Raw genomic sequence first — 230,686 nt, 5'->3', positions numbered from 1 at the left:
CTCATAAGTTCACCCCATTTATTTCAAAAGTATCCGGTATTTGACTGCATTTGTTTACATCAGTTTTGACACTTTTAATATGTATTATACCAATTACTCAGCTTTTTCTGCCAATATATTGAAAATTTCATTCAAAAAGCTGTAACACATTGCTATTTATTTGTGGTATACTATAGGATATGTAAAAATGTATTTTTATGTTTTTGCCTTCTTTCAATTATCTCTCCAAAGACTAATGTTTGTTGACGTATTAAGGAGGATTCTATCGGATGGAATCTAAAAAAAATAATAACTTTTCCGCTGGGAAAGTGCTAAAAAGTACATTTGCCAATATTGGCCGTGTGATTGCCGCTCTGGTTATGGTGGGCATTATCACCGGCTGTATTGTAGCCTCTGTATTGACGGTGTATATTTTAAGGTATATCAATTCGGATGAACAAATCCGTTTAGAGGATGCTACGTTCAATTACACCACTATATTTTATGCCACTGACCCGGCTACCGGCGAACCAAAAGAACTGCAAAAACTTTATGGCATTGAAAATCGTACGGAAGTGGATTATGACCAGATCCCCAAACATATGGAAGAGGCGTTGATCGCAATTGAGGATAAGCGTTTCTGGGAACATCAGGGCGTTGACTGGAAGCGTACCTTCGGGGCCTTTGTGAATATGTTTGTGCCTATTTATAAAAACAATGCGGGAGGTTCCACCATTACCCAGCAGCTGATTAAAAATATCACTGGGGACGATGAGCTTCGTATTGAGCGTAAGGTGCAGGAAATATTCCGAGCGCTGAACTTGGAAAAAAATTACTCCAAGGAACAAATTCTCGCCGCTTATTTGAACACCGTATATTTCGGGAATAGCTGTTATGGGGTACAGGCGGCGGCAAACGTATATTTTGGCAAGGACGTCAGCGAGCTTAGCGTAGCTGAATCCGCGGCGATTATCGGTATTACCCAATACCCCGGCGCCTATGATCCATTTGTCAACCCGGATAAAAATAGAGAGCGCCAGGAAGATGTCCTTTGGGCTATGTGGGACCAGGGAAAACTGACGGACGAAGAATATGAGCAGGCTCTTAATGAGCCCCTGGAGTTTAAAGGAGCAGCTCATTTCCAAGAAGTACAGCAGATCAACAGTTATTTTGTAGATATGGTTATTGAGGATGTTATTGCCGACCTGGTGGAAGAAAAAGGCTATACCTATCAGTTTGCCCAGCGGCAGCTGTACAGCGGCGGTTATCGAATTTACACTACTGTGGATGTGGAGATGCAGAATTACCTGGAAGAGTTCTACAGCAGTGCGGAAAACTTCCCGCCAGTAACCAATGAGGAATATCCCCAGTCCGCCTGTGTGATTACCGATCTTAACGGTAAAATTTTGGCAGTCGCCGGCGAAATCGGTGAAAAGACCAACAATCGTTCCTTTAACCGTGCTACTATGGCCTTGAGGCAGACCGGTTCCGCTATCAAACCTCTGGCCGCTTATCTTCAGGCGTTTGAAAATGACATTGTCACCTGGTCTACAAAAATTGAGGACTCCCCGATTACCATAACGGAGAACGGGCAGGAAATCTCTTGGCCGGTGAACTATTATAACAGCTATCTCGGCGATGTTACCGTAGACGAAGCGATCCAGCGTTCAGTAAACACCATTCCAGTAAAACTGGTCAAGATGGTAGGAGAGCGCACTGTATATGATTTCTTAAAACAGAAGGTCGGCTGCTACAATCTGGTGGATAAACAGGTGGTCAATGGTCAGATTATGACTGACGTTACCCTTTCCGGTATGGCCCTGGGTGGTTTAACTCATGGGATCACCCCATTGGAAATGGCAGGCGCTTATCAGATTTTTGGCAACGGAGGGTTGTATACTCCTCCTTATTCCTACACTAAGGTCCTGAATGCCAAAGGCGATATTATTTTGGAAAAAGATACCACTCCCCGCCGGGTAATTACTCAGGAGACAGCGACTATTCTTAATAAGCTGATGCAGCGTGTAACCACCGGACCTTATGGTACCGGACGTGCGGCAAAATTTAGTTCTATGCCAGTTGCTGGTAAAACCGGTACTTCCTCTGAGGATTATGACCAGTGGTTTATGGGGGTTACCCCATATTATGTAACCGCCGTATGGATGGGTTATGATACCCCGGCTACTATTCGTTATGTGGGGCTGACTTATCCCCCGCCGGTAGCTTATAAATCTATTATGGGACCGATTCACGAAGGTTTGGAAGTCAAGGATTTTCCTGTGTGGGGCCAGGTAGAAAAGGCAATGTACTGTACAGAATCCGGTGGGTTGGCGCTGGACACCTGCCCGACTACTGCGGAAGGCTGGTATAAAAGCTCCAATCTTCCCGCAGAGTGTTCTGAACATTCGGATGTGATCAGTTCTAAGGATTTGACGGATGACGAAGATGAGGACGGCAGCGGCCATGTAAGACGCGTAAAAGATGGAGATAAAACCGTAATCATTTTTGACGATTAAAAAAGAACTCTCTCCCGGCCAGTCGGGAGAGAGTTCTTTTACTAAAGTCGTTTTTTATAGCCGCGCCTAGCAAATCGCAGATTTGCACCCGCCGTTGGCGGAAACGCTTTGCGTTTTGGGGCGCTGGCTGCAAAAGAATAGCTAGGTTTCGCATTTCTGCGAAACCTTCCCCGGACACTTGTCCGGGGGCAAAATATCCTTTTGCTCCTATTTTTTATAGCCGCGCCTAGCAAATCGTAGATTTGCACCCGCCGTTGGCGGAAAACGCTTTGCGTTTTGGGGCGCTGGCTGCAAAAGGAATACCATGGTTTCGTAAAAGACGAAACCATACCCGGACGAAGTCCGGGAGCAAAACGATGTTTTGCTGTTATTTTTTTATAGCCGCGCCTAGCAAATCGTAGATTTGCACCCGCCGTTGGCGGAAAACGCTTTGCGTTTTGGGGCGCTGGCTGCAAAAGGAATACCATGGTTTCGTAAAAGACGAAACCATACCCGGACGAAGTCCGGGAGCAAAACGATGTTTTGCTGTTATTTTTTTATAGCCGCGCCTAGCAAATCGTAGATTTGCACCCGCCGTTGGCGGAAAACGCTTTGCGTTTTGGGGCGCTGGCTGCAAAAGGAATACCATGGTTTCGTAAAAGACGAAACCATACCCGGACGAAGTCCGGGAGCAAAACGATGTTTTGCTGTTATTTTTTTATAGCCGCGCCTAGCAAATCGCAGATTTGCACCCGCCGTTGGCGGAAAACGCTTTGCGTTTTGGGGCGCTGGCTGCAAAAGGGATCCCATGGTTTCGTAAAAGACGAAACCATACCCGGACGAAGTCCGGGAGCAAAATATCCTTTTGCTCCTATTTTTATAGCCGCGCCTGGCAAATCGCAGATTTGCACCCGCCGTTGGCGGAAAACGCTTTGCGTTTTGGGGCGCTGGCTGCAAAAGGGATCCCATGGTTTCGTAAAAGACGAAACCATACCCGGACGAAGTCCGGGAGCAAAATATCCTTTTGCCGGAATTATTTTATAATGCGTATTCCTGAATAATATTATAGATACGAAGGTCAAAATAGTCCGGTGCAGTATAGGCACCTGCACTGCTATTATAAAGTGCTGTTCCTAACTCCTCCCGCTCAATATCTACAATGGCAATTCCCTGATCCTGCAGTTCCAACATCAACTGGCTTTCATGCTGTGCCCTCGCATCGTCCACCTGTGCCAAAAAGCCGGCGATTCCTTCATAAATTGCCGCCTGCTGTACACTATCCAGCTTCTCAAAGGTTTGGGCGTTTACCACCAACCATAAAGGCTTAATCGTATGCTGAGAATTAATATAATGAATATCTTGCGGAGCCGCTAAAATTCCTGCTGTTTGATCGATGGAAACCTCTGCAGCATCCACGATGCCGCTGTTGAGCATTTCCACAATAGACAAAGCGGGATATGGCTCCACCTGGGCGCCCAGCGCCTGGAATGCCTTTATCTTCTCTTCGCTGTCCGCCCGTACAGCGAGCACCCGGTCTTTAAAATCTCCCACGTCTCGGATGTCCTTTTCCAGCGCCACTAAGCTGGTATTTCCATTATAAATGGCCGCCAACGGCTTGATATTTTTATTGGCGAGCCGCTCTTGCAAAATTTCTAGGATCTGCTGGCAATTAAGCGCCCGACTCATATGATTCCAGTCATCATAAATAAACGGAAGTCCAAACATAGAAAACAGGCTGTCTGCCTGGGCCATCTGGATATTGTATAATAGAGCAATATCCCACTCCCCCTGCTTGAGGGCATCGCTGCCAGGAGCCGCAGTGATTAGCTCCATACGAATTGTCCCTTCGCTTAACTTCTGCACCCTTTCCATAAACAATTCCGCCTGCTCCAAAAGCACATCGTCCACCCGACTACTGATTTGAAAAGAAAGCTGCACAGTTTGAACGGGCGTTTCTTCCACAGCAGGATCCTGCATGGGATGGCAGGAGCAAAGCAGACATACACACATACCCAAGCACGCCAACAGAAAAGTTATTCGCTTTTTCATATCCGCCCTCCTGCTCTTTTAGAAAATTCAGTCGTCATAAATAATAGATAAGTCGTCCTCTTTCTTTTTATATGGGCGAAGGTCGATTCCGCCGTCATCCTCTTCTTCGCTTTCACTGATATCAGACGATTGTTCTCCCTCTTCCGGAACATAAGGAACAAAAGTTTGGAATCTCATATTATCAATATGAGAAATATGATAAGGAGTACAGGCGGCAAAGCTGTTATTTGCAAAAATCAGCTCTCCAATTCCATTTTCCTTAATAAATTCCACCAAATTCAGCTGGAAATACCGCTGGTCTACAATATAAACCTCTTCATAATGGTTAATCAAAAAAGGAGCGAATGCATTTCCGAAGGACTCCTTTACCACCAGAATCTTTTTGCCGTTATGAATATCCGTTTTGACTTGTATCAGCGGGAAATCTCCATGGAGAAATACAGAATAGCTGTTTGGACTTTGGGCATATTCTCCCCATAAGGTATGGGGAATCCCATAGTAAGGGGCGTTATAATCGTAACGCCGAGCGGTATAGCCAGTGTTAAAAACATAGTAATCCACATAGTCTGGGTTTCCCAAAAGGGTAGAGTCTTTGGATTGGGCATACATAGTACCAATGAAATTATCCAGCCGGCGGGTTTCAAAATCACTGACAGGCAAAGCAGACAGGCCCGCTTGCTCACAAAACGCAGTATAGGCATAATATGCCCCTAAACCAGTCCAGTGATGATCCGTACGGAAATAGATATATTCCTCCGCGTGCTCCTGAAGTTTGCTATAAGCATCTACCCGTTTGATACTTGGAGCAAGACAAGAATAAATATAATCAATCATCGGTTTTTGCGGCTGCGTTAAGTCAGCATATTTATCCGGCACATAAAACTCAATCGCCGTCGGGATGATCATATCATAAATTTTCACATCCGGCAGCTGCTGTTTATATAAATTTAGTACATCCGCATACCATTTTCCGTTCTCTTTTGAACCGCCGAACAGGGACATCGCCCTGCCTTTATAAACAAAAATTCCATTGCTCACCGATCCAGCGATACCATCGTCCACATCCGTATTCTCCGCCGCGGAAGGCTGAGAGGAGGACGCAGCGTCTTGCTGCGCCGGTAAAGAAGTCCCTTCTGGAGCGGTGCTGCTGGCAGAAGAGGGCACAGACGGAGCGCCGCCGGTGATGGGATCGGTGCTCTCGTTGGGGGAGGGGGCTAGAATACGGGCGTCATCCATACGTACGCCGCTATTTTCTTCCATATATGCAGAAAGTGCCACAAAAAAATCACGGAATGGGAAAGTATCCGCATAAAAGGTTTCTATTCCCCGGGTATATTCTCCAGAAAACAAGGCTTCCTTGGAAAAGGCCGGCATCTTGGCCAGCTGCCGTTTCTCAATCGCACTTTCAGTAGGCTTTGTCATAAAAAGGGAAGCCAGTCCCAGACAGAGGATGACTCCCAATACGAGAAGCACGTTAAAGATGGACAGATTAAACAGCTTTCTCGGCGCTAATTTTAACCGGATAAGACCATAATACTGGTTGATTTCCTCTTCCGGATTCTCGGAGGAAGCCGCTCTTATGGGCTGAATATGATAACGATATTCATCTGCTTGATTTTCTTGCTCGCGCATACAGCCATCCCCCCTTTCACAAATTTACGAACTTGATTAAAATCGGAAGTATAAAAACGGATTGTAGCTTTGGCCCACCAGCATGGCGGTACACACTAACAGCAAAATTACATTCATAAAGCTTTGACAGAACAGTAATGCGGAAATATTGATAGAACTGAGCCGCTGAGAAATAAATCGCTTGAGTTTGGCCACTACCGGCATACAAAAAAGGATCGCCAGCAGAAACCAGAAAATATTATTCATAATAGTAATTTGTATATGGCTGTCCCAAAGCTTATCTATTCCAATACCAAACATAGCTTTCAAATATTGGCCCAGCCGGCCCATATCAACAAAATAGAAAATGACCCATCCAATCACTGTAATAAGCAGCAAATAAATATGCCGGCATATTCTGGGAAGCTTTTCCAAAGTCTTTCCCAAAAACAACTTTTCCAGACAGATAAACAGCCCGTAATATAATCCCCACAAAATGAAATTCCAGCTGGCTCCATGCCATAGTCCAGTACAGAACCACACCACCAGAAGATTAAAATACTGGTGTTTGCGATTTCCTCCCAATGGAATATATACATAATCCCTAAAAAAGCTGGATAGAGAAATATGCCATCTTCTCCAGAACTCCGTAGCCGAACAGGCAATATAAGGATAATTGAAGTTCTCCCTAAAATGAAAGCCAAACATCCGCCCTAGACCGATAGCCATATCTGAATATCCAGAAAAGTCGTAATAAATTTGTAAAGTAAACATCACCGCGCCAAACCACGCAGCGCTTACCGTTAGGCTGGAGATATCACCGTCCATATATTTCCCCGCAAAAGAACCTGCTACGTTAGCGATAACAACTTTTTTCGCAAGACCGATCATAAACCGGGTAATTCCTTCCGCCAGATCGGTCATGGAGGTTGTCCGATGATTAATCTCCCGAGCAATATCCGCATAACGAACCACCGGCCCCGCTACCAGTTGGGAGTATAAAGACAAATACATAAAATAGTACAGAGGGTTCTTCTGCGCCTTCGTATCCCCGCGATAAACGTCAATAATGTAACTGGTGGTCTGAAAGGTATAAAAAGAAATACCAATAGGCAGCATAAAAGAAGGTACCGGCATAGCCGTACCCAGCAGCGCATTGATATTTTCTACAAGAAAACCGCTGTATTTAAATGTACCCAATAAACCAAAGTTTACCAGCAGCGAACAAGCGACAAACGCTTTTGCCTGCCAGCGGCCTGCGAAATGTTCAATCATCCGCCCATTGCAGTAATCCAGTGTAGAGGACAGTATTAATAAAAAGATCCACACTGGTTCTCCCCAAGAATAAAACAAAACGGAAAATACAATCAATACGACATTTCGATAAGCGGTATTTTTAAATAAAAAATAAAAGATCAGGTTTAAAGGGAGAAAAAGATAAATGAACACCAAATTCGCAAATACCATCTGCTTCTCCTGTTCCCTTGCAAAATTGTTTCTAATATATTATACACATATTAGAAGAATTAATAAAGTAATTTTCACAGAATTCTTGTAATTTTAATCATTATAAGGTAATATCTAGTTATTGCGATTTTTTATTTTTAAATAAGGGAGTATCTGCTTCAAAAATGACTAAAAATCTGAAACATCGGGCAATTATTTTAATGCTTATCTGTTCCAGTTTGTGGAGTATCGCGGGTATTTTTATTAAACTTATTCCCTGGAATCCACTGGTAATCGCTGGATTTCGTAGCCTGGTTGCCTCTTTGGTAGTAGTAGTATATATGAAAGCAAGGAAGCAAAAAATGATCTTCAACCGCGATGCTTTTGTCAGCGGGATTTTTTTATGTGCTACGTTTCTTTGTTTTGTTACCGCCAACAAGCTGACTACTGCGGCCAACGCTATTATTTTGCAGTTTACCGCGCCAATTTTTATTCTGGTGCTTTCTGCTGTATTCTTTAAACAAAAATTTATCCATGCGGATATTATCGCTGTTATTGCTACTACCTGCGGAATTGCTTTGTTTTTTTTCGATCAGCTCTCCCCAGGAAAGCTCATGGGTAATATTATAGGGATCTTGTCCGGCCTGTTTATGGGGCTGATGTTTATTTTTACCGGGCGTACCACCGACGATAATGCCAGAATGAGCGGCATCTTTTTAGGACACCTTTTTACAGCGGTCGTGGGCGTTCCCACCGCCTTTTTCTTCCCTACGCCGGTAATCACTACGGCAGTGCTTAGTATCCTTGCCTTGGGAATTGTACAGTTAGGTATTCCGTATGTGCTGTATGGCATAGCAGTAAAAAACTGTCCGCCTTTGGTCTGTTCCCTTCTGGGAGCGCTGGAGCCGCTGCTCAATCCGGTTTGGGTGTTCCTGTTTACCGGAGAAGCGCCGGGAGCTTTCGCTTTTGTAGGCGGCGCGGTGGTTATTGTGTCCATTACCTGCTGGTGTGTATATTGCGACCGACTGGCGGCTAAATCACAAGTATAATTTGACTGTTAGGCACTGGAGTTGTATAATTCCGGTAGAAGTTTGGGAAAATATTAACAGTTACTATAAAAGGTAGGGTTTAAAATGTCAAATGAAGTTGGATATGTAGTTAATCCGGAAAAAAACGAAACTATTACAGTGGATGGGATAGATTACCGCCGGTTGTGTATTAAAACCCATGTGATTACCGACGCGGATAATATTATCGATGTTGTGGAAAAATATGCCGCCCCTTACGTACAGCAGGGAGATATTGTTTTCATCACTGAAAAAGCCGTCGCCTGTACTCAAAAACGTGCTATTCCTATGAAAGATATTCACCCCCGGCCTCTTGCCCGCTTTCTGTGCAAGTTTGTTTTAAAAACGCCGTATGGAATTGGGCTTGGTATCCCAGAAACAATGGAAATGGCGCTGCAAGAATGCGGAACTATCAAAATCTTGTTTGCGGCGGCAATTTCCGCTATTGGTAAGCTGTTCGGCAAACGGGGTTGGTTTTATAATATCGCCGGTTACAAAGCGCGAAGCATCGACGGTCCCTGTGAGTTTACCCTGCCTCCTTATAATCATTATGTGGTGCTCGGACCTGCGCAGCCAGACAAGGTAGCAGCGGAAATTTCTGATAAAATAGGCGTTGCAGTAGCGATTACCGACATTAACGATTTGGAAGGACAGATTTTGGGAACTTCCAGTCCCCAGATGGATCGAGATCTTCTGGTGAAGATTTTAAAAGACAACCCCCTGGGCCAGACCAACGAACAAACTCCTATGGGTATTATCCGCAAAGCGGCGGTCCAGGAAATGGTTTCCCAGGAAGAACCAGAAAGCCCAGTACAAGAAAATGAATAAAAAGTAGGAGAAAAGGATATTTTACCCCCGGACGGTGTCCAGGGAAGGTTTCGCAGAAGTGCGAAACCTTCCTGTTCTTTTGCAGCCGGCGCCCCAAAACGCAAAGCGTTTTCCGCCAACGGCGGGGGCAAATCTGCGATTTGCCAGGTGCAGCTATAAAAAATACCCGGAAGCCGCTGGCTTTCGGGTATTTCTTTGTTTACATGAGTTCTTCATTGTAATGGGCTCTAACTCCGCCGATAAATTTAGGACGGGTTCTGGCGCAAAGAATGTTTGCCTCGCCGATTTTGGCAATAGATAGACGCACTGGCACCGCTACCTTTTTCAAATGCATCCCAATCAAAGTGCCGCCAATATCAAGTCCGGCGTCAGCCTTCACTTCTTCAACCGCTACTGGATCGGAAAATTCCCGATAAGCGGCGGTAGCGAAGCTTCCCCCAGCTTTAGGCTGGGGTACGACATTTACCGGCTCCAGCCGGTAAATGTCGGCCGCCGCACGTTCCAGGATCACCGCCCGGTTCAGGTGCTCGCAACATTGAGCGGCCAAAAAAATCCCTTTCTCTTGCAGGAGAGGGTATAGCCCGGCAAATATGGCGTCTGCAATCTGCGGGCTGGAATCCGATCCAATTTTATGCCCTCCTACTTCGCTGGAAGAGCAGCCCACTATAAGGATATCTTTTTCCTTAAGTTTGGCAATTTCTATAAGCTCCCAAACCGCTTGACAGGTCTGTTTTTGTATTTCTTCAAACACTTGATATTTCTCCTTTCCTAATTGGGGCGCTCCCCTACTTTATTTAGAAGTCCTATTATCGTTTCTCTCAGCGCCTGATGAGATGGCGAGGACAAATCCGGATCTTTTTCCAGCACCTCGTTGGCCGCCTGCTGGGCATCTGCTACCAAGGTGACATCCGTAGTAAGGTCAGCGATCTTTAAATGAGGAAGCCCGTGCTGTTCGTGACCTAAAAAATTCCCTGGGCCGCGGGTTTTCAGGTCATATTCCGCAATTTCAAATCCATTATTGCTTTTACACATCATATCCACCCGCTGTAGGGTATCCGGGTTTTTACTGTCGGTCAACAGGATGCAATGGGATTGTACACAGCCCCTGCCTACCCTTCCCCGCAGCTGATGCAGCTGGCTCAGGCCAAAACGCTCGGCATTTTCCACCATCATAATCACCGCGTTGGGTACATCCACTCCCACTTCCACTACCGTTGTAGAAATCAGCAGCTGGATAAGCCCGCTGGAAAAATCCCCCATTACCTTTTCTTTATCTGCGGCCTTCATTTTTCCATGCAGGAGTCCTACCGTATAACCAGAAAAAAACTGAGTGCTGATATCCAGCATATATTCAGTAGCGGCCTGCAAACCGGTATCCTCTTCTCCCTGTTCCACCAAAGGACAGACAATAAACGCCTGTAGCCCTTGATCCAAATGATCCCGGATAAATCCAAATGCCCGTTTTCGTTTATCGCTTCCTATTCGGTAGGTTCGCACCGGCTGACGGTTGGGCGGCAGTTCATCGATAATGGAGATATCCAGTTCCCCATAAATCATCAAAGCCAGCGTCCTGGGTATAGGGGTGGCCGACATTACTAAGGTATGGGGCTGTTTTCCCTTCTCCTGGAGCGCTGTACGTTGGGCTACGCCGAAACGATGCTGTTCATCTGTAATCACCAGCTGCAAATTTTGAAAATCCACCCCTTCGGAAAGCAGCGCATGGGTTCCGATACAAAGATCTGTCTCCCCGCAAAGGAGTTTTTCTTTTGCTTTTCTCTTCTGTGCAGCGGTCATAGATCCCACTAAAAGATCGGTTTTCATTCCCAGTTTATCCGCCAGGGCACTTAACCCCTGGTAGTGCTGACGGGCCAGTATTTCAGTAGGCGCCATCAATGCCGACTGCGCGCCGTTCAAATAGGCGAAATAGGCGGCCGCCATAGCCACCATGGTTTTTCCAGAGCCTACATCCCCCTGCACCAAGCGGTTGGCCGGGACATTTTTTTGCATATCCGAAAGAATTTCGTCAATAGCTTTTTGCTGGGCGCCTGTAAGGATAAACGGAAGCGCTTCATAAAAAGCGGACATTTCCTGGGGTTTCATCGGATACCCCTGTTTGGTAAGATTGCGTTTTTTTAGGAGGCTTACCCCGACCGCTAAACAGAACAGTTCTTCAAACATAAATCGGCGCCGGGCGCGTTCCATCTCCTGCATGGATACAGGGTGATGGATATTCTTTAACGCCTGAGAAATTTCTTCCAATTGATACAAGGCCCTGATCTTGTCTGGGAGCAGCTCCGGGAGCTGTCCATCGACCTGTTGCAACGCCTGTCTTATAATATTAGAAAGTACTTTGTTGGATAGCCCCGCAGTCAACGGATAAACTGAAATAAACGGCTGGTCCCCGTCTGCCGGATAAACAGCTGGAGCGCTCATCTGCTTGCGCAAAAGATTTCCCTGTACCCTGCCGTAAAAAAGATATGGAGTATCATAGTCCAGTGCGTCCACAGTATATTTGGTGTTAAAAAAAATCAGTTCCAAAACTCCCGTATCGTCCGCTGCCAATACTTTATACATTTTTCTTCCGCCTTTTAAGCGGATTTCCTGAGATTTTTTTATTACAACACCGCGCACAGCGCATATTTCTTCATTTGGAGCAGAAGATATCTCACAGGGGGCTGAAAGGTCAATATATCCTCTGGGGTAATGCTGCAGCAAATCTTTAACGGTAGTAATTCCCAATTTTCCAAATAGTTTTGCCCGTTGCTCACCAACTCCCTTTAAATATTGCACACTGGAATCTAACTTGACTGTCACCCCTGTTCACCTCCTGAATACTTTATTATAATTCTACTTCAAAAAGTATTATTTGTCACTATTTATAGCAGTATATCAGAAATTTCTAAAGTTTTTTGCCGGAATATAGTTGACAATCTTATCCTGTTTTGATATAATGATCAAGCGCTGTTAAATGACCCATTAGCTCAGTTGGCAGAGCACTTGACTTTTAATCAAGGTGTCCGGAGTTCGAATCTCCGATGGGTCACCAGTTATTTATGTGCCTCTTGAATAATTTCGTTTATTCAAGAGGTTTCTACATACGAACTTCATGTGGGGGTGTAGCTCACCTGGGAGAGCGCTTGAATGGCATTCAAGAGGTAGTCGGTTCGATCCCGATCATCTCCACCACCACCCAGCCTGTCTGTGTGACAGGTTGGGTTTGTATTTGGGCCCGTGGCTCAGTTGGGAGAGCGCTGCGTTCGCATCGCAGAGGTCGAGAGTTCGAATCTCTTCGGGTCCACCACGTCGGAGCAAGCGATTTTTCGCTTGCTCCGATTTTTTTACTCAAGGCGTACTTATCTCCTCTACAAAAGCCGCTTTTGCTGCAGCGGACCGCTTACAAGAGCGGTCACGGCATCTTTGAGGAGCCGTCGCTTTTTTCTTTGCTTTTTGCTTATTTTTTCCGTCGGCTGTATTTTCTTTCCAAGCGAAATCTGACTTTCTTACAATACGCTCTTGTCCCAGCGCTAAACTTTTAACGGCAAGCGTTGAAACCGGAAAATGTTTGTGCTAGTATAAAATAGCTTCATGTAATGAATTTTTAGGATGTGAGGATCGTGTCTGATACTCAAACAACCGGCGCCGTTTCCGACAAAGCTTCCAAAGATATGACCCAAGGAAGTCCTGTTTTGTTAATTATTAAGTTTGCTATTCCCTTGATGATCGGGGATGTCTGCCAGCAGCTTTATAATATGGTGGATTCTATCGTGGTAGGCCGTTTTGTGGGGAAAAGCGCCTTGGCTGCTCTGGGGGTAGCTAACCCGATTATGTCCATTGTACTGTTTTTATTCGTCGGTATCTGTATGGGGACGGCTATCATTTTTTCCCAGCTTTATGGCGCGCAGGAGTATGACCAGCTCAAACGCTGTGTTTCTACTGCGTTGATCAGCGGTCTCATTTTTACTGCTGTGGTTTGCGCTATTTGCTTTTTCCTTTCCCGCTGGCTGCTGATAATTTCCAATACTCCAGCAGATATCCTCCCTCAGGCAGAGAGTTACTTAAAAATTATTTTTGTCGGAATGATCTTCACATTTCTGTATAACTTTTATTCCTTTGCCCTGAGAGCGATTGGCAATACAGTAATCCCGTTGATATTTTTACTTCTGGCCTCCGTTTTGAATGTGATTTTGGATTTGTTGTTTGTGGCAGGATTTCAAATGGGGGTACAAGGCGCGGCTATCGCTACCGTAATCGCTCAGGCATTGTCCTCCATTTTATGCGTTTTGTACAGTTATATAAAAGTTCCGTTGATGCGGGTTAAAATAAAGGAATTGATCTTTGATTTTATTTTATTTAAAGAGATTGCCAGCTATAGTTTTGCCTGCGCCTTACAACAGGTATACATCTATATTGGCCGGTGTCTGGTACAAGGTCTGGTCAACAGCTATGGCACTGACGCCATCGCTGCCTTTAACAGCGCTTCCCGTATCGACGCCCTATTGCAAACTCCAAATGCTGATTTTGTTAACGCTCTAGTGACCTATACGGCTCAAAATTATGGAGCGCATCGGGAACAGCGGGTACGCGCCGGATATCGTTCGGGGATATTGATTATCCCATTGACTTTGTTGATGGTGATGCCGTTGGGGACGCTGGGCGCTAAATGGTTAATGGGGTGGTTTGTGGATCCCGCAGAAACCGCAATTATCGCTATGGGCGCCAGATGCCTTACCTTAACGGCGCTGGCTTACCCCTTTACCTGCATTATTAATCATTGCCAAGGGATATTCCGTGGGGTAGGGCTTCTGCGAATGGCGGTCTTCTCTTCTCTGATTTCTATTACTCTCCGAGTTGTGCTGGCATATGGCTTTTCCCCCGTTATCGGAATTGACGCCGTGTTTTTCGCCGCGCCTGTCAGCTGGCTGTTTGCTATGTTATTTTGTCTGTTTTGGACAAGACGTTTTTTTAAACAGTATCATGTAAGTTAAAAACATCCCCTGGAAAAGCAAAGCTTTTCCAGGGGATGTTTTTATTTTGCCAGCTTATCAATCAGCTCTACAATCTCCGCGATTTTTTCTTTTTCATTTCCGCTTTGAAAAGCATCTTTGACACAGCCTTCCATATGGGCGCGAAGAACTTCTTTGTTGGCTTTGTGAAGAATTTTTTCAGTGGCCATCAGCTGGTTGGAAATATCCATGCAGTACCGGTCCTCTTCTACCATCTTCAATATTCCCTCAATCTGACCTCTGGCTGTTTTCAGTAGTCGGCTCACTGCCGCTTTGTCTGCTTTCATCCTTCTCCTCCTTTTTAGGAGATGGATACTACCTGGTATCCAGCGTCAGTAACTACAGAAATGAGCGCCTCATTTCCAATTTCTTTGGAAAGCTCGATCTCTGCTGTTTTTGTGTCCAGGTTTACTGTGGCCTTTACTCCGTCAATAGCATTTAACGCTTTTTCCACTCTGCTGGAACAATGGGAACAGGACATTCCGTCAATAATCATGGTTTTTTTCATTGCAATCTCTCCTTTAATTATAGTTGTTTGGCCTTCTATTTTCTGCGCCGAAAAACGGCGTGGTTTAAATAATCGCAGCCGCAGGGCATTGGATACTACACATACGGAACTTAGGCTCATCGCCGCCGCCGCAAACATCGGATTCAGCCTCCAATTCAGAACAACATAAAATACGCCTGCAGCCAGAGGAATACCGATGATATTATAAAAGAACGCCCAGAAAAGATTTTGCTTGATATTACGGATCACTGCCCGGCTTAAATCAATGGCCGTCACCGCATCCAAAAGATCACTTTTCATCAAAACCACATCTGCACTTTCAATGGCCACATCTGTGCCCGCTCCAATAGCGATGCCTACATCCGCCCGGGTAAGGGCCGGTGCGTCGTTGATCCCGTCGCCTACCATCGCCACCTTTTTTCCCTGGGACTGAAGAGCGCTCACTTCTCGTTCCTTGTCCTGGGGAAGAACCTCCGCTATTACTCTATCAATCCCCAACTGACGCTGGATTGCCTGGGCAGTGCGTTTGTTGTCGCCGGTAAGCATAACTACATCAATTCCCATTTCTTTAAATTGACGGATCGCTTCCCGGCTGGTGGGTTTAATTACGTCCGCTACTGCAATTATTCCGATAATGCCTGTTTCATCCGCAAAATAAAGGGGAGTTTTCCCTTCCTTTGAAAATTTTTCTGCGTGCTGTTCGTATTCATCGAAGGAAAGGCCATGTTCTTCCATCATTTTCCGATTTCCGCCAAAATACAAAGTGCCGTTAATTTTTCCTTCGATTCCTTGCCCGATCACCGCCTGAAATTGCTCGATAGGCTGCAGCTCAACCTTTTGCTTTACCGCATATTCCACTACCGCGTCTGCCAGAGGATGTTCCGAAGCTTTTTCTAATGAAGCGGCGATAGAGAGCAGTTCCTTCTGTGATACCCGTGAGGCGGCAAAAAGATCGGTGAGCTGGGGTCGGCCTTCGGTAATGGTGCCGGTTTTATCAAGAACCACCGTATCCACCGTATGGGCAATTTCCAGGCTCTCGGCGGATTTGATTAGGATTCCATTTTCCGCTCCTTTTCCAGTACCCACCATAATCGCTACCGGCGTGGCCAGTCCCAGCGCGCAGGGGCAAGAGATCACCAGTACAGCTATACCGATAGAAAGAGCAAACTCAAAGCTATGTCCCAGCGCCAGCCATACAACGGCGGAAAGTATCGCTATGCCAATTACTACGGGGACAAACACCCCGCTCACCTTATCCGCCAGCTTGGCAATAGGCGCTTTGGAGGAGCTGGCTTCCTCCACCAGCTGAATGATCTGCGCCAAAGTGGTATCGTCTCCCACCTTGATGGCCTTGAATTTAATGTAGCCGGACTTATTAATCGTAGCGGCAATCACTTTATCATCCACATGCTTTTCTACTGGGATGCTTTCTCCAGTTAGAGCGGATTCGTCAATAGAAGTATTCCCTTCCACAATCACTCCATCCACCGGGATGCTCTGTCCGGGTTTCACAATTAAGATATCTCCTACCACTACTTCTTCTACTGGGATTTCTATTTCCTGCCCCTCCCGCACGACCAGTGCGGTTTTAGGCGCCAAATCCATCAACTTCGTAATAGCTTCAGACGTTTTTCCCTTGGAACGGGTTTCTAAAAACTTTCCCAGAGTAATCAGCGCTAAAATCATAGCGGCAGATTCGAAATAAAGATCCATGGAGTATTGTTCCACTAACTCCATCTTCCCATGTCCCAGCCCATATCCAATCTGATAGATCGCGAAAATACCATAAATCATCGCCGCAGCAGAACCGATAGCAATCAGGCTGTCCATGTTAGGCGAGCCGCGCAGAAGGGTTTTAAACCCTACCTGATAGTATTTCCGGTTGACATAAAGAATCGGCAGCGCCAGCAGGAACTGAGTAAAGGCAAATATCAGCGCATTTTCGTTTCCATGCAAAAAATGAGGCAGCGGCGCTCCCATCATATGCCCCATCGAAATATAAAAAAGCGGAATTAAAAATGCAAAAGAAACCCCCAGACGCATTTTCATATTGGCCAATTGGTCTTTCATATCTACCCCTGTGGGTTTTTCTTTTTCCTTTGCCGAGTGCAGCTGATGAGCAGACGCTCCGTATCCCGCATCCTGTACCGCTTTAATAATTGTACTGACATCCGTCACCTTATCATCATAAGAGACATTCATACTATTAGATAGCAGGTTTACGCTGACCTCTTCCACCCCCTGCACCTTGCCCACACTTTTTTCCACATGGGCAGAACAGGCGGAGCAGGTCATTCCTGTTACATCAAATTTTTGGTTCATACTTTTACCTCCTTATCACCCCACCCCCCTGGGGTGTCTATCTCTTATTATATCCTCCTTTTTAGGATTGTCAAGTGGGGTTGCAAATATTCCCTTCTCTTGCTCTTCAACCGTATTCTCCCATTGATAAATCCTCTAATTTAATGTATACTGGTAACGTTATCCATAAATTATAAGCGGAGGCTTTTTCTATGCTCATTGACTTTCATACTCATGCGTTCCCGGACAAGCTAGCGGGAAAAACTCTTCCTATGCTTTCTAAAACTTCCGGCGGCGCCCCTTATTATACGGACGGTACCGAAAACGGCACCCGGACAAAATTGGACGCATGGGGAGTGGATCTGGCGGTAGTGCTTCATATCGCTACCCGGGACGGACAGCAGCAGACAATCAATAACTGGGCCAAAAGCATCCAGCACGGCAAGCTGCTTTGTTTCGGCACTATCTTCCCGGACGGCGCGGACGCTATTGATGAACTGTACCGAGTAAAAGAACTGGGTTTTTACGGGGTAAAACTCCATCCGGATTATCAGAAATTTTTTGTTAAAGAAGAAAAATACTTTCCAATTTATGAGACGCTGGCAAAGCTGGAGCTGCCGCTGACCTTTCATACCGGCTGGGATCCGGTATCCCCGGATGTGGTGCACGCTCCGCCCAAGGATGTGGCCCTGGTAGCAAAAGCTTTCCCTAACCTGACGATTATAGCCGCTCACATGGGGGGACTTAATCGTTATGATGAGTCAGAAAAATATCTGGCTGGTATTCCCAACGTGTATTTGGATACAGCCATGTCTTCGGTATATTGCAACCCGGAACAGTTTGAGCGGTTGATTCGCAAGCACGGCATAGACCGGGTGCTGTTCGCGACCGACTGTCCTTGGAGTACTCCAGAGGCAGAATTAGCGCTCTTAAACCGCACAGGACTTACAAAAGAGGAAAAAGAAAAAATCATGTATAAAAATGCCTGTCGTCTGCTCAAACTAAAAGTCTAAGGATTTTTCAAACTTGCCTTTTCAGGAGGAACAATGAACCAGTTGATAGATAGATTATTTGAGTTTCTTTCGGTCGCCGGAAAAGAGGTTGCCTTGTTTATTGTTTCAATGGTACCTTTAATTGAGCTGCGAGGTTCGATTCCTTTGGGCGCTGCCCTAGGAATGCCCTGGTATACGGTGCTGGTTATATCATTGATTGGAAATCTAATTCCGGTTCCGTTTATTATTTGGTTTGGACGCCCGCTATTTAAATGGCTTAAACAGACAAAGCTGCTTTCCGGGATAACACATAAGGTTGAAACCCGCCTGATGAAAAAGGCGGACAAGGTGACAAAATACGAACTGATCGGCCTTTGCTTGTTTGTGGCTGTTCCCCTGCCCGGCACAGGCGCTTGGTCTGGGGCCGCTATCGCCGCGTTGCTTGGGATGCGAATGCTCCCTTCCTTTATCTCCATCGCTCTCGGAGTGGTTATCGCCGGAGTGATTATGACTTTAGGCTCCTATGGAGTCCTGGGAGCCATCAGCCTGTTATAAGTAAATTGAGACGGGGTTTGACAGTTGGATAAGTACAAAAAACTCATTTCCAATACTTTTATTTTTGCTATCGGCACCTTTAGTTCAAAGGTGCTTGTTTTTCTGCTGATGCCCTTGTATACCCGTGTGCTTACTACCGGGGATATGGGGATTGTGGATTTGATCGTTCCTACTGCCAACTTAATTATCCCGATTGTTTCTGTGGGCATTTCCAATGGTATTATTCGGTTTGGGCTGGATCGCTCCGTTCGAAAATCCGATGTGTTCTCTACCGGAATTATTACGGTTGCCGGAGGATATTTGCTGTTTTTGCTTCTGCGTCCCCTGCTGCTGAAGATACCAATTATCAGTGAGTACTCACTTCTGATTTATCTTTATGTGCTTACTTCTTGTCTGCGCTCCTTATGTTCCCAGTTTGTCCGGGCAAAAGAATATGTAAAGTTATATGCCTTTGATGGGGTCCTTAGCACTATTATGGTTATCTTGTTTAATATCCTATTCTTAGTAGTGTTTAAATTAGGGATCACTGGCTATGTACTAGCAACGATTCTTTCCGACCTGTTTTCTTCTGTCTTTCTGTTTACCATTGCCAGTTTAGGAAAATATATTCGGTTTAGAGGGCTGGACTGGCAGGTTTTTGGCAGTATGCTTAAATTTTGCCTTCCCTTGCTTCCCACCACGATCTTTTGGTGGATCACAAATGCTTCTGACCGATACCTGGTAACCTTTATGATTAACGAACAGGCAAACGGTCTCTTGGGGATCGCTTATAAAATCCCTACCATGATTATACTGGTGTCAGGTATCTTCTCAGACGCCTGGCAGATGTCCGCTATTACAGAAAGTGAGCGTCCCGGACAGGAAAGCTTCTTTAGCAATGTGTTCAACGCATATCAGTCAATGATTTTTATCGCAGCGTCCGGGCTGATCCTTTTTTGCAAACTGATTACCAAAATCTTTGCTTCCCCCGCCTTTTATGAGTCTTGGCAGTATATGCCATTTTTGATTATGGCTACCACCTTTTCCTGTTTTGTTACCTTTTTGGGAAGTATCTATATGGTGGAAAAGAAAAGTATGCTCACTTTGATGACCACAGCCGCCGGGGCGGTGATCAACATTGTCCTTAACTTCATGCTAATCCCCCTTTGGGGCGTCAACGGCGCGACCTTTGCTTCCTTTATCAGCTACTTTGTCGTTTTCTGCCTAAGGGCTCTGAATACCCGCCGATTTATCAAACTCCATTGGAATGTGCCTAAGGTTGCTTTTAATCTGCTTATCCTGTTGACGCAAACTCTGGTGATCCTAAATTTAGAAACCGGATGGGTATGGATTGAGGCCCTTCTTTGTTTATTCATGATCGCAGTAAACTTTAAAATGCTTCTGTTGAATTTAAGACGGTTTTTATCCCGAAGATAAAAATAAGAAACCGCCTGCCGTGATCACGGCAGGCGGTTTCTCTAACTGTACTGCGGCCTATTTTGCCTTGAGTTTGTCGAGATTGATATATTTTACAATCAGCGCAATCACAACCACGCTAATGATTGCTTCAAATAACATATAAGCTCCGTTATATGTAAAGGAATACAGCCATACAGGCATTCCCTCCGGCGCGTAAGACGTCCAGATCAATATTCCTGACAGGAAATGGCAGATAAAGCGTAACGCCATTACAATAATAGTACCAATACAGGCGCCCAGCACCTTATTTTTAAATCTGCGGGCAAACACCCCGGCCAGTCCCAACACGCCGAAAGCAACCACATAATCCAGCAGGATTACCAAAACAAACGAAATAAAATCCTGTGTCGGTGGTGGATAGAACCCCAATAACATCTGTATTCCCGAATAAGCCAAAGAAGTCAATAAGGCCCAGCTGGTATTGTACATTAAAGCGATAATAATAATCGGCACCATGCTGGCGGCAGTAACCGAACCGCCGTTAGGCGCTTTAAAAATTGTTACCAGCGATAAAATCGTGGCCAGCGCTACCATTAGTGCGCTGTGTGTGAGTTTACGAGTAGTTACGTTCATTGTTTTTTCCGTCCCCTTTTTTTAATTAATTAAAATTAAAAAACACCACAAGATAACCCCTGCGGCGTAAAAGGACAAGCAAAACAACATCTTCCTACGCTGGCATTACCCAGATCAGGTTCAAGGGTTATAAGCATTTATGCCCACTCTCAGCCGACTCACAGCCAGCACCCCATATGGCGTTTTTATTTTTTTTAATTATATACCTTTTCTTCCTATTTGTAAAGAGAAAAACAAATGGGCAGACCCCTTAGGGGTCTGCCCAAACTTTTTGTTCTTTAAATCTTATTTAGAGAACTTTTTCAGCGCTACCGCACCAGCAGTCGCCAGAGAAGCTACCGCCATAGCTACCGCTGCGTTTACTGCATCGCTAGCACCAGTTTCCGGATTGTTTTTATCCGCATCAGAGGAGCTGTCGCTGGAGCTGTTTTCTACTACTACAGTACCATCTTTGATCTCTTTGTCAGTTACTACAAAGGTATCCAGTTTGTTGGTTCTGAAGGAAAGGGTGTTTTCTTCTGCATCGAAGGAAGCGTTCAATTTATACATTTTGCCGTTAGCATATCTGTACACATACATTTTATCGAACTCATCAACGATATCATCTACATTCAGTTCCAGTTTACCAGTCGCAGTGAAGGCAGGTTTACCAGAGAAGTTGAAGAATTTGAATTCCTGTTCCGGGAATTTGGCCAGAACTTCTTTTACACCAGCGTTGGTGAACAGGAAGTTTTTGGTGCTTTCATCTGTTACGTTAACAGTGAATTTCCAATCAGAGCCGGACAGAGTTACATTTTTGTAGTCGTTGATCTTCGCGATATCATCAAACTGATCGTCGGTGATGATCGGGTTGGAGTTATCAACTTCGATTACGTCGCCTTTGTCAAGACCATTGATATAGTCATTGTTAGCTTCTTCGTAACCATACTCAAATTTTACCTGCTGAGCAAATACAGATAGGTTGTTGCTCTTTCTTACAAACTTAATGTTGTATTTTACCTGTACTGCTTTGAGCGGAGTAGTTTCTTTAATTTCAACGTGCAGATAGTATTTACCTTTGTACTCGTCGATTTTAAAGGTTTTTACGCCGTTGGTGGAAAGTTTGGAGTAGGTGAATTTGAAATCTTCCAGCATATCTTCGGTCAGGTCTTTTGCTTCGGAGCCAAATACCATCTGTACCGGGAATTTGTACTCTTTACCAGGGGTCAGCAAATCTTCCAGGGTAGTGCCATCTTCAGTCGCGCCGAAAATGAAAGCGGAAGGATCAACTGCAGGAGCCTCTTCTTCAGAAGAGCTGTCAGAGGAGCCGTTTTCAGAAGAGCTGCCTTCGGAAGAGCTGCCTTCGGAAGAGCTGCCTTCGGAAGAGCTGTCCTCGGAAGAGCTGTCCTCGGAAGAGCTGTCTTCAGAAGAGCTGTCCTCAGAAGAGCTGTCCTCAGAAGAACTATCTTCCTGCGCTACGATAGAAGAATTTTCGTTATTATCAATGATGTCATCCGCAAGAGCGGTAACGCCTACGGAAAGAGAAGCGGATACTGCAAGTAAAAATGCAAGTACTTTTTTCATTGGTTTATTTCCTCCTGAAATTTTTCTCGGGATCGTTGCCCCGTGATTGTAGTATATATTACACTTTGTAACTTTTCAAGAGGTTTTTGTTACCAATTTGTAATAACGTCCGTCATTTTGCTTATATATTATAATAATGTATAACACATATTGCTTGATATGTCAATTTCTAATTTTTTATAATTAAAAAAGGTAACAATTTGTAATTTCTTTCCCATTCCCTGTCCTTTCCCTATTCCGATAGAAAAAAGAGCACCCCTTAGGGGTGCTCTTTTCGTATATAATAAAAAACTACCGGCTGTGGAGAGACAGCCGGTAGCCTATTATAACCTTACGGTTATTACTTTTTAATAATTAACGATCAATTAATTATTTAGAAGCTTTTTTGAAAGCAACTGCGCCAGCAGCAGCCAAGGAAACTACAGCAGCAACTACCGCTACGTTTACCATGTCGCTGGAACCAGTGTTCGGGATCGGTTTGCCGTCCGCATCAGTGGTGCCATCGTCTTTTGCATCAGCGTTAACTTCTTCCAGATCCAGTTCTACATCGGAGAAGATGTAGTTGCCCAGAGTTCTGGTTTTTACTCTGAAACCGTCAACATCGTTGCCATCTTCGTCAGTGTCAACGTAGGTCAGGTTTTTCACTTCGGATACAACGCCGTCCGCGTCTACGGTGTACCAGAAACCATTAGCGAAGTCAACATCGTCTTCTTCATCAAATGGGTTGTACAGGGTCAGGGTAGCTCTCGCGGTGGAGTCGATGGTGGAAGCGCCGGTGAAGGTCCAGAAGTACATTTCGGCGCCTACCGGATCGCCGTATTTGGTAGCGATAGCGGTGTTGTATTTGGTGGACAGTTTCGCATAGAAGCTGTCAGCATCGTCGTTAGCTTCGAAAGCCAATTTCGCGATGTCGTCGCCGGAAGCGTTGGTCCAGATAACTTCGTTCTTGTCATTGGATTCCGGAGTGAAGATGAATTTGTCGCCAGCTTCCATGGTGGTATCAGTACCAACTTCTTCATGGTTGGTGACATACAGTTTTACATCAAAGTTGATTTTGTCGTTTTTCAGGAACTGAGGATCGCCGCTACCATTGTCATCAGCAGAGTCTTTTTTCGCTTTGAAAGAGAAGGTAAACTCTACTTTCTTTTCATCGGTGGTGGTGGAATCGTTCAGAACGATTTCGATTGCATTGTAACGGGTGGTGCCCAATTTAATGCGCTCTTCACGGCTTACGGATTTTACAATCGCGCCGTTGGTGCTCTTGGAAGTAGAGAAGGTGAACAGATCGCCATCCATCAGATCATCAGCAGCTATAGTAGAAGTACCGCCGCCAGCATAAGCGTCAATAGCAGTCTTCACAGCAGCAACTAAATCATCAACATCAATATAATAGGTTTCGCCAAACTGAGCGTCAGCTACCAGAGTTTTGCCAGCAGCCAGCTGAATGGAAGTATTTCCATCGTCATCCATTGTATCAATGGGAGTAGTAGTGGTTACGTCGATATCAGCGGAAGCAGCAAAGGAAACAACGCCCATGGACAGAACCATAGCTGCAACCAGTACTAAAGAAAGTACTTTTTTCATAGTCTTAAATCCTCCTTAAGAATTTAATCAGTCTTAATCATTTTTTCAAAGGGATGCTCTCCAACATCTCCCTTTGTTGTTTCCTAGTATAACCTGCCGTGGAAGATTTGTCAATAGGTTTTGACATCTTTTTGTAACTAATTTGTAATTTTTTCTTTGGTTATTGTTACCAACTGGTAATATTTGGAAATTTTTATAAAAATAAAAACCACCCGGCCGCGGAGAGACGACCGGGTGGCTGTTAACCTTACGGTTATTGCCTTTTAATAATTAACGATCAATTAATTATTTAGAAGCTTTTTTGAAAGCAACTGCGCCAGCAGCAGCCAGGGAAACTACAGCAGCAACTACCGCTACGTTTACCATGTCGCTGGAACCAGTGTTCGGGATCGGTTTGCCGTCCGCATCAGTGGTGCCATCGTCTTCTGCATCAGCGTTAACTTCTTCCAGATCCAGTTCTACATCGGAGAAGATGTAGTTGCCCAGAGTTCTGGTTTTTACTCTGAAACCATCAACATCGTTGCCATCTTCGTCAGTGTCAACGTAGGTCAGGTTTTTCACTTCGGATACAACGCCGTCCGCGTCTACGGTGTACCAGTAACCATTAGCGAAGTCAACATCGTCTTCTTCATCAAATGGGTTGTACAGGGTCAGGGTAGCTCTCGCGGTGGAGTCGATGGTGGCAGAACCAGTGAAGGTCCAGAAATACATTTCAGCGCCTACCGGATCGCCGTATTTGGTAGCGATAGCGGTGTTGTATTTGGTGGACAGTTTCGCATAGAAGCTGTCAGCATCGTCGTTAGCTTCGAAAGCCAATTTCGCGATGTCGTCGCCGGAAGCGTTGGTCCAGATGATTTCGTTTTTGTCGTTGGAAACAGGATTGATAACAACTTTATCGCCTGCTTCGATGGTAGCGTCCGCATCTTCTTCACGGTTTGTGACATACAGTTTGATGTCAAAGGTAAATTTCGCGCTCTTCGGATAGTTGTCACCACCATTAAGAGCACCCGCTTCTTTGGCTTTAAATACCAGGGAGAACTCTACCTTTTTCTCATCGGTAGTAGTAGAATCGTTCAGTTTAATTTCGATTACGTCCGTACGGCCGGCTAAATCTGTACCCGCATCGAATTTTTTGCCTTCAAGACGCTGAACGGATTTAACGATCGCACCGTTGGTGCTCTTGGAAGTAGAGAGGGTAAAGTCATCGCTGTCAGCAAAAGTTACACCTTTAATATCTGCATCAGTATCTAAATCAGCCAACTCAATATAGATGGTATCGCCAAAGTACACGTCATTAACCATTACAGTGCCACCAGCATTTGCTGTAGCTGGGGTAATCGCATTGCCATCTTCGTCATACCACACTAAAGAAGCGGTTGGCTCAACCTCAATGTCTTTTCCCAGGTCAGCAGCGAAGGAAACAACGCCCAGGGACAGAACCATCGCCGCAGCCAGTACTAAAGAAAGTACTTTTTTCATAGTCTTAAATCCTCCTTAAGAATTTTCAATCAGTCTTAATTTCCGCGGGACGCTCTCTCCAGCCTCCCTTGGTTATCCATATATTACCTTATTTGGAATTATTTGTCAATAGGTTTTGACACCAATTTGTTACTTTTTTGTAATTTTTTCCCATTTGCCAGTAAATTATTTTTCCTTCTTTCTGTCAAGGGAACCTTATTGCCGCCAGTCAAATCTATTCCATTCTTGCAGAGAAAACCGTTTCCGCCACTATATGATTGTAATTCCCATAGATAAAGGCCTCCGGTTTATTGTAAATCGGAGACCTTTATTTAAGAGCAATCTTGGCCTTGCAAGCGGCTCGTTTGATTTTTTGCAAAGAGACCGTTATATATGGGGGCTTCAATCAGGCAATAAAATATATAAATTTTATGGTAAAAATTTATCAGTAAATATGATCTATGTTATTCCCTAATCGGGATTCCACTGTTATAATTGTTTTAGATGAATAAATGAAAGGATGAAAGCTATGTTGGAAATTATCTCAACCCAAAAAGCTCCTGCGGCGATTGGCCCTTATTCCCAGGCGATTAAATGCGGCTCCTTACTGTATACCTCAGGTCAAATTCCGATTGATCCCGAAACGGGAAAAATAACTGGAGAAACTATTGCGGAGCAGACAAAACAGGTAATGGAAAATCTTTCGGCGGTACTGCGGGCGGGAGGAACAAATTTTGAAAACGCGGTAAAAACGGCCTGCTTTCTTACCGATATGAGCGGCTTTTCTGCGTTCAACGAAGTTTATGCGCAATATTTCACCGGAAAACCCGCACGCTCGTGTATCGCGGTGAAAGAGCTTCCCAAAGGCGCTTTGGTCGAGGTGGAGGTTATTGCCGCTATACAAGAAAATTAAGCTCCGGCGGCTCAACCGTCCTGTTGTACAGCATGGATGCGCTGTTTTTAACAGTCCCATTGCCGGGGATCACTATTAAAAAAGCGCCGAACAAACAGGTCCTGTTGTTGGCGGATGGTTCGATTGCATTTTTCAGGTAAAAAATAAACGTAGGTTATGCAAGAAACAACAGCCCCCCGTAGAATAGCTTTCTACGGGGGGCTGTCTGGTGCCGCTGACCGGACTTGAACCGGTACGGTATTGCTACCGAGGGATTTTAAGTCCCTTGTGTCTGCCGATTCCACCACAGCGGCACAGCTTTGTTATTATAGCAAACAAACGAAAAATAGTCAATAGTTCACGCCAGTTCCAGCGCCAGTTTAATCATAGTATGAAGTTGGGTCTCGCGGTACTGAGCATCTGACGCTTCCCCGGTTAACGGACAGTCGGAAATTGTACAGACAGCCAAAGCGTTCTTCCCGGTAAACGCCGCCGTAGCATACAACGCTGCCGCTTCCATTTCTACCGCCAGCACGCCCATCTTCTGCCAGTCTTTCATGCTGTTGGCGGCGTCATAAAACTTATCGCTGGTAAATAGATTTCCTACTTTATAAGAAACATTCTTTTCTTTCGCCAGGGCCACTGCCTTTTCTAACAGCGCATAGGAGGCAATCGGGGCGTAGGTTCCGGGCAAACGATACTGCTGGAGAAAATTTGAATCTGTACAGGCTCCCTGTCCCAAAACCAGGTCGCCTATTTTTAAATCCGGATGAATGGCGCCGGCTGTGCCGATGCGAATAATATTTTCCACATCATATTGGGTAAACAGTTCATAAGAATAAATTCCAATGGAGGGACAGCCCATCCCGCTGGCCATAACAGAAACCGGCTTTCCTTGATAGGTTCCCGTATATCCGCCGATTCCCCGTACAGGATTTACCAATCTCGAGTTCTGGAAATAAGTTTCCGCAATCAATTTCGCGCGCAATGGGTCCCCCGGCATAAAAACCGTCTTGGCAAAATCGCCTTTTTGCGCCGCGTTATGAGGTGTAGCCATCTTAATTCCTCCTTCTATTCACTTAGATCCGCTTGATGAAGCTGAGATAATACGCCTAAAATATCCTTTGAAATAAATGTATCCGCAGAAAAGGCAAATAATATTTGATTATAATTTGCTGGATGAATTAATTCCTGTAACAGCTCGGGAGTGACGGTAGTCACATCCACCACCGTCACCTGGGCATAATGGATTAATAAAAAAGGAAGGTAGCTTTGTACCGAGCGATCCCCAAAGATCAGCAGCCGCTGATTATATTGGGTGGAGTTAATATCAATATCTATCACCGGAGACATTCCGCCTAAAATAACATCCATACAGTCTCCCAGCTCTTCCTTGTATTTGGGATAAAGGGTAAAGTACCTGCGGGCGCCGTTTTCATCATAATGAGTCATTTGATAGCTGCGCTGATATTTGGAGAAGATATAGGCCGATACCCGGTCCCCTCTCACTTCTGTGTAGGGGGCTTTTTCATATAAGTCCCCATAATAATCATAATCCAAATGCTCCACATCAAATTGTTCCAGTCCACGGGCTTTTTGCCCCAGCTTTTTCGCGGCTACGGAGTAGATATAGTAGCCTCCCAGTCCGGTCGGGCTGTTGTCTGTTCGGTAGTAAATATAGTCCTTCTGATTTCCAAACAAAGCAGGATATACGTCGATGGCGGTTATATGGCCGGAAACCCGCTGATAAACAGCATCAATTAGCTGCTGTTTTTGGTTATATAAGGGAGCTGTCGCAGGAATTTTATCCTGAAGCACCGCACAGGCGGTTGGAATTAACATTACATAAGTGGGCCGGGAAAAGTCCTCCACAAAGTCCACCATTGCCAAGGTATTCAAGTTGATCGTATCCTGGCTTTTAGGCTGTACGTCCAGCATGAGAGTATCTCCGCCAATATAGATGCCGTCCTGTTCTTTTTCTCCCGCCAGATATCTTGCAAAAATCTGCAGTTCCCGCAAATAGCTGCCGCCGGGAAAATATTCGGCGATGGTTTGTTCCGCTTTTTTTATGGGAGGCGTTTTATCGTCTTGTATCGGAAATACCGGCCCAACATCAGAACCGCGGAAATAAAACACCAACAGCGGCACTAAAAAAATCACCAGCAGAAACACGATCCCCGATATGCGTTTTGACATTTCCACCGCCTCCTTTCATAATCATAATAAAAATTTATTTCTATAACAAAAAGGCTGTCACCAAAATCAAAAGCGCTATGTTCATTACCGCTGTGGAAAGATGCCATACTCTGGGAAGATGACGTTTTATCACCCCGGACAGCCGGTTAAAAATCCCGGTGGAGTATACTGCGGCGACAATCAGCACCAGATAGTTGGAAGAAAGCTGATAAATAATATCGTTGTTATAAAGAGCCGAGTCCCCTATGGAAAACATAAGCCGAATATAATTCCAGCTTTCACTGAGGCTGCCGCCGGCAAAAAAAACAAAAGATACAATAACAATTGTAATTGTATACAGCCAGGAAAAAAGCCCTGGCAGAACATCCAGGTATTGTTTTAACCAATATCTTTCTAAAATTACAAAAAAACCTAAAAATGCTCCCCAAATAAGATAATTTAAATTGATCCCAAACCATAAGGCCATCAGCATGGAAGCGACTAAAATATTGAACATTCCGGAAATCATTCCGCCTTTGGCACCGCCTAAGTTTACATAGACATATCGGCGGATATACCGGTTAATTGTAATATTAAAGCGCGCCAAAAATTCATTGACACTCTTGGCCCGATAAGGATAATTAAAGTTATCCGGTACCTCCATTCCGAACATCAGGCCGATTCCTTTTGCCATATCACAAAAGCCGGATAAAATAAAATACGCCGAAAATGCGAGAGCCAATATCATACTCCAAACGGTTAAAGTGGTTGCTTCATAATAAGGCACCGAACGCAGCCGGGTATAAAGAGCAATTACATTGTCCCCGATTATGATTTTTTTCCCGAGACCCAATATAAAAAGCCCCGCTCCTTCCCCCATTTTTGTCATTGACATGCGCAGGCGTTTTATCTGGGGGATTTGCCGGTTATAGCTTACTAACGGGCCCGCATACAATTGGGGATAAAAACAGCAAAGAGCCAAAAGATGGGTAATATTATGATCGCAGAATACCACTCCCCGGTAACAATCCAACACATACCCTGTGGAGATCAGACTATAAACCGCCAATCCCCAGGGAAAAGGAATTTCCCGGTATTGGGAAAGCAGCGAGTAGATAACAATAAGCCCCAAGGACTTTATTACAGAGCAAAGCGCCGGGGCCCGCTGCAGGTTCTTCTGTTCCTTGGATTTTTCTATCAGCCGGGCCATCAAATAATCAAACGTTACAGAGCTTAGCAGCAGTAAAATGTTTTCCCTTTCCAGCATCCAGTAAAACAGCAAAGAGAACAGTACCAACATACCGCTTTTCAGTTTCTGGGGCGTAAAATAGAAGACAGCAATCGTAGCCGGAAGAAATAGATATATAAATGATAAACTGAATATTTCCATAACGCCCCTCCTTTATCAATTCTTTTCTGCAGACATCTGCTGGGCTACAGATAAAAATTCCTCATAGGTGTACAGTTGGTTAAGGACGCGAAGCAGCCCATTGGTATTCAGCCGTCCGGGAAGACCTAATTTTTTCTGTAGATTGAGCCGCAGAAGATGGCTGTTTTCTCCTCCCGCAAACCCTAGTTCCATCAAATCCCCCTTGGTTACAGGGCGGCCGGCCTTCTCTCTTTCCGGGGAGTTGACAACGGCGATCCCCGCTTTTTGAAAGGCTTCTAACAACACCTGGGAGGAGAGCCCCTCCACCCCCAGTTTTCCTTCGGCAGAAGGCTTTTCTTTGCGGTGCTCCTTACCAAAAACATCTGGAATATAAACATGGGTAATCTGCTGGGGAGGGATTGCTCCGGCGATATGGCTGCGGATTAAACAGCCCGCCCGGTCGGAATCTGTCAGCACAATAATTCCATCCTGCCGCGCCAGCCGGCGCAGCAAGGCCAGTTTTTCTTTATCCCGAAAAATATCAAACCCTTCGGTAGTGATAATCGTAGCGTCAATAAACGAGCTTAATTTAGATTTATCATATTTTCCTTCTACTACAATCGTTTGTTTTATCTTTATCATCAGCGGACCTTTCCTGTAATCAAAAAAAGCTGGGTAATTACCTGTTCCAAAATAACCCGGTCACTGGCGCCGGTGCTTTTCAGCCGGGCATCCGCCTGGATAAGGGTCTCCAACATCTGTCCAATCTGAATGGCGGAATACTCTGCACTGTCGGTCATAGCGTTTTTTAACACAAACTCCCGATTTTTTGCATATCCCAGATCAACTGCCGCCTGCGCGGGAGACACTCCCGCCTGGCGCGCGCAAAAACCCCGGTATAAATCTACAAAAGAGCCGGAAAGCACCGCTAAAATCCGCGGCACCGGCTCACGCATATATAATAGCTGATCCACCAACTCCATCGCTTTTTGAAAGTTACCCCGAAAAATCGCTTTGGAGAGATCAAACACCCGCGCCTGCATTACTACCGACACCACCGCGTCTATCTCTTCCTTGGTGATCGTTCCCGTCCCTTTATAAGCGCACACCTTGTCCAGTTCCTGGGAAAGCAGCTGCATATCGTCTGCACATCTTTCTACCAGATAAGACGCTTCATCAGAAGAAAGTTCGCATCCGTTTTTGGAAGCCCTGCTTCGCAGAAAGCGCAGAAGATCGGCGCTCCTTCTGGCTCCAAGCTCTATTACTCCCCCCGCTTTGTCGCAAGTCTTGACCAAAGCGCTGAGCTTTTCTTTTTTCAAGGGCGGCTGCCCTGTTTTAATCGTGACAATCACTGTGGTGGTGGCAGGCGGATCAGAGATCACCGAACAAAATTCCTTTAATGCACCGGAATCCAGCTTATCCGGATCGATATCGACAGTAACACATCTGGCCTGGGCCATAAAGGGAAGCTGCTCTACGGCATCGTAAAGATCCTGCATAGAAAAATCCGCCCCTTCAAACCGGTGGAGATTAAATTCATTAAACTCCCCGCTGAGGGCTTTTTTAATAAGCATTTTCTCGTACATGCTCACCAAGTAGGTCTGGGAGCCGTACAGGAGATATACCCGATGCAATTCGTCACTTTTTACATGTTTCGAAAAATCTGTTTCCAGCGTATATTTCATCCTGTTTCCTCATTTATCTATAGCTTTAAAGGCAATTACATTGCTGCCGTAATATCTGTCGTTTACGTTTACATTGTGCGCCCGTTTCCCTAAAATAATCTCATTTTTGGAGTTGAGCATAATATCCGCCGGCCGCGGGACATCTTTCCACAATTTTACAATCTGGTAGCCTCCTATCCGGATAGTCGCCGTCTTATTGTCTTCCTTGGGAATTTCAATGATCACGTTGTTCAATACTTTGGCTGTAAAGCCGTGAACCTGTTCTACGGCAATAGACCCGGCGATAGGAAAGTTTTCTTTTAATACGTTTGTGCCGCTGCTGAAATATTCCTCTTCCTTTTGCAAAATCAGAAGCTGGATTTGTTTTACTCCATTGGCTTCAAAAAAGGAAACCATATCTTCTGCTTCCTGCGGTGCGGAAGGTTCTCCCAGTACCACCGCCCGGCCGTTGTATGTAAGAGCTATACAACTGCTGTATTTAGGAGCGATCAGCCGAATCGGATTTGCAAAAGCCACGGAATAGGAAAGCATTCCCGCCAGGAGTACTGTAAGACTGAGCATAGCGGCAAATTTTTTAACTTTTGTACCGGCCTTATTGACAATAAGCAAAGTCCCGCCCAACACCACAGCCGTAAGCCAGATAATCAGATAACCCTCTGTGGCGCCCACTGCTGCAAAAGGCAGGTCGGCGAAAAATTTGGCCGTCAGGTTAATCGCCTTTACCGCGCCGCCGCTGATCAATCCTAAAATGCGGGTAAGCACTAAAAGGAAAGGGACAAAACTACATGCGCCGCACAGCAAGCCGCAAAATAGAGCCACTGGAATAATGGGCGATAAAATCAGATTTACCAAAGGAGCTATCAAGGAAATTTGCCCAAACAGATACGCCACCAGGGGCATGGTTAAAATACTGGCGCTTATGGTGACGCTTACGGTCTGAAGAAGCGCATACATCACTTTATGGGACAGGAAAATTTTCTGCGGCGGCTTGCTTACTAGGTGATTGCACAGCCAATCAAACATAGGGGAGGAAAATACCGCAATAGACATAGTCGCCAAGTAAGAAAGCAGCAACCCGATGTTATAAGCGGAATAGGGATTTCCCAGCAAAATTAAAATAACCGCCGCACCCAGAGAAGTCAGCGTATCCGTATCCCGTCCGAACAAGCCCGCGCATAACACCAATATCATCATAATGCCCGCTCTGGTGACAGAATAAGAAAAACCGGCCAGCCCCATAAACAGCGCCACAAACAAAATGCCAATGATGCTTCGTTTTCTTCTGGATATGCGCAGCGCCGCCAGTACCGCATTTACCACTCCTGTCAAAATCGACAGATGAAGTCCGGATACCGCCATCAGATGAGCGATCCCTGCCCGAGAATATTGCGTGCGAAGGGCAGTAGATATCCCTTCGGTTTCTCCTAAAATCATCGCCGCTAAAATTTCACCTTCCTCCCCGGAAAGAACCGAGGTCAGGTTGGAATACAGCCGGCTGCGGTAACGGAATAGTTGCACCTGAAGATTTTGTACCTTTTCGCCTGTTCGCTCTATTGGACCGGACAGGATTCCCTCATAAGAAATCCCACGGGAATACAAACTATTCCGGCGGCTTTTTTCACATTTAAGGTCTATTTTACATTTTACCACATCGCCAATCTCTACATCAAGTCCTGTAAAGCAGATCCCACGGATCCGCTTTTCTTCCAGCCCCGCGGGAACACCGCTCTCTCCACAGCGCACTACAAAAGAACTGTAGGTAGGATACCGATTTTTCTCCAGCACTACTCCTTCAATCGTTTGGATGGTCCCGTTATATTGAGATCCCGGAAGTATAAATCCCTGAAAATAAACGGTTATGCTTACACAGGCAAGGCAGATCGCCGTCAGCGCGCCCGCCAGCCAAGAAGGAACTTTTATTTTTAATATCGCGGCGCCCAGCAGAAGTCCCGCCGCTACAAACGCAAAAAAGCTAGCCGTTTGCTCGCCCAGCCGCAGCGCGGCAAGCACAGTAAACAGCCAGCATAACCCGCTGATATGTAATACTCTGTTCATGGCGCCGTCCCTTTTCTGTCAATCACTTACACTGTCAAACGCTCCTTATTTAGATGGATAAGGCTTGCGGGTATTGGTGCGTCCGGTGATATAATCAATACTGGTGTGATAATAATCGGCCAACTGGATCGCCGCCCACAAGGGCAGCTCCCGTATGCCCTTTTCATAGCGGCGGTAAACTTCCCGGTTCATATGGAGAACTTCCGCTATCGCCTGTTGGGTTTTGTCCTGGTCAATGCGCAGATCCTCTAATCTTTGAAAATGCATTGTCTTTCACCTCTTTCTAATGCTACTATTTTGTAGTATTGCAAAGAATACTATACAACCATATGGATGTATTTTCGCATGAATAGTCAGATATCGATGAATATCGACGTATACAATGAGTAAAAACTCAATTTAGAAAAGTTTGTGTAAAATTGCCCCTTTAAATGTCGTCGAATTATGATATAATCTTTAGCAGGTATATTTGAGTAACCCCGCCGCCCAAGCTTTCTGCGTGAACGGCGGGGTTTGTTTGGGACGGGCTATCCCCTTCCAAACGCCCGAAAAATTTCATAATGAGGAGAGAGAGCATGAAGAAAATTATCCAAATCGATGAGCGGCCGCCTATTGGCCAGATGATCCCTTTAAGCCTTCAGCATATGTTCGCGATGTTTGGCGCTTCCGTGCTGGTGCCTATCCTGTTTGGCATCAATTCTTCCATCGTTCTATTTATGAACGGCCTGGGGACCTTGATGTTCATTGTCATTACCAAAGGGCGAGCCCCTGCTTATCTTGGCTCCAGCTTTGCCTTTATCGCCCCGACTCTGTATCTGATCCAAAATCATCCCGACGGTTTCCGGGCGGCGCAGGGCGGCTTTGTTGCCGTTGGTATCGCCGGCTGTATCGTAGCTCTTATTATCTACAAATGCGGCACCAACTGGATTGATATTGTTCTTCCTCCTGCCGCGATGGGCCCGGTGGTTGCTCTGATTGGCTTAGAGCTTGCGGGCACCGCGGCATCCAATGCTGGATTGGTGGGCGTGGAATCCATTGATGTGCGGGCTCTGATCGTATTTTTGGTAACTTTGGGCATCGCAGTATTCGGACAAGTCCTGTTCCGTGGATTTCTCAGCGTAATTCCCATTCTGATCGCTATCCTCGCTGGCTATCTCTCCTGTTTTTTAACCGGCCTTGTCAGTTTTGCCGACGTGGCTAAAACCGTTTCAGAAGCGGACCTATTTATGATTCCTAACTTCCAGACCCCTGTATTTGACAGCGGCGCGATTATGGTAATGATGCCGGTAATCTTAGTCATTATGTCTGAGCATATCGGTCATCAGGTAGTAACCAGCCAAATTGTCGGACGGGATCTGATTAAAGATCCTGGTTTGCACCGTTCCATTTTTGCGGATAATTTCTCCACTGCGGTTTCCGGTTTTCTGGGTTCTGTCCCTACCACCACTTACGGTGAAAATATCGGCGTTATGGCGGTCACCGGCGTTTACAGCGTGTGGGTAATCGGCGGCGCGGCAGTCTGCTCTATCATTCTCTCCTTCGTAGGTCCCATTGCGGCGCTTATTAACACTATTCCAGGAGCGGTTATTGGAGGAATCTCCTTCCTGCTTTATGGTATGATCGGCACCTCCGGACTGCGTATCCTGGTGGATCAGAAGGTAGATTACGGAAAGTCCCGCAACCTGGCGATGACTTCCGTTATCTTTGTCACCGGCCTTTCCGGTATCGGTATCAGCGTGGGAAACATTCAGATCACCGGTATGGCCCTAGCGGCTCTGGTAGGAATGCTGATGGGATTGCTGTTCTATTTTCTGGACAAACTAAAACTGACCAACGACAGAGATTAATTTACTGTGAAAACTCCCCGGTAATAATACCGGGGAGTTTTTTATTGTCCTATTTTCTGCTCCATTTTACGCCTTGGGGCGTATCCTTCAGTTCGATTCCCATACCAGCCAGTTTATCGCGGATAGCGTCTGCGGTAGCGAAATCCTTATTTTTTCTCGCTTCCTGGCGTTGATCGATCAGCTCTTGGATTTCGCTGTCAAGGTCCTGGGCGCGGCGGTTATAAAGAAGTCCCAGTACATCGCACAGCTTATCGAATTTTTCCGCCGCATACTGGATAGTTCCTTCGCTTTTTGGGGTGGCGAGATAGGTGTTAATATCTCTGGTCATCTCAAACAGGGCGGCGATACCATCGGCGGTATTCAAATCATCATCCATCGCTTCCTCAAATTGAGTCACCCGGCTGTCGATAGTTTTCCTGAATGCCTCTTCCCCGTCCTCCTGCTGAGGCAGGGCGTTTTTTAAGGCAAAATCGATATTGTCCCGACAGTTGTGCAGACGCTCCAGCGCAGCTTTACACTGCTCAATTACCTCATAGCTGTAATTGATTGGGCTGCGGTAATGCGCCTGAAGCATCATAAATTTAATAGGTTCATAGCCGAATTTTTCTGCTACCTCCCGGGTAGTAAAAAAGTTCCCCAGGGATTTGCTCATCTTTCGATTATCCACGTTGATATAGCCGTTATGCATCCAATACCGCACATATTCCAGTCCTGTGCAGCACTCGCTTTGAGCGATCTCATTCTCATGATGAGGAAAAATCAAATCCTGTCCGCCGCAGTGAATATCAATGGTTTCCCCCAGATGCTTGCGGATCATAGCGCTGCACTCAATATGCCAGCCGGGGCGCCCTTGCCCCCAAGGGGAATCCCAGCTGGGTTCCCCCGGCTTTGCCGCTTTCCACAAAACGAAGTCCAGAGGATCCTCTTTTTGATCGCTTACATCAATGCGGATTCCCGATTCCAGTTCTTCCAAAGGCTGATGAGACAGTTTCCCATACTCATGAAATTTACGGGAACGGAAATACACATTTCCCTCTTTTTCATAAGCGTAGCCTTTTTCCTCTAAAATTTTCACCATATCGATAATCGTATCGATATTCTCCGTGGCCTTTGGATGGATATCCGCAGGGCGTATTCCCAACCCTTTTGTATCAATAAGGTATTCGTTGATAAAACGCTCCGCCACCTCTTTTACCGTTACGCCCTCTTCTTTTGCCTTGTTAATCAGCTTATCATCGATATCCGTAAAGTTTTGTACAAAGGTCACATTGTATCCCTTGTATTCCAAATAACGGCGCAGAGTATCGAACACGCAGATAGGCCGGGCATTTCCGATGTGAATAAAATTATATACGGTAGGGCCGCAGGCGTACATTTTCACTTTGCCTGGCTCCAACGGCACAAAATCTTCTTTTTGTCTGGTAAGAGTATTAAATATTTTCATAGCAGCGAAACTCCTTTTATTTTTCTTCTATTTCTATTTTGTCTAATTTTTCTTTTTCTAATTCCTTTAACCGTTTTTCCAGCCGGTCGATGGTAATCTGCATCCGGCAAAGTTCCTGAGCTACCGGGTCGGGGATATGCACATGATCCAATTGTTTGTTGTCCACTTTTTTCCCAGCTACCCGTACCACGCGCGCAGGCACGCCTACGGCAGTGGCATCCTTGGGGATCGGTTCCAGCACTACGGCGTTCGCCGCAACTTTGGCTCCGTCCTCAATTTTAAACGGCCCCAATACTTTGGCTCCGCTGCCTATGGTTACGTTTTTCCCCAGCGTAGGATGACGCTTACCTTTGTCCTTGCCGGTGCCCCCTAAGGTTGCCCCCTGATAAATGGTACATTCGTCTCCAATTTCCGCTGTCTCGCCGATGACCACGCCCATGCCGTGGTCAATAAACACTCCTTTGCCAATCTTTGCCCCAGGATGAATTTCCACCCCGGTCATAAACCGGGCAAACTGACTGAGCACCCGCGCGGGCAAATACGCTTTTTTCTCGTACAGCCAATGAGCTGGGCGGTGCAGCATAATAGCATGCAGCCCGGAATAGGACAGCAGCACCTCAAAAGTATTGCGGGCCGCCGGATCCCGGTCTTTGACTGCTTGTATATCGCTTCTGATTGTTTCAAACATTCAGGACTCCTCCTTATATCAACAAAAAACGCCTTCGTTTAGCACAAGCTAAACGAAGGCGGTGTCATCCGCGGTTCCACTTCGATTTCTCACTTAAATCCCCTTAACGCGGGTAAGACGCGCGGCCATACTAAGCGCTTACTGTTGCTGCCGCGTACTGGCGGGCGCATTTCATAAAGTCCTTTGCTAAAGGCGCTCTCAGCCAACGACGCCTTCTCTCTGAAACCAGGGTTCCTTACTACTTCTCCCGATAAACGCATCTATATTATTGGAATAACTTATTACTATGCAACTATACCACATTTGTTTACAATAGGCAAGATGTTCCTTTTAAATTATTTTGAATCCAATAGGAAGCTTCTGTTCTTCCACACGTAGTTTCCTCCGGAAAATACCGTTAACACTACAACAATCACCATCAAAACCACGAAAAGACCGTAACACAGTACGTTCTCCTGCCAACCCAAGCCCCAAATCAGAAGAGCATAACATACCCAGACAATCTGGAATACCGTTTTTAATTTTCCCCAGATATCCGCAGCGATCACCTTACCGCTTCCTGCGGCGATTAAACGCACGGAGGTCACCAAAAATTCCCTAGCTAAGATAATAATCACCACTAGCGCCGGCGTCCATCTCAGCTCAACAAAACAGATCAGGGCCGAGGTCACCAGAAGCTTATCCGCCAGCGGGTCCATAAACTTTCCAAAATCAGTGACCAGATTATCCCGACGGGCTAAGTATCCATCTAGAAAATCTGTAAAAGATGCTGCGGCAAATACCGCCAGCGCCCAAATATAATGTAATGGAATAGTGTCTATCAGCATAAACACAAGAAATACCGGGATCATTGCCATACGCAAAACCGTAAGCTTATTGGGGGTATTCATGCACTTTCCTCCTAAATACTAGCCTTTCCGGCAAGATCATATTCCTGCACTCCATTGATGGTTACTAGGACATACTCCCCCGTCTTTAAAGGGCGGGAGCTGGTAAAAAACACTTTCGTATCGATATCCGGAGCGTCCATATAGCTTCTGCCATAATAGGTTTCCCCATCAAAGCCCTCCACCGCTACCCACAGCTGTTTTCCCAGCATGCTGCGGTTAAACGCCTCCATAATGCCATATTGTTCTTCCATTACAATTTGTGCCCGGTGTTTTTTTAATTCCTCATCAATCTGTCCGTCCATCTCCGCGGCGGGGGTATCCTCCTCCGCGGAATAAGCAAAACACCCTAAACGCTCAAATTTGACTTTTTTGATAAAGCGGATCAGCTCCTCAAAATCCTCTTCGCTTTCCGTGGGAAACCCTGTAATCAAGGTAGTGCGCAAAATCACGCCCGGAACCTTCGCCCGAATGTTTTCCATCAGCGCCGTTAAACTTTGCATGTCGCCCTGACGGTTCATAAGACCCAGCAGCCGTCCGCTGACATGCTGAATGGGAATATCCATGTATTTTACAATCTTCTCATTATTGGCCATTACCTCCAGAAGCTGGTCGGTAATCCGGTCCGGATAACAGTAAAGCACTCGTATCCACCGGATTTTTTCTATCTTGCATAACTCTTCCAGCAGCGGCGCCAACATCAGCCGTCCGTACAAATCTTCCCCATAGCGGGTCGTGTCCTGGGCCACCACATTCAGTTCGGTAACTCCCTGCTCCGCCAGCTGTCTTGCCTCTTCCAGCACCTTTTCCATCGGCCGGCTGCGGAAGTTTCCCCGAATCAGAGGGATAGCGCAGTAGGAACAGCGGTTGTCACAGCCGTCCGCCACTTTAAGATAAGCAAAAAACGGCAGATTGCTGATCACCCGTTCTCCTTCCAGAGGAAGATCCTCCTTTTTTCCAAACTCCACAACCTTTTCCCCGTGGAGCGCTTTATGGATCGCTTCAGCAATATCGGCATTTCTGCCGATTCCCAGCACTACATCCGCTTCCGGGATTTCGCTTGCTACTTCCTGCCGATACCGCTCCGCCAGACACCCGGTAACCGCAACTACTTTCAATTTTCCTTTTTCTTTAAGCCTACAGAATTCCAGAATATTTTCAATGCTCTCCCGTTTGGCATCCTCAATAAACCCGCAGGTATTGATAATCACCACATCGCATTGACGTTCATCAGCACACAGCGTATAGCCGCCCTTTTTAAGGAGCGCTAGCATAATTTCTGCATCTACCTGATTTTTTGAGCAGCCAAGGGATACCATTCCAACTTTAATCGCCATAACTTCCCCCTAAAATTCCTCTTCCATCAGCTCGTCCCGCAAAAGGGAATTGATCCCCTGCCGTATCTGAGCGGGGGCGTATCCCATGCGGAGCAGCCCATTATACGCCCGGGCACGGCCTTTCTCGTCCTGCAAAGCCCCAGCGTACTTCTTTTTTAAAAGATACTGAATATTTTCCTCTTCGTCCGTTTGCAGCTGGCTGAGTGCATCCTCAATCAGCTCTGCCGACAGTCCTCGGAGCTTCATTTCCTGCCGAACACGAAGCTTGCCAAACCGTTTGCGGCTTGATAGATCCCGGGCAAAGCGCACAGCGTAATCTTCGTCGTTTACCAGTCCCAGTTCTTCCATCCGTTCCACCGCCAACTGGGAGGCGTCTTTCTCCAGGGTTCTTTCCAACCGCTCTTTGAGCTGCACAGAGGTATACTCTTTATAAGTAAGCAGGTGTAGCGCCTTGTCTTTTGCTTTTTTCACTTCCGACTGCAGGCGCAGCTCTTCCAGCTCCTGGACGTCAAGCTCCATACCGACACATAACCCCGACAGCGCAAAGATGTCGGGGTGCATACTAAATAGGAACTGGCCATCCCCATAGATGGCCATTCTGCCTTTCTTGGTTAAATTAATCCCAGTGATCGTCATGGATTACTCATCCGTTTCCACATCGATATTCACTTTTTTCCCGGCCGTTTTTTTCTCTTCCGGTACGGGAGCGTTTTCCACCGGGGCGCCCACCTTTACCGGTTTGCGGGCCGCCGATTTACTTTTTATCAACTGATCGGCGTTTTCCCTCACCCGAGCTTCCACCTCCGCGGCCACCTGCGGATTTTGCCGCAGATATTCCTTGGCGTTTTCCCGGCCCTGACCCAGACGAATCTCTCCATAATTGTACCAAGTTCCACTGCGGGTAATAATATCCAACTTGGTGGCAAGATCCAAAATCTCACCAATTTTAGAGATTCCCATGCCATACATAATATCAAACTCCGCTTCTTTAAACGGAGGAGATACTTTATTTTTTACTACCTTTACCCGGGTGCGGTTACCCACAACTTCCGAGCCGCTTTTAAGCGTTTCTACCCGGCGCACATCCAACCGTACCGAGGAATAGAATTTCAACGCGCGGCCGCCGGGAGTAGTTTCCGGATTGCCGTACATAACGCCGATCTTTTCCCGGAGCTGATTAATAAAGATTACCACGCAGTTGGACTTTCCAATAGCCCCGGTGAGCTTTCTTAGCGCCTGGGACATCAGCCGTGCCTGCAGGCCCACATGGGTATCGCCCATCTCGCCCTCAATTTCCGCCTTGGTGACCATGGCAGCTACCGAATCAATTACCACAACGTCCACCGCGCCGGAGCGCACCAACGCTTCTGCAATTTCCAACGCCTGTTCCCCCGTGTCCGGTTGGGAAACCAAAAGGCTGTCAATATCCACGCCCAACGCCTGAGCGTATTCCGGGTCCAAGGCATGTTCCACATCGATAAACACTGCGGCTCCCCCGGCTTTTTGGGCTTCCGCCGCCACATGCAGGGCAACGGTGGTTTTACCGGAACTTTCCGGGCCGTAAATCTCGATAATTCTTCCTTTGGGTACGCCGCCGATTCCTAACGCAATATCCAGCGACAGAGATCCGGTGGAGATAGCTTCCACATTCAAGGTGCTGTTCTGGCCTAGTTTCATCACAGCGCCCTTCCCGAATTGTTTCTCTATTTGAGTAAGCGCCGTTTCTAATGCTTTTTGTCTATCATCCATTCCGGTATACCTCCGCTCATTTTTCCTATAGGCACATTATACACTAGAAAGAGGGAAAAAGCAAGACAAAAAGAACATTTGTTCTTAAATTAAATTTCCCTGATTTCTTGTGGAATATCACATTGAAACTAGTTACAACTTTGGTTCTTTTTACGGTAGACTTTCCCAGGTTTGTACGTTTATAATGAAAATAGCATATTTTAAAAATGAAAGCCGAGGGAAAAGCTGTGAAGTTACAAAAAGATTTGACTACCGGCAGTGTGCGTGCACATCTGATCCGATTTACCATTCCTTTGATTATCTCCAATATTTTTCAGGTGCTGTATAACGCGGTGGACATGTTCTTTGTGGGAAAATATGCTGGAACAGAAAGTTTGTCGGCGGTTTCCGTGTGCGGGCCGATTATGGATGTGCTGATTATCAGTATTTCCGGCCTTTCCGTCGGGGTCTCTGTAGCGATTGCCAATTATGCCGGCAACCATCAGACCCAGGATGTAAAGGATTGCGCTAACTCCGCCATCGGTTTATATGCTGTGATTGCTGTTGTCTTTACGGTGATAGGGTTCATTTTGTCGCCGCAGATTTTAGCTTTGGTGCAAACCCCGCAAGAGGCTATGCCCCATGCCATTCAATATTTGCGCACGATCTTTTGTGGGATCGTATTTATGTTGGGATACAATCTGATCAACGCCCTTCAACGGGGATTTGGGGATTCTAATTCTTCCATGATATTTATTATCGTTTCCGCCGGAGTAAATATTGTATTAGACTTTATCTTTGTCTGCCTGCTGGATATGCACGCCTTCGGCGCGGCATTGGCTACAGTCATTGCCCAGGCTGTTTCGTTTGTCATGGGAGTTGTCTACTTCCGTATTCAAAAGCATGTGGTGACCTTCCGCTTGAAAGATATCCGCTTCCATGTAAACCAGCTTAGATTCATTCTTCGAATCGGGCTGCCTACCGCACTGAATGAAGTTCTGGTCAATTTAGCCTATCTCACCGTCAGCGGCGTGGCCAATTCCTTCGGACTGGCAGCAAGCGCCGCCTATGGGATCGGTATGAAAATCGACAATATTGCTATCTTCTCAGACAGCGCTATGAACATGACTATGTCCTCCTTCGCCTCTCAGAATATCGGTGCAGGGAAGCCCCAGCGGGCGCTGGACGGTCTGAAAGAAGCGTTGAAGCTTTCTGGGATCCTGGGGCTGATTACCGCGGTGATTGTTTTCTTCTTCGCGCCCGGTTTTGCGGCAATCTTTAACAGCGACCCCTTGGTCATCGGGCACACGGTAGATTATCTGCATATTTCCTTGTATTCTTATGTACTCTTCGCTCTGGTTGGTCCGCTGATCGGTTTTATCCGCGGTACCGGAAATCTAAAAACCAGCGTTATCGTAGGCTTTATCGCCCAATATGTTTTCCGCGTTCCCTGCGCTTTCCTATTCTGCCATTTCATCGGTTTTCCCGGAGTGGCGGTGGCCATTTTGGTTGGGCCGTTGTCCTCCACTATCATGTATGGCTGGATTGTGGCTACCGGACGGTGGAAACGGGGATTGAAAAATTTAAACGTTTCCGCGCAGGGGGCTTAATCCGGACGCCGGCAGATTTTTAGGCCGCGCAAAGAATACCGCTGCCAGCAGCGGGAGTCACGCTCTTTGTTTCCTTTCAAAATAAATTACGACAAAAGCTGCGGATAGGTTCTGATCGGACCGTCCCTGTAGCCAAAAATATAGTTGGAGGTCGTTTGTATGAAAAAAATCGCGGTAACCTATGAAAATGGGCAGGTGTTCCAACATTTCGGGCACTGTAAACAGTTTAAAATCTATGAGGTTCAGGAAAACAAAATCATTGCCTCGAACCTGCTGGACGCCGGCGGCAGCGGCCATGGCGCCCTGGCCGACTTTTTAAAAAGCCACGGGGTGGATGTTTTAATCTGCGGCGGCATCGGCTCAGGTGCGAAAACCGCTTTATCCCAGGCAGGAATCTCCTTTTATCCCGGGGCCGCGGGAGGTGCGGATGAGCAGGTTGCCGCTTTGTTAGCTGGAACTCTGCGGTTTGATCCGGATACCGTTTGTTCCCACCACCACGAAGGACACGGCCAGGAAGAAGGACACTGTCATGGCCATGGAACAGACGATAAATGCGGCTCTGGCTGCTGCTGATTACTTGCTGTTTTTCTATGGCACAGTAAAGGAGGGATTCTATGACGCTGGATCAATTTTTTCCTTTTTGGAAGGAGCTTACGCCTGCCCAGCAGGAAACTCTTACCCGCTTTGTCACCCGCCGAAGTGTAAAAAAAGGAACCATTCTGCACAATGGTTCCGAGGACTGTGTAGGACTGTTTATTGTGGAGGAAGGGCAGCTTCGGGCGTATATTGTGTCTGAAGAAGGAAAGGAAATTTCTTTGTACCGGCTGCTCCCATGGGATATGTGCTTGTTTTCCGCCTCCTGTATGATGAACAGCATTCAGTTTGACGTTACAGTGATAGCCGAGCAGGATTCTGAAATTTTGCATATTCCTACCGCCGTATACCAGGGGATGATGAAGGAATCCGCTTCTGTAGCCAATTTTACCAATGAAATTATGGCTTCCCGTTTTTCAGATGTTATGTGGCTTATGGATCAAATTCTCTATAAACGTATGGATTCCCGTTTGGCGGCTCTTCTGCTGGAAGAAAGCCAGTTGTCCCAAACCTCTCAATTAAAGCTCACCCATGAAGCCGCCGCCCGCTATCTGGGCAGCGCCCGGGAGGTTATTACCAGGATGCTGAAATATTTTCAGACGGAAGGAATTGTCTCCCTTTCCCGGGGAGGAATCGCCATCACAGACAGCGAAAAACTGGCCGCCCTCGCCAAAGACAGCATCCGCTAATCTTTGAATGTGATTTCATCACGGTAAATATGTGCGTTTTGTCGTATCCTAAGAACAAGATCATTATCGATCAAACGAAAGGAGCGACTATTATGTCTGTATTAACTGTCAATAAAAATAATTTCAATAAAGAAGTCTTGTTATCCAAACAACCTGTTTTGCTGGATTTCTGGGCGCCTTGGTGCGGTCCTTGCCGGATGTTCTCTCCCGTTATTGATGAGATCGCCAAAGAGAAGGAAGGTCAAGTCAAGGTAGGTAAGGTAAATATCGACGAGGAGCCGGAGTTGGCGCAGCAGTTCGGCGTTATGTCTATTCCCACCGTGGTTGTACTGAAGGATGGACAGGTGCTGACTACCTCCGTAGGCGTAAAACCCAAACATATGGTGGAGGAAATGTTAAAACTGTAATTATTCTCTTTTATCCTTAATACTCTCCGAAAAATCTCCCCTCTTTCCCTTATGGAAAGAGGGGAGTGCTTTTATCTAAAAATAGCGGCGGCACGCTGTGGTCTGACGCGTTTAATCCCCAAGGCGGTTGGTGCAGTATTCGCAATCGATCTCCCTGCAAAAATACGGACCATCCTTTGCTGTCCGCTTTCCATCGGACGCAACTTGGATGAAATGAAACGTATTATTCTCGCCCTGCAGAAATTGAAGGCAAATCAGCGCCCTCCAGCAGACTGGAGATGTTGTCTTTCCCGCCGCCGGCTTCCCGCGGAGCCATGAGGGAAAGAAATAACCCCTTTTCCATCTCCAAAATAAAAAAGGCCGGCGTTGCCGGCCTTTTTTCTATGTCCTTATTTGTTTACCGCATTGCGGAACGCCTGACGGGTAGCTTTGATCTCTGTCAGGGATTTTACCAGTACTTCTTCTGTTTTCAGCAGACAGTTGTCAGAAAATTCCTGCGCCGCCTGACGGATTTCACGAGATTTAATCTGAGACTGAGAAAGGATTTCCGAAGCTTTCGCCTGCGCCGCTTTAGCCACTTCTTCCTGAGAAACCAGGGATCTGGCCCGATCCTCCGCCTTGCGCACGATCTGCTCCGCTTCTTTTTTCGCGCTGTTAATAATATCCGTGCGATCGGATACAATCGCTTTTGCCTGTTTAATCTCTGTGGGCAGATTAAGGCGGATATCATCAATGAGGTCCCTGACTTTGTCCGCATCCACCACACAGCGTCCCCCAGAAAGAGGCAAGCTCCAGGCCCGATCCAACAGTTCGTCTATGACGTCGAGTATTTCATCAATATTCATTCTACAACAGCCTCCTTAACCTTTACGCTGGTCTGCAACATGCAGCCGTTTCACTATAGTCTTTAATACGCATTTGGGTACAAATCCGCTGATATCCCCGCCTAGACGGGCAATCTGACGCACCATACTGGAGCTGAGGTACATATTATCGCTGTTGGTGGTAAGAAATACCGTCTCCGCATAGGGCATCAATTTTTTATTTGTCAGGGCCATCTGAAACTCATACTCAAAATCCGACAATGCCCGCAGTCCTTTGACAATAGCCGACGCGGATTTTTCTCTAACATAGTCTACCAGCAAACCATCGTCCTTGTCAACCTCTACGTTGGGAAGTTTGGAGGTTACCTCTTCCAGCATCTTCACTCGTTCTTCTGGAGTAAACACACAATGTTTTTCCGGGTTGGAGCTGACCAGCACAATTACCTGGTCGAAAAGCAGGCTGGCACGGCGGATAATATCCTCATGTCCATTGGTCACCGGATCAAAACTGCCTGGGCAAACCGCGATGCGTTTCATTGTTCCCACTGTCATTCACCTTCTATCGTCTGTTTTCGATAAACTGTTATTTTGGCTTTTCCATATCGGTATTCCCGATAGATAGAAAATTCCCCCGCTTGTTGAGGAAGCTTCTCCATTTTATCTGTCTCGCAGATAATAGCTCCGCCGCTGTTCATTCTCGCCGCTACCAATGGGAGAATGTTTTCCAATATCTGTTTTTGATAAGGCGGATCTAAAAAGGCAATATCAAACGTGTCCTTGCAGGTGACAATATACGCCCCCGCCTCCATAGCCGCCACCCGGGACTGGGGGGCCAGCTTGGTAGCCGCAAGGTTTTTTCGGATCACTTCCTGCGCCTGGCGGTCGCTGTCCACAAATACGCAGAACTTCGCTCCCCGGGAAAGGGCCTCTATTCCCAGCTGCCCGCTGCCGGCGAACAGATCCAGGACCATTGCCTGCTCCAACTCAAACTGAATAATGCTGAAAATCGCTTCCTTGGCCATATCGGAAGTCGGCCGGGTATTCTGTCCGGCGGGGGCCTCTAACTTTGCCCCCCGGGCGCTGCCAGTAATTACTCTCATGGGCACTCTCCATCTATTTTACTGAATTTTTTAGAATCTCTTTCTGTCTCATTATGGGGCCTTAGGGCAAGAATGTCAATCTTGCGCATGAAGGAATTCATATAATTTTTCCGCCGCCGGGCGAGTCATTCCTTTTACTTGGGCAAGCTCCTGAGCGGTAGCCGATTTTATCGCCTTGATTGTTTTAAAATGTTTATAAATCTGCGCCGCTCTCTCCTGTCCGATTCTGGGGCATTTTGTCAAGCTCATCTCAAAAGAGGATTTCTGGTGCCGGCCTCGGGAAAAGGCAATGGAATAGCGGTGCACCTCTTCCTGGATGGAAGAAATCAGCGTAAAGGCACTGCGGCTGGAATTGATGGCAATCTCCCCGCCTCCGGCCGCAATCGCCCGGGTGCGGTGTTTGTCATCCTTTACCATTCCAAAAACCGGGACGTTTATTCCCATTCCACGCAGCAAAGGGGTAATTACCGATACATGGCCCTTTCCTCCGTCCAAAAGTATCAAATCCGGAAGCCTGTCGAATGCCTCGTCTTGCTGCTGCGGATTTAAATACCGCTGAAAACGCCGGGAGAGCACTTCGCTCATGCTGGCGTAGTCATCTGTCCCCGCTACCGTTTTAATATTGAATTTCCGATAGGCCTTGCGCAATGGATGTCCGTTTTCAAATACGATCATCCCACCTACCACAGTTTCGCTTCCAATATTGGAAATATCATACGCTTCAATATAACCCGGCGGTTTTGGCAGCCCTAGCAATCTTGCCAGTTCGTCCAGTACCGCCACTTCCCGCCCGGTGCGCTGCGTTCGCTGGGAAAGCTTCTCCGCGGCGTTGGTTTTGGCCATCTCTACTAGCTTAAGTTGTTCTCCCCGTTTGGGGATGTGGACTTCTACCTTATGTCCGGCCTGTTCGGAAAGAAGCTGGGACACAATATCAATATCTTCCATTTCCCCGTCCAGCTGGATTTTCTTCGGTATATCCTGCCGAGTGGTGTAATATCGGAGAAGAAATTCCAGTCGGCTTTCCTGCAAATTTCCAACGCCTCCCAAAATAAAATCTTCCTTGTCCACCAGCCGTTCCTGACGGAACTTCAGCACCACTGCACAGGTCTCGTTTTCCCCCTGCTGCAAAGCGATGATGTCCTGCTCCGGGGAGCTGGCAAATACCACCTTTTGCTGTTCGTTGATTTTGGAGATAGCCTTGAGCCGGTCCCGCAGCTGGGCGGCTTTTTCAAATTGAAGGTTTTCCGCATAAATTTCCATCTGCCGGCGCATAGCCTCAATCGACCGGGAGCCGCCCCCTTTAATATACTCCAGCGCCTGGGCAAAAATTTCATCGTAGTCTTTTTGGGAAATTTTCCCTTTGCAAACCCCCATACACTGCTTGATATGAAAATTAAGGCAGGGTCTGCCTTTGCGAAACTCCTGGGGGAATTTCCGGTTGCATGTAGGCAGCTTAAATACCTTGTTGGCCTCTTCCACCGTCTGTTTTACCACAAAGGAAGACATATATGGTCCGATATATTCCGCCTGGTCATCCTCCTTTTGGAGCACCGCCTTCAGCCGGCTATAGGGAGCGGGGGTGACTTTAATATAAGAATAGCCCTTGTCGTCCTTTAGTAAAATATTATATTTGGGGCTGTGGAGCTTGATCATGCTGCATTCCAGCACCAGCGCTTCGAATTCGCTGTCTGTGACAATATAATCAAAATCTTCTACATTCTCCACCATTTTATATACTTTGGGAAGGTGTTTTTCCACCGAGCGAAAATAGCTGCTCACCCGGTTTTTTAACGCCTTTGCCTTCCCAATGTAAATAATCTCCCCGGCCCTGTTTTTCATAATATAAACCCCAGGCAGCAGAGGCAGCTTTTTGGCTTTTTCCGAAAGTTTCTTAATTTTTTGCCCGTCCAATGAAAGCCCCTCCCTTTCAAGTTCTAAAACAGGAAAAACGCGCCGTTTATAATCACTATAAACGGCGCGCTACATCATGTACAAAATAATCTTTACTCAGTAAAACCGGACTCCACAAGCTTTACCAGTCCGTCAACAGCAGCCTGCTCGTCAGAGCCGTCAGCAATGATTCTGATATTGGTGCCGCCGACTATCCCCAGAGAGAGAACTCCCAGCAGACTTTTAGCATTTACTCTGCGTTCTTCCTTCTCAACCCAGATGGAAGACTTATATTCGTTTGCTTTCTGAATAAAAAAAGTTGCAGGGCGAGCGTGCAGGCCTACCTGGTTCTGTACAGCTACTTCTTTTACGAACATTTCATTACTCTCCTATTTATTCAAATTTTGATGTGCAGATTCGTTATGGTACTATTATAAGCAGTTTCCCAAAGTACGTCAACGATTTTTCAGCCGGTTTTATTTTTTGCAAAATTTTTCTGCTTGTTTCCCATATAGCCTCCCGCCCAATCGGATGCATTTGTACAAAATCGCTATAAAGTTTTCAACAATTAATGCAATATCTCTGGTTTTTCAGGACAGAATCAGGCCCTATTAAGAAAACACCGTCATAATTTGCGCAAGCAATGGTTCTATAAAGGAATAAATAATAGGTACAAAAATAGCCGGCAGCAGGTTTGCTGTCTTTATTTTGGTAAATTCCAAGAAGTTTATACCTATGGTCATTACAATCGCATAGCCTACCATACAAATAGAATTTAACAGCTCGGTGGAAATATAAGGGGCGATCCATACCGCCGCCAACGTAATAGCGCCCTGATAAATCAGCACAGGAATAAAAGAAAAAATCACGCCAAACCCTAATGTAGATCCTAAAATGATAGAACACACAAAGTCCAAAGCGCTTTTGATAAACAGAATACTGCTGTCTCCTGCCAGTCCATCGTTGATAGAACCTACAATCGCCAGCGCTCCGATACAGAAAATGAGTGACCCGTTAATAAAGCCTTTGGCAAAACCGTCTTTTCCAAATTTTTCTTCTACCCGGCGTCCGGCGGAGTTTAAATGATCGTCAATGTTCATACATTCCCCCAGCACCCCGCCAATTACCAAACTGGCAATTAGAAGTAAAGATCCGTTGCTTTCCAGGGCGCCTTGCGCTCCAACTGTCACCATAGAAGTAACCACACCGTTGACCCCTACCACAAACACTGACAGTCCCAGCATTTTCATGGACATGCTTTCTACTTTTTCCGGCAGACCTCTGCGGATCAGCATACCGATAAGTCCGCCAAGGATAATTGCCGCAGAATTTACGACGGTTCCCATAACACATTCCTACCCTCTATTTGATGTCTTGCTCTTCTTCCCAGCCCAAAGTACGAAGATACCATTTATCTTTCTCTGTCAGCGGGGCAGTTTTCAGCAGCTCCGGGCGCTTTTCATACGTATTTTTTAAAGACGCCTCCCGGCGCCACCGCTCAATTTTAGCATGGTTTCCATTCATAAGAATCTCCGGCACCTCCCGGCCATGCCATAGGGCGGGCTTAGTATACTGGGGATATTCCAGCAGCCCATTAAAGTGGCTTTCTTCACTAAAACAGCTTTCATGCGCCAATACGCCTTCGCACAGTCTGCCTATCGCGTCCACCAGAACCAATGCCCCTAGCTCCCCGCCGGTGAGCACATAATCCCCAATGGAAATTTCCTCGTCTACAATCTCATCGATCAGCCGCTGATCCACCCCTTCATAATGGCCGCAGATAATATACAGATGTTCCATTTTGGAAAGTTCAAGCGCCCGCTTCTGCGTAAGTGTTTTCCCCTGGGGCGACATATAAATCACATGGGGCCTTCTTTGACGGATTTCACATACCGCTTCGTAACATCGGTACAAAGGGTCCGCCTGAAGCAGCATCCCTTTTCCCGGCCCGTAAGGGGTATCATCCACATTATTATGCTTATCTATGGTATATTTGCGCAGATGATGGCAGGCGATATCCAATTTTCCCGCTTTCCGGCCCCTGCCGATAATGCTGGTTTCCAATACGGTTTCGCACATTTCCGGAAACAGGGTGCAAATATCAATCTTAATCATCAAAAAGCCCCTCTAATGGACGGATTTTAACGATACCTCCGTCAATGTCTTTTTCTATTACCACCTGGTCGATGACCGGCACCAACCGTTCTTTTCCCTGCTCATCCCGCAGATAATAAACGTCGTTAGCCCCGGTAGGGCGTACGTCATAGATTTTCCCATAATTTCTGCCGGTATCAATGTCTATCACAACAGCGCCGATCAAATCCTGAACGAAACATTCGCCCTCTTCCAGTACGGCATCGTCCCGGTTGATGAATAAAACCTTATTTCGCAGGGAGACGGCCTGTTCCACCGTATCCACTCCTTCTATTTTTAAGACCACCATATTTTTGTGCACCCGGATACGCTCTATATTTATCGCCAGCGTGCCTTTGTCCAGGTATAGCGTGTTAAAGTCCAGCAAAAAGTCCGGCGTATCACACCAAGGCTCCGCTTTGACTTCTCCTTTTACTCCATGGGTGGTCACTATTTTCCCGCATTCAAGAAACTGTTTTTTCATTGGTTCCCTTTCCGGCCGACGCCGCGGCCCTAATGGTTTGGAAAAAGTAAGGCTGCCGCTTTTGCGGCAGCCATGCTTACAGTTAGTCGATTTCGACAGCAACTTTCTTATCTGCTTTGTTGGCTGCTGCTCTGACTACGGTGCGAATAGCCTTAGCTATTCTCCCTTGTTTTCCGATCACGCGTCCCATATCGTCAGCGGCGACATGAAGATGATAAACGATGATTCCCTCTTCATTGGGCTCGTCCACCGTTACGTTGACCGCGGCCTTATCTTCCACAAGGCCCTGGGCTATGGTAACTATCAGCTTATCCAAAATGATTCCCTCCATACTTACAGCACGCCTTCAATTTTCAGCAGTGCTTTTACTGTATCAGTAGGCTGGGCGCCGTTGGAAAGCCATTTTTTCGCTTTTTCCGCATCAATCTTGATTACGGAAGGGTCTTTGGTCGGATCATAGTATCCTACCTCTTCGATAAATCTGCCGTCTCTTGGATAACGGGAATCCGCAACAACAATACGGTAGAAGGGGGCCTTTTTCGCACCCATTCTTCTCAGTCTTATTTTAACAGCCATTACTGTCACCTCCTATGAATTTGTTCCCATAATTTTTCTTTTTGTATTCTATAGTCAACCGGAACTGCCCCGGAATGGACCCTTATTTTTAAAACGGCATTCCCGGCATGCCGCCCATTCCCCCTATATTAAAGGGCATTTTACGGCGCTTGCCTTTTTTGGAGCCGCCGGACATCTGCCGAAACATTTTCTGCATCTGTTCGTGCTGGCGGATCAGTCGATTTACGTCCTCCACCCTGGTCCCGCTTCCCGCAGCAATCCTGCGTTTGCGGCTGGGATTAATCAGCGAGGGCTTTTCCCGCTCCGCTGCTGTCATAGACTGGATAATCGCTTCCACCTGCTGCAATTGCTTTTCTCCCTGCTCGGCGTCCTCTTCCTTCAGCTTGCCTGCCACTCCAGGAATCATACCTAATACGCTGCTCAGAGGCCCCATCTTTTTTAGCTGCTGCATCTGGGAGAGCATATCGTTAAAATCAAAGGAGTTTTGCTTCATTTTCTGGGCCATTTCCAGAGCCTGTTTTTCATCCAGCTCGGTCTGAGCTTTCTCGATCAGAGTCAGCACATCACCCATTCCCAGAATTCGTGAAGCCATACGATCTGGATAAAATGGTTCCAAATCCTCCAGCTTTTCACCCATACCTACAAATTTAATCGGCTTTCCAGTAACCGCGCGCACAGACAGCGCCGCGCCGCCGCGGGTATCACCGTCCAATTTTGTCAGGATGACGCCGTCGATTCCCAGCGCTTCATTAAAACTGGAAGCTACGTTGACCGCGTCCTGGCCGATCATGGAATCGATAACCAAAAGGATTTCCTGAGGAGAAACCTGAGCCTTGATGTTCTGCAGCTCCTCAATGAGCACCTGATCAATATGCAAGCGCCCCGCCGTATCCAAAATTACCAGATCATTGCCGTAATCTTTCGCGTGGCTCACCGCCTTCTTAGCGATCTCCACTGGGTTTGCCTGCCCCATCTCAAATACCGGGACATTTACCTTTGCCCCCACCACCTTGAGCTGGTCGATAGCCGCCGGACGGTACACGTCGCAGGCAACCAGCAGCGGGCGCTTTCCCTGATTTTTGAAGTGTAAGGCCAACTTTGCCGAATGGGTGGTCTTACCGGACCCCTGCAAACCGCACATCATCACAATCGTCGGCGGTTTGCTGGAAAAGTTAATCCGGGCGCCTGTTTCTCCCATCAGGGAAGTCAGCTCGTCGTTTACTATTTTAATTACCTGCTGGGCCGGCGTCAGGCTTTCCAAAACCTCGTCCCCTACCGCTCTTTCCGTCACTTTGGCAACAAATTCCTTGGCTACCTTATAGTTGACGTCCGCTTCCAGCAGCGCCATGCGAACCTCACGCATAGCCTCCTTGATATCCGCCTCTTTGAGCTTTCCTTTGCCGCGCATCTTTTTAAAAACCGCGGAAAGCTTATCAGAAAGTCCTTCAAAGGCCATGAAGGTTCACCACCTATCTTTTATAAAATAAAGTAATTAGTCATTTATACTGTTGGCAATACGAATAATTTCCTCGGTTTTTTCAGAAATTTCTTTAAAAGTGCCAAAACGGCTGTTATAATCATTTATATAGCGCGCGTCAGCAACAATCTGATCCAAGCCATTTTGAATTTGACGAAACTTTTTGGCCAGGCCCAGCCGCTGTTCCAAATCCAGCAGAATACCTTCCGCCCGTTTGATGGAATCCCTTACCCCCTGCCGGGTAATTTGGCTGTGGACCGCGATTTCAGCCAGTGACAGATCTTCATTATAATAGAGCTCTACTACGTTGCGCTGTTTTTCCGTCAGCATATCCCCATAGAAGTCCAATAAAATAGAAATATCCAAATTCTTTGCCACAAGCCTACCTCCCAAATGTAAAGTATTTTACTTTACACGTTTCCTCCTTGAGTATTATACACAAGCCTTTCTAAGATGTCAAGGAGATTTTCTTTACATGACAAAATGTTCATCCATCCCCTGTTTTTCGCCATCTGCATTGGGGCACACTACTGGTATTCCAATCTTTTCCAAGAGGGAAAACTATTTACATTGGTTTCACATTTAACTCATAATTTGACATTATAATGTAAGGAGTATTTTCATGAATATTAAAAAAGATCTCACACAGCTCATTGGTTCCACCCCTATGATGTATCTTACCAATTACAGCGCCGCCCATCATTTAAAAGGTCGCCTGGCTGTAAAATTGGAATATTTTAATCCTCTCGGTTCCGCGAAGGACCGTCCCGCTTTCGCTATGATTGTAGACGGCGAAAAAAACGGAAAGATTACCAAGGATACGGTAATCATCGAGCCTACCAGCGGAAATACCGGTATTGGACTTGCGTTTGTGTGCGCGGCGCGGGGGTATCGTCTGATCCTCACCATGCCGCAGACGATGAGCCAGGAACGCCGCACCCTGCTGACGGCTTTGGGCGCGGAGCTGGTCCTGACCGACGGCGCGGCCGGGATGGCCGGCGCTATTGAAAAGGCCAAGGAGCTTGCTATGTCCTATCCCAGCACCTTTATTCCCGGCCAGTTTGAGAACCCTGCTAATCCGGCGATCCATGAAGCTACCACCGGCAAGGAAATCCTTATGGACACCGACGGCAGAATCGATTATTTTGTCTCCGCCTTTGGCACTGGCGGTACCATTACTGGCGTAGCCCGGGCGCTGAAAGAGGAAAACCCAGCCATACAGGTAATCGGCGTGGAGCCCCAGGAATCCCCTGTGGTTTCTAAAGGGGTAGCAGGCGCTCATGGTATCCAGGGAATCGGCGCCGGATTTGTCCCAAAAAATCTGGATTTAAAGATGGTGGATCAGGTGGTAACCGTATCTACCGCTCAGGCTTTTGCCGCCGCTAGAGAGGTAGGAAAAACCGATGGTCTGTTAGTTGGGATTTCTTCTGGGGCGGCCATTGCCGCCGCCGCGCAGCTGGCTTGTCAGGAAGAAAACCAGGATAAACTCATCGTGGCCCTTCTTCCGGACGGAGGAGAGCGCTATCTTTCTTGCGGTCTGTATGAATAACCGCCTTTACCCGTTGCGAAATTTATGGTATGATGCAAAAGTCAATTGTTTTTGTTGTTTTTATTTTTAATAAATTCAGGAGGATGTAAAAATGAGTGATGTCAACAATACCCCGGAAACCGAAGTAACGGAAACCCAAGAGCTCACACAGGGCGAAGATGTGGTGGTAAGTTGTCCCGAGGAGCCTTCTTCAGAAAAGAAGCCCTCACATTATACGAACAAAACCGCCAAGGCTCTGAATATTGTTTTTTGGGTTCTGCTTGCTTTGACAGTAATATTTACCGCGTTTCAGCTTTACTATGTAAATATGAGCGCTATGCAGCAAGGCTGGGGGATTGCCCTGCTGATGACCGCTCCGTCTCTGCTTCTTTATCTGATTGCTATGCTGGCGATCTCTTTCCTGTTCAAGTTCTTCGCGGAAGTCGTTGAGCTGATGGATAAAAACAAAGCCTAACCTTTGTTCCCATAATAAAAAGCGGATGAGTTTTACTCATCCGCTTTTTTTATTCATTTGGCATCATATCCGAACCTGGCCAGGACACTCCTTTGTCCGCTGGAGAAAGCGGCTCCGGAGGCTGTATTCTGGCTCCCAGCCAGCGCAGGATGTCTTCCGCTACCTGCTGGCGGTTAAGCTCATTGAGCAGCTCGTGCCGCGCTCCTTCATAAAGCGCCATTTCAATGTCCTCCACTCCGGCCTTTACATACCGGTTGTACACCGAAGTAGGTCCTTTTCCAAAATCTCCTACCGGATCCATAGTGCCAGAAATAATATAGATCGGCATGGATTTAGGCGTGATGGTAAAGCACCGCCGGTCGTTTGCCTTGCTGATCAAAACAAACAGGTCGTGAAACGCAGAACTGGTAAAAACAAATCCGCATTTGGAGTCATCAATATATCTCTGCACCATTTCCATATCCCGGGACAGCCAATCAAACTTTGTTTTTGCCGGTTTAAACTTGTCGTTAAAACTGCCAAATACCAACCGATTCAGGCCCGCATCCGCAAAAGCCGCGCCGTTGCGTTTCATAGAATGATTAGCCGCTTGTATCGCCAGATCAATTTTCATCCCACTTTTTGCTGTACCGCAGATAATCAGCCCACTGATCGTCTGAGAATACTTGCAGGCATACATCCGCGCTACAAACGATCCCATACTGTGTCCCAACAGCACACATTTTAAATTGGGAATTTCACTGCGCACAATCTTATTAAATTTAAACTGATCGTCCACTAAGGTCTTAAAGCCTTCCTGTTTTCCAAAAAAGCCGTACCCATTTTGATCCATGACCGAACGGCCGTGGCCCACCTGATCGATTCCGCAGGCGACATATCCATTTTTCGCGAGAGTGCGCATAAATTCATGATACCGGCCCATATGTTCCGCCATACCATGGCAGATCTGGACAATTCCCCGCAGTCCCTCCGACGGGGTATATATCCATCCAAAAATGGTGTTCTCCCCATTGGTACTTTTAAACTCTATTTGTTTTACAATAATATTCATCCTTGTTCCACCTTATATATTGATATTCACCGGGTGGTATTCCCTATCGATCACTTCGTGGAGCTCTCCATTGCGGCCAACGGTAAAAAACGTAACGTTAAGCAGTTTCTTCCACATTTTTACCAGGATAGAATCTTCCCCGCCGGGGATTCCGGTGATCGCATTAATTACTTTATTATCTCGGATAAAATGCATTATCGTGCTTTTCGGATTATCTGAAAAGGTAATCGTCATCTCCGCGTCATATTCTTTCGCTACGCTGAAAAGGTGCTCCAGCGCCGCAGGATTCGTCCGAGCGCCGGTATGCATTACACTCAGCACGGCATAGGAGGTTTTGCTTAAATCGGCAATGACCCTGCCCGCTTTTATGATTCTTTCACATTCAAACTGGTCGGTGACCAACACAAGAGTTGTGTAGACGGACGGCGTTTTGCTTTCCATGTGCTGACTCCTTCTATAAATGAATAGTTTTCTGCTTTGTCAGTCTAATTATACTCTATATTTATTACCAAACTATTATCAAGGGGCTTGCTTTAATCAAATATTACTATTTTTTCTTTAAAAAAACAAGCCGCCACAAAAGAATGGCGGCTTGTCTTTCTAATATAATTTTTTATAGCCGCGCCCTGGTAAATCGAAGATTTCCTCCCGCCCCTGGCGGCAAAACGCTCTGCGTTTTCAGGCGCTGGCTGCAAAGTGCATCCCAAGGTTTCGCAAAAGCGAAACCTTGCCCGGACACTGTCCGGCGCAAAACATCCTTTTGCTGGGATTTTTTATAGCCGCGCCTTGGTAAATCGAAGATTTCCTCCCGCCCCTGGCGGCAAAACGCTCTGCGTTTTCAGGCGCTGGCTGCAAAGTGCATCCCAAGGTTTCGCAAAAGCGAAACCTTGCCCGGACACTGTCCGGCGCAAAATATCCTTTTGCTGGGATTTTTTATTGGAAAAAGTAATTGAAGAAATCTTCATAACTATCAAATCCGCCTGGAATTTGACTGGGATCCTGAGTTTCTGGCTGCTGACTGTAATTTTCCGACGGCTGCTGGCTTGGGGTGCCGCTGCTGGTGTCCTCCATCAGAGCTACGGAAACATTAAAGAATCTGCCTTTGCCGCCAGTAGTGGCGCTGGGACGATAAACCTCCAAATCCACCGTATCCCCTGGATTCATGTCATCAATCACATCTTTCAGACTCTGGAAACCATCCAAATCCTGATCCTGCGCCTTGGTGATAATATCCCCAGGAACCACGCCTTTTTGGGAAATATCGGAACCTTCTTCCGTAGACTGAACCAAAAGGCCCGTCGGCCAGCCGTTCATGCGGGCAAGAACTTCGTCTACCGGGCTTGCCACGATGCCTAGTTTTACCCTGCCGGTCACATGGCCGTATTGAATTAAATCGTCTACAATCGGTTTAATCTCATTGCTTGGGATAGCAAAACCAATGCCTTCATAAGTCTGGGTTACAATTTTTGCCGAGTTGATCCCAATCACCTGTCCATATTCGTTTACCAGCGCGCCGCCGGAATTTCCCGGATTGATAGCCGCGTCGGTCTGAAGCAAATTGGAGTAGGTATACTGGCTGTCCGCGGTAATGGTGCGGTTCAGGCCGGAGATAATTCCCTGGGTTACGGTACCCGCAAAATCCATAGAACGCGGGGTTCCGATAGCAATTACCTTTTCTCCTACCTTTACCTGATCGGAATTTCCAAACTCCGCGGCAGTCAAACCTTCCGCCTCAATCTTAATAACCGCTACGTCTACTTTATTATCAATGCCAACTGCCCGGGCCTCATATTCTTCCCCGTTGCTGAGGATCACTTTAATTCCCGCGGCGTCAGCTACCACATGGGCATTGGTTACAATATAACCGTCTTCTCGCATAATAATGCCGCTGCCTTGGCCGGAGGCCTGGTAGTTCTGATAATTCATATAAGTAACGATACCCACTACCGAGGGTTCTACCTTTTCCACAATCTGCTCTGTGGTGAGTTTGCCATCCACCGACGGGGTTTCCTCTGTCTGGGGTTTATCCTGCAGTTCAATGCTGGGCAGATCGCTGGCCGGCACCTGTACCGAGGGAGTATCGTCTACCGGGGCGTTATTCTTCGCTACCATATGATAAGTGGCCACGCCTACAATGGACGCCAACCCAAATACCAGTATACAGCTCATAACAACTGCAAAAACCACTACGCCTTTGCGGCGTTTTTTAGGTTTTACCGTCTGCGCGGCTTCGTAATCGGAAAAATTCCAACGATAAGAATCCTTTTCGAAATTTTTATTGGAAGATGCCCCGCTACCTGCCTGCCAGCCGGTTTGCGTACTGTACTGCTGAGGATGCAGGCTGTGCAGTTCTTCCTGAGGCGGCTGCTGGGACGCCTGATAATCTTTGTCGCCATAAGGCGGCTGATACTCCTGTCCATTGTGCGCAGGCATGTCCCAACGCCCTTGAAAATTGTTGTTTTCCCCACCGTTCAGCGGCTCGTTATTGTTTGGGGTGCTGTTCTGTAAATTTTCATTATTTTTGTTGTCCATATTGTTCTCACTCATATCATAAACCTCCATACTATGGGATTATTTGTCTCACTGTGCTTAGTATATCTATTAATTGTTACAATAAAATAAACGGGGTTTAAAAAGATTTCCCTTTTCCAGTTTAACAATTTTTGAAGTTTTTATGGAAGAAGTATTTCCTTCTTCTTATTTTTTCCGCCTAGTGCCTTGGAACCGGCTTTTCCATTAGGTTTTGGAATGGTAAACACAAATTCACAATATTCATTTTCTACACTGCGCACAATAATTTCTCCGCCGTGAAGATTGATAATAGAGCGGACAATATGAAGGCCAAGTCCTGCCCCGCCTTTGTCCTGGCTGCGGGATTTATCTGTCTTATAGAAACGATCGAACACATGGGGAATTTCATCTTTTGAAATCCCGTCCCCGCTATTTTTAATTCCCACATAATTGGAGGTATCGTCATCCCAGTAGGTAAACTCTAAATATCCTCCGTCGTTAGCAAATTTTACCGCGTTTTCAATCAGGTTATAAACCACCTGGTGAATAAGATCCGGATCCGCTTCCACCATGACTTTTTCATGATCCAGGCCCCGAATTTCCAAATGCTTTCCTTCAATAGCGGTCTCAAAGGTAAACACCGTCTGCAACACCGTATCGTGAACGTCAAACAAATCCGGTTTGATCTGCATCTCCCCCGCTTCAATCCGGGCGATATTCAGCATGGATTTCACCAGCCGCGACAGCCGCTTTATCTCTTGAGATACGATATTTAAATAAAAGGATCTTTTTTCTTCTGGAATGGTTCCGTCTAAAATTCCGTCAATAAATCCGCCAATCGTAGTCATTGGGGTGCGAAGTTCATGGGACACATTCGCGGTAAACGACCGCCGCACGGATTCCAAAGAAGCCAGGTCAGATGCCATATTGTTAAAAGCAATGGCAAGCTGTCCGATCTCATCGTAGCTTTCCACCGGCACTCGTATAGTGAAATCCCCTTTGGAGAAGCTCTGAGTCGCCTTCACCATTCTGCGCAAGGGCTTGACCATTCCCAATGTCACAAAGTAAATGGCTACAAAGGATAAAATAAGCACCGCCAGGGCGCTGACAATAAACATCTTGAATATTTCAGACAAAAACTCCGTCAAACTGGTAGCGGGAGTAGAAGCAAAGATTACCCCCGCGGGCTGCCCCAGTTCTGTTACAATGGGAATACCTACTGTATAATGCCCGGTGGTATACATCCCGGACATCTTGCCCAGTTCCTGGTATTCCCCCTGGTTGATGGCAGAGTTAATAATACTTTCGCTGATATTCACTTCGTTATAATCCGACTTGGACGCCCCTGCGAACAAAAGCATCTCCCCCTGGGTATTGACCAGATAGAAATCCGCTTCAATTGCGTCCGCCAGGATGCTATAGCTGGGAAGGATTTCTTTGGGATCTACATAATAAAAATTATTGTTGCGAAAATCAGTATAAGTAAGCTGAACCGCTTTTTGAGCGTTATATTCTAAAAGGCGGTATTTATCCTGCTTAAAATACTGGGAGGCAAACGCAAGCAGCACCGCGCCCAAAATTGTGATGCTCAGCAGGATAATAGACGAGCAAAGCGCAAAATATTTTGAAAATAAGGTTTTTTGCATGGTATCACCATTCCTACAAAAGCAGGCGGATGAAACACCCGCCTGCGCTCTTTCTTATTCTTTTACTTCAAACTTGTAGCCGACGCCCCAAACTGTTTTCAGCGACCACTGATCGGAAACCCCTTCCAGCTTCTCGCGCAAACGCTTAATGTGAACGTCCACCGTACGGGAATCGCCGTAATACTCAAACCCCCATACCTCGTCCAACAGCTGGTCGCGGGTATATACCCGGTTAGGATTGCTCGCCAGATGGAATAAAAGCTCCAATTCTTTCGGCGGCGTATCCACCACCTTGCCATCCACCTTCAGCTCATATTTGGTCATGTTGACCACCAGTTTGTCATACACTACTTCTTTCGCGTCGCTCTCATTGGCATTTTTACCAGTACGGCGCATCACCGCCTTGATGCGGGCCACGACCTCTTTCGCGTCAAAGGGCTTTACTACATAATCATCCGACCCAAGCTCCAGGCCCAACACCTTATCAAAGGTTTCGCCTTTCGCAGTGATCATAATGATCGGACAGTTGGATTTTTTCCGGATTTCACGGCATACCTGCCAGCCGTCCAATTTCGGCATCATAATATCTAAAAGTACCAGATCCGGGTTCTCCGCAGAAAATTTCACCAGCGCTTCTTCTCCATCATTTGCAATTGCTAGTGCATAGCCCTCTTTTTCCAGGTACAGCCGCAGCAATTCACAGATGTTCTTATCGTCGTCCACTATGAGTATTTTCCCCATCGACATCTTTTTTACCCCCGTTTTCGTTACTTCCTTGATCTATATTGTCTGTTATTAGATAATATACCACTATTATACAATATTGTCATGTAGAAAAGTGAATGTTTTTTGAAATTATCTTAAATTTATCGCGAATACCACTGAGGAAAAGGCTTGTTTATTGTTTGTAAACTATGTATAATAGGAAACGGTCTCTTCCGCCGGCAAGTCCCGGCGGGCCAGTTTGCATCAGCTTAACTTGCAGTAAATAAATTGATATATCCTATATAATGGAGGTAACGCCATGAAACTCGGCATTGTTGGGCTTCCCAATGTGGGAAAATCCACCTTATTCAACGCTATCACCAATGCGGGCGCGCAGTCTGCCAACTATCCTTTTTGCACCATTGAGCCAAATGTAGGGATGGTTTCTGTGCCGGACGAACGGCTGGATGTATTGGCAAAAATGTACGATCCGGATAAATATACGCCTGCTGTCATTGAATTTGTGGATATTGCCGGGTTGGTGCGGGGCGCCTCCAAAGGGGAGGGGCTTGGAAATAAGTTTCTTTCCCATATCCGGGAAGTGGACGCGATTATTCATGTGGTGCGCTGTTTTGAGGACAGCGAGATCGTCCATGTAGACGGAGAGATCGGTCCCCGCCGGGATGTGGAGACGATCAATTTGGAGCTGATTTTTTCCGATATCGATATTGTAGAGCGCCGGATCGACCGCACCAAAAAAGCTGCAAAAGGCGACCGCAGCTTAGCGGGCCAGGCAGAGCTGCTCGAGCGTCTGAAAACCTTCCTGGAGGAGGGAAAGTCCGCCCGGGGATTTGAATGTACCAAAGAGGAAAGAGCGGTGATTGATGAGATGCCGCTGCTTTCTTCCAAGCCGGTCATTTATGTGGCCAATATGAGCGAAGAAGATTTTATAGGGGATATCAAGGAAAACAAGTATTATCGCGAACTTTGTGAAATTGCTCAGGCGGAGAACACCCTCGTCGTTCCCATCTGCGCTAAAATTGAAGAGGAAATTTCTGACATGCCCAAGGAGGACAAGTTCTTGTTTCTCTCTGATCTGGGGCTTTCTGAATCCGGTCTGGATCGTCTGATTAAGGCCAGCTATTCTCTTCTGGGCCTAATCTCCTATCTGACCGCCGGAAAGCAAGAAGTCCGTGCCTGGACCATTACCAACGGCACAAAAGCTCCCCAGGCCGCCGGAAAAATTCACAGCGATTTTGAAAAAGGATTTATTCGCGCGGAAGTCATCTCTTACGACGATCTGGTGGCCTGCGGCTCTATGGCTGCCGCCAAGGAAAAAGGCCTTGTCCGCTCGGAGGGCAAAGAGTATGTCTTTAAGGATGGCGATGTAGTTCTGTTCCGTTTCAACGTTTAATAAACACAAAAAAGCCCCCGGCTCAGGCCGGGGGCTTTTTTCAGTTTTTGCAGCAGTACTCAACAATCTTATCCGAAAGCCCGGTATAGGCAGCAAGCTGCTGGACCGTCCAGTTGTAATAGCGGCTCTCACGGATCGTATCCTTATCCAAAAGCAGGTATCCGCTGAAAATATCTGCTTCCCGCTCAAAGCGATTAGAAACAAAATCCGTGTTTTTTAAAAGAAACAAAGAATTCTGCCGGGAATGAAGCAACGCATGACCCAACTCGTGAGCGCAGACCACTCTTTGCTCCTCTAAAGTGAGGGCACAGTTGAGATAGATAAACTGCATTCCAAAAAGATAAGAATAAAAACCTTTTACATTCATAGGCAGTTCTACGTTCAGCACTTCGATATTCAGATACTGACAGAGCTGCTTTGGGTCGTTGGTAGCATACCTTTCCACAAGGGACGCGGCCATCTCCTTAATAGTCGTCATCATTATGTCCTTTCCTGACCAATGCCTCCCCTTCTTCTCTGTCGGTAGGAGTTTGCTTAGCGCCAGGGGAGGTTATTTTATTCACGGCGACCATAGCGCCCACTTCAATAGCGCTGACCACCTGTACAATCTCATTTTCGCTCAAAGGGATTCCGTTAAACATCAACCCTTCCTGCCGAAGCAGCCGGTCACGAAAATCATGAATAATTTCATTTAAATCGGTATTGTCCTGAGGCAAAGGATTTCCATTGGACACGGGGCCGTCCAATAAAAAATAGTCGCTGGATACGCAGAACAGCTTGCACAAAGCGGCCAGATTGTTGTTATCCGGCTGCCTGCGCCCCTGCTCATACATCCCCACCGTGCTTTTCGAGAGGCCAAGAGCCTTGGCAACGTCTTCTTGAGTCATTTTTCGGCTTTTGCGCAGAGCTTTCAGTCTTTCTCCTAGCATCCTTATCACCCCAACACTACAATAACACAAGTCGTGTTCAAAATCAATAATATTCTCTAAAAATCATGTTTTATTTGTTGACATCACACGTTTTGTGTGATACTTTGTAATTAAAGATCGAAATAACACATTTTGTATAATGTAGGAGGAGATGTGTATGAATATTGAACAATTGGCGCTGCAGTATCGTCAGACTGCCGATGATTTGCAGGAGCGACTGGAAGTTCTCAAGCGGGAATTGGCGTGTGCCAGGGGTTTGGAGGTATTCAAGCTACAAAAACGTATTGAAACTATGTATGCCGAACTCCAGGATGTGCGCACCATTATGGGATATCTGAACAATTATTATATCAGCTAGGAGGAGTCCGCTTGTTTAATAGGGAAAATAAGTCCATTCTTTGGAAAACAGATAATTTTCAGCATCTGGTGGAGACGATGGCGCCTCTTTCTGGCTTTAACAACTACAAACGCCGGGAGATTTACCGCAGTCTGGTATACAATGCCATTGAAACTATGCCCAGTTCCCTCCAGGACACTTTGACTATGCATTATCTGCAAGGGCTGGGGATCGGCGAAATCGCCCGAAGATGCGGCATCCACCGTACCACTGTCACCCGCAGGCTGGCCCTGGCAAAAAGGAAGATTCAGCAGCTGCTTATCCTTTTTGAAAATTCCAGCTCCTTTCCCTCCTGATAAATTTATCTGGTTTTGTTCTCACAAGGTTTTTAATTGACAATTCTCCCTGCATGTTATAAAATTATCACAGTTATGATTACATATTATTTACATTCGACTGGGAGGTATTTGTTTTGTCGGATAAAATTCAGCAGGCTGCCGATAAATTCGCAGAGCTTGTGAAGGTGCAGCTGGAAAGAAACGAACGGATCAAAGCTCAAAAGGAATTTGTCGATTATGAAAAGCTGGACAAAATTATCATTGGGGTGTGCGGCGGCGATGGAATCGGGCCGGTAATCACCCATGAGGCCGCCCGTGTATTAGAGCATATGCTGGCGGATGAGGTGAAAAAGGGCCGGGTAGAATTCCGTACAATCGACGGTCTTACCATTGAAAATCGTGTAAAACACAATAAAGCGATCCCGGACGATGTGTTGGCAGAGCTGAAAAAATGCCATGTGATCTTAAAGGGCCCTACCACCACTCCCCGCGCCGGTGATCCTTGGCCTAATATTGAAAGCGCCAACGTCGCTATGAGAAAAGAATTGGATTTGTTCGCCAATGTGCGTCCGGTAAAGGTTCCGGATCAGGGGATTGATTGGACCTTCTTCCGGGAGAATACCGAGGGCGCTTATACCTTAGGTTCCTGTGGCGTCAATGTTGACCAAGACGTGGCTTTTGATTTTGTGCTTTGCACTACGGAAGGCACTGAACGTATTGCCCGCTTAGCATACGATTTTGCCCGGAAAAATAAAAAAGAACGGGTTTCCATTATCACCAAGGCCAATGTTGTAAAAACTACCGATGGTAAGTTCTTAAAGCTTTGTCAGAACATCGGCCAAGAGTATCCGGAAATTATCACTGACGACTGGTATATTGATATTTGCACCGCAAAGCTCATTGACCAGAAACGTCGGCGTGACTTTAAAGTATTTATCCTGCCCAACCTGTACGGTGATATCATCACAGATGAAGCCGCTGAATTCCAGGGAGGCGTAGGTACTGCAGGAAGCGCTAATATCGGCAAAAAATATGCTATGTTTGAAGCGATTCATGGCTCCGCCCCACGCATGGTTTCAGAAGGCCGTGACAAATATGCGGATCCCTGTTCCATGCTTCGTGCCGCCGTACTTCTGCTGAGCCATATCGGTTATCAGAAACAGGCTGACGAGTTGGAAAGAGCGTTGGATGTCTGCATGTATGAGGAGAAAAAACTCATAGTAACCGGCCGTGATACCGGCGCTACCTGTGAACAGTTTGGAAATTACGTAATGGATACCATCGAACGCCTTTAATTAAGACTGGATGGATTAAGAAAGGTTGTTACATATGCCTAAACACGAAGGAGTTTCTTTATCGGTAATCAAGCGGCTGCCAAGATATTACCGGTTTCTGGGCGACTTGCTGGAAAAAGGCGTTACTCGCATCTCTTCCAGAGAATTAGCTCAGTTGATGCGGTTGACCGCATCTCAAATCCGTCAGGATTTGAACTGTTTCGGCGGCTTCGGACAGCAGGGGTATGGATATAATGTGGCCGCTCTTCATAAGGAAATCGGCAATATCCTGGGACTGAATAATAATTATACTATTATCTTGCTGGGCGCTGGTAATTTGGGACGAGCGATTGCAAAGCATATGGATTTCGAAGCCAGAGGGTTGCATTTAATTGGTATTTTTGATAACAATCCTACGGTGGTAGGCCAGCAGATTAAAGGTCTGACCGTTGCCAACAGCACTTATTTGGAGGATTTTTGCCGGGAACGCAAGCCTAAGGCGGCGATCCTTTGTATTCCTAAGGAAGCAGCCCATGAAACGGTGGAGAGGTTAATGTCCGCGGGGGTCAAGTGCTTCTGGAATTTTTCCCACTACGACCTATCTTTGGCGTTTGAGGACGCAGTGGTGGAAAATGTTCATTTGGGCGACAGCTTGATGACTTTGTGTTATCAGATCAACGAATATTATTCCGATGGGGAAGAAAAATAAAAGAAGGAGCGGCAATGCCGCTCCTTCTTTTATTTTTCTTTCATCCGCGTAAGCTGGTCGCTGATTGCCGCAAACTGCTCCAGACTTAACTGCTCCGCCCTGCTGCAAGCGGGTACCCCCGCGCGGCCAAGCGCTTCGCTTAGCCTGTCTTTAGGCAGGCTAAACGAAGCGGAAAGACAATTCAAAATTGTCTTTCGGCGCATTGAAAATGCGCCCTTGACCGCGCAGAAGAAGGTATCTTCTTCCTGGACGCTCACCGGCGGCGCAGTGCGGATATCCAACCGGATCACCATGCTATCCACATCCGGCGAAGGCATAAACGATCCCCGGGAAACCGGGAATAGTATTTTGGGTTCACTATAATATTGTACCGCAATGCTCACGGCTCCCACATCCCTGGTTCCCGCCCGGGCACATAACCGCTGAGCCGCTTCCTTCTGAACCATTACCGTGATGGATTTTATCGGAAGCCTTTGTTCCAGCAGGTTCATAATAATCGGTGAGGTAATATAATAAGGAAGATTTGCGCAAACCACTACATCCATCCCTAAAAATTTTTCCTTAATCAAAGCAGGAAGATCCACTTTCATTACATCGGCGTTGATAATTTCTACATTATCAAATTCGGCCAAGGTTTCTTCTAATATGGGCAAAAGCCGCTGATCGATTTCGATGCAAACCACCTTCTGGGCCCGCCGAGCAAGTTCAGCAGTAAGCACACCTACCCCAGCGCCGATCTCAATCACACCCACTCCCTTTTCCGCGCCGCCCATTTCAGCCATTTTGGGGCAGACGGACGGGTTAATCAGAAAATTTTGTCCCAAGGCTTTGGAAAACTCAACCCCATGACGGGTCATGAGATCTTTAATGACGTTGATATTAGAAAGATTTTCCATTGGTATATTAACCTCATTTTATTACATAATGTAAAATTTTGACAACTGGTTGCATATTCTGTCGGATTATAGTAAACTGTATTTAATCACCATGTAACCTGGTTTTACTTATTATAAAGGATGTGTGCCAATATGACAAGACGGGATAAAATCAATTATTATTTAGATATTGCTGAAACAGTACTTGAACGAGGCACCTGTTTGCGCCGGAATTTCGGGGCGATTATTGTAAAGAACGATCAGATTGTTTCTACCGGTTATGTGGGCGCTCCTCGGGGCAGGGAAAACTGTTGTGACCTGGGCTATTGCACCCGGGCGAAACTAAATATTCCCCGCGGCCAGCGGTATGAACTGTGCCGTTCGGTCCATGCGGAGGCTAACGCCATCATTCACGCTTCCCGTACGGACATGCTTAAATCGACCTTGTATCTGGTGGGGAAAGAATGTGACACCGGCGAGTATGTACAAGGGGCGGTCCCCTGTTCTATGTGTACTCGTTTAATTATCAACGCCGGGATTGCCACAGTAATTGTCCGGGACGATAAAGAAAATTTTCGGGTAATTAATGTAGCGGATGAATGGATTGTCAATGACGAATCTTTAAAAGGACTCAGCAATTATTAAATATATCATTTTTTCAAAGGCTTTGACCATGGTCAAAGCCTTTTTTCGTCGAAGAATGCGGTGGGCGATGTTTGACTTTTGATCGTTTACTGATATAATTATTATGTGTTAATACGCCCAGTAAACAAGAGTATAAATTATGCATATTCGTCAAAAATAAAGCTGTAAAATCTCATAGAAAGAGGTAGACGGCTTGAGTAAATTTGATGAAGAAAACGATGCGGCAACCCAAGGTAAAAACGAAGAAAACCAGGATGAAAACAACGAACAGGCAGCCAACGAACAAACTCAGCAGATCATCGAAACCGGCGGGATCACTGCTAAAAAAGGAAAACATATCATCCACTGTTTGACCATTATCGGTCAAATTGAAGGCCACTATATTCTGCCTGCCCAAAATAAAACCACAAAATACGAACATGTGATTCCCCAGCTTCTGGCAGTGGAGCAGGACCCGTCTATTGAAGGTTTGGTGGTTATTTTGAATACGGTGGGGGGAGATGTGGAGGCAGGGCTTGCTATTGCCGAACTGCTTTCTGGAATGAAAAAGCCTACGGTTTCGCTGGTGTTGGGCGGCGGTCATTCAATTGGCGTCCCGCTGGCGTGCAGCGCCCGTAAATCCTTTATCGTGCCTTCCGCTACTATGACAGTACATCCGGTGCGGATGAACGGGTTGGTATTGGGCGTTCCCCAGACGCTAAGCTATTTTGACAAAATGCAGGAACGGATTGTAAAATTTGTTACGGACAATTCCAAAATTTCCGCCGATCGTTTCCGCCAGCTGATGATGAACAAGGACGAGTTGGTGATGGACGTAGGAACCGTCCTGGACGGGCAGGCGGCAGTGGAAGAAGGATTGATCGATTCTTTAGGCGGCGTTTCCGATGTAATCCAAGCACTGTATGAGATGATTGAGGAACAGCCCAGAGAAAAATCCTCCCGCAAAAAAAACACAGCCCGCAAAAAAAGTGCTGAGAAAACACGTAAAAAAGAAGAAAATCCTATGGTAGACGCCACAGATACTATGTTTCGAAGCATGAAATATGGGGAGGAATGGTTATGATTCTTCATTCTATCGTCCCTATCGATTATATACTTCCAGCGGAAAATACAGTGGAATATGCTTATAAACGAGTGAATAACAGTTATATACAGGGAACCAAGTCGGAGGGGAAATTTACTGTTACCCGGCTGATTTCCACCGATCCGAAAATGTATCTGGATCCCCATTATAATCCAGGGCAAACTCTGAAGTAATTGGCAGATATGTTTTCGTATTATCAAAAGGCGCGGAAAATTTTTCCGCGCAAATACATATCTTACGTGAGGGATTAGCCATGGGCATTTTTGACGCAATTTTCCAGGGATTTGTACAGGGACTTACAGAATTTCTTCCTGTGTCCAGTTCCGGACATCTTTCTCTAGTTCAATATTTTACCGGGAACAGCGGGGACAGCGGCTTTCTGTTTTCTATCCTGCTTCATGCGGGAACCTTAATCGCTGTGTGTCTCGTTTTCTGGCGCACAATCTTAGAGCTTTTTTTGGAATTTTTCTATATGATAGGAGATATCTTCCGGGGCAGGTTCTCTTTTTCCACCATGCCCGCTGCCCGAAGAATGCTTTTGATGCTGATTGTCTCCACCCTTCCTTTGGGTCTTATGCTTCTTTTTAAAGATGCAGTAGCTCGTTTTTCTCAGGACAATGATATTGTAGTTGAAGGTATCTGCTTTTTAATTACAGGCACCCTTCTTTTGATGTCCAGCTCCTGCCGCAAAGGGTGGAAAAACGCTAAAAATACCGGCATAAAAGACGCTTTGGTGGTTGGGGCGGCGCAAGTGGCCGCAACCATGCCTGGGATTTCCCGTTCCGGCTCTACGATTTCCAGCGGAATGATGATGGGATTTGAACAGGCGTATGCTGTTTCTTACTCCTTTATTTTAGGGATTCCGGCAGTTTTAGGGGCGATTATTTTGGAGGTAGGCGACGCGGTGGAGCAAGGGACCTCCTTACCTACAGGCGTTGTTATCGCCGGACTTCTCAGCTCTGCCCTTTTTGGAATTTTAGCGATTAAATTGGTGCAGTGGGTTGTCAAAGGAAATAAGCTGAAATATTTTGGTTATTATACCATCGCTTTAGGTGTGTTAACAGTATGTCTTGGAATTTTTGAGATGGTCTCCGGCCATCAGATACAGCAATTTTTTTCTTCGCTGTAAGCTTATGATATAAGCCCTACATTTTGTATCCTTGGAGGTTATTATGGCAACAAAATCATCTAGATCAGCTTCATCCCGTTCTTCCTCCGGGTCCTCCCGGGGGAAAAACGCCGCCGCTACCCGCAAACGCAATGCGGCGCAGGCGCGGGCAAAAAAACAAATGCGAGCGGTAATCCTGTTCGCCATAGGAATATTTTTAGGAGCGCTGGTTTTTATTGAGGGAAAAAGCTTTTGGAACGGGCTTCATAAAACCCTCCTGGGATTTTTCGGAATGGGAGCTATTTTAGTAGCCGCGGAATTAATTTACATAGCAATCCTTGAAACCATGGACAAGCCGGTAAAATTCAAGGCGTGGACCTGTTCTTTATTGGTTTGTTTTTTCTGCGGTTCTATTCAAATTTTCAAGATGGGCCTTCCTCAGAGTGAAAATTTTCTGGACGCTATTGTGGAGATTTTCCTTATGGGAATCCAGTTGGACAACGGCGGTCTGTTGGGAGCCGTTCCTGGGCTTCCCCTTCTTCATTTCTGCGGGGATCTGGGAGCAAAAATTATTATTATCCTTTTGATCTTTGTATTTATTATGCTGATCACCGGCGGCACCCTGATCGGTCTTCTTCGCGCTGCGAAAAAGCCGGTGGAAAAGATGGGAGAGGTATACGCGGACCAGTTGGAGCGGCGTCAGTCCCGCACGGTAGATATTCCTTTGGATAAAAGCAAGCGCACTCCTATCGACATCCCTTTGGATAATGCTCCTGTCAGTCGCGGAGCAAAAACACAGGGTGGAGCCGTTTCCAATAACCCTGTGGATATTCCCCTGGACAAGCCTCTTCCCCAAAATCAAAAATTTGCTATTGATATTCCTCTGGACGACGATTTCGATCCCCATGAAGTAGGAGGATTCAGTCTGTCCGTAGCACAGGAACCCATGCAGTTTGTCCCCGCCCCGCCGCCGTCTATTGACGAGTTGGTAAGCAAAGCGGCTACCGAAACCGGCCGCTTTACCTTTAAGGCGGACGACAGCGCCGGGGCGCCCGTTCCTCCAAAGGCTTTGAAAGAAGAAACGGACGGCGTATTCCATTTTAGCGACTCAGACGCGCAGCCGGCTCCGCCCGAGCCCCAGGACAAAGGCAAACCGGACACGCAAATTCAGGCCGAGCTTGCCAAAGAAGCGCAGGCCGCGCCAGCGCCGGCGTATGTAAAACCGCCGGTCAGTCTGCTTCGCCAGGTAAAGAAAAAATCGGATACGGATATCACTGACGAGATGAAGGCCAACGCCCAGCGTTTGGTGGATACCCTGTCCAGCTTTGGGGTACAGACAAGGATCGTAGACATTTCCCGCGGCCCTGCAGTTACCCGATACGAGCTCCAGCCTTCCGCTGGGGTAAAAATTAGCAAGATCACCAACCTGGCTGACGACATCGCTCTTAATTTGGCGGCGGCCGGCGTGCGTATTGAAGCTCCTATTCCTAACAAGGCCGCTGTGGGTATTGAGGTTCCCAATAAGGTGATCAGTTCGGTTTCCATCCGGGAAATTATCGATTCTAAAGAGTTTCAGACCGCCGCAAGCGGCGTCAGCGTGGCTTTAGGGCGGGATATCGCCGGCAACATTACCATCGCGGATATCGCTAAAATGCCCCATCTTCTGATCGCCGGTTCTACCGGTTCTGGTAAATCGGTATGTATCAATTCCATTATTATGAGTCTGTTGTATAAATCCACCCCAGATGAGGTCCGCTTTTTGATGATTGATCCAAAGGTGGTGGAACTTGGGGTTTATAATGGTATTCCCCAGCTTTTGGTGCCTGTGGTCACTGATCCTAAGAAAGCCGCCGGCGCTTTGAGCTGGGCGGTTACGGAAATGCTCAAGCGATATAAACTGTTTGCGGATAACAGCGTGCGCGATATTACTTCCTTTAATCATCTGGCGGAGCATACCGAGGGACTAGCGAAAATGCCCCAGGTGGTCATCATTATCGACGAGCTTGCGGATTTAATGATGGCTGCTCCCAACGAAATTGAGGATTACATCTGCCGTCTTGCCCAAATGGCCAGGGCGGCGGGGATGCATCTGGTAATTGCTACTCAGCGTCCATCGGTGGATGTTATCACCGGCGTTATCAAAGCCAATATTCCTTCCCGCATTGCTTTCGCGGTTTCTTCTCAAGTGGACAGCCGTACGATTTTAGATATGGGCGGAGCGGAGAAACTATTGGGACGGGGAGATATGCTCTTCTCTCCGGTAGGCTCTTCCAAACCGCTTCGAGTACAGGGGTGCTTTGTTACTGATGAAGAGATTGAAAAGGTAATCACCTTTATTAAATCGGACAGTTCTGCGGATTATGATGAATCTATCGCTCAGGAGATCGATAATCACGTGGTCTCCGGCAAAAAAGGTTCTTCCGGCGATGGTTCCAACGACGGCGCGCCTAACGAAGAGGATGAGATGCTCTTCCCTGCTATCGAATGTGTCATCGAAGCTGGACAAGCCTCCACTTCCCTCCTTCAGCGGCGGCTGAAGCTGGGCTATGCCCGGGCGGCCCGGATTGTGGACGAAATGGAACGCAGAGGAATTGTCGGCCCCTTTGAGGGCAGCAAACCCCGTCAGGTATTGATTTCTATGGATCGCTGGCTGGAGATGAAGCTTAATTCGGAAGAATAACTTTTTGGGAGAACCATTTTCGGTTCTCCCTACTCGTTCTTAAAGGAGATTTAAATTTATGTTTTTACCCATGACCATGCAGGAAGCGAAAAAACGGGGCTGGGATGAATTTGATTTTATTTGTGTCACCGGCGACGCTTATGTGGATCATCCCAGCTTTGGGATCGCTATTGTTTCCCGCTTATTGGAATCTTTGGGTTATCGGGTGGGGATGATCGCCCAGCCGAATCCTCAAAAGCCGTCGGATTTCCAGAAACTTGGCACCCCAAAATACGGTTTTTGGGTAAACGGCGGAAATATTGACAGTATGGTGGCCCACTATACCGCCGCTAAACGCCGCCGTTCAAACGATGCGTACACACCCGGCGGAAAGGCGGGAAAGCGGCCTGACCGGGCGGTAACTGTGTACTGCAATAAGCTGCGGGAGCTGTATCCCAACGCTAACATTGTCATTGGAGGTTTAGAAGCTTCCATGCGCCGATTTGCTCATTACGACTACTGGGCCGACAAGGTAATGCCATCCATTTTAGTGGACAGTAAAGCGGATCTGCTGATCTTTGGCATGGGGGAAAAACAAACGGAAGTCATCGCCCGGCATTTAGCCGGGGGCGGCCAGGCTGATCAGGTGCGCTGCCGGGGCGTATGTTATCTTACCGACCAGTTGGGTCTGCCTGCCGATGCAGTATCGGTAGCCTCTTTTGCTAAAGTGAGCGAAAATAAGCTTTCCTATGCGAAAGCCACTCATACAGAAATAGAAGAACAGGACCATATCCGTGGAAAGCATATTATTCAAAAGCAAGGAAATAACCTTTTCCTGGTGCAAACCCCGCCGATGGAACCTCTTTCTCAGGAAGAATTAGATCGGGTGTTCGCACTGCCTTTTGAACGGATGTACCACCCTTCTTATGAAGCTATGGGCGGCGTAGACGCCATTAAGGAAGTGGAGTTTTCCATTATGCATAACCGGGGCTGTTTTGGAAACTGTAATTTCTGTTCTATCGCTTTCCATCAGGGGCGTACTGTCACCTGCCGAAGCGAACAGTCAGTAATTGATGAAGCCATAAGCTTTACTAAAAATCCCCGGTTTAAAGGATATATCAGTGATGTAGGCGGCCCTTCCGCTAACTTTCGGCGGCCGTCCTGTGATAAACAGCTTCTCCATGGACTGTGCGCCCAGCGCAAATGTTTAGCGCCCAAGCCATGTCCTAATCTAGTGGTGGATCATAGGGAGTATCTTGATCTTTTACGTAAGCTGCGCTCTATTAAAGGTATAAAAAAAGTATTTGTCCGTTCGGGTCTGCGGTATGATTATATGATGCTGGAAAAAGACGACACTTTTATGCGGGAATTAATAGAGTTTCATGTAAGCGGACAGCTGAAGGTTGCCCCTGAGCATTGCAGCCCTAATGTGCTGGATTGTATGGGAAAACCTCATATTGAGGTTTATGAAAGATTTTCCGAGCGTTTTTATCGGCTTACAAAGGAAGTGGGAAAAGAACAATATCTTGTTCCGTATCTTATTTCCTCCCATCCTGGCTCCACTTTACAAGATGCGGTTAATTTGGCGGTGTTTTTAAAAAAGCATCATATCCGTCCAGAACAGGTCCAAGATTTCTATCCCACCCCAGGCACGGTTTCTACCTGTATGTTTTATACTGGACTGGACCCATACACCTTAAAACCAGTGTTTGTACCCACTACCCAAGAAGAAAAGTGGCTTCAGCGTTCCTTGCTTCAATATTTTAAGCCGGAGAACCGCCGGGCAGTAGCAACAGCACTTCACAAGGCAGGACGGGAAGATTTAATCGGCTCCGGCCCTGGCTGCCTGATCCCACCAGAGCGTTCCCATGCGGGCGCCGGCGCTGCTTCCAGCGCTGGCCGCGCCCAAGGCGCGAAAAACGTCCGCGCTGAAAAAAACAGCGGCTCTTCCAAAGAGAAAGGTAAAGATCAAAGGGACCCCGCTTTTTATGGGCGGCGGGGCCGCGGACGTTCGGCGCCCGCAGGCACCCCTAAAACCGGAAAAAACAGCCGATATGCCAAAAAAGGAAAGCGCTGACTTTCTTTCGTGAGGAGGGTAAGTTTTGGGAAAGAAAAAATTACCCCTGCTAAAAATAATCATCATCCTCCTGGTGCTTGTGACTTTGTATTTTGCTGTGTTGGGCGGCAATCAACTATTGGGCGGGCCTATACAGAGCCTAACTTCCATGTCGGATGGGATTGGCCGCCTGCTCAATACCTTGTACATAAAACTGGGGCTTTCTACCGATATGATACAGGCGCAGGGTGAGCTGCAGGTGCATTTTATCGATGTGGGACAGGGAAAGTCCATTTTAATCAAAACCCCTACCGCCAACGTACTAATTGACACAGGAGAAGCGGATCAAAGCGAACGTCTGCTGACTTATCTTGCGGCCCAAAACGTATCTTCTCTCGATCTTGCGGTGATTACCCATCCTCATTCTGATCATATGGGCGGGATGGCCTATCTGTTGGAGAAGTTACCTGTCAAAAAACTTATGATGCCTGAATTAAATAAGGAGCTTCTTCCTAGCGACCAAGGATTTGAAAATCTTTTGGACAAGCTTTCGGAAATCGGCCTTTCTATTACTGCTGCCCGGCCTGGGGATAGTTATTTTCTGGGAGAAGAAATTTGCTTTACCATCCTGGGCCCTGTGAAAAGCGATCCAACGGATTTAAATGAAAACTCCATTGTTTCTCGGCTGGTTTATAACAAGTGCTCCTTTTTATTTACCGGAGACTGTGGAGCAAGAGAGGAAAATGACCTGCTTTGCCGCTGGGCGCAGGCTCTGCCAAGCAATGTGCTGGATGTGGGGCATCATGGAAGCGACACCTCTACCCAGCAAGAATGGTTGACGGCGGTTTCTCCTTCGATTGGAGTGATCTCCTGCGGCAGAGATAATGCCTTTGGCCATCCATCTCAGACTGTACTCGGCCGTCTCAAAGAGCAAGGAGTCAACATTTATCGAACAGATTTAAACGGAAGTATAGTTTTTGGCAGCGATGGAGAAAATATTACTGTTTTTACTTCGCGGTAATTATATTGTATTTATGTTGCGAATTTATGGATATTTGTTTCCTGATTGTAAAATCGCATTGACATTTCCCTTTCTGGAAACGTATACTTAAATCACAGGAACAACCGCAATTCACCACGGTTTATTGTCAACAGATAAGGAGTGAACGATTATGTCAATTTTAGTCACTGGCGGTGCTGGATATATCGGTTCCCACACCTGCGTGGAGCTTCTGAACGCTGGACGTGAGATTGTTGTCATGGATAATTTCGTCAATTCGAAACCGGAGGCTTTGCGCCGGATAAAACAAATTACCAAAAAAGATTTTAAATTTTATGAAACAGATATGCTTGACCGGGATGGGATGGAAACCATCTTCCAGGAAAATAAAATTGATTCTGTCATTCATTTCGCGGGACTGAAGGCGGTGGGGGAATCCGTACATGTTCCATTGAAGTATTATCATAACAACATTACCGGTACAGTAATCCTCTGTGAAGTAATGGAGAAATACGGCTGTAAAAAGTTTGTATTCTCCTCTTCCGCTACTGTGTATGGAATGCATAATCCGGTTCCCTTTAAAGAGGATATGCCTCTTTCTACCACCAACCCCTATGGAACCACAAAACTGTTTATCGAACAGATTTTAACGGATCTTCATACGGCTGATCCCGAATGGAGCGTAGCTCTGCTTCGGTACTTTAATCCTATCGGCGCCCATGAAAGCGGACTGTTAGGAGAGGACCCCAACGGTATTCCCAACAACCTGCTGCCTTATATCTCCCAGGTGGCCACTGGCAAGCTTCCCCAGTTGAGTATCTATGGGGACGATTATGATACTCCGGATGGTACCGGCGTGCGGGATTACATCCATGTGGTGGATCTGGCGGTGGGCCATTTAAACGCGTTGGATTATATTATGAATAAAACCGGCGTGGAGGCCATTAATTTGGGGACCGGCGTAGGTTATTCCGTACTCGATGTGATGCACGCCTTTGAAAAGGCCTGCGGCAAGCTTATCAATCATAAGATTGTCGGCCGCCGGGCCGGGGATATTGATACCTCCTATGCGGATGCTACAAAGGCGAAAGAGCTGCTTCATTGGCAGGCGAAAAAAACATTGGACAATATGTGCATGGACACTTGGAATTTTAATAAAAACAACCCCAATGGACTTTAATCATTTGGTAAATTTCTACTCCCATTTTAACAGCCATATAGCATACAATATGCTATATGGCTGTTTTCTTTTTACACAAGGATAATTGAACAATTTACCCAGAATGTTATTCTGATCTTGTACATATGAAAGATTATCTGGGGAAATTTTGCAGGGAGGGTCCAGGTTGAAACGGTTTTTAAGAATTGTTACAGGAAAGCTTATGATCTTTGCTCTGTTGATTATTGTGCAGCTGGCGATTTTGTTCGGAACGATTTGCTTTCTCGAGGAATATTCCGGCCGGATTTATGGTTTTCTCACTTTCTTTGGTATCTGTGTCACCTTATGGCTGGTATCTAAGGACGATAACCCCTCTTATAAACTGGCATGGGTTGTGCTCATCCTAATTTTGCCAGTATTCGGCGTGCTGTTTTACTTAATTTTTGGAAATAAAAGTATGCCCCAAAAAATGCATAAACGTATCAGCCAATCGATGGAATATGAAAAATCCCTTCTCAGCAATGATTTTACCCATAATGACGAGCTTTCTAAAATCGACGCCCAACTGGCGTCTCTTTCCCGCTATATCTCCAACACCACCTACTATCCTATGTGGAAAAATACCCAAGCGGAATATTTCTCTGTGGGAGAAACGATGTGGCAGCGGATGATAGAAGAGCTGGAAAAGGCGGAAAAATTTATCTTTATGGAGTTCTTTATTTTAGAGGAAGGCAAAATGTGGGAGCCGATTTTTGAAATTTTGAAACAGAAGGCGGCCGAAGGATTGGACGTACGTTTTCTGTACGATGATCTGGGCTGTATTCAAACGCTGCCTTCCAATTATTATAAAAAGATGATGGATTTTGGAATTAAGGCTGCTGTCTTTAACCCTTTTGAACCCCATTTAAATTCTTCTATGAACTTCCGGGACCACCGGAAAATTGTAGTGATCGACGGCAATGTGGGATTTTGCGGCGGGATTAATATTGCGGATGAGTATATTAACGCCTATGAAAAACACGGTCATTGGAAGGATACCGGCGTCTTTTTGCGGGGAAGCGCCGTATGGAATCTGACCTCTATGTTCCTTTCCCTGTGGAATTTCACCTGCCCTACGGAAGATGAAGGGGATTATTTGCGTTTTCACCCTACCCTTTGGACAGAAAGCGACGGCTTTGTCCAGCCCTTCGGCGACAGTCCCCTAAACGGTATCAATGTATTGGAATGCGCCTATATGCAAATTTTAAGCCGGGCGACAAAATATGTGTATATCACCACTCCCTATCTGATTATCGATAATGAGATGGCCACCTGCCTTTCCATCGCCGCCCGCAGCGGGACGGATGTGCGTATTATTACCCCTCACGTGCCGGACAAATGGTACGTCCATGAAACTACCCAATCCTTTTATCAGTCCCTTCTGGACGCCGGGGTGTGTATCTATGAATACACCCCAGGTTTTATACATTCTAAAATGTTCGTATCGGATGATGACGTGGCCATTGTGGGCACCGCTAATATGGATTACCGAAGTTTCTTTCTGCACTTTGAGTGCGGCGTATGTTTTTATAACGCCAAAGCGGTAGCTGACGTAAGGGACGATATTTTAAAAACTCTGGAGCATTGCCGGCAAGTCCCCAAAAATTATAACAAGACCGTTCCAATTTATAAAAAAATTCTTCGTTCTTTCCTGCGGCTGTTCTCCCCTATGATGTAATTGTAAAGAACAAGACGGTCCCCGGCAGGCTGCCGGGGACCGTCTTGTTTGGTTAGAGAGTGAAAAGTTTTCAAAGATTATTTGATAATTTCGTTGTAGTCAAGCTGTTTTTGAATCTCCGCAGGAAGCTTTGAATAAGGGATCATTACCGGTGTTCCTGTAGCCGTACCCTCAAAATAGAAGTTGGCATATACCAGTTTTTCATTGGCTGGTATGGTGGCGGTAACCGCCTGTGCCAGGACGCGGATATCCGCCTCATTCTCAAATACCTGTTCCAGATCGCCATAATAAGAAGCCGCGGCAACCGCACGGTCCTCAACATAGACTTCTTCCGTCACAGTCTGCTCTTTCATTTTTGCGTCTTCCTTGATCATCCGGATACGTTCCTGGATGCTGTCTTTTATATTGTCATAGTCAGCAGAATAGAACTCATTATAGTCCGGGGAAATTTGATAAAGCGCGCTGATCGCCGACCCATAACGATAATAGTTGCCGCTGCTGACACTGACCACAACGCCCTTGACCTTGCTAAGGTCGGGAGTAATTTCATCAATAACGCCTTTCGACTTTAGGAATTTATACGTTTCCTGTTCCCGGCTGGAAATGATAAAGTAGCCTCCGGTGCTGCAGCGCTCACTGCCCTGCTTGGGCAACTGGGCATTAAAGGAAAGGATTCCAATCGGGGAATCTTTGGGATCGCTCAGCTGCTCTAAGGTGAGAGCGGAAATATCCGTACGAATTGCCTCCAAGAGTTTCGCGCTGTCCGCCTGCGAATAAATCTGCTTCATCTCCTTAGATCCAAACATATCCTGGACGTACCATTCCACAATATTTTCCGGTTCGGTGTAGAATGCGGGATAGGCTTGATAGAGAAGTTCCGGCTGTGTTTCCAAGGGAGCCAGCAGCATCATGCTTTCTACATCGCAGGAATCATAAGCTCTAGTAAGCGTACGACCGTTGGACAGATGATACGTGATAACAATATTAGGATATACCATACTCACATCGTCCGGCACATTCTTACGGGAGCTCCACTGGCTGCCGTATTTTTTTCCAGTAACATCCTGATGGAACAAGCGCAAAGTTTCAATGTTTTCCTTTTGTTCCAAAGTAATGGTAGCAAGCCTCTTCGTAAAAGTGTGCCCCTCATCGTCGCTGATATAAGGACCTACAGCCATTGGATCGCTGTCTCCGTAGCGTCCCTTATAATTTACCTCCACCGAAGAAATATTCTCTATGGACGGAATACGGTTCTCATAGCCCAGGCCGCCGGTAAAGATCAGTGAGATCAGTCCTACGGTCAAAACTACCATTCCCGCTCCCAGGGGCAGGCTGCGCACTAAGGTCTTAAATCCGCGGTTAAAGATGACTTCCATAATGATGTAGGCCAGTAAACCGCCGATAATCGTCCACATAATAAAGGATAGCTTATTGTTGTCGCTAACACCCACCATCTGGAAAATTAGCCCAAAGCAAACGCCGCATACAACAGTTCCTATCAGCATAATAATCTTTGGAAGTATTCCAGAAGAGGTGGCCTGTTCTGCAATCTCACTGTGGCGACGGCGGTACAGCCGCGCCGCTAAAACAAACAGAACGCATCCGATCACCAGCATAAGTAAAATCGAAATGTTGCTGTGGAACAGTACCTGGGTATATATGTCGCTTCCTTCATAAAACCCTAGCCGGCAAGGCATCAGGGTAATAGGAGAAAAATTAAAAATCAAATAACTGGTCAGCTGATTCGCCCGAAAACCAAACAGGAACATATCGCACAGGACAAGATACAGTCCACTGATCACCGGAGCGGCAAAAAGTAAAACGCAAGTAAAAACGAACGTATCAAACACAGTGCCGACGCAAACCGCTACCAGCGCAGTAACAATATAAATGACAAAAGAACAGACTAACCATCCTAATGTGTCCAGACACATATAACCGAGCACCGATGGGAAAAATCCAAATTTCGCGATCTGCACAACAGCGATCAGCAAAGTATATACAATCATAGGCACGGCGATAATGGTTACCGCCACCATAGCGTTGACTAAAAGCAGGGTTTCCCGTTTAATCGGCATACTGTGGTACACATCCGCCGCTTTCTTCGAATGCATATAGCTTTGCAGCATCAGCCCTAAAATAATCGGAATAGCTGCCATAATGACCGTAACAAACACGCTGGAAACGCCTGTAAAGTTTTTCCCCAGGCCGTTAAAGTTATAGTAAGCAAACGGATCCATGGCCAAGGTCAAGGCGTTTATATCATAGTGTTTCAACGATTTAAACGCTTCGATTAAATACTGGAGAGGGTAGAAAATAAACAGAATAACTGCATACATGGAAAAATATCCAATATTGCGGCGGAAAATGGCACGGTATAACTGAGAAAATCTTTTTTGATCAGAAAATGATGTTGTTGTAGTCATAGCCTACCGCCTCCATTTCATGAATAAATACCTCTTCCAATGTAAGAGGAACCCCTTCCGCAAACAAGGCGCCTTTTTCTAAAAGATATTCGGATACCTCACTGCTGATCCCCCGCACCACCATATTAATCAAGCTTCCGGTAGCGCTGATTTGCATAATACTCAAATCTTTTTTAAATTCTTCCAGGGGGATCATCGGGTTAAAGGCCGCATGTACCTTGCAAAAGCCCAGCTTGAGTTCGTCAATCTCACGCTCAAACATAATTTCCCCTTTGTGCAAAAGCCCCACATGATCGCACAGGTCTTCCAGCTCTCTTAGATTATGGGAAGTGATAATTACCGTCATATCCCGGCTGGCAATTTCATCAGAAAGCAATTTGCGTACCGCGCCGCGGATAATCGGGTCCAGTCCATCGAACGCTTCGTCCAGTAAAAGCAGGTCCGGCTGGCTGGCAAGACCCATAATAATCGCCGCCTGGCGTTTCATTCCTTTGGAGAATGTATTAATCTTTTTTCTCGGATCCAAGGGGAAAATTGTACAGAGCTTTGCGTATTTCTCCTCTGAAAAAGTGGAGTAAATGGATTTATAAAATTTCGCCATATCGTTCATATTGCTCTGCGGAAGAAAATACAAATCGTCCGCCACAAAGAAGGTTTTATCTTTTATCTGCGTATTCTCAAATACCGGCTGTCCGTCAATTTCTATTGTCCCGCCGTCGGGCATATATACCCCGGCAATCAGCCGCAAAAATGTAGATTTTCCCGATCCGTTGGAGCCTACCAATCCATAAATAGAACCTTTATGTATTTCGGTAGTAAGGGCGGATAAGGCGGTAAAATCTCCAAAACATTTTACAAGTGACGTCGCTTTTATCATCTCTTCAGCCCTCCTTATAAACCAACTCTACCACGCCGATTACCTGCGGTTTGGTAAGTCCGGTCCTCTTTCCCTCAGTAACAGCTTCCGTTATTTTTGAAACCGTCTGCTTTTTTAATATTTCGTTTGCGCTGTTACCACTAGCAATAAAACTACCCTTTCCAGAAACGGAATAGATGATTCCATTGCGTTCCAGTTCTTGGTACGCTTTTTGAACGGTGTTTGGGTTGACCCCTAAATCCCGCGCTAAGGCCCGCACAGACGGCAGCTGTTCCCCGCTGGATAAAACCCCTAAGGAGATCATTTCCGACATTTTTGTTATTAGCTGTTCATAGATTGGCGTGCGACTTTGAAGATCAAGCTGCAGCACAATTTTCACCTCATTCCCAACGATACTACTCCCGTGTCAACTGTATTAGTCTAATTAATACAGTTTGATTATACCATCTTTTTACAAAAAAGCAAGAAAAACATTCGCTAAAGACCGCAAATTATTAAATTTATTTGAATTTCCCCAGATTGGTTTGACAGGGAAAAAATCCATGTTATACTTTATAGTGGAATTTTTATTTGATGTTTACTGCATTTTGGGGAAAAATAATTGGGACCTAATTTATTTTATAAATATACTGTTACAAATTTGTCAGAATCATTGACTTTACTGTTGTAATTGGATTATATTTATTGGTGAGGCTGGACCCGCCCGCCTTAGCCTAAAGACTAAAGTAGGAGCATATATGAGAAAAACAAAAATTGTTTGTACTCTCGGACCTGCCAGCAACAATGAAAAGGTGATTCACAGCCTTATCTGCGCAGGGATGGACGTGGCGAGATTTAACTTCTCCCACGGGACCCATGAAAGCCATCTGGCTACTTATAAAACAATTGATCGCATTCGAAGGGATCTTAACCTTCCTACTGCTACACTTTTAGATACGAAAGGCCCGGAAATACGTTTAGGCAAGTTTAAAGAAGGAAAAGCTTTCCTGAAAAAAGGCAACGCATTTACCTTGAGCACAAAAGAAATACTCGGTGATGAGAACATGGCTTCTATCACCTTTCCCGGCCTGGTAAACGATGTTAAGCCTGGGAATACCCTTCTCTTGGCAGATGGGCTGATCGAGTTAAAAGTGGTAAAGGTAAATCCCTGGGATATAACCTGTGAAATTATGAACGACGGTCCTATCTCTGATCACAAGGGGGTAAATGTACCGGGCGTTCGTCTTTCTATGCCATACCTTAGTGAGAAAGACCGCAGCGATATTATTTTCGGGGTGGAAAACGACTTTGATTTTATCGCCGCTTCCTTCACCCGCTGCGCGCAGGATATTCTGGAAATCCGCCAGCTTTTGGATGAGCAGGGTTGTCATACAATTAAGATTATTGCCAAGATTGAAAATCTGGAGGGCGTCCAGAATATTGATGAAATTCTGCGTGTTTCCGACGGAATTATGGTAGCCCGTGGAGATATGGGTGTGGAAGTTCCTTTGGAAGATGTTCCTGTTTTCCAGAAAGTTTTAATAAAAAAAGCGTATAATGCAGGAAAAATGGTCATTACCGCTACTCAAATGTTAGAGAGTATGATGCACAATCCCCGTCCTACCCGGGCGGAAGCTGCGGACGTAGCTAACGCCATTTATGACGGCACCAGCGCTATCATGCTTTCCGGAGAAACTGCCGCCGGCCAGTTCCCGGTAGAAGCGGTGAAAACAATGGCGGCCATTGCACAGCGCACAGAAAATGACATTGATTACCGCAAGCGGTTTTTTTCCCGCAGCGGCGACAATTTGCCGGATGTAACCAACGCTATCTCCCATGCTACCTGTACTACAGCGTACGATCTGGGGGCAAAGGCAATTATTACAGTCACCTGGTCCGGGACTACTGCCCGGATGCTCAGCAAATACCGTCCCGACATCCCGGTGTTGGCTTGCACCCATTTGGATCAAACCTACCGTCAGCTTAGCCTTTCCTGGGGGGTTACTCCGCTAAAATCCCAGGTAAAAGACGATACGGACGAATTGTTTTCCCATGCGGTAGAAGTGGTGAAGAACGCCGGCTATGTACAGGATGGAGATATTGTGGTTATTACCGCGGGCATTCCTCTGGGCGTTACCGGCACCACCAATATGCTGAAAGTGCATGTGGTTGGCGATATTCTGGTCAGCGGTCAGGGTGTTAATAAAAAATCCTCTATAGGCCGGGTTTGTGTGGCCCATTCGGAGGAAGAGGCGTTAGAAAATTTTGTCGACGGGGATATTTTGGTAATTCCCCAGACGTCAAATAATCTTTTGCCTATTTTGAAAAAGGCTTCCGGCATTGTTACGGAAACCGGCGGATTCAATTCCCATGCCGCTATTGTTGGATTAGCTTTGGATATTCCGGTAGTGGTAGGCGCCACAAATGCCACTTCTATCCTGAAAAGTTCTACTCAGGTGGAAATTGACGCCGAACGTGGGATTGTAAGCAACGCAAAATCCAAATAGCTGTCCCGCCGCGGCAATGTTTATACTTTTGTAAATTTTAGTGTGCTTTAAAGGAGTCTGTCTATGAAACATTCATACGTTTTAACACGAACAATCGCTCTTCTTTTGGCGTTGGTTATGCTGTTGTCTTTCGCCGCCTGCGGCGACAGAACACCCCAGCCTTCCGACGACAGCTCTTCCTCTTCGGACGTTTCGGATAGTTCTTCCGGACTGCCGGCGTTTATTAATCCGCTTCCTGAAGTGGATTTAGGCGCTATCAACGAGCCGGAACTGCCGACCCCCGATCTGCTGGAAAAGATCAATACTGCTTATAACCAGAATAATGATGTTGTTGGCTGGCTAAATATCCCCAACACTACTATTGATAACGAAGTGCTACATACCACAGACAACGACTATTATTTGCGCCGGGATATCACCAAGGCTTATAACTGGTATGGCTGTTACTATGCCGACTATGAATGTACTTTCGGTGACAGAAACGCTATGGCAAAAGATACTATTATCTATGGACACAGCATGGACGATAATCCGGAAGGGTTAAAATTCTCCCAGCTGAAAAAGTTCCTGGATATTGATTTTGCAAAAAATAACCCTTATATCTATCTGTCTACTCCGGAAGATAATATGGCTTGGAAGGTGTTTGCCGTATTCTATACCGATACCAATCTGAGCTATATCAACCCTCATGTAAAAGGCGCGGATTTCCTGAACCTGGTAAATGAGGCGAAAGAACGTTCTCAATTTAACTATGACGTGGACGTTAACGCTACTGATAAGCTCCTTACGCTTTCTACCTGTACCTATGTATATGGTTCCCGTGAGGATCAGCGGTTTGTGATTATGGCACGTCTGGTGCGCCCCGGTGAAAAAATCGAGGCCACCGTTGATGTAGAAAAGAACCCCAATCCAAAGGCTCCTCAGTTTAAATAATCGGCAAAAGAAACCCGCCGCAATGACGTATCATTGCGGCGGATTTTTATTTAAGGCAAAATAAGCTGTCTTCAAAACTTTGAGAGATGGTCTTGCCAGGCGGACAGTATAAAAATCGTTCTTTCTCCCAGCAGGCGTTCACCAGATCCCGAAGCAAATCCTCCCTTCCCTGCTGAATGGAAAACTCCCATCCAAAAGTCTTTGCTGTGCGCCGGGCATATTCCTCGTGGTCCCGGCGGTGCTCATAGGGGGAGGCAATATAGATCAGGTTTTGATATTTCTTAATCCAGGTGTTTTCCTGTTCTAACAGGTATCGGGCATTTTCTTCTCCGTAGCGGGAGGCGTAGTCTTCCCGCTTGGTTTGATAGTACTGCTGCGAAGGGGTGTTTCCAAATTCGATCCAGCCGTCGCTGTACCAAAAAATCCCCGGTTTTTGGGAAAAAATTTGCCGGTAATAGGATTGGGATCCCAGCAAGATTCCAATACAGTCATCCGTACGGGGAACTACGATAGGAATGCTTTGAGAAGCAATTTCACACACGCCCGTTCCGCACATTCCATAGCACAAGGCAATGGCATCAAATTTACGGTAGGAAGGCGCCGTTTTATTGTGCCTTTCGATGGTTTCCACACACTCACGGATCTTCTGCCGCAGAATTTGCGGAGTGTCATGAAGTCCCTGAGGCTGCCAGAAAACAGTACAGGTATGTTTGCTTTGGGACACTGCCCGGCTTAATTCCCGATTAAATACCTGGCAGGCAATCACGGCTAAACGCATCTTCTCCCCTCCTGAGCAATCCTTGGCAAATACGGCTTTCTTATTAAAGATAGCATTTTTTCAGGTAACTGACAACTAAAAACGAAAAAACAGCCGCACTGCGGCTGTTTTTTTTGTTGGGAGAGGTCTATCTAAGTTCACGTGATGAGTCGTTTTTAAAAAGCAGAGAAATGGACCAGATAGCGCCAAGTGCAACCAGTGTATAAATAATCCGGCTGAAGATGCTGCCCTGCCCGCCAAAAATCCAGGCTACCAAGTCAAACTGGAAAATACCGATAAGCCCCCAGTTGATACCGCCAATAATTGTCAGAGCGAGCGCGATTTTATCTAGCAAAATTAATTCCTCCTCTAAAGGTTTTCACAATTAGTATGATCAAATAAAAACAGGAATATTCACAAAAAGGGAGCAGCCCCCTATTTATGGCAGTATTTATATAACTGCCATAACAAATCCGCTGAGTATTGCCGTGTCAGACTTCCAGTAGCATTGGCCTGGTTGTCCGGTAGATCCAGCATTTTATAAGCGGCGAGGTTCATATAATATGGGATCGCCCAAGCGGGAGTTTTATCCAGATCTCCTAAGCGCAGAGAATACATTTTTACATCTTCAATTTTTGCCGCTCGGGAAACATACATCACCGCCTGCCCCCGAAGCAGCGTATCATTTGCGGAAAATGTAGATTCTTTGATAATCCCTTCCTCCATGGCCTTTTTCACGTAAGGTTTAAGCCATAGATCAATCTGCCCATCGTTAGAAAGGCCGGTATTGATACAAGAAGGCAAGTCTTTATCCATTCCAGCCGCCGCCAGCAGATGGATTAGGAAATCTGCGCCCTTCATCAATTCCTTTGGATAAAACAAAGCGCTGTTTCCTGTGATTTCTCCTGTCATTACGCCATTTTTATGAAGCTGCATAGCGGCGTATTCCGATGGGTTCAAGTGCATATCTGCAAATCGAAAACCAGTATAGTTTTTATTAATTTTAATTTTTATCTGTGCATCCTTTGAGTAGTTTCCCCACTGATCCACCGCCCGGATGGTAAAAGTATCGGTTCCACTTTTTCCTGGATAAGGGGCATAGGTCATAGAAAAGCCATCAAACTGTACTGTGCCTTTCTTTGGTTTGTCACATTGTTCTATGGCAATTGCATCCCCTTCTGGATCATACCCGTCCAAATATACTGCCAATGGGGTTTCGCACATAGTTTCATATACTTGTGAGGAAAGCACCGGCGGATTATTGTAGCTGTCGGTCATGTTGATATTTACGATTGTGGCGGCAGCATCCTGAGCCAAAGGAATAAATCCCAAAGAGACCTCTGTTTCCGCTTTTGCTGGAGCAAAAACCAATTGGTTTATTTGCTCTCGGGTGAGACTTTGATATTGGTTCACAGGGCGGTTTCCCAGCCAAAGTACCCCTTGGTTTTCATTTGGCAGTGAAGTTATGGTAAGTCCTCCCAGCTCATTTTCTTCTATTCCCATGCGCCGTTCCAAGTCCTGGGTAGAAAAACGAACTTCTGAGCCTTTAGCAGCGGTCATGGTAATTTGTTTTTGTTTTGGTTTGGCTAGGGTAGGCCGCCAAAGCTCCTGGGCCAATGTATTTGGCGCGATAGAAAACAACGCAGTTAAAACGCAGCCTAAAATCAATAGGAGTCGTTTCATCTTTCATATCCCTTTCATCGATAAATTTCCATTCTCAGTTTGTGTGAAAGAAATTTTCCTATTCGTGAAAGAATTTACCATTTCCAGCTCTTGTAATTTAACGGGTAATATGGCAAAATATATTTATATGTTTTTGGTAATTATGAAAGATAAAGGAATGGGTGTAAATGAAACATCAAACGGTAATTGTCCTGGATTTTGGTGGGCAATATAATCAATTAATCGCACGCCGGGTGCGCGAATGTTCTGTTTACTGCGAAGTTTTGCCTTATAAAACCCCTCTGGACGAAATTTTGGCAAAAAATCCGATTGGTATTATCTTTACCGGCGGGCCGAACAGCGTGTATTTGGAAAACTCCCCTAAGGTGGAGAAGAAAATCTTCCAACAAGGGATTCCTGTCCTTGGAATTTGTTATGGCACACAGTTAATGGCACACATCTTAGGTGGCCATGTAACCAGTCCTGAAAAACGTGAGTATGGAAAAACCCATACATACTACCATACTGACTGCGCCCTTTTCCAAGGGCTTCCTGAGGAAGGCATCTCTTGGATGAGTCATACCGATTATATCGATCGGCTTCCGGAAGGCTTTAAGGTAAGCGCTCATACTGCGGATTGCCCGACTGCGGCAATGGAAAACCCAAAGGAAAAATTATACGGTATGCAATTTCATCCGGAAGTTCTGCACACACAAAACGGAATTTCTATGCTGAGAAATTTCCTGTTTAACGTATGCGGCGCAAAAGGCGACTGGACGATGGGTGATTACGCAAAAAATACCATCCATACTTTACGGGAAAAAATCGGCGATGGTAAGGTGCTGTTGGCTCTTTCCGGCGGTGTGGACAGTTCCGTAGCAGCTGCTTTGCTCTCCAAAGCAGTGGGCAATCAGCTCACCTGTATTTTTGTGGATCACGGCTTTATGCGTAAAAATGAAGGGGACGAAGTTCAGGCGGCTTTCAAAGATCGGAATATTAATTTTGTCCGGGTCAACGCTAAGGAACGCTTCCTCTGTAAATTGGCTGGTATTTCTGACCCGGAAACCAAGCGAAAAATGATCGGAGAAGAATTTATCCGGGTATTCGAAGATGAAGCGAAAAAAATCGGCAAGGTAGATTATTTAGTCCAAGGCACTATCTATCCGGATGTCATCGAATCCGGAGCTGGCGATGCCGCGGTGATCAAAAGCCATCACAATGTAGGCGGCCTCCCCGATTACGTAGATTTCAAAGAGATTATCGAACCGTTGCGGTTATTATTTAAAGACGAAGTGCGAGCGTTAGGAAAAGAACTGGGGCTTCCGGATTATTTGGTGTACCGTCAGCCGTTCCCGGGTCCGGGGCTGGCCATCCGTATTATCGGCGAAATCACTGAAAACAAGCTGCTTACCTTGCAGGAAGCGGATTGGATCTTCCGGGAAGAAATTGCCAAAGCGGGCTTAGACCGGAGCATTAACCAATATTTTGCTGTTTTGACAAATATGCGTTCCGTAGGCGTTATGGGAGATGGCCGTACTTATGATTACACCATCGCTTTGCGTGCGGTCACCACTACTGATTTTATGACGGCGGATTGGGCGCATATTCCTTATGATGTTTTGGAGGCAGCAAGCAATCGGATCGTCAATGAAGTACGGGGCATTAACCGCGTGTGTTATGATATTACCTCAAAACCTCCAGCGACTATTGAGTGGGAATAATAAAATAAATAACAAGGCCTGGCTTTCATTCTTTGAAAGCCAGGCCTTGTCCGCTTTTAAATTTCCATTACACCAGTAATCATCTGATCCAGCAAATTTACGATTTGCTCCTTGGAAAGGTAGCCTTCCTCCCGGAACCATTTGCGCAGAGCGCCTACAATACCATAAGCCAGAAATTGAAGCTGATAATCAAGTTTTTCTGGATCCACATCTCCGCGGACTTCCTTTTGCCGGGTAAACCCTTTTTCGATAATAACATTCATCAGTTTTTCTAAAAATGGGGAATTGGTGTTACTTAAAAAAAGCGGCCGACAGATCTCCATATTTTCTTCCAAATAGTCAAACGCCTGATCCACAATCTTATATACGGAAAAGTTGTTAGGGGTGGAGTGGTAGTCATCAACCATCTCCTCAAACCGTCCGATCATTTCGTTTTCTACCTTTTCCAGCAGATCATAGGTATCCTGATAATGAAGATAAAAAGTGCTGCGGTTTAAATCGGCAAGATCAGTAATATCCTTTACTGTAATGTCCTTAAATTCCTTTTGGGACATTAATTTCGCTAAGGCCTGCTGCAGCATTCTTTTTGTGCGGCGGATACGCCTGTCCTCCGTAGACCTATACATATTACTCATTTCCTCTCCTAAAAGCTTAACAACATTTTCTATAAATTCGTCTATTAATTAACATTTTTTGCATTATTGGTTATTGTGTTGCTTTCTAATACGTATTATAATATACATCAGACAAAAAATCAACATTTGATCTATAATTTATTATTTTGTCTAAAATTAGATGGAGAGATGTTTATGAGTAATTTGTTGGATAAGGTAGCAAACTTTATCATTCACAAACACAAAGCGATTGAAAAATTTTTCTTCATTTTTGTCGTTTTGAACCTGATATTTTGGCCTTTTGTAGGAGTAAACTACGACCTGAGCAGCTATCTTCCTTCAAACGCTGTAACCAAACAGGGGTTAGACTTGATGGAGCAGGAGTTTGGGTATCCGGGTACTGCCCGAATAATGATCAAAGATGTGTCCATCTATGAGGCCAAACACATGAAGGACCGTATCAACGCGCTGGACGGAGTGGATATGGTGATGTGGGCGGATACCACTTCAGATATCTACCAGGCCCAATCGTACCTGCAAAATTCCGATTTGGAAGACTATTACAAAGACGGCTGCGCTGTAATGGATGTCACTTTTACCAGTGGGGATTCCGATCCAGAGACACGGGATACGCTGGATCAGATTTACGAAATCATCGGTGACAAAGGGCATTATTCAGGGAGCGCGGTAAGTAATAAATTCCGTCAGGAATCTATTACAAAAGAAATTGCCATTGCGATGGTCATTTCTATTGTAATTATCTTTCTGATTCTTACCTTGGCAACCACCTCCTGGTTTGAACCTGTTCTTTTTATCTCGATTATGCTGATTGCAATTGTACTCAATATGGGTTCCAACCTAATCTTCGGTACTATCTCCTTTTTTACTTTCAGTACCGCCGCTATTCTGCAGCTGGCAGTTTCTATGGACTACTCCATCTTTTTATTACATACATTTACCGCTTATAAAGAATCCGGTATGCCGATTGAACAGGCCCTTGCTCAGGCAGTCAAGGATGCTTCTAAGTCTATTTTAGCCAGTGGCGCTACTACTATTGTGGGATTCTTATCCATCGCTTTGATGGAGTTTACCATCGGCCGGGACGTCGGATTTGTCTTGACCAAAGGGATTGCCATCAGCCTTTTATGTGTTTTAGTGCTCATGCCTGCTTTAATTTTACGGTTTTACGATAAAATCGAAAAGTATCGGCACCGCGCGTTTATTCCGCCTTTTAACAAAGTGGCCAAAGGAATTTATAAAATCCGGTATGGCGTTTTGATCTTTGCTCTGTTAATGGCAGTTCCTTCTTATGTAGGGCAGGATATGAACCATTTTCTTTATGGGGACGACGCTATCGGTTCCAGTGAAGGTACGCTATATTATGAAGATACCCAGCTGATCAATGAAAAATTCGGAGAAAGCAATCTGCTGCTGGCTATTATTCCCAACACCTCTTCTATTAAAGAAAAACTGCTGACGGAGGAGCTGGAGGAAATGAGCTTTGTCAACTACGCCACTTCCCTTTCCGGCACCCTTCCCCAGGGAGTACCAGAAAGTTTTCTCCCCAACAGTCTCACCAAACAATTACGGACAAAAAATTACGCGCGTATTTTAATCTCCATGAAAACGGATCAGGAAAGCGACTATGCTTTCCAGTGCAGTAATGCGGTGGACCAGGCAATCAGTAAATATTATCCGGAAAATTCTTATTCTGTAGGTATGACGCCGACCACCATTGATATAAAAAATATTTTGCGGGAAGACTATTCCCGGGTAAGCATCATCTCCATGTTAGGCGTTGCCTTGGTAGTGCTCTTTACGTTCCATTCGGCGCTGACTCCACTGATTGTTATCCTGCCTATTGAAGTGGCAATCTATCTGAATATGACGATTCCTTATCTGTTGGGGGACGATATGCTGTTTATCGGCTATATTATCGTAAGCTGCCTTCAACTGGGAGCAACCATCGACTATTCTATTCTGCTGACCAACCATTATATGGACGCCCGTATGCAGATGAATCCACAAGACGCGGCAATTACTGCCATTTCAAAGAGTTTTCTATCTATTCTGACTTCCGGTTCTATCCTGACAGTAGTGGGCTATCTGCTCTATTTTACTTCTACCATCCAAGCAATCTCCCAAGTGGGTCGGCTGGTAGGACGGGGAACCCTATTAAGCATGTTATTGGTACTTACCGTACTGCCAGGCTTGCTGTCTGCCTTGGATAAGGTGATTATGAAAGAGCAAAGCAAGTTTGAAGCGCTCAGGGAAAAGCTGCGGCCTAAAAAGAGTAGAGCCCTGTCAAAATTATCCCTCGCCAAAAAAGAGACCTGTTCCGATATCGACTCCCTTACCTGGACAGAAAATTCTCCATCCCCTGTTACAGACAGCATCACGGAAGAGTATACCAAGGAGGAAAATAATCATGAGACGGAAAAGTAGAATTATTGCGGCAGTAATGTGCTGTATGATAGTGATCACTATTCTCTCCCCCGCAGTCATAGCGGCGACGCCTGGCGTTACGGTGGACGAAGCAATGTATGTAAATTTGGATTATTACGGCGCGGTTTCTGATGTAAGTATAGTAAAAAGTGCTAACTTAAATGGAAATACAAGTTATACAGATTACGGAAAATATCAAAAGATCAGCAACATGACCGATTTTACCCAGCCCTTGGTAAAGGAGGACAGCATCACCTGGGAACTTCCCAACGCCGACGAACAGTTTTATTTTGAGTGTAAGCCAAAAGACAATTCCAATATTCTTCCTTGGGATTTTGATATCAGTTACCGGCTCAACGGCGCTCCCATAAAGGCTGAAAGTCTGGCTGGCGCTTCCGGGCTGGTGGAGGTAGAGATCCACGCAATTCCCAATGAAAACGCCAAGGAATATTATCGCAACAATATGATTTTAATCGCGGCAACCTTGGTGGATACCAAAGATGTAATCAGCTTTAGCGCTCCCGGTGCACAGATGCAGGCCTTAGGTTCCAATAAAGCCGCTCTTTTTCTGGCGATGCCGGGAGAGGACACCACCTTTACCTATAGTATTGGTACCGACAGCTTTGAAACAATCGGTACAATTATGGTAATGGTTCCTGCCACTTTATCTCAGTTGGATGAGATCAAGGATCTGAAGGAGGATAAACAGGATATCGAGGATGCGGCCCAGGCACTCAGCGATAGTTTAGATGATATTCTCGATAGTCTTAACGCGCTCCCCTCCGGGCTGCGCACTACTCAAAGCGGGCTGGATAATTTAAATAGCGCCCGGGAGAGTATCTATAACAACAAAGACCAAATATACGCCAGCGGTGATCTGCTCCAGGCTTCTTTGAACCGCCTAAGAAGCAAGCTGATTAAAGCGGGAGATGACCTGGAGGATTCCAGCGGAACTATTTCCGATCTGGGGGACGATTTTGTCAGTTCCGCCACTGATCTTGCTGAACTTCAGAAAACAATATCCAATATCTATAAGACGCTTACACGTTTACAAAAGGATATAGAGGCTTTACAGCAGGCTTCCACCCCGGAAGAGCAAAGAGAACTCCTTAACAGTATTAATGCGGAGGCCGGAAGGCTCAACGCCATGGTGGATGCTGTCAGTGAGTATATTTCCATGGATGATCTAAAACAGGCAATTGATGAGTTTTCTGCCGCCATGCAAAATTTTGGCGGGGCCACTCCCTCAGAAATGACACCTGAACAACAGGCGCAATTCCAGCAATTGATGGCTGAAATGATGACCCAGCTGGGTGGTATCACCGATTCTATGTCGCAGTCGGTTACCGCCGGCGACGCTATTCTTGGACAGCTTGAAGGGGCTACTGGATCTCTAAGTGGGCTGGGCGATGACGCGGAAGCTATTATGGACAGCACTTCCAGCGCCCTTCGCAGAACTTCCGCTGTAATAGGAAACACAAAAAATTTCCTCAGCTCCATCCAAAAAACCTTTAAAGAGTGTGATGAAGCTTTAAATTTGGGTACGCAGCAGACCTTAGAAGGACTTATGGATGTATTGGGGCAAACAGCCAACGGTTTGGAAAAGACAGATGATCTGATTAAAAACAAACAGGTCATTACTGACATTGTAAAAGACCAATGGAACAAGTTGGACGACGAATACGGTTTCTTTGATATTGATACCAGCGCGCAAAAGATTTCTTTTACTTCTGAAAAAAATCCTGCCCCTGAAAGTTTGCAAATTATTCTACGTACACAAGAAATTGAGCTGGACGATCAAGATGAAACTACCCAGGCAAATGCCCCGGCAGATGCGGAAAACGATGGCTTTTGGCATCGGTTAGGAATGATTTTTGTAAAAATTTGGAACGCCATTTGCTCTATCTTTTCTTAGTCCTCCAAAATATTTTTCTCCATAAAAAAAGAGCGTCCTGCCTTTGGGCAGGGGCTCTTTTTTATATATCTGCAAAAACTTTATTAAAACGCCCTTTGAGAAAACTTTTGTTATGTCGCTTTCAGAAGAAAGAATGCATATGATATCTATGTGAGCATACAGCAGATGAAGCGATACGACAAGCGGCGGTAGTATAAGGGTGGCGCGACAGCCCTTAGAGTAGCCCGCATATGTTGACCTGCCGCTTCTAATACGCGGGCGCCCGGCGTGCGTCCCAAAGGTTCGCACTCTCCGGCAGCCTTAAGCTGCCGGAGAAACCAGGATACCCGTCCGGGAAAATAAATTTCCCCGGACGGGTATCCTGGTTGCCGGGCGCCGGCCCGATTATTCCGATAGTTCACGGCGCAGGGCAGTAAGTATCTTCTTTTCTCTGCGGGAAACCTGTACCTGTGTCATCCCAAGTGTCTGCGCGGTCTGTGTCTGGGTTTTTCCAGAAAAGTAGCGCAATACAATGAGTGCCCGGTCGGAAGGCTCTAAATTACCTACGACCTGCTTGAGGGAAATAATATCCGAAAGCAGGTCCTCTGGAGACTGGACAGGTAAATCAATCTGTCCGCCTCCATCCTCCTCATTTTCTGTCAGGGACAGGGGTGGCGTCGCAGCGCACAGCGCTTCCACTACCTGTCCCTCGTCTATTCCAAGGGAAGCGGCCAATTCACTAATGGTCGGCTCCCGCCCCATCTTGTTGCTCATCCGTTCTTTTTCCCGATTAAGTTTCATCGACAGTTCTTTTAACGTACGGGAAACCTTTACTGAACCTCCATCTCGAAACAGCCGGCGCATTTCTCCCAAAATCACCGGTACGGCATAAGTAGAAAATCGTACTCCCCGATCTTCGTCAAAAGCATCCGCCGCTTTAATCAGCCCCACGCAGCCTGCTTGAAACAAGTCGTCATACTCAATTCCCCGCCCTTTAAATTTGTGGGCGCAAGAATGGACAAGTCCTATATTATTTTCGATCATTTGCTCTCGTTTGGATTTTGCTGCATATTCTATCAAGCCTCTCAAGCCTCCTTGCAGCTAATTCTCCTTGTAAGAACAACCGTCGTTCCCCTTCCTTCTTTGGAAGTTACTCTCACTTTATCCATTAGACTTTGCATTACAGCAAATCCCAGTCCTGCTCTCTCCTCATTTGGAGCGGTCGTAAACATAGGTTCCATTGCTTTTTCAATATCAGCGATACCACAGCCTTTGTCACGGATACGGATAGTAATACGGTTATCTGTAAGGATATTGGCCGTTATGTACACTGTTCCTATCCGGTCCCGGTACCCGTGGACAATACAGTTGGTTACCGCTTCACTGACTGCGGTGCGAATATCCGAAAGCTCTTCTATTGTGGGATCCAGCTGTGTTACAAATGCCGCTACTGCTGTACGGGCAAACGCTTCATTAACGCTTTTCCCTTCAAACGAAAGTCTCATAGAATTTATCGGTTTCATGCTTCTTTCCCTCCTTTTTCCCCGTGAGAAGGCTTGTCCATAATTGCAAGCCTGTCCAATCCCGCAAGACGCATTACTTTTTTAATATGCCCTGATACATTGATCAGCTTTAAGGTTCCTCCGGTTTCCTGCATCAGTTTATATCTTCCCATCACCAAACCAATCCCTGAACTGTCCATAAAGCTTACATCCCGAAAATCCAATTCCAGTTCTTTTACTTGGCTTTTTATCACGTTATCGTCGATAGTCTCCCGCATTTCTTTGGCGTTATGATGATCAATATCGCCAATAATGTGGGCTGTCATAATTTCTTGTGCAATATCAATAGTTACTGCCATTAAAAACGTCCCTTTCTTTTTTTAGATACAAAAAAGCCCTATCCATAGGATAGAGCTTTTCTATTAAAAAAACTGTCGAAATAATGTTACTTCCCACAAAACTCCAAAACTACCCGCCGCATTTCGCCGGCCATATAAAGGGAGCCAAAAATTAATACCATTCCTCTTTTCTCAGCGCTGGCCGCCTCATACGCCCTTTGAAATGCAAAAGGGAAATTCTCTCCATAAGAGACTACTTCCTTACAATACTTGGACGCCCGCAAAGCCAGCTCTTCCCCGCTTAATGCCCTGGGGTTTTGAGGGGTTACAGCAATAATGCGCTGGAAATGGGGGGCCAGCAGGGCTAACTCCGCCTCGCTGTCCTTGTCCTTGAGCACTCCCATTACGGCAGTGATCGGCCGGTCTCCAAATATGGATAGGCAGCGCTCCAACGCCTGAGCGCCGTCGGGATTATGAGCGCCGTCCAGCACCACCAGCGGCTCTCGGCAGAGCACCTCCAACCGGGCGGGAAAACGCACGTCGGCGATCCCTTTGAATATCTCTTCATCCGTGATCGAAAGACCCTGTTTTGCCGCTTCCTTGGCGGTTTGCGCGGCGGTAATCGCGTTGGATATTTGATGCTGGCCCAACAGCGGGATAGTGAGGCACATTCCTTCATAAACAATCTCGCTGCCGTCTTCCCCACAGGTTATTTTTTCCACACTGTTTTCATTAGGTAAAACCAGCCGGTTTCCTTTAATGGCACACTGTTCCATAATCACCGTCAAAGCTTCAACCGACTGCTTTGGATAGCAGACAGTCACTCCGCCGGGTTTGATAATTCCGCACTTTTCAAAAGCGATCTTTTCCAGCGTATCCCCTAAAATATCCATATGATCCAATCCAATCGAGGCAATTACCGAAACCAACGGATTGTTTACCACATTAGTGGCGTCAAAACGGCCGCCCAATCCCACTTCCAGTACAACCACATCGCAGCTCTCCTGGACAAAAAAGTCCAGGGCGGCGGCAGTGATTACTTCAAACTCTGTAATGCCTGCTACCTGTTCAATCATCGGCCGCAGGCGGGTCATCGTGTCCGCCAGCTGCTGTTTTGTAATCATTTCCCCATTCAGCTGAATTCTCTCCCGAAAATCCAATACAAAAGGGGAAATATACATTCCTGTCTTATATCCGGCGGTTTTTAGAATACTGGCGGTCATGGCGGTAATCGAACCCTTTCCATTGGTGCCTGCCACATGAATAATTTTAAGCTTATCCTGTGGGCGCCCCAGAAGTTCTAATAAACGCTCAATTCGCTCCAATCCCGGACGGCTTCCAAACCGTTCAAAAGAATGAATATACTGCATGGTCTGCTCAAATGTCATAGGACTTTCCTCCTGCAAAAAAAGCGGGCGGGAATCACCCGCCCGCTTTTGGGATTATAAACTTATTTAAATGCGGCTATACTTTCTTCAATCTTCGCAAGCCTTTCTTTATGGCGCTGCAATTTTGCTTTTTCCCCTTGAACAACTGCAGCCGGTGCTTTCGCCACAAAGCCTTCGTTTGCCAGCTTGCGGCTGATCATATCAATATCCTTCAGAGCGCTTTCCTTTTCTTTGGCCAACCGGGCCAGTTCCTTTTCCTTATCGATTAACTCGTCCATTGGGATAAAGATACGGGCCGCGTCGGTCACCACCTGAACCGCGGTATCCATTTGGAAGCTGTCTCCAACCTCTACGCTGGCCGCGCTGGCCAAGCGCACAAAGAAAGGTTCTCCCTGTTGAAATACTTCCTTGTCCTGAGTAACAATATATACATGAGCCTTTTTAGAAGGCGGAACGTTCATCTCCGCGCGGCGGTTTCTTACAGCGCGGATAGCATCCATCACCTTTTCAAAATCCTCTTCTTCCTCTTCAAAACAGAGATTTTCATCATATACCGGCCACTGGGAGATCATAATACTCTCTCCTTCATGGGGCAGCGCCTGCCAAATCTCCTCGGTGATAAACGGCATAAATGGATGAAGCAGCTTTAAAGTATTGCTCATCACATACACCAGGATTTTCTGTGCTGCAAGGCCGGTTTCCCCGCCCTGAGACAAACGGGACTTGGTCAGTTCAATATACCAGTCACACAAGATATCCCAGATAAAATCGTACAGCTTCTGCACCGCGATTCCAAGCTCAAATTTCTCCAGGTTATCCGTAACCTCTTTCACCAGGGAGTTAAACTTACTCAATACCCAGCGGTCTTCAATATTAAGGTTCTGCGGAAGCTCTCCCTCTTTTACGTCATCCGACAGGTTCATCATAATAAACCGGGCGGCATTCCACAACTTATTAGCAAAATTACGGGACGCTTTTACCTTGTCGTCTGAGAAACGCATATCATGTCCCGGCGCATTTCCAGTAGCCAGCGTAAAGCGCAGCGCATCCGCTCCATACTGGTCACAGATTTCCAAAGGATCTATGCCATTTCCCAAAGATTTGCTCATCTTGCGCCCCTGCGCATCCCGAACCAAACCGTGAATAAGCACGGTATCAAACGGGGATTTCCCCATATGCTCAATACCGGAAAAAATCATTCTGGCAACCCAGAAGAAAATAATATCGTAACCGGTAACCAAAGTGTTTGTCGGGTAGAAATATTTTAGTTCCGGGGTTTGCTGCGGCCAGCCCAGGGTACTGAAAGGCCAAAGAGCAGAACTAAACCAGGTGTCCAGCGTATCCGGATCCTGCGTCAATTTTTTGCTGTGGCATTTGGGACATTCCCCAGGCGTATGTTTAGAAACAATCACCTCACCACATTCATCGCAGTACCAGGCGGGGATGCGATGCCCCCACCAAAGCTGACGGGAAATACACCAATCTTTGATATTTTCCATCCAATGATAGTAAATCTTGTCAAAGCGCTCTGGGACAAATTTTGTTTCGCCCTTTTGTACCGCTTGGATGGCAGGCTTGGCCAGAGGTTCCATTTTAACAAACCACTGTTTGGAAATTGTCGGCTCTACCGTGGTAGAACAACGGTAACATTCCCCTACGTTATGGTTGTGTTCCTGTACCTTTACCAAAAGGCCCAGTTCCTCCAGCTCTTTTACAATAGCCTTGCGGCATTCATAGCGGTCCATCCCCTGGAATTTTCCGCCGTTTTGGTTAATGGTAGCGTCGTCGTTCATCACATTGATCACAGGAAGATTATGGCGCAGCCCCACTTCAAAATCGTTAGGATCGTGAGCCGGAGTGATTTTTACCACGCCGGTTCCAAACTCCATCTCCACATAACTATCGGCAATAATCGGAATTTCTTTATTCACAATCGGCAGAAGAACCTTTTTGCCGATCAAATGCTGATATCTTTCGTCCTCTGGATGGACAGCAACCGCAGTATCCCCCAACATGGTCTCCGGACGGGTTGTAGCGATCTGCAGGTATTGGTCGGTGCCCACAATAGGATAATTGATGTGCCAAAAATGTCCTGCCTGTTCTTCATATTCCACTTCCGCGTCAGAGATGGAGGTTTTACAATGAGGACACCAGTTGATAATGCGCTCGCCCCGGTAAATAAGGCCTTTTTCATACAGTCGGACAAACACTTCCTTTACCGCTTCAGAACAGCCCTCGTCCAAGGTGAAGCGTTCCCTCTCCCAGTCGCAGGAGGAGCCCAGCTTTTTAAGCTGCTCCACAATCCGTCCGCCGTATTTTTCTTTCCAGGCCCATGCCCTCTTCATAAACTCTTCTCGGCCTATTCCCTCTTTGGTGAGCCCTTCTTTTTTCATCGCCTCCACAATCTTCGCTTCCGTAGCGATGGAGGCGTGGTCGGTGCCGGGCAGCCATAAAGCGCTTCTGCCCTGCATACGGCGCCAACGGATCAGGATGTCCTGCAAGGTTTCGTCCAAAGCATGTCCCATATGAAGCTGTCCGGTAATGTTCGGCGGCGGAATAACGATTGTATACGGTTCTTTTTTGGGATCGACCTTGGCGTGAAAATAATTTCCATCCAACCAAAACTGATAGGTCCTATCCTCCACCTGTTTGGGATCATATACCTTGTCCAATTCCTTACGCATGTTGTTTCCTCCAGTAGTTTACAAACTTTCAATGTGTACTATTATAGCTAATTTGCCCTCAAATAGCAAGAAAAATCAAGGGCCGCGGCCCTTGATTTTTACCTTCTAGGATAGGGTTTTTTCTCATTGGTCAGCCCCATTAAGTAATCGACGCTGGTACCATAATAAAGCGCCAGTTTTTCCATGACCTCCAAAGGCGGCTCTACTTCCCCGGTTTCATACCGGGAATAGGTCTGTTGTTTACAGTGGAGGTACTCGGCAAGATGTTTTTGCAGCAGATCATTGTCATCACGTAAATCTCGAATTCTTAGTTGCATCAAATCACCTCTTTTCTATTATAATACTCATTTTTTGTGTATGGTTTTATACGCAGAAACTGTGTATAAAACAAACGTCAGGACAATTGCTTGTCCTGACGTTTGTTTTATTTCCCTATATAAATCAGCGGATCCAAAAACTTGGAGCCCACTCGTATCTCAAAATGTACATGGTTGCCGGTGGAGTTGCCGGTGGAGCCTACCTTTGCAATCTGTTCCCCCTGTTTTACTGTCTGTCCTACCTGGACGGTGAGGAAAGAATTATGTCCATACAGGGTTTTTACCCCTTCCCCATGATCGATTATTACACAATAGCCATACTCCCCATACCAGCCGGCCATGACCACTGTCCCGCCGGCGGAAGCATATACCGGCGTACCTCTGGGCGCCGCCAGATCAATTCCCGTATGTCCCGTGTAATCTTCCATATCTGCACTGAGCCAACCGGAAGGAAGCGGATTTTCAAATGTCACATTCCAAGATTTTCCCTCCAAGGTTTTTGTACGAATCACCCGACTTCCCCGTTTAACGACTCGGTTCACCGGCTGGGAAATATCCTTGGTCTGTACCATCACCGTTTTTATTGGCTGATCATTTATATACACCACTTGCGCGGTAATCTCCCGAACCCCATTTCTCCCTTCACTCACCAGTTCCGTATACCCTTTAAAATAATTGGGGTCGTCCACATAAGTAGTTCCATAAGGAATTTCCTGTTCTGTTACCTCTGTTTTAGTCACCTTTACTTCCAGCGACGGATTTGCTGCTGCCACAGCAGTCCGGCCGCGCGGACTACTGCTCAGTACAGAAGCGATTTCTTCCACGTCCGAAACCTGCTGCGCAGGATAAACCCCAGACTTGAGCTGAATATGATTGGTAAACTCTACCCCCTGGGTTTCTTCATCTGTATAAGTTTCCAGCATCGTGTCCAGTTCGCTTAACAAATCCTGCGGCTCGGTAGTAGCCCCTACCAGTATTCCGTCAACATACAGCCCGCTGGCCTCTACGCTTTCCTTTGCGCCGGCTTTTACCAGCTCATCGGAAATCTCCTGAGGATCGGCAGTTTCTGCCTCAGGCGCCAGCGCTACCGCCATCTTTGGCTCCAAATCCAAAGATGGCGCATCGGACGCAGTCCCCGCGGCTTGCGCCGCGAGCGCTGGCGCCGCCACCCGCTGCTGCACTTGCTGCTGTACTTTTGTAAATTCTGTTTCATCTTTTACGTAGCCAACTTTCGTCCCGGAATATTCTACCGCTACTACAATATTCTGGGGAGAAAATAGACTAAAGCTAAAAAACAGTACTACCGTTCCCATGGCGGGAAAAAGATAATTTTCTATCTTGCGATGAGGTTTTGGTCGAAGAGAATTTCTTTTCTTCGGAAAAGAAGTTGTATGGATCCACCTCTTTATTCGCTTTATTATTTTCCGATTTTTTCGTATAATCTGTGCCCCTGTCAGATAACACAAAGCACCTAATTTTGTCATTGCCCCTGCTGTCCGCTTTTCCTTTTTGACGGCAGGAATGAACATACATCAACCTCCCTTTACATTATCGTACAGGTAAGATGATATCGTCCAATTATGAACAAATTATGAAATCCTCAATTTATTTACGAGGGGTTTACATTATTGGAAATATATAAAAAGCCCTGTATCCCAAGGCTTGGAAATACAGGGTTTATTTATAGATTTATGAACAATATTCCAACGCTACCTGAGCGGCAGTCGCCGCGTCGGGCGTATACCGATCCGCGCCGATGGTCTCACAGAAATTCTGTGTTACCGGAGCGCCGCCAATCATCACTTTTACCTTTCCATTTAAAGATGATGTCTTTACCAATTCCACCACCCGCTTCATTTCATTCATAGTAGTGGTCAGCAAAGCGGAACAACAGATAATCGAGGCTTCGTTTTCTTGAGCGGCGGCAACATATTTTTCCGCCGGAACATCCACCCCTAAATCAATAACTTTCAGCCCCTTGCCTTCCAGCATCAGTTTAACCAAATTTTTTCCAATATCATGAAGATCCCCTTTTACCGTACCGATAACTACCGTTCCTTTTTCTTCCACGCCAGCGTCTACCAGCAGCGGTTTTAAAGCCGCGATCCCGGCGTCCAGCGCGCGGGCGGCAAGAAGTACTTCCGGCACAAACACCTTATTAATTTTAAATTTCTCCCCAATTACATTCATCCCCTCAAGAAGGCCCTCTTCCAAAATCTGTTTAGGGCTAATCCCTTCTTCTATCGCCAAAGCAACCTTGTCTTTTACGGCAGGGGCTCTTCCTCGCTGTACTAGCAGGCTCAATTCTTCTAAAACAGCCACAATCCCCATCCTTTCCTGTCTTTACTGCTTTATTATGATATCCTAAATTTTACATAAGATCAAGAGAAATCCTGTAATCTCCACATTGTTATTTTTTTGATGATATAGTATAATAAAAACAAAGCGAGGTGGGCTTATGCAGTGCAAGTATTGTTCCAAACAAATTGTTGATGACAGTATCTATTGTTCCTACTGCGGCAGAGAAGTTGAACTGGAGCGGGAGGAGGACTTACATAAACAAGCGGACTGTATTATTCCCGGCGCGCCTAAAAAGCATTGCGCTGTCTGTGGCAAATCTTTGCCCAACAGCACGGTTTCAGACGTGTGTGCCCTATGCACGATCAAACAGCGCAATCAAGAACGCGCCGAGCATCTTAATGATCCCCCAAAACAAACCTCTTATCAGCCAAAAGATCGATACGATATCTCGGATGAATTTGATAACAGTGTGTTTGAGCAAAATAAGAACTCCTATTACCGCGGAGAAGAAGAGTTTTCCCTGGAGGAGGAGTATTCCCGGCCAAAGAAACGTTCCTTTAAGCAGTCTTTTCCCCATGACCCTGCTAAAAAATCGAAAAAAGGCTGCGCCGCTCCCGCGGTTGTAATTATTATCATTGTCATTGTTGGATTAAACTTGGTCCTTGATGTGGCAGGCGGTATTTTGGGCGCCTTTTTCGATCGTATACCAGAAATACCGGCGCAAGAAGAGGCGATTGCCAGCGTGCCGGCCGAAGCAGAAGCAAGTTATGAGGAGAACATCCAGGACATTTATGATCTGTCCGAATTTGAACCGGATGCCCAAGAAATCAGCCAAATCATGATCGGTGATTATTTTACCGACGCAGTGGATATGGTGGAGTATGATTTTGATACAGAAAGTCAGCTTTATACAGAAGGCGCTTACGTATATTATAGCGGAAGGATCGCTTACGAACAGGACGGCGTTTCCCATGACGATTATTTCGTAACCGGCTTTGTGGTATCCGAAACTTATTATTATCCTCTTTATCTGGAGATTGGATATGAGGTTTGTTATGATTACCGCAATGAAGTGGATAGCAATGGCTGCGTCACCTGGGAGGGGGCTTATAATCTGAATTTAACCGAGGGGGATCCTATTTTGGACGAACCCATTCTATTTTTCCAATAACAAAAAACGTTTCAAAGCCAAAGCGCTTTGAAACGTTTTTTTATTTGGTACGCCCGCTGGATTTTATCCATCTTTTCCTTTCCCGCATATAATGAATAAAAACAAGCAACGCCATCGGGAAAAGGAGAGAAACCATGCCTATTATTTACTTAAGTCCTTCTACACAGGATTGGAACCATTATGCCAGCGGCGGTACGGAAGAGTATTATATGAACCTGATCGCTGACGCTATGGAACCTTACTTACGTTCCAGCGGAATTCAGTTTGTCCGCAATACCCCAGATATGACCGCAGCTAGTTCTATTCAGGCGTCTAACGCCGGGAATTATGATCTGCATGTAGCCCTTCATTCCAACGCCGCCCCGGAAAATGAAGCTGGCACCCGCCGCGGTTCAGAAGTATATTATGATCCCCGTTCCTGGCGGGGAAAACGGGCGGCGGAAATTATCGCCGCTAACCTGCGCCGGATCTATCCCCTTCCCGACCTGGTGCGGGCCTTGCCTACTACCCGTCTGGGGGAGGTTACGAAAACCCGGGCGCCAGCAGTACTGATTGAGTTTGCCTATCACGACAATCTGGAAGATGAACGGTGGATAAAAGAAAATATCCAAAAGATTGCCATGAATGTGGTCCAGTCTCTGACAGAATATTTCGATATTCCGTTTATCCCTGCCCAGCAGCCTAGAATTGGAATTGTAAACACCCAATATACTGGGTTAAACGTTCGGGAAAAACCATGGATAGGATCAGAAATTATCGGCCGGTTGTACAAAGGAGAAAAGGTCACTGTCTGGGGCACCTGGAACGGATGGTATGTAGTTCAAAGCGGAAATTTGGTGGGATATGCCGCCGGTCAGTATATCGCCCTGCAGTAAGCCTGCTGCGCTCTTGTAGGCATTAATATTGACAAAGAAAGTCCCCCCGGATAAAAACTGTCCGGGGGGACTTTCTTACTTATCCAGCAAATCTTCTAAGTTTTTCATAGCTTCTTTCATCTCCTGCAACAGTGAGTTAACATAAGGCGTGTTGATTTCTGAGCTGGATACCGCCTGTTCCAGCTCTCTGATTTCGTTGTCTAATCTTTTTGTCATCTCTTGGTTTTCCATTGGTATTCGCCCCTTCCTTTCATTATATTTTTAACCCAGAAGGATGTGGCTTTTTCCAATTTCTCCCCCAAAAACAACTTTTAGCTGCGTTAACCCATTCGCTATTCCATTTTTAACAAAATCCGTATTACCCTAAGCGCGGTTGCTTTTTCCTCATCGGAAAGCTTGTCCCATGCTTGTTTATATTCTATGTACTTTGGTGTTTGTACAATGTCCGCGTTGACGATCGGCTGATCATGCAATGGCATTATAGAAACAAGTTCACTAAATGTAATCCCAATCGTATCCGCTATATATTCCAAAGTTTCCTTGGTAGGGTTCTTCACCTTGCCCAATTCTAATTTGCTAATATAGGAGGAGCTTAAAAAAGAACGTGCCGCAAATTTCTCCTGCGTCATTCCATGTTTCAATCTGTATTCACGTATTTTTTGCCCCACTTGAGATATGTCCATTTTATCAGCCTCCTCTCAAATATATAATACCAGAAAATTTTAACTAAAATTATTTCCATATAATACTAGAAATATATTACTAAATTTTTATGACAAACTAGTTTTATATAAATCAATTAAAAACAGCATACCACTCCTATAAAAACTTCGATTATATCCTGTAAAGGCAGAATAATATCTATACCACTTATATAATAAACCCACTATAAAGGTGCAATATTTGTCGAAATAGGTCGAATTTTTTCGTTAGATATAACAAAGTTTATTAAATTTATTGATGCCCAATTTTTATAAATTTTTTCTAGTTTTTCCCTTTGATATTTTAATATTTTATCATCCAAACAATATGTGTTTCTCTGATTATACAAAAAAGGCTCCCTGTGATATCCATAGGTACACTTTCTGACCTATGGATATCACAGGGGGCGAGTGAGGTGTCCAGCTTCGCTTGGACGCCTTGCTTTTTATGCGGGGATCTCTGTAGGCTGCTCATCAGACTGTCTTTTCCGTATCTCCTCGAAGAGCGTCCTGTTTTCTTCCGGATCGTAGGGAAGGTTCGGCGCAGGCTTGATGCGCGGTGTTTCCTCACAGGAGAGCGCCATGCTGTCCGCCGCGCCGATGTCCCTATAGACGATTCGAATGCTTTGCTCAAAACTAAAGGTTTTTTCATGATCATCCGGGGCATGACCCATTTCTCGCGCAGCGCCGCAGCAAGCACGAATCTACTACCGCGACATCGGTCTGGTGGATAAACTGCCTCAGAGCATGGCCGAAGCTGTGAAAGAAGAATTGACTGATGAAGTTGCGTGAACAAGAAAAGGGTGGCTGTGCCGCGGCACAGCCACCCTCCACAGGAAACAAATATTAACTTGTTTGGGTGGACTCACAAATTGTCCCTACGAAACGCTGGAGAAGTCTACGCGTCTTTTTTAGATTGCGTTATTTTGCAACATGCCTATTTTTTCAAGGAATTTAGAGGAGAGGCCATTAAGCAGTTTCCCGCAAAAAACGTTCGATTTCCTCCAACGTCCCTACCTGTTGAGCTCCAACCTTGCGGCAGCAAAAGCTTCCGCAGGCATTGGCAAATCTACCGATCCGCTCAAGTGGCCAACCCTGCAGGATGCCATACCCGAGTCCGCCCATGAAAGCATCTCCCGCACCCGTGCTGTCCTCGGTTTTAACCTGAACCGCCGGGACACGAACCATTTTGTCTGCAGTTGCCAGGAGGCTGCCCTGTTCACCCAAGGTGAGCGCCACCAATTTAGGACCTTTGCGCAAAATCTGTCTGGCTGCATCTTCTGGATTCTGTGAGCCGGTCATGCCGCTGGTGATACTCCAGCCAGATTTGAAAATGTCGGTATTTTCGACGAGAGTTTCGAGTTGTTCTTTGGTTCCAAGACCGTTTTTTTCGATGTAGATTTGAACATCAACATCGTAATCTATTGCAACCGGAACGCCGTTTTCCTTCGCAATCATCACGCCCTCCAGCACCGGCGCAAGCGGAAGCTGGCAAAGCTCTGAATGAAACAGGCGTGCGCTGCTAATTACCTGTGTATACTGCTCACAGACTGCTTTTGCCGTGAGCTTACTGGTGATATTCGAACACATATAGATCGCACGATCGCCTTTTTGATCCACTGCGATCCAAGTCAGAGAAGACATCGCTCCGGGGATAATCGTAACAAAATCTGTATCCATTTTTTCAGCCGCAAACGCATCCAAAATGTATTGTCCATTACTATCGTCGCCGATTTGACCAATCCAAACAGTTTGCAGACCCAATCGAGCCGCCTGCACCAAATTATTCGTGGTTGGCCCCCCAAATCCCGGAATGACTGACTGGACGTTTACCTTTTCTTCTGGGCCGATGATTTTGGGAACTTTTGCAATATAATCTACTAGGCAACTCCCCAAACCGACAATATCATAGCGTTTCATCCAATCCCCCTTTTTCATTTGCTGCACGCATACATGCTACCAGATGTCCGTCACCCATGTCTGTGAAAGACTGCGTAATCTTTCCGCATGCTTCTGTTGCAATTGGGCAACGGGTATGTAGCGGACATCCAGGCGGTGTGTTGATAGGGCTTGGAATCTCTCCGGACAACTGCGACGGTTGATGCCGTTTGCTGGGATCCGGATATAGTACCGATTGAAGCAATGCTTTGCTATATGGATGCATCGGATGGCTAAAGACCTGATCAACGGTTCCTGTCTCAACGATTCTCCCCAAATACATGACGGCTACATGATGACAGAAATCTTGCACAGTACTCAAATCGTGCGAAATAAACAGGTAGGTCAAGCCTTCGCTCTCCTGGATTTCATACAAAATCTTCAGAATTTCCGCGCGAACAGAGATATCCAGCAGTGAAATCGGTTCATCAAGTACCAGAAAAGCCGGCGAGGTTGCAATTGCGCGGGCGATGCCGACCCGTTGCTGCTGCCCCGGGGTAAGTTGGTGCCGGTAGGCTTTGGCCATTTCCGGGTCAAGCTTGACCTTTCGCAGCAATTCTGTGACTACCTCATCAGGGTTCCTGCCTGCCAGTGTCCCTGCAAGGCGAATCGGCTCCAGCAGTAAAGAGCGAATGTTCATGCGGGGATTGAGCGAATCAAAAGGGTCCTGAAAAACCATCTGCATGCGTGGCCGCCATTTTTTTCGAAAATCCTTTTCGGAAAGCTTCGCAAGATCTTGCCCTTCGCAGAGAATTTCTCCACCTGTCGGCTCAGTCAACCGCAGAATACACCGCCCAATGGTCGATTTGCCAGAACCGCTCTCCCCAATAAGTCCCAAAGTTTTTCCTCTGGGGAAGCGCAGAGAGACATCATTGACAGCAATTAGCACCTGTTTTTTCGAACGGGTATTGAAATGCTTGGACAGATTTTTGATTTCCAGATAGGTTTCGTTTGTCACGATTCCCTCTCCTTTCCGGCCAGATGGCATTCGACCCAATGCCCGGGCGCAATCTCTGTTTTCGGCGGCGCTGTACGGCAGCAAATCTCCGTGCAATGCTTACAGCGGTTTTGCAGCAAACAACCCTGTGCCGAGATTTCGTGACGAGCTGACTTTGCGGGATTGACCTCATCACAATATTCCCGAGGAACACCGGGCGTTGCCGCAAGCAGCGTGCGCGTATACGGATGCGCCGCCATTTGCAACAGTTCTTCCACCGAATCACTATATTCTACAATTCGTCCCATGCACAAGATTCCCACTTTTTTGCAGTACTGCGCAACAATTCCCAAATCATGGGTAACCATGATTGCCGAGCTATGCGTCTTGTGCACTTGTGCTTCAATCAAATCCAGTATCTGAGATTGTACCGTCACATCCAAACCGGTCGTTGCATCATCTGCAACGATCAGTTTTGGATTGTTGATCAGCGCCATCGCAATCAGTACCCTTTGTGCCATACCGCCGCTAAGTTCGCTTGGCAGCACATGCAAACGCTTTTCCGGATCGGGAATCTGTACCATTTCCAGCGCTTCCACCGCATGCCTGCGCGCCTCCTCCTTTTTTGCATCCGGATGCGCCGAACAGTAACGATTCATAAGCTGTGTGCCAATAGGAACAATCGGATGAAGCATCCCTTTGGGATTGTTGGGAATCACGCCAACTTCACTGCATCGCAGGTTGCGGAGCGTTTCTTCATCCATCTGAAGAACATCTGCGCCCTCGAACCAAACTGCACCACGGTCGATGCGTCCGGTTTTTTCCAGCAGGTTAATCATTGCGGCAATTGCGACCGACTTTCCAGAACCACTCTCACCGACAATGCCGACAATATCACCATGCTCCACCTCAAGGGAAAAACCAGTCAGTACCCGAACAGTTTCTTTAGTGGTATAGAAATTTACAAACAGCTCTTCGGCTTGTAACAACTTGTCCATACGTCAGCTCCTCTTGGTTGGGTCGAAGAAAATCTGGAGGCCGCCGCCTACCAGAGCAAATCCCAGCGCAGTAATTACAATAGCCAGTCCCGGGAATACACTGCTCCACCATTCCCCCATAATGATCGTGGAGGCTCCTACCGCAATCATCGCACCCCATTCAGGGGTCGGCACAGCCACACCAGCCCCAATAAAGCTTAGTCCTGAAGTCATCAGGATCGCCCAGCCGATGTTGACCGAAGCCTGCGTTAATGCGGAACTGATTACATTTGGCAGCACATGCCGGAAAAGGACCCAGGTTTTTGAGCCGCCTACGCAAATGGCCGCTTCTACGTAAGTGCGGTTTTTCACCGAAATAACATTGCCGCGTACCAACCGCAGGTAAATCGGGATGTTTAAAAACGCGATGACATAAATGACATTCTGGATTTTCTGCCCGGTTACTGCCACCAGCGCCATTGCGAGTACGAAGGGAGGAAATGCCTGCAAAAGGTCTGCTACGCGCTCAATCAAAGTAGACAGCCAGTTATCCCAAAAGCCGGTATACCCTCCGAGTATAATTCCTATCAACAAAGAGCTCGCTGTACCAACCAATGCGATGGTCAAATCGATTCGAGGCGCATAGATCACACGGGAGAAGATGTCCATACCATTGGGATCTGTCCCGAAAATATACTCAGCGCTTGGCGCTTGCCGCACCGCGGCAGGATTTGCTTCAAATGGGTCGTAAGGTGCAAGGATCGGCCCAAATATCATCAAAAACACACTTACCAGAACGATAAGCAGTCCAATGGTAAAGCCGAGATGTGTACGCATAAAAATCAGGAATCTTTTCCATTCGGAGATGGGTGCTCCATCCCCCGGGACACCGGTTTGCATTTTTTTCATATCCATAATCCCTCTCATGGGCGTTGTCTTGGGTCAACAATCATATAGATGATGTCAACCGCCAAATAGATGAACAACGAGAACACAGCCGCCAGCATCAAAAATCCCTGCACGGCGAAATAATCCTTGTTGATAACCGATTGTACCGCATACTGGCCGAAGCCACCCCATCCAAACACTTTTTCAACCAAAACTGCGCCGCCGAGCATAAACCCGTAATACACCGCAATGATCGTTACAATCGGGGGCAATGCAGTGCGGAACGCATATCCGACCACATATTTCTTTTTCATACCACACATGCGCGCATAATGTACATAATCCGAATCAATCGCATCCCGCATTGAGGTGCGAGACATCTTTAGGATCGGCCCTATCAGTGCAATCGAAAGCGTCAGCACCGGCAAAATCAAATGGGAAACGGCAGAACGGAACATTGCCATGTCTCCAGTAAGAAAGGTATCGATCAGAATCATACCTGTTACCGGTGGCGGTGTGGAAAATTGTAGATCCAAACGCCCAATCGGTGCTGCAGCAATGCCTAGACGTACATAAAAGACATAAATGAAAAGCAGGCCAATCCAAAATTCCGGCAGCGCACCTGCAATTGTTGCAAACCCGCTGGTGACGCGGTCAACGACTCCTTTTGGCTTCAGCGCCGCAATGGAGCCTCCGATGACACCAACAATAATTGCTATCAGCATGCTCAGTGAAATCAGCTCCAGCGTAGCGGGAAAACGCACAGCCAAATCACTGGTGACCGGGTTGCTGGTATACCATGAATTTCCGAAATCACCCTGCAAAATATTCTTCACGTACATAATAAACTGTGTGGGCAGCGGTTGGTCCAACCCCAACCGCGCTTCGATTGCCGCAACCGTCTCCGGTGTAGCCAACGATCCCGCCATTGCTGTTGCAGGGTTTCCGGGCAAAAGACGCACCAGCAAAAACGCCACCAATGTAATGCCCAAAAGCTGGGGAATCATAATCAAAAGCCTTCTGCAAAGGTATTTCGCAAATCTTGCCAATGCGCACCCTCCCTCAAAGTGTTGTAATTTTGATATCGGCAGCTGTCAAATCTGACATCTGCCTGTTTTTTCAGAGATAATTAGCTTTTGGAAACAAAGTTCCAACGGATATCTTGCAGCGTGTGCCAAGTGATTCCATCAACATTTTCCCGTGCAGTATAATGCCAACCGGTTTCCGCGATGTAAATCCACGGAGCCTGCTCCATCAGAATCTTCTGAATCCCGAGATTCGCCTCGCTGCGCTCTGCTGGATCAAGGGTTGAAACATTCTGCATGTATAGGTTGTTAAGCTCAGGATCATCGATATTGCTGTGATTAATACTGCTGCTGCCGACCGCCCAAAGCGCATAGCCGAACACACCATCAGGCAATCCAGGCATATCCTGCCAAATAGACATCGGGAATTTGTTTTCGAGGATCTGCGTGTAGAAATCCCCCGTAGGCAGCTGCACAATATTCATCGTGACGCCCAGCTTTGCCAGATTGGTCTGGAACATGACCAACATCTGAATGTGCTCGTCAACGCCTGCGTCAACATAACAATCGAACGTAAAGCCATTGCCATAACCGGCCTCTGTAAGTAATTCTTTGGCTTTGTCCAGATCGGTGGTATAATTCCACGTCTCATCGCCGAAATAGTCCGGATAGGTAGAAGGGTTCATACTCTTCGCCTGAGAAGCCATGCCAAACAGAACCGATTCCAGAACTTCATTATATGGGAACGCATAGTTCATTGCCTGCCGCACCAGCACATTTCCGAGGATCTCATCTTCCACATTCATCTCGATGTGGCAAATGACGTTGCTGTCATAGCTGTGAACCTTGACGCCCGGAACATCTTTGGCCTCGATGAGCTGCCGCGTCGGGAGCTGTTCGACCATATCGACTGCGCCCGACTGGATGAGCGCCAACCGGTTTGCTGCGTCAGGAACCTCTTTGTAGATAACCTTTCGAATCGGCTGTTTGCCGCCCCAGTAGTTCGGGTTCTCCACAAAGACAACCTCCTGGCCGGCATTCCAGGTTTCGATAATGAACGGGCCGTATGCGCATGCATTGTTGGCCAACCATTCAGTCGCCCAAGGATCGCTTTCTGTTACATGCTTTTTGGCTTCTGTCGAGTCGAAAATGCCGTTGAACGCGTGACATGCCCAAGTTTCCAGCATCGGATTTGGTTCTTCGGTGGTAATGCTTACCGTGTAATCATCAATAACGGTGACCTGCTCAACATCATATATCTGTGCGACAACCGTGCAGAAGAATGACATAACCGCATCCAGCGCAAGACCGCGTTCAATCGTCCAGCGAACATCTTCCGCGCACAGTTCATTTCCATACTGATTTTTTACGCCCTTGCGCAGATAGAAAGTAACCGTTTTCCCATCCTCTGAGCGCTCCCATTTCTCCGCAAGACGGCCTTCCAGCTTGCTGAAATCCTGCATCCATTCACCGTCTTCATTTTGGACCTGCGGGAAAGCAAGCAATGTATCCATCGTATTGCGAAATGCCTGCATGGATTCGATAGAGTTGTGGAAACTCGTATCGATTCCCTGCGGGGTTGCCTTTGCAGCAACCGTCAGGGTTTCCTGCGGAGTGATTTCGTCGCCGGCAGGAGCCGCCGCTTCTCCGCTCTGGCTTGCTGTGCTTGCAGCTCCGGACGCAGCTCCAGAACTTGCAGAGCCGCCGCATCCTGCCAAGAGGGAAAGCAACATACACAATACGAGTGATAAGGCTGTAATTCGTAATTTCATTTGCTTTTCTCCTTTTCTATTTGGATTGAGTTGATTTTTTCTTTCATATCCTGAACAGTGGGCCCTACCGCACAGGACTGCTTCCCAGATGTTTTTCAAGCGATCGGCTCGGGCTTTCGGATTTGCAGCGGCATATTTCGGCTGCGCAGGATATAATCTGCCATCCCCTTTGCCATTGCTTTATGCAGCGCCTCGCCGCGCTCGACAGTCGCCCACGCCACATCTCCGCGAACGCCGTCCGGTCCCCGATATGCACGAAATTCTTCCGGTGTATCGTAGTAAATAGCATGATCGTTGTCTAAAACAAAATGATCCAGATTTGGCATTTGTTCAGCAGGGGAATTCTTAAAACTCCCCTCATCCACCAGCGACCGGTCAATATACATCATATGTGCCGTCTCTGTTCCACAGGCATGAGATTGGATATTGCGGTTTCCCTCACTCAACTGCACCTGTTCCTCCATCCCAAAATACGACGGATCCAAAACCGCCGCAAGAGCGCCTGTCTGATAGCGCAGACGGGTACAAGCAATCTCCATCGGGGGCAGGTTTTCCCGCCGATGTCCGTTGATGATATAAAATCGTTCAAATCCATGAACCATCAGCGATTCACACAAATCAATCAGGATATCTGTCAGTGTCTCCGCACGGACGGTCATGCTTCCGGGGAAAGCGAGCATCCGGGGGGCCCATCCCAACCAAACAGGGGGAGCAATCAGGGTGTCTGTCAATTCAGCTACCGTTTCCGCCAGCGCGATGGCAACATAGGTGTCGTTGCCCATCGGAAGATGTGGACCATGCTGTTCAGTCTGTCCGCAGGGAATGATTATAGATTTCCCACCGCGATTCAAATAAGCCTCCACTTCCATCCAGGTCATATTTTGGAGCCACCGATGCCCACAAAAATCAATTTTTCTGTTCACAATGTACTCCTTTCAAACGATACAGGCGTTGGTGTTCAACTCTGCCGGGCGGTTGCTATGCTCGCGAATAAATGCCTCCATTCCCGTGACAACCGCTTCGTGATAACTCTTTCCTCGTTCAGCAGTTCCCCAGGTTACTGTACCACGCACACCCTTTTCTCCTCGCAATTGTCTAAACTCCGCAGGCGTGTCATAGAGCAAAGCTTTGTCTTTCATGACATATTGGTCAACATTCAACTGCTTTTCTTCTGGGGTATCTTCAAACAAATCTTCGTGTACAAGCTCCGGAACAACATACAGCATGTTGGCGGTTTCAATACCGGCTGCATGCGAAAGCAGGTTCGCATTTCCATTTCGCAGCGCAACCTGCGCTTTCATTCCGAAATAGGAGGGGTCTAAAATCGCAATCCAGGCATTGGTTTTATACCGCACCTTTGCGCAGGCGATTTCAATCGGCGGCAGATTTTCCCGCCGATGACCGTTAAGTACATAGATTCGTTTGAACCCCTGGTAAGCCAATACCTCCAGGCAATCAATCAACAATTTCTCCAACGTGCTTGCACGCAAGGTCATACTGCCCGGAAATGCCTGCATCCGCGGCGCCCATCCTACCCATATTGGAGGTGCAATCAATGCGTCTACACGTTCTGCTAAAGAATCTGCCATTGCCATCGCGGCGTATGTATCTGTACCCATTGGGAGATGCGGACCGTGCTGTTCGGTCTGCCCGCAAGGAAGGATGATTGTATCTCCTCCCTGCTCCAGATAATCCGCGACCTGCTTCCATTTCATATTTTGCAGCCATCGCGGACCTGTAAAATCAAAACTGCACTGCATCTACCCATCCTCCTCATTTTGATTGACTTTATTTTCCTACAAGGGTTGTCTTATATACATACCGAATCAGCGTTTTTTCCGAAAGAATCGGGTGATTTGATTCATCAAACGCCAATCGTTTTCGACTGATAACCGGCGTACCCGCCGCCGTATTCAGCAGCGCCGCCTCTTCTTTGCTGAGCAAAACAGCGGTCACTGTTTCCACGGCGCGAACCAGCTTGATTTTATAAACTTCCCGCAATATATAATATAAGGACTGTTCTTTTCCTGTTTCTGCGAAGTCTTCATATTGCAGGTTTGGAACGAATGTACTGGAAATATAATCGTAGTTGATCGAAACCGGGTCATCATTCAAATAACGCAGTCGATAAATATAATGCGCCCTTTCGCCTGGTGACATTTTCAATTCCTCTGCAATATGCCCATAGAGCGGAACGGTTTCAAAGCACAGGATCCTGCTGCGCGGTTGATAACCGCTCTGCCGAAATTCTTCGGTAAAGCTTGTAAGGAACCCATTGGAATATTCCTCAATCTTAGGCTGGCAGACAAATACACCCTTTGGTCTGTGTGCTTCCACAATGTTTTCGTGGATCAACTCAGAAATGGCTTTGCGGATGGTTGTCTGACTTAAACCGTAAATTTTCCGGAATTCATGTTCCGTTGGCAGTGCATCCCCTGGCTTTAGCTCACCACTTTTGATTTTCTCATGAATCAAGTTGATCAATTGATAATACAGCGGAATTGGATTGCTCTTATCAATAATTGGTTTTCCCTTTTTGCTATTTTCCCATACCATGTCGAATTCTCCTTTGATGTAGATATCTTATATCTATTTTATAACATGATATCGTAAATTTCCATAATTTGAGGAGTAAAATATCAACAAAGCACTAATGTAATATTGTATTATAGTAATAATATAATATTATTAACATGCCTGTCAACAGAATTAAAAAAGATTGGTTGTTTGAATAAATTTATTTATGTAAATTTTGTTAATTTAACAAAACAAACCCGTTCTTATGTATTGAGATCTAAAATCGACGGATGTACAGCTGTGATTCTGCAAGGGAGCTGCCCGCCCGCCGGACGGGCAGGGGTTAAAAATTTCGTGTCACTGGATAAAGCTATCACCAAATGCAACAAAAAATTCTCCTAAAACGCAGTGAAAGCCTGAAGATTTGACCTTCAGGCTTTCACTGTTGCGTACCGGCTACCCCATAGTTCAATTTTAGTACTTGTGGGGAAGGCCCCGCTCGGCGGGGCCTTTTTTATTACTCAAAACCTCAAACTGTTCTACTTTCTGTAAGCAATTTCTTTGTCAATTTTCGCTACCAAAGAGTATACCGTATCCACCATGTTTCCTACATATAGCTTGCCTGCCTGTGTGATCGCCTGATATGCCTCCCATTTATCCCAGCCCAGTTCCACCAGCCATCCCAACAGTTCGCAATAAGCAATACGGGCCGCGTCTTCCATAGGTTTGGCGCTTCCTACGCACATTAATTCAGTAGGGCTTTCAATTCTGGGCCATAAAATCTTGTGGTGTTTGATTAGATCAAACTTTAAGGTTACTTTGGCAGTAATCTCCATAGCTACCCCGCATACTTCCCCTTCTCCCTGTTTGGCATGAACATCTCCGGTAAAGAAATACGCCCCCGGCACTGAAACCGGCAGATATACAATATTTCCCGGTTTTACATCCGGCACGTCCATATTTCCTCCGTTTTCAAAGGGGCTGATCGTTTTAATCACTTCCACTGCATGGGAGGTGGCGATGGTTCCTAAAAATGGTTCCCATTTAAAAGAAAGTCGACTGTTGTAAGTGTAGTTTCCATTTTCATCCCGTTTGTAAATATAACAGGGGTCAGGCAGCGGTTCATGCAGCATCCGGGTGGTACGGGTGCTCACCAGTCCCCCAAAATTCGGATTAAAACAGCTGGCGGCAAAATCCCGGGTAGCCTCAATGTCGATAATTTCCACCTTCAACATATCCCCTGGCTCCGCGCCTTCAATTTTAATTGGTCCTGTTTGCGGATTATCTCCCTTTAAGGTTTTAAATACTTCTCCTGCCCGCTGCTTATTGCTGACGATTTTATTACTGAACGCGTCCATCGTATATAATGCGACTGTTTCCCCCGGCTGGACGGTAGCTACCGGCTCTATGTAAGGGGTAAACACATAGCTATATTGATCGTCGGTTAATTTTATTTCTCGCATAGCTTAAATCCTCCTTACGCTCAATTAAACAGTAAGATAAGAGGCTACTGTATCGTTATCCAGCAATTCTTCCCGAGTAAGATTTCCTACAATAACACCCTTATCCAAGGCATACGCCCGTTGAGAAATACTTTGAATCAGCTTTAAATGCTGTTCTACTAAAAGAATAGTAATGTTCATTTCTTTACTGAATTTAGAGATAATTTCTCCAATCTGATTGACAACATTGGGCTGCACCCCCTCTGAAGGCTCATCCAGCAGGATAATTCTCGGTTTTGCCACCAATACCCTGGCAATAGACAGCATTGCCTGTTCTCCGCCGGAAAGAGTACCTGCCTTTTGTTTGCTGCGGGAGAGCAATATAGGAAAATATTCATGGGCAATGCTTAAGTCTTTGGATTTCTTCATATTGTTGATCCCGAGTCCGATCTTCAAATTTTCTTCTACGGTCAGTGCCGGGAAAATACCATGCCCCTGCTCCACATAGCCCACTCCATCCGCCGCCCGGGTATAGATTGGTTTTTTAGTGAAGTCTTTTCCGTCTATCTCAATCTTGCCCGCCATAGGCCGAATAGCTCCCATAATCGTTTTCATCAGGGTGGTTTTTCCAACCCCGTTTCTGCCGATGATAGATACAATCTCCCCACTGCTGATTTCAATGTCAACCCCACGGATTATCTGAACTTTTCCATAACCTGATACTAGGCCTTGTACTTTAAGCATCCACTCGCCTCCTATTGCCATTAGTCTTCGCCCAGATAAATCTGGATGACGTCTTTATCGGCTTCAATTTCTTCCAAGGGGCCTTCTTTGAAAATCTTACCGCAGTGCAGAACGGTTACCCGTTTGGCTATCCTGCGTACAAAGTTCATATCATGGTCAATAAAAATTACCGTTATCCCTTGGGCGTTAATTTTCTTTACTAATTGGGCGGTAAACTCCGTCTCTTCCGGCCCCATCCCCGCCGCCGGCTCGTCTAAAAGAAGCAGTTTCGGGCGAAGCGCCAGAGCCATGGCGATTTCCAGCCATTGCTGCTGGCCGTGAGACATATTTTTCACCAAGGGATTGCCAAGGTCCTGGATTCCTACAAAATGAATTAGCCGCTGAATTTCAGCCTCTACTTCCTGTTGGGAGACATGTTTTTGGAGTGCAATTCGGATATTATCATACAAGGACAGCTCTCCAAATACGCCTGGGATCTGCATTTTTATGCTGATCCCCCGATATGCCCGCTGCCACATCTTTAGTTTGGTAATATTCTTTCCTTCATAAATAATCTCGCCTTTGGTGGGAGGATATTCTCCCATAATCATACGAAAAATCGTGCTTTTTCCTGCACCGTTGGGGCCGATCAGACAATGAAGCTCGCCTCTTTCGATGCTCATATTTACATCGTCATTGGCCTTAATTCCGCCAAAATATTTTGACAGTCCTTTTAATTCCAATATGGCGTCAGTCATACACGGGTCCCCTCCTTTTGCGTACTCTTGGTGAAATGTTCTTTGACAAACTGGTCAATGAACTGAAAGGCGGTGTCGATAATCCCATTGAGTACAATAAGGACCACCAAAATCAGGATCGCGCCCAACACTACATATGTAATCATCGGTGGAAACTTTGATCTTTCTGTTGGATCTATCTTATCTTTCTCTACCGTTTTGGTTATTCAGCTATTTAATATTATCGGACCCGTAGCTGCTATGCTCGCTGTTGTGTTTATGGGGATCCTGTTCGGATTGATCTCGGGACTTTTAGTGGGCTACCTGCGTCTAAATTCTATGATTGTCACCTTAGGGATGATGGGAATCGTGCAGGCGCTTACCTACTTTGTTTCAGGGGGAAAAAACAGCGTGCTTAAAAACGCTGAAACCAGTTGGTTTTTACAGATCGGCCAGGGATTTGTCGGGTTTATCCCCACCTTGGTCGTCATCTGCCTGATCACTGTGGCTATTTTTGAAATTGTTTTAAAACGTACGGTATTCGGCAGCCAGTTGATGTCGGTAGGAGGCAACCAGATTGCCAGCAGATTTTCCGGAGTCAACGACCGTAAATTGGTAACGCTGACCTTTATCTTATCTGGAATGATGACCGCCATTGCCGGGATTATGCTGGCGTCCCGCGTTGGTTCCGCCCAAAACGCTATCGGCGAAGGATATGAAATGGATGTAATCGCCGGCGTCATTTTGGGAGGCGCCAGTCTTACCGGCGGCAGCGGCAGCGTAGTAAAAGCGTTTATCGGCATTTTAATTTTGCGGGTATTAGACAACGGCTTTGTTATGATGGGGCTGCCCTATTCTACCCAATGGCTGGCAAACGGTCTGATCATCTTAGTGGTAGTATGTGTGGACCTGCAGTCCAAAAGAGCAAAAATCCAAGGAAAGGGAGGCGGCAAAGCATGAGTAATCTCTTTACTTGGATAACTGAAAAATTTCGAAAAAATACGATTATTCCTATTTTTCTGATTGTTTTTCTTGTGTGTTCCTTCTTTATTGATAAGTTTTTCTCCTTAGGCAATTTTGTGAATATCTTGGGCCAAAATGCGGAAAAAGGGATTTTGGCCGCAGGAATGACCTTTGTTATCCTAAACGGTTACTTTGACCTTTCTGTAGGCACCCTCATGGGACTTACCTCCTGCCTCACCGTAGGACTGACTCCAGTAATCGGACTTATTCCCTCTATCCTGCTGGCTTTATGCCTGGGAGCTGCGGTGGGACTGATCAACGGACTGTTAGTAACCAAACTGAAAATCAACGCGTTCATTGTTACTTTGGCTGGAATGACGATTTTCCGCGGCATTACCTATATGTACACCCAGCAGACGGTCCGAGGCAGTTCCAAAGCCTTCTATGAATTAAGCCGGGGAAGTTTCCTTGGCCTGCCCAACCCAGTTTGGATCTGTCTGGCTTTCATTCTTCTGGGGCAGGCGGTTCTGTATTTCACCCGCCATGGGCGTAACACTTACGCTGCGGGGGGCAATATGTCCTCTGCGCAAAATGCCGGTATCAATGTAGACAGAACAGTCATTCTCAACTTTGTAATCTGTTCTTTCTGCGCGGCGGTAGCCGGCGTGATGTACGCTTCCAAATTCAATTCTGCCTCCCCTACCCTAGGCTGGCCGGACGCCCATATGCTGGCGATTGCCGCCGTAGTATTGGGCGGCACCAAGCTTTCCGGCGGGTACGGAAATATGTTTTATACCTTAGGCGGTCTGTGTACCCTGGGCATGATCAACAATGCGATGAACCTGTTAAAACTTTCTTCTTACTATAACACCCTGGTTATGGGAATTATCCTGATCATCGTGCTATATATGGATATCGTTCTGCGGGAACAATCCGTTCCTTCCAAACGGGCTAACATTCCAGGAGCGCCCAAAAAGTTACAAAAGGAATGAGCCTTTCTAAGGTTCAATATAAAAAAACAAGAAGAGGAGAATTTCGATGAAAAAAGTAGTAGCCCTTATTTTATCCGCACTTATGATTCTTACCTGCGTGGCAGGCTGCGCTTCCAGCACTGACAGCTCTACCCCCGCCCCCAGCAGCAGCGCCGACCAGCCCGCAAGCGACGCTTCCAGTGAAGCCCCTGCCGACGGCGAAAAAGAAGTAGTCCGTATTGGTATGTCCGCCAATAACATCGGTATTGACGACTACCAGACCAAATGTGATGAACTGCTTCGGGAATATGCTTCCACCTTGGAGGGAGTTGAATTAACGGTTTTGGACGCCGCTGGCGACGTTAATACTCAGATCAGCCAGATCCAGGACTTTATCCAGCAGGATATGGACGCCATCATTGTGTGGGCCACCGATTCCGTTTCTGTTATCCCTGGCTTACAGCAGGCTCAAGAAGCGGGTGTTCCCATCATGTGCACTAACAACCCCATCGATCCCAGCGGCGAAGAGTATCTGACCGCCTTTGTTGGCCCGGACCATTACCAGGAAGCGGTTATGTGCGCCGAAATGCTGGCGGATATGTTCCCGGACGGCGCTAATGTTGTTCAGCTGACCGGTACCCCCGGCTACGACGTTTCCACCTGGCGTCAGGACGGATTTGAAGCCAGCATTCCAGAAAATATCACCATCCTGGAAACTCAGAACGCTGACTGGAACCGTGAAAAAGCACAGCAGCAGATGGAAAAGCTTATCCTGAAATATGGCGACCAGATTGACGCTCTTTACGCGGCGGACGACAATATCGCTATCGGTGCTTACAATGCTTTGAAAGCTGCCAACATGGATATTCCCATTATCGCCTGCGCTTTTATCGGCAATGAAGAGGGCGTAAAATGTATGGAGGACGGTATCATCGATGCCTGTGTTCTCCAGTCTCCTTTCCCGGAAGCTCCAGCAGTAATGGATACCGCCGTGAAAATTGCGAAAGGCGAAGAAGTAGAATTCCTGACCCGGTATGACCTGTATCCTGTAACCTCTGAAAATGTTCGTCAGGTGATCACCGACAATGGATTTGAAGTCTGGAAATGATTTAACCATCTAAGCCGCCCTTCGCGCCTTTCGCGCGAGGGACGGCTTATAGCCAATGGAGGGCAATTATGGAAAACGAATATATTTTGGAAATGAGACACATTACAAAGTCCTTCCCTGGTGTGACCGCATTGGACGATGTGGATCTTAAGCTAAGGCCCGGTGAGGTGTTGGCTCTCTGCGGGGAGAACGGAGCCGGAAAATCCACATTGATGAAGGTGCTTGCCGGTATTTATCAACCGGACAGTGACAAAGGTGAAATTTACTACCAGGGTCAGCGCAGGATTTTCAAAGCCCCGGTGGAAGCCAAGCAAGCGGGAATTATCATGGTGTTCCAGGAATTATCCCTTGTCATGGACCTTTCTGTGGCGGAGAATATTTACCTTGGAAGCCTTCCGTTAAAACATGGGCGCATTGACTGGAAAACTTTGTATGAAGATGCCCGCAAGGTGCTTGCGGAAATTAAGTGCGATGTAGATCCGAAAACCCCCATCGGAAGTCTCCCCATCGCCCAGCGGCAGATGGTGGAGATTGCCCGCGGTATCGCTTTGGGCGCAAAAATACTCATTTTAGACGAACCTACCTCTTCTCTTACTGATAAAGAAAAAGACGTCTTTTTCGAAAATATCCGAGAACTCAAACAAAAGGGCACCTCTGTTATCTATATCTCCCATAAGATGGATGAAATTATGGAGATCAGCGATCGGGCTATGGTTCTGCGGGATGGAAAAGCCTCGGGGGATTTTGCTACTGCAAATACCACGATTGATGAAATTATTCAATGTATGATTGGGCGCAGCATAAGCAATTATTATATCAAAAACAAAGCCCAGCCTGGAGAAGAGCTTCTACGAGTAGAGGGCCTTTGCCGGGAAGGGCAATACGAAGATATCAGTTTTTCTGTGCGCAGAGGCGAGATTGTTGGCCTTTATGGTTTGGTGGGCGCAGGACGCACAGAAATTGTAGAAAGCTTATTTGGCATCACTCGTCCCAGTCGGGGGGATATCTACTATAAAGGCAAGAAAATACAAATTCGAAACAGCGTGCAGGCGGTACGCCATAAAATGGCCTTCGTCCCGGAGAACCGGAAGGAACAAGGCTTGGTTTTAGGAGAGACTTGCCGTAAAAATATTAGTCTGGTAAAATTACCTTGGATAAAGAAGGGCGGTTTTGTTGATACGGCCAAGACGTTCGAAATCTATGAGGAGTACCGCCATAAGCTTAAAATTAACGCCGCAAGCTCAGAGCAGCTGACTGCGCAGCTTTCCGGCGGAAATCAGCAAAAAATCGTATTGGGGAAATGGCTGGCGATCCAGCCGGATCTGCTGATTTTGGACGAACCCACCCGCGGCATTGATATCGGAGCCAAAGCAGATATCCATCGGTTTATTTCCCAGCTGGCGGAAGAAGGCATGGCGGTTATTTTAATCTCCTCGGAAATGCCGGAAATCATCGGCGTTTCCAACCGGTTGCTCTGTATCCGGGATGGACGTATCTGCGCGCAGTTGTCTGGAGAGGATATCAATGAGCAGAGAATTATTAACGCGATTATGAACCAGCCGGAGGACCGCAGCAATCCAGCTGCCAGTTGAAGGGAGGAAACCTAGCAATATGAAAGATTTAAGCTTCGAACAGAAATGTAGTCTAATGAATACTGCTCTGGGGGAGGAAAAAGCCGATACGGTAATTTTAGGCGGCCAACTTGTTAATGTGTACACCCTGGAGGTGTATCCGGCGGACGTGGCTATGAAACATGGTCGTATCGCCTTTGTGGGAGATGTTTCTCATACCATTGGGGAAAACACGAAGAAAATTGACGCCACAGGCAAATACCTGGCGCCTGGGTTGATCGATGGTCATTTGCACAGCTCCGGCACCCATATGAGCATGACCGAGTTTGGTAAACTAGCTTTGGAACACGGCGGTACCGCCGTAGCTACCGGCTTCTTCGAGATTGGGATTATCAAGTCCCTGCAGGGGATTCGTTTCTTTCTGGATGAGTTGAAAGCAACCGGGGTAAAACCACTGTTTGTTATTCCTCTGCCTGCATTTCACCAAAACGAATCCTTTGAAAATCTAGGGACCTTTACTGAAGAAATGGCCATTGAAGCGCTTCATTGGGAAGACTGCTACGGGGTAAACGAGCTGAATTTGGCAAGGGTCGCGGGCAAAAATGAAAGCCTCCTTCGGATTGTGCATGAAGCTCAAAAATTGCATAAAGCGCTGGTATGCCATGCTTCCGGGGTCCGTGGAAAAACATTGCAGGCAGGCATCAGCTTTGCCAACCATGTCAGCGACCATGAAACTGTCGCTGCCGACGAAGCCAATGAAAAAGCCCGCGTAGGAGTATCGGAACACCTGCGTTTTGGTTCTGTAGGCATGGAACTTGGGAATATTCTTCCTAAGCTAGATGGAAACTTCCAGATGATCGGAGATTTTGGTTATTCCACCGACGAGATAGATCCCAGTCTGGCTGGTGTAATCGGTTATATGGACGCTAAGGTCCGCACCGCAATCAAATGTGGAGTTCCTCCCGCCCTGGCTATTCGGGCAGGGTCTTTAAACGCCGCCCGCTTCTTCCGTCTGGAGGATGATATCGGCAGTATCGCCCCCGGCAAATGCGCTGATATCCTGATATTAAGCGATCTGGAAAATGTAGTAATCGACAGTGTAATCACCGATGGGGAATACGCGGTAAAAGATGGAGTTTATTGCCGTAATATCCAGGCCCCAAAATATCCGGAGGATATGATGCACACCATGAATTTGGACCGGTTGGACAGCTCTATCTTCCGGATTGAAACCAAAGAAAAAGGCCCGGTAAAAGTGCGGGTAATCGGAATGAACGGAGACCCTTTGATCACTGATCCATTGGTGGAGGAAATGGTTCCCGTAGATGGATCCATTTGCGCCGATCCTTCTAGAAATATTTGTAAAATTGCTACCATGGACCGCCATGAGCGTTCCGGGCGTATCGGCGTAGGGCTGGTGAAAGGCTTTGGTATTCACAGCGGTGCTATTGCAGAATCCTATGCCCCCTGTATCGAAAACTTAAATATTATCGGCAGCAATGATGAAGATATGGCCATTGCCGCAAACTATCTCATCGAGCACGAAGGCGGCTTTGTCGTAGTGCAGAATGGAAAAATATTGGCGGCGCTGCACCTGGATATTGCAGGGATTGTATCCTCGGCCCCACGGGATCAGGTTATCCGGGATATGCAGGCGGTAAACGAGGCCGCAAAGTTGATCGGCTGTACTGTGGACAGCGTGTTCCACAAAATGGCCTTTATGGTATATCCTACCCAGTTCCCCTCTTACAAGCTCAGTACCTATGGTCTGGCGGACGTACGTGTGGACGGCGAAGAGTTGATCGATCTGTTTGTATAAACTAAAAAAGTATCCGGCCTTCCTCTCGGGAGGCCGGATACTTTTTATCGCTGCACTGTGTCCGTGAGACTTTGGGGACACTTTTACAACATAAACAGGCGTTTTCGAGACTTTATATTGCCTAAAGAAGGTGAAAAAATCTTGCGGCCTTTGCAGATGGGTGTTACCCTCCGCGCCCTGCAAAAAGTTGGTAGTGGGGCAAAACCTCCGCGAGGGCGCTTGCGTACAAAGGGTACCGGCAACCGGGCCGGCGGCGTGGGTGCGCTCTGGTTTTTCCAAAAAAATCGGAACAAGCGATATATCGCTTGCTCCGACGTGTCTACCTGGGATAAAAGAGATGCCGAGAAATTTTCTGATTTCGGAAGGAAAGAGGAGTGTGAAGGGACTACGCCCGCAGGCGCGTTTTGGAGCGCAGCCGCCAAAGGCGGCTCTTAGCGAGGAGATAAACCATCAGGGTTTTCACCCTCATTTGAGCGTAGCGGATAACCCGCCCGCAGGCGGCACCAATAAAAATAACCAGTCTTACGACTGGTTATTTTTATTGGCTGGGCTAGCTGGATTCGAACCAGCGAATGCAGCAGTCAAAGTGCTGTGTCTTACCGCTTGACGATAGCCCATTATTTTAATAATTCCCCGCCCGCGCTGCGGACGGGGAACTGTTTTTTTAGATGGGGTGGGTAATGAGATTCGAACTCACGGCCTCCAGAGCCACAATCTGGCGCTCTAACCAACTGAGCTATACCCACCATATGTAGGACCGCGCCAGACATCCGCAAAGGGAGCGACGCAAAAAACGAAATGGCGCGCCAGAAGGGACTCGAACCCCTGGCCTACTGCTTAGAAGGCAGTTGCTCTATCCAGCTGAGCTACTGGCGCATAAGCATTTTGTTCTGCTGAACAAAAAAATGGAGCGGGTGATGGGAATCGAACCCACGTGTTCAGCTTGGAAGGCTGACATTCTACCATTGAACTACACCCGCACATTATTTAAGCGACGGATATTATTTTATCAAATTGCGTCTGAAATGTCAATAGCAAATCCCTGATAAATGCCTATAATTTGAACATTTAGAAAGTTTTTGCATAATGTGTGGGAAATATTAACGAAAGATTAAAACTGGCTGGAGCCGGCTCACTTTCTTGCAATTACCGACACTTTACGATATAATGTATTCGTCTTACTATGCAGTTTGGCGTACAATTTATTATTATTGCCACTTGGAGGAAAATTTATGCTTAAAATTGCCCCATCCATCCTTTCCTGTGATTTTGCAAATCTCGGAAAAGAAGTCAACGATATGAAACTGGCGGGAGCCGATCTGATCCATGTAGATGTTATGGACGGTCATTTTGTCCCTAACATTTCTTTGGGTCTTCCTGTGGTCGCTTCCCTGCGCAAAAGTACAGATATGTTTTTGGATGTGCATCTGATGATCAGCGACCCTTTAACTTATGGACCGCAGTTTGCTGATGCGGGAGCGGATATGGTGGTGTTTCATATTGAAAGCGACTCCCCCCCTCAAGCGGTAATTGACGCTATAAAAAGCAAAGGTAAAAAGGTAGGGATTTCTTTGAAGCCCAAAACTGCCGCCCAGGAAGTTTTTCCTTACCTAGATCAACTGGATATGGTTCTTGTTATGACGGTAGAGCCAGGATTTGGCGGACAGAAGTTCATGGCGGACATGTGTCCCAAGCTGGAGATCATCCGCAGGGAGTGCGAGCGCCTTGGCTTATTAACTATGGATATTCAGGTGGATGGCGGTATTGACAACAACACGATCGCCGCTGCATACAGCGCGGGCGCTAATGTGTTTGTTGCAGGATCCGCTCTCTACGGAAAGCCTGATTATAAAAAAGCGGTCGACGAGCTGCGCGAACATGCCAGGAGTGCCATATAATCAAATTATCGGGCGGTTTTTCACCGCCCGATGATATTAACCAAAATATGCCGCTAAAAGATCAATGGCATTTTCTTTGATAATCAGGGTTCCGTGTTCCTCTACATAGGCGGCGGCAAGCTCCCCCTCTCCCCAGCGTTCCGCATATTCATCCATAAAGCGGGCGGTTACATTCTCGATAGAATCCAAAGGATAAATTACCAGCTGCCAGCTGGATTTTAATTGGTAAAGGGAGCTTTTTAAAACTCGGTGGCAATACAGTTTAAACAGCCGTACAGACGCGCTGATCAAGGCGTCAATATCTAAAAAACGGTAGATCAGTGGACCGGTAACGTTTTTCTTGATCCGATACCGCTTTTTCTCCGCAATCTCCACGGCGGAAAAGTAAATAGAACATCCGCCTTCTCCAGTGGGATACACTTCTACAAATAGTTTGGATTTATTGGGTTGGAAATCGGTGGCCATCTGCACAATGTCCAGCAGCTCTAAAATCAGTTTTTTTGTTTCTTCGTTGGTATAATCAATCGTTTCGTAAGTAATATCCATCAATCTCATATCCTCTTTGGATAGGATTATTTGAATCCGGTCGGGTCCTAGCATTCTAATATCCACACAATTCCCCCTTGTGGAGTGAACTTTTGGTAAATAAGCAGCGCCTGGTTTTGCTGTCGGTGAAACTTTTATGGCTCTATTTTATATATATATGTGGTCCTTCTATTTTTGATAATTAATGGAGGTTTGTATCCATGGCAGGATTTTTGTATAAAGGAATCGTTTTGGAGCAGTTCAAAGAACCTGCTCTTTCCCGAGATCTTCGGGAATTTTTTAACGCGGATACGATCAGCGCCCAAATGGAACGGGACCCGGTAGACGATCCCCAGGCCCTTACTCCTCAGCAGATTATATCTATCGCCCGGGACGCTCATATTGTGGACGAGCGCGACGGCCAGCTCTTAGCGGACAAACTAGAACCGTTTCTTTTAAAGCGTTCGCATATGCTGGTATGCGACGCCATCGACGACGAACCGTATATTTCTAGTCAGTTAAATCCCCTGCTGAAAAATCAGAAGCTTGCCGCCATAGGCCTGCAGCTCCTGCAAAAGGTAGTGAATACAGAGAACGCTTTTTTTGCCGTTTATAAAAATCTAACGGATTTGGATGTAAAAATTCCAAAGGAGATCGGCGGATTTCAGGTAAAACGAGTTCGAGGCGGCTATCCTGCAGAGTATCAGGCTTCCAAAATTTTCTCCGGAGAATCAGGAGCTTTGGTCGTTGGCGCCGGTGCGCTCTTGTATTTGGCGCGGGCGGTTCTGTTTAACAAGCCTCAAACCACCGCCTTTGTTACAGTGGCGGGCAATTGTATCGGAAATCCCACCAATCTGGAAGTTTCTATCGGTATGACGGTAAATCAGGTGCTGGAGCGGTGTGGTCTGATCGAGGATCCAAGCCGGGTAATCATCGGAGGCTCCATGACGGGTATTAGTGTGATCGATACAGAACACACCTTAGTCACGGCTACTACCCGGGCAATCCTCGCGTTCAAAGAGGACGTCAAGGTGCAGAATTTTAGCTGTATCGGCTGTTCCCGTTGTGTCCACGTATGCCCCCAGGGATTAAATCCTTTCTTTTTATATCGCAGTGTAAAACTCAACCGCTATTTCGCTTTTCGGGAGTTTGACGCTCACATGTGTATCGGCTGCGGAACCTGCAGCTATATCTGTCCTGCAAAGCTGGACCTATCAGAAACCATCATGTACGGAGCGGAACATTTCCGCCGGATGGCCGGTTCTATGCGGGCCATGCAAGTGCAGCAAACCAAAAAAGAAAAAGAAGAAATGGATGCCTATCTTGCCCAGTTTATGGAAGAACGCACCCTTCGCCGTCAAGCCCGGGAGGAAAAACGCGCCGCCCGTCTGGCCGCAGCAGCGCAAAAAGCAGAGCAAGCCGCGCAAAAAGCGGCGCAGGACACGGAGCAGGCAGCGCTGCAGTCCTTAGAAACCGCTGAAAATATCCAAGAGGAAGCGGCCGTACAGGAACTGCCCCAGGAAATCTCTCAAGAGCTGCAGACGCAAGAGACGGTACAGGAGCTTCCTAGCAATATTTCTCAAGAACTCTCTCAGCAAGCGTCTTTACCTTCACAGGACAAAGCGGAGCAGTTAGCTGAACCCCGTCTTCAGCAAATAGACGAGGAGTTGCCTCAGAAGCTGGAGGAATTAATAGAAAAAGCAGAAGAAGTTGTTGTTTCCCCTACAGAAAATGAAACAGAAGATGCAGAAAAGTCCTCCCTCTTAGGCACTGTTACAGAGGAAGTCTTAGAGGTTGAAGCATTGACAGAGCCGTCCTGTGAGGAGGAGCCTGCTTCACAAATCTCTTCGCCTAAGAAAAAATCTCTCTTTAAGGGGTGGCGGAGAAACAGCGATTCCCAGTCTTTGTCGGAAGGAGAGGAGCATAAGTGAAATTAAATAGATACCCTGCTCCCCATATACGCTTCCGGGAGAGCAATAAAACTTTAATGTCCGACGTAATTCTTCTTTTACTTGTACTTTGCGGGCTTGCGTTTTTGTTTTACGGCCTGAGGGCTGTTGCAGTTTGTGCAGTATCAGTGGCCGCTGCCTGGATCAGTGATCTGGTTTGTATACTTATTCGGGGTAAAAAACCAAATTTTCAGGATTTTTCTCCCATTGTCACCGGCCTGATTATCGCTTTGGTCATGCCTGCTACCATCCCGTACTCTATTGTAGTGTCGGCAGCGCTGTTTGCTATTGTAGTGGTAAAACATCCCTTCGGCGGAACGGGAAATAATCTTTTTAATCCCGCGGCCGCTGGATTTTGTTTCGCGGCTATTTGCTGGCCCAACAGTGTGTTTATGTATCCGACGCCTTTCGACAAAATTCCTCTTTGGGGTGAGATTACCGTAAAACTTTCTCAAAATCCGTCTTTTGTGTTAAAGCTGGGCGGTATCCCCACCAATGATATTACGGAGATGATGCTTGGCAATTATCCCGGCCCTATGGGAGCCACCAATATTCTGGTGATCCTTACCTGCTTGGTATTTCTGCTGTTTCGTAAAACAATACGCTGGCAGCTCCCTGTTCCCTTTTTGGCGTCTGCCGCGTTTGTAGCGTTCCTGTTTCCAAGGGTAGGCACCAACGGTGTACAGTCAGTTTTATTTGAGTTGATGTCTGGTAGTTTGCTGTTCGGTGCGGTGTTTATGCTTACCGACCCAGTAACCAGTCCTAAGAGGGATTCTTCCCTTGCTGTTTATGGTATTTTTGCAGGCGTGATTACCATGTTGTTTCGCTATTTCGGCGGGTTTGAAGAAAGTGTGCCTTTCGCCATTCTTTTTGCCAATGCCTTTGTCCCGGTGATCGACCGGTATAATGAAGGGTTTCACCGCCTGATAAGGAGGAAGAATCTTGAACTTAAAAAAAGTAAGAACATACAAAAAGTATAGCCGCTACTGGGAGGGGTTTTTTTCTAAAAATCCGGTGCTGATCAGCGGTTTAGCGCTGCCGTTTGCGGTTATGGTTTCTGTAAATCTAAAAAGCGCCGTCGCCCTTTCCATCACCATGGCGGGCACAGTTATCCCTACGGTTTTATTAGCGTCTTTGATCGGGCAGAAACTGCCAAAATGGATTTGCGCTATCATTTATACTGTATTTTCTATGGTCATGGTAGTTACCTGCGCCGCCCTTATTCTGCCCATGTTTCCAGAAATTGTGGACGCGCTGGGCGTATATATTCCCATTGTAGCGGTTAATACTATGCTACTTTGGTTATGTTCAAAATATTCCAGCGACAAGCCCTCTCCTTGGATGGCGCTGGTGGACGCGGTGATGTACAGTTTGGGGTTTGCTTTCGCAATCTGCTTGATCTCCCTTCTGCGGGAATACTTTGGGAATAACACTATATGGGGCGTCGCCGTAAATTTCCCAATAAAATTCAGCGGGTTGCAGATTGCTTTTGCCGGATTTATTTTGGTAGCGTTTCTCAACGCAGGTTTTCGCGGACTGAAACGGCTGATATTGTTTGCTGTCTATCGCCACTCCAACCCTAAAGTTACATAAGAACCGTCTTCGGCAGCATAAATCCGTTTGATACTTTGTCCTGAAGGAGGCAGCTTATGGATCTGTTATCTGAATTTCTTGTTACGATCTTAGTAGCAATCGTTATGCAAAACGCGGTATTTACCCGTGCGTTCGGTTTTACCAAAGGAACCATTTCTATAAATAAGCCCAGAAAAATCATATTTTTTGGCTCTACAATTACTGGGGTTATGCTGGCTACTGCAATCATTGCATGGCCGCTGAATTATTGGCTCCGGGAATATAACCGGCAGAATGCTCTAAGATATCTGCTATATATCGGGTGCCTGTGTATTATTTTTGTCGCGGTGCATCTGGTGACAAAATATTTTGTTCCTAAACTTCATTTTTATTACCGCACAATGCTTCCCTTCGCTGTTTTTAACAGCGCGGTGCTGGGCAGCCTTCTGATTGCTGCAGGGGAAGGATACGGCTATCTGAAAACTTTGGGATTTGCTATTGGCTCCGGGGTGGGGTATACTCTGGCGCTGCTTTTGATCCATGAAGGGAAAAAACGCATTCATCTTTCTCAGGTGCCGCGATCCTTTCGGGGACTGCCTATTATGATTCTTTATATCGGAATCTTTTCTCTTGCGATTTATGGCCTGATCGGCCATCAGCTTCCCACATAATGAACGTTTAAATTCTAATTTCAATAATGGCGGTGAAGAAATGGCAAAGCAATATAAAGTAAAGCGTTACCACAAAATCTATACCTCCCGTACGCGCTCTACTTCCCACGTAGTAGTAAAAATTATTTGCTGCGTTTTTGCGGTATGCGCTTTGGGTTTTGTGGGCTGGAGCGTTTATGGGCCGATTTCTGACTTTCTTTCCGGAGTGGATTTTACTTCCCCCGGGGAGGAAGACCTCCAGCCGGTGATAAACGCGGATGTTCTTCCTCCTTCTCAATCAGAGCCGGAGCCGGAACCGGAGCCGATTTCTGTCCTGCCGCAGGTTAAAGCGATTTATTTTCCAGTCTCTATGCTCACGAATGAAGAAGCAGTGAATGAAATTATTGAGCAAATCGCCGCTATGCCTTCTATAAACGCCATTATGTTTGATTTAAAAGATGCTTCAGGAAATATATCGTACCAATCCTCACTGGAGCTGGTAGCGCAGGCACAGGCGCAGGTGGAGAATGCCTTTGACCTGGAGGCGCTATGTAAAAAGCTAACGGACAACGGCATCGTTCCTATAGGGCGTATCAATGCTTTTCGTGATCCGGTAGCGGCCTCCCGTATTCCCGATGCTGGGGTAAAATATATGAACTCTGAGATACTGTGGCTGGATAACGCTCAGGAAAACGGGGGAAAACCGTGGCTAAACCCCTATTCGGATCTGGCCCAGGCATATATTACCGATATCGCCTGTGAGAGTATTTCTCTTGGGGTAGAAGCTATTGTCCTTGACAATGTAAGTTTCCCGACTGGATACGGGCAGGAATTTGCCACCTATGGCAACACCGCGGCGGAGAGTACTCGCTCGGATATTCTCGCCTCTTTTCTGGATAAGATCGAGGAGCAAATTCTCCAACAGGGCGGTGAAATGGCAGTATACATCTCCGGTGTTGCTGCCTTGGGGGTAAACAATACATTTTACGGCTCTAATCCATTGGCTCTGAGCAATACCAATGTGATATTGGATGTGCAGCCTGCTCAATTCGGAGATGTTTTTGCCTTGGAAAACTTTACTCTTACCGGGCCTATATTAACCCCCTATGAGACAGTGGACGGTCTGCTTAAGTTTTTACAGCCGGATCTCACCGGTAAAGACATAACCGCCATGATCCAAGGGTATACTACAAATCAAGTTCTTACCAATAATAAAATTTACACCTATGAGGATATCGTTTCTCAAGTGGAGGCCCTTTCCGCCAATGGGGTGGACAATTATATCCTCTACAGTCCGAACGGTTCTTATCCCGCTTTTGCGGGATGAATAACGGTTGTTTAAACAGGAGTTGTTATCATGGCTTTTAAAGTGAAGTTGTTCCATGGCCAGCCGGATTTTGAATCCCTGCATGTGGCTAAAATTATCGATTATCCCTTGGAAAAACGGGATTATAAACCCTATTCTCAATGTAAATTATGCTTTGCTCCAGATGGATTTCACATACAGTTTTTATCCTTTGAGGCCGCGGCTCTTGCCGCCAGCTGTATGAAGGCGGTGTTTAATTTCGACGCGCAAACTCAGGAAAAATGCTTTTCTTTTTCCGTGTTCAGCGACGGCCGTTTCGCGGCTGGTGAAGGAGAGTTTGAGACGCCCTTTACCCCGGGACATATCCACTTTTTTACCGGCGAAGATCTGCAGGGGGAATATTGGGGAGCTACCGTCTGTATTCCCATCCTGGAGATTGCCAGGTGTTATCCAAATTTCCGCCCTATCGCAGGCTCTTCCTTTAAAGGAAATATCTATAAGCTTTGTCAGGACCCAAGCCGTCCTCATTACGGATCTTATACTCCGGCGGATTTCTCCCGTCCTTTGGAAGAGAAAAGTCAGCTGAGTGAATTTATAATTATCGATTATTAAAATAAAAGCGGGAAGCAAAAGCTTCCCGCCTTTTATTTTTATGTGTTTATTGAGCGAAGGTAATGCTGTAAAGCTTTTCCCTTACCATCTGGGAAAGTTCTTTATACGCCTTGTTAAAACGACAGTCCGCCGAATCTCCGCAGGTGCATACAAATTCCTCGTTGTCCACACAGCGGCTGAAAGTAATAACCCCTTCCACACATTCAATCACTTCGCCCAAAGTAATCTGGTCCGCCGGACGAGCCAATTCATAGCCGCCCTGAGTACCTTTAAAGGAGCGCACAATCCCCTGTGCTACCAGCTTGCGCAAAATTTTAAGGGAAAACCGAAGCGTAACGCCTGTCTGGGCGGACAGTGTCTTAGCGTCCATACGGACGTTATTTTTTGCCAGACAATTTACGATACGCACAGCATAATCAGCCTCTAAGGTAATGTGCATTGATAAAATCTCCTTTTTCCCAGAAAGTATACCAAATAGCTATACTTTTATAAGTATATCCAAATTCTCCAGGTTTGTCAACGCTTAATCCAGGAAATCCTTAAGCTTTTTACTGCGGCTGGGATGGCGCAGCTTTCGCAGCGCCTTAGCCTCAATCTGACGGATGCGTTCACGGGTAACGTTAAATTCCTTTCCTACCTCTTCCAGAGTACGGCTCCTGCCGTCCTCCAGGCCAAACCGCAGACGAAGGACCTTTTCCTCCCTAGGGGTGAGTGTCTGAAGCACTTCGCTGAGCTGTTCTTTCAAAAGAACATGGGAGGCGGCGTCTGCCGGCGCCGGGGCCTCCTCGTCCTGGATAAAGTCCCCCAGATGGCTGTCTTCTTCCTCACCAATCGGGGTTTCCAGAGATACCGGCTCCTGGGCTACGCGCATAATCTCTCGAACTTTTTCCACCGGCATCTCCAGTTCCACAGCGATTTCTTCCGGAGTAGGTTCGTGGCCGTTTTTATGAAGCAGCTGACTGCTGACTTTTTTTACTTTATTGATAGTTTCCACCATGTGCACCGGAATACGGATTGTTCTTGCCTGATCGGCAATAGCCCGGGTAATGGCTTGACGGATCCACCAGGTAGCATAGGTGGAAAATTTAAATCCTTTGGTATGATCAAACTTCTCTACAGCCTTAATCAGGCCCAGATTGCCCTCCTGGATCAGATCCAAAAACTGCATTCCGCGCCCTACATACCGTTTGGCGATGCTGACCACCAGACGAAGGTTAGCCTCTGAGAGGCGTTTTCTCGCCTGAACATCCCCCTGTCCCATACGGATGGCAAGTTCAATCTCTTCGTCGGCAGAAAGCAGCGGCACCCGACCGATTTCTTTTAAGTACACCTTTACCGGATCGTCAATATTAATTCCTTCCGATGCCAAAGAACTTTCTAAATCAACGCTGTTGGTGCTTTTAAATGCCTCTTCAATTGCATCTCCCAAATCTTCTACAATCTCAATACTGTTAGCTTCCAGGGTTTCATAAAGCTTGTCCACCTGTTCAACGTCATAATCCAGTTCTTCCAAAGCATCATTGATCTCCTTGGTGGTCAACTTCCCTTTGAGCTTACCGTTCTCCAATAGATCTTTTAATACCTGTTTCTTTTCCTGTGCTCCCATACGTTTTCCCCCTATTTTTTCTTTGAAGCGAGCGAATCGATATATTCCTTCAGGTCATCATCTGACATTCCGGCAACTTCGTCGCGGGATTTCACTGTTTTGTAGCTTAAAATAGTATCTATATAAGTATAAACATCAGCAACACTAAAAGTCATACCGCTGATGGAATTAACAAGACCGCTGACCACTGCCATTTGTTCCGGGTCAAGCTGGGAGGACAGCACGGTAAGCTCTATCGACATTCCCGCTTCCAATCGCTGAAATAAAATCTTTCCAATCTCCCGGTTTCGGTCGGTAACAAAATCCTCTATTTTTATCCGCTGGGCCGCCGCAGGATAATAATCCGGATTTTTCATCAGGATCGCAAGCAGTTTGTCCTCCGCCAAAGCATATTTTATGTTTCTTGCTCGCTGAATATCCTGCTTTTGGGAGGGTGTTTTTATCTCGCTGTACACTTTCAACTCCCCGCTGTCCCGTTTTTGCTGAGATTTTGCCATCCGCTTAAGCTCATATTTTAGCTGGGCCATAATCGCCGCCTTGTCTACTTCCAGTTCAGAGGCGGTTTTCGCAATATATACATCCCGTTCGATCACGTTGGGCACCCCAGCCATCAGCTTGACAAACTCTTTGAGAAATCCTACCTTTCCGTCGGCGGTCTCCACATCATACTGTCGTTTCAGCTTAGCAATCTCAAATTCAGTGGCGTTGGCCGCCCCGTCAATCAAAATTCCAAATCGTTCCGCCCCATATTTTTTAATATATTCATCCGGATCCTTAGCGCCGGTCATAGATAATACCCGCACTTTAATCCCGGTTTCCCCAAACAGTCCTATTGCCCGACGGGTTGCTGTCTGGCCCGCCCCATCGGAATCGTAGGCGATGGTCACGTTCTGAGCGTATTGGGAAATCAGCCGGGACTGCTCCGAGGTCAGGGAGGTTCCTAACGTAGCTACCGCGTTATCAAATCCTGCTTGATGGACAGCGATAACATCCATGTACCCTTCCGCTAAAATTAATCCTTCCCTTTTCGATGACTTAGCAAAATTTAACGCAAACAGATTGCGGCTTTTCTTAAATACCGGCGTATCCGGGGAGTTCAAATACTTAGGTCCCCTATCGTCCCCCATTACACGGCCTCCAAAGCCCACTACGTTGCCTCTAAGGTCGATAATGGGAAACATCACCCTATTCCGGAACTGGTCGTAATAACCCCCGTTGCGCCCTTGTGCAATGACGCTGGCGGCTTGCATCTCCTGTTGGGTAAAGCCCTGGGACTTGAGATATCTCAGCCCTGTATCCCAAGAGTTCGGAGAATAGCCCAAGCCGAACCGAACAATGGTTGCGTTGGTAAGTCCCCGATCGTGGAGATAGTCCAAAGCGACTTTTCCTGACGGCTCTTTTAAGCAGCTATGATAAAAACGAGCCAAAGAGCGATTAATCTCCAAAATTCTGTTTTTTTGCCGGGCGGCTTTGTCATCCGCTCCATCCTCCGGCATAGCCATGCCAGCTCGTTGAGCTAAAAAACGCACCGCTTCAATGTATTCTAAATTTTCGATATTTCGTATAAAGGTGATTACATCCCCACCAGCGCCGCAGCCAAAACAGTAAAAGGACTGGCTGTCAGGATATACGGTGAAAGAGGGTGTCTTTTCCGAATGGAAAGGGCACAGCCCGGTGAATACCCGGCCTCGTTTTTTCAAGGGAACATAGGAAGAAATCACCTGTTCGATGTCGTTATAATTTTTCAGCTCCTGCAAAAACATATCGGACAGCACCTTGTTTCCCCCTTCCTTTCCATACTACTCTTCCGTTTCTTTTTCAAACAGAACCCATTCATGATCTATTAATACCACAAGCCCATCTTCATAAAAAGCGTACTCGGCGCCTTCCCATCCGAAATTGCTCTGTCCCTCCTCTGTAGGGATTTCACTGGGATCCACACTGGAGGTAATTTCCCCTAAAACAGCGCTTTCATGGACCTCTACCGGGATTTGCTTTCCTGTATCCAGATAAATAGTCCCTTTTACTAACACCATCGGCCGTCTATCCCATTCGCGCTCCTGTTGAGCGCAGCCTGTCAACAAACTTAGGATGCAAATCAATGCTAAAAGCAGTCTTAAAGCTCTTCTCATTTTGTCCACCGCCTTAATAGCCCCAAGATCTGGGGACGTACAGCCGTTCATAAGTAGTGACAGCGAACCGATCGCTCATTCCAGAAATATAATCGCAGACCGCCCGAGGCACATCGGAGGTTTCTATAATCCTACGGTACTCCTGGGGCATTTCCTGCGGGTGTTGGACATAATACTCATACAGGCTTTTTACTACCCCGATTGCTTTTCCTTCTTCGCTTTTGGCCACTGGGTTGCGGTACACCGCCTCATACATAAAACTGTTGAGCTGATCAAATGCCCGGGCTGCCTGGTCATCCATCATCACCTGTGTTTTGCTGCTGTCGATAATGGATTTTATCAGCGTCGTAATCCGCTGGGATTTTGTCCTGCCCAGGGAATATTTGATCTCCCAGGGGATATCCTCCTCCTGTAAAATCTCTCCCCGCAGGGCGTCGTCAATATCATGATTTAAATAAGCGATTTTATCTGCGAAATAAACTATCTGCCCTTCCCAAGTTTTTGCCTTTCCTTCGGGAGAAGGGTTGGAGTAGCTGTGGCAGCCAATTCCATTGCGTACTTCCCAGGTCAGGTTCAGCCCCCGGCCATCATTTTCGATTTTTTCTACTACCCGCACGCTCTGCTCGCTGTGACGAAAGCCATGAGGACATACGTCCCGCAGCGCCCGTTCTCCCGCATGGCCGAAGGGGGTATGTCCCAAATCGTGTCCCAACGCGATTGCCTCGGTCAGCTCTTCGTTCAGACGCAGCGCCACCGCCAGAGTCTTGGCAATCTGATTTACCTCCAGAGTGTGAGTTAAACGGGTGCGGTAATGATCTCCTTCCGGGGATAAAAAAACCTGGGTTTTATGCATCAGACGGCGGAATGACTTACAGTGGATAATTCTATCCCGATCCCTGGCAAAGCAGGTTCGAATAGGGCATTCTTCCTGAGAATATTCCCGGCCTCGGGAATGATCCGACAAACAGGCATATTGCGACAAAGTTTCTCTTTGGATCTTCTGGGTCTGTTCTCTGATAGTCATATTTATTCCTCCCAAAGTCCTTTGCTCATCCTGTGTGTTTTTTCTTTGGATTTCCTGCGTCGCCGCCGATGTTTTCACGGGAAATTCATATTAGATAAAATTAGTATAGTACTTTTTATTACATTATATTATACTCCGCAAATAAAAAAATTCCTGCTTGATACAAAAATTTCTTGTATTGGACAAAAATGACCCTTTTTGTGACCTGCTTTTCCTTCTTGCTGCAAAATCTCCCTTTTGTTTTTATGAGATCAAAAGGGAACGGCAAAGCGCGGCCGTTCCCTTCAATTTATGCGGGTAATAATGGAGTTATGTCTCTTCAATGCAGTCATACCGGCGATCTATCTCTCTTATCGTCACCTGTGCAGAGGTAAGCTCACTGATCTCTTTTTGAAACGGATCCAGAAATTTGTCCTTTAAAAGAAGCCGCATTTTTACTACTACTCCAAAATCAGAAAAGGTCGTTTTAGCGTAAAAGCGGGGCAGTAAATAACTGATTTTCCCGTAAAAGTCATATCCAAACTCCAGTTCCACTTCCGTACAGGGACTCATCACAATAATTCCCGCCGCATCCAGAGCGATTTTTGCCCCATGGGAATAAGCCCGAACTAATCCCCCAGCTCCTAAAAGGACGCCGCCGAAATATCGGGTAACCACTGCCGCCGCATCGGTTATCCCCTCTTTCTGAAGCACCTCCAGTACCGGGATTCCTGCTGTTCCCTGAGGTTCCCCATCATCTGAATACCGCTTCTGTCCGCTGCGCAGCACGTAGGCGGAAACATTATGGGTAGCGTCCCAATGCTTTTGTTTGATCTGGGCGATAAACTCCTGTGCCTGCTGCTCTGTCTCCACCGGTTTGACATAACCGATAAACCGGGATTTTCGTTCGACAAACTCTTGTGTGCCTTCGCCGCTTAAAGTAAGGTATTCCTCCACAGGCCTTCTCCTTCCCACTCTGATAAAAACAGGGGCGGGCTTAACGCCCGTCCCTAGCTATATTTTTAAAAATCAGCAGCATTTTACAATCCAGCCATGGGTATCAGGCAGCCTTCCCCACTGAATGCCCGTCAGGTGATCATACAGCTTCTGGCTGATGGGGCCGATCTCATTGTTGTTGATCACAGTAACCTTTCCGTTGCATTTCAGCTCTCCAATAGGAGAAATTACCGCTGCAGTACCGGTACCAAAGGCTTCTTTCAACTGGCCGCTGGCAGCCGCCGCTTCCAGTTCTTCTACCGACAGGCGGCGTTCATTGACATTATAGCCCCATTCCTTGAGCATCTCTACTACGGATTTTCTGGTGATGCCTGGCAAAATACTTCCAGTGAGGGCCGGGGTGACAATTTCATCCCCAATGACAAAAAAGACGTTCATTGCCCCTACTTCTTCCACATATTTGCGCTCTACGCCATCCAGCCACAAAACCTGAGAATATCCCTCCCGGGACGCTTCTTCCTGAGCAATTAAGGAAGCCGCGTAGTTTCCTCCGGTTTTTACCATGCCCATGCCGCCTCTGACTGCACGGACATATTTTGTCTCCACATAGATTTTAACCGGATTAAGACCGCCTTTATAGTACGGACCGGAGGGAGAAAGGATAACAGCATAAATATAAGTTTTTGCCGGATGTACGCCCAGCACCGCGTCGCTGGCAATAATAAACGGGCGGATATACAGGGAGGTATCCTTCTGATGGGGGACCCAGTCTTTCTCCACTTCCACCAGCTTCTTCAGCGCTTCCAGCAGAAAGTCCTCATCCAATTTAGGAATAACCATACGCTCGCAGGAATTGTTAAGCCGTTTAAAATTTTCCTGAGGGCGGAAAAGCTGAATGGTATCATCCTGCGTACGGTAAGCCTTCATTCCCTCGAAAATTTCCTGCGCATAATGAAATACCATACAGGAGGGATCCATGGGGATGGGTCCATAGGGAACAATTCTGGGATCGTGCCAGCCCTTTCCTTCGGTATAGTTCATTAAAAACATATGATCGGTAAATACACCGCCGAAACCAAGCTTGGATTCGTCTGTCGGTTTTACCTTTGGATTTTTGGTCAGTTCTATCCGGATATCCATCATCATAAACACTTCCTAACATTCTGCTTTGTTACTGTTATCTTTTAAGTTATACCAGGCAAACTTTTGTGCCGCTCCGTTATCAGCGGCAAAAAGCATCTGGCGTTTTTTGCCGCCCGCTGTATAAGGAAAGGCCCCGCCTTCGGTGAACCCAGCCGCTTTGTGAGCGGTACTTTGTTGTGCTATATTTTATCACTTTACGCCGGTAATGTCAAAGGCTTGCTGGATGATAAAAGGACGTCCCCGTCGCCCAGGTACGTCCTTTTCATCCTATCAAACCTCTTAGTAGGCAACGCCCTGCCATTTCATCGCATCTGCAACCTTGAGGAAGCCAGCGATGTTAGCGCCCATTACCAGATTGCCTTCTGCGCCATATTCTTTGGACGCATTGTAAGCGTTGTGGAAAATATTTTCCATAATGCCCTTGAGTTTGGAGTCTACCTCTTCAAAACTCCAAGAATAACGCATGGAGTTTTGGCTCATCTCCAAACCAGAGGTAGCTACGCCGCCTGCATTAGCTGCTTTTGCCGGGGCGAACATTACTCCCGCCTTTAAGAATTCCTCCACCGCTTCCGGAGTGCTTGGCATATTTGCTCCTTCTGCCACGGCAATAACGCCGTTGGCAATCAAAGCCTTTGCACTTTCTTGATCCAGTTCGTTCTGGGTGGCGCAAGGAAGCGCAATATCGCATTTCACTGTCCAGATTTGTTTGCAGCCTTCATGATACTCAGCACCGGAAACACGTTTTACATATTCGGAAATACGGCCTCTTTCTACCTCTTTAATCTGTTTTACTACATCCAGGTTTACGCCGTTGGGGTCATAGATATACCCGTTGGAATCAGACAGCGCAACTACCTTCGCGCCCATCTCAACCGCTTTTTCGGTGGCATAAATAGCTACGTTGCCGGAACCGGAGATAACTACCGTTTTTCCCGCCATGGAATCTTTTTTCATAGACTTGAGCATTTCCTGAGTAAAATACAGCAGGCCGTAGCCAGTGGCCTGAGTTCTGGCAAGAGAACCGCCGTAACTCAGCCCCTTCCCGGTAAGCACGCCGGTAAATTCATTGCGCAGACGTTTGTACTGGCCGAACATATAGCCAATCTCTCTCGCGCCGACCCCAATATCGCCCGCCGGAACGTCGGTGTCCGCTCCAATATGTTTGGAAAGCTCTGTCATAAAGCTCTGGCAGAAACGCATTACTTCCGCATCAGATTTTCCCTTGGGGTCAAAGTCGGAACCGCCTTTACCGCCGCCCATAGGCAGTCCGGTCAGGGAGTTTTTAAAGATCTGTTCAAAACCAAGAAATTTAATTACAGAAGCGCATACCGTTGGATGCAGGCGCAGACCGCCTTTGTAAGGGCCAATGGCAGAGTTAAACTGTACTCTGAAACCACGGTTTACCTGTACCGTTCCATTGTCATCTACCCAAGAAACACGGAACTGGATAAATCTTTCCGGTTCCACAATCCGGTCGATAATTCCCGCTTTTACCAAATCGTCTCTTTTCTCCACCACTGGTTCCAGAGACTCTAATACTTCTCTTACTGCCTGTAAAAATTCCGTTTCACCGGCGTTTCTTTTGCAGACATTTTCATAAACGCCCTGCAAATAAGTACTTTTAAATGACATCTTTATGACCTCCTTATAAAATAAACGCAACTGCGGCACTTTTGGCGCCGAAGCCGGAAAATTAAATCTACTTCACATTATATAATCAGTTATGCAATTTTGCAATATGTATGCTGCAAAAAATCAGATTTTTAACGGATTTTTATATTTTATTTTAGAAAAAACCTTTGGTTATCTTAAAAAATAGAAGATTTCCGCAAGAAAAGTTTCAAATATTTTATTCATTTAATCTAGTATCATCTTAAACACCCCCCGTTTGTTTGACACCCACTCAAAATTTATATATAATATTTCATGTACAGGGAGCGAATTGGGCAGCGGCGCAGCAAGGAAGTTTTTCTTTGCTGCGAGGAAAGTCCGGGCTTCATAGGGCAGGATACCTGCTAACGGCAGGCCGAGGCGACTCGAGGGACAGTGCAACAGAAAGATACCGCCGGCAGTCCTGCCGGTAAGGATGGAAAGGCGAGGTAAGAGCTCACCGGGGTACAGGCGACTGTACTGCCATGTAAACCCTATCCGAAGCAACACCGACGAAGGCGATACGGCGGCCCGCCGTGCCTTGACAGGTGGCTAGAACCGTCTGGCGACAGCCGGTCCAGAAAGATCGTTGTCCGCGACAGAACCCGGCTTATAGATTCCCTCCCTGCTTTTACTTTCCGTAAACACAAAGGCTCGGTAAGAAAATTTCTTACCGGGCCCTTTTTTATTATATGAACTCTTCTCGGTTGGATACAATTTTCCGCTCCTGATGCTCACAGCTCTGCTTACCGCATTGATGACCTCCAAGGCAGCTTTCTATCCTGCTCCCCTTTTCATCATAAGTGACCTGCACCGGCATATTTTTCCCTAGCGTAGGGCAGTACCGCTCAATTATCATACTATATTCAGACATTTCTTCTTCCTCCCATTTTAATTTAGCTTTACCTAAATTATACCTGCAACTTGATATAAATATACCGTCCCAGGCAAGTCCGCGGTATATATTTTTTCTAACCGGCATATATGATTAATAAAGCACTAAATGTAAAGGATAGGTGGACAGGATGCTGGACATTCTTTTAGATAATTCATTTTATTTGCTGGCCTCCGTAGTAGCTATCGTAATTTTCATCTCTCTTCTGCGCACCGGACATTTCATAAAATCCCTTTTATTTTCGGCTGTTACCGGGAACCTTGCCCTATTTTCTATCGGCTATCTAGGCGCCTTTACCGGGGTGCTTCTTTCGGTCAACCTCTTTACCGTGGGAGTAGCCACCCTGCTTGGTATTCCCGGAGTACTGTCCATGCTGCTTATTAAGTTGATTTTTGGCGCCTGATGGGGTATACTCTACTTTGTTATTATTTTTCGGACAAGGTGGATGACTAGATTGTATGTTTCTCGATTTTTCTATCCCCCAGGGGATGTACCAGACGGCTATTATGTGCGGGATGAAGTATTTACCAAAGAACAGGGATTTGCCTCCCCGGACACAGACCAACACGACCCCTCCTCCATTCATCTGGTGATTTACGACGAGGACAGGCCTGTCGCCACTGCCAGAGTGTTCTCCCTGCAGGACAACAAATGCTCCTATAAGTTGGGGCGTATCGCAGTGCTCAAGGCTTATCGGGGGAAAAATCTAGGGCGGCGCCTAATGGAGGAGATGGAGGATCTGATTAAAATCATGGGCGGCAAACGGGTTTATATCAGTGCCCAATGCCAGGCCCAACCCTTCTATCAGCGGCTGGGTTATACCGCTTACGGAGAAGTTTATCTGGACGAGCATTGCCCTCATATAGATATGGAAAAGTATTTATGAGAATATAACAAAAAAACCTTCACGCAAAGCGTGAAGGTTTTTCATTTGAAACAAATACCATTACAGAGCGGCACTGATCAGATAAACAGCCAATGTCACAACAACAAAAATAATTCCAGTAATTTTTGTAATTTTAATCAGCATCGCCTGGGTAGTTCTAGCGCCAGCTTTGCCAATATAGGAAGATTCATTGGAACCGGAAAGCGCCTGCATTCCATTTCCTTTGCTTTCTTGGAACATAACGGAAAGGACAATCACTACCGCGCAAACCAGCAGCAATATACCGCCAACAATCTCTAAAACGCTCATTCTGCATAACCTCCGAAAAAAATAGCTCTAACTCATAGTATGATACCATAATGAGGCAAGCTTTGCAAGGGATACGGCAAAAATAATTTGATTTTTTGCTTACTCTGCATAAAATTCATGAATTTTCGTATACTATAACTGGTTTTCTACCTCTGTCAATGCGTTTGCACAGGGTAAAAAACCCAGGCCGGAAGAGGATACCCCCTCTTTCCGGCTTTTATTTTTTAATCCTACAAGGTAAGCTGTTCCCCTTTGTCCTGTGCCCGCAGCAGCGCGCCTGCCGCCGGGAGGGTCTTTGTGCGGAAACGGTGGGAATTTTCTACCATTCCTTCTTTAAAGGGTTTGACCGACGCCACAAAATGGTTTTTCTTCAGTGTCATCACCGCTACTCCCTGGGTATCCCGGGTAGATTTTGGATTGACAGCACCGCTGTGAACAATCAGCGCCCGTTCCGCCGAGCTGGTCAGCAAAAATTCCTGGTCCTCATCCGCCTGGAACATCGCCGCCAGCGGAGCCTTGTCGCTGTAGGCGGCAAGCAGCTTTTTCCTGCGGGTCTTAGTTTGGTAGGCCGACAGCTCTACCTTGGCCGCCTTGCCGTTTTCAAAAAAGAACATCATACAGCCGGCAAAGTTGCTGGTCACCGCCATATAAACCGCGGTTTCTCCCTCGTCCATCCCCAGCTTGGCCGCTACATAATCTCCCATAACGCTGGCCTTTGTATCGTCAAAATCGCAGGCCCTGGCCTTGTATACCTGGTGGAGATTTGTAAAAAATAAAAGTTCGCAGGTATTGGTCGCCTCCACTTCCCGGGTAATCAAGTCCCCATCTTTCAGCTTGTGCTCGCCGCTCATACGCAGGGACTGGGGGGTGATCTTTTTAAAATATCCTTCCCGGGTAAAGAACAAGCGCACCGGATAATCCGGGATGTTTTCCTCCGCCACCTGAGAATCCTCCTGGGTTGGATAATACAACAGGCTGCGCCGGGGTTTAGAGTATTTTTTGCTGATCTGTCCAAGTTCGGAAATAATAATGGACCGGACCTTTTTCCTGTCCGCCAAAATTCCTTCCATTTCTTCAATATCTTTTTTGAGCTGGTCGGTTTCTTCCAGACGTTTTAAGATATATTCCCTATTGAGCTGGCGCAGACGAATTTCCGCTACATATTCCGCTTGAGTTTTGTCAATACCAAAACCAATCATTAGATTGGGCACTACTTCTTTTTCTTCTTCTGTTTCCCGCACAATCTTAATGGCCTTATCGATGTCCAATAAAATACGCTTTAGCCCTTTGAGCAGATGAAGCTTCTCTTTTTTGCGTCCCAGCTCGAAATACACCTTGCGCCGCACGCAGTCTTCCCGAAATGCCGTCCATTCCTCGATTAAGTCTTTGACCGAGCACACTCGGGGCATCCCGCCGATCAGTACGTTAAAATTACAGGAAAAGGTGTCCTCCAAAGGGGTGGCTTTAAACAGGGCGCGCATCAATTTATCCGGATCTACTCCGCGTTTTAAATCAATGGTAAGTTTTAACCCGGACAGATCGGTTTCATCCCTCATGTCGGCAATTTCCCGAATTTTGCCCGCTTTTACCAGTTCTATGACTTTATCCATAATCGCCTCTACCGTAGTGGTAGGAGGAATTTCAGTAATATCAATACAATTGTTGGATTTGTCATAGGAGTACCTGGCCCTAACCTTAAGCCCGCCCCTGCCGCTGTTATAAATCGTCCTAAGGTCGTTTTCATTATAAACAATATATCCCCCGCCAGGAAAATCCGGTGCTTTCAGCGTTTCCAGAATATCGTGATCCGGATTTTTCAGCAGCGCGATTGTGGTCTCGCACACCTCCGCCAAATTAAACGGACAGATGGAGCTTGCCATACCTACCGCGATTCCCACATTGGCGTTGACCAAGATGGAGGGATAGGACACTGGAAGAAGGGTGGGTTCTTTCATGGTATTGTCATAGTTATCGATAAAATCTACTGTGTCCTTATCGATATCCCCAAACAGCTCTGCACAGATGGCGTCCAATTTCACTTCGGTATACCGGGAGGCGGCAAACGCCATATCCCGGGAATAAGCCTTACCGAAATTGCCCTTACTGTCCACATAGGGGTGAAGCAGCGCCTCATATCCCCGGGAAAGACGCACCATTGTTTCATAGATCGCCTGGTCCCCATGGGGATTAAGTCTCATGGTCTGGCCTACCACATTGGCAGATTTTGTTCTTGCTCCAGTGAGCAGCCCCATTTTATACATGGTATACAGAAGTTTCCGGTGGGAAGGCTTAAACCCGTCAATTTCCGGGATCGCACGGGAAACAATAACGCTCATGGCGTAAGGCATGTAGTTTTTTTCCAGAGTTTCTGTAATGGGCTGCTGAACCACAATCCCCGCGTTTTCAATAAAAGCCGCGGAGGTATTTACCTGTTTCTCCGGTTGTTTTTTTGGTTTTTTCGTCGCCATGTATTCAACTCCAATGATCCAAATTAAGAAATATCCGCCAGTTCCAGATACTGATACCCATTCTCCGCGATAAATTCTTTTCTTCCTGCTAAATTATCCCCCAGCAGCAAGTCGAACATTTCGCTGGTAGCCTGCGCTTGGGATGGGGTGACCTTGATCAGTCTCCGGGTCTGCGGATTCATGGTGGTCAGCCACATCATATCCGGTTCGTTTTCGCCCAGCCCTTTGGAGCGCTGGATAGTATATTTCCCGCTGCCGATCTTTTCCAGAGCATCCGCCTTTTCGCTTTCCGTATATGCAAAGTAGGTTTTGTCCTTTGTAGTAATCTCGTATAAGGGAGATTCTGCGATGTAAACATACCCTTGTTCAATCAAGGTGGGCGTCAGCCGGTAAAGCATGGTCAAAATCAGCGTACGAATCTGAAACCCATCCACATCTGCGTCTGTACAAATAACCACCTTATTCCACCGAAGACCATCCAGGTCAAACGAGCTTAGTTCCTTATTGGCCTTGGAGGTAACCTCTACTCCGCAGCCCAGCACCTTGATAATATCGGTGATAATATCGTTTTTAAAGATCTTATCGTATTCTGCTTTCAGGCAGTTAAGGATTTTTCCGCGCACCGGGATAATGGCTTGAAATTCCGAATCCCTGCCCAGTTTGCAGGAACCAAGGGCGGAATCTCCTTCCACAATATAAATCTCCCGGCGTCCTACATCTTTGGTCCGGCAGTCCACAAATTTCTGTACCCGATTGGACATATCCAGCGTACCCGCTAATTTCTTTTTTAAGTTCAGCCGTGTTTTTTCCGCATTTTCCCGGCTGCGTTTGTTAATGAGAACCTGCTCGGCGATTTTCGCCGCGTCGTCTGGATTTTCAATAAAATACACTTCCAGCTGATGACGGAGAAACTCGTTCATCGCCTCATAGATAAACTTATTGGTGATCGCTTTTTTTGTCTGGTTTTCATAGGAGGTCTGAGTGGAAAAAGAAGAGGACACCAGCACCAAGCAATCCTCCACATCCTGGAAGGTAATTTTGCTTTCATTTTTTTGATATTTTCCCGCGTTTTTAATGAAACTGTCAATCATATATACAAAAGCCAATTTCACCGCTTTTTCCGGGGAGCCGCCATGTTCCAGATAACTGGAGTTATGATAATATTCGGTTTGTTTCACTCGGTTGGAAAAACAAAAAGCCAAAGATAATTTTACTTTGTATTCCGGCTTGTCCGCCCGGTCTCTGCCTTTGCGCTCCGCCTTCCAGAACTGTACCGGAGTGAGATATTCGCTTCCCGCAATTTCATTGGCATAATCTACAATCCCGTTTTCATACAAAAATTCCTCTTCTTCAAACCCTTCGTCTGTCTGGTTGCGCAGAATAAAACGGATTCCGTCGTTTACCACCGCCTGGCGCTTAAGCACGTCCTGAAAATATTCCTTGGAGATATTGATGTCTGTAAACACCTGCAAATCCGGCCGCCAGCGAATTTTGGTCCCGGTCGCTTTCCGTCGGACCTCCTCTTTCACAAGGCCGTCCACATTTTCTCCCCGTTCAAAGCGAAGGGAATATTTCATCCCATCCCGATAAATTTCCACATCCATATATTCCGCCGCATATTGGGTAGCGCATAATCCCAGACCGTTAAGTCCCAAGGAGTATTCGTAACTCTCCCCTTCGTTGGTAGAATATTTTCCACCGGCATACAGCTCACAAAATACCAGTTCCCAGTTGTACCTGCCTTCCCGCTGATTAAAGTCTACAGGAATGCCCCGGCCAAAGTCCTCCACTTCGATAGAATGATCCTGATACCGGGTGATAATAATCTTATCCCCAAAGCCTTCTCTGGCCTCGTCAATAGAGTTTGATAAGATCTCAAACATCGAATGCTGACAGCCTTCCAGCCCGTCCGAACCAAAGATAACCCCCGGGCGTTTTCTTACCCGATCGGCCCCCTTTAATGCGGATATACTGTCGTTGCCATATTCACTTACCATTTTTCTTGGCATCCCTGCGCCTCCGAACATTGTAATTTTCTTAAAATCCATAGCAAAGATAGCTGCTGTATGCCTGTTTTGGCATACAGCAGAACTATTGTAAAATCTTCCTATATAAGTAAACTTGATATTTCCCATTTTGTCAAGAGCAGACCCTGTGGAAGATTATCATTTGAATAAGCTCTTGATTTTATCCATAAACTTGTTAAAACCGGATTTCCCCCTGGGTTTTATTTCCTCTTTCTTTTCCTGAACCGCCGCTTTTTCCGCACGCATATATGCCAGTTTGTACTGATCAATCTGGCTGTCGGTAGACGGCCGGCCGTTTTGTACAAGCGCATATTCTCCATTCTCAAGCAAGCGTTTTGCCTTTACATTGTCGCTGAACTGAAGATGTAACATATCCATGATCCGCTGTTTGAGTTGGGGGTCATAAATAGGCGCCGCCACTTCTACCCGGCGCTCCATATTCCTTGTCATAAAGTCGGCGGAAGAAATATACATAATGCTTCTCTCCGGCGTGCCGAACACATATACCCGGCTGTGCTCCAATAGGCGCCCTACAATGCTGATCACCTGAATATTATCCGTATATCCCGGTACTCCTGCCCGCAGGCAGCAGATTCCGCGGATAATCATACGGATTTTCACCCCGGCCATGGAAGCATTGATTAGCCGGTCAATAATGTCCTTGTCTGTCAGGGAGTTAATCTTTACTGTAATCTCGGCAGGCGCTCCTTCCTTCGCCAGCTTGATCTCATGGTCGATAAAGTGAAGAATCATCGGTTTCATCGTCACAGGCGCGGCAAGAAGATGACGGGTATTATCCGCCGGACTATCGGTTAAAATTCCGGTAAAAATTCGGTTTCCTTCTTCCCCAAATTCCTTTTTCGCGGTCATTAGGCACAGGTCTGTATACAGCTTTGCAGTGGATTCATTATAGTTGCCCGTACCAATCTGGGTAATGAAACTGATCGTATTGCCCACTTTGCGGGTAATCACCAGCAGTTTGGAGTGTACTTTGTACTCTCCTAACCCGTACACCACGTTAACCCCGGCTTCTTCTAAGCGTTTGGACCAGATAATATTGTTTTCCTCATCAAAACGGGCCCGCAGCTCTACAACCACATGAACCTCTTTCCCATTTTCCGCCGCCTTGATCAGGGCGGCAACAATCTGAGATTCATGGGCCACCCGATACAAAGTCATTTTTATGCTCATTACCGTGGGATCCCCCGCCGCTTCTACAAGCAGGTTAATAAACGGCTTCATACTTTCAAACGGATAACTTAATAGGATATCTTTTTCCATAATCTGCGGGATCATGGGTCTGTCTATATCCACATCCGGAGAAAGCTGAGGAAGCAAAGAGGGATAAAACAGCTCTTTGGGGGTCTTGTGTTCAAACATGCTGTACATACTGAATCCAAAAGACATATCCAGAGGCGTCTGATTAAAAAATACTCGGTCTCCAGTAAGCTCCAGTTTACTGCAAAGCTGTTCCACAATTGCCGGCCGAGCGATCCCTTGAAACTCAATACGGATCGGCATGAGCTTTTTGCGGTTTTTCACCAGCTCTTCCATAACGCTGCGATAGTCCATGTCATGGTCGTACATAGCTTCCTCTACATTAATATCCGCATTGCGGGTAATGCGAAAAATCGTCTTTGCCACGACCACATAGTTCTCAAAAATTGTATCACAGTACCGCAGGACCAATTCCTCCATCAGCACAAACTTTTCCTTGTCAAAGGGCAGAAAAACCAGCCGGTCAAATCCTGTGGATACCGGTATAATCGCAATTTTTATAAAATCCCCTTTGGTTTGCAGTTGGGTGCAGATATAGGTTTCTTTGTTTTTTAAAAATGGGAAGGGGTGATGTTTATCAATAATCTGCGGCGCCAGCATAGGCATAACTTCCTGCTGGAAATACTCCCGCAAAAAGCGCTCCTGTTCTTCATTGAGCGCATCCATATTCATATGTTGAATACCAAAAGTGTCTAACTCCTTGGCGATGCGCTTATACGCCTCATCCTTTTTCTTGATCAGCTCCCGCACATCCATAAAAATCGCCGAAAGCTGCTGCGCCGCTGTCATCCCGGATTTATTGTCCCGATTTTCTGGCGTCAGAATGGACGCGTCTGTCAAACTTCCTACCCGAATCATAAAGAATTCATCCATATTATTAGAGAAAATCGAAATAAATTTCAACCGTTCAAACAGCGGGATGCTGTTGTCAATAGACTGTTCCAGCACTCGTTGGTTAAATTTCAGCCAGCTCAGCTCCCGGTTGTGGTATAAACTGGTTGTTTCGTTCATATTGGTGTTATCACTCATCAATTCGTCCCCACTTTACAGGATTTTTACAAAAAGAAAGAAGAGTATTGCCTTTTCGGCAATACTCTCTTTAAAAACTTATTTTTTGTTATTAAATATTGCCATTATGTCAAAGAAACCCTCATCGTCATCATCGCCGCCAGCCGCTGGCGCCTGTTCCTCCTGGGTGGTCTCTCCGCTTGGTTTTCCCTTATTAAAGCTATAACTAGGAAGCGGAAAGTTTTTATCGTTATCAAAGCCAGTGGCAATAACTGTAACTTTCATCTCATCATTGAGGGTATCATCAAACGTAGCGCCCCATATCAAGTTTACGTCAGGGTGGGCAGCTTCATGAATCATCGACGAAGCGATATCAATATCATCCAAGTCAATGTCCGGGGAAGCGGTAATATTTACGATAACGCCTTTTGCTCCATTAATAGAGGTTTCCAACAACGGGGAAGAAATTGCCATTTCTGCCGCTTCTTTGGCCTTATCCTTGCCGCTGGCGGTTCCCACGCCCATATGTGCGTAACCGGCATCCTTCATAATCGCAGTAACATCCGCAAAGTCCAGGTTAACGACACCCGGAATATTTACAAGGTCGGAAATACTCTGCACGCCCTGCTTAAGCACATCATCTGCCGCCATAAAAGCGTTCTGCAGAGTAATTTTCTGCTCGCTGATTAACTTGAGCCGTTCATTGGGGATAACCAGCAAAGCATCCACATGTTCCCGCAGAGCGGTAACGCCCATCTCAGCTTGCTCCATTCTGCGTTTCCCTTCAAAGTTAAACGGCTTGGTTACAATCCCCACCGTCAAAATCCCCATGTCGTGGGCCACTTCTGCTATTACTGGAGCTCCTCCGGTTCCGGTGCCGCCACCCATACCTGCAGTAATAAACACCATGTCGGTACCTTTCAGGGCGGAAGCGATCTCGTCTTTGCTCTCCTCAGCGGCGCGCTGACCCTTCTCCGGGCTTCCACCCGCGCCTTTTCCTCGGGTGAGCTTGTCCCCAATATGGATTTTGTATGTAGCCTGAGAGGTCATAAGCGCCTGGTTATCCGTATTAATAGAAATAAATTCCACGCTTTTCATCCCGGATTGTACCATCCGATTGACCGCGTTTCCACCGCCGCCGCCGACTCCTATCACCTTAATCGAGACAACTTTATCAAAATCACTTTCCATATCGAAGTTCATTAACATCGCAGTTCCCCCTATATCCAATCGCACACGGCAAATTTAAATTTTTAACAAGAATGTCTCACAAAAATGCACTTTAATACATAATACTATTAAATATTATTCTAACAGAAATACCACTGTAAAGCAATACCCAGTCTCTGGGATTTAACGGTAATTTCACAATTTACCGCAAAGAAAATTACTGGGATGGGCTCGTCTCAGAAGAAGAACTTTCTTCCTCCTTGGGAAGGGTAATCAGCTCCTCTTTTGGAATAGCAGTCAGCTCCCCTTTAGAATTGGTCTCCCCTTTGGCGCTCAAATCCGGATTTACCGGAAGTCCTGCATCCACCGGCCCGGAACGTGAGCTGCTTTGCTCGCTGTCCGCTCCGCTTTCCACCGGCAGTGTAGCCAAATCTTCCGGATCCAACGGTACTTCTATCTGCACGGGTTCCTGATTGATATCCTCCGGTATCATCCATACTTCCTTTTCGATGGAGGCATCCAGACGCCCCTCAAAGTTATCCTCCAGTTTTTCACTGATTACCAGTTTCACAAACTTTAGCTTGTAGGGTAAGTTTGCCTCGCTTCCCAGCTCGATAAGGATCCGGTTGTCATAGGTTACCACAATGTTCAGCCGGTCAGAAAAATCAACCTTGGTAATTTTATCAAACTCTGTTTCTCCTATGGCGTCCACCAGATAGGTGAGCATCTTCATTCCTTCGTCTGATCCTTCTCCCAGAAGCTTACCCTCCTGGGGGTTGTCCAGAGACATGCCAGTTACGATGGTCATATTTTCCGGCAGACTTTGCGCCCCGATCTCAAGCACCTTTCCTGAACGGGAGATAATTACATATCCCGCCCCTGTTTCCACTGCTCCCAGCGGCTTTTCCTGTGTAATGGCAATCGTTATTTTCGGCGGAAAGGAACGCTTCAACGCCACCTTTTCTACATAAGGAAATTTATCTGTCAGATTTTTTTGCACTTTTTTCTGGCTGATCCGAAACAGGTTGTCCCCCTGGGCAATACCGCTGTTTTCAATAATTTGAGCGGCAGCATATTTCGTGGTGCCGGTAACTTCGATCTGTTCCACTTTAAAGAATACCGTCAGCGACAGTACCATCATCACTGCCGATGCCGCTAAAACAAGCAATATATAATGCAGAGTATACCGGCCTCTTCGGCGGCGTTTACGGCGTACATCCGCCGCCGCAACCGCCTGCTGCCGGCCAGAGGTTCTATTTTTATTCATTTGTGCCATTTTGAACCTCCTACGCCTTCAATTTCTTTTATTCTTTCCCGTCGTTTACTCTCACAATACACGCACCGATGCTTTGCAGGTTGTTTTCAAAGTTTTCATAACCCCGATCGATATGTTCGATAGCGAGAAGCTCGCTTTCTCCCTGGGCTGCCAGCGCCGCAACGGCGATCGCCGCCCCGCCCCGCAGATCGGTGCAGCGCACACATGCGCTGTGAAGTTCCTGCACCCCATGAACAACTGCCACCCGGCCTTCTACCTTGATGTCCGCCCCCATGCGGAGCAATTCGGGGACCTGTTTATATCGGCTTTCAAAGATATTTTCCACAAACACGCTGCTTCCCTGGGCAAGACAGGCCGCCGCCATCAAAGGGGATTGGGCGTCTGTGGGAAACCCAGGATAGGGCATGGTGCGCACACATTTCAGCGGATTTAAAGGAAATTTCGATTTGATGCGCACACTGTCCTTTTCTATAGAAAGCGTACAGCCCATTTCTTCAAACGTGGGCAGCACAGCCGCTAAATGTTCGCAGCATACATCTTTTAAGAGGATGTCTCCGCCGGTGATGGCCCCGCAGCTTAAATAAGTCGCAGCGGCAATCCGATCGGAAATCACCTTATGCTCGGCGGGATAAAGCTTTTCTACCCCAAAAATATGGATATTTCCTTCAGAGGTAACACAAATTTTTGCTCCGCAGGCATTCAAAAATGCCGCCAGATCAGAAATTTCAGGTTCTCTTGCTGGGTTGGTAATGACTGTTTCCCCACTGGCAAGGCAAGCGGCAATCATAATATTTTCTGTCGCTCCAACACTGGGAAACGGAAGGGAAATATGCGCCCCCCGCAGCTTGCCTGGAACCGAACAGTTGAGGTAGCCATGATCTTCCTCAATCACAACACCCAGTTTCTCCAAGGCGGACAGGTGAAGATCGATCGGCCGAGGACCCAATTCACACCCACCCGGCATAGAAATCCGGGCTCTACCACATTTAGCGATAATCGCTCCTAAAAAAACAATAGAAGAACGCATCATCCGCATCAAATCATCTGGAATACAATAGTTGTCTGAATTTGACGCGCCAACGACTATGCTGGTCTCTTCCCGTTTGGTGGTGGAACCTAAATAGTTTAATATATTGCAAGCTGCGTCTACGTCGGTAAGCCTGGGACAGTTATGTATGACACATTCGCCGCTCAGCAATGACGCTGCCAGGATAGGTAAGGCCGAATTTTTAGCACCATGGATGGATAGCTCTCCTTCTAGCCTGTTTTCCCCTTTTATCAAGAATTTTTCCATCTTCACGCACCCTTTCGCACATTAGAGAAAATTAAAATTTCTCTTGCAAAATATACTATGCGGTGAAGGATATTGTGGTGAAAAAATTTCCTGAGAGGCTTGTCCCCTTTGCTGTTTTAAACAAAGCGAAGAGTCTCTTCCCTCCGCTTTATCTGTCAATTACTACTATATCAAATCTATGATTTCTTTGTAAATACGTTGGTTCGCGTCAATAATTGCCATTTGTTGGGCATTTTTCCCCAATCGCTTTAAGGTGGCCGGATCCTGACATAGTTTTTCCACCGTTTCCAGCATCAATTTGGGGGTCAGGTCCTTTTCTTCAATGACTACCGCCGCGTCGTGATGAGCGAGCACCATAGCGTTATGATACTGATGATTTTCCGCCACATTGGGCGATGGGATGAGTATTGAAGCCGTACCGGAAGCTTCCAGTTCACTTAAGGTGATTGCTCCCGACCGGGAGATTACTAAATCCGCCGCCGCCAGGCAATCGGGCATATCGCTGATATATTCCCGAATATCCAGGTTGGGATTGTTTTTATAATTTACTCCAGCCTTCTGCAGTTGGAGGGGAAACCGCTGCTTTTCATAAGCTCCGGTGGCGTGAATATGGTAAATTCCGCCTTTTCTTTGCTCCCAGGCCATCAGTCCCGCTACTGCTTCGTTGATCCGCCGGGCGCCTAAACTCCCGCCAAAGGAGACGATACAGACGCGATCTCCCACCTGGAGTTTTTCCCGGGCCTTTTTGTGATCGGCAAAGATAATCTCCTCCCGCACCGGATTACCCGTGATAACATACTCCCGGGAGGGCAGGTATTTTTTGGCTTCTTCCACCGAAAGCAGCACCTTGTCGCAATATTTTGCCAGCAGCTTGGTGGTTACTCCGGGGAAGGCGTTGGATTCATGGGTCAAAGTTTTTATCCCCATCTGGTGGCCTTTGCGCAAAAGGGGTCCGCTTACATATCCCCCGGTTCCCACCATTACGTCCGGTCCAAAGTCTTGGATGATCTTTCTGCACCGTCCTCCGGAAAGGGCCAAACATTTTATAGCGGAAAGATTGTATTTGATATTAAACCAGCTCAGCTGGCGCTGAAAGCCTTTGATGTCAATAGGTACAAATTCAAAGCCCGCCGCGGGCACCAATTTAGCCTCCATTCCTTTGGGATTTCCCGCAAAAAGAATCTTGGCGTCTGTATGGCGCTCCCTGATATAACTGGCAACCGCAATTGCCGGGTTAATATGTCCCGCCGTGCCGCCGCAGGCAAAAAGTATCTTCATTGTGTTTCCTCCCTGTGGTCAATCATACTTTTTCGCCGGCTACTCTTTTTCCAGGGCGGTCTGCCGGGACACCGACAAAATTACCCCCATCTGGGCCAGCAGCATAACCAGCGCTGTACCTCCAGAAGAAAAGAACGGCAGACTAATCCCGGTGTTAGGGATAGTATTGCTCACCACGGCAATATTCAGGATGGTTTGCACTCCTACCTGGGTAGTAAGCCCAATAGCCAACATCGCTCCAAAGCGATCCCGGCAGCGCATCGCTATCACATATCCGCGCCAGATAAGCAGCACGAAAATCAAAATAATAATCACTGCGCCAATAAAGCCAAGTTCCTCGCATACCACAGCAAAAATAAAGTCATTTTGCGGTTCCGGCAGGTACAGATGCTTTTGACGGGAATTTCCAATCCCTACCCCCATCAGCCCGCCTGAGCCGATAGCGTACAGGGACTGTATCGTCTGGTATCCTTTGCCCCTCGGATCAGAAAAAGGGTCAATCCAATACTGAACACGCCCAGCGGCATATTCTACCACGCCTGGAATAAGTACCAACACGATAATGCCGCCTATCAGCAGCGCCCCGCCCAGCATAAACCATTTCATATCCGTACCGCCTACGAACATCATAACAATGCCGATGGTCACAATCAAAACCGTCCCCGACAGATGAGGTTCCAAAAGCATCAAAAAGGAAACGATGCCCATTACCCCTAAGAAAGGCCACACACCATACCGGGGGAGTTTCATCTTTTCATAGTTGAGGGAAATCAGATGGGCAAACAGCAGGATAATAGCAAATTTAGCGATCTCTGAGGGCTGGAAGGTGGCAAAGCCAAGGTCAATCCACCGTTTGGCGTCCTCACGGGAAGGGATGATCAGCACCGCTACCAGCAGCACCAACGACCCTAAGAATATGGGGATAGCAAATTTATGCAGAAGATGATAGTCCACCATAGAAACAAACCCCATCACTCCGACGCCTAATATGGCAAACACCAGCTGACGGGAAATATAATAAAAGCTGTTATGTCCTGGGGCATTGTAATACGCATAAGCATAACTAGCGGAAAACAGCATTACCAGGCCGATCACCAGCAGAAGCAACACCAGGATAAGAAAGGTAAGATCGATGCTTCCCTTTTTGGGCTTTGCTTGTTTTTGTTTCTTTTTCACCTGCTCCATGATCAGCACCCCCTTATATTTAACTTAGCTTTTCGGCTCATAAAAACATAACCGATAAGATGGCGACAATACCGCCCAATAATCCAACGAAGGAAAAGGTAATTACTATCTGCACTTCACTCCATCCGCTCATCTCAAAATGATGATGAATCGGACTCATTTTAAATATCCTCTTGCCGGTGGTTTTAAAGCTGATCACTTGTAAGATCACAGAAAATGCCTCGCAAAGATATACAATCCCGATGAATAAAAGAAGCAGCGGCAATCCGATGTTAAATGCCAGCGCTACTACTATTCCGCCTAAAAACAGAGACCCTGTATCCCCCATAAACACCTTGGCCGGATAAAAATTCCAAATGAGGAACCCCAAACATCCGCCTGCCAAAGCACAGGAAAGAAGCACGCTTTGAGGGAACTTCAGCACCCCTGCGATAATCATAAAGATTAAAGCGGCAATAAAGGTAACCGAGGAGGCCAGCCCATCGATTCCATCGGTCAAGTTTACCGCGTTGACAAACCCGGTAATGATAATTATCGCCAACGGATAGTACAGCAGTCCCATATCCAACTGACCCAAAAAAGGAATGATTACCACTGTAGAGCTGTCCCCAGCCATATACAGCATCACCAGGTAGAAAACGCTGATAATCAGCTGCATTAAGTATTTTTGCCGGGCGGTCAATCCCTCATTCTGCTTTTTTACCACCTTAATATAGTCATCCAGAAATCCCAGCGCACCATACGCCAAAGCCATAACGACAGCGGAAAACAGTTTGAGATTATTGATCGTATCGTTAAACAGAGACGGATCCATAAATGCCATAGTCAGATACCCTACCACTATGGCTATTGTAACACCCAGGATGAACATTATTCCTCCCATGGTAGGAGTTCCCTGTTTCTTTTTATGCCACGAGGGACCGATATCCAAAATTGTCTGTCCAAATTTTAACCGGTGCAGAAAAGGAATTAGTACAATTCCAAGAGCGGCAGTGATCCCAAACGCCACAAGCACCGTAAGTACCATAGCTGTTGTATTCATTTGTCCTGTTTCTCCTCATAAAGCCCATGAATAATGTCTTCCATTTTCATTCCCCGGCTGCCTTTAATCCATACTACATCTCCCGGCTGCAAAATTTCCCGGAGATGGTCTGCTATTTTTTCTTTCTCTTCATAGTGTATGCAGTCGTAAAGTCCTGCAGACCGAGCACCTTGTATATAATACCCCGCCTGCTCTCCATATGCAAGTAAACTATCGATACCATTTTTTGCCACAAGCTTTCCAATCTCACAATGAGCCTGGGGGCCAAGTTTTCCCAGTTCCAGCATGTCTCCAAGCACCGCTATTCTTTTTCCATCACAGGGATATTTCCCTAAAGTGGCAAGCGCCGCTTTCATACTGTCCGGGCTGGCGTTGTAGCAGTCCTCCACCACCGTATAGCTCTTGTAATTTACAATCTTCTGGCGCATGCCGGAAGGAGTATAACGCTGCAGTGCCTGGACGCATTTTTGAAGCGATATTTTTAAGATACGCCCTACAGCGCAGGCCGCCAGAGCATTAAGCACGTTGTGCCGCCCTACGCAGGGAAGGGTCACCGGGATACGCGTACCTTGAAGGCAAAGTTCAAAGGTGGTTTTGCCATCCCGCTCTATCATATTTTCCGCCCGTATATCACAAGCAGGATTTTCAATGCCATAAAAGCATACGTCCAGCCGGGCGTCTTTTACCTTGGAGAGCAGATCATTGTCTCCGCATAAAATCAGCGGCGCGCCGTCGGGCAAAACTTCCGCCAGTTCCAGTTTCGCTTTCAGGATATTTTCCCTGCTTCCCAGCATCTCGATATGGGATACCCCAATATTTGTAATCACGCCAATTTGGGGCTGTGCCACCTGAGCAAGCCGGCGGATTTCACCAAAACCGCTCATTCCCATTTCAATTACCGCCGCTTCATAGCTGTTATCCAATTCAAACAAAGTTTTAGGCAGACCTATTTCATTATTTAAATTTCCTTGGGTTTTCAGAGTATGATATTCGGCAGAAACTACCTGTGCAATCATATCTTTGGTGGTGGTTTTTCCCACGCTGCCTGTAATCCCCACACATCGGATCTGAAATTTGCTCCGGTACAGCCCTCCAATGTCTAAAAGGGCCTCCTGGGTATTCTTTACATATAGTACTCGTTGTGAGTCGTAGTTTCCTTTTTTGTGAGCGACAGCATACGCGGCCCCCTTTTCCAGAGCACAGGCGATATAATCGTGCCCGTCAAACCGCTCCCCTTCCAACGCCACGAACAAACAGTCTTTCGGTATCTGCCGTGAATCGGTGGATATTTGTGTAATTGTTCCTTGTGCCGGGCTGCCGCCGCATCCGATTGCCTCTGCGATCTCCTTTATTGTCAGAGCCTGCATACTCCGCCTCCTGCCACTTAAACTTGAGACAAAGCGGGGACAGCATTATCTGCCCTCGCTTTGTGATACTTTTTCATTGGATCAGCCTGATTTATTTTCTTTGCGGGCAAGAATGTCTTCCACTACTTTTTTCTCATCAAAATAAATCGTTCCGAAATCCAACACTTGATAATCCTCATGCCCTTTTCCCGCCAGGATCAGGATATCCCCTTCCTGGGCGTGACTTAAAGCCCATTCAATCGCCTCATACCGATCGGGAATCACCTGACAGGGGGTATCGGGATGGGCATTGATCCCCGGCATAGCGTCCTCAATAATCTGAAGCGGATCCTCGCTTCTGGGATTATCAGAGGTAAGGATTACCATATCCGAAAGGGAGGCCACAATATCCGCCATGATTTTTCGTTTTCCCCGGTCCCGGTTTCCTGCGCAGCCGAACAGGGTGATCACCCTGTTTTTAGCAAATTTTTTCATAGTGGTAATTATCTTTTCCAGTCCGTCCGGCGAATGAGCGTAATCCCGGATTACCGTAAAATTCGTATTGGTCGGCAAAACTTCGATTCGGCCGGTAACCCCGGTACAGGTGGTGAGCCCCTGGGCTACTTTTTCGATATCCAGCCCCGTGGCCAAGCAAGCGACTCCCGCCGCCATAGCGTTAGAAACAGAAAAATCTCCTGGGATGGGAAGTTTCACTCGGGCAATCTGCCCTTTTCCCACCATCATAAACCGGCTGTTATCCGCATGGGAACGAATATCTTTGGCGGTAAAATCCGCGCTGTCGTTTTCAATGGAAAAGGTATATTTTTCACAGTATACTTCGTCCGCCAGCCGCTCGCCGTAGGCGTCGTCAATATTGATCACCGCCTTGTCGCACATGGTAAACAGCCGCTTTTTAGCGTGATAATAGCTTTCCATATCGTGGTGATAATCCAGATGATCCTGAGTCAAATTAGTAAATACCGCCACCTGATACCAAAGTCCAGCCAGCCGCTGCTGATCCAAAGCATGAGAAGAACATTCCATTACCACATATTCACATCCTGCCTGTACCATACGGGCGAGCATACTATGCAGCTGCAAAGGATCGGGAGTGGTGTGTTTGGCCGGCAAGGTGATATCGTCAATCTCATTGTGAATAGTACCGATCAGTCCCACCTTTTTGCCTGCCATCTCAAGAATGTGCTTCACCATACAAGTAATCGTTGTTTTTCCATTGGTCCCAGTAATGCCGATCATCTTCAGGTTCCTTGCAGGATTGCCATATAGATTTCCACAGATAATCCCATAGGCATACCGGGTATCTTTTACCAGTATCTGGCTGCGAAGCCCCAGATCATGGTCGCACACCACTGCGCAGGCGCCTTCCTGCAGCGCTGCGGCAGCATGGTCGTGACCGTCAAAACGTCCGCCTTTGATACATACGAATAACATACCTTTTTCAATTTGACGGGAGTCTGCAGTAACGCCTTCTATTTCACAGTCCTTGAGCGAAGTTGTATAATCCAACCCACTCATCAGTTGGTTTAAAAGCATCGGTTTTCCCCCTTGCTGTCGGTGCGATCAGTTATTATCCGACCGATTCTGTATTTTTGAATTCAACGGTGACTACCGTACCCAGTTCTACCTGGGTGCCAGCCGCCGGCGTCTGATTAACAGCCACATTTCCGCTTCCTTCAATACCGGTGCCGGATATACTGATATTCAGCCCCGCATTTACAATTGTACGGTTTGCCTCTTGTCCTGCCATTCCAATAACATCTGGAACAACAATCAAATCCTGTTGTGTTTCTTCCTCTGTATACAAAATTACCGTACCATCTCTCGGGGTAGGTTCTCCCGCGCCCGGCGTCTGGCGGATAACCGTCGTACCATTTCCGATTACACGGGATTTCAGGCCCGCGATACGGATGCTGGCTTCCGCATCATGGATAAGATAATCAATGACATAAGGAGTGGAAATATCTACTTTTTCTAATTCTTCTGCCGTATATTGAGGTTCAATTCCTAAGTAAGGCAGTACATCATTTAAAATCGATCCTACTACCGGCGCGGCAACGACAGAACCGTAGGCATTGGCAAGATCCGGCTCATCCAGTACTACCAGCACCACCACCTGGGGGTTATCCGCCGGAGCAAATCCTAAAAAGGAAGAAATACGAGAACGCACTTCTCCATTTTGCTTCTGGTCCAATTTTTCGCTGGTTCCCGTTTTGCCACCTACCCGATAACCAGGAATGTACGCATTTTTACCGGAACCTTCACTGACCACCTTTTCTAACATCAGAGAAACTTCCTTGGAGATTTCTTCAGAAATTACCTGACGCTTTACCACCGGTTCTGTGGTGGAAACCACATTCCCATTGGGGTCAAGGATTTGTTTCACCACGTACGGCTGCATTAATTTTCCCCCGTTGACCGCGGCGCTCGCTGCTGTAATCATCTGAAGGGGGGTGACTTTAAATGTCTGGCCGAAGGCGCTGGAGGAAAGCTCTGAAATTCCCATATCTTTTCTTTGATGGTAAATACTTCCCACTTCGCCCGGCAGATCTACGCCAGTAGCTTTCGTCAAGCCAAAGTTTTCGAAATAGTCGGAAAACAGGTCCACTCCCAACCACTGTCCCACCGTGATAAACGTAGGGTTACAAGAGCCCATAACCCCTTGTTCAAAATTAATCTGCCCATGGCCGCCTTTGTTACGGTTCCAGCAGTCGATTACATTTCCCGCTACCTCAATATATCCGGGACAGTAAAATGGGGTCTCGGCCGATACTACGCCGCTTTCCAAGCCCGCAGATGCAGTGACAATTTTAAATACGGAGCCCGGCTCGTACGGATCGCTGATCGCTTTATTTTTCCAGCTTTCATACTGGGCCTGCTGCAAAGCGTCCGCATAAGCTTCTTTATTTTCCGCTGTATTAAGTTTTTCCAGTTCCTCTTTTGTTTGTGGATCTAAAATCTCTCTCGGGTTATTGGGATCAAAATCCGGTTTGGTGGCCATTGCTAAAATAGCCCCGGTGTTCGGGTCCATTACAATACCTACCGCGCGGTTTTTTACTTTATGTTCCACTACCGCGGTTTCCAGGTTTTTCTCCAAGAAGTGCTGCACTGTTTCATCAATAGTGAGCACAATGGAATTGCCATCTTGTGCGTCATAGGTCTGTTCATATTGTAAGGGCATAGTGGTGCCCGCAGCGTTTTTTAAAGAAACCACCCGCCCGGGTACGCCGCCCAACACCTTCTCATAGTAGGATTCCAGGCCGTAAGCGCCCTTGTTGTCATAGTCGGTAAAGCCCAATACATTGGCGGCAAAATTTCCGTAGGGATAATATCGCTTGGTATCTTCCACCAGATGAATCCCCGGCACGTCATTTTCTGCGATAAATGCGTAAATTTCATCCGCTACCGGCTGCTCTATCTTGGTTTTGATAATCTCATGATAACTTTCCTTGTTCTGGAGCTTTTTTAAAATTTTTGCTCCGTCTATCTCCAGAATTTTGGACAGTCCGTCGGCGATAGCGTTTTCCTGAGTTTGTGTTTTCACCTCTGCGGGCGCTACAATCACCGACCATACGCTGGCGCTTTTCGCCAAAATTTTTCCGTTGGCGTCATAGATTGTACCTCGGTTTGCACTGATCTTGCTACTGCGCAACTGCTGGCTTAACGCATAACTTTGCCACTTATCCCCGTCTATTACCTGCAGGCGGAAAAGGTTGAGCAGTACAATGCCAAAACCTATGGCGATCATACAGATCAGTACGATAATCATCCTTGATTTCATTCTATATGTAGGAGCTTTTCCCATATTTGCCATGTTTATACACCGATCCCTTAAATTGTAAACTTTGCAAAATCTTGTCGATTTTATCCCAAAAAGTGATCAAAGCAAGAAGGATCTCGGGCATAATAATCCCTTCTATTCTTCTTGCTTTTCATGCCACTAATATTCTATTTTATTCTTTGTCCATGTATTCCTTCGCATTGTTGATCGCCAATTTAATCCGGTCGATCAACGTCAGCTTAGGAGACTGGGGGGTTAATTCAATCTTGTCTCCTTCGTTCAGATCTATATATTCTATCTGATATTTGTCCATTTTGGCAAGCCCTAAGGTCTGTGTGGCATAATCTTCCACATTGCGCAGGGAAATTTTAGATTCCAATTCCGCCTGAAGACGGGTATTTTCACTTTGCATTTCAGCCAGTTCCTTGTTGGCGGAATTAATTTTTACCGTCAACTCGGTAAGCATCGCACGGTTATAAAGCATCACCGCCACAATGGCAATCACCACCGCCAGAGCCGCTGTAATTTTCAGCGCCGCGGCCCATTGAAATTTCCTGCGAGCGGTTTGAGCCGGCAAGGGCACTAATGTGGGCTTTTTTACTTTCAGTTTGGTTTTCACGGCAAAATGATCCAAATCATAGGCCACGCTTCCCATCCCATGCAGCACTTTTTGTTCCATGCCTTTTCCTCTCTCCATCATTGTTATACGTCTTACAGTTTTTCAATAATTCGCAGCTTTGCGCTTTTACTGCGGCTGTTCTGTTCCAATTCCTGCTCGCTGGCTCCGATTGGCTTACGGTTAATAAGTACGCCTTTTGGTTTGTTGCCGCACACGCATACCGGAAATTCGGGCGGACAAGTACAGCCCTGACACAGCGCGGCAAATCGCTGTTTTACCATCCGGTCCTCCAGGGAGTGGAAAGTAAGGATTACCATTCTCCCATGAGGATTCAAAAAATCGAAGGCTTCCTCTAAAAAAAGCGACAAGCTTTCCAACTCGCCGTTTACCTCGATACGGATCGCCTGAAATACCCGCTTAGCCGGATGTCCGCCCTGACGGCGTACTTTTGCCGGCATAGAATGTTCAATAATCTCTACCAATTCTCCGGTAGTTTCCACAGGAGCCTGCTGCCGCTGCCGAAGAATATTTTTCGCTATTTGAGGAGAAAATTTCTCTTCCCCATATTCTCTAAAAATTCGTACCAAATCCTCATATTCATACCCATTGACCACATCCCATGCACTTTTGCCCGCTTTGCTCATGCGCATATCTAAAGGCGCGTCGTGCATATAGGAAAACCCTCGTTCGGCGGCGTCCAGCTGGAAGGAGGATACCCCTAAATCAAGAAGGATACCATCCACCTTGGAGAGGCCCAGCTGGCCCAATACCGAACCCAGTTGAGAAAAATCGCTTTGAACTACCTGCGCCTGAGGGAAGGGCGCAAGCCGGGATGTCGCTGTATAAACTGCGTCAGGATCCTTGTCGATAGCAATTAACTGCCCTGACGTCAGCCGTTTGGCAATTTCTTGGGAGTGTCCCCCGCCGCCTGCCGTACCATCCACATAAATTCCATCGGAACGGATATGCAGGCCCTGGATACACTCCGAAAGCATAACGGAATAATGATGAAATTCCATTTTTCCGCCCCCGCTAGAAGCCTAGCTCGTCCATCGCCAAAGCAATGGCATCGGAGGTAAGGGCTGCGTTGTTTTCCTCCCAGCGCTGTGGGTTCCAAATCTCCGCTCGGTTGGCGACGCCTGCGATAGTAACGTCCTTATCCAGTCCGGCGTATTCCCGCAGGTGAGCAGGCAAAACTACTCTTCCCTGCTTGTCCGGCTCTACTTCCGCGGCTCCGGCAAAGAAAAAACGCTTGAGTGGCGCAGATTTTGCAATAGGCAGTAATTGCATTTTATCCGCAAGCAGTTCCCACTCCTTTAGGGAGTAGACAAACAGGCAGTTATCCAGTCCTCTGGTGATGATAAAACGCTCTCCGAGCTCTTCCCGAAGTTTTGCCGGGAAGTTTACCCGCCCTTTGGCGTCCAGGTTGTGAAAGTATTGACCTGTGAGCATTTTATCACCTCGCTTCCCCACAGAATGTGAAAAGATAACCACTTTAACCCACTTTTCACCACTCAATTTCTTTTATTATACATTTATGATAAAAAAATTGCAATACCTAATTATGGGAAATAAAAAAAAACCACCGCAAAGTTCGATGGTTTTTGCAAGGAAAATCTGTTATTAGAACAGGGGCCGGACCGGGGCAGACAAGATTTCTCCAGTTTGAAAATCATGATGGTACCGGCAATCTTTTTGAACAGGCATCCAAATGAATAAAGAGCGTCCCGCACGGGACGCTCTTTATTTTTATATGAACTGGCGGTTCTTCCAGCGGCCGCTCATCAGCCGCCATATGTACACTACCGCCCGGTACAGCCAATCGGCGCTCATCGCTATCCATACTCCTAATACTCCCACGTCAAACCACATGCTGATCAAATAACTTAACCCTACCCGGAACACCCACATAGATAGAATGGAGTGGATCATGGTAAACTTTACGTCGTTGGCCGCCTGCAACCCCATGGGCAGGGTGAAGGACGATGGCCACAAGAAGATACAGGTAATCGCATGGTAAATAATAATCTGTTTGGCAATCTCTGCCGTTTGAGGCGTCAGGTGGTACATCCAGGTGATGCCATCCGCCAGTACCCACGACAGCACGCAGATTACTCCAGTCACTATGTACGCCAGATTGTTTAGCTTTATCATATAGCGTTTGGCCTGTTCAAAATCTCCGGCGCCCACACACTGGCCGACTACCGTGATCATAGCAAGCCCAATAGCGTACGGCGCCATATGCGAAAACTCCGATATGGTCAGCACCACCGCGTTGGCGGCGATAGCGGCTGTGCCAAAAGAAGTGACGATCCTTTGCACCAGCAATTTTCCCACATGAAAAACACTATTCTCCAGTCCTGTCGGAACAGCGATACGCAGGATGTTCTTTACCATCCATAGATGATAAGAGGTTTTCAAAGAGTTAACCCAAATCCTGCCCTTAGGACGGCGCAGTAAAATTACCAGCATAATAGCGCTGAACATCCGGGCGATCAACGAAGCTAGTCCCGCGCCAAAAATTCCCCACTGGAAACCGTAAATGAACAAAGCGTTGAGGCCCACGTTGATTATATTCATCAATAAAGTGGAAATCATAGGAGTTTTACTGTCTCCCATAGCACGGAACAATGCCGAATAGCTATCGAATATACCGATAAAAGGGTAAGATGCAGCAGCGGTATAAAAATAAATCCGCGCTTGATTGATAACGGTATCCTCCGCCGCACCATATAATCCGTTTAAAATCCAGCCATTGGCCGCCAAAGCGAACACGCCGATGGCAAGAGAAAATAAAATCATTACTACGATGAGATGCTTTCCTGCCGTGTTCGCGTTCTGGTCATCCTTCTTCCCCAAGTATTGAGAGGTCACAATGGAACCACCGGTGGCCAAGGAGGAAAACAGTCCTAAAACTAATAAATTCAAGCTGTCTACCAAAGAAACCCCGGACATCGCTACCTCGCCTACCGAAGAAACCATCAGTGCATCCGCAATCCCCACCAGGCCCATGAGCACCTGTTCTACCACCAGGGGCAATATCAATTTAAACAGGTCCTTTTTGCTAAACAATGTCATCCCTCACGTTTCCTCAAACCAATGCCCCTTATTTATGTAAGCGGTTAATGTAACTAGTTACATGAATTATACTCTTTTTGCGGCCTCAATGTCAACCAGTGTACGAAAGGAACTGTCGAAAATGCCAAATAACATCTCCTATTTTAGTCAATATTAAAAAGCGGCCCTCGATGAAAGCCCCAAAATCCGCAGGAGGTCTTCCGTGTCACGGGGGAAGGCCGCGCCGCCAAGCGCCAAGCGCTTGCCGCCTAAGGCGGACGCAAACCAAAGGTTTGCGCGGCGCGGCCGAAAAAAATCTCACCGGGCAAAAATTGCCCGGTGAGATACCTTTAAATAGTTATTCCTCGTCTTCAGGAGCGTCCCAGTTATGGTAAATCTCCTGTACGTCGTCGTTGTCTTCCAATATATCGATCAGTTTCTGCATTTTTTCCGCCAGCTCTGGATCCTCTATTTTGGTCATAGTCGAAGGTACGTATTCCACCTCGCTGGACACAAAGTCATAGCCTTTGCCCCGCAGCGCATCGCTTACTGTACGCAGGTCAGTCGGCTCGGTGTACACCTCCACCACATCTTCCTCAAAATTAAAGTCCGCCGCCCCTGCATCGAAGCAGTCGTCCATCACCTTTTCCTCATCTAAAGAACCATCGTTTTCGATAACGATAATCCCTTTCTGGGAGAACATAAAAGACACGCTGCCGGTTTGCCCCAGATTTCCGCCAAATTTATCAAAATAATGGCGCAGATCTCCCGCGGTACGGTTGCGGTTGTCGGTGAGAGTTTCTACGATGACAGCTACCCCGCTGGGGCCATAGCCTTCGTATGTAATCTCCTCATAGTTGTCCTTATCGCTATCCCCGGCTTTTTTGATAATCCGGTCGATATTATCGTTGGGTACGTTGTTCGCTTTCGCTTTAGCGATCAAATCCCGCAGTTTGCTGTTGCTGTTGGGATCCGCCCCGCCCTCCCGGACGGCAACAGAAATTTCGCGGCCGATTTTGGTAAAAATCTTAGCTCGCTGACCGTCGGTTTTTTCTTTTTTACGTTTGATATTGGCCCATTTGGAATGTCCAGACATACTAATACCTCGCTCTATACTCAATTTTATTATTTTATAAAGATTCCCTTTCCATTCGGATCATCGCCCCTTTAGGCAAAGGGTGATCGTAGGGGATCAGATACCGCTTCATCGGATGGCAGGCCGTTTCCACTTCGCCTTCTTCAGGGTCGATAATACGCTGTATTTTAATAGGAACCGGCTTCCCTTTTGGAAGCATTACTTCCGCCATATCTCCTTTAAAAAACCGGTTACGCTCAATAACCTCTAAAAAGCCGTCTTTATAATCGTCTACTACCGCAATGATATCCCAGCTGCGCACATAACCGGCATTTTGATAATATTGGCCCGGCTTACCGAAATAAAAACCGGTAGAATATTCCCGATGGCTTACTTTTCTAGTTTCCTGCACAATCCACTCCGAAAGATGAAACTCTTGGGGCGAATGCAGATATTCATCCACCGCATTGCGGTAAGCGTTGGTTATTGCCGCAACATAATATTCCGATTTTGCCCTGCCCTCAATCTTAAGGGAAGTAACCCCGGCGTTCACCAATTTATCAATGTGCTCGATCATACACAAATCTTTCGCATTTAGAATATAACTGCCCTTTTCATCCTCAAACACTGGAAAATACTGTCCCGGACGTTTCTCCTCCATAAGAAAGTATCCCCAGCGGCAAGGCTGGGCACATTCTCCCCGGTTGGCGTCCCGCTGAACCATATAGTTACTCAGCAAGCATCTCCCGGATACGGACATGCACATCGCCCCATGGACAAAAGTTTCTATCTCAAGCTGTGGCGGAGTGTGCTCCCGCAGATATTTTATCTCATCCAGCGACAACTCCCTTGCCAGCACTACGCGCGCCGCGCCCATATGATAGAGCTCCGTCGCCGTCAAATAGTTCATAACCCCAGCTTGGGTGGAAATATGCAGCGGGATATCCGGCAAAACTTTTTTTACAGTCATCATTACGCCTACATCCGCCGCGATAATCGCGTCTACACCGCAATCTCCTGCTATTTTTAAAAATTCCGGCAACTCGTCGGCTTCTTGGTTGGTAGGCACCGTATTGCAGGTCAAATAAACCTTTACCCCTTTTTGATGACAAAGGCCCACAGCCTGCTTTAGCTCGTCCGGGGCGAAATTTTGCGGGGCCGCCCGCATCCCAAACATTTTCGCCCCCAGGTACACAGCGTCCGCACCATATTGCACTGCTGCCGCAAGGCGCTGCATATCCCCCGCCGGGGACAGTACCTCCGGTGTAATCAAATTGATTTTCTCCTTTTTTTGGGGGCGTAAAACTACGCCCCCTCAAAATTTTTATTCGGTTACCGTATCGATTCCATGGGTTTTTCCTTTTTTGGACGCCTCCAGCACATTTATATCATGCTGCTGGGCGGTTTCTGCATAGTAGTAATTTCCTTCCTCATCCGTTACAAAGAAGAAGTAATTACTCTCCTGGGGATTCAACGCCGCCTCAATCGCCGCCACGCCTGGACTGCAGATGGGTCCTACCGGCAGTCCCTGGCAGACATAGGTGTTGTATGCGTCATACATCTCTTGATCCGCAACGGAAATATATGGCTTGATATCGTCCTCTACATAGAAGATGGTAACATCCGACTGAAGCTGCGGGAAGGAATCTGGGTTCTTCAGTCTGTTGTGGAATACGCCGGAGACTGGACTCATGTCCGCCACATTTCCCGCTTCCTTCTGGATCATAGAGGCTAAGGTAATTGTTTCATCAAGAGTCATACCCATTTTTTCCATTTCAGCGAACATCTCGTCAGTAACGCGATCGTTAAACGCCTTCAAAAATTTCTGTACTACCCGGCTAACGCTTTCCCCTTCATAGAACAGGTACGTATCTGGGAAAATATAGCCTTCATATTTATGATAGCGCAAATCATTGTCCGGGATCTGGGAAAGGAAGTCATAACCAAAATCCATATCCCCATTTTCCAAGTAATCCAAAAATTCTTCTCTGGAAACCACTTTATTTTCTTCCAGCCTGTCCGCAATTTCACTAAGGGTCATACCTTCATAGAAGGTAATTTGCACCTCTACCTTTTTGGTGTTCCCGATGCGGAAGGCCGCGAGGATTTCTTCATAACTCATATTGGAGTTGAGCACATAGGTGCCCGGCACCAGGTTTTCCGCTTTATTTTTCAGCCCCGCATACACCTGGAAGGTGAACGACTGCTGGATAACTCCGTTTTCTTTTAACAGTTTCGCAATTTCAGGAATAGACTGGTTTTCCGGCAGCTCTATCTCCACCTGGGAATCCTGTTTGTTTAGTCCAAACATATCGCTGGCGCTCTGCAACGCAAAAAACGCGAGAAAAATGGAAACACCCAGTACGATCACCAACACAAGGATTGCCTTGGCCCAGCGTCCACTGCCGCCCCCGCTGCCGCGACCGCCGCGGCCTCCTCCATCTCGGTCGTGATTATCGTTGTTTCCCCCGCCGTAGCTGTACTGAGGCTCCGGCGTAAGATCATAAAATTCAGAATCATCAATATTTACCTGAAAGGATCTTTTCTCTTCTCTTCTTTCCCCCCGCACCTTTGTATCATGGTGCATCTGGGCATTTCCCACGCCGGCCGCGGCCATGGCGCGGGGCCGCTGTGCGCCAGCGGGTGCCGCAGAAGATGCCGCTTGCCTGGGCGGCGTGTATTCCTGTTTACTGGCTTGGGGCCGAGAAGCTCTGTGCAGGTCCCCTTCATAATCGAACATGGGCCGGCGCACCTGCTCCTTCTGCAGCTGTGAATCATCTATTTCATCTAATTTGAAGTTTTTTATTAAATCATCAAATTCATCTCTATTGCTCATGTATCCTCCAATTCTTCCGACAACAACTTTCTAAAATCGCGGCTATCCAGTGAATATATTAAGTTCAAATATTTACCAAATCATTTTATTGGACACAAAACCAAGTATATTTTACCTCATATATAAAAAAAATACAAGGCGCAAAGATTTTATAATCATAAACTATTTTCTTTTAAAAGAGATGTAACCTCATTGCCCGGTTTCACATAGTATATAGCAAATAACCAACAGCGAGGTGTAAACAATATGTGTAACAATATGTGCAATAATGACTGCGGATGTGGCTGCGGCTACAACAACTACAACAATGGTTGCGGATGCGGCGGCTTCGGCGGCTATAACTCCTGGCTCTGGATCATCCTCATTATTATCATCCTGTTCTGGGGTTGTGGCGCTTGGTAATCTAAGCGGTGTACATTGGCAAGCTTACATGGGGACACGGCTTTGCCGCGTCCCCATGTTGCTGTCAATGTTGTCTTTTTATACTCCACAGGCGTTTTTCGGTGATAATTAAATCCACCTGTACATCATATTTCCCATGCCACAGGTGCTGGCGCATATTTTCCTGATAAACGATCCCAATTTTTTCCCCGGGATATCCAGATAAAAACCGATCGTAATATCCCGCCCCATATCCCAGACGATATCCCTGCCGGTCATACGCTAAGGCGGGTACAATACAGATGCTGTTATGAAACTGGACAAGTTTTTTGCATTTATGCGGCACTGGCTCCATCACGCCAAAGGTCTGCGGTTCCAGCTGCTCAAAGCTGGAGATCAGGAAAAATTCCATATCCCTTGTTCCCGGCACGCACCTGGGGGCCGCTACTTTTTTCCCATCCTGCCAAGCCGCCTGAATTAAGTTTAGCGTATCCACCTCGATAGGCAGGGAAACATAAGCGAGCACAGTTTCACAGCCCTCATACTCTCTAAGGCTTCGCAGCCGGTCTAGTATTCGCCGGTCGGCCTGTCCTTTGCTCTCAGCGGGCAAAGACTTGCGCCATTCTTTGATTTCTCCCCTTAATTTTTGCTTAAGGGGGCGAATATCTATCTTGCGCATTGCAGAGAATCCTTTAATATCGCCGCTCGTGCCGGAGAGGTGAGCGCCTCGGTAAGTTTCAGTCCAAATTCAACCGCCACCCCGACGCCTTTGGCGGTAATTATTTTTCCGTCTTTCACAACAGACTCCTCCAGAATTTCCGCACCTTCCAGCTGGTCTTCAAAGCTGGGAAAGCAAACGGCCTTTCTGTCCTTTAATAGCCCTTTATGCCCTAAAATAGAAGGAGCCGCGCAGATTGCGCCGATCCATTTGTCGTTGGCGTGGGCAAAATCAACAAACGACTGTACAATGGGGGAGCGCTCCAGGTTTAGGGTGCCCGGCATTCCTCCCGGCAATACGATCATTTCACAATCTTTCGGATCGGCGTCTTTGTCCTGTATATCGCACAAAACAGTTATCCCATGGGAACCTGTAATCTGACGGGAACCCACCCCTACAGTTTTTACCGGAAGCTCTGCCCGGCGAAGGATATCTACCGGCGTCAGCGCCTCGATCTCCTCGCATCCATTGGCCAAAAACACGTAAATCATATCTGTCATCCTCCTTTTAGTCAAGCACCAAGTTCATATATGGCTGTAATCTTTTGTCCCGCAGGACAACCTCTTTTACTTGGTTATCATACCAGCAGATACATCCTGCTTTGCTTACCGCAAGCCCACCGGGAAACGGATAGTCCGACGGCAGGCGCAGCCGGAAATACCCCGCTGAGTACCTGCGTTTTAACAGTCCCAGCGCCTGTATCGGCGCAAGTCCCTCCTCCAAAGCCAATTCTTTAATCAATATCTCCTCTTTCCCCGGATAGCATACCGCCGCTCCCCGCGCCTGGTTCCAGCAAAGGCCCAGTATTTCCCCGCCGGTTAAGGCAATTTCCTTCTTTCGGTAAGAAAGTTCATTTTCATCCCAGGCGATAAACAATCGGTCTTTTTCAAAGGCGGCCTTTCGCAGAGAAAAAAATTCCCGCGAAGACAAGGAGCGAATATCCCCATCTTGTATGGTTGGAATTTTTTCCCGCCGCACAATAGTTTCCCCCAAGGAAAATAGGGGATAAAACCCGTATTTCTCATAATAATTGTATAGGCTTGGCATCGAAGGAGTCAAGACTGAAAAGGATTTCCCCTGCTCTTTAAGATGTCTTTCCGCCGCCCGCAGCAGTTCCCCTGCCAGCCCCCGCCTGCGAAAATCCGGTTTTGTTGCCACGGCATAAATATAGCCGCCCTGCGCCTTCCCTGCCGTTACCGGCAGCAAAGAAAGCATGGACACCGGACACTCCCCAGCCAAAGATACCAGCGTATGCTTTTTTGGGGGATGGTTGTCAAAAAACAGGTTGGCGTATTCTTCCGGGTCGCCAAAACATTCTCGCCACAGGACCGCCAGCTCCCGGCGCATCCCTTCGTCCCCAAAGCGGATCATTTTGCCCCCCCTTTTAGGGAAGCGGTATATTTCTCCAGCAGGATCGACGGATAGTAAGACAGCTTTGCCTTTCGGAGTCCCTCTTTCCCAGTATCTTCTTCCCGGTTGATATACGAAAATCCTTCGCAGGCATGAAGGACAAACTGCTGGTTAATCATTGGGTACGCCCCTTGAATCTCCGCAAAAGCTTTTTCAATATGCACGATAAACGTATCGCTGCAAAGAGGTTTCCCCATGGTATAAGCGATCACCCGGCCATCGCTTTTGAGAAGGCCGCCCTGCATCTCCAGAGAAAAGTAATGCTCAAAACAGCTTCTCACCGCGCATGCTTCTTCCCGCAGTCCCGGATCTTCCCCGCAGCCTTGCTGGATACACCACTGGCGATTCATCTCCCAGCACTGCTCAATATTCTCTCGGCTGATGGGTTCATAGCTCCAATTATTCAGTGCTTTAAATTTATTGATATGATTGCGTTTGGCATGTAATTTTTTCCCCGCCAAACCAGCTAAGGATTCTCTGCTGTAAATATAATCGTAAAGATCCCGGGTTTCAAAAAAAACAAACCTTCCCGGAAACAGACTGTCCAGTTCTCTCGTTTGTTCTGTAAGCATCCCATGTATGGAAAAAGGTGTTTTTCGCTCCCTTGCGTCTGTAACCAAACTTTCAATCGCCTGAAGCTTGTCCCCTTGCCCAATAGGATACAGATAACTTTTCTTTTTTCCTTTACCCGCCATGACAAAATAAAAGCCGTCCTGCCGGGCTACCTGGATATCATGGACTTTTCGCCAATTAAAACTATTGGCGAAAGAATATTCGCTTCCCCGAAGATCAGCCGCCTGTAAAAAAGGTTCGATCCATTCTCTGTCTTTCATCTCAATGGGATGAAAATCAACCATTTTTTATAATCCATCCTTTTGGGTGGATTTTGCGCCCAATCCCACAGTTTCTATGTCAATCCAATTTTGCCGCTTCGTATACCATCTGTGCAATCTGCCGCACTGGATACGGCGCTTTCTCGTCGGAACAGCGCACCACTTTCCATAGAAGGTGCTGGGCCGCATACAACGCACAGTCCCGGCATTTTAACAGATAATTGAAGTTGGCTTCGTGAATGTCTTTTTTCTTCTCATCCCCATGATACCGGCGGCTTAACAGCTCGCGGGAAACCTCTGGATTCATATCCAGGTAAATCACCCGGTCCGGACGTGGAAGAGCCAGCTTACTGTACTCGAAATCCTCCATCCAGCAAAGGAAATCTTTCCACTGCTCTTTGGGCAGCTTGGACATTTGGTGGATAATATTGGAGGTCGCGTACCGGTCGGCAATAATAGTATATCCCGAAAGATAATCATTTTTCCAAAATTTATTGTAGCTTGCGTATCGATCCACCGCATAAAAGCTGCTGGCGGCATACGCGCTCACTTCTTCCGCCTGTCCCAGCTCGCCGGCAAGATACATTTTTACCAGTGCGGAGGAAGGCTCTTTATAATCTGGAAAGCTTACCGAGCGAACCGGCGTTCCCTGGGAAGTCAGCCGGTCATATAGCAGTTGCGTCTGTGTTTGTTTGCCGGAACCATCCAGGCCATCGATCACAATCAGTTTTCCCGTCATTTTTCTGTCCCGCCTTTTTTTACCTGCTGCATATGCTCCCTCATCTCTAAAGGCTTTCCGCAGGACATTTTTCCCTCGGGACAGGCGCCTCTTACACAAGGCGCTCCCGCTTTGGCAAACAGGGTGGGCGCCACAGAGGATACCAACGCCAGCATCTGGTCCGCCACCTGTCTAATCTCCCATTGCGCCCGCATACAGCACCGGTGAGAAAAAAAGTTCAAAAGGCTTCTGGCGTTCATAGTGAGGATCATCTTGGTATCACAGGCGTTAGGAAGTACAAACCGCGCATCCTCAATCGCCTGTTTTTCCGCGTTTCTGCGGGCTGTTTTTTCATCTTTGCCTTGCGCTATCAGCTGGGCATAATGTTTTTCTTTTAATATATCGGTGATTTTATCATAGCTCTCCTGCGCATTTTCCATTGCTTTTTTAAATTCTTTTGCCGCCTCAGGCACACAAGCCACTTCTGGAGGCAGCACATATTCAAAGCTGACCTCCTTTACATACCTCTGGCTTTGTACGCTGTAAGAGGCTATTCTATGCCGGGTAATCTGCGCCAGAAACGCCCGGGACACTCCTTCAATACCAAAGGTAAAATTCGCATGTTCAATCGGGCTTTCATGCCCGATTTCCGCCAGCATCTGCACAAAATCTGATGCTTTCTCCTGGGTAAGATTATCCATCAGCGTATCGATAGTGGCCGAAGAATAGCATAGTTTCGCGGCGGCGGCGATGGTTTTTTCCGGTTCTGGGGTATAGCTGATCAATGTTACCTTTGGCATGGGCTTGTCCTCCTATTGCTTATCCTATGGGGCAGGCGTACCACTTGCCCCTATTTTTTATGTACCGGCGGGTGAAAGGAAGTTCCCTGCACCCGCTGTTTTTTTACAGTTGATCCATTTCGTTAAGTTTGGGAGGGAAAAACTGATTTACCGGGAATTTAATCTTTTTAAATACTTCGCATGGATCGTCGGTGGTATTTACGCTTTCTTTGTCAGGCACCGCATAATCGTATGCCGGGATCATCATCTGCACACTGCGTTCCAGCTGCACAATGGTAAATAGACCGATGGTGATCAAAACCACTTTTTCCGGCTTCACGCAGGTGAAGTCGCCGTCAAACCGGCTGCAGATTGCGCTGGGCAAAGAAATCCCGCTGTCAAAATGGCGGCATCCGCAGTCTACCACTTTCGCGCTCAGGCACATTGGATCTACCACATGCACGCTGGCTTTGGGCATATTGGTATTGTCGTGCTCCGTACAGTTGCGCGGATCGGTGGAAGTATACACTTTCACATTCCCATCGCTGCCGTAAAGGATCACTTTTTTCGAAAAGGCCGCTACGCCTACTACGGTTGCCGGCGGTGCCGCTGGAGATGTATACGCGCCAAGAGTTACCTTGAAGAAAAACGTTATGTCCACAGAGTAAAAGCCTTTGTTAAAGGGCACCGGCTCCACATCAAGATATACAGTAATAATTTCAACATCTTTGCACTTGATGCTGATAGCGTTGTCAATTACCGGCTGGGTGCGGTCGGTAAAGAACACTTGCAGGTCTTCCAAACAATCTTTGTCTGAACATGGGGCAGGAGGGAACCTATTGAAAAAGAACCCTTTAGCGAATAAATTATAACACAATCCCCCTTCTGTAGCAATAATGTAGCCGGGAAGAGAGAATAGTTCTCTCTTCCCGGCCTGTTTATTGTGACAAGGGTTTTTACAGCTTTTTGAGATTGTTTATAAATTGGTCCATCTCTTTCTTAATCGCTTCAAAGATTTTTTCCAGTTCCCTAATTAACTCTTCCAGCAGGCTCTCCCCAGGAGTGTCCGGCTCTTCTGGCTGTTCCGGTTTTTCAGGAGGATCCGGAAGTTGGGGCGTCTCTGGGTTATCTTCCTGGCCGCCGATAATAGATGGATAATCTTTATACGCCAAATCCAGGTCAATAGGTCCCTGCACCCCGCTGATAATTCCGCTGCCGGTATACTGCCACATACCTACGTTTCCTTTGTAGGTAAGCTTAGGCGCGTATTGGGCCACCCATTTGTCATAGTCCTCCAGCCGGGAACCGTCCAGCCAGTTCTCCAGCCAATCCTTGGAGCCATAAAGCATGGGATAATAGCCCGCGGCCTTAATCTCCTCCAGAAACGCAATGCAGATATTGGTCCTTTCTTCTGTCGTAAGCGCCTGAATAGAAGGGACATATTCCTGATCAAAAGCCACTGGGAAAGTAAGAGTATAAGGTTCTATCGCCTTTAGACAGGCCCTCGCCTCAATGCGGGCCTGTTCCTCTGTCACCGCATAGGTGAACCAGTAAACTCCGGTATCAAGCCCCGCCGCCAGGGCCGCTTGGATCTGGGGAGCAAAGGACTGGGAGATATAGCCGACAAATTCGCCGTTTTCCCATCTGCCGTATCCAACCCGGATCATAGCAAACTGCCGGCCGGAAGTCTTAATTGCCCGGAAGTCCACCTTGCCGGTCCCATTGCTATTATTAGACGACGTATCTACGCCTTTTATCATGTTGCATCGTCCATTCCGCCGCCGCACCCGGCATAAATTTATTCAAAATATTCCTGTCCCGGCGCGGTCGGGATAGGACATATTACTTATCCAAGGGAGGACAGGCCCAGGAATAACTTCCACACATCAAATGAAAAGCCTCCAAGGGGCTGAGTTTTCCTGTGCCTGTTTCCTTTTCATTATATGCGCCAGTACAAAATCCGCTAATCCATCAGGGCGGTTAATTCATCAAATTCTTCCCTTGTTATACGGTTTGCCTGGAAATAGAACACAAGCTTTCTTGAAATTTCTTCTTTTTCATAAAACCCATTAGAAATGATCCGTTTTAAAATAAAGTATATCATTTATTTGCCTCCCTGAGTTTTTGCAGCTGCTCTTCCGCTAAGGTAAGCCGATAATCCAGCTCCAGAATAAACTGATCATACTCTATCGTCATTTCCGGAACCCTTTGGGCCAATTGAGACGTAGTATAATAGTCCTGCGGCGATATACTGCTGGGAAGATACATTTCATGGGTTTGTGGATTAATTTCAAAGTCCTCCGGTTCATGAAATCCCTTATCATAGTCAAACAACCATCCGGCACGGACCTTATTTTTTATCTCCTGTGGAACCGGAATAAAGTTGGGTAGAAATTGAGCCGTATAATATTGTTTTATGGCGGCCGGGTCGTCAGAATCTTCCGTCCTTCTTTCCACCATCATCACTGTTCCATATTGTACATATGCATAAACCAAGCGATCACGCGCTCCTTTCTATAATAATTACGCCGGGGGTGCCGGTAGTTCCTTGGCCGCCTCTGGTAAGAAGAGATATGGGCATCGGCGACCCGCTGTGCCCTCCGCTGCCTCCCCCGCCGCCAAACAACTGAATATCCGCTGACAGTACCAAATCGGGGTAGGGCGTTCCATCCGCCCCTACAGTGGAAGTTCTGCCGTCTCCTCCGCATCCTGCCTGATAGAGATCGGTATAGGGCGGGGATACATAGGGACATACGTCATGCAGCCGGGAACCTCCTCCGCCGCCTCCGCCGCTTCGCCGCAGTCCCGGTTTGCTCCATCCGGGTTCTCCGCCTTTCATCCCGCCGTTAAGCCCATCCGAACCGGGATACGACGGGCCATCGGTCTGATAGTAGTACACACCGTCGCCGCCTACAATTCCATCCAGGTTATAGACATTCCCTCCCGACGCGGTACCTACCTCTCCGGGGGTTTCCGACAATCCCACTTCCCCTGCGGTACAGGTCATATAACTGCCGAAGGAAGAAATTTTGTCGGTGACGGTGATCGCTACTTCATCTCCTGCGTTGAAATAAAGCTCGCTGCAGCTCATCCCACCTGTGCCGCCGCCCGCGCCGCCCCATACGGAGGTTGTAATGCGCAGAGCGTCGTTAACTCCATCCGCGCATTTCCCAATGCACCAAACGCGGTAGTTCCCATCCGCCGGAGCGACAAACGTAGAGTTTTGAATAAAGGCCTGATAAAATATCCATCCAGCCGGCGTTACAGCGGAGACTGCTTCTGCCAGTTCATTGACCTTATCCAGCAGCTGCGTCCTTGCTGGAGATGCGGATAACGGTTCAACCTGGACCGCCGCCGCGCATTCGTTGATTTTCTCTATCAGCGCGCTTACAAACGGGGCGCTGTCCAGGCGGACAATACCAGAAAGCTCTCCGATAATTTCATTTACCTTATCGCATAGCTGGGTAAAGCTTGGAGCGGAAATGAATGTTTCAATGGACATAAGCCGCCTCCTTTATATTGTCAGCAGATAGCCTTCGAACTTATCATAACTGGTTATTTTTATGTTGGAGCCATCGATTTGCACATCCGCCATAACAGTGCAGTAAACCGAACCGTCCTTGCGGTAAATACCCATAGGAGATTTTCCGCCGCTGGCTAGAGTGAGCGTATAAACATTCCCAACTAAAGCTCCCCAGTTAGCGTCGTCTGCAGTAAAATCAATCCGTGCAACGCTGGCGCCCTGCTCGGCGGCGGGAGCAGTCATTGTCCCGTCTGCGTTGACAGTGACATTTCCTCCGTTTTTTACTCCGCCCAAAGTATCTGCGGCGACAGGAAGCTCATATACCGTAGTATCCACATCGTTAATTTTGATTTTCCCGTTTACAGACGCTTCTACCTTGACTGCCTCCGGAGCGACAGCCGCTAATTTATTCTTCTCCGCAGTAGTATAGTCGTTGGAGGAAAGTCCTTTTTCCCCGTCCTTGTCCACTTTATTTTCCACACCGTTCCAAAGCGTACGCTCTTCGGCGGTAATATGTTTTACCGCATCGGAAATATGGGTAACCGCGCTGTTCCACCCTTCTACCAGCACAGAAGTGATGGTATCCAAAACGGATGTATTCTCATGGACATGCTTTTTAGCGGTGAGCTCACCCAGCTCGCTCTTATCCTCCTTGCTCATCAGTCCATCCACCTGCGCTGTAGCCTTAGGGACTGCATTGGCAGAAATGACCACCCATTGGGTTCCGTTATACCTCCAGGTATAGTCTGTATCCTTGACATTTACCGTCCAGCCGTCTTGCGGATTGGGATACGTGACAGCAATATCTTCAAAGGTATTGACACTTTCTTTCCAATCGATATTGGTTTCCAGCATTGAAAATTTGTTGTCTACTTCCGATTTGGTGTATTTGTCCCCCCAAGTATCCTTCTCCGATTGGGATACAAATTTTTTCTCATTCGTCTCCACAATAATACTCGCCGGATGAGAAAGCGGATGGGAATAATAATTGGCGCTTTCTTCTATCCCGGCTAATTTTTCCTTTTCTTGTGAGGTATAATCGTTGCTGGAAAGGCCTTTTCCTGATTCCTTATCCACTTTATTTTCAATATCTACCCCTGTGGCAAAGCCGCTGTCGTTGGTAAGCTGGCTGGTTTTTGTAGGAATGGAGGACACATCCGCTTTATTTAATGCTACCTCGCTAAAATTATCATTGATATTCTGGATGTTCTCGTCTACAAATCCTCCCAGCCTAACGGTTTTCATGCTCATAAAATTCCTCCAAATTAAAATTTTTCAGCACCTTACAAAAGGCCCCCTGTCCGAAGGACAGGGGGCCTTTTCCTTCTTCAGTTTTAAAGTACCATGAAAACTCCAGGACATTCTATGACAAGCTCAGTTTGTCCAGCGCCTGAAAGTGAAGCCGGCAGATATGCCGGAAAGTATAGTTCATTTTTTCCGCTGTTTTTTCCAGCGTACAACCATTTAAATATCGATATTCCAAAAGAAGGCGCAAGGTGTCGTTATTCACACTGCTGATAATATTTTTTATCCGTTTTCGTTGCTGACACAGCCGCTGGATTTCTTCTGCGATCTCTTTTTCCATAGCGAGTATCCTTCTTGCCGCCAGCCGCTCTTCTTTTTGGCTTTGTGACTGACAGCGCCTGCTGCGCATTCTCCAGTTTCCCAGCTCCTCACACTGCCGGGCAATTTCCATATCCAGCAGTTTATACTTTCCTAAATATTCCGCTTTTTCCTGACGGGTCATCCTGATCACTTCCTTTCTATTTTCGTCCGGTGCTTCTCCATACCCCAATAAAAAAAATCACAGTAATCGCCAGGGTTACATAAAGTATAAAAATTGTTTGCGCCGGTACTTTTATCGTAATTTGATACATTATTTTCCCCCTTATTTTTCTTCCGAAAAGACAGCCTTTGCCCCCATTTGCCGGGGCTTTGCCCAGGCGTCTATCACGCCTGCAATCATACTGCGGTTTTTCTTCCTTTCTGCCAGGTCCGCGGGCCGGCTTCGGACTACTTTTACACTTGGATCGCTTCTTTCTTCTTTCCCCATAAAAATTCCCTCCCTGCCTATCATCTTACTCATCTGCAGGGTTGTCCTATGCTAAAAGGGTATTTTCTTTCGCTCATGTGCATAAAAGATAACAAAGCTGCTTTTAGTAAAAAACAAGGAACATACGTTCCTTGTTGGTTTTATAGTAACCTGAAAAAGTCACTTTGTCAACTTCTAATTTGCAGGAGGAGTTTTTAGATGGATACCGCGATTTATCTTCGAAAATCCCGGGCGGAAGAATATTCCCAGCCCCAGGAGGAGACCTTGGCCATGCATAAAGAAATCCTTCTTTCCTATGCGGGAAATCATAATTTAAATATCACCGGCGTATATGAAGAGGTGGTCAGCGGAGAAAGCTTATTTTCCCGCCCGCAAATGCTTAAACTTTTGGAGGCGGTACAAAATCACACCTACGCCGCAGTGCTTTGTATGGATATCGACCGCCTAGGCCGGGGCGGGATGAAAGACCAAGGGATTATCCTAGACGCGTTTAAATATTCTGGGACTAAAATTATTACCCCCGAAAAAACATATGATCTTTCGGATGAATTGGACGAGGAGCTGACCGAATTTAAGACGTTCCTCTCCCGCAGGGAGTTAAAAATGATCAATAAGCGGCTGAACCGGGGCCTCCGGCAGACGATTAAAAACGGCGGCTATGTTTCTAACGCCCCTTACGGCTACTGTAAAATCCGGAAAGATAAGCTGCCCTCTCTGGAAATCGTGGAAGAGGAAGCGAATTTTGTACGGATGATGTTTGATCTTTATTTGCAAGGAGAGGGCTGCTCCGCCATCGCCCAGACAGTCAACGCTCTGGGCGCGAAACCTAGGCGGTGCGACGCCTTCAGCCGCAACTCTGTTATGCATATCCTAAAAAACCCAGTATATATCGGCCAGGTGGTATGGGAACGCACACAGCATGTGCGGCAAAACGGCTCCTCAACAAAGCACGTCGTCTCCTGCGCTCCAAAAGACTGGCTTTGTGTGCGCGGCGTCCACCCTTCTATTGTCTCCCCGGAGACATTTGCAAGGGTACAAAATCGTATTCATTCCCGCACGGTTCCGGCACATAACGACGGAACGATTAAAAATCCTCTGGCCGGACTGGTAACCTGCGGCGTCTGCGGGAGGGTTCTTCAGCGGCGGGGCGCTCATCAAAGTTCCCCCTACCTGCTCTGTCCCACTCCTGGGTGTGTCTGCGGGAGCAAATTTTCGTTGGTTTTGAAAGAGATAGAGGCTGTGCTGAAACCTATTCTATCCGCAATCCCTTTAGAGCTGTATCCTTTGGAAGGAAAGGATACGTCCTTATTGGAACTTTCTTTAGCTCAGTCCCAAAAACAGCTCATGTCCTTTTCTTCGCAGAGAATTACTCTGTACAGCCTGCTGGAACAGGGCGTTTATGATATTGCCACCTTCCAGGAACGAATGTCCGCGCTCAATGAAAATATTCGCTGCACTAAGATGCGCGCCGCCGTACAGGAGCAACGCCTGCGGCGTATGCGGGAGGAGAGTATCCCCTTGGAAATGAAAAAAATAAAAAGCGTTCAGGATGTGTACCGCATCCTGAACGCTGGGGATAAAAATCTTCTGTTAAAATGTTTCATAGAAAAAATCATGTACACCAAACCAAAAGGTGCCGCGCCCCAACAGTTTTGTCTGGAAATTCATTTAAAGCCTTTTTAACTTCCCTCCTGCACCGTCTTTCTCCGTACAGGAGTCGTAAATCCTGCCGGCATCTATGCATACTGCTTCTTTAAAACAGTTTGCTCCGGTTGCGGTAACGGGAGCTGTTTTTTGTTCTGCCATATGAATCCTCCTATAGTTGTTTTGAGCTGTACTCATTACATTTTATGAGGAAAACTGTTTTTTGTGCATGCGCGGGAAATTTATTTCTCATTTACTGTATTTTATGTAACCTGGCGAATTTTGCCATGACTTTTTTAGTCCCCACGCTCTCAAAAGCCACTTCCACCAGATGATCGTTCCCCATAGGTGTGATTGAAAGAACCATTCCTTGCCCAAACACTTTATGGCTTACCATGTCTCCTACCTTCAAAGTAAAATTGCTTTCCGGCTGGGCGGCCGCCCCTATCCCAACCTTGGAGGTGGATTTAAACGCGGCAGAGGGCGTTTGTCTCTGATTGATGCTCATTCGCCGGGCTATGGTAGTATCCTCCATCTCGCACAGCTCTTTTGGAATTTCATTCAAAAACCGGGAAGGCCGATTGCGCATCGTCTGTCCAAACAGCATTCTTTGAGCGGCCGTAGTGACATACAGCCGTTTTTTTGCCCTGGTTAGAGACACATAAGCCAGCCTGCGCTCCTCCTCGATTTGAGTGGGGTCGTACATAGACTGCATCCCAGGAAAAATTCCCTCTTCCAGCCCTACCAGGATCACGTTCTCAAACTCTAATCCTTTGGCGGAATGCATTGTCATAAGTACCACATTGTCCGCCTGCGGATCGTAGCGGTCGATATCCGTATACAAAGAAATTTCCTCCAAAAATCCCGCCAGGGTAGGGTCGTCATTCTCCTCTTCATAGCGGATCATCGTGGATTTGAGTTCCTCGATATTTTCTAAGCGGGTCTGGCCCTCAAAGCCCTCGCCCTGGAGCATACTCAAATAGCCGGTTTCCTCCAGCACATGATCCAAAAGCTGATCCAAGGAGATTTTCCCCACTTTTTCCATAAGCGCGCGAAGCATTTCCGCAAACTGCATCAGTGAAGTCGCCTTCCGGGAAAGAGCAGGGTATTGCTCCGCATTTTCCAGGATTTCGAAAGCTGGAAGTTCTACTCCGGCGGCGATCTCCAGCACATTATTTACGCTGCTGTCGCCAATCCCTCTCTTCGGCTCGTTAATAATTCTGCGCAGGCGTACGGTATCGCTGGGGTTATTCAATACGCTTAGATAGGAGATCATATCCTTTATTTCTTTGCGCTCATAGAACCGCAGTCCTCCGATAATCCGGTAAGGAATCCCGTATTTTACCAATCCCCGTTCCACGGTATTGGAGATGGCGTTCATCCGATACAACACCGCGTGGTCGGAAAATTTAGCCCCTTGCTTTACATTTTCCGAAATGGTATCCGCAATAAAGCGGGCCTCTTCCCCTTCGTCTGCGGCACGATGTACTTTAATTTTTACTCCGGTATCATTTTTTGTCCAAAGGGTCTTTCCTTTTCGTTCCGTATTGTTCTCAATCACCGCGTTGGCTGCATCCAGGATCGTCCCGGTACAGCGGTAATTTTCTTCCAGGCGAATAACTTTGGCTCCTGGAAACTGATCCTCAAAATTTAATATATTCCCGATATCCGCCCCGCGGAATTTATAAATACTCTGGTCGTCATCCCCCACCACACAGATATTCTGATGCTGGGAAGCCAGTAAGTTTACCAGCATAAACTGAGCATAGTTGGTATCCTGATACTCATCTACCATAACATAACGGAAACGGCTGCGGTACTTGTCCAAAATTTCCGGAAACTTCTGAAACAGGCGCACAGTCAACATGATGATATCGTCAAAATCCACCGCATTTGCCGACATTAACTGTTTTTGATAATAATCATATACCTTGGCAATTACCTGTAAACGAAAGTCCTCTCCCACAGTGGACGCGAAATCCGCCGAAGAAAGCAGCTGATCTTTTGCTCTGCCGATCTCCCCTAACACAGCTTTTGGAGAAAAGCGTTTTTCGTCTATATTCATAGCTTTCAGAGCGGCCTTTACCACCCGCACGGAATCGTCGGTATCATAGATGGTAAAGCTGCTCCGGTAACCTAAATTTTCAATCTCTCTGCGCAGGATACGAACACAGGCTGAATGGAAAGTGGACGCGTTAATCTCCTGTGCGGCTTCCCCCAGCATTGCCTGAAGCCGTTCTTTCAGTTCTCCAGCGGCTTTATTCGTAAAGGTGATGGCCAAAATATTCCATGGCGCCACTGGACGATTTTTAATCAGGGAGATCGCCCGTTCTAAATCCCAGCTTTCCCCCCGGGCATATTCCTCCAGAAAATCTACATCCTCCTGTGTAATTTGCGCCGGCATGTAATCGCTGTCATACGCCTCGCCGAACTGAATCATATTTGCAATCCGATTGACAATCACCGTCGTTTTTCCGCTCCCCGCGCCGGCCAAAATCAACACCGGTCCATGAATAGCGTAAACCGCCTGTTTCTGCATAGGATTCATCCGGGAAAAGAAATCATCAATAATCTGACGCTTGAGAGCGTTGTATCTATTTTTTAACGTAAAGTCCATACTATCTCTCCCACATTTGATTTAAATCTGCTTTTTTAATTAAACCACGAACAGACGTTTTTATCAATCCCAAATTAAAAAGACGTGCTCTTTTACAGAGCACGTCTTTAGAACATACCTATTATTTTAAGATACTCAACAGAACCCCCGCCGCAACAGCGGAACCGATTACGCCGGCAACATTGGGACCCATTGCGTGCATCAACAGGAAATTGGTCGGATTTTCTTTTTGACCTACCTTCTGAGAAACGCGGGCCGCCATAGGAACGGCAGATACGCCGGCGGACCCAATCAGCGGATTTACCTTTCCGCCGCTAAAGATATACATAAGCTTTCCAAACAGTACGCCAGCAGCAGTACCAAGGCAGAAAGCAATCAAGCCTAAAGCGATAATTCCCAGGGTTTCTCCGGAAAGAAATACCTCTGCAGTCGCGGTAGCCCCTACCGATACCCCAAGGAAAATAGTGATAATATTCATTAATTCGTTCTGTGCGGTTTTAGACAGACGGTCAACCACACCGGATTCTCTGAACAGGTTGCCCAGCATCAGCATACCAATCAACGGAGCTGTATCCGGAACCAGGAAGGATACGATGATTGTAACTAAAATCGGGAATACCAATTTTTCCAACCGGGAAACCGGACGAAGCTGTTCCATAACAACCGCCCGTTCCTTCTTAGTGGTCAGCGCTCTCATAATCGGCGGCTGAATAATCGGCACCAGCGCCATGTACGAATACGCCGCCACCGCAATGGGTCCCAGCAGTTCCGGCGCCAGCTGGCTGGTGGTAAAGATGGCGGTAGGGCCATCGGCGCCTCCGATAATACCAATAGAACCAGCCTGCGCGGGAGTGAAGCCTAACACAAGCGCGCCAAAGAAGGTGAAAAAGATCCCCGCCTGAGCCGCTGCTCCCAGCAGGAAGCTTTTCGGGTTGGCAATCAGCGGACCAAAATCGGTCATAGTGCCGATACCAAGGAAAATAAGCGGAGGATAAATTCCCAATTTAACGCCTAAATACAAATAGTCAATCAATCCGCCCATCTCATTAAGAAGATCCCAATGAATATGGCCGCCTTCAAAGATCGCTACATGGTAAAGCCCTGCCATTGGCAGGTTTGTCAAAAGCATACCAAAAGCGATCGGCAGAAGAAGCAAAGGTTCAAACTGTTTTTTAATCGCCAGGTACATCAAAAAGAACGAGACCAAAATCATCAAAGCCTGCCCGCCTGTAAGGTTAACAAACCCCGACTTTTCGATGATCGTCTGCACAGATTGTACTAATATCTCCATGCTTTACATCAACCCCTCAAAATAAGTTAAAAATCCACTCACCCAACATCGCGCCGCAATTAAAACGGCTGCGTATTCTGTACCAGTCCGGCGGTACACCAGGAAGAACGAGCTTCCTTCACACGTTTGACGCTTCTCAAAGCAAACTGTTTGCCGTCTCCGCTCATGGCAGCTACCGCCGCGGCAATTACCGCGACAATCTCGTCGCCAATTCCCTCTTCAACGACCATCGCAGGTTTTACCGGCATCGCTTTGGGAGCAGGAGCCTGTTTGGGAGCCTCCTGTACTTTTTTCTCCGGTGTTTTCTTTGAACCGCCGGAAATGCTGTATAAAATCTTGCCCAGCAGCATAACAACCAGCGTCAACCCCACAAGCGCCAGAAAAACTATGACAAGCCCCGTGACGATAACTCCCCCGGCGAAACCATAATCAATGTTAAAGTTTATACCCATAACCATTCTCCTCGCCTTTATTTATTTAAAATTAGTATCTATTTTTGATGGGCGCAAAATTCGCAACCAGAATTAGTATACTATATCTTGTACTTTTTTGCAATCGTTTTTCCCGTTTAATTGTAAAAAAATTAACAAACCTTTCCTCTTATTCCCCGCAAAGAAAATCAGCCTGCCGCAAATTTACGGCAGGCTGCAATGCGGCGCCCAGGCAGAAGGGCGCCTTTCAAAGGCAACTTCCCTCAAGAACTATTTAGCAGTATCTTTGTATCTGGTGTATGCGGCGCGCAGCTCTTTTGAGGTTTCTTCCGGACAGGTGGGGTTGCAGTGCGCCCACACGCCTGTTTCGGAGGAGGCGTTGAACTTTATTTTATCCGCGCTTCGCATAGGCGGGAAAAACTCAATATGGAAGTGATAGCTTTCGGATACATCTTCCCCGTTTACCGGTGCGTTGTGCATACACATCATATAAGGGAATTTGTAATCGAACAAGCTGTCAAACATGCCAACCGTATGTTTGATAGTGATTGCCAAAGCCCGGCGTTCCTCCCTAGTAAACTGAGAGATATTATTTTTGTGGGCGTTGGAGAAAATATACACTCCGTAAGGGTATTCTGTAAAAAACGGAAGGAACACTGTAAAATGCTCGTTTTGGAAAATGATCCGTTTTCCAAATTCTTTTTCCGCCTTAAGCATATCGCAAAACAAGCAGTTTTCCTTTTCTGCCAAGTATTCCTGGGCAGACTGGACCTCCAGCTGAATTTTCTTTGGAACCACGGAATATCCATAAATCTGTCCGTGCGGATGAGGCATGGTCACGCCTACCGCTTCCCCGCGGTTTTCAAAGATAAACACATATTTTATCTTCTCGTCTTCCCTTAGGGCATCAAACCTCTCACACCAAAGATTGACCAGCTTTTCCACATGATCGTCGCTGAGTTCCGGCAGAGTGGTGGTATGGCCAGGAGAATATAAAATAACCTCGCACTTTCCATAAGCTTCTTTTGTTTTAAAAAAATCGGTGGCCACATCGTCCGGCACCGGCGGGTTCTGGCTGAGGGCTGGAAAATCATTATCATATTTATACACGTCATAATCCTCAGGCACCTTTCCGGAACCTGGACAGAAAGGACACCAATCTTTTGGCATCTGCGGCCGGGCCTGACGATGGGAAGCTATCATAATCCAATCTTTAATCAAGGGGTGCCATCTCAATTCCGCCATGTTGAAGCTCTCCTTTCCTTACAGCAGTTCTTCCGATACTTTCACTCCGCCCACCGGGCGGACTGATAACACATAACAGGTATTTTCTCCAAACACCTGTTCCATTTTCGCTTTATATTCCTCCAGCATCTCTACAGGAACAAACGCCTGAATTGTGCCGGCAAAACCGCCGCCGTGCACCCGCCACGCACCTGCGCCCTGGAGGATATGCTCGCTTAAAGCCAGTCCCAGAGACAATCCCTGCTCCGTTGGGTTCTTACAGGTAAACACATTTTGCAAATACATAAACGAGGATCTTCCCGATTGGATGACCAGGCGTTTAAACTCCTCAAAATTATTGTTTTTCAGCGCTTCCGCCTGTTTTGGGACCCGGTCGTTATCGTCAAAAAAGTGAATTGCCCGCAAAAGAGCCCGGTCGCTGCATTTTTCCCGTAAAATCCCCATATTTTCATAAAACTCATTTGGTTCTACCTGGCGCAGCACCTCTTTGCCCAGCGCGGCCGCCACTGATCTCATCTCTGTGGGAACAGAGGCATAATCATCGGTCAAATCAGCATGATTTCCCCCAGTATTTATGATACAAAGCTGGTATCCCGAATGGGAAAAATCAAAATCAATTCTCTTTACGATGGGCTGAGCCGGATCAGCAAAATCAATGGTAAGAAAACCGCCCACCGCCGAGGCGGTCTGATCCATCAGTCCGCAGGGTTTTCCGAAATACACATTTTCCGCATACTGGCCGGCCTGAGCGATTTCTACCCCATGGGAGGACTGCCCGCTGTACAGATGGTTGATCATCACTCCAACAAGCACTTCGAACGCCGCAGAGGAAGAAAGCCCCGATCCTTTCAGCACATTTGAGTTGGTATAAGCGTCAAATCCGCCGATGGCGTGTCCCAGCTGCTGAAACCGGGCGGCAACTCCGCGGATTAACGATGCGGCCTTGTTTTTTTCCTTTTCCTGAATAGAAAGATCTCTTAGATCAATAGTATCCATAGGATACCCTTCCGACTGAATACGGATAATATTCTCATCGTTGGGAGACGCTACTGCGATCACATCCAAATTAACCCCTGCCGCCAGCACGCGTCCGTTCTGATGGTCGGTATGATTGCCGCTAAGCTCGGTTCTCCCCGGGGCGCTGAAAAACTCCCCTTTCCGGCCCTGCCCGAAAAGAGATTCAAATTTTTCCACCGCTTTCAGGTAACGCTCTTTTTGTTCTTTGAGCCCTTGCGCATCACAAGAATACAAATAGGTGAGCGTTTTATCCAGTTTCCCACTGGTAATGTTTTCTTTCAGTCCTGCTGTCGTCTGCATATTCTAACCTGCCTTTCTACCTTGGATTTCCGAACATTATTTTACTTATAGTGTACACCACTCCCCCCCTCTTTTCAACGGCAAATAGTATCATATTTATGGACTAATGTTGCATAATAATCGAAGTTCATGTATAATCATAGAACAAGGTGGTGAAAAGCTATGACGTCCGGTATTTTTAAGCATTCTTATAAAACTAAAACCCGGGAAAGCCTTCCCATCGCCATCTACAATAGCGGAGTACAGCAGTGCGAGCCTGGCTATCTCTGGGGACCGGGGGTACGCGACCATTATTTAATTCACCATGTGATCTCTGGCAAAGGCAGCTACCATGCCGACGGCCAGCAATATCAGCTGGAGGCTGGGGATACGTTTATTATCTATCCCGGTATGGTGGTCAGCTACAGCGCCGATTTGTCACAGCCATGGGAATACTGCTGGGTAGGGTTTCAGGGAGCGGAAGCAAAAGTGCTCATGAAGCAAACGCCGTTTTCTAAAAAAGCTCCCGTGGTTCATTTTGATCCTCCCACAGCGATTGAAACAGCTATTATGAGCATCTATAAAGCTTCCGGCAGCACCCCCTGCAGCCAGGTAAAAACGATTGGGCTGTTATATCTTTTTCTGTCCCTTTTAATGGAACAAGCCCCCTGCCCTGTTAGTGATCTTTCTTTGGAGTATGTGGAAAGCGCGATCAGTTTTATCTCCCACAATTATTCCGGTCCTATTGACGTGGGCGATATCTCTTCTAATGTGGGGATCAGCCGAAGTCATTTGTACCGGGTATTTATGAAGCATATGGGCACTTCTCCCAATGATTATCTGACCCGTTTCCGCATTGCCAGAGCCTGCGAGCTGCTGCGGCAGTCCTCTCTGCCAGTCGGTGCTATTGCCGCTTCTGCAGGGTATGACGACCAACTGTATTTTTCTCGAGTATTTAAAAAGATTATGGGCGTTTCCCCTACCCGCTATGCCGCACAAGGCCGCACACAGGAAACTGCCACACCTTCCCGAAAGGATTGATTATAAATGGATTTAACCGGCGATCTTTCTTCTCAGCTGGGTACTCCCTCAGTGGATGCCCAAGAAGTATCTAAAATTTTAAACGATGTCTCTTCGATGGACGCTAAAACTCTTTGGACTTCATTAAAGGAATTTATTGTGGATTACGCTCCAAAACTTTTGGTGGCGTTTATTGCCCTTATCATTGGAATTATTTTAATCCGCCTGCTTATGAGCTTTATGCGCAAAACCTTTACCCGCTCCCGTTTGGATCCGGCGCTGCATAAATTTATGCTTTCCATGCTGAGGGTCGCTCTTTACATTGTTCTTGGAATTACGGTAGTCGGACTTTTAGGAGTGCCAATTACCTCCCTGATTACCCTGCTGGGCGTGTTCGGCTTGGCGGTGTCCCTGGCGGTAAAAGACTCTCTTAGCAATCTGGCTGGGGGAATCTCCGTTTTATTTACCAAGCCTTTCTCTTTGGGAGATTATGTAAGTATCGGCGGAAATGAAGGCACAATTAAGGAAATCCGTTTAAACTATACCATCCTGAAAACTTATGACAACAAGCAAATTCACATCCCCAACGGCGATGTGGCCAAAGCGCAGATTGTCAACTTTACCGGCGCGCCTACCCGGCGGCTGGACCTGGAATTTTCTATCGGCTATGAGGATGATATGGACCAGGCAAAAGAGGTGATCTCCAACATTGTATCCAAACATCCCCTGGCCTTGAAAGATCCGGAGCCGGTGGTTCGTGTAATCCGGCATGGGGACAGCGCTATTGTCATTGGCTGCCGCGTATGGGTAAATACTCCGGATTACTGGAATTTAAACTATGATCTTTTAGAGGAGGTCAAACGTCAGTTTGATCAAAAAGGCATCACCATCCCCTATAACCAAATGGAAGTTCATATTACAAAAAATCAGGAATAAACTGTATAAAAACCTTCCTTTATTGGGATACTAACCATGTACCAATAAAGGAGGTTTTTTTATATGTCCAATCTCACATCCAAAGAACTGGCCGCCTTGGAAGACCAGCTTGGAGCGGAACAAACCCTGATTAAAAAATATACGATGTACGCCCAGCTCACATCTGATCCCCAAATTAAAACCCAGTGTGAAAACAATGCGGCGAAACATCAAAATCATTTTAACCGCCTGATCAGTTATCTTAACTAGGAGGTACTTTTATGGCCAACAATCAAAAACAGCCTACAAATCAAACATTTGACGACCGGGAAATAATGAACGATATTCTTACCAGTCAAAAGTTCATTACGGAAACATATAACACCTGCGCAAATGAATGTTCCTCCGCGGCAATGAAAACCGAATTGATGAATATCCTCAACGAAGAGCATCAGATTCAGCACGAAATTTTTGGTGAAATGAGTAAACGCGGCTGGTATCAAACGGACAATGCCCCCCAAAACAAAGTGGACGCCGTAAAACAGAAATATTCCCCTCAGGCCGGGCAGTAACAAAAAAACAAACAACCGCGAAAGCAAACGCTTTCGCGGTTGTTATTACTTAGCCCTCTTTTGTTCCGAAAGTATTACCTTAATTTTTCCTTTTTGGACCAGTTGTACAAACAGATCCGCTAATCGGGGATCAAATTGCTTGCCTGCCTGCTGCTCAATCTCTTTGCAGGCAAACTCCACAGAAAACGCCTCTTTATAGGAACGGGTCGAAGTCATCGCGTCAAAGGCATCCGCCAATGCCAGACAGCGCCCGCCAACAGGAATATCCTCGCCTGCAATCCCCCTGGGATAACCGTGGCCGTCCCACCGTTCATGATGGGCGATGGCCGCTGGGATTACATAATCCAAACTGGGCAGATGGCGGATGATTGCAATCGAATGTTCCACATGAGTTTTCATCAGCTCAAATTCTTCCTGTGTCAATCGGCTCGGCTTAGTCAGAATACTCTCTGGAACCGCAATCTTCCCAATGTCATGCAAAAGCGCCGCTTCATAAATAATTCGTACATGGTCGCTGTTCAAACCCATTTCTGTGGCCAGAATGGTCGCATATTCAGCCACATTCTGGCTGTGACTGAAGGTGTAATGGTCTTTGGCGTCGATGGCCGCCGTCAAGGCGTAAATCGTAGAAGCGTACTCCTCATAATTGCCAGCGGGAAGATTGGTTTCCGCGGTAGTAACCATTCCCCCTTTGGCGCTATCCACCGAATAGGTAAGGATTTTATTTTTGCCGCTGCGCTTGGCATTATAAACCGCCATATCTGCATTTCCCAGTAGCTGCTTCGCATTTTGCGCAGCATAAGGCATTACGCAGATACCCGCACTAAGAGTGAGCGGCTTTAACGCTACGCCGTCGGTAGTAACATTGATCTCAGCAATCTGCTTTTTAATATTGCTCACCAGCTCTACCGTCTGCCTAACATTGTAACCGGGCATGAGGACCGCAAATTCTTTTCCGCTGTATCGAGCGGTAGTCCCATTAAGTCCTACGTACCCCGAAATAATCCTTGCCACATTGCACAGAGCCACATCCCCTTCATGGTTCCCATAGAGCTGGTTATACAGTTTAAAGTCGTCTAAATTTAAAATGGCCAGCGCCAAGGAGGAATCCATACATCTCTTTGCTTCCCGATCAAGAACCTCCATAAAGGATTTGCGGTTTAGAAGCCCTGTAAGATGGTCGGTCCTCGCCTCCTTATACGCCTGCTGATAGAGCTTTGCATTTTTGATGGCAATAGAAGCAATGGCCTGCAAGGAATCCAAAAACGTTAAATCATCGTAACTAAAAGAAACCGATCTGGGCTTCTCTGAAAGCAGTACAATCCCCACTAGCTCATTGTCACATTTCAGCGGGGTAATACACCCGATCTGCAGTTCCCTTAACAGCTGTTTTTCCGCATCCCACATTGATTTATAAACCGTAGTGCGCTGAAATTCTTTTAACACCATGGTTTCATCTTTGTCTTTAAACCAAGTAATACATGGGTTATCCACTGCGATGGTAAAAAACTTTGAATCCAGCGGAGTCGCTGTGCAGACGGTTTTATAACTTGCCCCCGCCTCATCCAGCAGACAGACATAGGCTTTAGGAACTCCTATAACTTCAACAATTTCATTTACCAATTTTGTAAGGATTTCATCCAAATTCAGCAGCTTAGACACATTGTTTCCATAATCCTTCAGCCGCTGGGAGCGATCAAGCTCTTCCCGCAAAAACAAATTATTTAAAATCTTTCGGAGAAGCAGATAACAAGCCATGGTCATACCAGAAAAAATAACTGCAATTACCAAGGTGGTATAACCATCTAAGAAAGGAAAATATTTTACTAAAAGCATTTCTCCCGGGGAAACCAAGTAGGCGCCCAAAACGGTTAAAAGCGCCATAGATGCAATCAGTATAACCCCTTGGTTTACTAAAAGCGTCAATTTAAACAGGCGTTTCTTATACAGTGCCCAAAACATCAAAAGAGCATTGATGATCCCGGACAGCGTATCCCATGGAATAATATTGTTTGGGACAATAGAAACCACATTTCCTACCACTAGAAAAGGCAGCCCAATGAAGATCGGCATCAGCGAAGAAACCACGGCATCATCTTTCTGTATACTTGAGATAACAGAAAATACTGCCGAACCCAAAATACAGATAATCAATAAGGTGGGAATGAAAATCTGCCATTGCATATGGTAAATAAAGATCGTACGACCGTTTTCCAACTTGCTGAGAACCGGCTTTTCCAAAAATACGTCCAAGTAGGTAAGCACCAACATAATAATCGTACATAAAAACCAAACGTTGCGCAGAAAGGTTCCCTTGATTCCAACAAAGCTGCACAAGAAGCTGTAAACAAAAAACGGTGCGGCGAACAAAGCTAAAATCGATATCTCATACCAGAATTTATAGCCAGGATATACCTGCAGCCGCATCAGCATCGATCCGCCGGTCCAAAGAATAAAACACAACAACAGCCCTATAAAAGCATGGATTGTCCGATTTTTTTTGGCTCCCAAAAGAGCAATAGTTAAAAAGGAATAACAACATACTGCCGCAATCGGTACGCTGATATATGGGATTACTGTCATATCTGGCCGTCACCCCACTTTCCCCTGGGCTGCTGCGCATCGAACTTCAGCAATTCCAATAATTCTAACTGGGGAGGATTAATTCTGCGCAGGGATTTCCCGGTCATTTCTTTAAATCCTTTTACCGTACCGCACTTTAAAATAGTGATCTTTAGCGGGTCAATCCCCAGCATTTTTTTCAAATCTTCATAGTCGCTGTCAAAGTATGTAAAATAAACTTCTAAATGCTCTTTGAGCACCCGCACGCTTGTCGCAGTTTTTTCCAGGCTGGCTTCCTCCAGTTCTACATACAAGTGCAGATAAGGACGATCTTTTTCATCATATTCTTTCTTTCCCAGCCAATGAGCGATTTTCAGCCCGGAAATCTCTACCACTTCTGCAATAGAACGCTCCGTAATACGGGTAAAACCGGCAATATCAATCACATCCGGAGTTCTGTCCACAAAAGTAAACAGCGGCAGTCTGGTGCTTTTTCCATTGTCCCCAATTCCAATACAGCGAAATACATCCCCCACACGATACCTGGCGAACGCACCACCCTTTAAAACGGTAATCACCAGCTCATAGTTGTGATGTGGAATAACTTCATTCATTAACAAGGTTCTCGGAACATAGGAGGGGTCTTCTAAATTCCGGTTCATCTCTTCCTCCGGAATAAATTCATAAAAACACGCATCCGGAAAAAACACCATGCCGTTATGGTTCCAAGTTTCCGTTGCAATTAAAGTAGGCTCTGTCCCTGCGCAGATTTCCAGCGCTTTAATTCCCCAAGCCCGCTCCAATCCTGGCTTATAGGAGGCGGTATCCGTCCCCGCGCACACCAAAGATTTTAAATGGAATAAATCCTTAGGTTGTATAGATCTTTCATCTCTGCGGCATTCATAGATAGCCCGCAGGAAACGGAATGCCATCACCGGAGAACATTGAAGCAATTTTTTGATACCGTTCGAGCCGGAGCCTCCAAACATGGAAGCAAAATTTTCCGTAATATAGCTGATTACACTAGAAAGTCCAAAAAACACATCGATTCCCTGAGCCATCCCCATGGAAAATCCTTTTTTGCTTCGCTGGCTGAAGGACATCTTATGCGCTTCTTTCACCGGGGGCAAAAACTTAAAATCAATCTCCTCTTCAAACAACAAAGGGAAAAGCCCGGTTACATAAGGAAGCGGCGCCAGCCCAAACAGCACCTTATCCCCCGAACGTAGGCTGATCTTTCCCCGTCCGTTGCTTGCGGACAGGGTGGAAACCGCCATCAGATTCGTTTTAAAAACATCCAACATCCCGCGAGTATAGGGAGCCGTTTTGATCGGATGTTTTCCTCCCTCCCAGGTGGTCTGCAGCCAGATTACCGGCTCGCAAGGCAGCTGATCGCCGCGCTTCTGGAGCAAAATATCTGCATAATCATCATAAGTAGTAAGTGGCATCAATTTACGAAATTGCTCTACTGTTTCAGGCTGCTTGCCCCCTAACAGCTTTCGGCCCAAGCCGCAGGAAATCCAAACCCGCACCTGCTCTTGCATTAGACGGTTTTGTATTTTCATATATTCGTCTATATCAAGATCCAAAAAGCCGCAATATTCCTGCCATAGCTGGGAATGCTGCTGCTTTTTTAACCTTTGCCCATAATTCATATACGCCGCTCTCCCCCCTGAAAACCACTAGACTTTTCTACATTTTTGTATTATGTCTATCTCTATAATGTCTCAGGCACTTTTGCAAACTGGCACCGCTCGGCACCAAAAAAGGAGTTGTCCGCCGGTATTTCTCATAATTTTCAAACAGTTTTGGAAAAATCACCTTGTCTTGAATACATACATACGCCACATCCAAGGCGGTGAAAGCCAGCCAAGAGTAAAAGAGCCATTTTCCTCCCGCCGCCAGCCAATAAAACAAATAAAATCCACTGAGCCATAGCACCCCTGGGTGCCGGCATAAAGCATATACCCCCTGGGTATATGCCTGATGTGCTCCTCCTTGAACATAAGTCTCTTGAAAGGGCAGAGCAAAAAATAAGGTGTAAACTAAAAGGAATAAGAATAGAAACGCTACTCCCCAGAAAATCACGGTCGTCTGGGTAAGCTCTTTTTTCCCCTCAAAAGCCAACGCAACCGTACTCACGCCTAACAGCACGCAGCCTAAAGCAAAAAACGGCGCAAAATATTTTTTGTGAAGGAGAATTTGATTAAAGTCATACACAAGGAAAATTAAAAAGCTCAAACTACCTAAAACTAACCACCACAAATCGACTTTTTTTCTCCTTTATAGATAATATGCTGCAAATCATTCCATTTATTATAGCAAATTTTGCCGACTCTTTCAATAAATATTCTTTTTTCTTGTTATTTTTATACAAAAGCATGAATGTTTTAAATGAAATTCATAAACTTTACCGAATGAATTGTGTTCCTATCTTTTCTTTAAACTATATATGGAGGTTGCACAAAAATCACTTGGATAATTATAATTAGTCACAAATTTCCATTATCATCATCTTTTCCCTCACTTCGTGTTACTGAAGAAAAAGCAGGCGCATCTTGCCTGCAAGATGCGCCTGCTTTTCTCAATGTTTATGGGTGGAGGACGCAATAAAACCGTCATATAGCCGGTCAATAAACTCAAACGACCGCCCTGTGCCAATAGCCACACACTCTACCGGGTTATCTGCTATCCTTACCGGACATTTGAGCCGTTTGCTTAAATAGGTATCCAATCCATGAAGCAAGGCTCCTCCGCCGGTCATCACCAGCCCATTGGTCTGGATATCCCCCACCAACTCCGGGGGCGTCTTTTCCATCACAGAATGTATTGCGTTGTAAATCTCCAACACATTGTCCAGAAGAGGAGCATACAGTTCCCGTCTGGTAATCATCCTCTTTACCGGAAGCCCCGTGGCCAAATTCCGCCCTTTTACCTCAAAGGAAGCATCCTCTGCCTGGTTATCTATGCTTCCAATAGCAATCTTCATCCTTTCCGCCATTCGTTCTCCAATGAGAATATTGTACGTTCCCCGGACATAACGGATAATTGCCTGGTCAAATTTATCTCCCGCCACTTTTACTGAATTTTTGCATACAATTCCATTTAAGGACAATACTGCGATATCACTGGTGCCTCCGCCAATGTCCAAAATCATATTCCCGTTGGGCGCGGAGATATCAATTCCCGCGCCAATGGCCGCGGCTACCGGCTCTTCAATTAAATAAACGTTTCTAGCTCCCGCTACCACCGCTGCGTCCACCGCCGCCTGTGCTTCCACACCGGTAATCAAGGATGGAACACAAAGAGCTACTCTCGGCTTCATAATATTGGTTTTACAGGATTTGCGGAGAAAGTATTTGATCATCACTTCCGTCATTTTATAATCGGATATCACTCCGTCCTTCAAAGGCCGAATAGCGCTGATATCCGCGGGAGTCTTGCCTATCATCTGATAAGCTTCGTCTCCCACTGTCAAAATTTCATCTGTCCGATTATTTACGGCGACTACAGACGGCTCTCGTAAAACAATCCCCTGATCTCCTATATACACTAATATGCTGGCCGTCCCTAAATCAATTCCGATGTCAACTGATGCCATTCTTTTTCCTCCTGTCCTTTTGCGCCGCCGACAAAAAATTACATGTATCTGAATTATACAGCAGCATGAAAAACTTTTCAACATTCCCCGCTTCCAGCGGCTTTCTTTTCTTTTTTTCTGGTAACCGCCGCAGTGATACAATACACTTCCCGGGCGCCCGCTTTCTTGAGCAGAGCCGCACATCGGTTCAGCGTACTGCCGGTAGTTAGCACATCATCCACTAATAAAACTGTCTTTTCTGAAACGGAAGCGCCCTTTGCCAGTTTAAAAGATATTTTCACATTCTCCTGGCGGGCTTTCAGACTGTGCTGTTCCATCTGAACGTTTCCGCGCCCTGTATTCACCAAAATAGAATCATCCAACAAAATTTCTAGTTTCTGTGCCAGCCGATCCGCCAGAAGCTTGGTTTGGCAAAATCCTCTCTGCTTTCGTTTTGTTTTGTGCATAGGGACGTAAGTGATCAGGTCAATAGGAGTATCCCCATACCGTAAAGAAAATTTCTCCGCCATTAGTTTTGCCAAATAATCCGCATAATAACTTTTGCCCTCATATTTATACCGGTGAATACCATACGCTGCCTCTCTCGTATAAAACAAAGCGGAGGTACATCCATCATAAGCAGTCGGCGCCTGCTGGCACAGACAATCTTCCTCTTGTTTTCCGCAAATTGGGCAAAGTTCTTCCCCAGTATAGGGAATTATGGATACACATTGTTCGCATACATATCCTTCATCTGCAAGCACCTTCCCGCAATAAAAACATTTATGCGGGAAAAGCATCAATAAAATAGTATTCAGCAGCTTATTGTTCATTACATACCTCGTGCAAAAGAGCAATTAAGTTGGAGTACCTGCGTGTTTTTTTATGGCTGTCCACCATTTTGCGTACCGTACCCTCAGTCCCGATAATAATCAGCAGTTTCTTTGCCCGGGTCACCGCTGTGTATAACAGGTTGCGGTAATACATTCGGCTTCGTCCCTCCATCAAAGGCAAAATTACCGCTTCATATTCATTTCCCTGGCTTTTGTGCACGGTAATGGCATAAGCCAGCTCCAGTTCATCCGCCATATCAAAGGAATACTCCGCTACCCTGTCCTCGTCGTAGCGGATTAAAATAGACGAGGAGGGCCGATCGATCAATTCAATCATGCCGATATCCCCGTTAAAAATCCCCATGCCTTCCTCTCCGTCATCCTTGCGCCAGACCAAATCATAGTTGTTTTTAATCTGCATTACCTTATCCCCTTCCCGGAAGATCAGGGAACCAAACGTAAACTCTTTCTTTTTTGGATCCGGAGGATTCAAGGTCGCCTGAAGCACGCGGTTGAGTTCGGTCGTCCCCACCGCGCCTACTCTGGTAGGCGCAATCGCCTGGATATCCCACATGGGCGAATATCCATAACGCGCCGGCAGGCGGCGCGCGCACAGATCGGCCGTAGTACGGGCAATACGGTCGGTATTGTTATCCCCAAGGAAAAAGAAATCATTATCCTTCACATGAAGAGACGGATACTCTCCGGAAACGATAGCGTGGGCATTGGTGACAATAAGGCTTTTGGCCGCCTGGCGAAAAATCTCCGTCAGATGCACCGTCGTAACTACCCCGCTGTCGATCAAATCGCTGAGCACATTTCCTGCGCTCACCGACGGAAGCTGATCCGGATCCCCTACCAAAATCAGACGGCAAGATAGTTTAAGCGCCCGCAAAAGAGATTCGAACAGCAGACAGTCCATCATAGAAGTCTCATCGATAATCACCGCGTCGTAAGGCAGCGGATTGCGCTCGTTTCGCTTGAACTTATGCAGCCCGGAACCATCGGCAAAATCCACTTCCAACAGGCGGTGGACTGTTTTCGCTTCTACTCCGGTAAGTTCGCTCATCCGCTTCGCCGCCCGTCCCGTAGGCGCCGCCAAAGCCACTTTTTCTCCCATCTGCCCCAGCAGATGAATAATTGCGCTGATCGCAGTAGTTTTCCCTGTACCCGGGCCGCCGGTCAAAATCATCATCGGCTGGGTTACCGCGGCTGTAATCGCTTTGCGCTGAAGGCAGGCATACGTAATCGCCTGCCTCTTTTCAAGGCTGTCAATAAAGCTGTCAATCTCCGGGGTCAGCCCGCCCATATAGCTTTGACGCATCAGACCCAGCTTGGAAGCGATATAACATTCAGATTCAAAATATCTGGGAAGGTAGATAAATCTTTTTTCCTCCCCTTCAAATCGGACCACTTCTTCCCGGAAGATCATCTCTTCCAGTACGTCGTCCACATGATAGCTGTCCGTTTCCACCAGCCGGCAGCAGGTTTCACACAGCTTGTCCTGAGGCAGACAGGTATGTCCATTGCCAAGATTGTGGCGAAGCACATGCGTAATAGAAGCGGATATCCGCTCATAGCCGTCCGGGGCAAATCCATTCCTCTGGGCAATGGTATCCGCCATTTCAAATTCTACTCCAACTTCCTCGTCGCACAAACAATAAGGGTTGGAGACAATCATCTCCTGGGCCATGGGACCAAACTTTTTCCATGCCTTGATGGCGAAGGGCGCAGGCACCCCATACTGGGTAAGGTAGGTCATAACCGAGCGAATACCAAATAGCTTTCTATATTCAATAGAGATCTCTTCCGCTTTTTTCGCTGAAATCCCGGGAATTTTGGCAAGAGACGATGGATTTTGCTCAATTACGGCAAGGGTTTCATCCCCAAACTTATCCACCAGGCGTTTAGCAATAGCCGGACCGATCCCTTTGATTACTCCGGAAGCAAGATAAGTCCCGATTGCTGCCGCGGTTGCCGGCAAAGAACGCTCATACGTCTGCGCTTTCATCTGAAAACCGTATTTTGCATGGGTGGTATAGCTTCCGGTAACCTCCAATTGTTCTCCCGGACCGATATCAGAAAATTCTCCAACCACCGTCACCAGCTCTTCCCCAGTATTTAATTCCAAGACAGTAAAACCGCTGTCTCCATTATGGTACACAACGGTTTCCACACTGCCCTGTATTTTATATAACTGATTTGGCTCCATAAAAATTTTCACGTCCAAAAATGCTGTTATTTTATAATTATACCCTATAACCGGATTGATGTAAATATTTACCCGTCTATCAACTGCTGTAGCTGCTGAGGGCTTCCCACAAACTTCGCGTTCATATCCCGCGCCAGATCCACTGCCTGACGCTGGTGATCCTCTTCCAGCCCGCAGTCGTAAATAACATAGATATTTCCAGCCGGATTGCTTTCCCACTGGTAACAGGTATGGATAAAGGAAAATTGTCTCTCCGCCTGAGGGCCGCCCACTGGGAATACCCGGTATACCTTCGTTTTTCGGCGGCCATAGTGGACGAAAATCCAGGAAACTGTCTGTACGAACCCCACGCAGGAAAGGATCGCTAAAAGTATCCAAATAATCGTATTCATAAATTTATCACCTCAATGCATCCTATGCGCTGAGGTGATAAAATGTTTATATATTAGCCGATTTGTGCAAGCAATTGCTGGATTTTATCTGTTTTTTCCCATTTTACTCCCAACTCTTCCCTGCCCATATGTCCATATGCGGCAAGCTGGCGGTAGATCGGTTTTCTCAAATCTAGCTCCCGGATAATCGCCGCCGGACGCAGATCAAATACATTTCCCACCGCCTGAGCCAATTTTTCATCTCCCACTTTTCCGGTGCCAAAGGTATCCACATTGATAGAAACCGGCCGGGCCACTCCAATTGCATAAGCAACCTGTACCTCGCAGCGCTTGGCCAGCCCAGCGGCCACAATATTTTTCGCTACATATCTGGCGGCGTACGCGGCGCTGCGGTCCACTTTAGTGGGGTCCTTTCCGGAGAAAGCTCCGCCTCCGTGACGGCCAAAGCCGCCATAGGTATCTACAATAATCTTGCGCCCGGTAAGGCCGCTGTCCCCCTGAGGTCCGCCAATGACAAAACGTCCGGTGGGGTTTACAAAGATCTTGGTCTCCTCGTCCATAAGCTTAGCGGGGATGACCGGCCGGATCACATTTTCTATGATATCCCGTCTTATTTGTTCCAACGGAACTTCCGGAGAGTGTTGGTTGGAAATAACCACGGCCTCTATGCGCGCGGGAACATCGTTTTCATATTCTACTGTCACCTGGGTTTTTCCATCTGGGCGAAGATAAGATAACGTCCCGTCCTTTCTTACCTGCGCCAAACGCTTAGACAGCTTATGGGCCAACGAGATAGGCATAGGCATCAATTCCGGCGTGTCATCGCAGGCATACCCAAACATCATCCCCTGGTCCCCGGCGCCGGTGGTGTCCGCTTCGTCCTCGCTGGCTTTCTTTTTTTCCAGCGCGTCGTTTACTCCTAAGGCAATGTCGCTGGACTGCTCGTCAATACTGGTCAGCACCGAGCAGGTGGACGCGTCAAAACCATATTTTGCCCGGTCGTAGCCGATCTCTTGAATTACCTTGCGAGCAATGGAAGGGATGTCCACATAACAAGAGGTGGTAATCTCCCCCATAAGCATTACCATGCCGGTGGTAACGGCGGTTTCACAGGCCACTCTGCCCTGAGGGTCCTGCGCAAGGATCGCATCCAATACCGCGTCGGAAATCTGGTCGCAAATCTTATCCGGATGTCCTTCTGTCACTGATTCTGATGTGAATAAATATTTTTTCACTCCGATCTCTTCCTTTCTATTACAACACTTCTCTAAAGCAATTAAAAAGCGAGCTGGACGAACGCCCAACTCGCTTATGCGTTCCTCATCTCTCGGTTCATACCGCAGGATTTGGCACCTTACATCCATAAATGCAGGTTGCCGGGCTTCACAGGGCCTGTCCCTCCGCCGCTCTTCATAAGGGGGTAACTCTATATTCAGTTAACATCTAATATTGTACAAAATACGACACCGCTTGTCAAGACCTTAGGCGGCAAAGCCGCCTTTTTCCTCCAAGTGAACCAATCTGCCCAGGGGTTTATATACAAAATAGGTTATTACCGCATTGATCGTTGCTTTGAGCAGATTAAAAGGAATAATGACCGGTACCAGCATATCAATTACCACATCAACAGGGGTTCCCATAAAGATAGGGGTGAACACCAGATTGCATCCAACCATTACCGTAGTCATCACTAAAACGCCGCATACCAGCGCTATCAATGCTCCCTGACGAGTATGATTGCGCTTATAGATATTCCCGGCAAGCAAAGAAAAGCTGCCGGTCGCCAGGAAATGCATCACAATCCCGATAGGGCCGCTTAATGCGCTGACAGTCGTTCCCTGAATAATACTCACTACCAAAGTAAGCCCCAGTCCGGACATGGGACCAAACAAAAAGGTACAGATAAAGATCGGGATATCCGCCGGATCGTACTCCAAAAACGCCGCTGAAGGAAACAGCGGGAAATGGATGAGCGCCACCAGAACAATGGATAAGGCGGCCAGCAGAGCCATGGTTGTGAGTTTTCTTGTTGCCTGAGAAGCTTTCATAAAATTACCTCCTGTACTGAGGTCTGCCTGGGGAAAACATAAAACCCCTGAACTTTTATGTTCAGGGGCGCTACCGCTGCTGTCGGGAAACCCGTGCAAACAACCTCGCATGTTTCTTCCATCCGGACTGTAACCGTTGGTCTGGGAATTTCACCCAGTCAATCGGCCTTAGCCGATTCGCGGACTTTACCGCCAGTGAGGACTTGCACCTCGCCCTGAAACAGACGTTGTTAAATTTTATTACCGTTATTATATGCTCGTTCCCATGAGAAGTCAACTATTCTTGAAAACAAAAAGACAGAGAACAAAAAGTTCTCTGTCTTTTATGAATAATATTAAAAATTATTCGTTAATTTTGATAACAACGCCGGAACCTACAGTACGTCCACCTTCACGGATAGCGAAACGAAGACCTTCTTCGATCGCAATCGGGGTGATCAGTTCAACGTCCATTTCAACGTTATCACCAGGCATACACATTTCAATACCTTCCGGCAGGGAAACAACACCAGTAACGTCGGTGGTTCTGAAATAGAACTGAGGTCTGTAGTTGTTGAAGAACGGAGTATGACGGCCGCCTTCTTCTTTTTTCAGGATATATACCTGACCACGGAATTTGGTGTGCGGATGAATGGAGCCTGGTTTACAAAGAACCTGGCCACGTTCGATTTCTGTTCTCTGGATACCACGGAGCAGAGCACCAATATTATCGCCCGCTTCAGCGTAGTCAAGAATTTTTCTGAACATTTCGATACCGGTAACAACGGTTTTCTTCTTCTCGTCAGACAAACCAACGATTTCAACTTCATCGCCAGTGTTCAGCTGTCCACGTTCAACACGGCCGGTAGCAACGGTACCACGACCGGTGATGGTGAATACATCTTCTACAGGCATCAGGAACGGCAGATCCGCTTTTCTTTCCGGAGTCGGGATATATTCATCAACCGCATCCATCAGTTCAATGATAGGAGCATAAGCAGGATTGCTCAAATCGTCTGGAGCTTCCAGCGCCTGAAGAGCAGAACCTTTAATAATCGGAATATCATCGCCAGGGAAGTCGTAGCTGGAGAGCAGCTCACGAATTTCCATTTCAACCAGTTCCAACAGTTCCGGATCATCCACCTGGTCTGCTTTGTTCATGAATACTACGATATAAGGTACGCCTACCTGACGGGAGAGCAGGATGTGTTCACGGGTCTGAGGCATCGGGCCGTCAGCCGCAGAAACAACCAGAATAGCACCGTCCATCTGAGCAGCACCAGTGATCATGTTTTTAACATAGTCAGCATGTCCCGGGCAGTCAACATGGGCGTAATGACGCTTGTCAGTTTCATACTCAACGTGAGCGGTATTGATAGTAATACCACGTTCTCTTTCTTCCGGAGCTTTATCGATCATATCGTAAGCGGTATACTGTGCCTGGCCTTTCATGCCGAGGGTTTTGGTGATCGCAGCGGTAAGAGTGGTTTTACCATGGTCAACGTGTCCGATAGTACCGATGTTAACATGGGGCTTATTTCTTTCAAATTTTGCTTTTGCCATCGAATTTTCCTCCCTTTATTTAAGAAATTAATAAATTATAAGGATAAGTTCTGTTACAATTTGTATTCTAACAAGTTGTAATCGAAATTGCAAGAGATAATGCACAAACTATTCTGCTTTTTTACCTCTGTTGCTGATAATTCCTTCAGAAATAGACTTGGGAACCTCAATATAATGGCTGGGTTCCATTGTATACTGGCCACGGCCCTGGGTTTTCGAACGCAGGTCGTTGGAGTAACCGAACATTTCCGACAGAGGAACAAACGCTCTGATCTCCTGGGCGCCGAATACGGCTTCCATTCCTTGAATCTGTCCGCGGCGGCTGTTCAAATCGCCGATGACATCTCCCATATAATCTTCCGGTGTATTTACTACCACCTTCATGATCGGTTCCAGGATGACAGGATCCGCTTTTCTCATCGCTTCTTTAAAAGCCATGGAAGCAGCGATCTTAAACGCCATTTCAGAGGAGTCAACCTCATGATAAGAGCCGTCGTACAAAGTAACTTTTACATCAACTACCGGATAGCCAGCCAGAACACCAGCCTGCATTGCACCCTGGATACCCTGGTCGACAGGGCCGATATATTCCTTGGGAATAGCGCCGCCCACGATAGCGTTAATAAATTCGTATCCCTTGCCGCTCTCGTTAGGTTCAATTTTGATCTTAACGTGACCGTACTGGCCTTTACCGCCTGACTGACGGGCATATTTGTGATCCACGTCGGCCAGCTTACGAATGGTTTCCTTGTACGCAACCTGAGGTTTACCAACGTTTGCTTCTACCTTAAACTCACGGAACAAACGGTCAACGATAATCTCCAGATGCAATTCGCCCATACCGGCAATAATGGTTTGTCCGGTTTCCTGATCGGTGTAGGTTTTGAAAGTAGGATCTTCTTCTGCCAGCTTGGACAGCCCGATCGCCATTTTCTCCTGACCAGCCTTGGTTTTTGGTTCAATTGCCAGGTCGATAACGGGTTCCGGGAACTCCATGGCGTCAAGAACGATCTCATGTTTGGGATCGCACAAAGTATCGCCGGTAGTCGTATTTTTCAGGCCTACCGCAGCAGCGATGTCTCCCGCGTAACAGGTTTCCAAATCCTTACGATGATTTGCATGCATCTGCAGGATACGTCCCATACGTTCAGAGCTCTGCTTATTGGAGTTGTATACTGTGGAACCTGCGTTAACAGTGCCAGAGTATACTCTAAAGAAGCACAGTTTACCTACATATGGGTCAGTAGCAATTTTGAACGCCAGAGCTGCAAACGGAGCATTGTCCGCAGAGGCTCTGTGCTCTTCCTCACCGGTGTCCGGATTTATACCCTTGATATCCGCTACATCCGTAGGTGCCGGCATATAATCGACGATTGCGTCCAAAAGTTTCTGTACGCCTTTATTTTTATAGGATGTGCCGCAGGTAACGGGAACCATCTCATTGGCCAATGTCGCCTTACGGATGCAGCGTTTGATCTCCTCAATGGTGATCTCTTCGCCTTCCAGGTACTTGGTCATGATCTCCTCGTCCTGCTCAGAAACTGCTTCTAGCAGTTTTTCGTGATATTCGTTGGCTTTGTCTACCATGTCTTCCGGAATATCCTCTACTCGGACATCTTTACCGATATCGTCGTAGTAGACGTACGCTTTCATCTCTACCAGATCGATAACCCCTTTAAAGAAGGTCTCCGCACCGATAGGAAGCTGGATAGGAACGGCGTTACATTTCAGTCTGCCATGCATCATATCGATAACATGGTAGAAATCCGCGCCCATAATATCCATCTTATTGACATAAGCCATCCGAGGAACATGGTATTTGTTTGCCTGACGCCAAACAGTTTCAGACTGTGGCTCAACACCGCCCTTGGCACAGAAAACAGTTACCGAACCGTCGAGCACTTTTAAGGAACGCTCAACTTCTACAGTAAAGTCAACGTGACCTGGGGTGTCGATAATATTGATACGATGGCCCTTCCAGTAAGCGGTAGTAGCGGCAGAGGTAATGGTAATACCTCTTTCCTGCTCCTGCGCCATCCAGTCCATTGTAGCCGTACCTTCATGAGTTTCACCAATTTTATGGTTGATGCCTGTATAGTACAGGATACGCTCCGTAGTTGTGGTTTTGCCGGCATCAATGTGGGCCATTATGCCTATATTACGGGTTAATTCCAAAGAGACGTCTCTTGGCATAGTGTCCTCCCTTTAATCGCTTTTCCGACGCCGGATCAGCTTGGGCTGACGCCGCCGGTAGACAAAATTTCATTAGAATTTGATGGACTTTTTTACAAACGAAAAACTCCCACAGATTAGAATCTGTAATGAGCAAACGCTCTGTTGGCTTCCGCCATCTTGTGGGTATCTTCCCGTTTCTTAACAGCGCCACCTGTCTGGTTCAGTGCGTCCATAATCTCGCCAGCAAGACGCTCTCTCATGGTTTTTTCTCCACGAGCTCTGGCGTAGGAAGTAATCCATCTCAGCCCCAGAGTCTGGCGTCTGTCCGGTCTAACTTCCATGGGCACCTGATAAGTTGCACCGCCGATACGGCGTGCCTTTACCTCTAATGCAGGCATAATGTTTTCCATTGCCTGTTCAAAAGCCTCTAAGGGCTCTTTGCCTGTTTTTTCCTTAACAATATCGAATGCACCGTATACAATCTTCTGCGCTACGCCCTTCTTACCATCATACATAATGTTGTTGATAAGACGGGTAACCAGTTTGGAATTGTACAGTGGATCTGGCAAAACGTCACGTTTTGCTATACGACCTCTTCTTGGCACTTCGCTTCCCTCCTTCACATTAATGATATCATCGGTACTCGAAAGTGACAAAACTTCCGCTCGCGCCAATTTTCAGCCGTCAAACATTGCAGAGCTTGCCCTGCAACTATATGATAAGCCATCAATTGGCAGAATATACTGGAAAGTTTTATTACTTTGCGGCACCAGCCTTCGGACGCTTCGCGCCGTATTTGGATCTGGCCTGATTTCTTTTGGCAACGCCCTGGGTATCCAAAGTACCGCGGATAATGTGGTAACGAACACCAGGAAGGTCCTTTACACGTCCGCCACGGATCAGCACAACGCTATGCTCCTGCAGGTTGTGGCCGATACCGGGGATATAAGCTGTTGTCTCAATCCCGTTGCTGAGTCTTACCCTTGCAACTTTTCTCAACGCTGAGTTTGGTTTCTTCGGTGTCTGGGTTCTGATGGCAGTGCAAACTCCTCTTTTCTGCGGAGAATTTTGTTCGATAGCAACTCTTTTCTTAGAGTTCCATCCTTTTAGCAACGCAGGAGCAGTAGACTTCCTGTCCAGAACTTCTCTACCTTTACGAACGAGCTGGTTAAAGGTTGGCATATTGCACCTCCTTACATATTTTGTAGACCGAACCGGTCAAATATCTCAAGGGGCAAATACACATTTGCCCCGTTGAAATCGCCGTTTGCGAGGTAATCTCACAATTGTTTATTATAAATCTATTTCGCCCTTTTTGTCAATACATACATCATCATTTTACGATTTTTGTACATATCTAATACATCTTTGGAGTTATACGGTTTGCATATCCACATCCATGTCAAGATCTCCGATAAAATCATAATCGTTTTTCTCAATATGCATGTTAGGATCTACCGCCGGCTGGATGTCAAGAGAGTCATAATCCACCGTACCTGTTCCCGCAGGAACCAGCTTGCCGATGATAACGTTCTCTTTCAACCCCATCAGATTATCCACCTTACCCTTGATCGCGGCTTCCGTCAGCACACGGGTAGTCTCCTGGAAGGAGGCCGCCGACATAAAGGATTCTGTAGCCAGAGAAGCTTTGGTAATACCCAGAAGCACTGGAATCGCCTGAGCTTTTCTGCGCACCCCTCCGTCTTGGGCATTGAGGCTGTCGATCTCGGCGTTTAACCGGATCAGTTCCGCTTTTTCAATATTGGAACCAGTGATCAGGCTGGTGTCGCCGCCGTCGGTAATTTTCACCTTGCGCATCATCTGACGGACGATAACCTCGATGTGCTTATCGTTGATATCAACGCCCTGGGTACGGTAGGTTCTCTGTACTTCTTTGATCAGATAATCCTGTACTGCCAGATGACCGCTGACCGCTAAAATCTCATTGGGTTCAATGGATCCTTCTGTAATCAGCTCGCCTTTTTCTACGTGATCCCCTTCGGAAACACGCAGGGTGGAACCGTAAACGATCTGTTTTTCAAACCGTTCCCCTTCCTCATTTTCAATCACTACAAAATCGCCGCCCTTGTTATCTTTTTCAAAGGACACGGTACCGGCGATATGAGCGATAACCGCGCTGGATTTGGGGCGTCTGGCCTCAAACAGCTCTTCTACACGGGGAAGACCCTGGGTGATATCCGCGGCCGATGCGATACCGCCCGTATGGAAAGTACGCATGGTCAGCTGAGTACCCGGCTCGCCGATGGACTGAGCGGCGATAATACCTACCGCCTCTCCGATGCCTACCGGCTGACCGTTGGCTAGGTTTGCACCGTAACATTTAGCGCAGACTCCCACTTTGGACTGACAGTTCAGACTGGAACGGATCTTCACTTCAGTGAATCCTGCGGCAATGATCTTTTTCGCATCCGCTTCCGTCATCATCTTATCCCGATCCACAATCACCTCACCGGTTTTTGGATCTATCAAATCATCCGCTACATAGCGGCCGATGAGACGCTCGGTTAAGTCCTCAATGACACGTCCGCTGTCGGTAATATCACATACTACAATTCCCTCATGGGTGCCGCAGTCATGTTCCCGAACGATAACATCCTGGGAAACGTCCACCAGGCGGCGGGTGAGGTAGCCGGAGTCCGCGGTTCTTAAAGCGGTATCCGCCAAACCTTTTCTCGCGCCTCGGGAAGAATTGAAATATTCCAAAATATTAAGTCCTTCACGGTAGTTGGCCTTAATAGGGATTTCGATCGCCCGCCCGGAGGTGTTAGCGATCAGACCTCTCATGCCCGCTAACTGACGGATCTGGTCCATACTGCCTCGAGCGCCGGAATCCGCCATCATAAAGATGGGGTTACGTTCGCCAAAGGTCTGCTGCAGAGCGTCTTTTACCTTAGCGGAACATTCATTCCAGGTAGCGACCACCCGCTCATACCGCACATCGTCCGAAATGAAGCCGCGGTCGTACTGACGCTTGATTGCGTCTACCTGTTTTTCCGCGTCCGCAATATACTGGGCCTTTTCCGGCGGGATAACCGCATCGGAAACTGCTACGGTAATCGCTCCGCGGGTAGAATATTTAAAGCCCTGCGCCTTTATTTTGTCCAATACCTCGGCAGTTTTCGCGGTGCCGTAGGTGCGGATACATTTTTCAATGATCTTTCCAAGTTCTTTTTTCCGAACCAGGAAGCCGATCTCCAGATCAAACATATGCTCCGGTTTGGTTCTATCTACATATCCCAAATCCTGGGGGATCGGGTCGTTAAAGATAATACGTCCTACCGTAGTCTCGATGATTTTGGAGATGCGCTCGTCGCCCACCTGTTTGGTGATGCGAACTTTAATAGGAGCGTGCAGCCCTACAATTCCTGAATCATACGCCATCTGGGCCTCGTTGAAGTCCCGGAAAACTTTCCCAGCGCCCGGCTCGTCTTCACGGATCATGGTTAGATAGTAGGACCCCAGCACCATGTCCTGTGTAGGCACCGCCACCGGCTTGCCATCGGAAGGCTTGAGCAGGTTGTTAGCCGCCAGCATCAAAAAGCGGGCTTCCGCCTGCGCCTCTGCGGACAGAGGTACGTGAACCGCCATTTGGTCACCGTCGAAGTCCGCGTTGTAAGCGGTACATACCAGCGGATGCAGCTTTAAGGCGCGTCCTTCTACCAGCACAGGCTCAAATGCCTGAATACCAAGTCTATGAAGGGTAGGCGCACGGTTAAGCAGTACCGGATGATCCTTGATGACCACTTCCAGCGCGTCCCAAACGTCCTTTACCACCGCGCGTTCTACCATTTTACGAGCATTTTTGATGTTGGTGGCGACTTTTAAGTCTACCAGACGTTTCATAACAAAAGGTTTAAACAATTCCAGAGCCATTTCTTTTGGCAGACCGCACTGATACATTTTCAGTTCCGGCCCTACCACGATAACCGAACGTCCGGAATAGTCCACACGTTTTCCAAGCAAGTTCTGACGGAAACGCCCCTGTTTTCCTTTGAGCATATCCGACAGGGATTTTAACGGGCGGTTGTTAGGCCCGGTTACCGGGCGGCCCCGGCGTCCGTTGTCAATCAGGGCATCCACCGCCTCCTGAAGCATCCTTTTCTCGTTGCGCACAATAATATCCGGCGCGCCCAGCTCCAAGAGCTTCTTCAAGCGGTTGTTGCGGTTGATTACCCTGCGGTACAGATCGTTTAAATCGCTGGTGGCGAAACGTCCGCCGTCCAACTGCACCATGGGACGGATATCCGGCGGAATAACCGGGATAACATCCAGGATCATCCATTCCGGCTTGTTGTGACTGTTGCGGAAGGCTTCTACCACTTCCAGACGTTTGAGAAGCTTAATTCTCTTCTGTCCGGCGGCGGTTTCCAGATCGGTCTTTAACTCTTTGGCAAGAGCGTCCAGATCCAGTTCCGCCAGCAGTTCCTTAATGGCCTCTGCCCCCATCCCAGCCTTAAAATCGTCCTCATAGGCCTCTTTTAAGTCCCGGTACTCTTTTTCTGAAAGCAGGGTATATTTTTTCAGGTTGGTAATGCCCGGGTCAATCACCACATAGGATGCGAAATACAGAACTTTTTCCAGCAGGCGCGGGGACATATTCAGCAAAAGCCCCATACGGGAAGAAGTCCCTTTAAAATACCAGATATGGGAAACCGGCGCCGCCAGTTCGATGTGGCCCATCCGTTCCCGGCGCACTTTTGCACGGGTCACTTCCACTCCGCAGCGTTCACAGACTTTGCCTTTGTAACGGATTCTTTTATACCGTCCGCAATAGCATTCCCAATCCTTTGTTGGTCCAAATATCTTCTCACAGAAAAGCCCTTCTCTTTCCGGCTTTAATGTGCGGTAATTAATCGTTTCAGGCTTTTTTACCTCGCCGCTCGACCATCCTCTGATCTGTTCCGGCGATGCCAGTCCGATTTTAATAGATTCAAACACGTTAAATTCCAACTGCGAACCCCTCTTTCTCTAGAAATTCTTTAGAAATTGTCGTCATTTGGTATGTCATCCAACCCTAAAGCTTCCAACGGGTCGAAGGTATCCTCTTCCTCCAGTTCCACATCTCCCAGATCCATATCCAGAAGGTCGATATCCGCATCCTGGTCTGGGTGCTCAATCTCAAACCCTTCGTCCAATTCAGAACTTACCTCCACGCCGGCGGTCAGTCCATCGTCCACAGGAGTCAGTCCCATGTTCTCATCGTCGTCGAAGTTCTGTTTCAGATCGATCTCCTCATTATTCTTATCCAGCACTTTTACATCCAGCGCCAAAGACTGCAGTTCTTTAATCAGAACCTTAAAGGATTCCGGAATACCCGGTTTTGGAACATTTTTACCTTTCACAATCGCTTCAAAGGTCTTCACACGGCCTACCACGTCATCCGACTTCACAGTCAGGATTTCCTGCAGGGTATACGCAGCACCGTACGCTTCCAGCGCCCAAACTTCCATCTCGCCGAAACGCTGGCCGCCGAACTGGGCTTTACCGCCCAACGGCTGCTGGGTAACCAGAGAATACGGTCCAGTAGAACGGGCATGAATTTTATCATCTACCAGATGATGGAGTTTTAGGAAGTACATATATCCGACGGTCACCGGATTGTCAAAAGGAACGCCGGTACGTCCATCGTAAAGGATAGTCTTTCCATCCCGGGAAAGTCCCGCCTGTTCCAGAGCGTCGGCGATGTCGCTTTCATGAGCCCCGTCAAATACCGGAGTCATTACCTTCCATCCAAGCTCCGCAGCCGCCCGTCCCAGGTGCACTTCCAATACCTGCCCGATGTTCATACGGGAAGGTACGCCCAACGGATTAAGCACAATATCCAGCGGACGTCCATCCGGCAGATACGGCATATCCTCCTGAGGAAGTACTCTGGAAACAACGCCCTTGTTCCCGTGGCGTCCCGCCATTTTATCCCCTACGCTGATCTTACGCTTCTGGGCGATATAGCAGCGAACCACCATATTAACTCCTGGAGAAAGTTCGTCGGAATTTTCTCTGGTAAAGACTTTTACATCTACAATGATGCCATATTCTCCATGGGGCACTCTCAAAGAGGTATCGCGCACTTCTCTTGCTTTTTCACCGAAGATAGCGCGCAGCAGGCGTTCTTCCGCGTTCAGTTCCGTCTCGCCCTTGGGCGTTACCTTACCTACCAGAATATCGCCGGCGCGCACTTCCGCGCCAATGCGGATAATTCCTCTTTCATCCAGCTCCTTCAGAGCGTCGTCGCCCACATTAGGAATATCCCGGGTGATCTCTTCGGGGCCTAGCTTTGTATCTCTGGCTTCTGTTTCGTATTCCTCTATATGAATAGAAGTATAAATATCGTCGCGGACCAATCGTTCATTGATCAATACCGCATCCTCGTAGTTATATCCTTCCCAGGTCATAAAGCCAATGAGCATGTTGCGTCCCAGGCTGATCTCACCGTTCGCAGTGGACGGGCCGTCTGCGATTACCTGGCCCACTTCCACCCGTTCCCCTTTGGAAACGATAGGTCTCTGGTTGATGCAAGTACCCTGGTTAGAACGCAAAAATTTGGTGAGATGATAGGAATGCAGTTCTCCCTGGCTATCCCGAATCACAACCTCATCGGCGCACACGCTGTCTACAATGCCGGCGTGTTTGGCCAGTATCACCACGCCGGAGTCCACCGCCGCTTTATATTCCATACCGGTACCTACAATCGGGCTTTCGGTCTGCAGCAGAGGCACCGCCTGACGCTGCATGTTGGAACCCATCAGCGCACGGTTCGCATCGTCATTTTCCAAAAACGGAATCATCGCCGTCGCTACGGAGACCACCATTTTCGGGGAGACATCCATGTAGTCGACCTTTTCCCGCTCGCACATCATCACACTGTCGCGATAACGGACGCTTACCTTGGGATTGGCAAATTTATTCTCTTGTGTAAGGGGTTCGTTGGCCTGAGCGACAATATACATGTCTTCAATATCTGCCGTCATATATTCCACTTCGTCCAACACAACGCCCGTTTCCTTATCCACACGGCGGTAAGGAGCTTCGATAAAACCGTATTCGTTAATTCTGGCAAAGGTTGCCAGATAGGAGATCAGTCCGATGTTGGGGCCTTCCGGAGTCTCAATGGGGCACATTCTTCCATAGTGGCTGTAATGAACGTCACGCACTTCAAATCCTGCCCGGTCTCTGGACAAACCGCCGGGACCCAATGCAGACAAACGCCTTTTATGCGTAAGCTCCGCCAAAGGATTGGTCTGGTCCATAAACTGGGACAGGGGAGAACTTCCAAAAAACTCCTTGATGGAGGCTACTACCGGGCGGATATTAATCAGGGCCTGTGGAGTAACCACATCCATATCCTGCGCCTGGGTAGCCATTCTCTCGCGAATAACACGTTCCATCCTGGAAAAACCAATACGGAATTGGTTCTGCAGCAGCTCGCCCACCGAACGGATACGGCGGTTGCCCAGATGGTCGATGTCGTCTACCGTTCCGATGCCATGGCCCAAATTGCACAGATAATTAATAGAAGCAAAAATATCATCCACAATAATGTGTTTGGGGATCAGGTCATCTTTGCGCTCTACGATCATCTGTTTCAAGGTTTCTTCATCAGACGCCGCTTCCATAATTTCCCGCAGCACAGAAAAGCGCACTTTTTCTACAATTCCCAAAGCAGCGCAGTCGAAGGAAACGAAATCTTTTATATCCACCATACCGTTGGAGAAAATTTTAATTTCCTTTTCCCCTTCGGTGATAAACACAGTATCCGCACCGCAGCGGCCGATTTTTTCCGCCAGTTCCCTGGTAATCACCTGGCCGGCTTCCACAATGATCTCGCCGGTCATAGGATCAGCTACCACACGGGCGGCGGTCCTTCCCATAATGCGGGCGGTGATATTCAGTTTCTTATTATATTTGTAGCGTCCCACCCGGGACAGATCGTATCTTCTGGGATCGAAAAACAGCGCGTCTAAATGGGCCTGAGCGCTGTCCACCGTAGGCGGCTCACCCGGGCGCAGTTTGCGGTAAACTTCTAAAAGCGCTTCTTCCGTATTCACGGTGCTGTCTTTTTCCAGGGTCGCCAAAATACGCTCATCGTCTCCGAAAAATTCGATGATGCTTTCATTGGACCCAAAGCCCAGCGCACGGATAAAGGTGGTTACCGGCAGCTTTCTGTTTTTGTCAATACGCACGTAAAATACGTCGTTGGAGTCAGTCTCATATTCCAGCCAGGCGCCCCGGTTGGGAATAACGGTAGCGGTATACAGCTCTTTCCCGCTTTTATCATGGGCGGCCCCATAATAAACCCCAGGAGAACGAACCAACTGGGATACAATAACGCGTTCCGCGCCGTTAATGATGAAGGTTCCGCTTTCAGTCATCAAGGGGAAATCCCCCATGAAGATATCCTGCTCCTTCACCTCTCCGGTTTCTTTGTTGAGCAGGCTGGCTCTTACTCTTAAAGGAGCAGCGTAAGTGGCGTCCCGTTCCTTGCACTCCTCAATGGTGTATTTCGGTTTGTCGTCCAGACGGTAGTCGATAAAGTCAAGCACCAGGTTGTCCTGATAATCGGTAATCGATGAAACGTCTTTGAAAACCTCTTTGAGCCCCTCTTCAAGAAACCACTTGTATGAGTTTTTCTGTACTTCGATGAGGTTTGGCATATCCAGCACTTCATCGATGCGGGAGAAACTCATGCGAGTATTTTTTCCTAGCTGTACAGGCTTAACATTCACCATAGGCTTACTCACTCCATTCAATCTATCTACAATGTTGTGCAAAACCCATAATTTATCCAAGAATTTCTCATGAATTTTGCAGATCACTATTGCCTTTTTTGTCGAAACATGGTATACTATTTTATAATTCACGCAAAATTAGCCATTTTGATACAGTATATTATATTAGCATACTTTACAACCATTGTCAATAGACTTTGGCACGGTAAAGCTTTTTTATTTTACAGCAAATTTAAGGCGTCCGGGAAATTCCCGGACGCCTTTTGTCGTAGTTTGTCAATTATGATTTATAAGGCTCCTGTTCGCTTAGAGAAATCGTCACCGCATATACATAGTCAAACTCCTGCATATTCTCCGCCCTTTGTTTCTCGTCGCTCCACTCCTCAAAAATAGCTGTGCGGGTAGTGGTAGATTCAGAAACAATTTCCTGGCAGGCGACACCGTATAAAAGGTACTCCTTCCCTTTTTCCATCACTTCGAAGCTGGAAGGCGGCCCATAGATTCGAGTATACGATTTCCCGTCGTCAATCTCAACGGCCCCAAAGGTCACAAGCGTTCCGTCACAAGCGGCTTTCCACTGATAATCGATCCCTTTGGTGTTCAGCCCGCACAGCAAGAGAACATTGTCTCCCTCCTCACTCAGATCGATGCCGATTATGCCTCCCTGCTCCTGCCGATCTCCATCAATGTACAAATCCAGACGGATATCGTATACCTGCCCTATGGGAAGCTCATATTTTTCAAAAATGCCATCCATCAGCTGGGTTATGCGTTTTTCGTCCTGGCTCAACTCTAATACAGCAATCGTATCCGCAGAAGGCTGTTTGCTTTCCCCACAGCCGCACAAAAGAAGGGAGATGCCTATCAGTACCGCTAAACATTGTTTCATATAGTTCTCCTGACAAAATATGTAATTATCCCAAATTTCCCAGTTGATAAATAAGCGGCACTAAGACCGGCACTGCCGCGGTGAGCACCACACCGCTGATCACCGACAGGAGCGCCGTCTCCTGATCGGTCGCCTTAGCGATTGCGGGAAGAGTGGAATCCATAGAGGTCGCTCCACCGATAGCGATGGCTGAATATTTGTTCAGCAGCTTCACCGCCACAGGGGCGGCCAAATAGGTAAACGTCTCCCGCAGAATATTGGTCAAAAAGGCCAGCGTTCCCAGCTGAGGACCTCCCAACTCCCGTAAAAGCATGGGAGCCACACTGTAAAAGCCACAGCTTCCCGCTACCGCGGCGCTCTCATTGGCAGGCAGTCCCAGCGCCCATCCCATGAGAATCCCTCCCAGGATGGAACCGACCAGGGTTCCAGCGGGAATTAAAATTGACCGGATATGGTATTCTTTCATCTTTTGGAATACCACTTTGTTGGTCCCAATCTCAATACCCGCGGCAAAAATTAGAATAATCAATCCGTAATAGGACCAGCCGCTCATCATTTCCACCGTTTCCGCGGAGAACACAAAATAGCCGCTGAACAACCCCAGCGCCAAACTGGCCAGGGCAATTCCTATCATAATCATTCTTTCTTGCCCTCCTTCATAAAGATCCGGGTAAGAAAGTATACCAATACCGCAGCGCCGGCAGACGCTGCCAGCATCATCAGAATGGACTGCACACCGGCAGTTTTTATATCAGTAAGGAACGTAGGGCTCGCGCTGGTGGAAGCCCCTAAAAAGAACAGCATCACGCCTATTCCGATCAGCTGCACCCAGCTGTTTGCCTTTAGCCATTTTACTGGAAAAACCGTCATTCCTAACCCAATCCCCACAAGCAACACCAAAATCAGATCCATCGGCCTTTGCCCGTCCTCTCTCAAACCAAATTTTATTTTGCCCGAATATAGGCTTTAAACGCCTCATATGTCATATAAACGTCATTCTTGGAAACCACTTCAAAGGGAGCATGCATGGAAAGCACCGGAACCCCTACATCTACAACATCCACATCCAGCGCCGCCACATATTTGGCTACGGTGCCGCCGCCGCCCTGATCTACTTTTCCCAGTTCTCCCGTCTGCCAATACACTTTGGCGTCGTCTAAAATGTTGCGCACATCCGCCATAAATTCGGCGGACGCCTGGCTGGTGCCGCTTTTTCCGCCGGCGCCGGTATACTGAGTAACTACCACCCCGTAGTTGAGGTACGCGCAGTTGCGTTTTTCCAGCACCCCGTCAAAGGTGGGATCAAACGCCGCGTTTACATCCGCCGACAGGCAGGTGGATTTGGAGAGCACTTCCCGTCCGCTTAATCCATGGGTCCCCGCCAGATATTTGATAAAATATTTTAAATAGTTGGAGTTGAGTCCGGTGTTGCCGTCAGAGCCTACTTCCTCTTTATCCGCAAATACGGTAACCGTGGTATAATCCGGATCTTTTACCTCCAGCGCCGCCATCAAGGAAGTGTAAGCGCACACCCGGTCGTCATGTCCGTAAGCGCCGATCATGGAACGGTCAAGCCCCAGGTCTCTGGCTTCAAAGGCAGGCACCGCCGCCAATTCAGCAGAGATAAAATCATTTTCCGTAATACCATATTTTTCATTGAGAATCCGCATCACATTAAGCTTTACCGCTTCGGTGACCTTCTCATCTTTAAACGGACGCAATCCCACTACAATATTTAATTCCTCGCCTTTAATACCATCCTTAAGCGAACGAGTCATCTGATCTTTTGCCAGATGGGGCAGCAGATCGGTCACGGTAAATACCGGATCTCCCTTGTCCTCGCCCAGATTTACAGTAATACAGGTGCCGTCCTTTTTCACAATCACCCCATGCAGCGCTAAGGGGATCGCACTCCACTGATATTTTTTAATACCGCCGTAATAATGGGTTTTAAACAGAGCTATCTGCCCTTCCTCATACAGCGGATTGGGTTTTAAATCCAGGCGCGGGCTGTCGATATGGCTTGCCACAATTTTTACCCCGTCTGCGATGGGACGGGTCCCAATCGTCGCTAAGATCAGCGCCTTGCCCCGATTGTTGTAAAACACTCTGTCCCCCGGCAGATAGACGCTTCCCGGATCAAATTCCTGATAGCCCTGTCCCTTTGCCATCTGAATCATATAGGTAACCGCTTCCCGCTCCACCTTGCATGCGTCGATAAACTGTTTGTACCCTTCACAAAAGGCGTCCGCTGCCGCTTGTACGGCGTCGTCCGCTTTCATCCCGATATTTTCCCGCTTGAGCAGCAGCTGTTCCTGCAGTTTTTCCCCTGCTGTTTTCTCGTTTGCCATATACTGTTACCTCCTGTATTCTTCCGTATTATATGTCATACAGCTCCCTGTATTTTTCCATCGTCGCTTTTACTTTCTTAACATACGCCCGGGTGTCGTCAAACGGAATATGGTCAATGTTTCTCCCATCTGCGGAATAGTTCGGATCCGCCAGCCATTTTTTTACGCTTCCCCAGCCGCCGTGGTAAGCCGCCAATGCGTTATCCACCGTACCAAACTCATCCAGCAGCAGCCGCAGCATATAGGCGCCGTGTTCTATGTTCACCTGGGGATCAAACAACTGATCCTGCGTCAGACGGGGCTCGGTGCCTTTTCGCTGCTGCACCCAGTCGAAAGCGTCGGCAGTCAGCTGCATCAGCCCCCTGGCATCCACAGACGATACTGCGTTTGGATCAAAACCGCTTTCACATTTGACCACAGCATATACCAGAGCCGGATCCAGCTGATTTTCCCTGCAGGCGGCGTCGATCATTTCGGTGTATTTCATCGGATATACCGATTGGTTATATTTATCATATCCTATCTCCAGCAATTTCACAGCGCCGATGATCACTAAAACCAACAGCAGCCCTTCCAATGCCATACGAATTAGTCTTTTGCTCATGGATCCTCCGTAATCTCCAGTTCTGCAAGCTCCCCTTTATCCCGCCCCTGGCTGTCCAGATCGATTTCTGAAGCGTCACGGTAAGGTAATTTATAACTTCCGTCGTCATAGGAAGCCTGCAGTTTATTCATTAAGTCGATAAAGGAAAAACGGAAATTATCGATATCTTCCCCATTGGTCAGTATATAATCCGCCCGGGAAGTATAGTACTCGTCGTCATGCTGCGCATTGATCCGGCGCATCGCCGCCTGTTGTGTCATTTGATCTCTTTGGATAATCCGGTCCCGACGCAATTCCATAGGGGCGATAACCGCCACTACACGGTGGCAGTTCTTATCCAGACCGGATTCATACAAGGTGGGGGCATCCAATACCACAATAGGAGTCCCTTTGTATTTTTCTTTCTCTATCCTGCGCTCTATTTCATCTATTATGTATGGAAAGGTAATTTCGTTGAGACGTTTTAATTTGGCTTTATCAGAAAATACGATTTCCGCCAATTTTTCACGGTTTAACGTAGCGTCCGGATGGATCACATCCGTGGAAAACTCCAACACCAAATCCATCAGGCAGCCTTTCGATTTCTCCAACACTTGCCTGGCTACTACATCCGCATCTATTACAAAAACATTATGGCCGCTGAACATTTTGCTAAGGGTACTTTTCCCAGCGCCCGTCTGTCCGGTTAATCCAACTATCATGGTTCCTTTTTCGCTCACAGCGCATCCTCCATTCGGCGTTTATTCTAAATCGATCTGCTCAAATGCTGCAGCGCGCAGCAATCTGTTATATACCGCCTGTCCAATACCTTCGCTGTCGGATACCCTAGCGTAAACTAATTTTAAATTATCCTCATCCACCTGCCTTAACGCGTCAAACAGATGCTTTGCCTGGGATGCGGGGTCTCCGTTTACACCATAAGGGATACATACTTTTGGGAGGCTTTTCTCTTCCCCTTGAAAACACAGCACGCCAAACTCCCCTTCTTGCACCTGTATAAACTTTTGGAAACTCTCAAAATCACCTTTTACCAGGATCACGCGTGCTTTAGGAGAGTAATGGCGATACTTCATTCCAGGGGAGCTTACTTTCACATCATCGCCTACCTGCCCGAATACGCCCTCATCCATATAAACGTCCGGTAAAACCTGACTAAGCTGTTCCAGCGTCACCGCTCCTGGACGTAAAATCTTGGGCGGGTGCGAACATAGAGTGAGCACTGTGCTTTCTACGCCCACTTCACATTCGCCGCCGTCTACAATCGCATCCACCCGTCCGTCAAGATCGTCTATGCAGTGCTGGGCGCAGGTGGGGCTGGGACTGCCGGACAAATTGGCGGACGGTGCCGCTAAAGGCACTCCGGCCAGCCGGATCAGTTCCCTTGCCACCGGATGAGACGGCATCCGGATCGCCACTGTATCCAGGCCCCCTGATGTTTCTTTTGGCACCAGCCGGGATTTTGGCAGGATTACCGTCATCGGTCCCGGCCAAAATTTTTCCGCCAGCGAAAACAGCTCCTTGGGCATTTCTGTAACCAGCGGACGGATTTCTTCTACCGCGCTTACATGGACAATCAAAGGATTGTCGCTGGGGCGGCCTTTGGCGGCATAGATGGCTTTGGCCGCCTCGGGATCCAAAGCATTGGCCGCTAGGCCATATACTGTTTCCGTAGGAATTGCCACCAGTCCGCCCCGGGCAAGAATATCTGCGGCTTTTTGCAGCTGATCTCTGTCCTTTTCTATGGTTTCTATTTTAAACAATTTGGTCTGTTTCAATACTACACTTCCCGTTTTAGGCTTGCTGGTCCGACTGGGCCTGCAGTTTTTCGGCCTGATCAAAAGTGATCAGCGCGTCAAACAGCTCGTTTAAATCTCCGTTTAAAATCTGGTCCAGTTTATATAAGGTCAATCCAATCCGATGATCGGTCACCCTTCCTTGGGGAAAATTGTAGGTACGAATCCGTTCCGAACGGTCCCCGGTCCCCACCTGCAATTTTCTTTCAGAAGCAATTTTATCGCTTTGTTCCCGCTGTTTCTGCTCATAAATCTTTGAACGCAGGATCTTCATGGCTTTGTCTTTGTTTTTATATTGGCTGCGCTCATCCTGGCATTCCACCACTGTGCCGGTAGGCAGGTGGGTGATACGGATGGCGGATTCTGTTTTGTTGACGTGCTGTCCGCCGGCGCCGCTGGCCCGATAGGTGTCAATCTGCAGGTCGGCGGGATTAATTTGCACCTCTACCTCTTCCACCTCCGGCAGTACCGCTACTGTGACGGTAGACGTATGAATCCTCCCGGACGCTTCCGTTTCAGGCACCCTTTGCACCCGATGAACTCCGCTTTCAAATTTCAGCTTGGAGTAGGCCCCTTCTCCTTCGATAGAAAAGCTGATCTCTTTAAAGCCTCCCAACTCAGTTTCATTGGCGCTTAATATTTCCCCTTTCCATCCGACGCTTTCCGCGTACATACAGTACATCCGGTACAGGGAACCGGCGAACAGCGCCGCTTCATCCCCTCCCGCACCGCCGCGGATTTCCACAATAACGTTTTTATCGTCGTTAGGATCCTGGGGCAAAAGCAAAATTTTCAGCTCCTGGGCATAAGTGTCCATGGCGTCTTTATTCTCGTCATATTGTTCCTGCGCCAATTCCCGCAGATCTTTTTCCAGGCCGCCTTCTTCCAACATTTCCTTCGCTTCTTCATAAGCGTTCTTTGCCCGCTTATAATCCCGATATTTTTCCACAATCGGGGTGAGACGCTTAAACTCTTTCATTAATGAGGCATACTTTTCCTGGTCGTTGGCCACATTCGGCTCCATTAATTTGTTATTTATTTCTTCCAGCCGGTTTTCTACCGTCTCCAGCCTGTCTAACATTCCCATTCTCCTTAAATCATTAGTTCTTTTCCACCGGCTGCCCGTCCCGGAGAATTTTTTTTATGTTTTTCTCTATCTTTCCCCTGGGCGCCATTACCTCATGGCCGCAGCCATTACATTTAATTCGAAAATCCATCCCCACCCGCTTTACAGTGAAACTAGTTTCCCCGCAGGGATGAGGCTTTTTCATAATCAGGGTATCTCCCACATGGACGTCCATATAATCACCCAATCTTACGATAATTCTACAATCTATCATTATACAGAATTTTTCCCTTTTAATCAAGAAGCTCTTGCTTTTATCCTGAACATATAGTGCAAATAATCTTTCCTTTTTCCGCATTTTAACTGGATCTTCTGAATACATATAGGATATGTTCAAAGAGGAGGTTTACTAAATGTCCATCTACAAACCCGAAGGTATGATGATAGATACCCTGTCCAACCGTCAGGCGTTCCGGTCTCTTTCCTGCCTGCAGGAAGCTTTCACCCAGGGAAAAATTTTGGAAAGCCGGGCGGTCGTCTGTGATTCTGAACACAATTTGATTGTAGATATGGGATGCTGCCGGGGGATTATCCCCCGTGTAGAAGGCGCGTTGGGGATTGCGCAAGGCGCAACCCGGGATATCGCTATTATTTCCAAAGTAAATAAACCGGTGTGTTATAAAATCACCGGTTTTTCCACTCACCCTGACGGCGCCCCTTGTCCTATCCTGTCCCGGCGGCTGGTACAGGAGGAATGTACCCGGGAGTATATTATGAAATTGACTCCTGGGGATATTATCGACGCAAAGGTTACTCATTTGGAAGCCTTCGGATGTTTTGTGGATATTGGCTGCGGAATTGCTTCCCTTATCCCTATTGACGCTATTTCTATCAGCCGCATCTCCCATCCCAGGGATCGTTTTCGCCCCTCCCAAGAAATTAAGGTGGTTGTCAAATCCTTAGAAGAAAACGGGCGGGTCTCCCTTACCCACAAAGAGCTTCTAGGCACTTGGGAGGAAAACGCTTCCCTGTTTTCTGCCGGGGAAACTGTAGCGGGAATTGTACGTTCAGTGGAAGATTATGGGATTTTTGTAGAGTTAACCCCCAATCTGGCAGGCCTTGCGGAGCCTCGGGACGATGTAGCCATAGGACAGCACGCCAGTGTTTACATAAAAAGTCTGATCCCGGAAAAAATGAAAGCAAAGCTGATTATTGTAGACTGTTTTGACGCCCAATATCAAAACACCCCGGTAAATTATTTTATTGCCGAAGGTCATCTTTCTCGCTGGCAATATTCTCCTCCTTGCGCCGACCGGATAATTGAAACGATCTTTGATTGAGGTAAAGCTCCCGCGGCTGCGGGAGCTTTTCTGTTGACAATTCCCGGACGAGCCAGTACACTAAAAGAACAGTAATTATCAGAGAGGTCAAAAATATGGAGTTTCGTCTGGCGCAGAAAACTGATCTTCCTAAAATGATGGCGATGATAGACACAGCGAAAATAAGCCTGAAGGCCGCCGGGGTAGACCAGTGGCAGAAGGGCTATCCGGACGGCGAAGTCCTTCTTTCCGATTTTACCCAACAGGTAAGCTGGGTAGCGGTCCAGGACGGGGAACCGGTGGGGATGATCACTATTCTAAGCGGGATCGAGCCTTGTTATCATACCATCTATGACGGCGCCTGGCTCAATGATGAGCCTTATCTCTCTTTGCATCGGGTGTGCGTGGACGGCGCCCGAAAAGGACAGGGGATCGCAGGGTTTCTTTTTTCACAAGCCGAAGAGATCGCCCGGCAGCAAGGGATTATCAGCCTTCGCGTAGACACCCATCCGGAAAATGTCCCCATGAACCGTGCGGTAAAAAAAGCGGGTTATCTTTACTGCGGACGCATCACATTAATAGGCAGCCTGGAACATGGGGATGTCCGAGCGGCATACCAAAAGATAATAAAATAAAAAGCGGCCGGATCCGGCCGCTTTTTATTACAAATTTTCTCCTTTGATCTTTTCCCAATAAGCCTTCGCCGCCTGCTCGGTTTTATTCTCTCCAAAGTGATAATATTTTTTGTCCTTCAGCGGGTCCGGCAGATATTGCTGCTGTACATAATGGTTGGGATAATCATGGGCATATTTATAGCCGATGGCATGCCCCATCTTCTGGGCGCCGCTGTAGTGACCGTCTCTAAGATAAGGGGGAATTTCCCCAGTAACTCCATTTTTTACATCCGCCATAGCCGCATCGATAGCAAGTACCGCGGAGTTGGATTTCGGGCTGGTGCACATCAGAATTACCGCTTGAGCCAGAGGAATCTGAGCTTCCGGCAGCCCGAGCTGAAAGGCGCTGTCCACACAAGCTTTCACAATGGCCGCCGCCATAGGATAGGCCAGTCCCACGTCCTCGCTGGCCATGACCAGCATCCGGCGGCAGGGAGAAATTAAATCGCCCGCCTCTAAAAGCCTTGCGAGATAATGCAGGGCGGCGTTTTCATCCGAGCCCCGCACCGCCTTTTGAAATGCGGACAAGATATCGTAATGCACGTCCCCATCCCGGTCGTAGCGCATGGCGCTTTTCTGGGCCACTTGCTTTGCTTCCTCTAAGGTTACTTTTGCGTCCACCGCGGCCAGAGAGAGCATCTCTACCGCATTTACCGCTTTGCGCACGTCCCCGCCGCAGGCGTAAGCAATATGCTCCTGCACCCCGTCCTCAATTTCCAAAGGCTGCTGCAAACTTTCCCCTGCGATCCTGAACGCCCGTTCTACCGCCTTTTTGATTTCCTGAGGAGAAACCGGCCTAAACTCAAACACCGTGCTGCGGGAAAGGATAGCGTTATAAACATAAAAATAAGGATTTTCTGTAGTGGATGCGATCAGGGTAATGCTCCCATTTTCGATAAATTCCAGCAGTGTCTGCTGCTGTTTTTTATTGAGATACTGAATTTCATCTAAATACAGCAGCACCCCGCCCATTCCATCAAACGTATCCAACTGCCCCACCACGTCCTTAATATCCGCGGTGGAGGCGGTAGTTCCGTTGAGTTTATAGAGCTTTTTCCCCGCCTGTTTCGCAATAATCGACGCTACGGTTGTTTTTCCTACCCCAGACGGTCCGTAAAAGATCAAGTTTGGGATATTCCCCGTCTCCACCATCCGACGCAGGACTTTTTCCTTTCCTAGAAGATGTTCCTGTCCTACTACGTCATCCAGGGTTAAAGGCCTTATTTTATCCGCTAGCGGAGCCCCCATGGTCTTTCCTCCTTTTTGTCTGCGGTGTATATAATGCCCGGCCTGCTTTGTCCGCAGGCCGGGCATTTTGTTCGCTTGCCGTCCGCTTATTCGTACAGGGGATATTTTTCGCACAGCGCCTGCACGCCTGCCCGGATGTAGTCCGCTTTATTTTCAAAGTCAGTGCAGGTAAGATAGATAAATTCTGCTATCTTATCCATATCCTCCTCTTTAAAGCCACGGGTGGTTACCGCCGGGGTGCCGATTCTCACGCCGCTGGTGATAAACGGGCTCTGAGGATCGTTTGGAATTGCGTTTTTATTCACAGTGATATAAACTTCGTCCAGCTTTTTCTCCAGTTCTTTTCCGGTGATATCAAAGTTTCTTAAATCTAAAAGGATCAGATGGTTGTCACTGCCGCCGGAAACCATCTTAAAGCCTCTCTTCTCAAGGCCGCTGGCCAATGCTTTGCAGTTGAGCACTACCTGGTGCTGATAAGCTTTAAATTCCGGGGTGAGGGCCTCGCCCAAACATACCGCTTTCGCAGCAATTGTATGCATCAGCGGACCGCCTTGGGTTCCTGGGAAGATCGCCTTGTTGATCTTCGCGCCCAATTCCTCTTTACACAGGATCATGCCGCCCCGAGGTCCGCGCAGGGTCTTATGGGTGGTGGTGGTAACCACATCCGCATAAGGCACCGGAGACGGATGTTCTCCCGCCGCTACCAGACCAGCGATATGGGCCATATCCACCATCAAGTAAGCGCCCACTTCCTTGGCGATCTTGGACAGGGCCTCAAAATCAATAATTCTGGGATAAGCGGAAGCTCCCGCCACGATCATCTTGGGCTTACATTCCAGAGCGATGGAACGCACTTTATCATAATCAATTACCTGGGTGTCGTCCTCTACTCCGTAAGGAACAAATTTAAAATATTTTCCTGACATATTTACCGGAGAGCCATGGGTCAAATGGCCGCCGTGAGCAAGGTTCATTCCCAGTACTGTGTCACCGTACTCCAAAAGAGCAAAATACACGGCAATATTTGCCTGGGCTCCGGAATGAGGCTGTACATTGACATGCTCTGCGCCAAAAAGTTTTTTCGCGCGTTCAATAGCAATATTTTCAGCGATATCCACACATTCGCAGCCGCCGTAATACCGTTTTGCCGGATAGCCTTCGGCATATTTGTTGGTAAGCACCGAACCCATCGCCGCCATAACAGCTGGGGATACGATATTTTCCGACGCAATCAACTCTATGTTTCTGCGCTGGCGGGCAAGCTCTTTCCCTATTGCCTCCCCAATTTCCGGGTCATATTTTGACACAAAACCAACTGTGTCCATGATGTCTTTGTACATTTGTGTAGTTCCTCCCATTATCGTATTCTATTTTCCTTTTAAAATAAAAACAAATTTTCTCTAGCGGCCTGTCATTTTTCTCAGCACAGTAGGAAAGATCGCCCCAGGCTCCAAAAACGCAGGATCATTCCCGCCGAAAAACTGCATCAGCCGCCAAAACCAAAAAGCAATGAACAGGACAATAAATATATTCCATAACCATTTAGAGTGAAGCAACTCCCGTTTGTCCCACACGTAAGCGTAACCCAAAACTACCGCAAACACCGGCAGGGAGTATATAAGAGGATGATACCCCCACGCCCCGGCAAAATCAAGATGCAATAAACAATTGGCCGCTCTGGTCATCCCGCAGGCCGGACAAGAAACTCCTAACGTATAACGGATTGGGCAGCGGTAGTGGAACACCAGCGAAAAAAGCAGCACCCCGGCGGCAATCGCCAGCAAAATTCCTAAAAACTGCCAAAGTCGCCCGTATATCGTATCCGCTTTTCTAAACTTGAAAAAATTTTTCATATGGCTAGTATATCACAAACTCTCCCAAGAGAAAATAGGTAAGTTTACCGTTCCTTTTCAATTTTGACCCCTTGTGTTATACTGATCCTACAAATAATATAAAAATGGGGGAGCCGTATGTCAATATTTCAGCGGCCAACACCGCCTGTCTGGAAAATTCTGCTTTATTGTGTGGCGTGCGTGGTCATTCTTATTCTGATTGGAAAAATCGCCCTTTGGCTGCATATGTAATAAACAGCCCGGCATTTAACAATAAAACGCCGGGCTGTTTACATATTAAAAAAGGAGAAAAATGAAAAGCAATATTATGCGGTTTTTCCCACCGTCGGATCGTTCTGGGTAAATATTACCCTGGTAGCACGGCTGGCTTTTTTCGCTTTCATCGCTTTGCTGTACAGGATCATATTTGTAGCAAAGTAAGCACCAAATCCGATTACTAAAGACGCCACCAGTTTATAAGCAAATTTATTAGAGAAGGAATACAAAAGCACTTCCTTCAGCCAGAGGGCCAGACCCACATCCTTGGAGAACTCCACCAGACCGCCCGCGGCAATAGAAAAGAAAATAAAGGCAGCAACAGCACAAGTTATCCCAATAAAACCGGAAAAAATTCTTGAATTTTGTTTTTTCATACTATTACCCCTTTCAAAAGTTACATTTTGTAATAAAATTATACAGTTTGTTATTTCTTTGAAAGATTTAATCTCTTCCTCTATATTAAATATAACATATAATATGAAAAAATCAAGATATTATTACAAATTAATTAAAAAAATTTTTGATTTTGTTACCGACATGTCATAATTATTTATAGATTTTTTGATTTTCATGTAAAACGCATCTGAAAAAACGAAAAAATCGGAATACCAATCGAAAAACATATTATTTTTGGTTTTCCACTGTCTATATAAATAGATATCCTGTATAATAAACACAGACAAATTATCTCTTGTTTTTAAAGCGAGGTGTTCCTATGCCAAATACTCCCCCTTTACAGATCATCGCCCGGATCTACAGCGATTTTCCTACAAAATTCGGTATCCCCCGCCAAAGCGGTTTGATCGACACACTGAAGGCTAAAATCATCTTTGAGCCGGAATATCGCAACCCCGACGCGCTTCGGGGATTGGAAGGTTATTCCCATCTCTGGCTAATCTGGCAGTTTTCCCAGGCTATCCGCGAAAAGTGGTCTCCCACGGTTCGACCGCCGCGTCTTGGCGGAAATCTTCGTATGGGAGTATTCGCTACCCGTTCTCCCTTCCGTCCAAACCCTATCGGACTATCTTGCGTCCGCCTGGAAAGGATCATTCTAAAAGGGGAGGACGGCCCTGTTTTGTATATTTCTGGGGCGGATTTAATGAGCGGCAGCCCGATCTATGATATCAAGCCGTACCTTCCTTATACTGATTCTCATCCTGACGCTGCCGGCGGGTTCGCCTCCCAAAACCAGGAAATATCTCTCCAGGTTCATATTTCCAAAGAGTTGCTCGACCGGGTTGCTCCTGAGCAACGGGAGCCGCTGCTTGCCGTTTTAGCGCACGACCCCCGCCCTGCCTACCAAAGTTCTCCTGATCGCATCTACGGTATGGAATATGCTGAATATGAAATTCGGTTTTCTGTAGAAGGGGAACTGCTTACAGTCTTAGATGTATATATAAAAAAATAAGACAGCCAGTACAAAAAGGCTCCCTTCTTTTAATTCAAGAAATTTTTCATATTTTCATATAAAAAGACAGGTTCGCAATCCTTTCAGATTACAAACCTGTCTTTTTAAATTGGAGCTGCTAACCAGATTTGAACTGGTGACCTCGTCCTTACCAAGGACGCGCTCTACCGACTGAGCCATAGCAGCATACAAAACTTTCAAAAAAATGGCAGGGGCAGAAGGATTCGAACCCTCGGCACGCGGTTTTGGAGACCGCTGCTCTACCAGCTGAGCTATGCCCCTATAATTTCCACATGGCACAAACGCTAATGTCCTTTCCGCCATTAAGCAGCCAGGGCTTAAATCAACGAGGATTATTATACCGTATACACTCTGTGCTGTCAATAGGCTTCAGGGAAAACCTTAGAAGTCGCCGGTCAAAAGGTTGGTGGGCCATCAGGGACTCGAACCCCGGACCGACCGGTTATGAGCCGGTTGCTCTAACCAGCTGAGCTAATGGCCCATATACCTCTGGTTAAAAAAATATACCGCCGCCGCAAAGGCAGCGGTATATCCAAAAACGTGGCTCCCCAAGTTGGACTCGAACCAACGACCCTGCGGTTAACAGCCGCATGCTCTACCGGCTGAGCTATTGAGGAATATAAAAGCTGGCATAGACCTATTTTCCCAGGGGGTTTCCCCCCAAGTATTTTCGGCACGGATGAGCTTAACTACTGTGTTCGGGATGGGAACAGGTGGGACCTCATCGTAATAAACACCAGCCAAAACATATAA

Annotated in this window: 213 protein-coding genes, 12 tRNA genes, 1 rRNA gene, 1 other RNA gene, 1 pseudogene and 3 riboswitches (1 of these 231 cut by a window edge); of the genes and pseudogenes, 65 read left to right on the top strand and 163 right to left on the bottom strand. The window is 46.9% G+C overall.

Annotated elements, in window-relative coordinates; genetic code table 11:
• Nucleotides 1–5 carry the 5' portion of a hypothetical protein gene (locus H8705_RS03405; protein ID WP_262394451.1) on the bottom strand. Its footprint begins 337 nt before the window's first position, so only the first 5 of its 342 coding nucleotides appear in the window; it begins with the start codon at nt 3–5; the stop codon falls past the left edge of the window.
• A 264-nt stretch (nt 6–269) separates the two neighbouring features.
• Between H8705_RS03405 and H8705_RS03400 the strand changes: the two genes are divergently transcribed.
• Nucleotides 270–2,495, top strand: coding sequence for a transglycosylase domain-containing protein (locus H8705_RS03400; protein WP_262394450.1), 2,226 nt, complete (start codon nt 270–272; stop codon nt 2,493–2,495).
• 1,017 nt (nt 2,496–3,512) lie between these two features.
• Here H8705_RS03400 and H8705_RS03395 read toward each other — a convergent pair.
• The 3 genes from H8705_RS03395 to H8705_RS03385 are packed head-to-tail and all read right to left on the bottom strand — an operon-like array spanning nt 3,513 to nt 7,463.
• Nucleotides 3,513–4,523, bottom strand: a complete 1,011-nt coding sequence (locus tag H8705_RS03395; RefSeq protein WP_262394449.1) for a TRAP transporter substrate-binding protein — start codon at nt 4,521–4,523, stop codon at nt 3,513–3,515.
• A gap of 27 nt (nt 4,524–4,550) precedes the next feature.
• Nucleotides 4,551–6,155 carry a DHHW family protein gene (locus H8705_RS03390; RefSeq protein WP_262394448.1) on the bottom strand — a complete coding sequence of 535 codons (1,605 nt, stop codon included), beginning with the start codon at nt 6,153–6,155 and terminating at the stop codon, nt 4,551–4,553.
• A 36-nt stretch (nt 6,156–6,191) separates the two neighbouring features.
• Nucleotides 6,192–7,463: an MBOAT family O-acyltransferase gene (locus H8705_RS03385; protein WP_316248641.1), complete on the bottom strand. Its 1,272-nt coding sequence runs from the start codon at nt 7,461–7,463 to the stop codon at nt 6,192–6,194.
• Nucleotides 7,464–7,765: 302 nt separating this feature from the next.
• On the opposite strand from H8705_RS03385, the gene H8705_RS03380 reads away from it, so the two are divergent.
• Together H8705_RS03380 and H8705_RS03375 are read left to right on the top strand one after the other, a co-directional pair.
• A complete protein-coding gene (locus H8705_RS03380; protein ID WP_262394446.1) occupies nt 7,766–8,629 on the top strand; it encodes a DMT family transporter in 864 nt (287 codons plus the stop codon).
• 84 nt (nt 8,630–8,713) lie between these two features.
• Nucleotides 8,714–9,475, top strand: a complete 762-nt coding sequence (locus tag H8705_RS03375; RefSeq protein WP_262394445.1) for a coenzyme F420-0:L-glutamate ligase — start codon at nt 8,714–8,716, stop codon at nt 9,473–9,475.
• Between the two features lie 199 nt (nt 9,476–9,674).
• On the opposite strand, the gene H8705_RS03370 is transcribed toward H8705_RS03375, so the two are convergent.
• Both H8705_RS03370 and recG read right to left on the bottom strand, forming a co-directional pair.
• Nucleotides 9,675–10,226: a TIGR01440 family protein gene (locus H8705_RS03370; RefSeq protein WP_262394444.1), complete on the bottom strand. Its 552-nt coding sequence runs from the start codon at nt 10,224–10,226 to the stop codon at nt 9,675–9,677.
• 17 nt (nt 10,227–10,243) lie between these two features.
• Nucleotides 10,244–12,289, bottom strand: a complete 2,046-nt coding sequence (gene recG, locus H8705_RS03365; RefSeq protein ID WP_262394443.1) for an ATP-dependent DNA helicase RecG — start codon at nt 12,287–12,289, stop codon at nt 10,244–10,246.
• A gap of 156 nt (nt 12,290–12,445) precedes the next feature.
• On the opposite strand from recG, the gene H8705_RS03360 reads away from it, so the two are divergent.
• From H8705_RS03360 to H8705_RS03345, 4 genes are all read left to right on the top strand, one after another.
• Nucleotides 12,446–12,521 (top strand) — tRNA-Lys (locus H8705_RS03360).
• Nucleotides 12,522–12,585: 64 nt separating this feature from the next.
• Nucleotides 12,586–12,661 (top strand) — tRNA-Ala (locus H8705_RS03355).
• 39 nt (nt 12,662–12,700) lie between these two features.
• Nucleotides 12,701–12,776: transfer RNA gene (locus tag H8705_RS03350), tRNA-Ala, on the top strand.
• A 313-nt stretch (nt 12,777–13,089) separates the two neighbouring features.
• Nucleotides 13,090–14,460, top strand: a complete 1,371-nt coding sequence (locus H8705_RS03345) for an MATE family efflux transporter (protein ID WP_262394442.1) — start codon at nt 13,090–13,092, stop codon at nt 14,458–14,460.
• A gap of 41 nt (nt 14,461–14,501) precedes the next feature.
• Here the strand turns inward: H8705_RS03345 and H8705_RS03340 are convergent, their stop codons facing one another.
• Together H8705_RS03340 and H8705_RS03335 are read right to left on the bottom strand one after the other, a co-directional pair.
• A complete protein-coding gene (locus H8705_RS03340; RefSeq protein WP_262394441.1) occupies nt 14,502–14,765 on the bottom strand; it encodes a metal-sensing transcriptional repressor in 264 nt (87 codons plus the stop codon).
• 14 nt (nt 14,766–14,779) lie between these two features.
• Nucleotides 14,780–17,308: a heavy metal translocating P-type ATPase gene (locus H8705_RS03335; RefSeq protein ID WP_262394440.1), complete on the bottom strand. Its 2,529-nt coding sequence runs from the start codon at nt 17,306–17,308 to the stop codon at nt 14,780–14,782.
• Nucleotides 17,309–17,499: 191 nt separating this feature from the next.
• Between H8705_RS03335 and H8705_RS03330 the strand changes: the two genes are divergently transcribed.
• The 3 genes from H8705_RS03330 to H8705_RS03320 are packed head-to-tail and all read left to right on the top strand — an operon-like array spanning nt 17,500 to nt 20,250.
• Nucleotides 17,500–18,300: an amidohydrolase family protein gene (locus H8705_RS03330; protein ID WP_262394439.1), complete on the top strand. Its 801-nt coding sequence runs from the start codon at nt 17,500–17,502 to the stop codon at nt 18,298–18,300.
• 33 nt (nt 18,301–18,333) lie between these two features.
• Nucleotides 18,334–18,834 carry a COG2426 family protein gene (locus H8705_RS03325; protein ID WP_262394438.1) on the top strand — a complete coding sequence of 167 codons (501 nt, stop codon included), beginning with the start codon at nt 18,334–18,336 and terminating at the stop codon, nt 18,832–18,834.
• Nucleotides 18,835–18,858: 24 nt separating this feature from the next.
• Entirely contained in the window at nt 18,859–20,250 is a 1,392-nt protein-coding gene (locus tag H8705_RS03320) for a lipopolysaccharide biosynthesis protein (RefSeq protein WP_262394437.1), read from the top strand.
• Between the two features lie 57 nt (nt 20,251–20,307).
• Here H8705_RS03320 and thiT read toward each other — a convergent pair whose 3' ends face one another.
• Complete coding sequence (gene thiT, locus H8705_RS03315) at nt 20,308–20,865, bottom strand: energy-coupled thiamine transporter ThiT (protein WP_262394436.1); 558 nt, start codon at nt 20,863–20,865, stop codon at nt 20,308–20,310.
• Nucleotides 20,866–20,939: 74 nt separating this feature from the next.
• Nucleotides 20,940–21,050, bottom strand: a riboswitch (TPP riboswitch).
• 100 nt (nt 21,051–21,150) lie between these two features.
• Complete coding sequence (locus H8705_RS03310) at nt 21,151–21,999, bottom strand: hypothetical protein (protein ID WP_392392063.1); 849 nt, start codon at nt 21,997–21,999, stop codon at nt 21,151–21,153.
• Here H8705_RS03310 and H8705_RS13685 point away from each other — a divergent pair.
• On the top strand, nt 21,904–22,407 hold the full coding sequence (locus H8705_RS13685; protein WP_392392062.1) for a pentapeptide repeat-containing protein: 504 nt from the start codon (nt 21,904–21,906) through the stop codon (nt 22,405–22,407). The two genes, H8705_RS03310 and H8705_RS13685, sit on opposite strands and share 96 nt — an antisense overlap.
• Nucleotides 22,408–22,797: 390 nt before the next feature.
• On the opposite strand, the gene H8705_RS03305 is transcribed toward H8705_RS13685, so the two are convergent.
• The gene (locus tag H8705_RS03305; protein WP_262394434.1) at nt 22,798–24,012 is read right to left on the bottom strand and encodes a hypothetical protein; all 1,215 of its coding nucleotides are present in this window, start codon (nt 24,010–24,012) and stop codon (nt 22,798–22,800) included.
• A gap of 285 nt (nt 24,013–24,297) precedes the next feature.
• Complete coding sequence (locus tag H8705_RS03300) at nt 24,298–25,491, bottom strand: hypothetical protein (RefSeq protein ID WP_262394433.1); 1,194 nt, start codon at nt 25,489–25,491, stop codon at nt 24,298–24,300.
• Between the two features lie 508 nt (nt 25,492–25,999).
• Here H8705_RS03300 and H8705_RS03295 point away from each other — a divergent pair.
• Nucleotides 26,000–26,383: a RidA family protein gene (locus tag H8705_RS03295; protein WP_262394432.1), complete on the top strand. Its 384-nt coding sequence runs from the start codon at nt 26,000–26,002 to the stop codon at nt 26,381–26,383.
• Between the two features lie 206 nt (nt 26,384–26,589).
• Here the strand turns inward: H8705_RS03295 and H8705_RS03290 are convergent.
• The 8 genes from H8705_RS03290 to H8705_RS03255 form a co-directional block, all read right to left on the bottom strand.
• Nucleotides 26,590–26,676: transfer RNA gene (locus H8705_RS03290), tRNA-Leu, on the bottom strand.
• 44 nt (nt 26,677–26,720) lie between these two features.
• On the bottom strand, nt 26,721–27,419 hold the full coding sequence (deoD, locus tag H8705_RS03285; protein WP_262394431.1) for a purine-nucleoside phosphorylase: 699 nt from the start codon (nt 27,417–27,419) through the stop codon (nt 26,721–26,723).
• Nucleotides 27,420–27,433: 14 nt separating this feature from the next.
• Nucleotides 27,434–28,558 (bottom strand): DHHW family protein, encoded by a 1,125-nt coding sequence (locus tag H8705_RS03280; protein ID WP_262394430.1) that lies wholly within the window; start codon nt 28,556–28,558, stop codon nt 27,434–27,436.
• A 40-nt stretch (nt 28,559–28,598) separates the two neighbouring features.
• Nucleotides 28,599–29,927, bottom strand: coding sequence for an MBOAT family O-acyltransferase (locus H8705_RS03275; RefSeq protein WP_262394429.1), 1,329 nt, complete (start codon nt 29,925–29,927; stop codon nt 28,599–28,601).
• Nucleotides 29,928–29,942: 15 nt separating this feature from the next.
• On the bottom strand, nt 29,943–30,548 hold the full coding sequence (locus H8705_RS03270; protein ID WP_262394428.1) for a toprim domain-containing protein: 606 nt from the start codon (nt 30,546–30,548) through the stop codon (nt 29,943–29,945).
• Nucleotides 30,548–31,591, bottom strand: a complete 1,044-nt coding sequence (holA, locus tag H8705_RS03265; RefSeq protein WP_262394427.1) for a DNA polymerase III subunit delta — start codon at nt 31,589–31,591, stop codon at nt 30,548–30,550. Before holA ends, H8705_RS03270 begins: the two co-directional genes overlap by 1 nt.
• Nucleotides 31,592–31,600: 9 nt before the next feature.
• Nucleotides 31,601–33,646, bottom strand: coding sequence for a ComEC/Rec2 family competence protein (locus H8705_RS03260; protein ID WP_262394426.1), 2,046 nt, complete (start codon nt 33,644–33,646; stop codon nt 31,601–31,603).
• 45 nt (nt 33,647–33,691) lie between these two features.
• Nucleotides 33,692–33,913 (bottom strand): helix-turn-helix domain-containing protein, encoded by a 222-nt coding sequence (locus H8705_RS03255; protein WP_262394425.1) that lies wholly within the window; start codon nt 33,911–33,913, stop codon nt 33,692–33,694.
• A gap of 308 nt (nt 33,914–34,221) precedes the next feature.
• Between H8705_RS03255 and uraA the strand changes: the two genes are divergently transcribed.
• Nucleotides 34,222–35,493 (top strand): uracil permease, encoded by a 1,272-nt coding sequence (uraA, locus tag H8705_RS03250; RefSeq protein ID WP_262394424.1) that lies wholly within the window; start codon nt 34,222–34,224, stop codon nt 35,491–35,493.
• Between the two features lie 49 nt (nt 35,494–35,542).
• Here uraA and cysS read toward each other — a convergent pair whose 3' ends face one another.
• The 6 genes from cysS to recA form a co-directional block, all read right to left on the bottom strand.
• A complete protein-coding gene (gene cysS, locus H8705_RS03245) occupies nt 35,543–36,937 on the bottom strand; it encodes a cysteine--tRNA ligase (RefSeq protein WP_262394423.1) in 1,395 nt (464 codons plus the stop codon).
• Nucleotides 36,938–36,953: 16 nt separating this feature from the next.
• Nucleotides 36,954–37,625, bottom strand: a complete 672-nt coding sequence (gene cysE, locus H8705_RS03240) for a serine O-acetyltransferase (protein ID WP_262394422.1) — start codon at nt 37,623–37,625, stop codon at nt 36,954–36,956.
• Between the two features lie 335 nt (nt 37,626–37,960).
• Entirely contained in the window at nt 37,961–38,515 is a 555-nt protein-coding gene (gene pgsA, locus H8705_RS03235; protein WP_262394421.1) for a CDP-diacylglycerol--glycerol-3-phosphate 3-phosphatidyltransferase, read from the bottom strand.
• 11 nt (nt 38,516–38,526) lie between these two features.
• A complete protein-coding gene (gene rimO / locus H8705_RS03230) occupies nt 38,527–39,849 on the bottom strand; it encodes a 30S ribosomal protein S12 methylthiotransferase RimO (RefSeq protein WP_262394420.1) in 1,323 nt (440 codons plus the stop codon).
• 9 nt (nt 39,850–39,858) lie between these two features.
• Nucleotides 39,859–40,485, bottom strand: coding sequence for a regulatory protein RecX (locus H8705_RS03225; protein ID WP_262394419.1), 627 nt, complete (start codon nt 40,483–40,485; stop codon nt 39,859–39,861).
• 3 nt (nt 40,486–40,488) lie between these two features.
• The gene (recA, locus tag H8705_RS03220) at nt 40,489–41,598 is read right to left on the bottom strand and encodes a recombinase RecA (protein WP_262394418.1); all 1,110 of its coding nucleotides are present in this window, start codon (nt 41,596–41,598) and stop codon (nt 40,489–40,491) included.
• A 227-nt stretch (nt 41,599–41,825) separates the two neighbouring features.
• On the opposite strand from recA, the gene H8705_RS03215 reads away from it, so the two are divergent.
• From H8705_RS03215 to trxA, 4 genes are all read left to right on the top strand, one after another.
• Nucleotides 41,826–43,187: an MATE family efflux transporter gene (locus H8705_RS03215; RefSeq protein WP_262394417.1), complete on the top strand. Its 1,362-nt coding sequence runs from the start codon at nt 41,826–41,828 to the stop codon at nt 43,185–43,187.
• 159 nt (nt 43,188–43,346) lie between these two features.
• Nucleotides 43,347–43,760, top strand: coding sequence for a NifB/NifX family molybdenum-iron cluster-binding protein (locus H8705_RS03210; protein WP_262394416.1), 414 nt, complete (start codon nt 43,347–43,349; stop codon nt 43,758–43,760).
• Between the two features lie 41 nt (nt 43,761–43,801).
• Entirely contained in the window at nt 43,802–44,470 is a 669-nt protein-coding gene (locus tag H8705_RS03205) for a Crp/Fnr family transcriptional regulator (RefSeq protein ID WP_262394415.1), read from the top strand.
• Nucleotides 44,471–44,562: 92 nt separating this feature from the next.
• Nucleotides 44,563–44,877: a thioredoxin gene (gene trxA, locus H8705_RS03200; RefSeq protein ID WP_262394414.1), complete on the top strand. Its 315-nt coding sequence runs from the start codon at nt 44,563–44,565 to the stop codon at nt 44,875–44,877.
• Between the two features lie 389 nt (nt 44,878–45,266).
• Here the strand turns inward: trxA and H8705_RS03195 are convergent, their stop codons facing one another.
• The 12 genes from H8705_RS03195 to ylxM all read right to left on the bottom strand — a co-directional run bounded on the left by H8705_RS03195 (nt 45,267) and on the right by ylxM (nt 53,739).
• Nucleotides 45,267–45,722 carry an ATPase gene (locus tag H8705_RS03195; RefSeq protein ID WP_262394413.1) on the bottom strand — a complete coding sequence of 152 codons (456 nt, stop codon included), beginning with the start codon at nt 45,720–45,722 and terminating at the stop codon, nt 45,267–45,269.
• A gap of 15 nt (nt 45,723–45,737) precedes the next feature.
• Nucleotides 45,738–46,238 carry a pantetheine-phosphate adenylyltransferase gene (coaD, locus tag H8705_RS03190; protein WP_262394598.1) on the bottom strand — a complete coding sequence of 167 codons (501 nt, stop codon included), beginning with the start codon at nt 46,236–46,238 and terminating at the stop codon, nt 45,738–45,740.
• 11 nt (nt 46,239–46,249) lie between these two features.
• Nucleotides 46,250–46,801 carry a 16S rRNA (guanine(966)-N(2))-methyltransferase RsmD gene (rsmD, locus tag H8705_RS03185; protein ID WP_262394412.1) on the bottom strand — a complete coding sequence of 184 codons (552 nt, stop codon included), beginning with the start codon at nt 46,799–46,801 and terminating at the stop codon, nt 46,250–46,252.
• Between the two features lie 75 nt (nt 46,802–46,876).
• On the bottom strand, nt 46,877–48,712 hold the full coding sequence (gene uvrC, locus H8705_RS03180) for an excinuclease ABC subunit UvrC (protein ID WP_262394411.1): 1,836 nt from the start codon (nt 48,710–48,712) through the stop codon (nt 46,877–46,879).
• A 92-nt stretch (nt 48,713–48,804) separates the two neighbouring features.
• Nucleotides 48,805–49,068, bottom strand: coding sequence for an HPr family phosphocarrier protein (locus H8705_RS03175; RefSeq protein WP_101909113.1), 264 nt, complete (start codon nt 49,066–49,068; stop codon nt 48,805–48,807).
• Nucleotides 49,069–49,302: 234 nt separating this feature from the next.
• Nucleotides 49,303–50,037: a DUF554 domain-containing protein gene (locus H8705_RS03170; RefSeq protein WP_262394410.1), complete on the bottom strand. Its 735-nt coding sequence runs from the start codon at nt 50,035–50,037 to the stop codon at nt 49,303–49,305.
• Nucleotides 50,038–50,053: 16 nt separating this feature from the next.
• Nucleotides 50,054–50,803, bottom strand: coding sequence for a tRNA (guanosine(37)-N1)-methyltransferase TrmD (trmD, locus tag H8705_RS03165; RefSeq protein WP_262394597.1), 750 nt, complete (start codon nt 50,801–50,803; stop codon nt 50,054–50,056).
• On the bottom strand, nt 50,799–51,308 hold the full coding sequence (gene rimM, locus H8705_RS03160; protein WP_262394409.1) for a ribosome maturation factor RimM: 510 nt from the start codon (nt 51,306–51,308) through the stop codon (nt 50,799–50,801). Before rimM ends, trmD begins: the two co-directional genes overlap by 5 nt.
• 82 nt (nt 51,309–51,390) lie before the next feature.
• Nucleotides 51,391–51,624, bottom strand: coding sequence for a KH domain-containing protein (locus H8705_RS03155; RefSeq protein ID WP_262394408.1), 234 nt, complete (start codon nt 51,622–51,624; stop codon nt 51,391–51,393).
• Between the two features lie 17 nt (nt 51,625–51,641).
• Nucleotides 51,642–51,884, bottom strand: coding sequence for a 30S ribosomal protein S16 (rpsP, locus tag H8705_RS03150; RefSeq protein ID WP_016314885.1), 243 nt, complete (start codon nt 51,882–51,884; stop codon nt 51,642–51,644).
• 88 nt (nt 51,885–51,972) lie between these two features.
• Nucleotides 51,973–53,340, bottom strand: a complete 1,368-nt coding sequence (gene ffh / locus H8705_RS03145) for a signal recognition particle protein (protein WP_262394407.1) — start codon at nt 53,338–53,340, stop codon at nt 51,973–51,975.
• 36 nt (nt 53,341–53,376) lie between these two features.
• Nucleotides 53,377–53,739: a YlxM family DNA-binding protein gene (gene ylxM / locus H8705_RS03140; protein WP_262394406.1), complete on the bottom strand. Its 363-nt coding sequence runs from the start codon at nt 53,737–53,739 to the stop codon at nt 53,377–53,379.
• 244 nt (nt 53,740–53,983) lie between these two features.
• Here ylxM and cysK point away from each other — a divergent pair, with 244 nt between their 5' ends.
• Nucleotides 53,984–54,910 (top strand): cysteine synthase A, encoded by a 927-nt coding sequence (gene cysK, locus H8705_RS03135; protein WP_262394405.1) that lies wholly within the window; start codon nt 53,984–53,986, stop codon nt 54,908–54,910.
• A 91-nt stretch (nt 54,911–55,001) separates the two neighbouring features.
• Nucleotides 55,002–55,364 carry a hypothetical protein gene (locus H8705_RS03130; RefSeq protein ID WP_262394404.1) on the top strand — a complete coding sequence of 121 codons (363 nt, stop codon included), beginning with the start codon at nt 55,002–55,004 and terminating at the stop codon, nt 55,362–55,364.
• 49 nt (nt 55,365–55,413) lie between these two features.
• Here H8705_RS03130 and H8705_RS03125 read toward each other — a convergent pair whose 3' ends face one another.
• The 6 genes from H8705_RS03125 to H8705_RS03100 all read right to left on the bottom strand — a co-directional run bounded on the left by H8705_RS03125 (nt 55,414) and on the right by H8705_RS03100 (nt 61,319).
• Nucleotides 55,414–56,415, bottom strand: coding sequence for an alpha/beta fold hydrolase (locus tag H8705_RS03125; protein ID WP_262394403.1), 1,002 nt, complete (start codon nt 56,413–56,415; stop codon nt 55,414–55,416).
• Between the two features lie 12 nt (nt 56,416–56,427).
• A complete protein-coding gene (locus H8705_RS03120; protein ID WP_262394402.1) occupies nt 56,428–56,856 on the bottom strand; it encodes a hypothetical protein in 429 nt (142 codons plus the stop codon).
• Between the two features lie 332 nt (nt 56,857–57,188).
• On the bottom strand, nt 57,189–57,380 hold the full coding sequence (locus tag H8705_RS03115) for a hypothetical protein (protein WP_262394401.1): 192 nt from the start codon (nt 57,378–57,380) through the stop codon (nt 57,189–57,191).
• Entirely contained in the window at nt 57,349–58,962 is a 1,614-nt protein-coding gene (locus H8705_RS03110; protein ID WP_262394400.1) for a S1C family serine protease, read from the bottom strand. Before H8705_RS03110 ends, H8705_RS03115 begins: the two co-directional genes overlap by 32 nt.
• Before the next feature lie 125 nt (nt 58,963–59,087).
• Complete coding sequence (locus tag H8705_RS03105; RefSeq protein ID WP_262394399.1) at nt 59,088–60,572, bottom strand: sensor histidine kinase; 1,485 nt, start codon at nt 60,570–60,572, stop codon at nt 59,088–59,090.
• Between the two features lie 54 nt (nt 60,573–60,626).
• A complete protein-coding gene (locus tag H8705_RS03100; RefSeq protein WP_262394398.1) occupies nt 60,627–61,319 on the bottom strand; it encodes a response regulator transcription factor in 693 nt (230 codons plus the stop codon).
• Nucleotides 61,320–61,596: 277 nt separating this feature from the next.
• On the opposite strand from H8705_RS03100, the gene ychF reads away from it, so the two are divergent.
• Nucleotides 61,597–62,691 (top strand): redox-regulated ATPase YchF, encoded by a 1,095-nt coding sequence (gene ychF, locus H8705_RS03095; RefSeq protein ID WP_262394397.1) that lies wholly within the window; start codon nt 61,597–61,599, stop codon nt 62,689–62,691.
• Between the two features lie 40 nt (nt 62,692–62,731).
• Here ychF and H8705_RS03090 read toward each other — a convergent pair whose 3' ends face one another.
• Together H8705_RS03090 and H8705_RS03085 are read right to left on the bottom strand one after the other, a co-directional pair.
• Nucleotides 62,732–63,172 carry an ImmA/IrrE family metallo-endopeptidase gene (locus tag H8705_RS03090; protein ID WP_262394396.1) on the bottom strand — a complete coding sequence of 147 codons (441 nt, stop codon included), beginning with the start codon at nt 63,170–63,172 and terminating at the stop codon, nt 62,732–62,734.
• Nucleotides 63,156–63,620, bottom strand: coding sequence for a helix-turn-helix domain-containing protein (locus H8705_RS03085; protein ID WP_262394395.1), 465 nt, complete (start codon nt 63,618–63,620; stop codon nt 63,156–63,158). The genes H8705_RS03090 and H8705_RS03085 overlap by 17 nt, the downstream gene beginning before the upstream one ends.
• A gap of 157 nt (nt 63,621–63,777) precedes the next feature.
• Here H8705_RS03085 and H8705_RS03080 point away from each other — a divergent pair, with 157 nt between their 5' ends.
• The 4 genes from H8705_RS03080 to H8705_RS03065 all read left to right on the top strand — a co-directional run bounded on the left by H8705_RS03080 (nt 63,778) and on the right by H8705_RS03065 (nt 66,278).
• Entirely contained in the window at nt 63,778–63,978 is a 201-nt protein-coding gene (locus H8705_RS03080) for a hypothetical protein (RefSeq protein WP_262394394.1), read from the top strand.
• Between the two features lie 11 nt (nt 63,979–63,989).
• Nucleotides 63,990–64,313: an RNA polymerase sigma factor gene (locus H8705_RS03075; protein ID WP_262394393.1), complete on the top strand. Its 324-nt coding sequence runs from the start codon at nt 63,990–63,992 to the stop codon at nt 64,311–64,313.
• Nucleotides 64,314–64,429: 116 nt separating this feature from the next.
• Nucleotides 64,430–65,590 (top strand): isocitrate/isopropylmalate family dehydrogenase, encoded by a 1,161-nt coding sequence (locus H8705_RS03070; RefSeq protein WP_262394392.1) that lies wholly within the window; start codon nt 64,430–64,432, stop codon nt 65,588–65,590.
• A 34-nt stretch (nt 65,591–65,624) separates the two neighbouring features.
• The gene (locus H8705_RS03065) at nt 65,625–66,278 is read left to right on the top strand and encodes a redox-sensing transcriptional repressor Rex (protein WP_262394391.1); all 654 of its coding nucleotides are present in this window, start codon (nt 65,625–65,627) and stop codon (nt 66,276–66,278) included.
• A 29-nt stretch (nt 66,279–66,307) separates the two neighbouring features.
• Here the strand turns inward: H8705_RS03065 and rsmA are convergent, their stop codons facing one another.
• Nucleotides 66,308–67,174, bottom strand: a complete 867-nt coding sequence (gene rsmA, locus H8705_RS03060) for a 16S rRNA (adenine(1518)-N(6)/adenine(1519)-N(6))-dimethyltransferase RsmA (protein WP_262394390.1) — start codon at nt 67,172–67,174, stop codon at nt 66,308–66,310.
• Between the two features lie 132 nt (nt 67,175–67,306).
• Between rsmA and H8705_RS03055 the strand changes: the two genes are divergently transcribed.
• From H8705_RS03055 to cls, 9 genes are all read left to right on the top strand, one after another.
• Nucleotides 67,307–67,798 (top strand): deoxycytidylate deaminase, encoded by a 492-nt coding sequence (locus H8705_RS03055; protein WP_262394389.1) that lies wholly within the window; start codon nt 67,307–67,309, stop codon nt 67,796–67,798.
• A gap of 193 nt (nt 67,799–67,991) precedes the next feature.
• Nucleotides 67,992–68,861: a ClpP family protease gene (locus H8705_RS03050; RefSeq protein WP_316248640.1), complete on the top strand. Its 870-nt coding sequence runs from the start codon at nt 67,992–67,994 to the stop codon at nt 68,859–68,861.
• Nucleotides 68,858–69,055 carry a YlzJ-like family protein gene (locus H8705_RS03045; RefSeq protein ID WP_262394388.1) on the top strand — a complete coding sequence of 66 codons (198 nt, stop codon included), beginning with the start codon at nt 68,858–68,860 and terminating at the stop codon, nt 69,053–69,055. Before H8705_RS03050 ends, H8705_RS03045 begins: the two co-directional genes overlap by 4 nt.
• An 80-nt stretch (nt 69,056–69,135) precedes the next feature.
• Nucleotides 69,136–70,011, top strand: a complete 876-nt coding sequence (locus tag H8705_RS03040; RefSeq protein WP_262394387.1) for an undecaprenyl-diphosphate phosphatase — start codon at nt 69,136–69,138, stop codon at nt 70,009–70,011.
• A 43-nt stretch (nt 70,012–70,054) separates the two neighbouring features.
• Nucleotides 70,055–72,670, top strand: a complete 2,616-nt coding sequence (locus H8705_RS03035) for a DNA translocase FtsK (protein ID WP_262394386.1) — start codon at nt 70,055–70,057, stop codon at nt 72,668–72,670.
• A gap of 58 nt (nt 72,671–72,728) precedes the next feature.
• A complete protein-coding gene (locus H8705_RS03030) occupies nt 72,729–74,726 on the top strand; it encodes a YgiQ family radical SAM protein (protein ID WP_262394385.1) in 1,998 nt (665 codons plus the stop codon).
• A 25-nt stretch (nt 74,727–74,751) separates the two neighbouring features.
• Nucleotides 74,752–75,726 (top strand): ComEC/Rec2 family competence protein, encoded by a 975-nt coding sequence (locus tag H8705_RS03025; RefSeq protein WP_262394384.1) that lies wholly within the window; start codon nt 74,752–74,754, stop codon nt 75,724–75,726.
• Nucleotides 75,727–75,877: 151 nt separating this feature from the next.
• A complete protein-coding gene (gene galE, locus H8705_RS03020; RefSeq protein WP_262394383.1) occupies nt 75,878–76,885 on the top strand; it encodes a UDP-glucose 4-epimerase GalE in 1,008 nt (335 codons plus the stop codon).
• 166 nt (nt 76,886–77,051) lie between these two features.
• The gene (gene cls / locus H8705_RS03015) at nt 77,052–78,581 is read left to right on the top strand and encodes a cardiolipin synthase (protein WP_262394382.1); all 1,530 of its coding nucleotides are present in this window, start codon (nt 77,052–77,054) and stop codon (nt 78,579–78,581) included.
• A gap of 77 nt (nt 78,582–78,658) precedes the next feature.
• On the opposite strand, the gene H8705_RS03010 is transcribed toward cls, so the two are convergent.
• The 3 genes from H8705_RS03010 to H8705_RS03000 are packed head-to-tail and all read right to left on the bottom strand — an operon-like array spanning nt 78,659 to nt 82,254.
• Nucleotides 78,659–81,007: an ABC transporter permease gene (locus tag H8705_RS03010; RefSeq protein WP_262394381.1), complete on the bottom strand. Its 2,349-nt coding sequence runs from the start codon at nt 81,005–81,007 to the stop codon at nt 78,659–78,661.
• A complete protein-coding gene (locus H8705_RS03005; RefSeq protein ID WP_262394380.1) occupies nt 80,982–81,884 on the bottom strand; it encodes an ABC transporter ATP-binding protein in 903 nt (300 codons plus the stop codon). The genes H8705_RS03010 and H8705_RS03005 overlap by 26 nt, the downstream gene beginning before the upstream one ends.
• A 4-nt stretch (nt 81,885–81,888) precedes the next feature.
• Nucleotides 81,889–82,254 carry a GntR family transcriptional regulator gene (locus H8705_RS03000; RefSeq protein ID WP_262394379.1) on the bottom strand — a complete coding sequence of 122 codons (366 nt, stop codon included), beginning with the start codon at nt 82,252–82,254 and terminating at the stop codon, nt 81,889–81,891.
• 367 nt (nt 82,255–82,621) lie between these two features.
• Between H8705_RS03000 and pyk the strand changes: the two genes are divergently transcribed.
• Together pyk and H8705_RS02990 are read left to right on the top strand one after the other, a co-directional pair.
• Nucleotides 82,622–84,370 carry a pyruvate kinase gene (gene pyk / locus H8705_RS02995; RefSeq protein ID WP_262394378.1) on the top strand — a complete coding sequence of 583 codons (1,749 nt, stop codon included), beginning with the start codon at nt 82,622–82,624 and terminating at the stop codon, nt 84,368–84,370.
• Between the two features lie 63 nt (nt 84,371–84,433).
• The gene (locus H8705_RS02990; RefSeq protein ID WP_262394377.1) at nt 84,434–85,303 is read left to right on the top strand and encodes a class B sortase; all 870 of its coding nucleotides are present in this window, start codon (nt 84,434–84,436) and stop codon (nt 85,301–85,303) included.
• 46 nt (nt 85,304–85,349) lie between these two features.
• On the opposite strand, the gene H8705_RS02985 is transcribed toward H8705_RS02990, so the two are convergent.
• The 3 genes from H8705_RS02985 to H8705_RS02975 form a co-directional block, all read right to left on the bottom strand.
• Nucleotides 85,350–86,081, bottom strand: coding sequence for a DUF1638 domain-containing protein (locus H8705_RS02985; protein WP_262394376.1), 732 nt, complete (start codon nt 86,079–86,081; stop codon nt 85,350–85,352).
• A gap of 127 nt (nt 86,082–86,208) precedes the next feature.
• Nucleotides 86,209–86,415, bottom strand: a complete 207-nt coding sequence (locus tag H8705_RS02980) for a DUF378 domain-containing protein (RefSeq protein ID WP_262394375.1) — start codon at nt 86,413–86,415, stop codon at nt 86,209–86,211.
• Nucleotides 86,416–86,495: 80 nt separating this feature from the next.
• Entirely contained in the window at nt 86,496–87,743 is a 1,248-nt protein-coding gene (locus H8705_RS02975; protein WP_262394374.1) for an Ig-like domain-containing protein, read from the bottom strand.
• A gap of 167 nt (nt 87,744–87,910) precedes the next feature.
• On the opposite strand from H8705_RS02975, the gene guaA reads away from it, so the two are divergent.
• Nucleotides 87,911–89,443 carry a glutamine-hydrolyzing GMP synthase gene (gene guaA / locus H8705_RS02970; RefSeq protein ID WP_262394373.1) on the top strand — a complete coding sequence of 511 codons (1,533 nt, stop codon included), beginning with the start codon at nt 87,911–87,913 and terminating at the stop codon, nt 89,441–89,443.
• A gap of 56 nt (nt 89,444–89,499) precedes the next feature.
• On the opposite strand, the gene H8705_RS02965 is transcribed toward guaA, so the two are convergent.
• Nucleotides 89,500–90,078, bottom strand: coding sequence for a TetR/AcrR family transcriptional regulator (locus H8705_RS02965; protein ID WP_262394372.1), 579 nt, complete (start codon nt 90,076–90,078; stop codon nt 89,500–89,502).
• 174 nt (nt 90,079–90,252) lie between these two features.
• On the opposite strand from H8705_RS02965, the gene H8705_RS02960 reads away from it, so the two are divergent.
• A complete protein-coding gene (locus tag H8705_RS02960) occupies nt 90,253–92,502 on the top strand; it encodes an efflux RND transporter permease subunit (protein WP_262394371.1) in 2,250 nt (749 codons plus the stop codon).
• Entirely contained in the window at nt 92,486–94,417 is a 1,932-nt protein-coding gene (locus H8705_RS02955; protein WP_262394370.1) for a hypothetical protein, read from the top strand. Before H8705_RS02960 ends, H8705_RS02955 begins: the two co-directional genes overlap by 17 nt.
• Before the next feature lie 384 nt (nt 94,418–94,801).
• Here the strand turns inward: H8705_RS02955 and H8705_RS02950 are convergent, their stop codons facing one another.
• The 8 genes from H8705_RS02950 to H8705_RS02915 all read right to left on the bottom strand — a co-directional run bounded on the left by H8705_RS02950 (nt 94,802) and on the right by H8705_RS02915 (nt 102,947).
• Nucleotides 94,802–95,440: a sigma-70 family RNA polymerase sigma factor gene (locus H8705_RS02950; RefSeq protein WP_262394595.1), complete on the bottom strand. Its 639-nt coding sequence runs from the start codon at nt 95,438–95,440 to the stop codon at nt 94,802–94,804.
• A gap of 41 nt (nt 95,441–95,481) precedes the next feature.
• Nucleotides 95,482–95,919: an anti-sigma F factor gene (spoIIAB, locus tag H8705_RS02945; RefSeq protein WP_262394369.1), complete on the bottom strand. Its 438-nt coding sequence runs from the start codon at nt 95,917–95,919 to the stop codon at nt 95,482–95,484.
• On the bottom strand, nt 95,916–96,257 hold the full coding sequence (locus H8705_RS02940) for an STAS domain-containing protein (RefSeq protein ID WP_262394368.1): 342 nt from the start codon (nt 96,255–96,257) through the stop codon (nt 95,916–95,918). Before H8705_RS02940 ends, spoIIAB begins: the two co-directional genes overlap by 4 nt.
• A gap of 86 nt (nt 96,258–96,343) precedes the next feature.
• Nucleotides 96,344–97,624 (bottom strand): bifunctional folylpolyglutamate synthase/dihydrofolate synthase, encoded by a 1,281-nt coding sequence (locus tag H8705_RS02935; protein WP_262394367.1) that lies wholly within the window; start codon nt 97,622–97,624, stop codon nt 96,344–96,346.
• Between the two features lie 62 nt (nt 97,625–97,686).
• Complete coding sequence (locus tag H8705_RS02930) at nt 97,687–100,308, bottom strand: valine--tRNA ligase (RefSeq protein ID WP_262394366.1); 2,622 nt, start codon at nt 100,306–100,308, stop codon at nt 97,687–97,689.
• A 98-nt stretch (nt 100,309–100,406) separates the two neighbouring features.
• Nucleotides 100,407–100,625, bottom strand: coding sequence for a helix-turn-helix domain-containing protein (locus tag H8705_RS02925; RefSeq protein ID WP_262394365.1), 219 nt, complete (start codon nt 100,623–100,625; stop codon nt 100,407–100,409).
• A 107-nt stretch (nt 100,626–100,732) separates the two neighbouring features.
• Nucleotides 100,733–102,154, bottom strand: a complete 1,422-nt coding sequence (locus tag H8705_RS02920; RefSeq protein ID WP_262394364.1) for a peptidoglycan DD-metalloendopeptidase family protein — start codon at nt 102,152–102,154, stop codon at nt 100,733–100,735.
• Nucleotides 102,155–102,314: 160 nt separating this feature from the next.
• Nucleotides 102,315–102,947, bottom strand: coding sequence for a corrinoid protein (locus H8705_RS02915; protein WP_392392061.1), 633 nt, complete (start codon nt 102,945–102,947; stop codon nt 102,315–102,317).
• A gap of 136 nt (nt 102,948–103,083) precedes the next feature.
• Between H8705_RS02915 and H8705_RS02910 the strand changes: the two genes are divergently transcribed.
• Entirely contained in the window at nt 103,084–104,097 is a 1,014-nt protein-coding gene (locus H8705_RS02910) for a hypothetical protein (protein WP_262394362.1), read from the top strand.
• Nucleotides 104,098–104,231: 134 nt separating this feature from the next.
• Complete coding sequence (locus tag H8705_RS02905) at nt 104,232–104,972, top strand: N-acetylmuramoyl-L-alanine amidase (RefSeq protein WP_262394361.1); 741 nt, start codon at nt 104,232–104,234, stop codon at nt 104,970–104,972.
• Nucleotides 104,973–105,047: 75 nt separating this feature from the next.
• Here the strand turns inward: H8705_RS02905 and H8705_RS02900 are convergent, their stop codons facing one another.
• The 15 genes from H8705_RS02900 to H8705_RS02830 all read right to left on the bottom strand — a co-directional run bounded on the left by H8705_RS02900 (nt 105,048) and on the right by H8705_RS02830 (nt 118,650).
• Nucleotides 105,048–105,188 carry a hypothetical protein gene (locus tag H8705_RS02900; RefSeq protein ID WP_262394360.1) on the bottom strand — a complete coding sequence of 47 codons (141 nt, stop codon included), beginning with the start codon at nt 105,186–105,188 and terminating at the stop codon, nt 105,048–105,050.
• Nucleotides 105,189–105,304: 116 nt separating this feature from the next.
• Entirely contained in the window at nt 105,305–105,655 is a 351-nt protein-coding gene (locus tag H8705_RS02895; RefSeq protein ID WP_262394359.1) for a helix-turn-helix domain-containing protein, read from the bottom strand.
• A gap of 464 nt (nt 105,656–106,119) precedes the next feature.
• Nucleotides 106,120–106,347, bottom strand: coding sequence for a hypothetical protein (locus H8705_RS02890; protein ID WP_262394358.1), 228 nt, complete (start codon nt 106,345–106,347; stop codon nt 106,120–106,122).
• Between the two features lie 295 nt (nt 106,348–106,642).
• Entirely contained in the window at nt 106,643–107,593 is a 951-nt protein-coding gene (locus H8705_RS02885) for a carbohydrate kinase family protein (RefSeq protein WP_262394357.1), read from the bottom strand.
• Nucleotides 107,580–108,569, bottom strand: a complete 990-nt coding sequence (locus H8705_RS02880) for an ABC transporter ATP-binding protein (RefSeq protein ID WP_262394356.1) — start codon at nt 108,567–108,569, stop codon at nt 107,580–107,582. The genes H8705_RS02885 and H8705_RS02880 overlap by 14 nt, the downstream gene beginning before the upstream one ends.
• Nucleotides 108,566–109,546 (bottom strand): ABC transporter ATP-binding protein, encoded by a 981-nt coding sequence (locus H8705_RS02875; RefSeq protein WP_262394355.1) that lies wholly within the window; start codon nt 109,544–109,546, stop codon nt 108,566–108,568. The genes H8705_RS02880 and H8705_RS02875 overlap by 4 nt, the downstream gene beginning before the upstream one ends.
• Nucleotides 109,547–109,549: 3 nt before the next feature.
• The gene (locus H8705_RS02870; RefSeq protein ID WP_262394354.1) at nt 109,550–110,434 is read right to left on the bottom strand and encodes an ABC transporter permease; all 885 of its coding nucleotides are present in this window, start codon (nt 110,432–110,434) and stop codon (nt 109,550–109,552) included.
• Nucleotides 110,435–110,448: 14 nt separating this feature from the next.
• On the bottom strand, nt 110,449–111,462 hold the full coding sequence (locus H8705_RS02865) for an ABC transporter permease (RefSeq protein WP_262394353.1): 1,014 nt from the start codon (nt 111,460–111,462) through the stop codon (nt 110,449–110,451).
• An 80-nt stretch (nt 111,463–111,542) separates the two neighbouring features.
• Entirely contained in the window at nt 111,543–113,210 is a 1,668-nt protein-coding gene (locus H8705_RS02860) for an ABC transporter substrate-binding protein (protein ID WP_262394352.1), read from the bottom strand.
• A gap of 95 nt (nt 113,211–113,305) precedes the next feature.
• On the bottom strand, nt 113,306–114,133 hold the full coding sequence (locus H8705_RS02855; protein ID WP_262394351.1) for a creatininase family protein: 828 nt from the start codon (nt 114,131–114,133) through the stop codon (nt 113,306–113,308).
• A gap of 12 nt (nt 114,134–114,145) precedes the next feature.
• Nucleotides 114,146–114,970 (bottom strand): creatininase family protein, encoded by an 825-nt coding sequence (locus H8705_RS02850; RefSeq protein WP_262394350.1) that lies wholly within the window; start codon nt 114,968–114,970, stop codon nt 114,146–114,148.
• 28 nt (nt 114,971–114,998) lie between these two features.
• Nucleotides 114,999–115,766 (bottom strand): GntR family transcriptional regulator, encoded by a 768-nt coding sequence (locus tag H8705_RS02845; RefSeq protein WP_262394349.1) that lies wholly within the window; start codon nt 115,764–115,766, stop codon nt 114,999–115,001.
• Nucleotides 115,767–116,266: 500 nt separating this feature from the next.
• Complete coding sequence (locus H8705_RS02840) at nt 116,267–117,190, bottom strand: acetamidase/formamidase family protein (protein WP_262394348.1); 924 nt, start codon at nt 117,188–117,190, stop codon at nt 116,267–116,269.
• A 24-nt stretch (nt 117,191–117,214) separates the two neighbouring features.
• Nucleotides 117,215–117,913, bottom strand: coding sequence for an ABC transporter ATP-binding protein (locus H8705_RS02835; RefSeq protein WP_262394347.1), 699 nt, complete (start codon nt 117,911–117,913; stop codon nt 117,215–117,217).
• Between the two features lie 20 nt (nt 117,914–117,933).
• On the bottom strand, nt 117,934–118,650 hold the full coding sequence (locus tag H8705_RS02830) for an ABC transporter ATP-binding protein (RefSeq protein ID WP_262394346.1): 717 nt from the start codon (nt 118,648–118,650) through the stop codon (nt 117,934–117,936).
• Nucleotides 118,651–118,737: 87 nt separating this feature from the next.
• Here H8705_RS02830 and H8705_RS02825 point away from each other — a divergent pair, with 87 nt between their 5' ends.
• The 6 genes and pseudogenes from H8705_RS02825 (at nt 118,738) to H8705_RS02805 (ending at nt 125,061) form a co-directional block, all read left to right on the top strand.
• A complete protein-coding gene (locus H8705_RS02825) occupies nt 118,738–119,589 on the top strand; it encodes an ABC transporter permease (RefSeq protein WP_262394345.1) in 852 nt (283 codons plus the stop codon).
• Nucleotides 119,586–120,584 (top strand): ABC transporter permease, encoded by a 999-nt coding sequence (locus H8705_RS02820; protein ID WP_262394344.1) that lies wholly within the window; start codon nt 119,586–119,588, stop codon nt 120,582–120,584. Before H8705_RS02825 ends, H8705_RS02820 begins: the two co-directional genes overlap by 4 nt.
• A 46-nt stretch (nt 120,585–120,630) precedes the next feature.
• Complete coding sequence (locus tag H8705_RS02815; RefSeq protein WP_262394343.1) at nt 120,631–121,671, top strand: sugar ABC transporter substrate-binding protein; 1,041 nt, start codon at nt 120,631–120,633, stop codon at nt 121,669–121,671.
• Between the two features lie 68 nt (nt 121,672–121,739).
• Nucleotides 121,740–122,246 (top strand): annotated as a pseudogene (locus tag H8705_RS13770) (ATP-binding cassette domain-containing protein); the annotation flags it as partial.
• A gap of 102 nt (nt 122,247–122,348) precedes the next feature.
• On the top strand, nt 122,349–123,263 hold the full coding sequence (locus tag H8705_RS13765) for a sugar ABC transporter ATP-binding protein (RefSeq protein WP_449355316.1): 915 nt from the start codon (nt 122,349–122,351) through the stop codon (nt 123,261–123,263).
• Between the two features lie 19 nt (nt 123,264–123,282).
• The gene (locus H8705_RS02805) at nt 123,283–125,061 is read left to right on the top strand and encodes an adenine deaminase C-terminal domain-containing protein (protein WP_262394341.1); all 1,779 of its coding nucleotides are present in this window, start codon (nt 123,283–123,285) and stop codon (nt 125,059–125,061) included.
• 542 nt (nt 125,062–125,603) lie between these two features.
• Here the strand turns inward: H8705_RS02805 and H8705_RS02800 are convergent.
• The 4 genes from H8705_RS02800 to H8705_RS02785 all read right to left on the bottom strand — a co-directional run bounded on the left by H8705_RS02800 (nt 125,604) and on the right by H8705_RS02785 (nt 126,041).
• Nucleotides 125,604–125,678: transfer RNA gene (locus H8705_RS02800), tRNA-Gln, on the bottom strand.
• Between the two features lie 52 nt (nt 125,679–125,730).
• Nucleotides 125,731–125,807, bottom strand: a tRNA-His gene (locus H8705_RS02795).
• A 53-nt stretch (nt 125,808–125,860) separates the two neighbouring features.
• A tRNA-Arg gene (locus H8705_RS02790) sits at nt 125,861–125,937 on the bottom strand.
• A 30-nt stretch (nt 125,938–125,967) separates the two neighbouring features.
• Nucleotides 125,968–126,041 (bottom strand) — tRNA-Gly (locus H8705_RS02785).
• Between the two features lie 252 nt (nt 126,042–126,293).
• On the opposite strand from H8705_RS02785, the gene rpe reads away from it, so the two are divergent.
• On the top strand, nt 126,294–126,959 hold the full coding sequence (gene rpe / locus H8705_RS02780) for a ribulose-phosphate 3-epimerase (RefSeq protein WP_262394340.1): 666 nt from the start codon (nt 126,294–126,296) through the stop codon (nt 126,957–126,959).
• Nucleotides 126,960–126,995: 36 nt separating this feature from the next.
• Here the strand turns inward: rpe and H8705_RS02775 are convergent, their stop codons facing one another.
• Nucleotides 126,996–127,571 (bottom strand): adaptor protein MecA, encoded by a 576-nt coding sequence (locus H8705_RS02775; RefSeq protein WP_262394339.1) that lies wholly within the window; start codon nt 127,569–127,571, stop codon nt 126,996–126,998.
• A gap of 134 nt (nt 127,572–127,705) precedes the next feature.
• On the opposite strand from H8705_RS02775, the gene H8705_RS02770 reads away from it, so the two are divergent.
• The 6 genes from H8705_RS02770 to H8705_RS02745 are packed head-to-tail and all read left to right on the top strand — an operon-like array spanning nt 127,706 to nt 133,573.
• Entirely contained in the window at nt 127,706–129,415 is a 1,710-nt protein-coding gene (locus H8705_RS02770) for a 4Fe-4S dicluster domain-containing protein (RefSeq protein WP_262394338.1), read from the top strand.
• Nucleotides 129,412–130,413 (top strand): RnfABCDGE type electron transport complex subunit D, encoded by a 1,002-nt coding sequence (locus tag H8705_RS02765; protein ID WP_262394337.1) that lies wholly within the window; start codon nt 129,412–129,414, stop codon nt 130,411–130,413. The genes H8705_RS02770 and H8705_RS02765 overlap by 4 nt, the downstream gene beginning before the upstream one ends.
• Nucleotides 130,376–131,026 carry an Rnf-Nqr domain containing protein gene (locus H8705_RS02760; RefSeq protein ID WP_262394336.1) on the top strand — a complete coding sequence of 217 codons (651 nt, stop codon included), beginning with the start codon at nt 130,376–130,378 and terminating at the stop codon, nt 131,024–131,026. Before H8705_RS02765 ends, H8705_RS02760 begins: the two co-directional genes overlap by 38 nt.
• A gap of 56 nt (nt 131,027–131,082) precedes the next feature.
• Nucleotides 131,083–131,676 carry an Rnf-Nqr domain containing protein gene (locus H8705_RS02755; RefSeq protein WP_262394335.1) on the top strand — a complete coding sequence of 198 codons (594 nt, stop codon included), beginning with the start codon at nt 131,083–131,085 and terminating at the stop codon, nt 131,674–131,676.
• Between the two features lie 40 nt (nt 131,677–131,716).
• Nucleotides 131,717–132,982 (top strand): putative glycoside hydrolase, encoded by a 1,266-nt coding sequence (locus H8705_RS02750; RefSeq protein ID WP_262394334.1) that lies wholly within the window; start codon nt 131,717–131,719, stop codon nt 132,980–132,982.
• A 30-nt stretch (nt 132,983–133,012) separates the two neighbouring features.
• Entirely contained in the window at nt 133,013–133,573 is a 561-nt protein-coding gene (locus H8705_RS02745) for a hypothetical protein (protein WP_262394333.1), read from the top strand.
• Nucleotides 133,574–133,619: 46 nt separating this feature from the next.
• Here H8705_RS02745 and H8705_RS02740 read toward each other — a convergent pair whose 3' ends face one another.
• The 8 genes from H8705_RS02740 to gdhA all read right to left on the bottom strand — a co-directional run bounded on the left by H8705_RS02740 (nt 133,620) and on the right by gdhA (nt 142,046).
• Complete coding sequence (locus tag H8705_RS02740; protein ID WP_262394332.1) at nt 133,620–134,012, bottom strand: RrF2 family transcriptional regulator; 393 nt, start codon at nt 134,010–134,012, stop codon at nt 133,620–133,622.
• Nucleotides 134,013–134,096: 84 nt separating this feature from the next.
• Nucleotides 134,097–135,179 (bottom strand): RNA polymerase sigma factor RpoD, encoded by a 1,083-nt coding sequence (rpoD, locus tag H8705_RS02735; protein ID WP_262394331.1) that lies wholly within the window; start codon nt 135,177–135,179, stop codon nt 134,097–134,099.
• Nucleotides 135,180–135,190: 11 nt separating this feature from the next.
• The gene (gene dnaG / locus H8705_RS02730) at nt 135,191–136,954 is read right to left on the bottom strand and encodes a DNA primase (protein WP_262394330.1); all 1,764 of its coding nucleotides are present in this window, start codon (nt 136,952–136,954) and stop codon (nt 135,191–135,193) included.
• Between the two features lie 24 nt (nt 136,955–136,978).
• Nucleotides 136,979–137,311, bottom strand: coding sequence for a hypothetical protein (locus H8705_RS02725; RefSeq protein ID WP_262394329.1), 333 nt, complete (start codon nt 137,309–137,311; stop codon nt 136,979–136,981).
• A gap of 13 nt (nt 137,312–137,324) precedes the next feature.
• The gene (locus tag H8705_RS02720; protein ID WP_262394328.1) at nt 137,325–138,335 is read right to left on the bottom strand and encodes a deoxyguanosinetriphosphate triphosphohydrolase; all 1,011 of its coding nucleotides are present in this window, start codon (nt 138,333–138,335) and stop codon (nt 137,325–137,327) included.
• A 309-nt stretch (nt 138,336–138,644) separates the two neighbouring features.
• Nucleotides 138,645–139,271, bottom strand: a complete 627-nt coding sequence (locus tag H8705_RS02715) for a YigZ family protein (RefSeq protein WP_262394327.1) — start codon at nt 139,269–139,271, stop codon at nt 138,645–138,647.
• 72 nt (nt 139,272–139,343) lie between these two features.
• The gene (locus H8705_RS02710; RefSeq protein ID WP_262394594.1) at nt 139,344–140,411 is read right to left on the bottom strand and encodes a branched-chain amino acid aminotransferase; all 1,068 of its coding nucleotides are present in this window, start codon (nt 140,409–140,411) and stop codon (nt 139,344–139,346) included.
• 282 nt (nt 140,412–140,693) lie between these two features.
• Nucleotides 140,694–142,046 (bottom strand): NADP-specific glutamate dehydrogenase, encoded by a 1,353-nt coding sequence (gdhA, locus tag H8705_RS02705; RefSeq protein WP_262394326.1) that lies wholly within the window; start codon nt 142,044–142,046, stop codon nt 140,694–140,696.
• Between the two features lie 302 nt (nt 142,047–142,348).
• Here gdhA and rnpB point away from each other — a divergent pair.
• Nucleotides 142,349–142,693: RNase P RNA component class A (gene rnpB / locus H8705_RS02700), an RNA gene on the top strand.
• 59 nt (nt 142,694–142,752) lie between these two features.
• Here rnpB and H8705_RS02695 read toward each other — a convergent pair.
• The gene (locus tag H8705_RS02695; protein ID WP_262394325.1) at nt 142,753–142,938 is read right to left on the bottom strand and encodes a hypothetical protein; all 186 of its coding nucleotides are present in this window, start codon (nt 142,936–142,938) and stop codon (nt 142,753–142,755) included.
• Between the two features lie 151 nt (nt 142,939–143,089).
• Between H8705_RS02695 and H8705_RS02690 the strand changes: the two genes are divergently transcribed.
• Nucleotides 143,090–143,362 carry a pro-sigmaK processing inhibitor BofA family protein gene (locus H8705_RS02690; protein WP_262394324.1) on the top strand — a complete coding sequence of 91 codons (273 nt, stop codon included), beginning with the start codon at nt 143,090–143,092 and terminating at the stop codon, nt 143,360–143,362.
• Between the two features lie 42 nt (nt 143,363–143,404).
• Entirely contained in the window at nt 143,405–143,845 is a 441-nt protein-coding gene (locus H8705_RS02685) for a GNAT family N-acetyltransferase (RefSeq protein ID WP_262394323.1), read from the top strand.
• A gap of 60 nt (nt 143,846–143,905) precedes the next feature.
• Here H8705_RS02685 and secG read toward each other — a convergent pair whose 3' ends face one another.
• The 20 genes from secG to mltG form a co-directional block, all read right to left on the bottom strand.
• Nucleotides 143,906–144,154 (bottom strand): preprotein translocase subunit SecG, encoded by a 249-nt coding sequence (secG, locus tag H8705_RS02680; protein WP_262394322.1) that lies wholly within the window; start codon nt 144,152–144,154, stop codon nt 143,906–143,908.
• Between the two features lie 230 nt (nt 144,155–144,384).
• Complete coding sequence (locus H8705_RS02675; protein WP_262394321.1) at nt 144,385–146,622, bottom strand: DNA gyrase/topoisomerase IV subunit A; 2,238 nt, start codon at nt 146,620–146,622, stop codon at nt 144,385–144,387.
• A gap of 23 nt (nt 146,623–146,645) precedes the next feature.
• Nucleotides 146,646–148,631, bottom strand: a complete 1,986-nt coding sequence (locus H8705_RS02670) for a DNA gyrase/topoisomerase IV subunit B (protein WP_262394320.1) — start codon at nt 148,629–148,631, stop codon at nt 146,646–146,648.
• Nucleotides 148,632–148,787: 156 nt separating this feature from the next.
• Entirely contained in the window at nt 148,788–150,956 is a 2,169-nt protein-coding gene (gene ppk1 / locus H8705_RS02665; protein WP_262394319.1) for a polyphosphate kinase 1, read from the bottom strand.
• A 78-nt stretch (nt 150,957–151,034) separates the two neighbouring features.
• On the bottom strand, nt 151,035–152,144 hold the full coding sequence (gene ftsZ, locus H8705_RS02660) for a cell division protein FtsZ (RefSeq protein ID WP_262394318.1): 1,110 nt from the start codon (nt 152,142–152,144) through the stop codon (nt 151,035–151,037).
• A 178-nt stretch (nt 152,145–152,322) separates the two neighbouring features.
• Nucleotides 152,323–153,381 (bottom strand): cell division protein FtsQ/DivIB, encoded by a 1,059-nt coding sequence (locus tag H8705_RS02655; RefSeq protein WP_262394317.1) that lies wholly within the window; start codon nt 153,379–153,381, stop codon nt 152,323–152,325.
• A gap of 28 nt (nt 153,382–153,409) precedes the next feature.
• Nucleotides 153,410–154,675 (bottom strand): UDP-N-acetylglucosamine 1-carboxyvinyltransferase, encoded by a 1,266-nt coding sequence (gene murA, locus H8705_RS02650; protein WP_262394316.1) that lies wholly within the window; start codon nt 154,673–154,675, stop codon nt 153,410–153,412.
• Between the two features lie 165 nt (nt 154,676–154,840).
• A complete protein-coding gene (gene murG, locus H8705_RS02645; RefSeq protein WP_262394315.1) occupies nt 154,841–155,953 on the bottom strand; it encodes an undecaprenyldiphospho-muramoylpentapeptide beta-N-acetylglucosaminyltransferase in 1,113 nt (370 codons plus the stop codon).
• 39 nt (nt 155,954–155,992) lie between these two features.
• Entirely contained in the window at nt 155,993–157,138 is a 1,146-nt protein-coding gene (gene ftsW / locus H8705_RS02640; protein WP_262394314.1) for a putative lipid II flippase FtsW, read from the bottom strand.
• Between the two features lie 37 nt (nt 157,139–157,175).
• A complete protein-coding gene (mraY, locus tag H8705_RS02635; RefSeq protein ID WP_262394313.1) occupies nt 157,176–158,180 on the bottom strand; it encodes a phospho-N-acetylmuramoyl-pentapeptide-transferase in 1,005 nt (334 codons plus the stop codon).
• The gene (locus H8705_RS02630; RefSeq protein WP_262394312.1) at nt 158,177–159,547 is read right to left on the bottom strand and encodes a UDP-N-acetylmuramoyl-tripeptide--D-alanyl-D-alanine ligase; all 1,371 of its coding nucleotides are present in this window, start codon (nt 159,545–159,547) and stop codon (nt 158,177–158,179) included. Before H8705_RS02630 ends, mraY begins: the two co-directional genes overlap by 4 nt.
• A gap of 81 nt (nt 159,548–159,628) precedes the next feature.
• Complete coding sequence (locus tag H8705_RS02625; RefSeq protein ID WP_262394311.1) at nt 159,629–161,080, bottom strand: UDP-N-acetylmuramoyl-L-alanyl-D-glutamate--2,6-diaminopimelate ligase; 1,452 nt, start codon at nt 161,078–161,080, stop codon at nt 159,629–159,631.
• A gap of 34 nt (nt 161,081–161,114) precedes the next feature.
• Nucleotides 161,115–163,313 (bottom strand): penicillin-binding transpeptidase domain-containing protein, encoded by a 2,199-nt coding sequence (locus H8705_RS02620; protein ID WP_262394310.1) that lies wholly within the window; start codon nt 163,311–163,313, stop codon nt 161,115–161,117.
• Between the two features lie 184 nt (nt 163,314–163,497).
• Nucleotides 163,498–164,004 (bottom strand): hypothetical protein, encoded by a 507-nt coding sequence (locus tag H8705_RS02615; protein ID WP_262394309.1) that lies wholly within the window; start codon nt 164,002–164,004, stop codon nt 163,498–163,500.
• Between the two features lie 32 nt (nt 164,005–164,036).
• A complete protein-coding gene (gene rsmH / locus H8705_RS02610; protein WP_262394308.1) occupies nt 164,037–164,963 on the bottom strand; it encodes a 16S rRNA (cytosine(1402)-N(4))-methyltransferase RsmH in 927 nt (308 codons plus the stop codon).
• Between the two features lie 13 nt (nt 164,964–164,976).
• Nucleotides 164,977–165,396 (bottom strand): division/cell wall cluster transcriptional repressor MraZ, encoded by a 420-nt coding sequence (gene mraZ, locus H8705_RS02605; RefSeq protein WP_262394307.1) that lies wholly within the window; start codon nt 165,394–165,396, stop codon nt 164,977–164,979.
• Nucleotides 165,397–165,693: 297 nt separating this feature from the next.
• Nucleotides 165,694–167,022: an MATE family efflux transporter gene (locus H8705_RS02600; RefSeq protein ID WP_262394306.1), complete on the bottom strand. Its 1,329-nt coding sequence runs from the start codon at nt 167,020–167,022 to the stop codon at nt 165,694–165,696.
• Nucleotides 167,023–167,359: 337 nt separating this feature from the next.
• The gene (locus H8705_RS02595; RefSeq protein WP_262394305.1) at nt 167,360–168,097 is read right to left on the bottom strand and encodes a YebC/PmpR family DNA-binding transcriptional regulator; all 738 of its coding nucleotides are present in this window, start codon (nt 168,095–168,097) and stop codon (nt 167,360–167,362) included.
• Between the two features lie 34 nt (nt 168,098–168,131).
• A complete protein-coding gene (locus tag H8705_RS02590) occupies nt 168,132–169,349 on the bottom strand; it encodes a peptidase U32 family protein (protein ID WP_262394304.1) in 1,218 nt (405 codons plus the stop codon).
• Nucleotides 169,350–169,400: 51 nt separating this feature from the next.
• Entirely contained in the window at nt 169,401–170,912 is a 1,512-nt protein-coding gene (gene mltG / locus H8705_RS02585) for an endolytic transglycosylase MltG (RefSeq protein ID WP_262394303.1), read from the bottom strand.
• A 246-nt stretch (nt 170,913–171,158) separates the two neighbouring features.
• Here mltG and H8705_RS02580 point away from each other — a divergent pair, with 246 nt between their 5' ends.
• Complete coding sequence (locus H8705_RS02580; RefSeq protein WP_262394302.1) at nt 171,159–171,314, top strand: hypothetical protein; 156 nt, start codon at nt 171,159–171,161, stop codon at nt 171,312–171,314.
• 64 nt (nt 171,315–171,378) lie between these two features.
• On the opposite strand, the gene H8705_RS02575 is transcribed toward H8705_RS02580, so the two are convergent.
• The 14 genes from H8705_RS02575 to H8705_RS02510 all read right to left on the bottom strand — a co-directional run bounded on the left by H8705_RS02575 (nt 171,379) and on the right by H8705_RS02510 (nt 181,360).
• Nucleotides 171,379–171,972 (bottom strand): 5-formyltetrahydrofolate cyclo-ligase, encoded by a 594-nt coding sequence (locus tag H8705_RS02575; RefSeq protein ID WP_262394301.1) that lies wholly within the window; start codon nt 171,970–171,972, stop codon nt 171,379–171,381.
• Nucleotides 171,960–172,502, bottom strand: a complete 543-nt coding sequence (locus tag H8705_RS02570) for a DJ-1 family glyoxalase III (RefSeq protein WP_262394300.1) — start codon at nt 172,500–172,502, stop codon at nt 171,960–171,962. Before H8705_RS02570 ends, H8705_RS02575 begins: the two co-directional genes overlap by 13 nt.
• A 16-nt stretch (nt 172,503–172,518) precedes the next feature.
• Complete coding sequence (locus tag H8705_RS02565; RefSeq protein ID WP_262394299.1) at nt 172,519–173,382, bottom strand: GNAT family N-acetyltransferase; 864 nt, start codon at nt 173,380–173,382, stop codon at nt 172,519–172,521.
• Nucleotides 173,379–174,278 carry a DUF2156 domain-containing protein gene (locus H8705_RS02560; protein ID WP_262394298.1) on the bottom strand — a complete coding sequence of 300 codons (900 nt, stop codon included), beginning with the start codon at nt 174,276–174,278 and terminating at the stop codon, nt 173,379–173,381. Before H8705_RS02560 ends, H8705_RS02565 begins: the two co-directional genes overlap by 4 nt.
• Nucleotides 174,279–174,333: 55 nt before the next feature.
• Complete coding sequence (locus H8705_RS02555) at nt 174,334–174,993, bottom strand: dTMP kinase (protein ID WP_262394297.1); 660 nt, start codon at nt 174,991–174,993, stop codon at nt 174,334–174,336.
• A complete protein-coding gene (gene thyX, locus H8705_RS02550) occupies nt 174,990–175,772 on the bottom strand; it encodes an FAD-dependent thymidylate synthase (RefSeq protein ID WP_262394296.1) in 783 nt (260 codons plus the stop codon). The genes H8705_RS02555 and thyX overlap by 4 nt, the downstream gene beginning before the upstream one ends.
• Nucleotides 175,773–175,875: 103 nt before the next feature.
• The gene (locus tag H8705_RS02545) at nt 175,876–176,538 is read right to left on the bottom strand and encodes a hypothetical protein (protein WP_262394295.1); all 663 of its coding nucleotides are present in this window, start codon (nt 176,536–176,538) and stop codon (nt 175,876–175,878) included.
• 169 nt (nt 176,539–176,707) lie between these two features.
• Nucleotides 176,708–177,511, bottom strand: coding sequence for a glycoside hydrolase family 25 protein (locus H8705_RS02540; RefSeq protein ID WP_262394294.1), 804 nt, complete (start codon nt 177,509–177,511; stop codon nt 176,708–176,710).
• Nucleotides 177,512–177,714: 203 nt separating this feature from the next.
• Nucleotides 177,715–177,855, bottom strand: coding sequence for a hypothetical protein (locus H8705_RS02535; protein ID WP_262394293.1), 141 nt, complete (start codon nt 177,853–177,855; stop codon nt 177,715–177,717).
• Nucleotides 177,852–178,247 carry a hypothetical protein gene (locus H8705_RS02530; protein WP_262394292.1) on the bottom strand — a complete coding sequence of 132 codons (396 nt, stop codon included), beginning with the start codon at nt 178,245–178,247 and terminating at the stop codon, nt 177,852–177,854. The genes H8705_RS02535 and H8705_RS02530 overlap by 4 nt, the downstream gene beginning before the upstream one ends.
• Before the next feature lie 4 nt (nt 178,248–178,251).
• On the bottom strand, nt 178,252–179,253 hold the full coding sequence (locus tag H8705_RS02525) for a hypothetical protein (protein ID WP_262394291.1): 1,002 nt from the start codon (nt 179,251–179,253) through the stop codon (nt 178,252–178,254).
• Between the two features lie 12 nt (nt 179,254–179,265).
• Nucleotides 179,266–180,525: a hypothetical protein gene (locus H8705_RS02520; protein WP_262394290.1), complete on the bottom strand. Its 1,260-nt coding sequence runs from the start codon at nt 180,523–180,525 to the stop codon at nt 179,266–179,268.
• Nucleotides 180,526–180,637: 112 nt separating this feature from the next.
• Nucleotides 180,638–181,021, bottom strand: coding sequence for a sigma factor-like helix-turn-helix DNA-binding protein (locus tag H8705_RS02515; RefSeq protein ID WP_262394289.1), 384 nt, complete (start codon nt 181,019–181,021; stop codon nt 180,638–180,640).
• A 141-nt stretch (nt 181,022–181,162) separates the two neighbouring features.
• Entirely contained in the window at nt 181,163–181,360 is a 198-nt protein-coding gene (locus H8705_RS02510; protein WP_262394288.1) for a hypothetical protein, read from the bottom strand.
• Nucleotides 181,361–181,525: 165 nt separating this feature from the next.
• Between H8705_RS02510 and H8705_RS02505 the strand changes: the two genes are divergently transcribed.
• On the top strand, nt 181,526–183,010 hold the full coding sequence (locus H8705_RS02505; protein WP_262394287.1) for a recombinase family protein: 1,485 nt from the start codon (nt 181,526–181,528) through the stop codon (nt 183,008–183,010).
• Here H8705_RS02505 and H8705_RS02500 read toward each other — a convergent pair.
• The 6 genes from H8705_RS02500 to H8705_RS02475 form a co-directional block, all read right to left on the bottom strand.
• A complete protein-coding gene (locus H8705_RS02500) occupies nt 182,996–183,133 on the bottom strand; it encodes a hypothetical protein (protein ID WP_262394286.1) in 138 nt (45 codons plus the stop codon). The genes H8705_RS02505 and H8705_RS02500 overlap by 15 nt on opposite strands.
• 91 nt (nt 183,134–183,224) lie before the next feature.
• On the bottom strand, nt 183,225–185,588 hold the full coding sequence (locus H8705_RS02495; protein ID WP_262394285.1) for an ATP-dependent helicase: 2,364 nt from the start codon (nt 185,586–185,588) through the stop codon (nt 183,225–183,227).
• 121 nt (nt 185,589–185,709) lie between these two features.
• A complete protein-coding gene (locus H8705_RS02490; RefSeq protein ID WP_262394284.1) occupies nt 185,710–186,879 on the bottom strand; it encodes a sodium ion-translocating decarboxylase subunit beta in 1,170 nt (389 codons plus the stop codon).
• Between the two features lie 59 nt (nt 186,880–186,938).
• Nucleotides 186,939–187,331, bottom strand: coding sequence for an OadG family protein (locus tag H8705_RS02485; RefSeq protein WP_262394283.1), 393 nt, complete (start codon nt 187,329–187,331; stop codon nt 186,939–186,941).
• Nucleotides 187,332–187,580: 249 nt separating this feature from the next.
• The gene (galT, locus tag H8705_RS02480; RefSeq protein ID WP_262394282.1) at nt 187,581–188,555 is read right to left on the bottom strand and encodes a galactose-1-phosphate uridylyltransferase; all 975 of its coding nucleotides are present in this window, start codon (nt 188,553–188,555) and stop codon (nt 187,581–187,583) included.
• Nucleotides 188,556–188,573: 18 nt separating this feature from the next.
• The gene (locus H8705_RS02475; protein WP_262394281.1) at nt 188,574–189,872 is read right to left on the bottom strand and encodes a galactokinase; all 1,299 of its coding nucleotides are present in this window, start codon (nt 189,870–189,872) and stop codon (nt 188,574–188,576) included.
• A gap of 162 nt (nt 189,873–190,034) precedes the next feature.
• Here H8705_RS02475 and H8705_RS02470 point away from each other — a divergent pair, with 162 nt between their 5' ends.
• The 4 genes from H8705_RS02470 (at nt 190,035) to H8705_RS02455 (ending at nt 192,358) form a co-directional block, all read left to right on the top strand.
• A complete protein-coding gene (locus H8705_RS02470; RefSeq protein ID WP_262394280.1) occupies nt 190,035–190,892 on the top strand; it encodes an AraC family transcriptional regulator in 858 nt (285 codons plus the stop codon).
• A 6-nt stretch (nt 190,893–190,898) separates the two neighbouring features.
• Nucleotides 190,899–191,807: a mechanosensitive ion channel family protein gene (locus H8705_RS02465; RefSeq protein ID WP_262394279.1), complete on the top strand. Its 909-nt coding sequence runs from the start codon at nt 190,899–190,901 to the stop codon at nt 191,805–191,807.
• A gap of 63 nt (nt 191,808–191,870) precedes the next feature.
• Nucleotides 191,871–192,056: a spore coat protein gene (locus H8705_RS02460; protein WP_262394278.1), complete on the top strand. Its 186-nt coding sequence runs from the start codon at nt 191,871–191,873 to the stop codon at nt 192,054–192,056.
• 11 nt (nt 192,057–192,067) lie between these two features.
• Nucleotides 192,068–192,358 (top strand): spore coat protein, encoded by a 291-nt coding sequence (locus H8705_RS02455; RefSeq protein WP_262394277.1) that lies wholly within the window; start codon nt 192,068–192,070, stop codon nt 192,356–192,358.
• Nucleotides 192,359–192,403: 45 nt separating this feature from the next.
• Here the strand turns inward: H8705_RS02455 and H8705_RS02450 are convergent, their stop codons facing one another.
• The 23 genes from H8705_RS02450 to H8705_RS02340 all read right to left on the bottom strand — a co-directional run bounded on the left by H8705_RS02450 (nt 192,404) and on the right by H8705_RS02340 (nt 223,387).
• On the bottom strand, nt 192,404–194,941 hold the full coding sequence (locus H8705_RS02450) for an HD domain-containing phosphohydrolase (RefSeq protein WP_262394276.1): 2,538 nt from the start codon (nt 194,939–194,941) through the stop codon (nt 192,404–192,406).
• Nucleotides 194,938–196,575: a GH3 auxin-responsive promoter family protein gene (locus H8705_RS02445; RefSeq protein WP_262394275.1), complete on the bottom strand. Its 1,638-nt coding sequence runs from the start codon at nt 196,573–196,575 to the stop codon at nt 194,938–194,940. The genes H8705_RS02450 and H8705_RS02445 overlap by 4 nt, the downstream gene beginning before the upstream one ends.
• A gap of 929 nt (nt 196,576–197,504) precedes the next feature.
• Nucleotides 197,505–198,521: a rod shape-determining protein gene (mreB, locus tag H8705_RS02440; RefSeq protein ID WP_262394274.1), complete on the bottom strand. Its 1,017-nt coding sequence runs from the start codon at nt 198,519–198,521 to the stop codon at nt 197,505–197,507.
• Nucleotides 198,522–198,598: 77 nt separating this feature from the next.
• Complete coding sequence (locus H8705_RS02435) at nt 198,599–199,333, bottom strand: ComF family protein (protein ID WP_262394273.1); 735 nt, start codon at nt 199,331–199,333, stop codon at nt 198,599–198,601.
• The gene (gene recD2 / locus H8705_RS02430; RefSeq protein ID WP_262394272.1) at nt 199,323–201,545 is read right to left on the bottom strand and encodes an SF1B family DNA helicase RecD2; all 2,223 of its coding nucleotides are present in this window, start codon (nt 201,543–201,545) and stop codon (nt 199,323–199,325) included. The genes H8705_RS02435 and recD2 overlap by 11 nt, the downstream gene beginning before the upstream one ends.
• A gap of 68 nt (nt 201,546–201,613) precedes the next feature.
• A complete protein-coding gene (locus tag H8705_RS02425) occupies nt 201,614–201,937 on the bottom strand; it encodes a hypothetical protein (RefSeq protein ID WP_262394271.1) in 324 nt (107 codons plus the stop codon).
• A 53-nt stretch (nt 201,938–201,990) separates the two neighbouring features.
• Complete coding sequence (metK, locus tag H8705_RS02420; RefSeq protein WP_262394270.1) at nt 201,991–203,172, bottom strand: methionine adenosyltransferase; 1,182 nt, start codon at nt 203,170–203,172, stop codon at nt 201,991–201,993.
• 82 nt (nt 203,173–203,254) lie between these two features.
• Nucleotides 203,255–203,356: riboswitch (SAM riboswitch) on the bottom strand.
• A gap of 62 nt (nt 203,357–203,418) precedes the next feature.
• On the bottom strand, nt 203,419–203,985 hold the full coding sequence (locus tag H8705_RS02415; RefSeq protein ID WP_262394269.1) for an ECF transporter S component: 567 nt from the start codon (nt 203,983–203,985) through the stop codon (nt 203,419–203,421).
• Nucleotides 203,986–204,091: 106 nt separating this feature from the next.
• A riboswitch (FMN riboswitch) is annotated at nt 204,092–204,212 on the bottom strand.
• 115 nt (nt 204,213–204,327) lie between these two features.
• The gene (gene tuf / locus H8705_RS02410; protein ID WP_262394268.1) at nt 204,328–205,527 is read right to left on the bottom strand and encodes an elongation factor Tu; all 1,200 of its coding nucleotides are present in this window, start codon (nt 205,525–205,527) and stop codon (nt 204,328–204,330) included.
• Nucleotides 205,528–205,635: 108 nt separating this feature from the next.
• The gene (gene fusA / locus H8705_RS02405; protein ID WP_262394267.1) at nt 205,636–207,720 is read right to left on the bottom strand and encodes an elongation factor G; all 2,085 of its coding nucleotides are present in this window, start codon (nt 207,718–207,720) and stop codon (nt 205,636–205,638) included.
• A gap of 116 nt (nt 207,721–207,836) precedes the next feature.
• Nucleotides 207,837–208,307 (bottom strand): 30S ribosomal protein S7, encoded by a 471-nt coding sequence (gene rpsG / locus H8705_RS02400; RefSeq protein WP_262394266.1) that lies wholly within the window; start codon nt 208,305–208,307, stop codon nt 207,837–207,839.
• 151 nt (nt 208,308–208,458) lie between these two features.
• The gene (gene rpsL, locus H8705_RS02395) at nt 208,459–208,884 is read right to left on the bottom strand and encodes a 30S ribosomal protein S12 (protein ID WP_262394265.1); all 426 of its coding nucleotides are present in this window, start codon (nt 208,882–208,884) and stop codon (nt 208,459–208,461) included.
• 192 nt (nt 208,885–209,076) lie between these two features.
• On the bottom strand, nt 209,077–212,673 hold the full coding sequence (gene rpoC, locus H8705_RS02390) for a DNA-directed RNA polymerase subunit beta' (protein ID WP_262394264.1): 3,597 nt from the start codon (nt 212,671–212,673) through the stop codon (nt 209,077–209,079).
• Nucleotides 212,674–212,702: 29 nt separating this feature from the next.
• Nucleotides 212,703–216,449, bottom strand: a complete 3,747-nt coding sequence (rpoB, locus tag H8705_RS02385; protein ID WP_262394263.1) for a DNA-directed RNA polymerase subunit beta — start codon at nt 216,447–216,449, stop codon at nt 212,703–212,705.
• Between the two features lie 280 nt (nt 216,450–216,729).
• Nucleotides 216,730–217,338 (bottom strand): hypothetical protein, encoded by a 609-nt coding sequence (locus tag H8705_RS02380; RefSeq protein ID WP_262394262.1) that lies wholly within the window; start codon nt 217,336–217,338, stop codon nt 216,730–216,732.
• 25 nt (nt 217,339–217,363) lie between these two features.
• Nucleotides 217,364–217,978: a lysine exporter LysO family protein gene (locus tag H8705_RS02375; RefSeq protein ID WP_262394261.1), complete on the bottom strand. Its 615-nt coding sequence runs from the start codon at nt 217,976–217,978 to the stop codon at nt 217,364–217,366.
• Nucleotides 217,975–218,250, bottom strand: a complete 276-nt coding sequence (locus tag H8705_RS02370; RefSeq protein WP_262394260.1) for a lysine exporter LysO family protein — start codon at nt 218,248–218,250, stop codon at nt 217,975–217,977. The genes H8705_RS02375 and H8705_RS02370 overlap by 4 nt, the downstream gene beginning before the upstream one ends.
• Nucleotides 218,251–218,282: 32 nt before the next feature.
• On the bottom strand, nt 218,283–219,689 hold the full coding sequence (locus tag H8705_RS02365) for an aminopeptidase (RefSeq protein ID WP_262394259.1): 1,407 nt from the start codon (nt 219,687–219,689) through the stop codon (nt 218,283–218,285).
• Nucleotides 219,690–219,717: 28 nt separating this feature from the next.
• Nucleotides 219,718–220,293 (bottom strand): lytic transglycosylase domain-containing protein, encoded by a 576-nt coding sequence (locus H8705_RS02360; RefSeq protein WP_262394258.1) that lies wholly within the window; start codon nt 220,291–220,293, stop codon nt 219,718–219,720.
• On the bottom strand, nt 220,290–221,012 hold the full coding sequence (coaE, locus tag H8705_RS02355) for a dephospho-CoA kinase (protein WP_262394257.1): 723 nt from the start codon (nt 221,010–221,012) through the stop codon (nt 220,290–220,292). The genes H8705_RS02360 and coaE overlap by 4 nt, the downstream gene beginning before the upstream one ends.
• 21 nt (nt 221,013–221,033) lie before the next feature.
• Nucleotides 221,034–222,068: an L-threonylcarbamoyladenylate synthase gene (locus H8705_RS02350; RefSeq protein ID WP_262394256.1), complete on the bottom strand. Its 1,035-nt coding sequence runs from the start codon at nt 222,066–222,068 to the stop codon at nt 221,034–221,036.
• A 16-nt stretch (nt 222,069–222,084) separates the two neighbouring features.
• A complete protein-coding gene (prfA, locus tag H8705_RS02345; protein ID WP_262394255.1) occupies nt 222,085–223,167 on the bottom strand; it encodes a peptide chain release factor 1 in 1,083 nt (360 codons plus the stop codon).
• Nucleotides 223,168–223,186: 19 nt separating this feature from the next.
• On the bottom strand, nt 223,187–223,387 hold the full coding sequence (locus H8705_RS02340; protein WP_262394593.1) for a DUF951 domain-containing protein: 201 nt from the start codon (nt 223,385–223,387) through the stop codon (nt 223,187–223,189).
• Nucleotides 223,388–223,565: 178 nt separating this feature from the next.
• Between H8705_RS02340 and H8705_RS02335 the strand changes: the two genes are divergently transcribed.
• The gene (locus H8705_RS02335; RefSeq protein WP_262394254.1) at nt 223,566–224,492 is read left to right on the top strand and encodes a S1 RNA-binding domain-containing protein; all 927 of its coding nucleotides are present in this window, start codon (nt 223,566–223,568) and stop codon (nt 224,490–224,492) included.
• A 95-nt stretch (nt 224,493–224,587) separates the two neighbouring features.
• Nucleotides 224,588–225,106 (top strand): GNAT family N-acetyltransferase, encoded by a 519-nt coding sequence (locus H8705_RS02330; protein ID WP_262394253.1) that lies wholly within the window; start codon nt 224,588–224,590, stop codon nt 225,104–225,106.
• A 27-nt stretch (nt 225,107–225,133) separates the two neighbouring features.
• Here the strand turns inward: H8705_RS02330 and H8705_RS02325 are convergent, their stop codons facing one another.
• From H8705_RS02325 to H8705_RS02310, 4 genes are all read right to left on the bottom strand, one after another.
• Nucleotides 225,134–226,393 (bottom strand): replication-associated recombination protein A, encoded by a 1,260-nt coding sequence (locus tag H8705_RS02325; RefSeq protein WP_262394252.1) that lies wholly within the window; start codon nt 226,391–226,393, stop codon nt 225,134–225,136.
• An 86-nt stretch (nt 226,394–226,479) separates the two neighbouring features.
• Nucleotides 226,480–227,733: a serine hydroxymethyltransferase gene (locus tag H8705_RS02320; protein WP_262394251.1), complete on the bottom strand. Its 1,254-nt coding sequence runs from the start codon at nt 227,731–227,733 to the stop codon at nt 226,480–226,482.
• A gap of 60 nt (nt 227,734–227,793) precedes the next feature.
• A complete protein-coding gene (locus tag H8705_RS02315) occupies nt 227,794–228,246 on the bottom strand; it encodes a DUF2752 domain-containing protein (RefSeq protein ID WP_262394250.1) in 453 nt (150 codons plus the stop codon).
• A 305-nt stretch (nt 228,247–228,551) separates the two neighbouring features.
• Nucleotides 228,552–228,878: a hypothetical protein gene (locus H8705_RS02310; protein ID WP_262394249.1), complete on the bottom strand. Its 327-nt coding sequence runs from the start codon at nt 228,876–228,878 to the stop codon at nt 228,552–228,554.
• Nucleotides 228,879–229,219: 341 nt separating this feature from the next.
• Here H8705_RS02310 and tsaA point away from each other — a divergent pair, with 341 nt between their 5' ends.
• Nucleotides 229,220–229,912 (top strand): tRNA (N6-threonylcarbamoyladenosine(37)-N6)-methyltransferase TrmO, encoded by a 693-nt coding sequence (gene tsaA, locus H8705_RS02305; RefSeq protein ID WP_262394248.1) that lies wholly within the window; start codon nt 229,220–229,222, stop codon nt 229,910–229,912.
• A gap of 110 nt (nt 229,913–230,022) precedes the next feature.
• Here tsaA and H8705_RS02300 read toward each other — a convergent pair.
• The 5 genes from H8705_RS02300 to rrf form a co-directional block, all read right to left on the bottom strand.
• Nucleotides 230,023–230,098, bottom strand: a tRNA-Thr gene (locus tag H8705_RS02300).
• A gap of 20 nt (nt 230,099–230,118) precedes the next feature.
• Nucleotides 230,119–230,194, bottom strand: a tRNA-Trp gene (locus tag H8705_RS02295).
• A 143-nt stretch (nt 230,195–230,337) separates the two neighbouring features.
• A tRNA-Ile gene (locus H8705_RS02290) sits at nt 230,338–230,414 on the bottom strand.
• A gap of 60 nt (nt 230,415–230,474) precedes the next feature.
• Nucleotides 230,475–230,550: transfer RNA gene (locus tag H8705_RS02285), tRNA-Asn, on the bottom strand.
• Nucleotides 230,551–230,557: 7 nt separating this feature from the next.
• Nucleotides 230,558–230,674 (bottom strand): 5S ribosomal RNA (gene rrf, locus H8705_RS02280).
• Between the last annotated feature and the right edge of the window lie 12 nt (nt 230,675–230,686).

The organism is Youxingia wuxianensis (genome assembly GCF_014385085.1).
In the GTDB taxonomy this organism is placed as follows: Bacteria; Bacillota; Clostridia; order Oscillospirales; family Ruminococcaceae; genus Youxingia; species Youxingia wuxianensis.
The sequence above is the reverse complement of the archived record's forward strand: the minus strand, read 5'-3'. Positions and strand labels throughout refer to the sequence as shown.

What these genes read in the sequence shown, in the direction of transcription:
- H8705_RS03400 (WP_262394450.1), top strand. Translation starts at nt 270, where the DNA reads ATGGAATCTAAAAAAAATAATAACTTTTCCGCTGGGAAAGTGCTAAAA.
- H8705_RS03395 (WP_262394449.1), bottom strand. Translation starts at nt 4,523, where the DNA reads ATGAAAAAGCGAATAACTTTTCTGTTGGCGTGCTTGGGTATGTGTGTA.
- H8705_RS03390 (WP_262394448.1), bottom strand. Translation starts at nt 6,155, where the DNA reads ATGCGCGAGCAAGAAAATCAAGCAGATGAATATCGTTATCATATTCAG.
- H8705_RS03380 (WP_262394446.1), top strand. Translation starts at nt 7,766, where the DNA reads ATGACTAAAAATCTGAAACATCGGGCAATTATTTTAATGCTTATCTGT.
- H8705_RS03375 (WP_262394445.1), top strand. Translation starts at nt 8,714, where the DNA reads ATGTCAAATGAAGTTGGATATGTAGTTAATCCGGAAAAAAACGAAACT.
- H8705_RS03340 (WP_262394441.1), bottom strand. Translation starts at nt 14,765, where the DNA reads ATGAAAGCAGACAAAGCGGCAGTGAGCCGACTACTGAAAACAGCCAGA.
- H8705_RS03335 (WP_262394440.1), bottom strand. Translation starts at nt 17,308, where the DNA reads ATGAACCAAAAATTTGATGTAACAGGAATGACCTGCTCCGCCTGTTCT.
- H8705_RS03330 (WP_262394439.1), top strand. Translation starts at nt 17,500, where the DNA reads ATGCTCATTGACTTTCATACTCATGCGTTCCCGGACAAGCTAGCGGGA.
- H8705_RS03325 (WP_262394438.1), top strand. Translation starts at nt 18,334, where the DNA reads ATGAACCAGTTGATAGATAGATTATTTGAGTTTCTTTCGGTCGCCGGA.
- thiT (WP_262394436.1), bottom strand. Translation starts at nt 20,865, where the DNA reads ATGAACGTAACTACTCGTAAACTCACACACAGCGCACTAATGGTAGCG.
- H8705_RS03310 (WP_392392063.1), bottom strand. Translation starts at nt 21,999, where the DNA reads ATGCTGGAAGATTTCAAATTCACCTACTCCAAACTTTCCACCAACGGC.
- H8705_RS03305 (WP_262394434.1), bottom strand. Translation starts at nt 24,012, where the DNA reads ATGAAAAAAGTACTTTCTTTAGTACTGGTTGCAGCTATGGTTCTGTCC.
- H8705_RS03300 (WP_262394433.1), bottom strand. Translation starts at nt 25,491, where the DNA reads ATGAAAAAAGTACTTTCTTTAGTACTGGCTGCGGCGATGGTTCTGTCC.
- H8705_RS03295 (WP_262394432.1), top strand. Translation starts at nt 26,000, where the DNA reads ATGTTGGAAATTATCTCAACCCAAAAAGCTCCTGCGGCGATTGGCCCT.
- deoD (WP_262394431.1), bottom strand. Translation starts at nt 27,419, where the DNA reads ATGGCTACACCTCATAACGCGGCGCAAAAAGGCGATTTTGCCAAGACG.
- H8705_RS03280 (WP_262394430.1), bottom strand. Translation starts at nt 28,558, where the DNA reads ATGTCAAAACGCATATCGGGGATCGTGTTTCTGCTGGTGATTTTTTTA.
- H8705_RS03275 (WP_262394429.1), bottom strand. Translation starts at nt 29,927, where the DNA reads ATGGAAATATTCAGTTTATCATTTATATATCTATTTCTTCCGGCTACG.
- H8705_RS03270 (WP_262394428.1), bottom strand. Translation starts at nt 30,548, where the DNA reads ATGATAAAGATAAAACAAACGATTGTAGTAGAAGGAAAATATGATAAA.
- holA (WP_262394427.1), bottom strand. Translation starts at nt 31,591, where the DNA reads ATGAAATATACGCTGGAAACAGATTTTTCGAAACATGTAAAAAGTGAC.
- H8705_RS03260 (WP_262394426.1), bottom strand. Translation starts at nt 33,646, where the DNA reads ATGAACAGAGTATTACATATCAGCGGGTTATGCTGGCTGTTTACTGTG.
- H8705_RS03255 (WP_262394425.1), bottom strand. Translation starts at nt 33,913, where the DNA reads ATGCATTTTCAAAGATTAGAGGATCTGCGCATTGACCAGGACAAAACC.
- uraA (WP_262394424.1), top strand. Translation starts at nt 34,222, where the DNA reads ATGAAGAAAATTATCCAAATCGATGAGCGGCCGCCTATTGGCCAGATG.
- cysS (WP_262394423.1), bottom strand. Translation starts at nt 36,937, where the DNA reads ATGAAAATATTTAATACTCTTACCAGACAAAAAGAAGATTTTGTGCCG.
- cysE (WP_262394422.1), bottom strand. Translation starts at nt 37,625, where the DNA reads ATGTTTGAAACAATCAGAAGCGATATACAAGCAGTCAAAGACCGGGAT.
- pgsA (WP_262394421.1), bottom strand. Translation starts at nt 38,515, where the DNA reads ATGAATACCCCCAATAAGCTTACGGTTTTGCGTATGGCAATGATCCCG.
- rimO (WP_262394420.1), bottom strand. Translation starts at nt 39,849, where the DNA reads ATGGCGATTAAAGTTGGAATGGTATCCCTTGGCTGCTCAAAAAATCAG.
- H8705_RS03225 (WP_262394419.1), bottom strand. Translation starts at nt 40,485, where the DNA reads ATGACGATCACTGGGATTAATTTAACCAAGAAAGGCAGAATGGCCATC.
- recA (WP_262394418.1), bottom strand. Translation starts at nt 41,598, where the DNA reads ATGGATGATAGACAAAAAGCATTAGAAACGGCGCTTACTCAAATAGAG.
- H8705_RS03210 (WP_262394416.1), top strand. Translation starts at nt 43,347, where the DNA reads ATGAAAAAAATCGCGGTAACCTATGAAAATGGGCAGGTGTTCCAACAT.
- H8705_RS03205 (WP_262394415.1), top strand. Translation starts at nt 43,802, where the DNA reads ATGACGCTGGATCAATTTTTTCCTTTTTGGAAGGAGCTTACGCCTGCC.
- trxA (WP_262394414.1), top strand. Translation starts at nt 44,563, where the DNA reads ATGTCTGTATTAACTGTCAATAAAAATAATTTCAATAAAGAAGTCTTG.
- H8705_RS03195 (WP_262394413.1), bottom strand. Translation starts at nt 45,722, where the DNA reads ATGAATATTGATGAAATACTCGACGTCATAGACGAACTGTTGGATCGG.
- coaD (WP_262394598.1), bottom strand. Translation starts at nt 46,238, where the DNA reads ATGAAACGCATCGCGGTTTGCCCAGGCAGTTTTGATCCGGTGACCAAT.
- rsmD (WP_262394412.1), bottom strand. Translation starts at nt 46,801, where the DNA reads ATGAGAGTAATTACTGGCAGCGCCCGGGGGGCAAAGTTAGAGGCCCCC.
- H8705_RS03175 (WP_101909113.1), bottom strand. Translation starts at nt 49,068, where the DNA reads ATGTTCGTAAAAGAAGTAGCTGTACAGAACCAGGTAGGCCTGCACGCT.
- H8705_RS03170 (WP_262394410.1), bottom strand. Translation starts at nt 50,037, where the DNA reads ATGGGAACCGTCGTAAATTCTGCGGCAATTATCCTTGGCGGACTTATC.
- rimM (WP_262394409.1), bottom strand. Translation starts at nt 51,308, where the DNA reads ATGAAAAAACAGTTTCTTGAATGCGGGAAAATAGTGACCACCCATGGA.
- rpsP (WP_016314885.1), bottom strand. Translation starts at nt 51,884, where the DNA reads ATGGCTGTTAAAATAAGACTGAGAAGAATGGGTGCGAAAAAGGCCCCC.
- ffh (WP_262394407.1), bottom strand. Translation starts at nt 53,340, where the DNA reads ATGGCCTTTGAAGGACTTTCTGATAAGCTTTCCGCGGTTTTTAAAAAG.
- cysK (WP_262394405.1), top strand. Translation starts at nt 53,984, where the DNA reads ATGAATATTAAAAAAGATCTCACACAGCTCATTGGTTCCACCCCTATG.
- H8705_RS03130 (WP_262394404.1), top strand. Translation starts at nt 55,002, where the DNA reads ATGAGTGATGTCAACAATACCCCGGAAACCGAAGTAACGGAAACCCAA.
- H8705_RS03125 (WP_262394403.1), bottom strand. Translation starts at nt 56,415, where the DNA reads ATGAATATTATTGTAAAACAAATAGAGTTTAAAAGTACCAATGGGGAG.
- H8705_RS03120 (WP_262394402.1), bottom strand. Translation starts at nt 56,856, where the DNA reads ATGGAAAGCAAAACGCCGTCCGTCTACACAACTCTTGTGTTGGTCACC.
- H8705_RS03115 (WP_262394401.1), bottom strand. Translation starts at nt 57,380, where the DNA reads ATGAAGATTTCTTCAATTACTTTTTCCAATAAAAAATCCCAGCAAAAG.
- H8705_RS03110 (WP_262394400.1), bottom strand. Translation starts at nt 58,962, where the DNA reads ATGAGTGAGAACAATATGGACAACAAAAATAATGAAAATTTACAGAAC.
- H8705_RS03105 (WP_262394399.1), bottom strand. Translation starts at nt 60,572, where the DNA reads ATGCAAAAAACCTTATTTTCAAAATATTTTGCGCTTTGCTCGTCTATT.
- H8705_RS03100 (WP_262394398.1), bottom strand. Translation starts at nt 61,319, where the DNA reads ATGTCGATGGGGAAAATACTCATAGTGGACGACGATAAGAACATCTGT.
- ychF (WP_262394397.1), top strand. Translation starts at nt 61,597, where the DNA reads ATGAAACTCGGCATTGTTGGGCTTCCCAATGTGGGAAAATCCACCTTA.
- H8705_RS03090 (WP_262394396.1), bottom strand. Translation starts at nt 63,172, where the DNA reads ATGATGACGACTATTAAGGAGATGGCCGCGTCCCTTGTGGAAAGGTAT.
- H8705_RS03085 (WP_262394395.1), bottom strand. Translation starts at nt 63,620, where the DNA reads ATGCTAGGAGAAAGACTGAAAGCTCTGCGCAAAAGCCGAAAAATGACT.
- H8705_RS03080 (WP_262394394.1), top strand. Translation starts at nt 63,778, where the DNA reads ATGAATATTGAACAATTGGCGCTGCAGTATCGTCAGACTGCCGATGAT.
- H8705_RS03065 (WP_262394391.1), top strand. Translation starts at nt 65,625, where the DNA reads ATGCCTAAACACGAAGGAGTTTCTTTATCGGTAATCAAGCGGCTGCCA.
- rsmA (WP_262394390.1), bottom strand. Translation starts at nt 67,174, where the DNA reads ATGGAAAATCTTTCTAATATCAACGTCATTAAAGATCTCATGACCCGT.
- H8705_RS03055 (WP_262394389.1), top strand. Translation starts at nt 67,307, where the DNA reads ATGACAAGACGGGATAAAATCAATTATTATTTAGATATTGCTGAAACA.
- H8705_RS03045 (WP_262394388.1), top strand. Translation starts at nt 68,858, where the DNA reads ATGATTCTTCATTCTATCGTCCCTATCGATTATATACTTCCAGCGGAA.
- H8705_RS03040 (WP_262394387.1), top strand. Translation starts at nt 69,136, where the DNA reads ATGGGCATTTTTGACGCAATTTTCCAGGGATTTGTACAGGGACTTACA.
- H8705_RS03035 (WP_262394386.1), top strand. Translation starts at nt 70,055, where the DNA reads ATGGCAACAAAATCATCTAGATCAGCTTCATCCCGTTCTTCCTCCGGG.
- H8705_RS03030 (WP_262394385.1), top strand. Translation starts at nt 72,729, where the DNA reads ATGTTTTTACCCATGACCATGCAGGAAGCGAAAAAACGGGGCTGGGAT.
- galE (WP_262394383.1), top strand. Translation starts at nt 75,878, where the DNA reads ATGTCAATTTTAGTCACTGGCGGTGCTGGATATATCGGTTCCCACACC.
- H8705_RS03010 (WP_262394381.1), bottom strand. Translation starts at nt 81,007, where the DNA reads ATGACTACAACAACATCATTTTCTGATCAAAAAAGATTTTCTCAGTTA.
- H8705_RS03005 (WP_262394380.1), bottom strand. Translation starts at nt 81,884, where the DNA reads ATGATAAAAGCGACGTCACTTGTAAAATGTTTTGGAGATTTTACCGCC.
- pyk (WP_262394378.1), top strand. Translation starts at nt 82,622, where the DNA reads ATGAGAAAAACAAAAATTGTTTGTACTCTCGGACCTGCCAGCAACAAT.
- H8705_RS02990 (WP_262394377.1), top strand. Translation starts at nt 84,434, where the DNA reads ATGAAACATTCATACGTTTTAACACGAACAATCGCTCTTCTTTTGGCG.
- H8705_RS02985 (WP_262394376.1), bottom strand. Translation starts at nt 86,081, where the DNA reads ATGCGTTTAGCCGTGATTGCCTGCCAGGTATTTAATCGGGAATTAAGC.
- H8705_RS02975 (WP_262394374.1), bottom strand. Translation starts at nt 87,743, where the DNA reads ATGAAACGACTCCTATTGATTTTAGGCTGCGTTTTAACTGCGTTGTTT.
- guaA (WP_262394373.1), top strand. Translation starts at nt 87,911, where the DNA reads ATGAAACATCAAACGGTAATTGTCCTGGATTTTGGTGGGCAATATAAT.
- H8705_RS02965 (WP_262394372.1), bottom strand. Translation starts at nt 90,078, where the DNA reads ATGAGTAATATGTATAGGTCTACGGAGGACAGGCGTATCCGCCGCACA.
- H8705_RS02960 (WP_262394371.1), top strand. Translation starts at nt 90,253, where the DNA reads ATGAGTAATTTGTTGGATAAGGTAGCAAACTTTATCATTCACAAACAC.
- H8705_RS02955 (WP_262394370.1), top strand. Translation starts at nt 92,486, where the DNA reads ATGAGACGGAAAAGTAGAATTATTGCGGCAGTAATGTGCTGTATGATA.
- H8705_RS02950 (WP_262394595.1), bottom strand. Translation starts at nt 95,440, where the DNA reads ATGATCGAAAATAATATAGGACTTGTCCATTCTTGCGCCCACAAATTT.
- spoIIAB (WP_262394369.1), bottom strand. Translation starts at nt 95,919, where the DNA reads ATGAAACCGATAAATTCTATGAGACTTTCGTTTGAAGGGAAAAGCGTT.
- H8705_RS02940 (WP_262394368.1), bottom strand. Translation starts at nt 96,257, where the DNA reads ATGGCAGTAACTATTGATATTGCACAAGAAATTATGACAGCCCACATT.
- H8705_RS02935 (WP_262394367.1), bottom strand. Translation starts at nt 97,624, where the DNA reads ATGACATTTGAGCAGACCATGCAGTATATTCATTCTTTTGAACGGTTT.
- H8705_RS02930 (WP_262394366.1), bottom strand. Translation starts at nt 100,308, where the DNA reads ATGCGTAAGGAATTGGACAAGGTATATGATCCCAAACAGGTGGAGGAT.
- H8705_RS02925 (WP_262394365.1), bottom strand. Translation starts at nt 100,625, where the DNA reads ATGCAACTAAGAATTCGAGATTTACGTGATGACAATGATCTGCTGCAA.
- H8705_RS02920 (WP_262394364.1), bottom strand. Translation starts at nt 102,154, where the DNA reads ATGTTCATTCCTGCCGTCAAAAAGGAAAAGCGGACAGCAGGGGCAATG.
- H8705_RS02910 (WP_262394362.1), top strand. Translation starts at nt 103,084, where the DNA reads ATGCAGTGCAAGTATTGTTCCAAACAAATTGTTGATGACAGTATCTAT.
- H8705_RS02905 (WP_262394361.1), top strand. Translation starts at nt 104,232, where the DNA reads ATGCCTATTATTTACTTAAGTCCTTCTACACAGGATTGGAACCATTAT.
- H8705_RS02900 (WP_262394360.1), bottom strand. Translation starts at nt 105,188, where the DNA reads ATGACAAAAAGATTAGACAACGAAATCAGAGAGCTGGAACAGGCGGTA.
- H8705_RS02895 (WP_262394359.1), bottom strand. Translation starts at nt 105,655, where the DNA reads ATGGACATATCTCAAGTGGGGCAAAAAATACGTGAATACAGATTGAAA.
- H8705_RS02890 (WP_262394358.1), bottom strand. Translation starts at nt 106,347, where the DNA reads ATGGGTCATGCCCCGGATGATCATGAAAAAACCTTTAGTTTTGAGCAA.
- H8705_RS02885 (WP_262394357.1), bottom strand. Translation starts at nt 107,593, where the DNA reads ATGAAACGCTATGATATTGTCGGTTTGGGGAGTTGCCTAGTAGATTAT.
- H8705_RS02875 (WP_262394355.1), bottom strand. Translation starts at nt 109,546, where the DNA reads ATGGACAAGTTGTTACAAGCCGAAGAGCTGTTTGTAAATTTCTATACC.
- H8705_RS02870 (WP_262394354.1), bottom strand. Translation starts at nt 110,434, where the DNA reads ATGAAAAAAATGCAAACCGGTGTCCCGGGGGATGGAGCACCCATCTCC.
- H8705_RS02860 (WP_262394352.1), bottom strand. Translation starts at nt 113,210, where the DNA reads ATGAAATTACGAATTACAGCCTTATCACTCGTATTGTGTATGTTGCTT.
- H8705_RS02850 (WP_262394350.1), bottom strand. Translation starts at nt 114,970, where the DNA reads ATGCAGTGCAGTTTTGATTTTACAGGTCCGCGATGGCTGCAAAATATG.
- H8705_RS02845 (WP_262394349.1), bottom strand. Translation starts at nt 115,766, where the DNA reads ATGGTATGGGAAAATAGCAAAAAGGGAAAACCAATTATTGATAAGAGC.
- H8705_RS02840 (WP_262394348.1), bottom strand. Translation starts at nt 117,190, where the DNA reads ATGCGAGAAATAAAATTAACCGACGATCAATATAGCTATGTGTTTACC.
- H8705_RS02835 (WP_262394347.1), bottom strand. Translation starts at nt 117,913, where the DNA reads ATGCTTAAAGTACAAGGCCTAGTATCAGGTTATGGAAAAGTTCAGATA.
- H8705_RS02830 (WP_262394346.1), bottom strand. Translation starts at nt 118,650, where the DNA reads ATGACTGACGCCATATTGGAATTAAAAGGACTGTCAAAATATTTTGGC.
- H8705_RS02820 (WP_262394344.1), top strand. Translation starts at nt 119,586, where the DNA reads ATGAGTAATCTCTTTACTTGGATAACTGAAAAATTTCGAAAAAATACG.
- H8705_RS02815 (WP_262394343.1), top strand. Translation starts at nt 120,631, where the DNA reads ATGAAAAAAGTAGTAGCCCTTATTTTATCCGCACTTATGATTCTTACC.
- H8705_RS13765 (WP_449355316.1), top strand. Translation starts at nt 122,349, where the DNA reads ATGGATGAAATTATGGAGATCAGCGATCGGGCTATGGTTCTGCGGGAT.
- H8705_RS02805 (WP_262394341.1), top strand. Translation starts at nt 123,283, where the DNA reads ATGAAAGATTTAAGCTTCGAACAGAAATGTAGTCTAATGAATACTGCT.
- rpe (WP_262394340.1), top strand. Translation starts at nt 126,294, where the DNA reads ATGCTTAAAATTGCCCCATCCATCCTTTCCTGTGATTTTGCAAATCTC.
- H8705_RS02770 (WP_262394338.1), top strand. Translation starts at nt 127,706, where the DNA reads ATGGCAGGATTTTTGTATAAAGGAATCGTTTTGGAGCAGTTCAAAGAA.
- H8705_RS02755 (WP_262394335.1), top strand. Translation starts at nt 131,083, where the DNA reads ATGGATCTGTTATCTGAATTTCTTGTTACGATCTTAGTAGCAATCGTT.
- H8705_RS02750 (WP_262394334.1), top strand. Translation starts at nt 131,717, where the DNA reads ATGGCAAAGCAATATAAAGTAAAGCGTTACCACAAAATCTATACCTCC.
- H8705_RS02745 (WP_262394333.1), top strand. Translation starts at nt 133,013, where the DNA reads ATGGCTTTTAAAGTGAAGTTGTTCCATGGCCAGCCGGATTTTGAATCC.
- H8705_RS02740 (WP_262394332.1), bottom strand. Translation starts at nt 134,012, where the DNA reads ATGCACATTACCTTAGAGGCTGATTATGCTGTGCGTATCGTAAATTGT.
- rpoD (WP_262394331.1), bottom strand. Translation starts at nt 135,179, where the DNA reads ATGGGAGCACAGGAAAAGAAACAGGTATTAAAAGATCTATTGGAGAAC.
- H8705_RS02725 (WP_262394329.1), bottom strand. Translation starts at nt 137,311, where the DNA reads ATGAGAAGAGCTTTAAGACTGCTTTTAGCATTGATTTGCATCCTAAGT.
- H8705_RS02720 (WP_262394328.1), bottom strand. Translation starts at nt 138,335, where the DNA reads ATGACTATCAGAGAACAGACCCAGAAGATCCAAAGAGAAACTTTGTCG.
- H8705_RS02710 (WP_262394594.1), bottom strand. Translation starts at nt 140,411, where the DNA reads ATGGATATCCGGATAGAACTGACCAAAAATCCAAAGGTAAAACCGACA.
- gdhA (WP_262394326.1), bottom strand. Translation starts at nt 142,046, where the DNA reads ATGTCATTTAAAAGTACTTATTTGCAGGGCGTTTATGAAAATGTCTGC.
- H8705_RS02695 (WP_262394325.1), bottom strand. Translation starts at nt 142,938, where the DNA reads ATGTCTGAATATAGTATGATAATTGAGCGGTACTGCCCTACGCTAGGG.
- H8705_RS02690 (WP_262394324.1), top strand. Translation starts at nt 143,090, where the DNA reads ATGCTGGACATTCTTTTAGATAATTCATTTTATTTGCTGGCCTCCGTA.
- H8705_RS02685 (WP_262394323.1), top strand. Translation starts at nt 143,405, where the DNA reads ATGACTAGATTGTATGTTTCTCGATTTTTCTATCCCCCAGGGGATGTA.
- secG (WP_262394322.1), bottom strand. Translation starts at nt 144,154, where the DNA reads ATGAGCGTTTTAGAGATTGTTGGCGGTATATTGCTGCTGGTTTGCGCG.
- H8705_RS02675 (WP_262394321.1), bottom strand. Translation starts at nt 146,622, where the DNA reads ATGGCGACGAAAAAACCAAAAAAACAACCGGAGAAACAGGTAAATACC.
- H8705_RS02670 (WP_262394320.1), bottom strand. Translation starts at nt 148,631, where the DNA reads ATGCCAAGAAAAATGGTAAGTGAATATGGCAACGACAGTATATCCGCA.
- ppk1 (WP_262394319.1), bottom strand. Translation starts at nt 150,956, where the DNA reads ATGAGTGATAACACCAATATGAACGAAACAACCAGTTTATACCACAAC.
- ftsZ (WP_262394318.1), bottom strand. Translation starts at nt 152,144, where the DNA reads ATGTTAATGAACTTCGATATGGAAAGTGATTTTGATAAAGTTGTCTCG.
- H8705_RS02655 (WP_262394317.1), bottom strand. Translation starts at nt 153,381, where the DNA reads ATGGCACAAATGAATAAAAATAGAACCTCTGGCCGGCAGCAGGCGGTT.
- murA (WP_262394316.1), bottom strand. Translation starts at nt 154,675, where the DNA reads ATGGAAAAATTCTTGATAAAAGGGGAAAACAGGCTAGAAGGAGAGCTA.
- murG (WP_262394315.1), bottom strand. Translation starts at nt 155,953, where the DNA reads ATGAAGATACTTTTTGCCTGCGGCGGCACGGCGGGACATATTAACCCG.
- ftsW (WP_262394314.1), bottom strand. Translation starts at nt 157,138, where the DNA reads ATGGAGCAGGTGAAAAAGAAACAAAAACAAGCAAAGCCCAAAAAGGGA.
- mraY (WP_262394313.1), bottom strand. Translation starts at nt 158,180, where the DNA reads ATGAATACAACAGCTATGGTACTTACGGTGCTTGTGGCGTTTGGGATC.
- H8705_RS02630 (WP_262394312.1), bottom strand. Translation starts at nt 159,547, where the DNA reads ATGCAGGCTCTGACAATAAAGGAGATCGCAGAGGCAATCGGATGCGGC.
- H8705_RS02625 (WP_262394311.1), bottom strand. Translation starts at nt 161,080, where the DNA reads ATGCTTTTAAACCAACTGATGAGTGGGTTGGATTATACAACTTCGCTC.
- H8705_RS02620 (WP_262394310.1), bottom strand. Translation starts at nt 163,313, where the DNA reads ATGATTATCGTACTGATCTGTATGATCGCCATAGGTTTTGGCATTGTA.
- H8705_RS02615 (WP_262394309.1), bottom strand. Translation starts at nt 164,004, where the DNA reads ATGGAACAAAAAGTGCTGCATGGGATGGGAAGCGTGGCCTATGATTTG.
- rsmH (WP_262394308.1), bottom strand. Translation starts at nt 164,963, where the DNA reads ATGGAATTTCATCATTATTCCGTTATGCTTTCGGAGTGTATCCAGGGC.
- mraZ (WP_262394307.1), bottom strand. Translation starts at nt 165,396, where the DNA reads ATGCTCACAGGTCAATACTTTCACAACCTGGACGCCAAAGGGCGGGTA.
- H8705_RS02600 (WP_262394306.1), bottom strand. Translation starts at nt 167,022, where the DNA reads ATGACATTGTTTAGCAAAAAGGACCTGTTTAAATTGATATTGCCCCTG.
- H8705_RS02595 (WP_262394305.1), bottom strand. Translation starts at nt 168,097, where the DNA reads ATGTCTGGACATTCCAAATGGGCCAATATCAAACGTAAAAAAGAAAAA.
- mltG (WP_262394303.1), bottom strand. Translation starts at nt 170,912, where the DNA reads ATGAGCAATAGAGATGAATTTGATGATTTAATAAAAAACTTCAAATTA.
- H8705_RS02580 (WP_262394302.1), top strand. Translation starts at nt 171,159, where the DNA reads ATGTGTAACAATATGTGCAATAATGACTGCGGATGTGGCTGCGGCTAC.
- H8705_RS02575 (WP_262394301.1), bottom strand. Translation starts at nt 171,972, where the DNA reads ATGCGCAAGATAGATATTCGCCCCCTTAAGCAAAAATTAAGGGGAGAA.
- H8705_RS02570 (WP_262394300.1), bottom strand. Translation starts at nt 172,502, where the DNA reads ATGATTTACGTGTTTTTGGCCAATGGATGCGAGGAGATCGAGGCGCTG.
- H8705_RS02565 (WP_262394299.1), bottom strand. Translation starts at nt 173,382, where the DNA reads ATGATCCGCTTTGGGGACGAAGGGATGCGCCGGGAGCTGGCGGTCCTG.
- H8705_RS02560 (WP_262394298.1), bottom strand. Translation starts at nt 174,278, where the DNA reads ATGGTTGATTTTCATCCCATTGAGATGAAAGACAGAGAATGGATCGAA.
- H8705_RS02555 (WP_262394297.1), bottom strand. Translation starts at nt 174,993, where the DNA reads ATGACGGGAAAACTGATTGTGATCGATGGCCTGGATGGTTCCGGCAAA.
- thyX (WP_262394296.1), bottom strand. Translation starts at nt 175,772, where the DNA reads ATGCCAAAGGTAACATTGATCAGCTATACCCCAGAACCGGAAAAAACC.
- H8705_RS02540 (WP_262394294.1), bottom strand. Translation starts at nt 177,511, where the DNA reads ATGATAAAAGGCGTAGATACGTCGTCTAATAATAGCAATGGGACCGGC.
- H8705_RS02535 (WP_262394293.1), bottom strand. Translation starts at nt 177,855, where the DNA reads ATGATATACTTTATTTTAAAACGGATCATTTCTAATGGGTTTTATGAA.
- H8705_RS02525 (WP_262394291.1), bottom strand. Translation starts at nt 179,253, where the DNA reads ATGTCCATTGAAACATTCATTTCCGCTCCAAGCTTTACCCAGCTATGC.
- H8705_RS02520 (WP_262394290.1), bottom strand. Translation starts at nt 180,525, where the DNA reads ATGAGCATGAAAACCGTTAGGCTGGGAGGATTTGTAGACGAGAACATC.
- H8705_RS02515 (WP_262394289.1), bottom strand. Translation starts at nt 181,021, where the DNA reads ATGACCCGTCAGGAAAAAGCGGAATATTTAGGAAAGTATAAACTGCTG.
- H8705_RS02510 (WP_262394288.1), bottom strand. Translation starts at nt 181,360, where the DNA reads ATGAGTAAGATGATAGGCAGGGAGGGAATTTTTATGGGGAAAGAAGAA.
- H8705_RS02505 (WP_262394287.1), top strand. Translation starts at nt 181,526, where the DNA reads ATGGATACCGCGATTTATCTTCGAAAATCCCGGGCGGAAGAATATTCC.
- H8705_RS02500 (WP_262394286.1), bottom strand. Translation starts at nt 183,133, where the DNA reads ATGGCAGAACAAAAAACAGCTCCCGTTACCGCAACCGGAGCAAACTGT.
- H8705_RS02495 (WP_262394285.1), bottom strand. Translation starts at nt 185,588, where the DNA reads ATGGACTTTACGTTAAAAAATAGATACAACGCTCTCAAGCGTCAGATT.
- H8705_RS02490 (WP_262394284.1), bottom strand. Translation starts at nt 186,879, where the DNA reads ATGGAGATATTAGTACAATCTGTGCAGACGATCATCGAAAAGTCGGGG.
- H8705_RS02485 (WP_262394283.1), bottom strand. Translation starts at nt 187,331, where the DNA reads ATGGGTATAAACTTTAACATTGATTATGGTTTCGCCGGGGGAGTTATC.
- galT (WP_262394282.1), bottom strand. Translation starts at nt 188,555, where the DNA reads ATGGCGGAATTGAGATGGCACCCCTTGATTAAAGATTGGATTATGATA.
- H8705_RS02475 (WP_262394281.1), bottom strand. Translation starts at nt 189,872, where the DNA reads ATGCAGACGACAGCAGGACTGAAAGAAAACATTACCAGTGGGAAACTG.
- H8705_RS02470 (WP_262394280.1), top strand. Translation starts at nt 190,035, where the DNA reads ATGACGTCCGGTATTTTTAAGCATTCTTATAAAACTAAAACCCGGGAA.
- H8705_RS02465 (WP_262394279.1), top strand. Translation starts at nt 190,899, where the DNA reads ATGGATTTAACCGGCGATCTTTCTTCTCAGCTGGGTACTCCCTCAGTG.
- H8705_RS02460 (WP_262394278.1), top strand. Translation starts at nt 191,871, where the DNA reads ATGTCCAATCTCACATCCAAAGAACTGGCCGCCTTGGAAGACCAGCTT.
- H8705_RS02455 (WP_262394277.1), top strand. Translation starts at nt 192,068, where the DNA reads ATGGCCAACAATCAAAAACAGCCTACAAATCAAACATTTGACGACCGG.
- H8705_RS02450 (WP_262394276.1), bottom strand. Translation starts at nt 194,941, where the DNA reads ATGACAGTAATCCCATATATCAGCGTACCGATTGCGGCAGTATGTTGT.
- H8705_RS02445 (WP_262394275.1), bottom strand. Translation starts at nt 196,575, where the DNA reads ATGAATTATGGGCAAAGGTTAAAAAAGCAGCAGCATTCCCAGCTATGG.
- mreB (WP_262394274.1), bottom strand. Translation starts at nt 198,521, where the DNA reads ATGGCATCAGTTGACATCGGAATTGATTTAGGGACGGCCAGCATATTA.
- H8705_RS02435 (WP_262394273.1), bottom strand. Translation starts at nt 199,333, where the DNA reads ATGAACAATAAGCTGCTGAATACTATTTTATTGATGCTTTTCCCGCAT.
- recD2 (WP_262394272.1), bottom strand. Translation starts at nt 201,545, where the DNA reads ATGGAGCCAAATCAGTTATATAAAATACAGGGCAGTGTGGAAACCGTT.
- H8705_RS02425 (WP_262394271.1), bottom strand. Translation starts at nt 201,937, where the DNA reads ATGAATACGATTATTTGGATACTTTTAGCGATCCTTTCCTGCGTGGGG.
- H8705_RS02415 (WP_262394269.1), bottom strand. Translation starts at nt 203,985, where the DNA reads ATGAAAGCTTCTCAGGCAACAAGAAAACTCACAACCATGGCTCTGCTG.
- tuf (WP_262394268.1), bottom strand. Translation starts at nt 205,527, where the DNA reads ATGGCAAAAGCAAAATTTGAAAGAAATAAGCCCCATGTTAACATCGGT.
- fusA (WP_262394267.1), bottom strand. Translation starts at nt 207,720, where the DNA reads ATGCCAAGAGACGTCTCTTTGGAATTAACCCGTAATATAGGCATAATG.
- rpsL (WP_262394265.1), bottom strand. Translation starts at nt 208,884, where the DNA reads ATGCCAACCTTTAACCAGCTCGTTCGTAAAGGTAGAGAAGTTCTGGAC.
- rpoB (WP_262394263.1), bottom strand. Translation starts at nt 216,449, where the DNA reads ATGGTGAATGTTAAGCCTGTACAGCTAGGAAAAAATACTCGCATGAGT.
- H8705_RS02380 (WP_262394262.1), bottom strand. Translation starts at nt 217,338, where the DNA reads ATGAAACAATGTTTAGCGGTACTGATAGGCATCTCCCTTCTTTTGTGC.
- H8705_RS02375 (WP_262394261.1), bottom strand. Translation starts at nt 217,978, where the DNA reads ATGATTATGATAGGAATTGCCCTGGCCAGTTTGGCGCTGGGGTTGTTC.
- H8705_RS02370 (WP_262394260.1), bottom strand. Translation starts at nt 218,250, where the DNA reads ATGGATCTGATTTTGGTGTTGCTTGTGGGGATTGGGTTAGGAATGACG.
- H8705_RS02365 (WP_262394259.1), bottom strand. Translation starts at nt 219,689, where the DNA reads ATGGCAAACGAGAAAACAGCAGGGGAAAAACTGCAGGAACAGCTGCTG.
- H8705_RS02360 (WP_262394258.1), bottom strand. Translation starts at nt 220,293, where the DNA reads ATGAGCAAAAGACTAATTCGTATGGCATTGGAAGGGCTGCTGTTGGTT.
- prfA (WP_262394255.1), bottom strand. Translation starts at nt 223,167, where the DNA reads ATGTTAGACAGGCTGGAGACGGTAGAAAACCGGCTGGAAGAAATAAAT.
- H8705_RS02340 (WP_262394593.1), bottom strand. Translation starts at nt 223,387, where the DNA reads ATGGACGTCCATGTGGGAGATACCCTGATTATGAAAAAGCCTCATCCC.
- H8705_RS02335 (WP_262394254.1), top strand. Translation starts at nt 223,566, where the DNA reads ATGTCCATCTACAAACCCGAAGGTATGATGATAGATACCCTGTCCAAC.
- H8705_RS02330 (WP_262394253.1), top strand. Translation starts at nt 224,588, where the DNA reads ATGGAGTTTCGTCTGGCGCAGAAAACTGATCTTCCTAAAATGATGGCG.
- H8705_RS02325 (WP_262394252.1), bottom strand. Translation starts at nt 226,393, where the DNA reads ATGGGGGCTCCGCTAGCGGATAAAATAAGGCCTTTAACCCTGGATGAC.
- H8705_RS02320 (WP_262394251.1), bottom strand. Translation starts at nt 227,733, where the DNA reads ATGTACAAAGACATCATGGACACAGTTGGTTTTGTGTCAAAATATGAC.
- H8705_RS02315 (WP_262394250.1), bottom strand. Translation starts at nt 228,246, where the DNA reads ATGAAAAATTTTTTCAAGTTTAGAAAAGCGGATACGATATACGGGCGA.
- H8705_RS02310 (WP_262394249.1), bottom strand. Translation starts at nt 228,878, where the DNA reads ATGAAAAAACAAAATTCAAGAATTTTTTCCGGTTTTATTGGGATAACT.
- tsaA (WP_262394248.1), top strand. Translation starts at nt 229,220, where the DNA reads ATGCCAAATACTCCCCCTTTACAGATCATCGCCCGGATCTACAGCGAT.